The sequence below is a fragment of the Streptomyces sp. TE5632 genome (assembly GCF_054061295.1).
On the sequence record NZ_JBSSEA010000003.1, the window covers coordinates 5,570,990 to 5,799,890 of the forward strand.

Sequence of the window (228,901 nt, forward strand, 5' to 3'; positions counted from 1 at the left end):
TGCCCAGATGCAGCGGTCCTGGATGGACAAGGGCGTGAAGAACGCGCGCCGCAAGGCGGGCGGCGACAACGACAAGATCGGCCGCAAGTTCCGCAGCGAGGCGAGCGAGAAGCAGGCCGCCAAGGCCCGCCAGACCCAGCGCATGATCGAGCGCCTGGAGGTGGTCGAGGAGCCGCGCAAGGAGTGGGAGCTGCGTATGGAGATCGCGGCGGCCCCACGCTCCGGCGCGGTGGTGGCGACGCTGCGGGACGCCGAGGTGCGACGCGGCGACTTCGTGCTCGGGCCGGTCTCGCTGCAGATCGACTGGGCGGACCGGGTTGCCGTCACGGGCGCGAACGGCGCCGGCAAGTCCACCCTGCTGGCCGCCCTGCTGGGCCGTGTCCCGCTCGACGCCGGGCACGCCGCCCTCGGCTCGGGCGTCCTGCTCGGGGAGGTCGACCAGGCCCGCGCCCTGTTCCACGGCACCGACACCCTGCTCGACGCCTTCCGCGCCGGGGTACCGGAGACCGAACCGGCCGAGATCCGCACCCTGCTGGCCAAGTTCGGCCTCAAGGCGGACCAGGTGATGCGGCCGGCCGTCACCCTTTCCCCGGGCGAACGCACCCGAGCCGCCCTCGCCCTCCTCCAGGGCCGGGGCGTCAACCTCCTGGTCCTCGACGAGCCGACCAACCACCTCGACCTGCCCGCCATCGAGCAGCTGGAGTCGGCCCTGGACTCCTACGAGGGCACCCTCCTGCTCGTCACCCACGACCGGCGCATGCTCGACGCGGTGCACGTCACCCGCCGCCTGGAAGTGGCCGACGGCAAGGTGACGGAGTACTGACACCGAGCGCCGACGTGGTACCGGGCGCCGGACCCGGCCGGACCGAGACGGGCACACGTTCGACGTGAGGGCGGTACGGCCCGCAGCGGGCCAGATGACAGCCCGCCCCGGGCGGTCTCGTACCCCTCACTCGCCATGACGTCCCGAGTGCCGACCCGTGATGTCGACATGCCGACGCTCTACGGACGGGCCGGGCCCGGACCCTCACGCCGCAGCGGAGAATCCGGGCCCGGGAAAGAGGTCAGCGCCTGCCGTTCTTGGGGTCGACCAGGCCCGCGCGGCGCAGGGCGTCGGCCATCGCGCTGTTGGCCGGCGCGGGCGCCTGACGCGCGCCGCCGCTTCCGCGACCGCCGCCACCGCCGCGCCCCTGACCCTGCCCCTGGCGCTGCTGAGGCGGGCGTCCCCCGCCGCGCTGCCGGCGCCCGCCGGGGGCGTCCACCTGCTCCGCGGCCTCGTCGTCCAGCCGCAGCGTCAGCGAGATCCGCTTGCGCGGGATGTCGACGTCGAGGACCTTCACCTTGACGATGTCGCCCGGCTTCACCACGTCCCGCGGGTCCTTGACGAACGTCTTCGACATGGCGGAGACATGGACCAGACCGTCCTGGTGGACGCCGACGTCGACGAACGCGCCGAAGGCCGCCACGTTCGTCACCACGCCTTCCAGGACCATCCCGGACGACAGGTCGGAGATCTTCTCCACGCCCTCCTTGAAGACGGCGGTCTTGAACGCCGGCCGCGGGTCGCGTCCCGGCTTCTCCAGTTCCCGGAGGATGTCCCCGACGGTCGGCAGACCGAACGTCTCGTCCACGAAGTCCTGCGGCCGCAGCGAGCGCAGCACGGCGGTGTTGCCGACCAGCGAGGCGACCTCCTGGCCGGAGGTCTTCACCATGCGCCGCACGACCGGGTAGGCCTCCGGGTGCACGCTGGAGGCGTCCAGCGGGTCGTCGCCGCCGCGGATCCTGAGGAAGCCCGCGCACTGCTCGAACGCCTTGGGGCCGAGCCGCGGCACCTTCTTCAGCTCGCGGCGGGACCCGAACGGCCCGTTGCTGTCCCGGTGGGCCACGATGTTCTCGGCGAGCCCGGACGTGATGCCGGAGACCCGGGCGAGCAGCGGCGCCGACGCCGTGTTGACGTCCACGCCCACGCCGTTCACGCAGTCCTCCACCACCGCGTCCAGCGAACGCGACAGCTTCACCTCGGACAGGTCGTGCTGGTACTGGCCGACACCGATCGACTTCGGGTCGATCTTCACCAGCTCGGCCAGCGGGTCCTGGAGCCGCCGCGCGATCGACACCGCGCCGCGCAGCGACACGTCCATGTCCGGCAGCTCCTGCGAGGCGAACGCGGACGCCGAGTACACGGAGGCGCCCGCCTCGGACACCATGACCTTCGTCAGCTTCAGCTCGGGGTGCCGGGTGATGAGGTCGCCGGCGAGCTTGTCGGTCTCCCGGGACGCGGTGCCGTTGCCGATCGCGATCAGCTCGACCGCGTGCTCCCGGGCGAGCCGGGCCAGCTTGGCGATCGCCTCGTCCCACCGGTTCGCCGGGACGTGCGGGTGGATCACGTCGGTGGCGACGACCTTGCCGGTCGCGTCCACCACGGCGACCTTCACACCCGTGCGGAACCCGGGGTCGAGCCCGAGCGTCGCGCGGGTGCCGGCCGGGGCGGCGAGCAGCAGGTCACGGAGATTGGCCGCGAACACCCGCACCGCCTCGTCCTCGGCCGCCGTACGCAGCCTCAGCCGCAGGTCGATGCCGAGATGCACCAGAATGCGCGTGCGCCAGGCCCAGCGGACCGTGTCGAGCAGCCACTTGTCCGCGGGACGGCCCCGGTCGCCGATCCCGAACCGGTGGGCCATCAGGCCCTCGTACGAGGACGGGCCGTCCGTCGCCTCCTCCGGCTCCAGGACGAGGTCGAGGACCTCCTCCTTCTCCCCGCGCAGCATCGCCAGGATCCGGTGCGAGGGCAGCTCGGTGAACGGCTCGGCGAAGTCGAAGTAGTCGGCGAACTTGGCGCCCGCCTCCTCCTTGCCGTCGCGCACCTTGGCGGCGAGCCGCCCGCGCACCCACATGCGCTCCCGCAGCTCGCCGATCAGGTCGGCGTCCTCCGAGAACCGCTCGGTGAGGATGGCCCGCGCCCCGTCCAGGGCGGACTGCGGATCGGCGACGCCCTTGTCGGCGTCCACGAACGCGGCGGCCGCGGCGAGGGGCTCGACGCCCGGATCGCCGAGCAGCCCGTCCGCCAGCGGTTCCAGCCCCGCCTCACGCGCGATCTGTGCCTTGGTGCGCCGCTTGGGCTTGTACGGCAGATAGACGTCCTCCAGGCGCGCCTTGGTCTCCGCGCCCCGGATCCGCTCCTCGAGCTCCTCGGTGAGCTTGCCCTGCTCGCGCACCGACTCCAGGATCGCCGTGCGACGCTCCTCGAGCTCCCGCAGATAGCGCAGCCGTTCCTCGAGCGTGCGCAGCTGCGCATCGTCGAGCATTTCGGTCGCTTCCTTGCGGTAGCGGGCGATGAAGGGCACCGTCGAACCGCCGTCGAGCAGCTCCACGGCGGCTCTGACCTGCCGCTCCTGTACGCCGAGCTCCCCGGCGATCCTGCCTTCGATGGACCCTGTGAGGGGTGTCGTCACGATCCCGTACCGCCTTCTTCGCTGAGGTTGCGCGGCAATTGTGGCAGGTGGCGCCGACAATCGGGGATCAGGGCGGTGAGTCGTCGGGCCGTGGCGCGCGCCGGGTCAGGCGCGCCGGCCGCGGCCGGCGGACGAGGCACCGCCGAAGAGACGGGCCAGAGCCCGCAGCGGCAGCGTCACGACGGTGGCGACGGCGCCGCCGATCTGGCGCAGGACATCCGCGATGGCACGGAACACGTGTTTCCCCTTTCATCCCCCGACCGTCTTCGGCCGGAACGGACCATGTGGATCTCCGTGTACCTCGTCAACGCCTCGACATGCGCGCCGTATGCGCGCCGCGCCGCTACGACTGTCCCGAGGCGGCCTGCCGTTGATCCGAAAGGCTCCATGTGAACCGGGGCGGTCTGCGTTCCAGGAACGCGGCGACCCCCTCCGCGGTGTCGCAGTTCCCGCGCGCCCGCTCGCTCCAGTGGTGGTCCCGGTCGGTGCGCCCGTTCGCGAACTCCTTCGCCGCGGCCTGCGTCAACTGTGAACGGGATGCCAGGGTCCGGGTGAACTCCGCGACCCGCCGGTCCAGTTCGCCCTCGGGCAGCACCTCGTCGACCAGTCCCGTGCGCAGGGCCCGCCCGGTGTCGATCAGTTCACCCGAGAACAGCAGGTACTTGGCGGCGGACGGACCCACCAGTGACACCAGCCGCCGGGTGGAGGACGCCGGGTAGACGATACCGAGCCTGGCCGGTGTCACCCCGAACACCGCTCCCTCCTGGGCGAACCGCAGATCGCAGGCCGCCGCCAGCTGCGCCCCGCCACCGACGCAGTGGCCCCGGATCGCCGCCAGCGTCGGTTTGGGGAAGGAGGCGAGTGCCTCCTCGGCCGCCACGGCGAGCCGCTGCGCCTCTCGCGGCGATCCCCGGAGCGTGGAGATGTCCGCCCCGGCGCAGAACGTCCCGCCCTCGCCGGTGAGCACCAGTGCCCGTACCCCGGGGTCACCCGCCAGCGTGTCGAGCAGCGGCGGCAGCGCGCGCCACATCGCGGTCGTCATGGCGTTGCGCTTGGCCGGATGGCGGATGACGACCGTGGCGACCGCGTCGGTGACGCCGTGCAGCACCTGGGGCTCCATGGGGCCGGATGTTATCCGCCCCGGCGGGGGCGCTGACCGGCAGGAGCGCACACAGCCAGGGAGGGAGTGAAGGCAAACCCATACAAACCGAATAGTTCGTCGACGTGGCATCAGGCGGGCAGAAACGATCCCTCGACGGGCGGCGACAAACGTCGACGATCAGGAACGAGCGATATTCGCTGACTTCTGTTCAGCGCTTCGGGGAGGTGCGGATCGTTACCAACACTCGACGTGTGGTGACAATCGAGTGTGAGGGTGGCGACCTGACGATGGACGACCAGGGGAGCGGCCCCGGCCCGCGCTCGGAGGGCGGGGAGAGATCCGTCGAGGCGGGCACCGCGGCACCGCTTCCGTACGAGGGTGTCTGGCGCTTCACCGCGCCCGCCGTCGACGCCTCGGTCCCGCAGGCGCGCCACGCCGTACGGGACCTGCTGCTGCGCCAGGGGGTGCCGGTCGCCGACGACGTGGTCCAGGGACTGCTGCTGATCGCCTCGGAACTGGTCACCAACGCCGTACGGCACGCGGCGCTGCTCTCCCCGACGCTCGCCGTCGAGGTCGCCGTCGGTGCCGAGTGGGTCCGGGTGTCCGTGGAGGACAACCATCCCTACCGCCCGACCGCCCTGGAGACCGACCACGGCCGCACCGGCGGCCGTGGACTGCTCCTGGTGCGCGAGATCACCCGCGAGGCGGGCGGTCTGTGCGACGTCGAGCACACCGCGAGCGGCGGCAAGGTGGTCTGGGCCGCCCTGCCGCTCAAGCCCGTGCGGCTCTGAAACCGGTCACCGGCAGGTGACCGGCACGGTCACCAGCCCGCCGACGGCCCCGTCAGCTCCCGGATCGCCGGGCGGGCGGCGTCCAGGACGGTCATGAACCACACCGAGAAGGTGTCCTCGGCGTGCCGCCGGGCCAGCTCGTCCGGGGTGACGAACGCCGTCGACGCCACCTCCTCCGGGTCCGCCCGCAGCGGTGCCTGCACCATGCCGACGAACAGATGGTTGTACTCCTGCTCCACCAGGCCCGAGGCCGGGTCCGGGTGGTTGTAGCGGACCGTGCCGGCCTCGGCGAGCAGGGACGGGGACAGGCCCAGCTCCTCGAAGGTCCGCCGGGCCGCCGCCGCGAACGGCGCCTCACCGGGGTAGGGGTGACCGCAGCAGGTGTTGGACCACACACCGGGGGAGTGGTACTTGCCCAGTGCCCGCTGCTGGATCAGCAGCCGCCCGCGCTCGTCGAACAGGAACACCGAGAACGCCCGGTGCAGCTGTCCCGGGGGCTGATGGGCCGCTAGCTTCTCCGAGGTGCCGATCGTCACGCCCTCGTCGTCGACCAGTTCCAGCAAGATCGCCTCGGCGGTACCGCTCGACGGACTGTGCGTCGCGTTGGCAGGTGTGATCGGCATACCCATCCTTCACTCGGTCTTCGCGCCCCAGTCTGCCGCACGAATCCGGTGCTCCCGGCACTCCCCGGCCCGCCCGCATGTCCCGCGGACGGCGCGACCGGCCGGTGGCGCCGTCCGGAGACCGGAAGGGGGGCTCGGTAAGCGATCGTGCCCGGACCGGTTGCCGGAGAACCGTCCGGAGCGGACCGGCATGAGGGAAAGGGCGCCGGAGCGGGGGCGAAAGGATGCGTCCGCCGGCGCACGGCCCCCGGCCCCACGCCCCGGACGCGCCTTCGGCGCCGCCTCAGTGGCAGAGCCGTGCCTCGTGCTCCGCGTGGCCGCGTGGCTCCAACTGGAAGGTGCAGTGCTCCACGTCGAAGTGGTCGCCCAGGCAGCTCTGGAGCTCGCGCAGCATCTTCTCGTGCCCGAGGGCGTCGAGGACCTCGGTGCTGACGACCACGTGGGCGGAGAGCACCGGCATGCCCGAGGTGATCGTCCAGGCGTGCAGGTCGTGGACGTCCTCGACGCCGTCCGTGGCCAGGATGTGCGCGCGGACCTGGGCCATGTCCACGCCCTTGGGTGCCGCCTCCAGCAGGACGTCCAGTGTCTCGCGCAGCAGCTTGAAGCTGCGGGGCACGATCATCAAGGCGATCGCGAGGGAGGCGATCGGGTCGGCGGCCGTCCAGCCGGTGGCCATGACGACCAGGGCGGAGACGATCACCGCGAGCGAGCCGAGCGCGTCGGCGGCCACCTCCAGGAACGCCCCCCGCACGTTCAGGCTCTCCTTCTGCCCGCGCATCAGCAGCGTCAGCGACACCATGTTGGCGACGAGGCCGACCGCGCCGAACACCAGGGTCAGCCCGCCCTCGGTATCGGCCGGCGAGACGAACCGCTGGACCGCCTCGAACAGCACATAGCCGCCCACCCCGAGCAGCAGCAGACAGTTCGCCAGGGCGGCGAGGATCTCCGCACGGGCGTATCCGAAGGTGCGGCGCTCGCTCGGCGGGCGGTTCGCGAAATGGATCGCCAGCAGGGCCATGCCGAGCCCCAGAGCGTCGGTCGCCATGTGAGCGGCGTCGGCGACGAGGGCCAGCGAGCCGGACAGCGCACCGCCGACGATCTCGACGACCATGACACCGAGCGTGATCGTCAGCGCCACCCGCAGCCTGCCGCGGTACGCCGCACTCGCCGTACCGCCGGCGGGCGCTCCGTGCGCGTGCCCGTGATCGTGTCCAGCCCCCATGGAGACCGTCCTTTCGTCGCTCGTCCCGATCACAGTGAACTACGGGTGGGGGGTATGGGGCAACGCGGCACTGAACACCGTTGTCATGTGCCCTGACCTGCGGAAACCGATCGCAGGTCAGAAGTGGTCGGGCATGCTTCGAGCCTTGTGGCGCAGCCGTCCTCCGTGATGAGATCCACACCGGGATCGCCGCACACGGGCGCCGGCGGAGAACCGGACGAAGCCGCTCCGGGCCGCGCCCGACGGCCCGCTTCCGGGCCGTAACGTCCCGTATTCGGCTCAATGCCCCTTCTGGGGGCGTGGTTTGTGACTCGGCCCCGCCATCCCTGATGATGATCGCGGCAGGGACGCGAGTGGAACCACGTCGATCCAACCGTCGAACACGCGGTGAACGTGGGTTCAGGGACATCCGATAGCCTCAGCCGACATGCCGCCCGGAGGCACGCAGCGGGCGCCCCCACCATGTACACGACCGGCGTGGACGCGCCGACACTCCAGGGAGTGAGATTCGGTTGTCGACCGCCATCCTCACCGGACAGCCGGTCCCCGGTTCGTCGCTCGAGACGGACCTGCGCTCCCTCGGCTTCGACGTGCGGATCGCGGCCGACACCGCCGAGGCCGAGACCCTGCTCGCCGAGGTGCCCGCAGACCGGCGGGTCGCCGTCGTCGACGCCCGGTTCGTGGGCCATGAGCACGCGCTGCGCCTCGGCCTCACCGACCCGCGCTTCCCGCTCGCCGCGATCCCGGGCGCCGTCACCGCCCAGCCGGCCGGCCGCCGGGCCCTGACCCGCGCGATGGCCCGCGAGAGCTCCGCCGCCGGCGAGAGCCCGGTCGGCACCACCCTCACCGGCAGTCTCGCCGACCGTGTCGTCGCCGCCCTCGAAGCCGACTGTGCCGACGGTGCCGACGGCATCGACGTGTACCGCCCCGACCTGGGCAGCCTCGTCGCCACCGTCCCCGACGACCCGCAGACCCGCAACGAGGCCAGGCAGGCCGTCGCCGCGGTCGACGACGAGGCCGTCCGCCTGAAGTCGGCGGTCAAGGCCCGCGACGGCTTCTTCACCACCTACTGCGTCAGCCCGTACTCCCGCTACCTCGCCCGCTGGTGCGCCCGCCGCGGGCTGACCCCCAACCAGGTCACCACCGCCTCGCTGCTCACCGCGCTCATAGCGGCGGGCTGCGCCGCCACCGGAACCCGCGGCGGCTTCGTCGCCGCCGGCGTCCTGCTGCTGGCCTCCTTCGTGCTGGACTGCACCGACGGCCAGCTCGCCCGCTACTCCCTGCAGTACTCCACCCTCGGCGCCTGGCTCGACGCCACCTTCGACCGCGCCAAGGAGTACGCCTACTACGCGGGCCTGGCCCTCGGCGCGGCCCGCGGTGGTGACGACGTATGGGCCCTCGCCCTCGGCGCGATGGTCCTGCAGACCTGTCGGCACGTCGTGGACTTCTCCTTCAACGAGGCGAACACGGGGGACCCCGCCAACACCAGCCCCACCGCCGCACTCTCCAACCGCCTCGACAGCGTCGGCTGGACGGTCTGGGTCCGCCGCATGATCGTCCTGCCGATCGGCGAGCGCTGGGCGATGCTCGCCGTCCTCACCGCCCTCACGACCCCCCGCATCACCTTCTACGCCCTGCTGATCGGCTGCGCCTTCGCGGCGACGTACACCACCGCGGGCCGTGTCCTGCGCTCGCTGACCCGCAAGGGACGCCGCGCCGACCGCGCGACGCGGGCCCTCGCCGACCTCGCCGACACCGGGCCGCTCGCCGAGCGCCTCGCCGCCGTGCTGAGGAACACCGCACGGCGCCTGCCCGGCTTCACCGCGCCCGCCGTCGCCCTGCTCGGCGGCGCCGCCGTCGTCACCACGGCCGCGCTGACCGGCTTCGGCGGACCGTGGACCGCCCTCGCGGCCCTGCTGTACGTCCTGACCTCCGCCCTGGCCGTCGCCCGCCCCCTGGGCGGCGCCCTCGACTGGCTGGTCCCCCCCTTCTTCCGCGCCGCCGAGTACGGCACGGTCCTGGCGCTCGCGGCCCACGCGGACGTGAACGGAGCGCTACCCGCTGCCTACGGGCTGGTGGCCGCGGTCGCCTACCATCACTACGACACGGTCTACCGCATCCGCGGCAACGCGGGCGCGCCCCCGCCCTGGCTGGTGCGGGCGATCGGGGGGCACGAGGGCCGCACACTGGCGGTCGCCGTACTGGCGGCCCTGCTCACCGCCTCGCAGTTCACGGTCGCACTCACGGTGCTCGCCGTGGCCGTGGCCCTGCTGGTGCTCGTCGAGAGCATCCGCTTCTGGGTGGCCGCCCACCGGGGTGGCGCACCCGCCGTACACGATGAAGGAGAACCCGCATGATCGGCCTCGTGCTGGCGGCCGGCGCCGGACGGCGTCTGCGTCCCTACACCGACACCCTGCCCAAGGCGCTGGTGCCGGTGGGGCCCGCGGGTATAGAGGGCGAACCGACGGTCCTCGACCTGACCCTCGGCAACTTCGCCGAGATCGGCCTCACCGAGGCGGCCGTCATCGTCGGCTACCGCAAGGAGGCCGTGTACGAGCGCAAGGCGGCCCTGGAGCGGAAGTACGGGCTCAAGCTCACCCTCATCGACAACGACAAGGCCGAGGAGTGGAACAACGCCTACTCCCTGTGGTGCGGCCGTGACGCCCTCAAGGACGGCGTGATCCTCGCCAACGGCGACACCGTGCACCCCGTCTCCGTCGAGAAGACGCTGCTCGCCGCCCGCGGCGACGGCAAGCGGATCATCCTCGCCCTCGACACGGTCAAGCAGCTCGCCGACGAGGAGATGAAGGTCGTCGCCGACCCCGAGCAGGGCATGACGAGGATCACCAAGCTGATGGACCCCGCCGAGGCCACCGGCGAGTACATCGGCGTCACCCTCATCGAGGGCGACGCCGCCCCGGAGCTGGCCGACGCGCTGAGGACCGTGTGGGAGACCGACCCGCAGCAGTTCTACGAGCACGGCTACCAGGAGCTCGTGAACCGCGGCTTCCGGATCGACGTGGCGCCGATCGGCGACATCGACTGGGTGGAGATCGACGACCACGACGACCTCGCCCGCGGACGGGAGATCACATGCCAGTACTGACCCGGCTGATCCCCTCCCCGCTCGTCGTCGACATCCGCCCCGGCGCCCTCGACAACCTGGGCTGTGTCCTCGCCGACGAGCGCATCTCGCAGTCCGGACGCCTCGCCGTCGCCGTCAGCGGCGGCTCCGGCACCGGGCTGCGCGAGCGGCTCTCCCCGTCGCTGCCCGGCGCCACCTGGTACGAGGTCGGCGGCGGCACCCTCGACGACGCGGTCCGGCTGGCCGGTGCCATAAAGGCCGGCCGCTACGACGCGGTCGTCGGACTCGGCGGCGGCAAGATCATCGACTGCGCCAAGTTCGCCGCGGCACGCGTCGGCCTCCCCCTGGTCGCCGTACCGACGAACCTCGCGCACGACGGTCTCTGCTCGCCCGTCGCCACCCTCGACAACGACGCGGGACGCGGCTCCTACGGGGTGCCCAACCCGATCGCCGTCGTCATCGACCTGGACATCATCCGGGACGCCCCGGTGCGCTACGTACGCGCCGGGATCGGCGACGCCGTCTCCAACATCTCCGCCGTCGCGGACTGGGAGCTGGCGGGCCGGGTCAAGGGCGAGCGGATCGACGGACTCGCCGCGGCCATGGCCCGGCAGGCCGGCGAGTCCGTGCTGCGCCACCCCGGAGGCATCGGGGACAACGACTTCCTCCAGGTGCTCGCCGAGGCGCTGGTCCTCAGCGGCATCGCCATGTCGGTGTCCGGTGACTCGCGGCCGTCCTCCGGGGCCTGCCACGAGATCAACCACGCCTTCGACCTGCTCTTCCCCAAGCGGGCCGCCGCCCACGGGGAGCAGTGCGGACTGGGCGCGGCCTTCGCGATGTACCTGCGCGGCGCGCACGAGGAGTCGGCGTACATGGCCGAGGTGCTGCGCCGGCACGGGCTGCCGGTGCTGCCCCAGGAGATCGGCTTCACGACGGAGGAGTTCGTCCGGGCCGTCGAATTCGCCCCGGAGACCCGGCCCGGCCGCTACACGATCCTCGAGCATCTCGACCTGAAGACCGAACAGATCAAGGACGTCTACGCCGACTATGTCAAGGCCATCGGTAGCTGAACTCCGCCCGGTCGTACACCCCGCGGGGGTGAAGGACCGGCGCAGCGGTGAGCACTGGATGGGACGCCTCTACATGCGTGAGGTGTCCCTGCGGGTGGACCGCTACCTGGTGAACACCAGGGTCACGCCCAACCAGCTCACGTACCTGATGACCGTCTTCGGCGTCCTCGCGGCCCCGGCCCTGCTGGTGCCGGGGATCACGGGGGCCGTCCTCGGCGTGGTCATGGTCCAGCTGTATCTGCTGCTGGACTGCGTCGACGGCGAGGTCGCCCGCTGGAAGCAGCAGTTCTCGCTCAGCGGGGTCTACCTGGACCGGGTCGGCGCCTACCTGTGCGACGCCGCCGTCCTGGTCGGGCTGGGCCTGCGCGCAGCCGACCTGTGGGGCACCGGGCGCATCGACTGGCTCTGGGCCTTCCTCGGCACCCTGGCCGCCCTCGGCGCGATCCTGGTCAAGGCCGAGACCGACCTGGTCGGCGTGGCCCGCCACCAGGGCGGTCTGCCGCCGGTCAAGGAGGCCGCCTCCGAGCCGCGCTCCTCCGGCATGGCACTGGCCCGCCGGGCCGCCGGGGCCCTGAAGTTCCACCGGCTGATCCTCGGCATCGAGGCGTCCCTGCTGATCCTGGTCCTCGCGATCGCGGACGCGGTCCGGGACGACCTGTTCTTCACCCGGCTCGGCACCGCCGTCCTGGCCGGGATCGCCCTGCTGCAGACCGTTCTGCACCTGGTGTCCATCCTCGCCTCCAGCAGGCTGAGGTGACCGCCGTGGGCTCCTCCCTCACGGTCGGCGCGGTGATCATCACCATGGGCAACCGCCCCGACGAACTGCGCGCCCTGCTCGACTCCGTCGCCAAGCAGGAGGGCGGCCCGGTCCAGGTGGTCGTGGTGGGGAACGGCTCGCCCGTCCCCGACGTACCCGAGGGCGTGCGCACCGTCGAGCTGCCGGAGAACCTCGGCATCCCCGGCGGCCGCAACGTCGGCATCGAGGCGTTCGGACCGAACGGCCGGGACGTCGACATCCTGCTGTTCCTCGACGACGACGGCCTCCTGGCGAGCCACGACACCGCCGAGCTGTGCCGCGAGGCGTTCACGGCCGACCCGGGGCTCGGCATCATCAGCTTCCGCATCGCCGACCCGGACACCGGGGTCACCCAGCGCCGCCACGTGCCCCGGCTGCGCGCCGCCGACCCGATGCGCTCCTCCCGGGTGACGACCTTCCTCGGCGGTGCCAACGCCGTACGCACCAGGGTCTTCGCCGACGTCGGCGGGCTGCCCGACGCGTTCTTCTACGCCCATGAGGAAACCGACCTGGCCTGGCGGGCCCTCGACGCCGGCTGGATGATCGACTACCGGTCCGACATGGTGCTGTACCACCCGACCACCGCCCCCTCGCGGCACGCGGTCTACCACCGCATGGTCGCCCGCAACCGGGTCTGGCTGGCCCGCCGGAATCTTCCCGCGCCCCTGGTCCCCGCCTATCTGAGCGTCTGGATGCTGCTCACGCTGGTGCGCAGGCCCTCACGCCCGGCGCTGAAGGCCTGGTTCGGCGGCTTCCGGGAGGGCTGGACCACCCCCTGCGGGCCCCGCCGGCCCATGAAGTGGCGTACGGTGTGGCGGCTGACCCGGCTGGGCCGGCCCCCCGTCATCTGACAAGCTCGTGTTCGAACCAGTCGGGAACCACGGGGCCACATCCGGGCTCCCCGGCACGTGCCAGGCCCGCGGGGGCCGCGCATCTCGAAGAGGGAAAGCTTCCACCAGTGAGTGAGACAACGCACGACGGCACGGTCGCGGTCAGCGCGTCCGTGCCGCCCGACGAGGGCCTCACGGCGGCCGAGCTCGCCGCCCGGTACGGGCTGACGGTCAGCGGCGCCCGCCCCACCCTGCCCGCCTACGTCCGCGAGCTGTGGGCGCGCCGGCACTTCGTCCTGGCCTTCTCCCGGGCGAAGCTGACCGCGCAGTACAGCCAGGCCAGGCTGGGCCAGCTGTGGCAGGTGGCCACCCCGCTGCTGAACGCGGCGGTGTACTTCTTCATCTTCGGGCTGCTGCTGGGCGCCCGCCGGGGCATCCCGCACGAGATCTACGTGCCGTTCCTGGTGACCGGGGTCTTCGTGTTCACCTTCACGCAGAGCTCGGTGCTGGCCGGGGTGCGGGCCATCTCCGGCAATCTGGGCCTGGTGCGGGCGCTGCACTTCCCGCGGGCGGCGCTGCCGGTCTCCTTCGCGCTGCAGCAGCTGCAGCAGCTGCTGTTCTCGATGGTGGTGCTGGTGCTGGTGGTGCTGGCGTTCGGCAGCCTGCCCGGGTGGTCCTGGCTGCTGGTGGTGCCCGCGCTGGGGCTGCAGTTCGTCTTCAACACCGGGCTGGCGCTGATCTTCGCGCGGCTGGGCAGCCGGACGCCGGACCTGGCCCAGCTGATGCCGTTCGTGCTGCGCACCTGGATGTACGCCTCGGGGGTGATGTTCAGCATCCCGGCGATGCTGGCCGGCAGGGACGTGCCGGGCTGGCTGGCCGAGGTGTTGCAGTGGAACCCGGCCGCGGTCTACATGGACCTGGTGCGCTTCGCGCTGATCGACGGTTACGGCTCCGGGTATCTGCCGCCGCATGTGTGGGCGGTCGCGGTGGGCTGGGCGCTGCTGGCCGGGGTGATCGGTTTCGTCTACTTCTGGAAGGCCGAGGAGACCTACGGTCGTGGCTGACAACACCGAAAATGCCGAAAATGCCGAAAATGCCGACACCGCTGCCGAGAAGGTCCCCACCGTCATCGCGGACGACCTGCACATCGTCTACCGCGTCAACGGGGCCAGGGGCGGCAAAGGCAGCGCCACGGCGGCGTTGAGCCGCATGATCCGGCGGGGCAAGGACGACGCGGCGCGGGGCGTGCGCACGGTGCACGCCGTGCGCGGGGTCTCCTTCGTCGCCTACCGGGGCGAGGCCATCGGCCTGATCGGCTCCAACGGCTCCGGCAAGTCGACCCTGCTGCGGGCCGTCGCCGGTCTGCTGCCCGCCGAGAAGGGCAAGGTCTACACCGGCGGCCAGCCCTCCCTGCTCGGCGTCAACGCCGCCCTGATGAACGACCTCACCGGCGAGCGGAACGTCATACTGGGCGGGCTCGCCATGGGCATGTCCCGCGAGCAGGTCCGGGAGCGCTACCAGGAGATCGTCGACTTCTCCGGCATCAACGAGAAGGGCGACTTCATCACCCTGCCGATGCGCACCTACTCCTCCGGCATGGCCGCCCGGCTGCGCTTCTCCATCGCCGCCGCCAAGGACCACGACGTCCTGATGATCGACGAGGCGCTGGCCACGGGCGACCGCAAGTTCCAGAAGCGCTCCGAGGCGCGCATCCGGGAGCTGCGCAAGGAGGCCGGCACCGTCTTCCTGGTCAGCCACAACAACAAGTCGATCCGGGACACCTGCGAGCGCGTGCTGTGGCTGGAGCGGGGCGAGCTGCGCCTGGACGGGCCGACGGACGAGGTGCTCAAGGAGTACGAGAAGTTCGCCGGGAAGTAGCCTGGCGCGCCGGGGTCCGCCGGGCCTCGGCGTCTGTCAAGGAAGCGTCAACTTCCGCCCCGTGTAGGAATCTTGACGCCAATCGGTGCGTTGTCGTGATGCACGGGACACCCCGGCGGTCGGTACCGCGTTGTACAACGTAAGCTGTAGCGGTGCCCAAAGGCGGCAATCAGGGCCATAATGCGCGACACCGCCCGGCGGTCCATCCTGCCGGAAGTGTGGGCGGCGTGTCCGAAATAGTGCGAATTGGGTCGGCAGTGTAGAACGGGAGATGTGACGGCAATGGTTACGGAGGCTCCCCTGCTGAACGCAGCATGTGCCGTCCCCGCCCAGGGCAGCCCCCGATGACGCGAACCGGCACGCCGCGCGGCGTCGACCCCGAGCGCGCCACCCTCGACAAGGCCGCCGCCGAGAACTTCCCGGTGGCGCCGTTCTTCCTGCCCAGGGCCTGGCGTGACGACCTGATGGCGGTCTACGGCTACGCCCGGCTGGTCGACGACATCGGCGACGGCGACCTGGCCCCCGGCGGAGCCGACGCCCGGCTGCTCGGCGTCGCCCCCGAACAGGCCGATGACCGGACGGCGCTGCTGGACGCGGTCGAGGCGGATCTGCACCGGGTGTTCGACGACGTCCCGCGCCATCCGCTGCTGCGCGGGCTCCAGCCGACGGTCCGCCGCCACGCCCTGACCCCCGAACCCTTCCTGGGTCTGATCGCCGCCAACCGCCAGGACCAGATCGTCAGCCGCTACGAGACCTACGACGACCTGCTCGCCTACTGCGCGTTGTCGGCCAACCCGGTCGGCCGCCTCGTCCTCGCCGTGACCGGCACCGCGAGCCCCGAGCGGATCCGCCGTTCCGACGCCGTCTGCACCGCTCTCCAGATCGTCGAGCACCTCCAGGACGTCGCCGAGGACCTCGGCCGCGACCGCGTCTACCTGCCCGCCACGGACATGAAGCGCTTCCACGTCCAGGAGGCGGACCTCGCCGCGCCGCACGCCGGCGCGTCGGTGCGCGCGCTGATCGCGTTCCAGGCGCAACGCGCCCGGGACCTCCTGGAGGAGGGCGAGCCCCTCGTGGCCGGCGTCCACGGCAGGCTGAAACTGCTGCTCGCGGGATTCCTGGCAGGGGGAAGGGCGGCCCTCGGTGCCATCGCCGCCGCCGAATACGACGTACTCACCGGCCCGCCCAAGCCCGGCAAGGTCCGGCTGCTGCGCGAGGTGGGCATGACGCTGCGAGGAGAGGGGTGATCCGGACCGTGGAATCGGAAGCGCACGTGTCAGCACCGGTGCTCGCCGCATACCGGTACTGCGAGGCCGTCACCGGACAGCAGGCCCGCAACTTCGCCTACGGTATCCGGCTGCTGCCGACGCCCAAGCGGCGCGCGATGTCCGCGCTGTACGCGCTCTCCCGGCGCGTCGACGACATCGGCGACGGCCCGCTGGCGGACGACGTCAAGCTCGCCAGGCTCGAGGACACCCGGGCGCTGCTCGCCCGGGTCCGCAACGGCGCGGTCGACGAGGACGACACCGACCCGGTCGCCGTCGCCCTCACGCACGCCGCACAGCGGTTCCCGATTCCGCTCGGCGGCCTGGACGAACTCCTCGACGGCGTCCAGATGGACGTGCGCGGCGCGACCTACGAGACCTGGGACGACCTGAAGGTCTACTGCCGCTGCGTCGCGGGTGCCATCGGGCGCGTCTCCCTCGGCGTCTTCGGTACGGAACCCGGCGCGCGGGGTGTCGAGCGCGCCGCCGAGTACGCCGACACGCTGGGGCTCGCGCTCCAGCTCACCAACATCCTCCGGGACGTCAGGGAGGACGCCGGGGGCGGTCGCACGTACCTGCCCGCCGACGACCTCGCCAAGTTCGGCTGCGCGGCCGGGTTCAGCGGGCCGACCCCGCCGCAGGGCTCCGACTTCGCGGGCCTCGTCCACTTCGAAGTGCGCAGGGCCCGTGCCCTGTTCGCCGAGGGCTACCGGCTGCTGCCCATGCTCGACCGGCGCAGCGGCGCCTGTGTCGCCGCCATGGCCGGCATCTACCGCCGTCTCCTCGACCGCATCGAGCGCGAGCCCGAGGCCGTGCTGCGCGGCCGGGTCTCCCTGCCCGGACGGGAGAAGGCCTACGTCGCGGTGCGCGGACTCTCCGGCCTGGACACCCGCAGCGCGACCCGGCGGACCGTCAGGAGGCGCGCCTGATGGACACACCGCTTCCAGTCGGCATCCCCGCCGGGAAGCGGCGGGCAACCCTCCGCCGCCATGCCGCGTCCCGTACTGAGACGGCCGTCCGCGCACCGTCCGGACCGTACGGCGGCCGGGCAGGAAAGGGCGCACCATGACCCCTGTCAACAGGCCCGAAGGCTCACCCGCCGGGGATCGGGCACCGGCGGGACGGCACGCCGTCGTGATCGGCGGCGGGCTCGCCGGAGTCACCGCCGCGCTCGCGCTCGCCGACGCCGGAGTGCGCGTCACCCTGTTCGAGGGCCGCCCGCGGCTCGGCGGGCTCGCCTTCTCCTTCCAGCGCGGCGACCTGACCGTCGACAACGGCCAGCACGTGTACCTGCGCTGCTGCACCGCCTACCGCTGGTTCCTCGACCGGATCGACGGAGCCGCCCTGGCACCGCTGCAGAATCGTCTCGACGTCCCCGTTCTCGACGCCGACCGGCCCGAGGGCCGACGGCTCGGCCGGCTGCGCCGCGACGCGCTGCCCGTACCCCTGCACCTGGGGCGCAGCCTCGCCACGTACCCGCACCTCTCGCTCGCCGAGCGGGCCGGGGTGGGCCGGGCCGCACTCGCGCTCAAGAGGCTCGACCTCGCCGATCCGGCCCTCGACGAGCAGGACTTCGGCAGCTGGCTGGCCGCGCACGGCCAGTCGGCGCGCACCGTCGAGGCACTGTGGGACCTGGTCGGGGTCGCCACCCTCAACGCGGTCGCGGGCGACTCCTCCCTGGCGCTCGCCGCGATGGTGTTCAAGACCGGACTGCTGTCCGACCCGGGCGCCGCCGACATCGGCTGGGCCCATGTCCCGCTGGGCGACCTGCACGACCGGCTGGCCCGCAAGGCGCTCGACTCCGCGGGCGTGCGTACCGAGGTCCGCACCCGGGTCACCTCCGTCTCCCCGCACGGCGACGCGGGGTGGAGCGTCCAGGTGCCCGGCGAGACGCTCGAGGCGGACGCGGTCGTCCTCGCCGTACCGCAGCGCGAGGCGCACGACCTGCTGCCCGCGGGAGCGCTCGACGAGCCGGAGCGGCTGCTCCGCATCGGCACCGCGCCGATCCTCAACGTCCACGTCGTCTACGACCGCAAGGTGCTCACCCGGCCCTTCTTCGCGGCCCTCGGCAGCCCCGTGCAGTGGGTCTTCGACCGCACCGAGGCGTCCGGCCTGCGGCAGGGGCAGTACCTGGCCGTGTCGCAGTCGGTCGCGCAGAACGAGATCGACGAGGCCGTGGCCGCGCTGCGCGCACGCTATCTGCCCGAACTGGAACGGCTGCTGCCGCGCACCCGTGGCGCCGGCGTACGGGACTTCTTCGTCACCCGGGAGCGCACCGCCACGTTCGTTCCCGCGCCCGGCGTCGGACGGCTCAGGCCCGGCGCCCGCACCAAGGCCCCCGGCCTGTATCTGGCCGGAGCGTGGACCGCCACCGGGTGGCCCGCGACCATGGAGGGTGCGGTCCGCAGCGGCGTCGACGCGGCGGACGCCGCGCTGAGCGCCCTGGGCCGGCCCCGCCCCCGTCACCTCTTCGCAGAGGAGGAGGCGGCCGACCGCGGCGTTCCGGGCGCCGCCGTGCGAGGTGGGCTCCGGTGACCGCCGACGCACCCGCCGCGGCAGGCCCGCGCACCCCCGGTACCGCAACAAGAGGAGAGACTGTGCCCACTGTGCCCCCGGCCTCGAAGGCCGCTGGAAGGACCGCGGCGGACGCGCCCGCGCTCCTGGAGCGCGGCCGGACACTGGCCATGCCGGTACTGCGGGCGGCCATCGACCGCCTGGCGCCTCCCATGGACACCGTCGCCGCCTACCACTTCGGCTGGATCGACGCCGACGGCCGGCCCGCCGACGGCGACGGCGGCAAGGCCGTACGCCCCGCGCTCGCCGTGCTGTCCGCCGAGGTCACCGGTGCCGCCCCCGAGGTCGGCGTCCCCGGTGCGGTCGCCGTCGAACTCGTGCACAACTTCTCCCTGCTGCACGACGACCTGATGGACGGCGACGAACAGCGCAGGCACCGCGACACCGTCTGGAAGGTGCACGGCCCCGCCCAGGCCATCCTGGTCGGCGACGCCCTGTTCGCCCTCGCCTACGAGGTGCTGCTGGAACTCGGCACCGCCGAGGCCGCCCGGGCGGCCAGCCGGCTGACCACCGCCAGCCGCTCCCTCATCGACGGCCAGGCGCAGGACATCTCCTACGAGCACCGCGAACGAGTCGGCGTCGAGGAGTGCCTGGAGATGGAGGGCAACAAGACCGGCGCCCTGCTGGCCTGCGCCAGCTCCGTCGGAGCCGTCCTCGGCGGTGCCGACCAGCACACCGCCGACACCCTGGAGACCTACGGCTACCACCTCGGCCTGGCGTTCCAGGCCGTCGACGACCTGCTCGGCATCTGGGGCGACCCTGCTGCCACCGGCAAGCAGACCTGGAGCGACCTGCGGCAGCGCAAGAAGTCCCTCCCGGTCGTGGCGGCGCTCGCCGCGGGCGGCCCCGCCTCCGAACAACTCGCCCACATCCTCGCCGCCGACGCCGAGAGCAGCGACTTCGCGAACTTCTCCGAGGAGGAGTTCGCGGCCCGCGCGGCCCTCATCGAGCAGGCCGGCGGACGGGAGTGGACCGCCGAGGAAGCACGTCGTCAGCACACCACCGCCATCGAAGCCCTCGACGCCGTCGACATGCCCGACCGAGTACGGGATCGGTTCACGGCGCTCGCGGACTTCGTCGTCGTACGAAAGAGATGATCACCATCGGTCGAATAGCCCTCGCGTAGTCGCCGGCCGGTGTGACGAGGAGTACGGCACCGGCCGACGGCGGACCCACAGCAGACGCACACATTGCAGGACTGCACGAAGGGGAAGCCATGACAGCGACGACCGACGGAAGCACCGGGACGGCCCTGCCGTCCCGAGTGACCGCGGCCAGCGAAAACGACACCGACATCCCCGAGGCGGCCGGGGCACCCGACATCGCCGCCGGTGCCATGCGGCGCGCCACCGAGTTCCTGCTGTCCCGCCAGGACGACCAGGGCTGGTGGAAGGGAGACCTCGAGACCAACGTCACGATGGACGCCGAGGACCTGCTGCTGCGTCATTTCCTCGGCATCCTCGACGAGGAGACCACCCACGCCGCCGCCCTGTTCATCCGGGGCGAGCAGCGCGAGGACGGCACCTGGGCCACCTTCCACGAAGGACCCGGCGAACTCTCCGCCACCATCGAGGCGTACGTCGCCCTCCGGCTGGCCGGTGACCCGCCGGACGCCCCGCACATGGCGCGGGCCTCCGCCTGGGTCCGCGAGCACGGCGGGGTCGCCGCCTCCCGGGTCTTCACCCGGATCTGGCTGGCCCTGTTCGGCTGGTGGAAGTGGGAGGACCTGCCGGAACTCCCGCCCGAGCTGATCTGGTTCCCGTCCTGGGTGCCGCTCAACATCTACGACTTCGGCTGCTGGGCACGGCAGACCATCGTCCCGCTGACGATCGTCTCCGCCAAGCGGCCGGTACGGCCCGCCCCGTTCCCGCTGGACGAACTGCACACCGACCCGGCCCGCCCCAACCCTCCCGTACCGCTCGCTCCGGCGACCAGTTGGGACGGCGCCTTCCAGCGGCTGGACAAGGGCCTGCACGCGCTGCGCAGGGCCGTCCCGCGCGGGCTGCGCAGGGCGGCGATGCACACCGCGGCCCGCTGGATCATCGAGCGGCAGGAGAACGACGGCTGCTGGGGCGGCATCCAGCCGCCCGCCGTGTACTCGGTCATCGCCCTGCACCTGCTCGGCTACGACCTGAACCACCCGGTGATGCGCGCGGGACTCCAGTCCCTGGACCGGTTCGCCGTGTGGCGCGAGGACGGCGCCCGGATGATCGAGGCCTGCCAGTCCCCGGTGTGGGACACCTGTCTCGCCACCATCGCCCTGGCCGACGCCGGTCTGCCCGCCGATCACCCGCAACTGGTCAGGGCCGCCGACTGGATGCTCGGCGAACAGGTCGTCAGACCCGGAGACTGGTCCGTCCGCAGGCCCGGACTGCCGCCCGGTGGCTGGGCGTTCGAGTTCCACAACGACAACTACCCCGACATCGACGACACCGCCGAAGTGGTCCTCGCGCTCCGCCGGGTCAAGCACCATGACCCGGAGCGGGTCGACAACGCCATCGGCCGCGGAGTGCGCTGGAACCTCGGCATGCAGTCCCGCAACGGTGCCTGGGGCGCGTTCGACGTCGACAACACCAGCCCGTTCCCCAACCGGCTGCCGTTCTGCGACTTCGGCGAGGTCATCGACCCGCCGTCGGCCGATGTCACCGCCCACGTCGTGGAGATGCTCGCCGTCGAGGGACTCGCCCACGACCCGCGCACCCGGCGCGGCATCCGGTGGCTGCTCGCCGAACAGGAGCCGGACGGCTCGTGGTTCGGCCGCTGGGGCGTCAACTACCTCTACGGCACCGGGGCCGTGGTGCCCGCGCTGGTCGCCGCCGGGCTCCCCGGCTCGCACCCGGCGATCCGGCGGGCCGTCGCCTGGCTTGAGTCGGTCCAGAACGACGACGGCGGCTGGGGCGAAGACCTGCGCTCCTACCGGCACGTCCGTGAGTGGAGCGGCCGGGGCGCCTCGACCGCGTCGCAGACGGGGTGGGCGCTGATGGCCCTGCTGGCGGCCGGCGAGAAGGAGTCCGGGGCCGTCGAGCGCGGCATCGAGTGGCTGGCCGCCACCCAGCGGGAGGACGGCTCCTGGGACGAGCCATACTTCACCGGCACCGGTTTCCCCTGGGACTTCTCCATCAACTACCACCTCTACCGGCAGGTCTTCCCGCTCACCGCGCTCGGCCGGTACGTGAACGGGGAACCGTTCGCCGGGAAGTCCGCCGCGGCACAGCCGGGCGCGGGCACGGCGAGCGCGGGCGCACCGGAGGCTTCGGGCGTCGGCGCATCTGACGTCGACACATCTGACGTCGGCGCGTCGGACGCCGGTGCCCCGGGTGCCGGGCCGGAGCAGCGGCTCGCCGAGGCGAAGGGCAGCTGATGAGCGCCCGGCCGGCCCCGGCCCCGCTGCTGATCGCCTGCGCGCTCGGCATCGAGCAGCTCGCCCTGCACCGGCGGGTGCGGGCAGGGTCCGCCGGGCCGGTCGCCGTCCTGCGGACGGGCATGGGGCCGGAGGCGGCCGAGCGCTCGGTCACCCGGATGCTCGCCGAACGGGTGCTGCGCGACGCGGCCGTGCTGGCCACCGGCTTCTGCGCGGGGCTGGCCCCCGGGATGCACCCCGGCGACCTGGTGGTCGCCGAGGAGACCCGGGACCCGCGCGGCAGCGTCCCCTGCGACGGCGCCGAGCTGCTGGTGAAGGAACTGGCCCGGGTCGCCCCGGGGCGCACCGTCCACACCGGCCTGCTCACCGGTTCCGGGCACGTCGTCCGCGGGGACGAACGGTCCGAGCTGCTCGCCACCGGCGCGATCGCCGTCGACATGGAGTCCGCGGCCACGCTCCTGAGCGCCGTCCGATTGGGTGCGCGCCCTGTTGCGGCCGTCCGGGTGGTCGTGGACGCTCCTGAACATGAACTGGTCCGGATCGGCACGGTGCGCGGTGGAATATCGGCTTTCCGCGTTCTTCGTTCCGTTCTTCCCGCGTATCTCGAATGGCACCGTTCCTTGCTGCTCCCCAGGAGGTGAGCCAGATGGCCATGCCACTGCGGCAGTCCATCAAGGTCGCTACGTACTTGGCCGAACAGAAGCTCCGCAAGCGCGAGAAGTTTCCGCTCATCGTCGAGCTGGAACCGCTCTTCGCCTGCAATCTCGCGTGCGAGGGCTGCGGGAAGATCCAGCACCCGGCCGGGGTGCTCAAGCAGCGCATGCCGGTCGCCCAGGCCGTGGGCGCGGTGCTGGAGTCCGGTGCGCCGATGGTGTCGATCGCCGGCGGCGAGCCGCTGATGCACCCTCAGATCGACGAGATCGCACGCCAGTTGGTGGCCAGGAGGAAGTACGTCTTCCTGTGCACCAACGCCATGCTGCTGCGCAAGAAGATGGACAAGTTCACGCCGTCGCCCTACTTCGCCTTCGCCGTGCACATCGACGGACTGCGCAAGCGGCACGACGAGTCCGTCGCGAAGGAGGGCGTGTTCGACGAGGCCGTGGCCGCCATCAAGGAGGCCAAGCGGCGCGGCTTCCGGGTCACCACCAACTCGACCTTCTTCAACACCGACACCCCGCAGACCGTCATCGAGGTGCTCGACTACCTCAATGACGACCTCCGCGTCGACGAGATGATGATCTCGCCCGCCTACGCCTACGAGAAGGCTCCCGACCAGGAGCACTTCCTCGGCGTGGAGCAGACCCGCGAGCTGTTCAGGAAGGCCTTCGCGGGCGGCAACCGCCGCCGCTGGCGGCTGAACCACTCCCCGCTGTTCCTGGACTTCCTCGAGGGCAGGGTCGACTTCCCGTGCACCGCGTGGGCGATCCCGAACTACTCGCTCTTCGGCTGGCAGCGCCCCTGCTATCTGATGAGCGACGGCTATGTGCCGACCTACCGGGAGCTGATCGAGGAGACCGACTGGGACAAGTACGGCCGCGGCAAGGACCCGCGCTGCGCCAACTGCATGGCGCACTGCGGGTACGAGCCCACCGCCGTCCTCGCCACCATGGGGTCGCTCAAGGAGTCCCTGCGCGCCATGCGCGACACGGTCTCGGGAAACAGGGAGTGAGGACATGACCGCCGTCGCCCTGGGCATGCCGTCCGTTCCGATCACCCTGGCCCCGCGCCGCACGAGCCGGAAGATCCAGGTCGGGTCGGTGGCGGTGGGCGGCAACGCGCCGGTGTCGGTGCAGTCGATGACCACCACCCGCACCGCGGACATCGGCGCGACGCTGCAGCAGATCGCCGAGCTGACCGCCTCGGGCTGCCAGATCGTGCGGGTGGCCTGCCCCACCCAGGACGACGCGGACGCGCTGGCCACCATCGCCCGCAAGTCGCAGATCCCGGTGATCGCCGACATCCACTTCCAGCCCAAGTACGTGTTCGCCGCGATCGAGGCCGGCTGCGCGGCGGTGCGGGTCAACCCGGGCAACATCAAGCAGTTCGACGACAAGGTCAAGGAGATCGCGCAGGCGGCGAACGAGCACCGCACGCCGATCCGGATCGGGGTCAACGCCGGGTCGCTGGACCGGCGGCTGCTGCAGAAGTACGGCAAGGCCACCCCGGAGGCGCTGGTGGAGTCCGCGCTGTGGGAGGCGTCGCTGTTCGAGGAGCACGGCTTCCGGGACATCAAGATCTCCGTCAAGCACAACGACCCGGTGGTGATGGTGGAGGCCTACCGGCAGCTGGCGGCGCGGTGCGACTATCCGCTGCACCTGGGGGTGACCGAGGCGGGTCCGGCGTTCCAGGGCACCATCAAGTCGGCGGTGGCCTTCGGCGCGCTGCTCAGTGAGGGGATCGGCGACACCATCCGGGTGTCGCTGTCGGCGCCGCCGGCCGAGGAGGTCAAGGTGGGGCTGCAGATCCTGGAGTCGCTGAATCTGCGGCAGCGGGGTCTGGAGATCGTCTCGTGTCCGTCCTGCGGGCGGGCGCAGGTGGATGTGTACAAGCTGGCCGACGAGGTGACCGCCGGGCTGGAGGGGATGGAGGTGCCGCTGCGGGTGGCGGTGATGGGCTGTGTGGTCAACGGTCCGGGCGAGGCCCGTGAGGCCGACCTCGGGGTGGCCTCGGGCAACGGCAAGGGGCAGATCTTCGTGAAGGGCGAGGTGATCAAGACCGTCCCGGAGTCGAAGATCGTGGAGACCCTGATCGAGGAGGCCATGAAGATCGCCGAGCGGATGGAGAAGGACGGCGTCGCATCGGGGGAGCCGGCCGTCACCGTGAGCTGAACAGCACGGAACCGAAGGGGGCCCGAGCGTGACGATTCTGGAGAGCATCCGGCAACCACGTGACCTGAAGGCGCTGTCCGAGGCGGAACTCGGTGAACTGTCCGAAGAGATCAGGGAGTTCCTGGTGCACGCGGTCGCCAGGACCGGAGGGCATCTCGGGCCCAACCTGGGCGTGGTGGAACTCACCGTGGCCCTGCACCGGGTCTTCGAGTCGCCCGTCGACCGCATCCTGTGGGACACGGGCCACCAGGGCTATGTCCACAAGCCCCTGACGGGACGTCAGGACTTCTCCAAGCTGCGCGGCAAGGGAGGCCTGTCGGGCTATCCCTCGTGCGAGGAGTCGGAGCACGACGTCGTCGAGAACAGCCACGCCTCCACGGCCCTCGGCTGGGCCGACGGACTGGCCAAGGCCCGCCGGATGCAAGGGGAGAAGGGGCATGTCGTCGCCGTGATCGGCGACGGCGCCCTGACCGGCGGCATGGCCTGGGAGGCGCTGAACAACATCGCCGCCGCCAAGGACCGCCCGCTGATCGTCGTCGTCAACGACAACGAACGTTCCTACGCCCCGACCACCGGCGGCCTCGCGAACCACCTCGCGGCCCTGCGCACCACCGACAGCTACGAAAAGGTGCTGGCCTGGGGCAAACACGTGCTCCAGCACACCCCGTTGATCGGCGGCGCCGTCTACGAGGCGCTGCACGGCGCGAAGAAGGGCTTCAGGGACGTCTTCGCCCCCCAGGGTCTCTTCGAGGACCTGGGCCTGAAGTACGTCGGCCCCGTCGACGGGCACGACGTCAAGGCCGTGGAGTCCGCCCCGCGCCGCGCCAAACGCTTCCACGGGCCCGTCCTGGTCCACTGCCTCACCGAGAAGGGCCGCGGTTACGAACCCGCCGTCGCCCACGAGGAGGACCACTTCCACACCGTCGGCGTGATGGACCCTCTCACCTGTGCGCCGCTCGCACCGGCCGGCGCACCCTCCTGGACCTCGGTCTTCGGTGAGGAGATCGTCCGCATCGGCGAGGAGCGTGAGGACGTGGTGGCGATCACCGCCGCCATGCTGCATCCGGTGGGCCTGGGCGCCTTCGCCGAACGGTTCCCGGACCGGGTGTGGGACGTCGGCATCGCCGAGCAGCACGCCGCCGTGTCCGCGGCGGGCCTGGCGACCGGCGGCCTGCATCCGGTCGTCGCCGTCTGCGCGACCTTCCTCAACCGCGCCTTCGACCAGCTGCTGATGGATGTGGCGCTGCACCGCTGCGGGGTCACCTTCGTCCTGGACCGGGCCGGTGTCACCGGCACCGACGGGCCCTCCCACAACGGCATGTGGGACATGTCGATCCTCCAGGTCGTCCCCGGCCTGCGGATCGCCGCACCGCGCGACGCGGACCAACTGCGCGTCCAGTTGCGGGAGGCGGTCGCCGTCGACGACGCGCCGACGCTGCTGCGGTTCCCCAAGGAGTCCGTGGGACCGGCGATCCCGGCGCTCGGCCGGGTCGGCGGCATGGACGTGCTGCACCGCACCGGTGATCCCGAGGTGCTGCTGGTGGCGGTCGGGGTGATGGCGCCCGTCTGTCTCCAGGCCGCCGAACTGCTCGAAGCCCGTGGCATCCGCTGCACCGTGGTCGACCCCCGATGGGTCAAGCCCGTCGACCCGGCGCTGGCCGGGCTGGCCGCCCGGCACCGTCTCGTGGCCGTCGTCGAGGACAACGGCCGTGCGGCGGGCGTGGGTTCGGCCGTGGCCCTGGTGCTGGGCGACGCCGATGTCGACGTACCGGTACGGCGGTTCGGCATCCCGGAGCAGTTCCTCGCGCACGCCAAACGCGGCGAGGTGCTGGCCGGCATCGGCCTGACGCCCGTCGAGATCGCCGGCCGGATCAGCGCGAGCCTGACCGTCGGGGACGAGCAGCCGAAGCAACCACAGGACCGACAGGAGTCACCGCAATGACCATCGCGGAGTCCGCGTCGAAGCCGTCGCGGGCCGGGGATTTCGACCTCGGCGCGCTGCTGGCCGAACGGGGAGCCGAGCGCTACGAGCTGCACACCCGGTACCTCAACCACCAGCTCCCGCGCATGCTGCACACCATCGGCTTCGACAAGGTCTACGAACGAGCCGAGGGAGCCCATTTCTGGGACGCGGACGGCAACGACCACCTGGACATGCTCGCCGGATTCGGGGTGATGGGCCTGGGGCGCCACCACCCCGTGGTCCGCAAGGCGCTGCACGACGTCCTCGACGCCTCGCTCGCCGACCTCACCCGCTTCGACTGCCAGCCGCTGCCCGGTCTGCTGGCCGAGCGGTTGCTCGCGCACAGCCCCCATCTGGACCGGGTGTTCTTCGGCAACAGCGGAACGGAGGCGGTCGAGGGCGCCCTGAAGTTCGCCCGCTACGTGACGGGCAGGCCGCGTGTCCTGTACTGCGAGCACGCCTTCCACGGCCTGACCACCGGCTCCCTGTCCGTCAACGGCGAGTCCGGCTTCCGCGACGGCTTCGCCCCGCTGCTGCCCGACACGGCGGTACCGCTCGGCGACCTGGACGCGCTGGAGCGGGAGCTGGCCAAGGGCGATGTCGCCGCCCTCATCGTGGAGCCGATCCAGGGCAAGGGCGTGCACGAGGCCCCGCCCGGCTATCTGCGCGCCGCGCAGGAACTGCTGCACCGGCGCAAGGCGCTGCTGATCGCCGACGAGGTGCAGACCGGACTCGGGCGGACCGGCGACTTCTACGCCTACCAGCACGAGGAGGGGGTCGAGCCGGACCTGGTGTGCGTGGCCAAGGCGCTCTCCGGCGGCTATGTGCCGGTGGGGGCCACGCTCGGCAAGGACTGGATCTTCCGCAAGGTCTACTCGTCGATGGACCGGGTGCTGGTCCACTCGGCCAGCTTCGGGGCCAACGCCCAGGCGATGGCCGCGGGCCTCGCGGTCCTGTCGGTCATGGAGAACCAGCACATCGTCGCGCACGTCCGGGCCACCGGAGAGCTGCTGCGGTCCCGGCTCGCGGCACTGACCGAGAAGTACGAGCTGCTGGCCGACGTCCGAGGCCGGGGCCTGATGATCGGCATCGAGTTCGGCCGGCCGCGGTCGCTCAAGCTGCGCGGCCGCTGGGCCGCGCTGCAGGCCGCGCGCAAGGGGCTCTTCGCGCAGATGGTGGTCGTGCCGCTGCTGCGGCGGCACAGGATCCTCACCCAGGTCTCCGGCGACCACATGGAGGTGATCAAACTGATCCCGCCGCTGATCATCGACGAGCGGGACGTGGACCGGTTCGTGGACGCCTTCACGGCGGTGATGGACGACGCCCACGACGGCGGTCTGGTGTGGGAGTTCGGCAGGACCCTGATGAAGCAGGCGGTCGTCGGCCGGTGAGACACTGGCCCCGTCCGGCCGTGACGGCCTCCCGGCCGTGATGCCTGCCGGGTCGTGACACCCGCCCCTTTTTTGCCCGTGAGGCAAGAAATTTGCCCCACGGGCAATAATGCTGCTGAATGAGGTCATGAGCACCCCCGAGAGCGAGCCGTCGGCCGAACCGGCCGCCGCGCTTCCCGCGGTCGCGCCGCACCTGCGGGCGCTGCGCCGCCGGGCAGGCCTGACCCTGGAGGCCGCGGCACGCGACGCGGGGCTGTCACCCGCCCACCTCTCCCGGCTGGAGACCGGGCAGCGTCAGCCCTCGCTGCCCATGCTGCTCTCCCTGGCCCGTATCTACGGTACGACCGTCTCGGAACTGCTCGGCGAGACGACCGCCGACCATGACACGGTGCTGCGTGCCGCCGACGCGGAGCCGACCGTCGCGGGCGGCTGGACGTACCGGCAGGCCGGCTCCCCCGGGCGCGGGATGCAGGCCCTGCGGGTCGAGGTTCCCCACGGCTCCCAGAGCGGCATCGTGCGGGTCCACCCGGGTGAGGAATGGCTGTACGTCCTCAAGGGACGGCTGCTGCTGCGCCTCGGGGACGCGCTGCACCGGCTGGCCCCGGGCGACAGCGCGCACTTCGACTCGCTGACCCCGCACCGTATCGCCGCTCAGGACCCCGACGGGGTCGAGCTGCTCTTCGTCCATACCCTGTTGCAGAGCCCCACGGCCGCCCTGTGCCTGGGCCCCACCCATGGAGATGTGTCATGAAAGACCTGGAGGAGAAGTTCCCTCGCGCCCTGTGGGTGAGGCTGTTCGTCTACGTCGTGGTGGGGCACCTCTTCGCGGGCTTCATCTATCTGCTGTTCGCGCTGGGCGCGAAGCAGTAGCCCTCAGAGCCTGTCCGGGCAGTGCCCCCGTGAGGCGCTGCCCGGACGGGCGGCTCCTCAGTCGAGCAGGCGCTCGCGCAGTCGCTCCCGGTTTTCGGGGGTGAGCCCGAGCGCCGTCTCGAGGTAGGGGTCCACGCCGCCCCAGGTCTCCTCGATGGTTTCCAGGGCGGCCGACAGATATTCGGCGCGGGCGTCGAACAGGGGGTCGAGCAGCTCCATGACCTCGGGGGAGTAGGCCGAGGCGGAGCTGCCGCTGCGACGCACCTTGTAGCGGCGGTGCTTGGCGTTGGACTTGAGGTAGTCGTCGAAGATCGCGTCCCTCTCCACGCCCAGGGCGAGCAGCGTCACCGCCACCGACAGGCCCGCGCGGTCCTTGCCCGCCGCGCAGTGCATCAGCGCGGGGACGCTGTCCTCGGCGAGCGAGCGCAGCACCCGGGAGTGCTCGGCGGTGCGTTTCCTGACGATCACGCGGTACGAGGCGATCATCCGGTCCGCCCCCTTGCCGTCGGCGAGGATCGAGCGCAGCTGGTCCAGGTCGCCGTCGCGGACCATTCTCCAGAACCGGGCGCCGTCGGCCGGGTCGCTCAGCGGCAGGTTCACGTTGCGCACGCCGGGCAGTTCGATGTCGTGGCCGTCCAGCTTCTGGTCGGCCGCGTTGCGGAAGTCGAAGACGGTGTGCAGCCCCAGGGAGGACAGGAAGTCGGCGTCCGACGCGGTGGCGTGGGCGAGATGACCGCTGCGGAACAGCACCCCGTGCCGTACCCGGCGGCCGTCCACGGTCGGCAGTCCGCCCACGTCGCGGAAGTTCCGCACTCCGGTCAGCTCGGGTTCGGTCGACGGGATGTGCTGCGTCACAGGGGCCCCTCCCTCTCGCCGCCGACGGGGAGGCGCCGGCGGGTGTCACTCGACGATACGACATGCCTGTCAGGGGCAATGAGTTGTCCGCGGATCGGTCGGCACGGGCGTTCCGAGCCAGCCGTCCGGCCGGAGCGGAGCGCCCCCGATCGGATGATTGAAGGCGCTTTGTCCGTTTGGTGCATTTAGGAATAAATCGACCCGACATAGAGGGAGATGGGGAGGGTGTGGTGAGCATCGTCATATCGGTGACGATGTGTTGTCGCCATGTTCACGTAATTCCGGCGTTTCGCAGGGGAATTCGGGGGTGCGGGAAATCCGGGACGACTCCGGGTGACGGAATTCAGGTGGATGGATCACGGAAAAGGGCCTTCGCTCGGAACATCGCGCTTGTCCCTTCGCGTCGTGGTCGCCTACGTTCGCCATCGATCCGGACGGACGCCTAATCCTGCCGCCGCCCGGAGCCCGCACACACTGACCCGTGTACGGCAGGAGCGGGGGACCCACAGGTACCACTGCCTGTTCCGGTCTCCGGAACAGGCTCGGGGTTAAGTCGCGTCTCGACGCGGCCGGGCATCTCCAGTCCGAACCCGACAGCTCACCTCGTAGGCGCCGGAGAGGAATTCGTCATGCCCGCAAAGGGTAAGCACCGCCGTCCCCGCGCTGTGCGCTTCACCCGCTCCATCGCCGTCGCCAGTGCTGGTGGCGCCGCGCTCGCCCTGCCGCTTCTCGGCGCCACCGGCGCGAACGCCGCCCCTGCGCAGGCGGCCCCGGAAAAGGTCGTCCAGTCGTTCTCCGTCGCCGACAAGAAGGCTGACGGCGAGAAGGCCGACAACGGCAGGAACGGCGGCGCCCGCACGTACATCGTGAAGGGCGGCGACTACCTGGCGAAGATCGCCGAGTCCGAGAACGTCGACGGCGGCTGGAAGCAGCTCTACGCCGACAACCGGGAGGCCGTGGGTGACGACCCGTCGCTCATCCACCCCGGTCTGAAGCTCTCGGTCGACGGCGAGGCCGCGACGAGCACGCCGAAGAAGTCGCCCTCCTCCGGCCCTGCCGGTTCCCTGGGTCTGCCCTCTTCGTCCGCTCCGTCCTCCGCGCCGAAGCAGTCCGCCGAGCAGTCCGCGCCGAAGGCCTCCTCCGGCGCCACGACCGCGAACCAGGCCGCGAACACCTCCGGTTACAGCTCGCCGGTGCCCGGTGGCAGCCTCGGCACCGCCTACAAGGTGGCCGGCAGCATGTGGTCCAGCGGCTACCACACCGGCGTCGACTTCGCCATTCCGACCGGCACCTCCCTGAAGGCCGTCGGCCCGGGCACCGTCGTCTCCGCGGGCTGGGCCGGTGCGTACGGCAACCAGGTCGTCATCAAGCTCGAGGACGGCCACTACGCCCAGTACGCCCACCTGTCCTCGCTGTCCGTCTCGGCCGGCCAGACCGTGAGCGGCGGCCAGCAGGTCGGCCTCTCGGGGTCCACCGGCAACTCGACCGGCCCGCACCTGCACTTCGAGATCCGCACCGCGCCGAACTACGGCTCGGACGTGGACCCGGTCGCCTACCTCGGTGCGAAGGGCGTCTCCATAGCCTGACCCCCGCGACGACCCGCCTGAAACACGCCGAAGGCCGGCCCCGGATCCCCGGGGCCGGCCTTCGGCGTGTTTCGCCCCTCAACGTTCTTGCCGACAGGGCTATTCCGGAATGGGGCAATGCTTCGGGAGTGGCTTATCTCACCGCGCGTCAACCCCTTCCTACGGTCGCGTAGGTCACATTCGAAAGGGAATCATGTCCCCTCGTGGCAGACGATTCGAAGAGTGACAGCACATCAGTGATCGGGTCGTACGTGGCGGTGGGGGACAGCTTCACCGAGGGCGTCGGCGACCCCGGCCCGGACGGGGCGTTCGTCGGCTGGGCCGACCGGTTCGCCGTACTTCTCGCCGACCGTCGCCCCGAAGGCGACTTCCGGTACACGAATCTCGCGGTGCGCGGGAAACTGCTCGACCAGATCATGGCCGACCAGGTTCCGCGGGCCGTCGAACTGGCTCCCGCACTGGTCTCCTTCTGTGCGGGCGGCAACGACATCCTCCGCCCCGGCACCGACCCCGACGAGGTGGCCGAGCGTTTCGAGCGGGCTGTGGCCGCGCTCACGGCGGTCTCCGGCACGGTCCTGGTGACCACGGGGTTCGACACCCGGGGCGTGCCCCTGCTCAAGCATCTGCGCGGCAAGATCGCCACCTACAACGGGCACGTGCGGGCGGTCGCCGACCGGTACGGCTGCCCGGTGCTCGACCTGTGGTCCCTGAGGAGCGTCCAGGACCGCAGGGCCTGGGACGCCGACCGGCTCCACCTGTCGCCCGAGGGGCACACGCGCGTGGCGCTCCGCGCGGGCCAGACCCTCGGCCTGGACGTCCCGGCCGACCCGGAGCAGCCCTGGCCCCCGCTGCCGCCGCGCGGCAACCTCGACGTCCGGCGGGACGACGTCCACTGGGCGCGCGAGTACCTGGTGCCGTGGATAGGGCGCCGGCTGCGCGGGGAGTCGTCGGGGGACCACGTGACGGCGAAGGGGACGCTGTCCCCGGACGACATCAAGGTGCGGATCGCCTCGGTGGCGTAACGCCGGACGCGGCGGGCACGGGGACGGGAGCGGGGTGCGGGAGCGGACGCCCGCGCCCCGCTCCCGAGAGGAACCGGATCGCCCCGGGCGGCCGGTTCCGTCCCGTCCGCCACTGCGGTACCGGGCTGCCCGCACATAATGGGATGTCTGACCGACTCCGCTGGGAGGCATCGTGGCCGGTTTCCGTTCCCAGAGCTCCGGGCTCCGTGCGCTCCGGCCCGCGGCCTTCGGCGCGGACCCGAGTGGGGAGCGCATGGAGCGCATCCGCAGATCCCCGCACTACCGGGACGGGGTGTTCCAGAACCCCGGGGGCCCCACCCGGCCCCGGTCCGAGGGCTCGGCCCGAGACCTGGCGAAGACCTACTTCGACAAGGAGACCCGGTACAACCGTGCGCCGCGCGGCACCGTGCCGGTGCACTCCACCACCCTCGCCGACCTGGCCCGCCCGCCGGCCACCGGGCTGCGCCTCACCTGGATGGGCCACTCCAGCGTCTTCACGGAGATCGACGGTCAGCGGGTCCTGTTCGACCCCGTGTGGGGCGAGCGCTGCTCCCCGTTCCCCTTCGTCGGGCCCCGGCGGCTGCACCCGGTGCCCCTGCCGCTGGCCGCGCTCGGCCCGGTCGACGTCGTGGTGATCTCGCACGACCACTACGACCACCTGGACCTGCCCACCATCAAGGCGCTGGCCGGCACGGACACGCTGTTCGCCGTGCCGCTCGGGGTGGGTGCCCATCTGGAGCACTGGGGCGTGTCCGCCGACCGGCTGCGCGAACTGGACTGGCACGAGGCGACGCGGGTCGGCGGGCTCACCCTCACGGCCACCCCGGCCCGCCATTTCTGCGGCCGGGGACTGCGCAACACCCAGCACACCCTGTGGGCCTCCTGGGTCGTGGCAGGTGCGGAGCACCGTGTGTACCACAGCGGCGACACCGGTTACTTCGACGGTTTCAAGGACATCGGCGCCGACCACGGCCCGTTCGACGCGACGATGATCCAGATCGGCGCGTACTCGGACTTCTGGCCCAAGGGCCGGCTGGACCCGGTCCCGGGACCCGGCTCCTGGCCCGAGATCCACATGAACCCGGCCGAGGGCATCCAGGCCCATCTGGACCTGCAAAGAGGCCGTCCGGACGGTGTCTTCCTGCCGATCCACTGGGGCACCTTCAACCTGGCGCCGCATCCCTGGGCGGAACCCGGAGAGTGGACGATGGCGGCCGCCGACGCGGTCGGTCAGCCCGCCGCCTTCCCCGTCCCGGGCATGCCGTTCGAGCCCGCGGGAGAGCTGCCGACGAAGACGTGGTGGCGGGAGGTGGGACACGTTCCGAACCACAAGTGGCCGCTGCCCGACCCCGTCACGGATCCCTCCGCTTCCTCCCTCGAGGACCTGGACCTGGTGGGGGAGGACTGACACAGGTCAGGAGCCCAGGAGTCATGGCCTGGGTTGCTACGGAGGGTAAGGATTCTGCGGACCTTCCTCGGGCGTGAAGGAACCCTGGGGGCCGCTGTGACGGAGAGGCCGCGGCCGCCGCAGCGGCTTGGGCGGGTGGACGTCGGAAGGGTGAGGGCCGGGGAGCGGTGAGCCCCCCCGGCCCTCGGTATGTGCCCGTGACCACTTCTGACCAGGTCGGATCGTTCTGTGGCCGTTCCCGGGTGACTCCCTGACGGGTTTATCGGTCTGTCGTACGAAGCCTCATACCAGAGTGGGACGCTGCCCGGGCAAGTTTGTCAACTGACCACCGCGCGTGATGCGGTGGTGACTACGGTGAGTGTCGGTCGGGCGCATCGCGCCCTGGGGCCATGTCCACCGGATCGGATCAGGGAGCGGGGACCGGTACGTGCAGGAAGAAGGCGGACGAGGGAGCCGACGGGGCGAGGAGTCCCGCCGGCCGGGCCCGGCCGGCGTCTCGGGCGCGACCGGCACCCGGAACCGACGGACCAGTACCGGTTCGAGGACGCCGATGCCCGGCTCCCGCGCTCCGGCCTCCCGCACGTACCGGCGGGAGGGCGGACGGCACGGACGCCCGCCCTCCCGGCCCGCCCCCGCGCCCCCCGAGACCCAGATACGGCCCCAGCTGCTGCGGCTCGCCGTGCTGCCGCCCGTCGCGGTCGCCCTCAGCGCCTGCGCGGCCGTGCTGTTCACGGTCCGCTCCACCGGGGTACGACCCGGCGCCACGCTGTGGGCCGTGCTCGGCGGCGCGGGGTCGGTGGCCCTCGCCGGCATCGTCATCGCCGCCGTGGCCGCCGACCGCGCCGCCCGCTCGGTACACGAGAGGGTGGAGAGCCTGCGCCGGAGCACGGCCCGGCGCGAGGCCGACCTGGGCGGCCTGGTGGACGCCCTGCGCCGGGGGGAGGGCCCGCCGCCACGGGGGCAGCGCGACAGGACGCCGGAGGACGCCGACGACTTCGACCTGCTCGCCGCCGACCTGTCCCGGGCACACGACGGCGCCGTCACCGCCGTCGTGCAGGCGTCCCAGCTCTCCAGCCAGGCGGGCAGCGAACAGAAACTCGAGGTGTTCGTCAACCTGGCCCGGCGCCTGCAGTCCCTGGTGCACCGCGAGATCTCCCTCCTCGACGAGATGGAGAACGAGATCGAGGACCCCGACCTGCTCAAGGGCCTCTTCCACGTCGACCACCTCGCCACCCGCATCCGCCGCCACGCCGAGAACCTCGCCGTGCTCGGCGGGGCCGTCTCCCGGCGGCAGTGGAGCAAGCCCGTCTCCATGACCGAGGTGCTGCGCTCGGCCATCGCCGAGGTCGAGCAGTACTCGCGGGTCAAACTCGTCCCGCCGATCGACGGCACCCTGCGCGGGCACGCCGTCGCCGACGTCATCCACCTGCTGGCCGAACTCGTCGAGAACGCCACGCTGTACTCCGCTCCGCACACCCAGGTGCTGCTCCGCGCCGGCCTCGTCACCTCCGGGCTCGCCGTCGAGGTCGAGGACCGCGGGCTCGGCATGCCCATGGGCGAGCAGGAGCGGATGAACGCCCTGCTCGCCGACCCGGATCAGGTCAATGTGGCCAGCCTGCTGGCCGACGGACGCATCGGTCTGTTCGTGGTCTCGCAGCTCGCGAAGCGGCACGGCATCCATGTCCGGCTGCAGAGCAACATCTACGGCGGAGTGCAGGCCGTGCTCGTCGTGCCGCAGTCACTGCTGGGTGCGGAGCCGTGGGTCGCGGGGCAGGGCACGGGACAGCCGCGAGAGATCGACGCGGTGCCGGGCGCGGAGTACGGCGGCGGGCCGACGTCCCGGCCCGGGCACCCCGTGCCCGCGCCCGGAGGCATCCCGCTGCCCGGGCCCGCCGGGTACGGGACCGGCCCGCTGCCCGAGCCGCAGACGGGCTCCGGACCCGGACCGCTGCAGGGGCCCGGAGCGCCCCGCACCCCGGTGCCGCATGCCGCGGGACCGCGGTCGCACCGCCGCGGCCACGCCACCGTTCCGGCCCCGTCGCCCCCCGACGGCGTGGCGCCACCCCTGCCGCTGCGCGGTGCCCGCGCGGTACGGCCCAACCCGGCCGAGGCGACGCCCGGCCTCGCCCCCGACGACCGGCGGACCCTCGCGGAGAACGGGGCGGGGGCCGCTCCCCTCACCCCGCGCGACGGCACGGTGCGCGGCACCATGGACAAACCCCGACTGCCCCGCCGCCGCGCCCAGGAGCACCTCGTGCCCCAACTCCGCGACGGCCCCACGCCGCGTCAGGAGACCGGACACGTCGCCGGTCACGATCCCCAGCTGATGGCGGCCTTCCAACGGGGCGTCAGCCTCGCCGAAACCCAACAGCCCACGGACGTCGGCCACATGGGGCGCGACGACATGGGGCGCGACGACATGGGGCGCGCCGACAACGCCGGTGAGCACATGGTGGGCGACCCCACGGCGTCCGTGTCCATGCTGCCCATGCTGCCGTCACGGCCCATGGAGGCCCACCCCACGGACCCGCTCCACACCACGCAGACCCGTGCCATGGAACCTCACGCCATGGAGTCCCACGCCATGGAGGCGCACCACGTGCCCGCGGTGTCCCGGGAAATGCGCGGTGTCCATGACGGGGTGCCCGCGCCCCGCACCGACCACACCGTCCGGGACGACGGGAGCGCACCCGCCGGATGAGCATGCCCGCACCCACCCCCAGCGCTCCCGCAGACCTTCGTACCCCAAGGAGTCGATCCACCATGGCGAGCGATGCGCCGACCGCCCACGTGTCCGATCTCGACTGGCTGATGAGCGGCCTCGTGCAACGGGTACCGCACACGTCGAGTGCCGTGCTGCTCTCCTGCGACGGGCTGGTGAAGTCCGTGCACGGCCTCGACGCGGACGGCGCCGACCACATGGCCGCCCTGGCCTCCGGCCTCTACTCGCTCGGCCGCAGCGCCGGTATCCGCTTCGGCGACGGCGGCGACGTCCGTCAGGTCGTCGTCGAGCTCGACTCGACCCTGCTGTTCGTCTCCACCGCCGGTTCCGGCACCTGCCTCGCGGTGCTGGCCGGCCGCGAGGCCGACGCGGCGGTGCTCGGCTACGAGATGGCGATGCTGGTCAAGAGCGTCCGGCCGTATCTGATGACCGCTCCCCGGCAGCCCGCCGTCGAACCCCCGGTGATGAGGCCTTGAACGTGGCGGCGGCCGGCGACGGCCCCTGGCTGGACGACGCGGCCGGGCGGCTGGTGCGCCCCTTCACTGTCAGCGACGGCCGTACCCGCCCCACCGTCGAACTCGACCTGATGTCACAGGTGATGGCCACCGGGGCCACCCCTTTCGGCTACCTCGGCCCCGAGCACGCGCAGGCGCTCGACCTGTGCCGCGCGCCCCTCCCGGTCGCCGAGGTCGCCGCCCATCTCAAGCTGCCGGTGGCCGTCACCAAGGTGCTGCTGGCGGACCTCGTCGACTGCGGGGGGCTCACCACCAAGCCCCCCGTGTTCGACCACAACCCGACGGACCGGGCCCTTCTGGAGGCAGTGCTCGATGGACTACGACGACAGCTCTGACCGCGGCGCCGGCACCGACCCGTTCCCCACCGCGCTCAAGATCCTCGTGGCGGGCGGGTTCGGCGTGGGCAAGACCACCTTCGTCGGCGCGGTCAGCGAGATCGCGCCGCTCAGCACGGAGGAACTGCTCACCACGGTCAGTGCCGCCACCGACCGGCTCGACGGCATCGAGAACAAGGTCGAGACGACCGTGGCGATGGATTTCGGCCGCATCACCCTGGACCAGGAACACGTGCTGTACCTGTTCGGCACACCGGGCCAGGAGCGGTTCTGGTTCATGTGGGACGAGCTCTGCGAGGGCGCACTCGGCGCGGTCGTCATCGCCGACACCCGGCGCCTGGAGGAGTGCTTCGCCGCCGTCGACTTCTTCGAGCAGCGCGGCCTCGGCTTCGTCATCGCCGTCAACGAGTTCGACGGCGCCTTCCGCTACGACCCCCAGGAGGTGCGCGCCGCCCTGGACCTGACCGACGAGATCCCCGTCGTGTGCTGCGACGCCCGGATCTCCAGCTCGGGCGTCCAGACCCTGCTGACCCTGGTACGTCACCTCATCGCCCACACCCCGACCCCCGCCACGGGATATGGCGCCCACATGTGATCCCCGCACACCGTCACGGAGCCCGTATATGCGTTTTGCCCACACCCAGGGAGCCCGCCCATGAGCTACGACCCGCCCCGCCCGGCCGGTCGTCTGCTGCTCACCCCCGAGGACAAGGAAGCCCCGGCCCGCACCCAACGGCTGCGCCGGCTGGGCCTGGGCGAGCGCCCCGAGCCCACGCTCGACGCCTTCGCGTACGGCCTCTTCGAGCTCACCGGGGCGGCGTACGCCATGGTCAACTTCCTGGGAGAGGACGGACAGTTCTTCGCCGGTCTGCACGCCCCGGCGGTCGCGCCCGTCGTCCGTGGCGACGGCACCGGCGCCCTGCTGGGCCGGGCACTGCCCCGCGACCACGGCTTCTGCCCCCATGTGGTGGCCCGGCGCAAGGCACTGGCCCTGGGCGACGTGAGCGACTATCCGCGGTTCGCGGGCAATCCGGTCGTGGACGAGTTCGGGGTGTGCTCCTACCTGGGCGCCCCGCTCATCGACAGCACCGGCATGGTGCTGGGCACCGTGTCGGTCTCCGACATCCAGCCGCGGGCCTGGGGGCAGGCGGGGCTCATTGCCATCAAGGAGCAGGCCGCGAATCTCGTCGTACGGCTCGAACGCCTCGAAAACCTCTGGGACCTCGAACACGGAGAGACCGACGGGCTGTCGTGGTGAACCCACGGGCCTGGTGGCGAGCCCACGGCCCGGTGGTGAGCATGGGGGCCGATGGGGTGACGGCGTGAAGGAAAGCTGTGGCCACGCTTAAGAAATCCTCGATGGACCGGTGAGGGTGGCGTACGGCAGATTGCAGTGCGAATCCACTCCGCTTCCCGGCCTGGGCTGCTCCGGCATGCCCGGGACCGGGACTCACCCTCAGGAGCCGTGGCGTTGAAGGCGCTCGTCAAGGAGAAGGCCGAACCCGGGCTGTGGCTCGCGGACGTTCCGGAGCCGGCCGTCGGGCCCGGTGACGTGCTGATCAAGGTGCTGCGCACCGGTATCTGCGGCACCGACCTGCACATCCGGTCCTGGGACGGCTGGGCCCGACAGACGATCAGTACTCCGCTGGTCCTCGGGCACGAATTCGTCGGCGAGGTCGTCGAGACGGGCCGGGACGTCGACGAGATCAAGACCGGTGACCGGGTCAGCGGCGAGGGCCACCTCGTGTGCGGCAAGTGCCGCAACTGCCTGGCCGGACGACGGCACCTGTGCCGCGCCACCGTCGGGCTCGGCGTCGGCCGCGACGGCGCGTTCGCCGAGTACGTCGCGCTGCCCGCGACCAACGTCTGGGTGCACCGCGTGCCCGTCGACCTCGATGTCGCCGCGATCTTCGACCCGTTCGGCAACGCCGTGCACACCGCCCTGTCCTTCCCGCTCGTCGGGGAGGACGTCCTGATCACCGGCGCCGGACCGATCGGTCTGATGGCCGCCGCCGTGGCCCGGCACGCCGGAGCCCGCCATGTCATGATCACCGACGTCAGCGAGGAGCGTCTGGAACTCGCCCGCAAGATCGGCGTGAGCCTGGCGCTGAACGTGGGGGAGTCGGCCATCGCCGACGGGCAGCAGATCCTCGGCCTGCGCGAGGGCTTCGACGTCGGCCTGGAGATGTCCGGCCGCCCCGAGGCGATGCGGGACATGATCGCCAACATGACCCACGGCGGCCGGATCGCGGTGCTGGGCCTGCCGACCGAGGAGTTCCCGGTCGACTGGGCCCGGATCGTCACCTCGATGATCACCCTCAAGGGCATCTACGGCCGTGAGATGTTCGAGACCTGGTACGCCATGTCGGTGCTGCTGGAGGGCGGCCTCGACCTCGCCCCCGTGATCACCGGCCGGTACTCCCACCGCGACTTCGAGGCGGCGTTCGAGGACGCGGCGAGCGGCCGCGGCGGCAAGATCATCCTCGACTGGACGTCCTGACCCCGGCACTCCCGTCCCGGGCACTCCCGTCCCGGGCACTCCCGTCCCGGCACCTTCCTCGGCATTCCCCTCATCCGCGAGCACCTTCATTTACCAGGAGCCTTCCCATGTTCGACTCCGTGCGCGACGACCTCCGCACCACCCTCGACGAGATCCGCGCCGCCGGACTGCACAAGCCCGAGCGGGTGATCGGCACCCCGCAGTCCGCCACCGTGAACGTCACCGCGGGCGGCCGGCCCGGTGAGGTCCTCAACTTCTGCGCCAACAACTACCTCGGCCTCGCCGACCACCCCGAGGTGCTCGCCGCCGCCCACGAGGCCCTCGACCGCTGGGGCTACGGCATGGCGTCGGTGCGCTTCATCTGCGGTACGCAGGAGGTGCACAAGGAGCTGGAGGCCCGGCTGTCGGCGTTCCTCGGCCAGGAGGACACGATCCTCTACTCGTCCTGTTTCGACGCCAACGGCGGTGTGTTCGAGACACTGCTCGGCCCGGACGACGCGGTGATCTCCGACGCGCTCAACCACGCGTCGATCATCGACGGCATCCGGCTGTCCAAGGCCCGCCGCTTCCGTTACGCCAACCGTGACATGGCGGACCTGGAGCGCCAGTTGAAGGAGGCCGCCGAGGGCGGGGCGCGGCGCAAGCTGATCGTCACCGACGGCGTCTTCTCCATGGACGGCCATGTCGCGCCGCTGGACGAGATCTGCGACCTCGCCGACCGCCACGACGCCATGGTCATGGTCGACGACTCGCACGCCGTGGGCTTCGTCGGGCCCGGCGGGCGAGGCACCCCCGAACTGCACGGTGTCATGGACCGCGTCGACATCCTCACCGGCACCCTCGGCAAGGCGCTCGGCGGTGCCTCCGGCGGCTATGTCGCCGCCCGCGCGGAGATCGTCGCCCTGCTGCGCCAGCGTTCCCGTCCGTACCTGTTCTCGAACACCCTCGCCCCGGTGATCGCGGCGGCCTCGCTGAAGGTCCTCGACCTGCTGGAGTCCGCGGACGACCTGAGGGTCCGGCTGGGCGAGAACACCACCCTGTTCCGCCGCCGGATGACCGGCGAGGGCTTCGACATCCTCCCCGGCGACCACCCCATCGCCCCGGTGATGATCGGCGACGCGGCCCGCGCGGGACGCCTGGCGGAGCTGCTGCTGGAACGCGGTGTGTACGTGATCGGCTTCTCCTACCCCGTGGTGCCCGAGGGGCAGGCCCGGATCAGGGTCCAGCTGTCCGCGGCCCACTCCACCGAGGACGTGAACCGCGTGGTGGACGCCTTCGTGGCGGCGCGGGCGGAGCTCGACGCCTGAGCGGAGCGCGCGGCGGCGTTCGAGGGGGTCTGAGAGAATCCGGTCTCATGATCGAGGCACGGCGGCTCCACATCCTGCGTGCGGTGGCCGACCACCGTACGGTCACGGCGGCTGCCGCCGCGCTGTATCTGACCCCCTCGGCCGTGTCCCAGCAACTCACCGCGCTGGAGCAGGAGACCGGCCACCGGCTGGTGGAGCGCAGCGCCAAGGGGGTACGGCTGACGCCGGCCGGCGAGATCCTGCTCGACCACACCCACGTGGTCCTCGCCCAGCTGGAGCGGGCCGCGGCCGAACTCGCCGCCTACAGTTCGGGCGCGGCCGGCACCCTCACCGTCGCCTCCTTCGCGACCGGGATCGCCCAGGTCGTCGTGCCCGCCCTGGTCCGCCTCGCCACCACGGCGCCCGGTATCCGCATCCACGTCCAGGACGCCGAGGGCGACGCCAGCCTGCCGATGCTGCTGGACCGGCAGATCGACGTCGCCGTGGCCGTCGAGTACCGGGGAGCGCCGTCCGCCGACGACCCGCGGCTGACCCACGTACCGCTGTACGCGGAGCCCTTCGACGCGGTCGTCCCCGTCACCCACCGGCTGGCCGACCTGCCCGAGGTGCCGCTCGCCGAGCTGGCCAAGGACCCGTGGATCGGCCCCTACCCCGGCAACCCCTGCCATGACGTACTCGTCCTGGCCTGCGAGAACGCCGGATTCCAGCCCCGTCTGGAGCACACTTCGGACGACTTCCGCGCGGTGGTGGCGCTGGCCTCGGCGGACGTGGGTGTCGCCCTGGTCCCGCGCTCGGCGCTGCGCGGCACGGACCTGACGGGCGTCGTCGTCCGCCCCGTCGACGGTGTGGCACCCACCCGCCGGGTCTTCGCCGCCGTACGCCGGGGAGCCGAGGAGCACCCGCTGATCCGCCCGGTGCTGGACGCGCTGAGCGAGGCCGCCGGCGCACCGTAGGCACCCGGCCCCCGTCTCGTGACCGATTGTCAGTGGCAGTCGCTACGGTGCCTGACATGCCGGATGCCGAAGACGTACGACGGATCGCCCTGTCCCTGCCGGACACCACGGAGAAGATCGCATGGAGCATGCCCACGTTCCGGGTCGCGGGGAAGATGTTCGCCACCCTGCCCGAGGACGAGACGTCCGTCGCCGTGCGCTGTCCCAAGGAGGAGCGCGACGAACTGGCCCTCGCCGAACCGGAAAAGTTCTGGATCGCGGACCATGAGGCGCAGTTCGCCTGGGTCAGGGTCCGCCTCACCGCCCTCGACGGCGAGGACGAACTGCGCGACATCCTCGCCGACTCCTGGCGCCAGGCGGCCCCGCCCCGGCTGCTCGAAGCGCATCCCCGGCTGGGGCTGCCGTCCGTGGGCTGAACACCGACGGGCGTTTCCGTTCGTTCACCCCGCGACGAAGTCCGCGATCCGCTCCCGGAGCGAGGCGGCGTCGAGACCGTGCGCGGCGACATGCTCCTCGAGCTGCCCGTACCGTCGCAGTTCCCGTCGCCCCACGCCCAGCCCGAGCACCCGGTGCGGTACGTCGGCCAGCGCGTCGTTGGCCGCCGCCGTCGACGTACCCGCCAGGTACGGCTCGACGAGGACGACGTCCGTCCCGGCGGTCCCGGTGGCCCGCCGCAGCGCGGCCGCGTCGAACGGCCGGATGGTGGTGGCGTACAGGACGGTGACGTCGAGCCCCTCCGTGGCCGCGAGGACGGCGTCCAGAACGGGCCCCACGGCGACCACCACTGCGGAGCGGCCCTCGCGGACGGTGCGAAAGCGCTCACCGTCCACCGGCAGCGGATGCGCGTTGGACTGCAGGGACAGCCGCACATACACCTTGTCGTCCGCGGCGGCCACCGCGTGCCGCAGCAGCGTCTCGGCCTCGTCCGGATGCCCCGGCACATGCACGGTCCAGCCGTCCAGGGTGTCCAGCAGCGCCACGTCACCGGGCGCCATGTGCGTGTAGCCGCCGGCCGGCCAGTCGAAGGACGCGGCGGCGCTCACCAGCACGGCACCCGCGTCCTGATGCCCGAGATCCAGCTTGACCTGCTCGAAGGGCCGCTCGACGAGGAAGCTGGCGAACGTGTGCACGACGGGCCGCAGGCCGGTGAGCGCCATCCCGGCGGCGGCTCCCACCAGGAGCTGCTCCCGGATGCCGACGTTGACGACCCGGTCCGGATGCCGGCGCAGTGCCTCGGTGAAGCCGTCCTTGCCGACCTCGGCGAGAACCACCGCGACCCGGGGGTCCTCGTCGAGCAGCCGGGTGACGACAGGGGCGAAACGGTCACGCATGGTGTCCACGGAAGTCAGTCCTTTCCATACCGCATATCGAAATCGACTGGAAGAAGGGGAGGTTTCACGCGTGCTTCGGCTCGACCCGGGCCACGACGACGTGCGGGCGGCCCGGATGCGGCGCGGTGAACGCGGCGTACAGCGCCTCGTGGTCACGGCCGTCGACGGTGAGCGCGGACCAGCCGGCCGCCTCGAAACGCGCGACGATCCCGCCGGGCCGGGCGTGGTGGGCGGAGGAGTTGTCGACGACGACGGTGTGCAGCCGTTCCAGACCGGCGGGCCCCGCGAAGGCGATCGCCTCGTGGTTGCTGCCCTCGTCCAGTTCGGCGTCCCCGATCAGCGTCCACACCCCCGGCCCGTCGAGCCCCTGCGCGCGCAGCCCCAGCGCCGTCCCGACCGCGATCGGCAGCCCGTGCCCCAGTGAGCCGCTGCCGATCTCGGCCCCCGGCACCAGCACCCGGTCGGGGTGGTGGCCGAGCGGGGAGTCGTACGAGCCGAAGCCCGGCAGCCACCCCACCGGCAGGAAGCCCTTGGCGGCCAGCACGGCGTAGTACGCCATCGGCCCGTGCCCCTTCGACAGCAGGAACCTGTCCCGGTCCTGGGCGTCCATCCGTTCCGGCGAGACCCGCAGCACCCGGTCGTAGAGCACCCACAGCACGTCCAGCGTGGAGGTGGCGGCCGGCCCGTGCTTCTCGTCGCCGGTCATCAGGCCCATCAGCCCCGGCAGATCCGCGAACCCGTATGTATGCGTGTGTTCCTCGATGATCGTCATACGGCGATCGTGCAACCTCAACCAAACTTCAGGTCAAGCCCCGCCGCGCAAACGGGTGCGCGATCACCGTCCTGAGTGCGGTATTGTTTCCGTGCACGTTGATCCGGGGGAATCCCCAGGTCAGACGGGCATCGGGACGTGGCGCAGCTTGGTAGCGCACTTGACTGGGGGTCAAGGGGTCGCAGGTTCAAATCCTGTCGTCCCGACCAGCTTGTAGCGGGTCGGAAGCCGCCTTCTCATGGATGAGGAGGCGGCTTTTCGTCGTACCCCGGTGTGGCGGTCGTACGATGTGTCGTCTGTGGGATGTGTTGTCGCCCCTTTGACGGGGAGCCATCGACAGGGAGCCATCGACAGGGAGTCGCTCATGACCACGGCACGGGACTTGATGATCGTCGCCCTCGACACCCCCTCCACCCCTCCCGTGGCGCAGGGTGAGCTGTCGCTCGCGCTCGCGGGAGCGGAGCTGATCGACCTCATGGACGCCGAGGCCGTCACCCTGGACGGGCAACTCGTCGTACCCGGGCTGCCGCCCGCCGACGGTGAGGGACTGCTGCGGGAGGCCGTGTCGTCGCTCGTGCGACAGGCGCCCTACGAACCCGTCGAGGACTGGTTGTGGCGCCGGGGCCGCGGCCTGGCCGCCGCCCATCTTGCCGACCTGGAGTCGGAAGGGCTGGTCGCCCGGCCGCGCGCCCGCCGGGTCTCCTTCCGGGCGGGGCCGCCGGTGCCGGCCGATTCGCCGGTCCGGGGCCGGGCGGCCGACCGCTGGGCGTCGCGTGAACCGGTGCTGGCCGGCCTCGCCGCCGCCGCGGGGATCGGGGAGCAGCCGGCCGAGGACCTGGTCGCCGAGCTCGCCGACGATCAGGTCGTGACCGTCCTGGCCGCCGTCAACGACGCCGTCATGGAGCTGGGGGCCGTACGGCAGCGGCGAGGCATCGAGGACGCGGCCTTCGACAACGTCTGGCGAGCCGTCTGACGCACCCCGCGGTCGATTCGCCCGCAGATGTCCTTGATGTCGCGCTGTGTGCTGCTTAGTGTTCGCCGGGTAAGCACCGCCGCGGGGCCCGACTCCCGTGCCGCCGTCCCGGAAGCGAGGTGTGGAGCGCGTGCACGCGATGCGCGGGGGCCGACCGGACTCGGGGAACCTCGGCGAGGGGCGACACCCCCGACACCCCCGACACCCCCGACACCCCCGACGACCTCGACGGCCGCGGCCGCGGATGCTGGTCGCGCTGACGCTGATGGCGTCCACACTCGCCGCCTGTGGCGGTGAACAGGAGGGCTCCGGCCGGACCACGCTCAACTGGTACAACTTCCCCGACGACTCCGGAGCCCTGCAGAAGGCCGCCGACCGGTGCGGCCGGGCATCGGGCGGTCGCTACCGGATCAGCTACAACAAGCTGCCGCGGGGCGCCGACGGCCAGCGCCAGCAACTGGTGCGCAGGCTCGCCGCCCAGGACGAGTCCATCGACATCATGGGCCTCGACGTCACCTGGACCGCGGAGTTCGCCGAGGCCCGCTGGATCCGGGAGTGGACGGGCGGGACGAAACGGCGGGCCACCGCGGGCACGCTGCGTGTCCCGCTGCGGACCGCCACCTGGAAGAACAAGCTGTACGCCGTCCCGTACAACACCAACACCCAGCTCCTGTGGTACCGCAAGGACCTGGTGCCCACCCCGCCGAGGACCTGGACCGAGATGCTGGACATGTCCCGCGAGCTCGCCCGGCAGGGGAAGCCCCACTACGTGGAGATCCAGGGCGCCCAGTACGAGGGCCTGACGGTCTGGTTCAACACGCTGGTCAACAGCGCGGGCGGTGCCATCCTCAACCCGAGCGCCACCGCGCCGTCCCTCGGCCCGCCGGCCGTCCGGGCCGCCTCCCTCATGCGCGACCTCGCCGACTCACCGGCCGCGGACCCCTCCCTGCCCAACCAGATGGAGGACCAGAACCGTCTCGCCATGGAGTCGGGGGTGGCGGCGTTCGAACTCAACTACCCGTTCGTCTATCCGTCGATGAAGGAGAACAACCCGCGGCTGTTCAAGGACTTCCGCTGGGCTCCCTACCCGCGCGTCGACCCCGGCCGCCCCGCCCGGCCCACCATCGGCGGCATCGACCTCGCCGTCAGTGCCCACTCCCGCCACCCGGACCTCGCCTTCGAGGCGGCCCTGTGCCTGCGCAACCGGGAGAACCAGCTCACCGCCGCACTCGACGGCGGACTGCCGCCCACCCTGCGCGCCCTGTACGACGAGCCGGCGTTCGAGAAGCAGTACCCCTTCTCCAAGGAGGTGCTGGCCGCTCTGCAGTCGGCGAGCGTGCGGCCGGTCACCCCCGTCTACCAGAACGTGTCGATCGCCGTCTCCCACACGCTGTCCCCACCGTCCGCCATCAAGCCGGAGAGCTCGGTCGACACCATCGGGGACCAGATCGACGACGCTCTGCGATCCGAGGGTGTGATCCCGTGAACCACCGCCTCCCGGACAAGAGCGGGAAAGCACTCTCGGCCGGCGCCAAGCAGGAACGGCGCCTCGGCTGGCTGCTGTGCGCGCCGGCCGTCGTCGTCATGGTCGCCGTGACCGCCTACCCCATCGGATACGCCGTCTACCTCTCCCTCCAGCGCTACGACCTGCGCTTCCCGGCCCGGGCCGAGTTCGTGGGCCTGAGCAACTACGGGGCGGTGCTGTCCTCCCCGTTCTGGTGGGACGCGTTCTGGGTGACGCTGTTCATCACCGCCGTGTCCGTGGTCGTCGAACTCGTCCTCGGCATGGCACTCGCCCTGGTGATGCACCGCACGCTCTTCTGGCGCGGCACGGTGCGCACCGCGGTCCTCGTCCCGTACGGCATCGTCACCGTGGTCGCCGCCTTCTCCTGGCAGTACGCCTGGACCCCCGACCTCGGCTACCTCGCCGAACTGCTGCCCAGCGGAGAGGCCCCGCTCACCGAACAGTGGTCCGCGCTCTGGCTGATCATCCTCGCCGAGGTGTGGAAGACCACCCCGTTCATGGCGCTGCTGCTGCTCGCCGGCCTCGCGCTGGTCCCCGAGGAGACCCTGAAGGCGGCCATGGTGGACGGCGCCTCCGCCTGGCAGCGGTTCACCAGGGTCGTACTGCCGCTGATGAAGCCGGCCATCCTCGTCGCGCTGCTCTTCCGCACACTGGACGCCTTCCGGATCTTCGACAACATCTACGTCCTGACCTCGGGCGCCCACGGCACGGGCTCCCTGTCGATCCTGGGCTACAACAACCTGTTCACCGCGCTGAACCTGGGCATCGGGTCGGCGATCTCGGTCCTGATCTTCCTCTGTGTCGGGATCATCGCCTTCACCTTCGTCAAGCTGTTCGGCGCCGCCGCACCCGGTGCGGAGGTGAAGCGCTGATGGCCGCAGCGGGCAGGACGCACGCGACCCGCTGGGGCGTCGTCAACGTGGTCGTGGTGCTGTACGCCCTGTTCCCGGTGTGGTGGATCGCCGCGCTGTCGTTCAAGGACCCCGGCACCCTCTCCGACGGCGACTACATCCCCCGGGACTGGACCTGGGAGAACTACCGGGGCATCTTCGAGACCTCCCAGTTCACCCGGGCACTGATCAACTCGATCGGCATCGCGCTGATCGCCACGGTGATCGCGGTGGCCCTGGGCACCATGGCCGCCTACGCCGTGGCCCGGCTGCGGTTCCCCGGCAAGCAGCTGCTCATCGGGATGTCGCTGCTGATCGCCATGTTCCCGCCGATCTCCCTGGTGTCGCCGCTGTTCGAGATCGAGCGGGTCATCGGGATCTTCGACACCTGGATCGGGCTCATCATCCCGTACATGACCTTCTCGCTGCCGCTGGCGATCTACACCCTGTCGGCGTTCTTCCGGGAGATCCCGTGGGACCTGGAGAAGGCCGCCAAGGTGGACGGCGCCACGCCCGCGCAGGCGTTCCGGCTGGTCATCGTGCCGCTGGCCGCGCCGGGCGTGTTCACCACCGCCATCCTGGTGTTCATCTTCTGCTGGAACGACTTCCTGTTCGCGATCTCGCTGACCTCCACCGAGTCCGCGCGGACGGTGCCCGCCGCGATCGCGTTCTTCACCGGCAGCTCGCAGTTCCAGCAGCCCACCGGGTCGATCGCCGCCGCCGCCGTGGTGATCACCATTCCCATCATCATCTTCGTCCTGTTCTTCCAGCGGCGGATCGTGGCCGGACTGACCTCCGGGGCGGTCAAGGGGTGACCGGGCCCGCACCGAGCCACCCCGCACCCCACCCGGCCCCGGCCGTCCGAAGGCCCGTCACGAAGGCCCGTCACGAAGGCAAGGAGGCACCACCCATGGCCGAGATCGTCCTCGAGGGCGTCACCAAGCGTTTTCCCGACGGATCCGTCGCCGTGAAGGACGTGGACCTCGCCATCGCCGACGGCGAGTTCGTGATCCTGGTCGGCCCGTCCGGATGCGGCAAGTCCACCACCCTGAACATGATCGCCGGACTGGAGGACATCACCGAGGGCACCCTGCGCATCGGCGGCAAGGTCGTCAACGACCTCGCGCCCAAGGAGCGCGACGTCGCCATGGTGTTCCAGAGCTACGCCCTGTACCCGCACATGAGCGTGCGCGAGAACATGGGCTTCCCGCTGCGTCTGGCGAAGGTGGACAAGGCCACCGTCGCCGGCAAGGTCGAGGAGGCCGCGCGGGTCCTCGACCTGAGCGAGTTCCTGGACCGCAAGCCCGCCAACCTCTCCGGCGGCCAGCGTCAGCGGGTGGCGATGGGGCGGGCCATCGTCCGGGACCCCAAGGCGTTCCTGATGGACGAGCCGCTGTCCAACCTGGACGCCAAGCTGCGGGTGCAGATGCGCACCCAGATCTCCCGGCTGCAACGCCGCCTGGGCACCACCACCGTCTACGTCACCCACGACCAGACCGAGGCGATGACCCTCGGCGACCGGGTCGTGGTCATGCGGCAGGGCCTGGTCCAGCAGATCGGCACGCCCGCGCAGCTCTACGGCCTGCCGCGCAACCTCTTCGTCGCGGGCTTCATCGGATCCCCGGCGATGAACTTCGTCGGCGCCGCCCTGGAGGCCGGCGTGCTGCGCTCCCCCCTGGGCGACCTGCCGCTCGACGACCGTACGCGTCAGGCGCTGGAACGGCGGAACGCGCCGCGCGACGTCATCGTCGGACTGCGTCCCGAGGCCTTCGAGGACGCGGCCCTGGCCCGTGAGCCGGGCGGCCCCGTCCTCACGGCCACCGTGGACGTGCTGGAGTCGCTCGGTTCCGACGTGTACGTCTACTTCGGCGCCGAGGGCGGACCGGTGACGACCACCGAACTGGAGGAACTCGCCACCGACTCCGGTCTGCGCGACACCGGCGCTGGGGCCGCGCAGCAGATCGTGGCCCGGCTGAACGCCGCCACCCGCGCCCGTGAGGGAGCGCCCGTGGAACTCCGGGTCGACATGGGCAAGGCGCATGTCTTCGACCCCTCGACCGGGGCGAACCTCACCCACCCGGAGAGCAGGGACGCCCCCTGACCCCGCTCGCGCCGTTCCCGCCGGGTCAGCTCACGCAGCCCGCGTGGGCCAGCGCCTGCTTCAGCAGCACCCCGTGCCCGCCCGGCATCTCGCTCTGCACGGCCTCCGACAGGGCCTCCTGCGGGCTGAACCACACCAGGTCGAGGGCGTCCTGCCGGGGCCGGCAGTCACCCGTCACCGGCACGATGTAGGCGAGGGACACCGCGTGCTGACGCGGGTCGTGGTACGGCGTGACGCCGTGCGTGGGGAAGTACTCCGCCACCGTGAACGGCTGGAGCGACGCCGGGATCCGGGGCAGCGCCACCGGGCCGAGGTCCTTCTCCAGGTGGCGCAGCAGCGCGTCGCGGACCCGCTCGTGGTGCAGCACCCGGCCGGAGACCAGCGTCCGGCTGACCGTGCCGTCGGGTCCGATGCGCAACAGCAGGCCGACGCTGGTGACTTCGCCGCTGTCGTCGACACGGACGGGGACGGACTCGACGTACAGGATCGGCATGCGGGCACGTGTCATCTCCAGTTCGTCGGAGGACAGCCAACCCGGCGTGGTTTCGGTCGTGTCAGACATCGCTTGATCATACTTTCAACGGTTCGGGCTTGCGGGGTGCCGGCCGCTCCGCGGCGGTGTGTCCTCCTCAAAGGGCTCGGCCGGATCGGATCGACGGCCGTGTCTCGACGGTCGCGTCAGGGTTGCACGGCGTCAAGGTTTCACGGCCACCGCACCGTACTGCGGTACGACGACCGCGGCGTCCGCCTCGGCACGCCACCGCGAGCAGGACACCAGGCCGGGCTCGACCAGGTTCAGCCCCTCGAAGAACGCGGCGATGTCCTCGGCACTGCGGGCGGTGATCGGGGGAGTGGCGTTCTCGTTCCAGAACTCCATCGCGGGGACCTGGTTCTCGCCGCCGACCTCGGCGTCGGAGGTGGGGTGGGTGAGCACGAGGAAACTGCCGGAGGGGACGGCGGCCATGATCCGCCGTACGATCTCACGGGCCTCGCCGGTGTCGAGGACGAAGTTGAGGATGCCCAGCATCAGCACCGCGACCGGACGGTCGAAGTCGAGTGTGACGGCGGCCCGTTCGAGGACGGCGTCCGGGTCGTGCACGTCGGCGTCGATGTAGGCGGTCGCGCCGCCGTGGCCGCCGGTGAGCAGGGCCCGGGCGTGGACCAGCACGGTCGGGTCGTTGTCGACGTAGACGACCCGGGAGTCGGGCGCGATCCGCTGCGCGATCTCGTGGGTGTTGTCCGCGGACGGCAGCCCGGTGCCGACGTCGAGGAACTGCCGCACCCCGCGCTCACCGGCCAGATACGTGACGGCCCGGCCCAGGAACTCCCGGTCCGCGCGGGCGATGTCCCGGATGACCGGGATGATCGAGGCGACCTGGTCACCGACCCGCCGGTCGACCTCGTAGGTGTCCTCGCCGCCTATCCAGTGGTTCCACACGCGCGCGTTGTGCGCGACAGAGGTGTCCAGCCGGGCCGGGACCCTCGGCGGGGTGTGGCTCTCACCCACGTCTCTCGCCCTCCCTCGCTCCTCCGGCCGGATCCGGCCGTCGCGGTCATTGTGCCGCGCGATGATCACCCTGTCCCGGGAATGGGCGAGCGGGACAGGGGAGCGGGAGCGAGAGAGGGCGGGGGAGCGGGTAACGGGGCGCCGAGGTGAGGGCGCCGCATGCGTCTGTCAGGAGCCGAAGGGGGTGTTCTCCGCCTCGAACATCCAGCGCAGTTTCTCCAGTTCGGCGGTGACGGAGATCAGCAGGTCCTGGGTGACCGGGTCCGCCTTCTCCGTGGCGTCGACGCGCTCGCGCAGCCGTACGACCGCGGTCCCCAGCGCCTCCGTCATGACCCGCACGGCGTCCTCGTCCCGCAGCCAGCCCTCTTCGGGGACGGGCAGCGAGAAGACCTTGGCGACGGTCTCCGGACGGCCGTCCGGCGGCACACCGAGCGTCGCGGAGCGCTCCGCGACCGTGTCGGCGCCGGTGCGCACGGCCGAGACCACCTCGTCCAGCTGGAGGTGGACCGAACGGAACCGCGGACCCACGACGTTCCAGTGCGCCTGCTTGCCGATCAGGGAGAGGCCGAGGAGATCCACCAGGGTGCTCTGGAGTGCCTCGCAGGCGATTCGGCGGTCCTCGTCGGGCAGCGTGCTCCGCACAACGGTCATGGGGTGGGGGCTCCCTTCACGTTTTCGTCTTTCTCGTCCGACCGCGCAGGTGCCCCGGACGCTCCGGCGCAAACACGACGACTCCCGCGGTGCGCGGTCCGGCGGGTGGGCGGTGGCGGCAGGACCATCAGGCGAGACGGTGCTGACCGCGATCATCGGGGGACATAGCATCGGTCCCCGCAATGAACACGATGACGCTCTGGGACCTCAACGGCTGGCAATTCGCCGCCCTCGCCTTCGCGGCCCTGCTCGTAGGCTTCTCCAAGACCGCCGTGAGCGGGGCCAACACGGTCAGCCTCGCCATCTTCGCGGCGATGCTGCCCGCCCGCGCCTCCACCGGCGTACTGCTGCCCATCCTGATCGCCGGGGACGTACTCGCCGTCCTCACCTACCGGCGGCACGCCCACTGGCCCACGCTGTGGCGGCTGTTCCCGGCGGTCGCCGCGGGCGTCGTGGTCGGCACCGCCTTCCTGATGTGGGCGGACGACGAGGCCGTACGGACGTCGATCGGGGCGATCCTGCTGCTGATGGCCGGGGTGACGGTGTGGCGGCGACGAGCCGCGGAGAGGACCGCGAAGGGGGGCGGCGCCGAGGACGAACCCGACGCGGTCACCTCCCGGGCCGGCAAGCTCAAGGCGCGCTCGTACGGCGTGCTCGGCGGTTTCACCACCATGGTCGCCAACGCGGGCGGACCGGTGATGTCCCTGTACCTGCTCTCCGCGGGCTTCCGGAAGCTGGGCTTCCTGGGCACGTCGGCCTTCTTCTTCCTGATCGTCAACACGTCCAAGGTGCCGTTCAGCGTGGGCCTCGGACTGATCAACGCGGAATCGCTGCTGCTCGACGCGGCGCTCGTCCTGTTCGTCGTGCCCGGAGCGTTCCTCGGCAGATGGGCCGTGAGCCGGATCGACCAGGTGCTCTTCGAGCGGCTGGTGATCGCGGCGACGGTGGTGGGCGGCGTGCAACTGCTGGTGCACTGAGCCGGGAGCCGGGAGCCGGGAGCCGGGAGCCGGGAGCCGGGAGCCGGGGTGCGGTGGGCGCCGGACCTACCGTGAGCCGAGAAAGGGCTCCTTGCCGTTGCTTTGATCATCAAGTGATCTCGGCAATCCCGGTGTTTCCACCGGAATGGTCCGTAACGGTCTCACCCGAGCGCGAGTTGCGCGCCGATGTCCTGTTGACGGTCTCCCGTTTCCGTCCCGGCCCGGGGGCCGGGGGCCCAGGTCCACGCGGTCTGGTAGTGCACGCCGTTGCGTGCCGCCCACTCGGAAAGCTTCACGCCGTGAGGATATTTGCTGAGGATGACTGATATTCACTGAAAGAAATGGGAACTACTGTTCACCCTCCGTCTGCGGAAAGTCCTGGTGCCGGAACCGGCTGGGGGCCGCCGTGCGGCCGACCGTCGCCGCCAGTTTGCGCAGCCGTCGCCAGTCCAGACGCGGTGGCGCCGGCGTGACCCCGGGCCGCTTGCGGGGGACGCGGACCCGGAGCGCGCCGGGTGCGATACGGCAGCGGACGGGCGCCGGCAGCACCAGGGCCTCCCCGTCGACCCCGGCCTCTATCTCCGCACGGTCCCCCTCGATGACCACCTCGGAGGCGGTCAGGATGGTGAGCCCGCTCGGCGCGGGGTCCAGCAGCAGCGCGGCGGCGTGCACCGCGCCCTCCACCTTGACGCCGAGGACACCGAGTACGCCCGAGTCGAGCCGATCCCGTCGGCCCAGGCCGAAAGGATCGTCGGTGCGGTAGGGGTTGTTGCTGACCAGCACCGCCTGCGGGGCGTCGAGTGTCGTGTCGCCGACGCGGGCGACCAGTCGGGGACCCTGCTGCCCGGTGAGCAGGTCGGGCAGCAGCTCCAGACTGGTGCCGATCTTGTCGTCCCGGTAGGCCGGGCTCTGCACGATCGACGCGTACGCGCCGAAGGACGCGTTGTTCACGAAGGGCCGGTCACCGGCGAAACCGAGATCGACGCGCAGCTCCACCCCGTCGGTGAGCGCGTCCAGGCAGGCGGCCGGATCACCGCGGTCCAGGCCCAGGTCCAGGGCGAAGTGGTTGCGGGTCCCGGCGCTGATGACCAGGAACGGGATGCCGTGCTCGGCGGCCACGGCCGCGACCAGTGCCTGCGTGCCGTCACCGCCGGCGGCGCCCAGCAGATCGGCGCCGTCCGCGAGGGCGTCCCGGGCCAGAGCGGTCACGTCGTTCTGCACCTCCGGATCGAGCAGGACGACCCGGGCCCCCAGGCGTTCCGCCTTCTCCCGCAGGCCGAACCGGCCCACCTTTCCGCCGCCCGACCGGGGATTCATGATGAGCACCGGCCGCCGGGGCGGCGGTGTCCGCCGCTCTCTCTGCCGATCCCGCAGCCGCTCGCTTCCCGTCCCCCGCAGCGCGTACCGGCCGCTCCACACGGCCAGCCCCCACAGGGCCAGCGACAGCGGCAGCGCCCAGAACAGGGTGACGGCGAACAGCGTGACGACAGCCGCGGGCACACACAGCGCCACCAGCCCGGCCACCCAGCGCAGCGGACCCCGCAGGGTCAGCGTCCACCACAGGGCCGCGGCGCTCACGGCGAGGCCCGCCGCGCCGCAGAGCAGCAGCGCCAGCCCCCGCAGGCCTCCGTAGAGGAGCGGGAACAGCACCGCGAGCGTGGCCGCGGCCAGCGCCACCCGCGCGGACCACCGCTGGACCCGGTAGGCCCGCCTGCTCAAGTCCACGGCCATGACTCCTCCAGTCGCCGGCGTCATCGTAGGACGTACGGGGGCACGGGCGTCGCCGACATTCGCGTCCTGGTCACGGCACATGTCCGACATCCGGGGGACTGCCCCCGGGTGTCCCTCCGGCACCCCCTTCCGGGCCCGACCCGCCCCCTCCGGCGTCGGCCTCGTACGCTCGGCGTCATGTCCGCACACGTCCTGGTCCTCGGCGGTACCACCGAGGCACGCGAACTCGCCGCCGTGCTGACCGCCCGCCCCGGAGTGCGGGTGACCACCTCGCTCGCCGGACGGGTGGCACGGCCCTCAGCGGTCGCGGGCGGGATGCGCGTCGGCGGCTTCGGCGGGGCGCGGGGGCTCGCCGACTGGCTCCGCGACCAGGGCGTGACGGCCCTGGTCGACGCCACGCATCCGTTCGCCGAGCGGATCACGGCGAACGCGGCACGGGCCGCGACCGCGACCGGCGTGCCCCTGGTCGTCCTGCGCCGACCCGGCTGGCAGCCCGGACCGGACGACCGCTGGCACCCGGTCCCCACCCTGGACGCCGCCGCCGACCTACTGCCCCGGCTCGGACAGAGAGTCCTGCTCACCACCGGCCGCCTGGGCCTCGCAGCCTTCGCCCGGCTGACCCGGCTCCACTTCACGATCCGGTCGGTGGAGCCCCCCGAGCCGCCCATGCCGCCGCACACGTGCGTCCTGCTGGACCGCGGACCGTTCACCGTGGCCGACGAGACGGCCCTGCTGCGCGAGCACCGCATCGACGTACTGGTGACCAAGGACAGCGGGGGAGCGGCGACGTCCGCCAAACTCACGGCGGCCCGCGAACTCGGCCTGCCGGTCGTGGTCGTACGCCGTCCACCGCTGCCGAAGGGCGTCAGCCCGGTGCCCGACGTGACGAGCGCCCTGGAACGCCTGGGGCCGTTCTGACGCGGCATCCGACGTGGCAGGCCCCGGGCGGCTCAGCCGTCCCCGGGGTTCCGCCGCAACAGATACGTGTCCATGATCCAGCCCTTGCGCTCGCGGGCCTCGGCGCGCAGCCGCTCGATCCGGGGAGCGGCCTCGGCGAGCGGTCCGGAGACGAGGATCTCGTCCGGGGTGCCTATGTAGGCGCCCCAGTAGATGTCGATCTCCTGGTCGGCCTGGTCGGCGTACTGCCGGAAGGTCTGGTGGGCGTCCAGCATCACGACGACGTCGTCCACCCCCTCGGGGAAGCCCTCCGCGAGCCGCCGGCCCGTGGTGATCTGGACCGGGCGGGCCACCCGGTTGAGCCCCGTGCGGTGCCGGGCGACGAGCGCCGAGACACTGCTGATCCCCGGCACGACGTCGTACTCGAAGGCGACCGCGCCCCGCGCCAGCACCTCTTCGAGGATGCCCAGCGTGCTGTCGTACAGCGACGGGTCCCCCCACACCAGGAACGCGCCCACCTCGCCCTCGCCCAACTCCTCGGCGATCAGCCGCTCGTAGATGTCCGCGCGGGCGCTGCGCCAGTCACCGACGGCGGGGGAGTAGGCCGCGCCGCCGGCCCTCCGGTCCCGCTCCGGGTCGCGCGCCTCGACGACGCGGTACGTCCGCTCCGGCAGGTGTGCGTCGAGCATGTCCCGGCGGAGCCCGGTCAGGTCCGCCTTCACCTCGCCCTTGTCGAGGATGAAGAACACGTCCGTCCCGCGCAGCGACTTGACCGCCTGCAGGGTCAACTGGTCGGGATCGCCCGCGCCGATACCGATGACATGGATTTTTCGCACGCCCCGAGTCTGCCGTACGCCACCGACACTCCACGCACCGCGTCCGGAACTACCTCCGCCGGGACGTGTCCCGCAGCCGTGGCGCCCGCGCCCCCGCGTCCACCGGAACGCCGTCCCCCCGCTCCACCTCCGCCGCCAGCTCCCGGGCCCAGGCGACGACACCGCCGAGGTCGATCCCGTGCGGACGCGCGGACCCGGCGCCCGCGGCCCACTCCTCCGCCGCGCCCGCCCCGCGCCGCAGCAGCCGGGCCCCGCCGGTGACGTTCCCGCGCGCCGCATGGGTGAGCCCCACGGCGAGCTGGGCGAGCCCCCGCCACAGCTCCCGCTCCTCCTCGGGCCCCGACTTCCAGGCGTCCTCGAACACCTCGTGCGCGTGGAACGGCTTCCCCTCGTCCAGCAGCCGCTGCGCCTCGGTGACGCTCTCCTCCGGCGGCCGGACGACCCCCTCGGGCTGCCGGGGCACACCCTCCGCGCCGTACGGCAGCGGCCGCCCCAGCCCGTCCCGCGGCCGGGCGTTGCGCGCCCGCCCCTCACCGTCCCGGTCCCGCATGACGGCCGTCCGGTCCGGAGATGTCCTGTCCGTGCTGTCCATACGCCGATTGTCCCCTCTCCGGCTCTCCGGCTCTCCGGCTCTCCGGCTCTCCGGCTCTCCGGCCTCGCTTCGGCACGGGGCGCGGTGTGCGGTAAAGTGCTGTCTGCGTGATCACGCGGTTCACCGCACGTGAGCGCATCGGGACGTGGCGCAGCTTGGTAGCGCACTTGACTGGGGGTCAAGGGGTCGCAGGTTCAAATCCTGTCGTCCCGACTGGAGACAGTCGGACGATCGAGGGCCGGTTTCGGAGGCATCCGAAACCGGCCCTCGATCGTCCTTGGGACCGGGGTGCCCGACCGGCGCCGGCGGGTGACGGCGATCGGGATCGGCGGGGAACACGGCGCGCGGTCCGCCGAGGTGTGCGGGGAGCGCCGCCCCGGCAGCCGTGGTCATGTGCACATCCAGGGGGAGAGACGGCGCTCGTCCGGTCAGGGCAGACGTCGTACATAGGCGTCCGCCCCGGGGCTGCGCGGCCCCGGGGCCAGGTTGTCGGCCGCCGAGGAGAAGGCCACCGTCCGTGCCCGGGCGTCGAGCGGCCGGTCCCCGGTGTCCGCCAGGACCGGCGCACCGTCGGCGTCCGCGATCGCCACCCTGGTGCGGCCGCTGCGCAGGTCGCGCAGGTACCAGGTGCCCGCGTCCGCCTCGGCCGCGAACGCCCGGAAGAGCAGGTACCTGCCGTTGCCGCTCAGCGCCCCGTCGGCGGTAGAGAGGGCGGGGTCGGGCGCCTCGACGATACGCAGGGCGTCGGTGCGCAGGTCGCGGACGAAGACGTTGGAACCGGCGCCGTTGGTGTCCCCGGGGCCGAGGTCGGTGGCCGTCGAGGTGAAGGACGCGTACCGGCCGTCGCCACTGATGCCGCCCTGGGACACCCTGCCGTTGCCGCGGGCGCCCTCGGGCGTGGTGTGCAGCGAACGGCGGGCGCCCGTCGTCGGGTCCGCCACCACGACGTCGGAAGGCGGGTTCTGGAGCACCGGGAAGCCGTAGCACGTGTACACCAGGGCGCGGCCGTCGTCGCTGAGCTGCGGGGTGAGGGAGCGGTGCAGGCAGAGCGGCTGCGGTGTCAGTTCCCCCGTCCGCATGTCCCGCACGGCCACCATCGCGCCCGGCCGGGGAACCATCTCGCTCACGGCGAACGCGACGTACCGGCCGTCGCCGCTGGCGGACGCGTGCAGGGCCCACCGCATGGAAGCACCGCCGAGCTCGTTGCCGACGTACTCCACCTCCCCGCTCCGCAGGTCCCGCCGGTAGACCGACGGGACGTCGTGGACCTCACCCGGTATCAGATCGGCCGAGGCCGACACGAAGACCGCGTACCGGCCGCTCGCGCTGATTGCCCCGGCGGTCGCGCCGAGCTCGGACTGGCCTCCCGCGGCGTCGGTGCTGACGCGCTGCGTGCGGCCGGTTCTCAGGTCCCGCAGAAAGACGTCCGGGGCGCCGTTGGTGTCACCGGGGACCAGGTTGGACGCCGACGACGTGAACACCGCATACCGGCCGTCGGCGCTGAGCGAGGGGCCCTCCGACGCCCCGTCGGCGCCCTGGGTGAGGCGCAGGGTGTGCGGAGCCCTCGGCTTCTTCCCCGGCTTCCCGTGCTGTGCGTCGGGCGGTGCGGCCGGTGCCCCCGCAGTCGTCAGCAGTACCGCGACGCACGCGACCGCGGCGGTCACGGCCGTCCTTCCAAGTCCGTTTCGCATGGATGAAGTTCCCCCTTCAAAACGTGATGGGACGGGCCAGGCCCGCCGTCCTCGCGACGGACCGGGTGAGGTGGGCCGACGCGGATACGTCGAACGTGTCTGTCAGCGTGTCTTCCGGAGGTACACGGCACCGCCCGGGCCGGGAGTGCCGGGCATCGGGCCGCTGCCGGCGGACGCGAGGACGACGTGTCGCCCGTCGGCGTCGGCGGAGGTGTCCCCGGAGGGGTTGTGCGCACCTTCGGTGACGCACTGGACGGGTGAGCCCTCGATCTTCACCTGCCGGTACGGCGACGCGAGAGCGCCCGCGGGCGCCGGAAGCGCCGCGGCGCATGTCAAAGCGGTGATTCCGAGCATGGCGGATCTGGACCTCCGGCGCATGAATCCCCCTGATCCATCCGTCTCCGACCCCCAGCGGGGACCTCCTGATGCAAGCCCAACTCCCCGCGGGAGGCAATCCGTTGATTGCTGTACAACCAGGCGGAAAGATCGGTGGTCCGTGCGCGTGACCGGTAGTCCGCAGACAGTCGGCGGCAGCGCGCCGCGCCTGTGCAGGGAAGGCCACCCGCCGCCTCAGGCCTCGCTGCCTGCTTGGTGCGACGTGCCCTCGGACGATGCCCCTGACGGAAGCGGAGACCGTCGCCGTCGAGCGGATCGTCACCGCCCACCTGTCCTCCTTCCTGTACGAGGATGAGGAGAGCCTGTACCTGTACGGCGACGGCGGCAGCGAGCCGGATGAGATCGCGGCCGGGTCCACCACGATGCCGCGAGCCCTGTGCTGTCGGTTTCCGGCTGCATCGCGGCGTGGGAATTGCGCCGCAGGGCGGCGATAGCGTGGAGGCGAGATCCAGGTGATGAGGAGGGCGCATGCGGTTCGCGCTGGACGCACTGTTCGCCGACGTGCCCGCGGAGCAGGTCGATGAAGCTCGTGACTTCTACAAGTCGAGGGCGGCAGGCCGTGGTCCCAGCACACTGGAGGAGCTCAAGGAGGCGCGAGCGAAGAGGTCTGCTCCTCAGGCCGCCGATCCGCCTGCCGTAGAAGAGACTGTCGAAGTCGCGGAAGTGGGCGTCCCTGTCAGGATCTTCACTCCCGTCGACGGTCCGCCGCGGGGCGTCTACTTGGACATACACGGCGGAGGCCTCTACATGGACTCCGCAGCGCGAGGGGACAAACGCAACCGCGAGCTCGCAGACGCCCTGCACCTCGCCGTCGTCAGCGTCGACTACCGGCTGGCCCCTGAGCATCCCTGGCCGGCGGCACCCGATGACTGTGAAGCGGCGGCGCTCTGGCTCACCGAAGAAGCCGGTGCCCGCTTCGGAACGTCCCGACTTGCGATCGGCGGGAGCTCCGCGGGAGCCACACTCGCCTTGGCGACCCTGCTCCGGCTGAGAGACAGAGGTGCCGTCGGCCGGTTCACCGGCGCGGCGCTCCAATTCGGGGCCTACGACCTGAGCACACGAACCCCGGCCGGTCGCCGCATCGCGGACGAATACTTCATCCGGGCGTACGCCGGCCATGTGGAAGACCGCACTGTTCCCGACATCTCTCCCGTCTACGGCGTTCTTGGCGGGCTTCCCCCAACGTTGCTGATCGTCGGGAGCGCAGACGTTCTGCTGGAGGACAACCTGGGGCTGGCAGGTCGGTTGTCGGCGGCCGGCAATGACGTCGAGCTCCGGGTCTACCCCGACTCACCCCACGGCTTCACGGGCCACCCCACGGCAATGGCCAGGACGGCGCTCAGCGGCGTCGACTCCTGGTTGCGCGACCGGATCATGCAGTCGTAGGGACTGACCGTGGTCCTCGAAGGATCCCAGTCCCAGCGGTCGATCACGTGAGACACGGCTTCGCGTCCTCCCGTCGGCGCGGGCGGCAAAACATCAGGCGCGCAGTCGACATCGATCGACCGGGCACGTCTCATGCCCGGCTGGAGAGGGCGCGCTGAGACGTCCGGGTCCGTCGGTGGGACCGTGGAAGGAACACCCGGACCACCCGGACAATCGGACCCCCGGAGGGAGCGCCGGCCATGACCACCCACCCCGCCGCCCGTGCCATGCGGGCGACCCCCGAAGGCCTGCTGTGGGAGCCCAGCGAGCGCTGGGTGCGCGGCACCGCGGGCGACGTCACCGTCGTCGACAGCCGCCACCCGCTCCTCGTCTGGGAGCCACGGCTGCCCGTCCCGCAGTACGCCTTCCCCCGCGAGGAGGTGCGCACGGACCTCCTCCGCCCCGCACAGGACCCGCCCACGGGCAGGCACACCGGCTCGACGGTCTTCTACGACCTCGAGACCGGCGGCGGGGTGCGCCCGAACGCGGCCTGGACGTTTCCCGCGGACGATCTGGCCGGCCACATCGCCTTCGAGTGGTTCCGGCGCACCGACACGGGACTCGACCACTGGTACGAGGAAGAGGAGGAGATCTTCGTCCATCCCCGTGACCCGCACACACGGGTGGACGCCGTGCCGAGCAGCCGCCACGTCCGGGTCGGGATCGACGGCACCGTCGTCGCCGACACCCGGTCCCCGGTGCTGCTGTTCGAGACCTCCCTGCCGACCCGGTACTACCTGCCGCGCCAGGACGTCCGTCTGGACCTCTTCGAGGCCACGGACCACAGCACCGACTGCCCGTACAAGGGCACGGCCGACCAGTACTGGTCCTGGCGCGGCAGGGGCGCCGTACCGCTGAACATCGTGTGGAGCTACGCCGATCCGCTGCCCGCCGTGGCCGCGATCAGGGGGCGGCTGGCCTTCTTCAACGAGGCGGTCGACCTCACCGTGGACGGTGAGCGCCTCCAGCGCCCGGTCACGCCCTTCAGCGCGATCCTCAGGACCTGACCAGGAGCTGGAAGTCGAAGGAGTACCGGGAGGCGCGGTAGATGTGTGTGGCGTACTCCACCGTGCGGCCCGTGTCGTCGTAGGCCGTGCGCTCCATGGTGAGCAGGGCGGCGCCCTCCTTCTCGTCCAGGCGGGAGGCCTCCGAGGCCGTGGCCGAGCGGGCGCCGACGGTCTGGCGGGCGCTGTGCAGGGTGATGCCGGCCGAGCGCATCATGCGGTACAGGCCGGTCGACTCCAGGCGGGCGTCGTCCAGGTCCAGCAGCTCCGGCGGGAGGTAGTTGCACAGCAGGGCGACCGGCTGGCCGTGGGTGCGGCGCAGGCGTTCCAGCAGGACGACCTCACCGCCCTCGGCCAGGCCGAGCGCGGCGGCCGCCTCGGCGGGCGCCGGGACCGTCTCGTGGCGTACGACCTGTGTGGTCGGGCCCTGTCCCGCCGCCTCCAGGTCGTCGTAGAGGCTGCTCAGCTCCAGTGGCCGTCTGACCCGGCTGTGCACCACCTGGGTGCCCACCCCGCGCCGCCGGACCAGGAGCCCCTTGTCGACGAGGGACTGGATGGCCTGGCGGACGGTGGGGCGGGACAGACCGAGGCGTACGGAGAGGTCGACCTCGTTGCCCAGGAGGTCGCCCGGGGCGAGGACGCCGCGTGCGATCGCCGCCTCCAGCTGCTGGGCGAGCTGGTGGTACAGCGGCACCGGGCTGCCCCGGTCCAGGGCGAAGTCCAGTGTGCTGAGCGCGGGTTCGGTCACGGCACGGGTCCGGTCACCGGTCTTCGCCATGGGCGTACCTCCCTGTCGAGGGCGCGGTCGGGGTCGGGGACTGGTCAGAGGTGGCGGCGGCGTTCGGCGACCCGGGCGTCGTACCGTTCACGGGCCCGGACGGCGGCCTCGCGGGAGGCGACCTCGGCCACCGGCACGTCCCACCAGGCCTCGGCCGGGGGAGCGGTGGGGGCCGGGTCCGTCTCGACGTACACGCACGTCGGACGGTCGGCGGTACGGGCCTGCGCCAGGGCGTCCCGCAGCTCCCGCACCGTCTTGGCGCGCAGCACGTCCATGCCCAGGCTGGCCGCGTTCGCGGCGAGGTCGACGGGCAGCGGGGCGCCGGAGAAGGTGCCGTCCTCGGCCCGGTAGCGGTAGGCGGTGCCGAAGCGTTCGCCGCCGGTCTCCTCGGACAGGCCGCCGATGGAGGCGTAGCCGTGGTTCTGGATCAGGACCATCTTGACGGGCAGCCGCTCCTGGACGGCCGTGACGATCTCCGTCGGCATCATCAGATACGTGCCGTCGCCGACCAGCGCCCAGACCGGGGTGCCGGGTGCGGCCTGCTGGACGCCGAGGGCGGCGGGGATCTCGTAGCCCATGCAGGAGTAGCCGTACTCCAGGTGGTACTGGCGCGGGCTGCGCGCACGCCACAGCTTGTGCAGGTCGCCGGGGAGCGAACCGGCCGCGTTGATCACCACGTCCGTGTCGCCCACGACCGCGTCGAGCGCGCCGAGCACCTGGGTCTGGGTCGGTACGGCGTTCTCGTCGTCGGCGCGGTAGGCGGTCTCGACCACCTGCTCCCAGCGCTCCTTGCCGCCGCGGTACTCCGCCTCGTACGCCGCGTCCACGCGGTGCCCGGTCAGCGCCCCGGCCAGCTGCTCGAGTCCGGTGCGCGCGTCGCAGACCAGGGTGCGCGCCGCCAGCTTGTGGGCATCGAAGCCGGTGATGTTGAGGTTGAGGAAGCGGACGTCCGGGTGGCGGAAGAGGGTGCCGGAGGCGGTGGTGAAGTCGGTGTAACGGGTGCCGACGCCGATCACCAGGTCGGCGGTGCGGGCGAGGTCGTCGCTCACCGCGGTGCCGGTGTGGCCGATGCCGCCCAGGTCGGCCGGGTGGTCGTGGCGCAGGGAACCCTTGCCGGCCTGGGTGGAGGCGACCGGGATGCCGGTGGCGTCGACGAGGGCCTTGAGTGCCTCCTCGGCCTCACTGTGGTGGATGCCGCCGCCGGCGACGATCAGCGGGCGCCGGGCGGCCCGTACGGCTGCCGCGGCCGCCGCCAGCTCGGCCGGGTCGGGCGCCGGACGCCGGACGGGCCAGACGCGGTCGGCGAAGAACTCCTCCGGCCAGTCGTACGCCTCGGCCTGGACGTCCTGCGGCAGTGCGAGGGTGACGGCGCCGGTCTCGGCCGGGTCGGCGAGCACCCGCATCGCGTTCAGCGCGGAGGCGATCAGCGCCTCGGGGCGGGTGATCCGGTCGAAGTAGCGGGAGACGGGGCGCAGGGTGTCGTTGACGGAGACGTCGGCCTCGACCGGGTGCTCCAGCTGCTGGAGCAGCGGGTCGGCGGCGCGCGAGGCGAAGTAGTCGCCGGGCAGCAGCAGCACCGGCAGGCGGTTGACGGTGGCGAGGGCGGCACCGGTGACCAGGTTGGTGGCGCCGGGGCCGATCGAGGTGGTCACGGCCTGCGCCGAGAGCCGGTCGAGCTGGCGGGCGTGGGCGACGGCCGCGTGCACCATGGCCTGCTCGTTGCGGCCCTGGTGGTACGGCATGACGTCGGCGTACTCGACGAGTGCCTGCCCGACGCCCGCCACGTTGCCGTGGCCGAAGATGCCCCAGGTGCCCGCGATCAGCCGGTGGCGCACGCCGTCCCGCTCGGTGTACTGGGCGGACAGGAAACGCACCAGGGCCTGGGCGGTGGTCAGTCGGCGGGTGGGGGCGCTCATGCGGACCTCTCGGGGGCGGTGTAGAGGGGGAGGCGGGGGTCGACCGGCTGGTCCGGCCAGGTGTCGCGGATCCAGGCGTGGTCGGGGTGGTCGCAGATCAGCCAGGCCCGTTCGGCTTCCGGGCCGGCCATGACGTTGAGGTAGTACATGTGGTGGCCGGGCACCGCCATGGACGGGCCGTGCCAGCCGTCCGGGATGAGGACGACGTCGCCGTCGCGCACCTCGGCGAGCACGTCCGTCTCCCGGCCCGGACCGGAGGGGGAGACCCGCTGGTAGCCGAGGCCGGGGGTGCCGTCGTGGCCGGCGAACTCGAAGTAGTAGATCTCCTCCAGCACGGACTCCTCGCCCGGCCGGTGCTCGTCGTGCTTGTGCGGCGGGAAGGACGACCAGTTGCCGCCCGGGGTGATCACCTCGACCGCGATCAGCTTGTCGCACTCGAAGACCCCGGCCGCCCCGAAGTTGTTGACCTGCCGGGAGCAGTTCCCGGTGCCGCGCAGCTCCACGGGGACGTCGGAGGCCGGTCCGTAGCGGGCGGGCAGGCGGCGGGTGCAGTGGGCGCCGGTGAGGGCGAACCGGCCGCCGGCGGCGGAGGTCACGCTCGCGCGGGCGTCGCGCGGCACATAGGCGAAGTCGGTGACGCCGTCGAACACGCCGGTGCGGCCGGTGAGTTCGAAGGTGTCGTGGCCGAAGTCGTCGTCCGCGGTGACCGTGCAGCCGCCGCTCAGCGGCAGCACGATCCATTCGCTGTCGCCGGTGTCGAAGGTGTGGCTGCCGCCGGGCGGCAGTTCCAGCACGCGCAGGCTGGAGTACCCCCAGCCGGCGGTCTTCGGGGTCACGTCGACGACGTAGGGGCCGGCGTGGGCCTTGCCCGCGGGAAGGTGGTACGTCATGGCATGCCTCCGTCTCGGAACGGGCTTCTCACAACAGGCCGACGGCCGTGTCCACCGCCGACTCCACGGTGCCGCTCGCCGGGTAGAGCAGTGAGCGGCCGACGACCATGCCCTGCACGGAGGGCAGTCTCAGTGCCTTGCCCCACCGCTCGTACGCGGCCTCCTGGTCGCCGACCTCGCCGCCGAGCAGGACGACGGGCAGGGTGGAGCTCCGCAGGACCTCCGCCATGTCGTCGGCGTTCTCGGTGACGGGGAGTTTCAGCCAGGTGTAGGCGGAGGTGCCGCCGAGGCCGGAGGCGATGGTGATGGAGCGGATGACGGCCTCGGCCGACAGGTCGTTGCGGACCCTGCCGTCGACCCGGCGTGAGATGAACGGCTCCACGAACACCGGGAGCCGGCGTTCGGCCATGGCGTCGACGGCGCGGGCGGTGGACTCCAGGGTGGTCAGGGAGCCCGGGTCGTCGTAGTCGATGCGGACCAGCAGCTTGCCCGCGTCGAAGCCGAACCGCTCGATGTCCTCGGGGCGGTGACCGGTGAAGCGGTCGTCCATCTCGAAGGCCGAGCCGGCCAGCCCGCCGCGGTTCATCGACCCCATGACGACCTTGTTCTCCAGCGCGCCGAGCAGCAGCAGGTCCTCCAGGACGTCGGCGGTGGCCAGTACCCCGTCGACACCGGGCCGGGACAGGGCGACGCAGAGACGTTCCAGCAGATCGGCGCGGTCGGCCATGGCCAGCCGCCGGTCGCCGATGCCGAGTGCGCCCCGCGCGGGATGGTCGGCGGCCACGATCATCAGCCGCCCGCTGTCGCCGATCAGCGGACGGCGCGCCCGGCGGGCCGCCGCCTCGGCGACGGCCTCCGGATGCCGGGCCCGGACCGCGGTGAGGTCACAGATGCTGAGGTTCAAGAGAGGACTCCGTTCAGGGCTGGTTCGGCAGGCTCGCGTCGCCCGGTGGCACGGCCCGCGCGAGGAGATCGTCGACCTCCGGCCCGGTCGGCATGGCGGACGAGCAGGCCAGGCGCGAGGCGACGAGGGCGCCGGCGGCGTTGGCGTGACGCATGGTCCGCTCCAGGTTCCACCCCGAGAGCAGACCGTGGCAGAGCGAGCCGCCGAAGGCGTCGCCCGCGCCGAGCCCGTTGACCACGTCGACCGGGACCGGCGGCACCTCGGTGCGGGTGCCGTCGCGGTGCACGGCGAGCACGCCCTTCGGGCCCTGCTTGACCACCGCGAGTTCCACACCGGCCGCCAGCAGCGCCTCGGCGCACGCCTCGGGCTCGCGCACACAAAACCGGTGGCGACCTCGCACTCGTCGAGGTTGCCGACCGCGACCGTGGCGTGCCGCAGTGCCTCGCGGTAGTGGGGGCGGGCCTGGTCGGGATCGCGCCAGAACGTCGGACGCCAGTCCAGGTCGAAGACGGTGGTGCCGGCCTTGGCGCGCGCCTGAAGCGCGGCGAGCGTCGCCGACCGGCTCGGCTCCTCGCTCAGACCGGTGCCGGTGATCCAGAAGATCCCGGCCGCGCGGACGGCCGCCAGGTCCAGTTCGGCGGTGTGGATCTCCAGGTCGGGGGCCTTGGGCCGACGGTAGAAGTACAGGGGGAAGTCGTCCGGCGGGAAGAGCTCGCAGAAGGTGACCGGCGTCGGGTACGCGGCGACCGGGGTGACCCAGCGGTCGTCGACGCCGAACTCCTTGAGCGCCTCGTGCAGAAAGGCGCCGAAGGGGTCGTCCCCCGTGCGGGTGATCACCGCCGTGGCACGGCCGAGGCGGGCGGCGGCCACCGCGACGTTCGCGGCCGAACCACCGAGGAACTTTCCGAACGTTTCGACCTTCGCCAGCGGAACACCGGTCTCCAACGGGTAAAGGTCGACCCCGATGCGACCCATGGTGATCAGGTCGAAATACTGTGGTGCGTCTGAGTCGGTCATCGAGCGAAGCTCCTCGAACTGCAGGGGATGCGGGTCCCCTGGCGCCCTGCGACGGTGGGGACGTGGAAGCCAGGGACCTGCCGCCTCTCAGGTGTAGGTCGCGGAGGGCAACGCTGTCAATAGTTTGTACTTACATTCGGACTAGCTAGTGAAATGATGTCTTAACAAAGTATTGACAGAGTGCGCGTCAAGGGATTTGATCCCGTCCCAGCACGACAGCCGTTTCGCACGACAGACCGGACGTCCGAGGCTCCGGGGAGGACCCTCGGAACCCGCCCTTTTTCCGCGTAGCCAGTGAGGTGCAGGCAAAGATGGACCGCTCTTCTCACAACCGCCCCCGCAGAATCGCGCCGTTCGTCGCGGCGGCCGCGGCGGCCGCCCTGACGCTTGCCGGCTGCTCCAGCGGTTCCGGCGGCAAGAAGTCCGAGGAAGGCGCGGACGCCTCCTCGGCGGGCAAGGCGAGCACGCCCCGCATGACGGTCGCCCTCGTCACGCACCAGGCGCCCGGTGACACCTTCTGGGACATCGTCCGCAAGGGCGCCGAGGCCGCCGCCGCCAAGGACAACGTCAAGCTCGTCTACTCCGCCGACCCGAACGCGGGCAACCAGGCCAACCTGGTGCAGAACGCGATCGACCAGAAGGTCGACGGCATCGCCGTCACCCTCGCCAAGCCGGACGCGCTCAAGAGCGTCATAGCCAAGGCGACGAAGGCCGGCATACCCGTCGTCGGCCTCAACTCCGGTCTGAGCGACTGGAAGGACCTCGGCCTGCTCGAGTTCTTCGGCCAGGACGAGTCCGTCGCGGGTGAGGCCTTCGGCAAGAAGCTGAACGAGGTGGGCGCGAAGAACACCGTCTGCGTCATCCACGAGCAGGGCAACGTCGGCCTGACCCAGCGCTGCGACGGCCTGAAGAAGACCTTCGAGGGCAAGACCCAGATTCTCAACGTCAACGGCACCGACATGCCGTCGGTGAAGTCGACGATCACCGCCAAGCTCAAGCAGGACTCCGCCATCGACTACGTCGCCACCCTCGGCGCCCCGTTCGCGCCGACCGCGGTGCAGTCGGTGGGCGACGCCGGCAGCAAGGCGAAGGTCGCCACCTTCGACCTCAACAAGGACCTGACCAAGGCGATCCAGGCCGGCGACATCGAGTTCGCCGTGGACCAGCAGCCCTACCTCCAGGGCTACCTCGCCATCGACGGCCTGTGGCTCTACGAGAACAACGGCAACTACAGCGGCGGCGGTGAGCAGCCGGTGCTGACCGGCCCGGCGTTCGTCGAGAAGTCCAACGTCGACGCGGTCTCCGAGCACGCCGCGAAGGGCACTCGGTGATGAGTATGACCCGACAGGCTGAGCCGGCGGTGACCCCACCGCCGGCCCCCGGCCCGAAGGCGAACGACGGCCGCACCGCGCCGCGCACACCGGTCCGCAGACTGCTGGCCAGGCCCGAGGTCGGCGTCTTCCTCGGCGTCGTGGTCGTCCTGGTGTTCTTCCTGATCGCCGCCCCGCCGATGCGGGACAGCAGCTCGATGGCGAACATCCTGTACCAGTCCTCGACCATCGGCATCATGGCCCTGCCGGTGGCGCTGCTGATGATCGGCGGCGAGGTCGACCTCTCGGCCGGCGTCGCCGTGGTCACCTCGGCGCTCACCGCGAGCATGCTCGCCTACCAGCTGTCCATGAACGTATGGGTGGGCGTCATCGCCGCCCTCGCGGTGTCCCTCGCCGTCGGCATGTTCAACGGCTGGTTCCTGATGAAGACGGGCCTGCCCAGCTTCCTGGTCACCCTCGGCACCTTCCTGATCCTCCAGGGCGTCAACCTGGCCGTGACCAAGACGGTCACCGGGAACGTCGCGACCGACGACATCAGCGACATGGACGGCTTCGACCAGGCCAAGGCCCTCTTCGCCTCCAGCTTCGAGCTGGGCGGCGTCCAGGTGAAGATCACCATCGTGTGGTGGCTGGTCTTCGCCGTCCTCGCCGCCTGGGTGCTGCTCCGCACCAAGTACGGCAACTGGATCTTCGCGGTCGGCGGCAACAAGGAGAGCGCCCGCGCCGTCGGCGTGCCGGTGAACTTCACCAAGATCTCCCTGTACATGCTGGTCGGCTTCGGCGCCTGGTTCGTCGGCATGCACCAGCTGTTCTCCTTCAACACCGTGCAGTCCGGCGAGGGCGTGGGCCAGGAGCTCATCTACATCGCCGCCGCGGTGATCGGCGGCTGCCTGATGACCGGCGGCTACGGCTCCGCGATCGGCCCGGTCTTCGGCGCCTTCATGTTCGGCATGGTGCAGCAGGGCATCGTCTACGCCGGCTGGAACCCCGACTGGTTCAAGGCCTTCCTCGGCGTCATGCTCCTCGGCGCCGTCCTCATCAATCTGTGGGTCCAGCGCACGGCGACCCGGAGGTGACAGCGATGACCGACGACACGACCGGCACCCACGGTGCCGTCCTCAAGGACACCGCCCCGGACGGGGAGCACCCCCTGGTCGAACTCCGCGGCGCCGGCAAGTCCTACGGCAACATCCGTGCCCTGCACGGTGTCGACCTGACCGTCCACCCCGGCAAGGTGACCTGCATCCTCGGGGACAACGGCGCCGGCAAGTCCACCCTCATCAAGATCGTCTCCGGACTGCACCAGCACACCGAGGGCGAGTTCCTCGTCGACGGCACCCCGGTACGCTTCTCCACCCCGCGCGAGGCCCTCGACCAGGGCATCGCCACCGTCTACCAGGACCTCGCCGTCGTCCCGCTGATGCCGGTGTGGCGCAACTTCTTCCTCGGTTCCGAGATGACCAAGGGCCCCTGGCCCCTGCGCCGCCTCGACATCGACCGGATGAAGAGGACCGCGGACGAGGAACTGCGCAACATGGGCATCGTCCTGGACGATCTGGAGCAGCCCATCGGCACCCTCTCCGGCGGCCAGCGCCAGTGCGTGGCCATCGCCCGTGCCGTCTACTTCGGCGCCCGCGTCCTCATCCTCGACGAGCCCACCGCCGCGCTCGGCGTCAAACAGTCCGGTGTGGTGCTGAAGTACATCGCCGCCGCCCGCGACCGCGGCCTCGGCGTCATCTTCATCACGCACAACCCGCACCACGCCTACATGGTCGGCGACCACTTCAGCGTCCTGCGCCTGGGCACCATGGAGCTCTCCGCCTCCCGCAGCGACGTCACCCTCGAGGAACTCACCAACCACATGGCAGGCGGTACCGAACTCGCCGCCCTCAAGCACGAGCTGGCGCAGGTGCGCGGCGTCGACGTGGAGGAGCTCCCCGAGGCGGAAGACCTCCAGACCCCCGCAGCGGCATCCCCGGAAGGAAAGACCTGACATGGCAGTCGCGCTGGACCGCATCCGGGTGGGCTCCGCCCCCGACTCCTGGGGCGTCTGGTTCCCCGACGACCCGCAGCAGGTGCCCTGGCAGCGCTTCCTCGACGAGGTCGCCGAGGCCGGCTACTCCTGGATCGAACTCGGCCCCTACGGCTACCTCCCGACCGACCCCGCCCGCCTCACCGACGAGGTGAAGAAGCGGGACCTCAGGGTCTCCGCCGGCACCATCTTCTGCGGACTGCACCGCGGCCCCTCCGAGTGGGAGTCCACCTGGGAGCAGGTCGGCCGGGTCGCCTCCCTCACCCAGGCCATGGGCGCCGAGCACCTCGTCGTCATCCCGTCCTTCTGGCGCGACGACAAGACCGCCGAGATCCTGGAGGCCCCGGAGCTCACCACCGAGCAGTGGGGCCACCTCACCCGGGGCATGGAACGCCTCGCCCGCCAGGTGCGGGACACCTACGGTCTCGACATCGTCGTCCACCCGCACGCCGACACCCACATCGACACCGAGGAACACGTCGAGCGCTTCCTCGACTCCACCGACTCCTCCCTGGTCAACCTCTGCCTCGACACCGGCCACTACGCCTACTGCGGCGGCGACAGCGTCAAGCTGATCGAGACCTACGGCGAACGCATCGGCTATCTGCACCTCAAGCAGGTCGACCCGGAGATCCTCGCCGACGTGGTCGAGAACGAGATCCCGTTCGGCCCCGCCGTGCAGCGCGGCGTGATGTGCGAACCGCCCGCCGGTGTACCGGAGCTGGGCCCGGTCCTCACGGCCGCCCAGAAGCTGGGCGTGGACCTGTTCGCGATCGTCGAGCAGGACATGTACCCCTGCGAACCGGACAAGCCGCTGCCGATCGCGGTCCGCACCCGCAAGTTCCTCCGCTCCTGCGGCGCCTGACGGCCAGGAGCCCCACCACCCGGAAACCCGACCACCCGGAAAGGGGAGGCGACGACATGAACCGGCAGGAACCCCTGCGAATCGCCGTCATCGGCACGGGCCGCATGGGCGCGGACCATGTGCGCCGGATCGACCGGGTCATCAGCGGCGCGCGGGTCACCGCCGTCGTCGACGTCGACGCGGAACGGGCCAAGGCGGTGGCCGCCGGCGTCGACGGCTGCACCGTCCACACCGACCCGGCCGCCGCGATGGCGGCGGCCGACGTCGACGCCGTCCTCATCGCCTCCCCGGGGCCGGCCCACGAGGCGGCCCTGCTCACCGCGTTCGAGCACGACCTGCCCGTACTGTGCGAGAAGCCGCTCACCCCCGACGCGGCCTCCGCGCTGCGTGTCGTGGAAGCCGAACAGGCACTCGGCCACCGCCGCGTCCAGGTCGGTTTCATGCGCCGCTACGACGCCGAGTACGTCCGTCTCAAAGCCCTGTTGGAGAGCGGGCAGCTGGGCCGCCCCCTGATGCTGCACAACCGGCACCGCAACGTGGCCAGCCCGCCGTTCTTCACCAGCTCCATGCTGATCAGCGACTCCGTGGCGCACGAAGTGGACGCCACCCGCTGGCTGCTGGGCCACGAGATCACCGCGGTCACGGTACTGCGCCCCACCCCCTCCGCCGGTGCCCCGGACGGACTGCGCGACCCGCAGTTCGTCGTCCTGGAGACCGACGGCGGCGCGATCAGTGACGTCGAGATCTTCGTCAACTGCGGCTTCGGCTACCAGGTCCAGGCCGAGGTGGTCTGCGAACGCGGCACCGCCCGCATCGGCGACGGCCACGACCTGGTCACCAACATGGCCGGCCGCTGGGGCGGCACCATCGCCCAGGACTGGGCCGAACGCTTCGCCCGGGCCTACGACGACGAGGTCCAGGCATGGGTGGACACCACCCGCCGGGGCGAGGTCACCGGTCCCAGCACCTGGGACGGCTACGCGGCGGCCGCCGTCTGCGAGGCCGGCGTGCGGGCCCTGGAGGAAGGCGGCCGGGTCGCGGTCGAACTGGTGGAGAAACCCCCGCTGTACCGGTGAGACGACGTGACGCGTGGATGGGGGCCGTCCTTTCGAAGGACGGCCCCCACGCTCATGCCTGACGTACCTCCTCGAGGGTGACGGGGCGGTGCTCGTGCAGCGAGAGGGTGCAGGCCTCCGCGATCCAGCCCGCCTCCAGCGCGTCCTCGATCGTGCACGGAGAGGGGCGGGACCCGGCCACGACCTCGGTGAACGCGGTCAGTTCGGCCCGGTAGGCCGCGGTGAAGCGGTCCATGAAGAAGTCGTGCGGGGTGCCGGAGGGGAACGTCACGCCCGGCTCCACCGACCGGAGCGGCAGCTTGTCCTCCAGGCCGACCGCGATGGAGTCCTCGAAGCCGTGGATCTCCATGCGGACGTCGTAACCCCGGGCGTTGTGGCGGCTGTTGGACACCACGGCGATGGTGCCGTCGTCCAGGGTGAGGATCGCGCCGGTGGTGTCGGCGTCGCCCGCCTCCTTGATGTAGTCGGCACCCCGGTTGCCGCCCACCGCGTACACCTCGGTCACCTCACGGCCGGTCACCCAGCGGATGATGTCGAAGTCGTGCACGGAGCAGTCGCGGAAGATGCCGCCGGACGCGGCGATGTACGCGGCCGGCGGCGGCGCCGGGTCCAGCGTGGTGGAGCGCACGGTGTGCAGCGTGCCGAGTTCGCCGCCGTGCACGGCGGCCCGCGCGGCGACGAAGGCGGCGTCGAAACGGCGGTTGTAGCCGATCTGGATCGGCACGTCCCGGCCCTCGACCGCCTTCAGCACCCGTACGCCCTCGGCCATCGTGCCGGCCACGGGCTTCTCGCAGAACACGGGGACGCCCGCCTCGACACAGGAGAGGATCAGCCCCGGGTGGGCGTCGGTCGCCGCGGCGACCACCACGCCGTCCACCCCGGCCGCGAGCACGGCCTCGGGGGAGTCGGCGACCTCGGCGTCGAACCGGTCCGCGGCGGCCTTCGCGGCGTCCGCGAAGGGGTCGGAGACGACGAGCGACTCGACGGCGTCGAGCCCGGAGAGGGTCTCGGCGTGGAAGGCGCCGATACGGCCGAGACCGAGGATTCCGATGCGCATGGGTGGCGGTGCTCCTTGGGTGCGGGGTGCGGGGTGCGGGGTGCGGGGGTGCGTACGAGCGGGCTGCGGCGGAGCGGGGGAGGTCAGTCGAGGCCGCCGAGGACGTTCTGGTCCCAGTCGATCACGGAGCCGGTGACCACGCCGGAGCGGTCGGACAGCAGGAGGACCACGAAGTCGGCGATCTCGTCCGGCCGGCCCAGCCTGCCCATCGGCAGCCGGGCGGCGGCCCGCTCGCGCCAGTCGTCGCCCGCGGCGTGGAAGGTGCGCTGGGTGGCGTCCTCGCCCTCGGTCGCCGTCCAGCCGATGTTCAGCCCGTTGACCCGGATCCGGTCCCACCGGTGGGCGTGCGCGGCGTTCCTCGTCAGGCCCATGAGTCCGGCCTTGGCGGCGACATAGGGCGCCAGGAACGGCTGCCCGCCGTGCGCCGACGAAGTGATGATGTTGACGACCGTGCCGGGCGCCTCGCGACGCACCATGTCCGCCACGGCGGCCTGCATGGCGAAGAACGGTGCCCTGAGGTTGATCGCGATGTGCTGGTCGAACAGCTCCGGTGTGGTGTCCAGCAGCGTGCCGCGCGCGGTCAGCCCCGCCGAGTTGACCAGGCAGTCGACCCGGCCGTGGGCCCGCACCACCTGGGTGACGGACCCCTTCGCCTGCTCGGCGTCCGCCAGGTCGGCGCGGACGAACATCGCCTCGCCGCCCGCGGCTGTCAGCTCCGTCACCAGGGCCTCACCTGGATCGGGACGGCGCCCGGTGACGGCCACGGCCGCCCCCTCGCGGACGGCGGCCCGCGCGACGGCGGCGCCGACGCCCTGACTGCCGCCGTTGACGAGGACGACCTTGTCGTCGAGAAGTCCCATGACTGTGTTCCGGGGGTCCGGGTCCTTTCAGCTGTCGCGCCGTTTGGCGGCGGCCCGCAGCGCGTCCCGCAGGGTCCGCGCGGTCCACTCCTCGCGCAGCGCCCGCCGCACCAGGTCGGCCTGCGAGGGCGGGGCCAGACCGTCGACCGGCGGGTCGTTGTCGAGGTTGGTGGGGAAGGGGTAGCCCTCGGCGCTCGCCGCGATCACGTTCTCCTGCCACTGCTCGCCGGCGCCCTCCGCCCGGCCCCTGAGCAGCGCCGGGTAGACGGCTCCGGTCACGGCCTCGCGGTCCACCGTCTCCATGGCCCGCCCGAACGCGGAGGACACCTGGAGCAGGTTGGCCATGCGCCGGATGTCCGCCGAGCGGTTGGCGCCGGCGGCGTGGAACAGCGCCGGGTTGAAGAAGACCGCGTCGCCCTTGGCGAGCGGCAGCTGCACGTGGTGCTCCTCGAAGTACGCCTGGAATTCGGGGAGCCGCCAGGCGAGGTAGCCGGGCCCGTACTTCTGCGAGTGCGGCAGATACAGCGTGGGACCGGACTCGACGGGCATGTCGCAGTGCGCGACCGCGCCCTGGAGGGTGAGCACGGGGGAGAGGTGGTGCACATGCGCCGGGTAGGCGGCGGCGACCTCGCCCGAGAGGAAGCCCAGGTGGTAGTCGCGGTGCACGGTCTGGGCGGCGCCGCCCGGGTTGACCACGTTGATCTGGGAGGTGACCTGATAGCCGGGGCCGAGCCAGGCCGAGGAGAGCAGGGCGATCACGTCGTTGGCGTAGTAGTCCGCGAAGGCCTGCGGGTCGTGCAGGGCGGTCTTCTCCAGGGCGTTCCACACCCGGTCGTTGGCGCCCGGCGCGGCGAAGTGGTCGCCGGCGGTGGCGCCCGTGGCGCGCTGCTCGGCGATCAGGGCGTCGAACACGGCGGTGGCCCGGTCCACGACCGCCGGGTCGGGGAAGGCACCCCGGACGACCACGATGCCGGGGCCACCGGAGAGGGCGCGCACCAGCTCGGCCTGTGCGTCGCGGCGGTCCGCGAGGGCGAGCCGGTCGGCGTCGTAGAGCAGCACGTTCTGCTCCACGGCCGAGGCGTGCGGGTAGTCGGCGCCTTCCGTGGTCTGCTCGACCAGGGCACGGAAGGCGTCCAGGTCGCAGTCCTGCTCGGACAGCCAGGGCCGCTGCTCCGTGGACGGCCGGGCCGGGGTGGAAGCGGTGGAGAAGGACATGTTCGTCCCTTCGGGTCACGGGGGGACTCGGCTCTGCCATTCTTGTCAGTACAAAGCCTTCGAACAACCATCAGCCAGCCATCAAAAACCCCTCAGAAGTCTCAGGAGCCGGCGCATGGGCCACCCCTTCCCGATCAGGGAGATCGCACGTCAGGCAGGGTTGAGCGAGGCCACGGTCGACCGGGTCCTCAACGGCCGCGGCGGGGTGCGGGAGAGCACCGCGCAGGAGGTGCGCCGCGCGATCGCCGACCTGGACCGGCAGCGCACCCAGGTCCGGCTGGTCGGCCGCACGTTCATGGTGGACATCGTGATGCAGTCGCCCGAGCGGTTCTCCACCGCCGTGCGCGCCGCCCTGGAGGCCGAACTGCCCGCGCTGCACCCGGCGGTGGTCCGCTCCCGCTTCCACTTCCGCGAGACCGGCCCCGCCGACGAACTGACCGCCGTCCTCGACCGGATCGCCCGGCGCGGCTCGCAGGGCGTGATCCTCAAGGCGCCGGACGTCCCCGGGATCACCGCCGCCGTCGGCCGGCTCGCCGCGGCGGGCATCCCGGTGGTGACCCTGGTGACCGACCTGCCGACGAGCGCCCGGATCGGCTGTGTCGGCAGCGACAACCGGGCCGCGGGCGCCACCGCCGCCTATCTCGTGGGCCAGTGGCTGGGGGACCGGCCCGGCCATGTGCTCACCAGCCTCAGCAGCGGATTCTTCCGCAACGAGGAGGAACGCGAGATGGGCTTCCGGGCCGCCATGCGCGCCCGGCACCCCGGGCGCGCCCTCGTCGAGATCGCCGAGGGCCAGGGCCTGGACACCACCCAGTACGACCTCGTCCGGGCCGCCCTGGACCACGACCCGGACATCCGCGCGGTCTACTCGATCGGCGGCGGCAACATCGCGACCCTGCGTGCCTTCGAGGACGCCGGGCGGGAGTGCGCCGTGTTCGTCGCACACGACCTCGACCACGACAACACCCGGCTGCTGCGTGAGCACCGCCTGTCCGCGGTGCTCCACCACGACCTGCGCCAGGACCTGCGCGAGGCCTGCCACATCGTGATGCGCGCGCACGGCGCCCTGCCGCCCGCGGGCCCCACCCTGCCGTCCCCGATCCAGGTGGTCACGCCCTACAACATGCCGCCGCAGACCATGACGTGACGGAGTGACGGCGCGTGGTGAACGGGCGGCGGGCCGGGCGTGTACCCCGGCCCGGCGGATCGGGGCTGCCTACCGTCGTGCGCATGAGGAACCCGACCCCGGAAGGTGGGCCCGAACGGCTGGTGACGCTCGCCGACGGCGTGTTCGCCATCGCCATCACGCTGCTCGTCCTCGACCTCTCCGTGCCGCAGGGACTGCGTTCCGGGGAGTACCGCGAGGCGCTGCGCGGGCTGCTGCCCAACCTGGGCGCCTACGGGATCAGCCTGTATGTGCTGGCCGGGTTCTGGCGCGACCACCGCACGCTGTTCCGCACCGTCCGGCAGGTGGACGGACAGGTGATCTCACTGACCGTGCTCGGTCTGGGCCTCGCGGCACTGCTGCCGTTCCCCACCGCACTGATCTCGGAGTACGGCGAGGAACGGGCCTCCGTCGTCATCTACGCGGCGGCGGTCGCCTCGCTCGGCGGCGTCCACCTCGCGCTGGCCGCCCTCCTCGCCCGACGCCCCTGGCTGCGCGGCGACGCGGCCCCCGTGCGCGACGAGAGGCTCTCCGCCGTCGACCTGGGCGTGACGGTGGTGGTGTTCCTCGTGACCATCCCGCTGGCCCTGCTGATCGGGCCCGCCGCCATGTGGTGGTGGCTGGTGCTGATCCCGGTCAAGGCCTGGCTGGGCCGCAGGCAGGCGGCGGCTTCCGGCTGACGCTCACGACGCCGCGTCCACCGTCACCCATGCCCCCTGCTGGGCCGACCGGGCCATCGCGTCCAGCACGCTCGCGCTGTGCACGGCGTCGACGAGGGTGGCGCCGTACGGGACGCCCTCGGCGACGGAACGCAGGAACCGGTACGCCTCGACGACCTTGAGGTCGTCGTAGCCCATGGCGTTCGCCGCGCCCGGCTGGAACGCGCCGAACTCACCGTCGCCCGGACCGACGTAGACCGTGCTCACCGGCTGGTCCTGGTACGCGGTGCCGCGGCTGACGCCGAGTTCGTTCATCCGGCGGAAGTCCCAGAACACGGCGCCCTTGGTGCCGTGCACCTCGAAGCCGTAGTTGTTCTGCTCGCCGACCGAGACCCGGCAGGCCTCCAGCACCCCGCGCGCGCCGGAGGCGAAGCGCAGCAGGCAGTTCACGTAGTCCTCGTTCTCCACCGGGCCGAGTTCGCCGCCGGTGGCGCGGGAGTGGCCGGCCGTGGCCCCGGCCGGGCGGGCCCGCTCCGGCAGGAAGATCGCCGTGTCGGCGGTCAGCGAGGCGATGTCGCCGAGCAGGAAGCGGGCCAGGTCGGCGCCGTGCGAGGCCAGGTCGCCGAGGACTCCGCTGCCGCCGCGCTCCCGTTCGTAGCGCCAGGTCAGAGCGGATTCGGGGTGGGCGGCGTAGTCGCTGAACAGGCGGATGCGGGCATGGGTGACGGTGCCGATGTCACCGGAGGCGATCAACGTGCGGGCCGCCTCGACGGCGGGCGCGTTGCGGTAGTTGAAGCCGACCGCGCTGCGGACACCGGCCTTGGCGACGGCGTCGGCCACCGCGCGGGCGTCCTCGGCGGTGAGACCGACGGGCTTCTCGATCCAGATGTGCTTCCCGGCCTCCGCCATCGCGACACCGATCTCGCGGTGCAGGAAGTTCGGGGCCGTGATGCTGACCGCCCGGACCCGCGGATCGGCGGCCACCTCGCGCCAGTCACGGGTCGTGCCGGCGAACCCGAACTGCGCGGCGGCCTCCTCGGCCCGGCCCGGCACCTCCTCGGCGACCGTGATCAGCTCAGGGCGCAGGGCGAGCTGCGGATAGTGGTGCGGCACGCGCGCGTACGCCTGGGTGTGCACCCGCCCCATCCAGCCGAATCCGACGACGGCGACACCGAGCGTATCCACCATGAGAGCCCTTCCCTGGACCGTTCCGTCACCGGACCGTTCCGTCATCCGTTCAAGATCCGTCCTGCTTGTCCAGACAAACCTTGAGCGTGTTCGGGTGAGGGTGTCAAGGAGTCTCGGGCCGAACCCGACCGGGACGTGGGAGCACGGCGGCTCGACCACGTCGACTTCCTCGGCCGATCTCACCATCGGCACCGGCGTGTTCATCGGGACGGGACCGCACGAGCACGCCATTCGGCAGACGTTCTTCCTCCAGGGCTGCGAACCGGGCGGCAACCACGTCGAGTTGTGCAACCCGTACCCACGGCACACCGTCGGTCGACGGACCGCGCTCCACGTGAGGTAAGGTTGACCTGCGAGATCACGCGGTTCGCCGCGCGGAACGCAACGGGACGTGGCGCAGCTTGGTAGCGCACTTGACTGGGGGTCAAGGGGTCGCAGGTTCAAATCCTGTCGTCCCGACAGAACAGAAGGTCCTCACGGGCAAAAGCCCGTGGGGGCCTTTCCCATTGCCGGACAGGATGATCCGGCAGGGGCTGCGGTCGAGCCGCTCGAGGTCGTGCACGGGCAGTCGCAGGACTGCGGGGGTCGGTCGTCGGGCTGCTCCAGGAGGGTCGTCAGTGGTGCGCGGCATGGGCAGGGCGCAGCACACCACCGACGACGCGTCGCGACGGGGAGCGGAGGTCAGCCCAGCAACTCGCTGATCAGCGCGCCGACCTGTTCCGTCTCGAGGAGGAAACCGTCGTGTCCGTAGGGCGACTCCACCACTCTGAGCCGGTCGGCACCGGGCAGCTGCGCGGCCAGCTCGGCCTGCTGGGACGGCGGATAGAGGCGGTCCGAGTCGACCCCGGCCACCAGCGCGGGCGCGGTCACCCGGCGCAGGGCCGCACGGACGCCACCCCTGCCGCGTCCCACGTCGTGGCCGTTCATCGCCTCCGTCAGCACCACGTAGCTTCCCGCGTCGAACCTCCGGACGAGCTTGACCGCGTGATGGTCGAGGTACGACTCGACCTGGTACCGGCCGCCGCGCCACGGGTCCTCCGCCCCCTGGGGCGCCCGGCCGAACCGGGCCGACAGCTCCGGCTCGCTGCGGTAGGTGACGTGGGCGATGCGCCGGGCGATCCCCAGCCCGGCGTGCGGCCCCCGGCCGGTGTCGTGGTAGTCGCCGCCGTGCCAGTGCGGATCACTGCGAATGGCCTGCAGTTGGAGGGTGGACCAGGCGATCTGCTCACCGCTCGCGGCCGCCGTGGTGGCGAGCAGCAGCAGCGCCCCCGTGCGCTCGGGATGCGTCACCGCCCACTCCACGGCACGCATCCCTCCCATCGAACCGCCGACCACCAGCGCCCACGTCTGCACACCGAGCGCGTCCGCCAGCCGGGTCTCGGCGGCGACCTGGTCCCGCTGGGTCAGATACGGGAAGGCACCGCCCCACCGGCGCCGCCCGCCGGGGTGCGGCGAGGCCGGCCCCGTGCTGCCCTGGCAGCCGCCCAGCACGTTCGGGGCGACGACGAACCAGCGGTCGGTGTCGAGGGCCAGCCCCGGCCCGATCAGTCCGTCCCACCAGCCGGCCGTGGGATGACCGGGTCCGGCCGGTCCGGCCGCGTGGCTGTCACCGGTGAGCGCGTGCAGCACCAGCACGGCGTTGGAACCGTCCGGCGCAAGCCGCCCCCAGGTCTCGAACGCCATTTCCACGCCGGGGAGTTCACCGCCCGCCTCCAGCGGCAGCGGCGTGCCGAGGGCATGCCATTGACGCCGCCCGGGCGGGTCCCCCTCCCGCCAGGCCCCGGTGGCCGGCGGGAGGGGAACCGATGTTCCGGAGGCTGCGAAGGCGTTCAGGAGGCGCCCTTGGCCGCGCGGAAACCGGACTCCAGGTCGGCCCTGAGGTCGGCGAGGTTCTCGATGCCGACCGACAGCCGCACCAGACCCGGCGCGGTTCCGGTCGCCGCGAGCTGCTCCTCGTTCAGCTGGCTGTGGGTGGTGGACGCGGGGTGGATGATCAGGCTGCGCACATCACCGATGTTGGCGAGGTGGCTGAACAGTTCCACACCGTCCACGAACCGCCTGCCCGCCTCGACACCGCCCTTCAGTTCGAAGGAGAACACCGCGCCGGCACCGCGGGGGAGGTACTTCTGCGCCGCCTCGTACCAGCGGTTGGACGGCAGGCTCGGGTAGTGCACCACCGCGACCTCGTCGCGCTGCTCCAGCCACTCCGCCAGCGCCAGCGCGTTGGCCGTCTGCCGCTCCATGCGCAGGCTCAGCGTCTCCACGCCCTGCAGCAGCAGGAACGCGGAGTGCGGGGCGATGGCCGGTCCGAGGTCGCGCAGCAACTGGACACGCAGCTTGATCGCGAACGCGCCGGGGCCGAGCGCCGGCCAGTACCGCAGGCCGTGGTAGCTGGCGTCGGGCTCGGTGAAGTCCGGGAACCGCTCGGCGTGTGCGCCGAAGTCGAAGGTTCCGCCGTCCACGACCACGCCGCCGATCGTGGTGCCGTGCCCGCCGAGGAACTTCGTCGCCGAGTGCACCACGACGTCCGCGCCGTGCTCGAGCGGACGCAGCAGGTAGGGCGTGGCGATCGTGTTGTCCACGACCAGCGGCACGCCCGCGCCGTGGGCCACGTCCGCGACCGCCCGCACGTCGAGCACGTTGTTCCGCGGGTTGCCCAGTGTTTCGGCGTAGAGCGCCTTGGTGTTGGGCCGGATGGCCGCGCGCCAGGCCTCGGCGTCGTCGGGGTCGTCGACGAAGGACACCTCGATGCCGAACTTCGGCAGGGTGTGCCGGAACAGGTTGTACGTTCCGCCGTACAGCGAGGTGGCCGAGACGATGTGGTCGCCGGTCCCGGCGAGCGTCAGGAGGGCCAGCGTCTGTGCGGCCTGCCCCGAGGACAGGGCCACCGCCGCCACTCCGCCCTCCAGGGCGGCGACGCGCTGCTCGAGGACGTCCTGGGTGGGGTTGTGGATGCGGGTGTAGATGTTCCCCGGCTCCGCCAGCGAGAAGACGTCGGCGGCGTGCTGGGTGTCCCGGAACACGAACGAGGTCGTCTGGTAGATCGGCGTGGCCCGGGCCCCGGTCGTGGGATCGGGTTCGGCACCGGCATGGACCTGCTTGGTCTCGAACGACCAGGCCGACGTGTCGGGACCGGTGGGCGTCCCCTCGGGCGTGTCGGTGGCGGTGCCGGGTTCGGTGGGCTGGCTCATGATGTGCTCCTCGTGCGCAGTGCGGGCGCGGACGACCGGTGGGCGTGCGGATCCGCGGGCGTACCTGTGGGGTGCGGGGGCGTGCCGGATGTCCCTGTCCCCGGGGATCAGGGTGTCGGAGAGGACCACGTGCCGACGTGGGTGTCGGTTTCTCGCGCGGCACGCCGTAGTGGTGACACGTGTGTGGTCGGTTGCAGCGTGTCACCGACGCCAGCCTACGGCCAGGTGAGCGCGAAATGAGACGGCGTCTCAGTAGGTGGTCGATCTCTTCACACGGTATTCATGAACGTGCTGTGCCCGGGGCGCGGACCCGCCGGCCGGGCCGCCCGGCCGGTGACGAAGACGGCTCCGCCCCGGCCGGGCGTGGTGCCGGCCGGGGCGGAGCCAGTGAGCTCTTTGTTCGGATTGCCCGGATCGGGTCAGCCGAGGGAGGCCAGGGCCTCGTTCCAGGTGGCGGACGGACGCATGACGGCGGCGGCCTTGGCCGGGTCGGGCTGGTAGTAGCCGCCGATCTCGGCCGGCTCGCCCTGGACGGCGATCAGCTCGTCGACGATCTTCTGCTCGTTCGCGGCGAGCGTCTCGGCGAGCGGGGCGAAGGCCTTCGCCAGGTCCGCGTCCTCGCTCTGCCCGGCCAGCTCCTGCGCCCAGTACAGGGACAGGTAGAAGTGGCTGCCGCGGTTGTCGATGCCGCCGAGACGACGGCTCGGGGACTTGTCCTCGTTGAGGAAGGTCGCCGTGGCCCGGTCGAGGGTGTCGGCGAGGACCTTGGCCCTGGTGTTGCCCGTGGTCGTCGCGAACTGCTCCAGGGACGGAACCAGGGCGAAGAACTCACCGAGGGAGTCCCAGCGCAGGTAGTTCTCCTTGACCAGCTGCTGCACGTGCTTGGGCGCGGAGCCGCCCGCACCCGTCTCGAACAGGCCGCCGCCCGCCATCAGCGGGACGACCGACAGCATCTTGGCGCTGGTGCCCAGCTCCAGGATCGGGAACAGGTCGGTCAGGTAGTCGCGCAGCACGTTGCCGGTGACCGAGATGGTGTCCTCGCCGCGGCGGATGCGCTCCACCGACAGCTTGGTCGCCTCCACCGGGTTCAGGACGCGGATGTCCAGGCCCTCGGTGTCGTGCTCCGTGAGGTACTGCTCGACCTTGGCGATCAGGTTGGCGTCGTGGGCGCGGGTCTCGTCCAGCCAGAAGACGGCCGGGACGCCGGTGGCGCGGGCGCGGGTGACGGCGAGCTTCACCCAGTCGCGGATCGGCGCGTCCTTGGTCTGGCAGGCACGGAAGATGTCACCGGCGGAGACGGTCTGCTCCAGGACGACCTCGCCGGCCTGGTCGACCAGGCGGACGGTGCCGGTGACCGGGATCTCGAAGGTCTTGTCGTGGCTGCCGTACTCCTCGGCCTTCTGCGCCATCAGACCCACGTTCGGGACCGAGCCCATCGTGGACGGGTCGAAGGCACCGTTGGCACGGCAGTCCTCGATCACGGCCTGGTAGACGCCGGAGTAGCTGGAGTCCGGCAGGACGGCCAGGGTGTCGGCCTCCTGGCCGTCGGGGCCCCACATGTGGCCGGAGGTGCGGATCATGGCCGGCATGGAGGCGTCCACGATGACGTCCGAGGGGACGTGCAGGTTGGTGATGCCCTTGTCGGAGTCGACCATCGCCAGCTCCGGGCCCTCGGCGAGCTCGGCGTCGAAGGACGCCTTGATCTCGGCGCCCTCGGGCAGGGCCTCGAGGCCCTTGTAGATGCCGCCCAGGCCGTCGTTCGGGCTGAGGCCGGCCGCGGCGAGCTGCTCGCCGTACTGCGCGAACGTCTTCGGGAAGAAGGCGCGCACCACGTGGCCGAAGACGATCGGGTCGGAGACCTTCATCATCGTGGCCTTCAGGTGCACGGAGAACAGCACACCCTCCTGCTTGGCGCGGGCGACCTGCGCGGTCAGGAACTCGCGCAGCGCGGCGACCCGCATCACGGAGGCGTCGACGACCTCGTCCTTCAGGACGGGTACGGACTCGCGCAGCACCGTGGTGGTGCCGTCGTCGCCGAGCAGCTCGATTCGCAGCGCACCGTCCGCGGCGATCACCGCGGACTTCTCGGTGGAGCGGAAGTCGTTCTCGCCCATGGTCGCCACGTTCGTCTCGGACTCGGAGGTCCAGGCGCCCATGCGGTGCGGGTGGGTCTTGGCGTAGTTCTTGACCGAGGCGGGGGCGCGCCGGTCGGAGTTGCCCTCGCGCAGGACCGGGTTCACGGCGGAACCCTTGACCTTGTCGTAACGGGCGCGGACCTCGCGCTCCTCGTCGGACTGCGGGTCGTCCGGGTAGTCCGGCAGCGCGTAGCCCTGACCCTGCAGCTCGGCGATCGCGGCCTTGAGCTGCGGGATCGACGCCGAGATGTTCGGCAGCTTGATGATGTTGGCCGCGGGCGTCTTGGCCAGCTCACCGAGCTCGGCGAGGGCGTTCGGGATGCGCTGGTCCTCGGCGAGGTACTCCGGGAACAGGGCGATGATGCGTCCGGCCAGCGAGATGTCACGCGTCTCCACGGTGACACCGGCCTGCGAGGCGTACGCCCGGACCACCGGCAGGAAGGAATACGTCGCCAGGGCCGGGGCCTCGTCAGTGTGCGTATAGATGATGGTCGAGTCAGTCACCGGGTGCTCCGCTCCACGTCTGCAACATTGCTCGACATCAAGATATCCCGTTCGCGGCCCGGGCTCGACAGGGGTCCGGACCCATATGGGCCGGCCTGTCCTCCCCATCCCCGGCCGCGCGTCGTCGGCCGGGGTCCGTCGGGGTCCGTCGGGGTCTGCCGTAGCCGGTCAGATCGGCCGGGTCACCGTCATGTCGCTCAGCTCGGGCTCCGCGTCGCGCTGCTGCGGGAACACCACCGTGCCCTGTTGCAGCGCCACCGTCCGCGCGGGTGAAGGGATGCGGATGCCCTCCTCGCGGTAGCGCCGGTGCAGGCGCTTGATGAACTCGTGCTTGATCCGGTACTGGTCGCTGAACTCGCCGACGCCCAGAATCACGGTGAACCCGATCCGGGAGTCGCCGAAGGTGTGGAACCGCACCGCCGGCTCGTGCTCCGGGATCGCGCCGGTGATCTCCGTCATCACCGCGGCGACGACCTCCTTGGTCACCTGCTCCACCTGCTCCAGGTCGCTGTCGTAGGACACCCCGGCCTGCACCAGGATGGTCAGCTTCTGCTCGGGACGCATGAAGTTGGTCATGTTCGTCTTCGCGAGCTGCCCGTTGGGGATGACCACCAGGTTGTTGGAGAGTTCGCGGACCGTCGTCTGGCGCCAGTTGATGTCCTCGACATAGCCCTCCTCGCCGCTGCTCAGCCGGATGTAGTCACCGGGCTGGACGGTCTTGGAGGCGAGGATGTGGATGCCCGCGAACAGGTTGGCGAGCGTGTCCTGAAGGGCCAGCGCGACCGCCAGGCCGCCGACGCCGAGTGCGGTGATCATCGGGGCGATGGGGATGCCGAGCGTCTGGAGCACCACCATGAACCCGATCGCCAGGACCAGGATCCTGGTGATGTTCGTGAAGATGGTGGCCGACCCGGCGACACCGGAACGGGACTGGGTCACCGAGCGCACCAGACCGGCCACCACCCGGGCCGCCGACACGGTCGCCGCGACGATGACCAGGACCGTCAGCATCTGGTTGACGTTGTGCTGCACGGTCCGGGTCAGCGGCAGCGCCGCCGCCGCGGAGGCCGCGCCGCCCGCGACCGCCGCCCACGGCGCGATCATGCGCAGGGCGTCCACGAGGACGTCGTCCCCGCGCCAGTTGGTGCGTTCGGCGTGCCGGCCGAGCCAGCGCAGCAGCATCCGCAGCAGGAACGCCGCCAGCAGACCTGCGACGATCGCGATACCGGCGTACAGCAGATCGTCCAGAGTGAGCGCGCGCGTCACCGCTCACCCCCGGCGAACGTCCTCGCCGTCGACCGTATGTGATGTCGTGTCACGTCTCGTCACCTGCTCGAATTCGGGGATGCCCGGGAGGGTGCGGGCCGGGAGGTGTGCCGTGCCGGATCGGCCTGGCCCGCGGTCGGCACAGTCGCTCATCTTGCCGTATCGGCAGGGGGAGTTCGCACCGCGCAGAGCAGCACGCCCGGCGACCGTCGGCCGGGCGGCAGTTCGAGGACGGCGGCTCGCCGAGGCGCTGGTGGGCAGGACGGCCATCGTCATCGCCCACCGGCTGTCCACCGTCCGGACCGCGGACCGGATCCTGGTCGTCGAAGCCGGCCGGATCGTGGAACGGGGCACGCACGAGGAACTGCTGGAGGCCGACGACCGCTACGCCGCACTGCACCACACCCGGTTCGCCCCCCGGCCGACGGACCCCGGTCGCGACCGGGGGGACCACGACCGCAGCGCACCGGCGGCGGTGCAGGCCCCCGCCCGGCCCGCCACACAGCGCCGCCGCCGACCCCGGGACCGGGGCCGGCGGCGGCGCTCGCGTGTGCACGGCGGCTCCCCGCGGGGAGCCGCTCGGCGTCAGGTTCCCTGGCTGGTGGCCTTCGCCAGGCTCGAGCTCTCCCGGGCGCCGGACTCGGACTTCCCGCGCCCGGAACCGCTCCGGCCACGGCCGCGACCACGCCCGCGACCACGGCCGCCGCCGCTGCCGTCGCTCGCGTACGCGTCGAGCTCGATGGCGAGCGGCGACGCGGTCAGGACCGACGAGTACGTGCCCACCAGCATGCCGATCAGCAGGGCGAGCGCGAAGTCGGTGAGCGAGTCACCGCCCAGCAGAGCCAGCGAGGCCAGGATGAAGATCACACCGATACCGGTGTTCACCGTACGGGGCACCGTCTGCAGGACCGCCAGGTTGGTGGACTGGGCCAGGGGCGCCTTGGGATTCTTCTGCCACAGTTCCCGGACGCGGTCGAAGACCACGACGGAGTCGTTCACCGAGTAACCGACCACGGTGAGCAGTGCGGCCAGGAAGACCCCGTCGATCGGCTTGCCCAGCCACGCGAAGATGCCGGTGAGGATCACCACGTCGTGGGCCAGGGTGCTGACCGCCGCCGTACCGAACATCCAGCGGAACCGGAAGGCGAGGTACAGGAGCTGGGCGCCGAGGGCCAGGCCGAGCGCGATCAGCGCGTTGCGGCGCAGTTCGTCGCCGAGGCTCGGGCCGATCAGCTCGTCGCGGACCTTCTCCGCCCCGCCGCCGACCTCGTCGATGGCCTCGGCGACCTTGACCGCCTCGGCGTTGCTCAGTTCATCGGTACGCACCGTCAGCCCGTTGTCCCCGGAGGACTGCACGACGGCCTGCGGGAAGCCGGCGTCGGCCAGGGCCGTGCGGGCCTGGTCCGGATCGACGGTCTTGGTGGTCGAGTACTCGATCAGCCGGCCGCCGGTGAACTCGACACCGAAGTTCAGCCCGCGCACCACGATGCCGGCGCCGGTGACGAGCAGCACGATGAGGGAGACCATCAGCCAGCGGCGCGGTCGGCGCATCAGCTGCGGGTCCCGGCGGGTGAGGTACTCGCGGACCCGCCCGATGGAGGCCAGACCGGTGAGCTTGGGGCGGCGGTGCACCCAGCGGCGCTCCACCGCGAACTCGGCCAGCACCCGCGTGATCACCAGTGCGCTGATCATGGAGGCGAGGACACCGATGGCCAGGGTGACGCCGAAGCCCTTCACCGGACCGGAGGCGAGCAGGAACAGCAGCCCCGCCGCGATGAGCGTGGTGATGTTGGAGTCGGCGATCGCGCTGAAGGCGCCCTTGAAGCCGGCGGTCAGGGCCGAGCGGCTGCTGGGCCGGTTGCGTTTGCCGTACTCCTCGCGTGCTCGTTCGAAGACCAGCACGTTGGCGTCGACGGCCATACCGATCGCCAGGACGAAACCGGCCAGACCCGGCAGGGTCAGGGTCGCGCCGAGGCCCGCGAGGGCGGCGTAGGAGATCACGCCGTAGCAGGCCAGGGCCACGATGGCCAGGAAACCCATCAGCCGGTAGACGACGATGATGAACATCGCGGTGAGGGCGGTGCCCAGGGCGGCGGCCCAGGCGCTCGACTCGATGGCCTCGGCGCCCAGCGTCGGGCCCACGGTCCGCTGCTCGACCGTCTCGACCGGCACCGGAAGGGCACCGCCGCTGATGAGCAGGGCGAGCTCCTTGGACTCGTCACTGGTGAAGGAACCGGTGATCTGGGTGGACCCGCCGGTGATGCCGGCTCCACAGGCCACGGACGGGTCGACCTGCGGCGACGAGATGATCTTGTTGTCCAGCACGATCGCGACCCGGCGCTTGGGGTCACCGGCGGGGTTGCAGGCCGCCTGGCCGGTCAGCTTGGCCCAGCCCTTGTCGTCCGCGAAGTCCACGGTGACGAGCCAGCCGCCGGCGTTCTGCTGATCGAAGGTGGCCTCGGCGTCCTTCACGTCCTGACCGGAGAGCGCGGCGGCGGCCAGGTGGAGCCGCTCACCGGCCTCGTCGGCCAGGACGCGTTCCCCCTTCGGCAGGGACTTGTCGGACTCGGCGCCGGGGCCGAGCACCGAGTGGACGGAGAGCTGCGCGGTACGGCCCAGCACGTCCGCGGCCTTCCGCGGGTCCTGCACACCGGGCAGCTCGACGATGATCCGGTTGTCACCGGAGCGGACGATGGTGGGTTCGGCGACACCGAGCGCGTCGATACGGCCGCGCAGGACCTCGAGGGTCCGCTCGGTCGCCTCGCCGTCGGCCTTGATGGTCTCGGTGGAGCGGGTCTCCAGCACGATCTGGGTGCCGCCGCGCAGGTCGAGGCCCAGACGGACGGGGACCGTGGCGGCGATGTACACGGACAGGGCGATCACGATGAGCGCGAACAACGCCCGGAAGCGGGCGGAACTTTTCACGGATGACTCCAGCAGGCACGCCGTGGCCGACTACGGCACGGCGGAGAGGTGGGTGACAGGACTCTCAAGCGCTGGACGATACGGGAGGCGCCCGGCCGAGGTCCGCAGGCACGTGCGCGGCGGCGGGCGGCGCGTGCCCGGCCGCCGGGGCGGGCCGGGCCGGCCGGGGCGGCACACGGGGGGTGTGCTCGGGAGTGAACAGCAGATGACCGGCCGGCACCGTACGCTCCCCGGCGTCGCGCTGCGGCCGGAAGGGCACGGTGCGGGCGGTGCAGTCGTCGGTGTGCGGACCCACGTCGGACGAGTGGGTCCCGGGATCCGCGGCGGGATCCGGCGCGGACCGATCCGGCCCGCCGGGCGCCGCCGGGCCCGGGACGGAGGGACCGAAAGCCGCGGGGGTGCCGACGGAGGGCGACTGCGCCGCGAGAGCGGGCCGCGGGCCGTCCGGGATGCCGAACCCGAAGGTCAGCAGCACGGAGGCCAGCGCGGTGAGGACCGCGGCGACGCGCAGGGGGAGGCGGGCGGCAGGTCCCGGCAGGACATGGCTCAAGGCTCGACGAGCCCCGCACGGATCGCGTACCGGGTCAGATCCAGACGGTCCCGCAGACCCAGCTTGCTCAGCAGGTTCTCGCGGTGCCGCTGCACCGTCTTGACGCTGATGAAGAGCAGCTCGGCGATCTCCTTCGAGGAGTGCCCCTCGGCCACGAGCTTCAGCACTTCCTCCTCGCGCGGCGTCAGCACCTGCTCGGAGGCCTCCTCACCGTGCTGGACCCGGTCGAGGTAATTGCGGATCAGCGCGGTGACCGCCCCCGGGTAGAGGAACGGCTCGTCCCGCATCGCGGCCCGGCAGGCGGCGACCAGGTCGCGGTCGGCGACCGATTTCAGGACGTATCCGCTGGCCCCGGCCTTGAGCGCCTGGAACAGATACTGCTCGTTGTCATGCATCGTCAGCATGAGGATACGCAATCCCGGCTTGAGCGCGGACAGCTCGCGGGCGGCCTGCAGACCGGTCATCCTGGGCATGGCGATGTCCAGGACGGCCAGGTCGACCTCCTGGGCGCGGGCCATCGAGATCGCCTCCGCGCCGTCACCGGCCTCGGCGACGACCTCCAGGTCCGGCTCCCGGTCGAGGATCAGCCGGACGCCGCGGCGCACCAGGGCATGGTCGTCGGCGAGCAGGATCCGGATCGTGGTCGGTGGGGCCTGGTGGGTCATGACTGCTTCCTGACGGCGGGCACGGCCAGCCGGATCCGGGTACCGGTCCGGGTGACGGGAGTGATGTCCAGTGTGGCCCCGATGAGCAGGGCCCGTTCACGCATACCGCGAATTCCGGCGCCCTCATGGGCGGCGCCGACGCCACGGCCGTCGTCGCTCACCTCGAGGACCACGTGGTCGTCCTCCCGGTACAGGCTCACTTTGACGTTCCGTGCCTCGGCATGCCGGGCGGCGTTGGTCAGACTCTCCTGCGCCACACGGTAGATCACGAGCTCGGTGCCGTTGTCGAGGGTGGGCAGATCGGGGTCGAAGCTGCGCTTCACCCGCAGCCCGGTGTGGGTGGCGAACTCGGTGGCGAGCGAGGTGACCGCGCTGACCAGACCGAGATCGTCCAGCACCCCCGGACGCAACCGGCGCACCAGCCGGCGGACCTCGTCCAGGCTCTCCCGGGTGATCTCCTGCACCTGACGCAGCTCGCCGCGCAGCGGATCGGGCGCCTCGTCGGCGGCCCGCTTCAGGGCCAGCAGGATCGCGGTCATGCTCTGCCCGACCTCGTCGTGCAGCTCGACGGCGATCCGGCGCCGCTCGGCCTCCTGCGCGAGCAGGGCACGGGCGCTGCTCGCGGCACGCTCCTTCTCCAGCCGCTCCAGCATGTCGTTGAAGGCGCTGATCAGCTCGGAGACCTCGTCACCGCCGCGCACCGGAAGCCGCTGGCCGGGCCGCAGCAGGTCGACGGTGGTCATCAGCCGGGTCACCCGGTCCAGCGGGGCGAGCCCGATCCGGAGCAGGGCCGCGTTCGCGACGAGCATCACAGCCAGGCCGCCCACCAGGATCACGGCCTCGGTCAGCAGCACCGGAACGGACACGGTCACCGGAGCCCACAGCAGCAGCGCGGTCGCCGCGCCCAGCACCACCGCGTTGAGCCCGAAGATCCGCCAGTACAGGGACACGGGGGTCACGCCTTCCTCTTTCTCGTCTGCCTCTACTGTCGGGCACCACGGCGACCGATGCGGCAGCGGCCCCCCGAAGGCATGCCCCTTGTTCCACGTTGTCCCACGGCGAACGGCGAACGGCTAACGGAGAACGGAGAACGGCGAAACAGCGGACAGAGTGCACGAGCCGGCCCCCTCCCGTCGATGGGCCCCGCACCCCATTTCCGTCCGTTTGAGGACCCACCCCGCTCGGGGTGGGTCCTCAAACGGACGGAAATGGGTCCCGAGCCCAATGGGCACCGGGCGCGGGAAGGGAGATGGTGGGAGATCACCCGTCTGTCAACAGAGGAGACTCTCCGTGTCGATCGATCTGCCGCGCACCGAACCGCGTTCCGCCCACACCGCCGCCGACGAGATCCGCCAGCGCCTCGAACACGCGCGCACCACGCGGTTGGCCCAGCTCAAGGCCCTGGACGAAACAGGGGGGAGTCCTGACGACCACCTGATGTCCAACCAGAAGGACGGCATCAAGCGCGCCCTCAAGGAGATCGAAGCGGCGTTCGCCCGCGTCGAGGACGGAAGCTACGGCACCTGCCTGGGCTGTTCCAAGCCCGTCCCGGCGGAGCGCCTCGAGATCCTTCCGCACACCCCGTACTGCGTCACCTGCCAGAGCCGCGCCGCCTGACCCGTACCCCGCCCGTACTCCCCATCCCGCTCTGCTCTCCTGCTCTGCCCAAGGGGGTGAGGTGGTGACCCACCAGACCATCGACGAGCACGACGAGGTCCTCACATCCGAGGACCTCGCGGCGTTGCGAGCGAGCTTGCGCGAGCAGCTGCTGTTCCGCCAGGAGCAGCTGCGGCAGTTCGCCGCCGACGCCGGGTCGGGTCCCGGCGAGCCACTCCGGGAGGAGGGCGCCGGCCAGCTCGAGGTGTACGTCAGGCTCGCCGCGTCCGCCCGGATGGTGCTCGCCGACGTCGAGGCGGCGCTCGCCCGGATGGACACCGGAGGCTACGGCCGCTGCCACCTGTGCCGCGGCCCGGTCGAACGGGACCGGCTGCTGATAGTCCCCCAGGCCCGCTACTGCGCCCGCTGCCAGCAGGTGAGGGAGGCCGCGCGATGAGCACGGGCCGAAGGACCGGACGATGACCGTGATCCGGCGTCCGCGCAGGACGGCGGCCGTGCGGCACAGCCCCTGGCCGAGGTGCCGCCGGTGCTCCGGCATCGCGCTCGACCTGGGCAGCTCCCGCACGCGCGCGTGGATCGCCGGACGGGGCATGGTCCTCGACGTACCCACGGTGACCTTCCCGGGCAGCGGCGCCATCCACCCCATCCAGCGCGGCGCCATCGTCGACGCCTCCGGCACCGCCCGGATGCTCGACCGGCTGCTCGGCCACCGGCTGCCCCGCTTCGGCCGCCCCCTGGTCGTCGTCACGACACCGGTCCTGGACGGGCCCGCCTTCCGGGACGCGGCCCGCACGGCCGTCGAAATCCTCCGCCCGCGCGCTGTACACACTGTCCCGGGCGCGCGGGCGGTTGCCCTCGCCGCGGGCGCCGACCACTCCAGCCCGCTCCTGGTGGTGGACCTCGGCGCGCACCTCACCGAGGTGGTGCTGCTCGCCGAGGGAGCCGTCACCGACGCCCGGCGCACCGCGCTGGGCGTCGGTGACCTGGGCGACTACGGCACCCCGCCCGGGGACCTCACCGACGCGGTGGTCGACATGGTGACGGCGATGCTGCGGCAGGACCGCAGCGCCACCACCCGCACCGCCCTGCGCCGGGGCATCCTCCTGTCCGGCGGGGGCGCCCTGCGCCCGGAGATCACCCACAGCCTGCCCGGCCGGCTCGGCTGCCCGGTCCAGCCCGTGCCGTCGCCGCACACCGCCGCGGTCCGGGGCGCCGCAGGCCTGCTCGCCGCGGCGCACCACCACCCCCTGGCCACCGGACCCGGCTGACCCGCCCCCCCCCCCGCACTCCCCTCCGTCCGCGCCCCGACACCCGAAGGAGTCACGACGTGGCGGGCACCACTCCTCCCGCGCAACCGCCCCCGGGTCCCCCTCTCGGACCGCCCGACCTGCCTTTGCCGTGGCACCGCCGGCGCAACCCCCTGCGCCGCCGCACCGACGCACTCCGGGTCTGGATCGGTCTCGGCATCCTGCTCGCCGTCCTGGCGGTGGCGCCCGTGGTCACCGTCGTCGTCTCACAACTCGCCCACCGCCACTACGAGGACGCGGCCCGCCACCAGAACCTGACCCGGTACGAGACGACCGCGACCCTCACCGAGGACGCCCCGCGCCATCCGGAGCCGGGATCGGACGAGGAGGAGCTGGCCCGCTACCCGGTCGAGGTCCGCTTCACCACCCACGAGGGACGGACCGGCACCACCCGGGCCGAGGTGCGGCCGAGCCTGCCCGCGGGCAGCCCGGTCCGCATCTGGGTGACCACCGACGGCGAGGCCACCGAGCCACCGCTGACGCGTGAGGAGATCCGCAGCCGCAGCATGGGGTGGGCCCTCCTCTCCGGCACCGGTGTCGCCCTCACCGGCGCCGCCGGCTACGGCGTGACCCGTCTCGTCGTACGCCGCCGAAACCTCGCCGACTGGGACAGAGCCTGGGCCGAGACGTCCCCCCGCTGGACGGCACCCGGATGAACTGCCGGAGGCGGGCAAGGGTTCCGGTCCTCGCGGTTTTGCGGGGAGGCTCCCGGAAGGGCACTGGTGGCGACGGGGGTGCGCCCGCCGTGTGCCACGTGACCCCCACCGCGGCCCGAGCAGGAGCGGAACGGCGGACTCCGGTGGAAGGCGGCATGAAGGAAGCGTAAAGATTGCCGAGTTCTGGCAATGTGTTCGAGACCGAGTGTGTGAGAGCATCCGCATGCGGCGGGTCGGTCGGTGAAAGTGAGGCCCGAATGGAGTGGTTTGTGGGTCTCGGCATCGCGGGACTGCTTCTGCTGCTGTTCTCACTGATCTTCGACGGACTCCTGGAAGGCGTCTTCGGCGGTGTGCTGGACGGCATGTTCGACGGGCTGCTGTCACTGCCGGTGATCGCCGGGTTCGTCTCCATGCTCGGTTTCGGCGGCGCGATCGTCCTCGGCACGACGGACCTCGGGGTCACCGGTGCGACGGTGGTCGGCGTGCTGGCGGGAGTCGCCGCGGGGTGGCTGACCTGGAAGTTCAGCCGGGCCCTGATGCGGGATCAGACCGCTGCCACCCCGCGGGGCGGCGACCTCGTCGGCACCTCCGGCTCGGTGGTGACCGCCATCCCGGCCGAGGGCTACGGCGAGGTGCTGGTGTATCTCGCCGGGCAGCCGCTGAAGCTGTCCGCGAAGAGCGCCGTGCCCGTCGCGCGGGGCGCCGAGGTCTGGGTGGAGTCGGCACTGTCCGCGACCTCGGTGGCGGTCCGCCCGGTCGAGCGCTGACCGGTGCCGACCGGCGCGTCCCCGCGGAACGACACGTCACCCGTCGGGGCCCGCCGTATTGCCGACACCTCCCGCAGTACCCGCGTTCCCGTTCCATCCGAACCACATCGCCGTCCCCCGGGGAAGGCTGAGGGGATTCCACACCTATGAGTCCTGTACTGATCGCCGTGGTGGGAGTCGTCGTACTCCTGGTCCTGCTGGGCCTGGTGGTGGTCACCCGCTACAAGGTCGCCGGCCCCAGCGAGGCGTTCATCGTCACCGGCCGGCGCGGCAAGAAGTCCACCGACCCCGAGACCGGCCGGATCTTCACCGACAACAGCGGCCAGAAGGTCGTGGTCGGCGGCGGTGTCTTCGTCGTCCCGTTCGTCCAGCAGAAGTTCACCCTCGAACTCTCCAGCCGGCACATCCCGGTCGCCGTCCGGGGTGCGGTCACCCTGCGCGGAGTGAAGGCGAACCTGGAGGGTGTCGCCATCGTCAAGGTCGGCGGCACGGAGGACTCGATCCGCGCCGCGGCCCAGCGCTTCCTCGACCAGCAGGACGGCATCGTCGGGTTCACCCAGGAAGTGCTGTCCGGCGCGCTGCGCTCCATCGTCGGGCGCATGTCCGTCGAGGACATCATCCGTGACCGCGCCGCCTTCGCCGGACAGGTCGCGGAGGAGGCCGAGGCCAGCCTCTCCGGGCAGGGCCTCGTGCTGGACGCCTTCCAGATCCAGGACATCACCACCGAGGGCTCCTACCTCGAGGACCTGGGCCGGCCCGAGGCGGCCCGCGCCAAGCAGGAGGCCGACATCGCCGAGGCCGTCGCCCGGCGTGCCTCCGAGCAGGCCCGCCTCAAGGCGGAGGAGGAGATCGCGATCGCCCAGCGCACCTTCGCGCTGAAGCAGGCCGAGATCAAGGCCGAGACGGACGAGGCCGCCGCCCGCGCCAACGCCGCCGGTCCGCTCGCCGAGGCCGCCCGGCAGCAGGAGGTCCTGCAGGAGCAGGAGAAGGTCGCCACCCGGCAGGCCGCGCTGACCGACCGTGAACTCGACACCAGGGTCCGCAAGCCCGCCGACGCCGCCCGCTACCAGGCCGAGCAGGAGGCCGAGGCCCGCCGTATCGCCGCGGTCAAGGAGGCCGAGGCGGCCGCCGAGCGGGCCAGGCTCACCGGTGAGGGCGAGAAGGCCCACCGCGCGGCGCTCGCCGACGCCGTACGCATCGAGGGTGACGCCGAAGCCGCCGCGATCTCCGCGAAGGGTGCGGCGGAGGCCGACGCCATGCACAAGAAGGCCGACGCCTTCGAGCGCTACGGCGACGCGGCCGTGCTCCAGATGCTGGTCGAGGTGCTGCCGCAGGTCGTCGGCAAGGCCGCCGAGCCGCTGGCCGCCGTGGACAAGCTGACGGTCATCTCCACGGACGGCGCGGGCCAGCTCACGCGCACCGTCACCGACAACGTCGCGCAGGGCATGGAACTCCTCAGTTCCACCACCGGAGTCGACCTCGGTGAACTCCTCCAGGGGATCGCCCGGCGCGGCACGCCGACGGTACCGGCCCCCGCGGAGCCCGCCCCCGTGGACCCGGCCAACGGCAAGGTCGACATCACCGACTGACACCCCGGCCCCGAGAGCGGAGCCCGGCCACCCGCGGGGTGGCCGGGCTCCGTCGCGTCCGCCGGGCCGGTGGCGCGGTCGCTCAGGCCACGCCGCCGGCCGAGACCTTTTATATTTTTGCAGGCTCTGCATATTTGCGTATCCTGCACGACGTGAGCGACAGAGACCCCGCGGACGGTGGGCTTCGGGAACGCAAGAAGCGGGCCACCCGTGCCGCCCTGGTGGCGGCCGCGGTGCGGCTGGCGGCCGAGCACGGCGCGGAGAACGTCACCGTCGACGCGATCAGCGAGGCGGTCGGCGTCTCACCCCGCACGTTCTTCAACTACTTCGACTCCCGTGACGAGGCGTTCGTGATGGTGGGCGCGGAGTCGAGCGTGCGTGTCCGACAGGCAGTGCTCGCCGCGCCCGCAGGCACGCCCCCGCTGGCGGCGCTGCGCGACGCGCTGGCCGCGGAGCTGGGGGAAGTGGAGCAACAGCACGAGCTGTGGCGTCTGCATTCCGAGGTGCTGCGCAGATCACCGCACCTGCTGGCGCGGAGTCTCAGCGCCCACGTCGAGGACGAGTTCCTTCTGGCCGAGACGCTCGCGGAGCGCGTCGGCGCCGGATCGCCGCTGTTCACGGGGGACCGTCCCCCCCTCGGGTCGGCCGAGGGCGAACTGCGCAGGCAGGCCCTGGGGCTGTATCCGAGGCTGCTGGCCGCCGTCGGCACCACGGCCGTCCGCGTGGCCGTGGAGCACTGGTGCGTACGGCAGGACGAGGCGCCCTTCGAGGCGGTCTTCCGCTCGGTGTTCGACCACGTGGCCGCCGGACTTCCGGGGCCGGTCGAACCCGCCGGACCGGTCGAACCCGCCGGACCGGTGGAACCGGTCGAACCCGTCGAAGGGGCCTGACCCCCTCCGTCTCTCACGGAACGGCTGCGCGTCGTTCCCGGCACGCGCGATCCGTTTTCCTCCCTCCCTCCCTCCCTCCTCCCTTCCTCTCTTTTCCCTCCCACACTCTTGACTGCTGCGAAAGAACCGAAGTGAACTCAACACCGGCGCCCGCAGAGGCGTCACCCACCGCCATGACCCACCGGCAGATACTCCAGGCCATGTCGGGGCTGATGGCGGGCATGTTCGTCGCCATCCTGGCCGGCACCGTGGTCGCCAACGCGCTCCCGCGCATCATCGCCGACCTGGAGGCCAGCCAGTCCTCCTACACCTGGGTCATCACCGCCGAACTGCTGGCGATGACGGCGACGGTGCCCCTGTGGGGCAAGCTGTCGGACCTGTTCAACCAGAAGCTGCTGCTCCAGCTGTCCCTGTCCCTCTTCATCGTCGGCTCGCTGCTCGCGGGCTTCTCGCAGGAAGTGGGGCTGCTGATCTTCAGCCGCGTGGTGCAGGGCATCGGCGCGGGCGGTCTCACGGCTCTGGCGCAGGTCGTGATGGCGGCCATCATCCCGCCGCGGCGGCTCGGCAAGTACGCGGGCATCTTCGGCGCCGTCTTCGCGGTCGGCACCGTGGCCGGACCGCTCATCGGAGGTGTCCTGGTGGACACGTCCTGGCTCGGCTGGCGCTGGTGCTTCTTCATCGGTGTGCCGTTCGCGCTGCTCGCCATCGCACTGCTGCAGCGCACCCTGAAGCTGCCCACCGTCCGCCGTGAGGCGAAGATCGACTTCCTGGGCGCCTTCCTGATCGTCGCGGGTGTCTGCGCCCTGCTCATCTGGGTCTCGCTCGCGGGGACCGAGTTCGACTGGGTCTCGTGGCAGACCGCCGCTCTGACCGGCGGGGGAGTGCTGCTGCTGATCGCCGCGGTCGTCGTCGAGTCGCGCGTGCCGGAACCGGTCATCCCCCTGCACATCTTCCGCAACCGCACCGTGACGCTCACCACCGTCGCCAGTCTCCTCGTCGGTGTGGCCATGTTCGGCGGCACCGTCTTCCTCTCGCAGTACTTCCAGATCTCCCTGGGCAAGTCCCCGACGATCGCGGGTCTGATGAGCCTGCCCATGATCCTGGGCCTGCTCGTCTCCTCGACCGTCGCGGGGCAGATCATCACCAAGACCGGCCGGTGGAAGGTGTACCTGGTCGCGGGCTCCATCATCATGACGGCGGGCCTCGGGCTGCTGTCCACCATCGACGTCGACACCCACTTCGGCCTGCTCAGCGCCTACATGGCGATCATGGGCATCGGCGTCGGCATGCTGATGCAGAACCTGGTGCTGGCCGCCCAGAACGACGTTCCCGCGACCGAACTGGGCGCCGCCACCTCGGTGCTGTCCTTCTTCCGGAGCATGGGCGGCACCATCGGCACCAGTGTGCTCGGGGCGATCCTCGCCAACCGGGTCGCCACCGAGATGACCAAGAGCCTGACGGAAGCGGGCATCCCGGCCGGTGCGAACGAGTCCGGTGGGGGCAGAGTGCCCGACATGGCGACGCTGCCCGCGCCGATGCGGGAGATCGTGGAGCGCGCCTACGGGGTCGCCACCGCGGAACTCTTCCTCGTGGCCACGCCCGTCGCGGCCCTCGCCGTGATCGCCGTGCTGTTCATCAAGGAGAAGCCGCTGAAGGACACCAGCGGCATGGAACGGCTCACCGCGGAGTCCGCGGACTCCGCCGGTACGGCGGCATCGACGGCCGGCGTCGGCTGAGGCGCGACGCCCTCCGGGGCGGTGGGGTGCGGAGGTCTTCCGGCGGAACGCCCAAAGGGCCTCCGCGCTCGTTGCGCGCCCTCGGGGCCGAGGCCCAGGAGTCAGGGGCGCGCGAGCGCGATGCGCCGGCCCGGCGGGCTCAGCCGCGGCTCCTCGGGTCGGTCCGTGGCCTCGGCGCAGTCGCCCGGTGCCGGGAGAAGATCTCCTCCGCGCCGTTCACCGCGCCCGGGTGGCCCACCGTGCCGAGGCCGAGGAACACGTGGCGTCGGGCGATCTCCGCCGCGGTGAGAGGGCCGTCGGCCCGGTACCAGTTGGCCACGCCCTGGCACATGATGAGCACGGCGCGGACCGCGTCGGCAGGGATGGGCGTGGTGAACACGCCCTGTGCGATGCCGGCCTCGACCGAGTCGAGCAGCATGTGCTCGAGATAGTCGCGCAGGGCCACGTACCGCGCGCGGTTGCCCGGTTCGAGACTGCGGATCTCGGTGTCCAGGAATGCCAGCCCCTTGCGGTTGGCCATGTAGAGCACGATCGACTCCACCATGGCGCAGAAGCGGGGGAGCGGTTCGTCGCCGGCCTCGGCGGCGGCGGCCCGGCAGCGGTCGAGGACGTCCTTCACGGACGTCTCAAGGAGAGTGGCGAGCAGGGCCTGTTTGTTCTCGTAGTGGTAGTAGAGCGCGGGGACGGTCACTCCCACCCGGCCGGCGATGTCCCGCACCGAAGTGCCGTGGTACCCGTGCTCGTTGAAGGCCTCCATGGCGTGCACGAGGATCGGGTGCAGATCGAGCGGTCCGTACGCGCTCCAGTGCGGTGCGGCAGCGGTCTCCTGGCTTGACTGCGTGCTCAACGGTGCTCCTCCGATGGGTTGTCGGCGAGCGCCATGTTACGTCCGCCGAGCGCCCGGGGATCCTCGATTCCTGCTTATCAATCGCTCAGTCGACGCGGGTGTCAGCGGCGGCGGCACCGGGAATACGGGCCGAAACGCCTTGAGGGTCGCTCGTGTCGGGGGCATTGACCGTTCTCCGGCCCTCCTCTGCCTTCTTAGTGAGCGCTAAGCAGAGGCCCGTTCGGAGGATGGCTGCCTGCCCCTGCCGCGAGAGGGACCGATGAGCCCGCAGCTCGAACCCCGGCGAGCAGGGCGTAGCTCTCGGGGTCGTGCGGCTCCCGGCCGTTCTGCGTCAGCGCGGCGAGCTGCTCCAGGGTCCCGCACTCGCGCTGGGCGAAGTCACGGATGGCGGCGGCGAAGTCCGACCGCGGTGCGGTGAGACGACGTCCCATGGGGCCTCCGAACGTGTGCGGATACATATGTATGAGGCATGTTTCAACGTTGCTCACTGGGGGTGGGCCGGTACCGTGAAAGACACCATGAAGACTTCTGCGAACGACTCCTTGCTGGCGCGTGCCCTCGCACGGCCGGAGACAGAGGAAAGGCTGGCGCGGCAGATCCTCGACGCCGCCCTGGAGCAGTTCACGACCTTCGGCCTGCGCCGGTCCTCGGTGGACGACGTCGCCAAACGGGCCGGCGTCTCGCGGGTGACGGTGTACCGCCGTTTCCAGAGCAAGGACGGACTGGTCGAGGCGTGCCTGCTGCGAGAGGTCAGCCGCTTCTTCCGGGAACTGGACGACGCGGTCGCTCCGTTGCCGACCATGCAGGACAGGGTCGTCGAGGGGTTCGTGGTCGCCCTGCGCCACACCAGGGCCCACCCGCTCTTCGGGGGTCTGCTGCGGCTCGAACCCGAGGTGGTCCTGCCCTACCTGACCGTCCAGGGCGGCCCCGCCCTCGTGGTCACGACCGACTACCTGACGTCCCATCTGCGGCGGGCCCAGCACACCGAGGGCCGCTCGGATTCCGACCCGCGGCCGGTGGCGGAGCTGATGGTGCGCGTCGCCGTCTCCTTCCTGCTCAACCCGGCCGGCTGCATCGAACTCGACGACGAGGAGCAGGCCCGAGCCTTCGCCCGGCGCTACCTCGCGCCGCTGCTCGACGCCTGACCGGGGCCGCCGGACCCGCACTCTGCCCCGTGGCGGGTCCGGTCGGCCGCTCAGCGCCTGGTGTGCAGCCACCGCATGAGTGCGACGGCGCGTGCCTTCGCGGCGGGCGGGGTGGCGAAGGACGTCAGGTCGACCGGAGGCGCGAAGCGCCGGACCGTGACCGACTGCGGCGCGGTGAACGCCCGTAGCCCGTCCGCACCGTGGATACGGCCGAAACCGGAGTCGCCCGATCCGCCGAACGGCAGGGCCGGAACGGCGGCGAAGCCGAGCACCGAGTTCACCGACACCGCTCCCGCGCGCAGCCGGGACGCGATTGCCGCGCCTTCGCGGCGGCTGCCGCAGAACACCGCCGCGCCGAGCGCGTAACGGGACGCGTTGGCACGGCGCACCGCTTCCTCGACGTCCGCCACCGCGTTGATCGCGACGGTGGGCCCGAACGTCTCCTCGGTCATCGCGGGACAGTCCTCCGGTACGTCGACCAGCACCACCGGCGCCACGAACGGACCGTTTGACGGCTCCACCTCACCCAGCGGTGTCTCCGCGCCGGCCGCCAGCGCGGCGTCGACATGCCGGCGCACCACGTCGCTCTGGCCCGGCATGGTCATCGGGCCGTAGGCGGCGTCCGGGCCCGCGCCCGGACGCAGCGCGCGGGCCCGCTCCACGACCCGGTCGCACAGCTCCGCGTGCACCGCCCGGACCGCGTAGACGCGTTCCACGCCCGCACAGGTCTGGCCCGCGTTGCCCAGCGCGCCCCACACGAGGGCGTCCGCGGCGGCGTCGAGGTCCGCGTCCGCGGTGACGAGGACGGCGTCCTTGCCCCCGCATTCGGCCAGGAACGGCGTCAGCGACCGGGCACACACCTCCATCACCTTGCGCGCGGTCCCCGGCGAGCCGGTGAAGGCGAGCTTGTCGACCCCGGAGGCAGCCAGTGCCGCGCCGGTCTCGGCGGCTCCGGTGACGACGGTGAACAGGCCGGCGAAGTCGGGCACGGCCGCGTCGAAGAGCCGCGAGAGCAGTACTCCGGTGCCCGGGGTGTACTCGGACGGTTTGAACACCACGGCGTTGCCCGCCGCCAGGGCGTAGCCGATGGAGCCCATCGGCGTGTAGACCGGGTAGTTCCAGGGGCCGATCACCCCGACCACCCCGAGCGGCCGGTGGACGACCGAGGCCGCCTGGTTCGACGCCGGCAGCCCGGTGCGGACACGGCGTCGGCGCAGTACGGGCCCGGCGTTGCGTGCCGCCCAGGACAAGTGCTCCAAGGTCAACAGCAGTTCCAGCTCGGCGTCCTGCCGCGGCTTGCCCGTCTCCGCCGCGACGGACTCCGCCACCGCGTCCAGCTCCGCTGCCAACCTCCGTTTCCAGCGGAGCAGATGAGCCCGCCGGCGGGCGGCCGGGAGGGCCGCCCAGCGTGTTCCGGCCGCCCGGCCCCGCTCCACCGCCCGTGCGACGTCCTTGGGCCCGTGGACCGGATGGTCGGCGAGCGGCCGGCCGGTGGCAGGGTCCAGGGACGTGAACACCGCCGTCGGAGCCGTCCGTCGGGAGATGTAGGTCATCGGTTCTCCAGTGGTGAGGTCTCATCGGCGAGCGGCTCCAGCGGTCTGCCGTGCGCCCAGTGCGGGCCGAGGTCGTCCAGCGTCCACCCGAACGGATAACTGCGCGGCTTGTGCCGGAACCCCCACCAGTCGGGGCGGGGCGGCAGGAGGCGCACCACCGCGGCCCGGGTGCGCAGGGCGCGGTGGGCCGCGGCGCGCAGCCAGCCGGGCTGCGGGGTGAAGCCGAGCGCGGCCAGCAGCGGTTCGTCCAGAACCGCCAGGGAGAAGCGGGCGACGAGCGGACGCAGCGGCCGGGGATACCACTCGGTCATGATCCGCAAAGTGGCCGCGGCCACCCTCCGGTTGGCGGGGTCGTACGCGAACATCTCCTTCTCGTAGGAGTCGAGGAGCCGCTCGAAGCCGACGTAGTCGGCGGGCACGTCGGCGATGCCCATCATCTCGCCCATTCGCCGTCCGACCAGGGCCAGGCTCTCGAACTCCTGCCAGGACAGCCTGCGCCAGCCGTAGCGGTCGATCCACCGTTTCGGCCCGACCACGGTGGTGGCCAGCACATACAGGTAGTCCTCGTTCGGTATGCGGTAGCGGCCGTGGATACGGTTGAGGTGACGGGCCGTGGCCCGCCCGTGTGGCGAGTCCATGCCGTCGCGGACCATTTCGTACGCGATCAGGACCGTGTCGTCGAAGCGCTTCTGACCCGAGCGTTCGAACTCCTGGGTCCGGTCAAGTAGTTGGGAGATGCGGGGGACGCCGTAGTCGCGCAGGAACGCGACGGAGACACCCTGCAGGTAGTCCCAGGGGAACTCGTAGCGGGTGATCAGCGAGAAGATCTCCTCGTGGTCCTGCTGCGGGTCCATCTGCCGAATGCGGTGGAGCCGGTGGTAGCGGCCCATCGGTGGTGCCTCCTTATCGGGACAGGGTGCGCGCTTTCAGGCTGGAGAAGTTGACCGTCTCGGCGTCGACGAGCACCTGTCCGGCCTCCACCGCGGTGACCGACAGTTCGGGCAGCCGCACGGCGATCGGCAGGTTGGCCGGGACGATGTCGGCCCCGATGCAGATCCGGGGGGTGGAGACGTCGATGACGGGGATCTTGATCGAGCCGGTGAGCCGGGTGACGTAGATGTCGACCTGCGGGATGTCGAGATCCACGTCGATGGTCCGCACCTGGCCGGCGGTCTCCAGCCGGAAGGCGTAGTGGTCGGCGACCAGCCGGTCGGCGTGCACCCACAGGACCTTCAGCCGACTGCCGTCGGCCGTCTTCAGGTAGGTCGCGCCCTGGATGATGGCCCCGTACGCGGTCAGGCTGTCCGCGCCGACCTCCGGATAGAGCCTGTTGACCGGATAGGTCGCACGAGGACGGCCCGGCCGGTCCCCGATGACGATCGGCGGGCGCAGGGCCGTCAGATCGTCGGGGTCCTCGGGCAACCCGGTCCCGGCCTCCCCTTTGGCGGGGTCGTCGGGATCGGGCGACCCGCCGGTGTCGATGCCGGTCAGGCAGGGGAGGGTGACCTGGGCGGCGTCCTTCTCCGGATTCTCCTTGTCCGTGCCCTCGTCGTCCCTGCCGGGGTCCTCCGCGTTCCCGTTCCGTGAGGGGGACGGGGAGGGGCCGGGGGCGGGCTCCGACGTCGGGGACGGGGTGTTTGCGGGCGACGGAGTGGGCGACGGGCCGGTCGGCCCGGGGTCCCAGGGCCAGGTGAACGTCGGCCAGGGCAGCGGGGAGACACCGGCGCCCCGAGCCGTCGCCGTGCTGCCGGCCGGCGGAGCGGCCGCCGCCAGCACCGCGCTCAGCGTGAGGAGGACCGCGCCCCGCGCACGGCCGCGACGCCGGGCGCGCAGGGCGGGCGGGGCGTGCCGGGCGCGGTCCTCACGGGCTTTTGGGAGGATTCCGTCTCCTTCCGCGGCCAGGGACGGGGCGGCGGGGACGGGCCCGGCCGCCGCCGACGGGGTCCGGGGTGCGTCGCGGTCCGGGGCGGGATGCGGCATCCATCCGAACGCCATGGAGGAGCCGATCAGCCCCGCCGCCATCCCCAGGCCGAAGCCGCCCAGGTTCGTGGTCGCCAGCGACGTCAGGGACGCGACGGCTGTGACGATCGAGACGAACATGCGCTGGTCGGGCTTGAAGAGGAAGAACAGCCCGCCCGCGACCAGCACGACGCTGATGCCGACGGCCGACATCGCGCCGACGCCGACCTTGATCATCAGGGGGAGCGGGGCCAGGGGGATGACAACCATCTCCAGGCCGCCCGCGATGACCCACATCGCCGCCCAGAACGGCCGCTTCCTGCGCCAGTGGCGGAACGCCCGCCGGGCCCGGGGTGCCGGCAGGATCCGGTCGAGCCAGTCGCCGGCCTCCCGGGCGAGCTCCGACAGGAATCCGAGAACGAAACCGAACATGTCGTGAGTCCGTCTCTCGGCGCCGTCAGAAGCACTGCTCGCCGGCGCGGCTGAACTCGATCTCCAGCTTCTCCAGCGTCAGCGTGCCGCCGTTGGCGGAGTACGCGGCGCTCCGGACGTCCTGGGCGACAGCGGTGTCCGCCTGGACGCCGAAGACACCCTTCGGGCCGGTCACGCCGGGCGCGCCGGTCAGGGTGGAGGCGTCGCGACCGGCCTGGACCCCGGTGACCTTGCCCTTGCCACCGGTGAGCGCGTCGGCGTTCACCACGAGATCACTGCCCTCGAGCGGCTTCTCCGCGCCCGAGCGGACCAGCATGGAGATCTCCCCGACCACGGGCACCTTCTGCTTCAGCGAGACGCACACGCCGGAGACCGTGCCGTTCTTGACGGCGGCCAGCAGGACGGGCTTGGCGTCGCCGCTGGAGCCGATGGAGGATGGGAAGGAGGACACGCCGCTGGCGGTCACCTCCGAGGCGGACACCTTGAACGCGGTGCCGGACACCGCGAACGAGGCGGCGATCGCCCCCTGTGCGAGGGCGATGCCCATGGCTCCCACGGCCAGGGTGCAGGGGACGAACATGACGGCGCTGCGCTTCCAGTGGGTTCGGCCTTCCCCCGTGGGGAGGTCGCCGTTGCGTGCCTCTCTGTCCCTCATGAGAGTTCCTTAGGGTCGGAGTGATGGGGCGGATGGCGTACCGGTCGGACCGTCGAGAGAGTCGAAGATACAAAAACTATTGACTTGTTTCACGAGGTGCGTCAATACTCCGGACACGACGGAGGAACGGAGGCCTCATGAGTGGCATACCGCACACGTCCGACCCCCCAACTCAGTTGATGGGCAAGCAAAATGACGCACCATCACAGATTCGGGCGCCCCGCAGGGGCGAAGCGGTCTGGCGCTACTTCGGTGACGCCCGCTCCACGCTGATGGCACCCCAGCTGCTGTTGCTGCAGGTGTCGCACCCCGTGGTCGGAGCCGGCGTCGCGGACCACAGCGACTTCCGGGCCGAACCCTGGCCCCGCCTGGTCCGGACGCTCCTGTCGCTCACCACGGTCGTCTACGGAGGGCAGGAGGCCGCCACCGCCGAGGCGCGCCGTCTCATCCGGGTGCACACCCCGATGAAGGGAACCGACTCGGCGGGCCGCCGCTACCACGCGCTGAACCCCGAGGCCTACCACTGGGTCCACGCCACCCTCGTCAAGGGCCCCGTGGACGCCCAGCGCCTGTTCGGCAAGGGCATGCCGGAGGGCGAACTGGAGGAGTACTACCGCGGGATGCGGGACGTCGGCCGCGTATGGGGCCTGAAGGACCATCACCTTCCGCCGGACTGGCCGTCCTTCGTCGAGTACTACGACGAGATGGTCGCCCAGCGCCTGGAGCACAACCGGTCGGTCCAGGACGTCCTGGACGAACTGGCCCGCCCCGCCAGGCCGTTCCGATGGATTCCCGCCCCGCTCTGGTGGCCGTTGGCCCGCGTCGGCGCGCACTACGCCCTCTTGGTCACCGTCGGCACCCTGCCCCCCGAACTGCGGGAGAGGCTGCACCTGAGCTGGAGCAGGCGGCAGGAACGTGCCCTGCGGCGCTTCGCGCGGCTGGTGCGCTTCCTGATGGCGCTCGTACCGCCGCCGCTCAGGATCACCGTGTCCCTGGCCATCGCCTACTGGGCCACCCACCGGCCGGGCACCGACCCCGCCACCCGGCGGCCCCTGGGATCGTGGTGACGGAAGGTGACAGAAGGTGACGGGAGGTGGCAGGCGGTGACGGGCATGGACAGCGGCCACGCACACGCGGCCGGCCCGGACACGGGCCCCGCACCCGGCCCGGACGCCCGCTCCGAGCCCGTCCCGTTCGCGCCGGGCTCCCTCCTCTGGGACATCGCCGGTGACGTCCGGCTCCTGCTCTCCCTGCCGGCCGCCCTGGTGCTCCAGGTCGCCCACCCGGCGGTCGGCGCGGGTGTCGACGAGCACTCCGTGTTCCGCACCGATCCCTGGGGCCGGGCCGAGCGCTCGCTGGATTCCCTGCAGCTGTGGGTCTACGGCGGCGAACAGGCCCTCGAGGAGGGCCGCAGGCTCCGCAGGCTGCACAAGACCATCAGCGGCACCGACACCCGCGGCCGCGCCTACCACGCACTCACCCCCGCCTACTACGCCTGGGTGCACGCCACCGCCTACCCCGTCTTCCTGAGGGCCGCGCAGTACCTGTCCCGGCCCCTCGACGAACCGGACGAACGACGCCTCTACGACGAACTCCTCCAGCTCGGCGCCATCCTCGGCATCAAGCAGCGCGACATGCCACGCACCCCGGAGGAGTTCTGGCCCTACTTCGACACGATGGTCCGTGAGGAACTGGAGAAGACGGCCGTCGTGGCGGAACTGCTCGACCCGCGGCGGCCGATCCCACCGCCGGACGGCGCGGGCGCGTTCCTGCGCCGGCTCTGGCCGGTGCTCCGCCCGCCCCTGGCGCGGCTGCACGTCTTCGTCACGACCGGCCTGCTCCCGCCCGCCTTCCGTGACCACCTCGGCCTGGCCTGGACGGCACGCGACGAACGCAGGCTGCGCCGCCTGGGTGCCGTCGTCCGCACGGTGGTCCCGCTGCTGCCCGAGAGCCTGCGCTACCTGCCCCAAGCCCGCGCCGCCCGCCGCGCCGCCCGGAGGTGACCCCGGTCCCGGTCCCGGTCCGACGCGGCCCGGACGGCCGGTGACCGTTTCCCGGTCACCCCCGGTGATGTGGGCGCGGGCGCACACCACCCGCCCGGCGTCAGCCGGGGCGGCGCCGGTCCTTGTCCTTGTCCGGGTCGACGCCGGTGAAGGCGGAGTCGTCCCTGGTGCCGCTCGGGCGCCGGGAGCGACCCCGGGGCCCGGTGTCACGCATTCCTTTCTCCGCGGCGTCGCCGTACTCCTCGCCGCTCTTCGTGCCGCTCTCGACCGTGTCCCCGGGGACGGATCCACGTTCCTGCCTGGACTTCCTGCGTCCCTTGCCGGGGGGCGGGGCGTGCTCGTCCGGGTGGAAGGAGCGCCGGGCGCTCGGGTTGTCCTGCTGGCGTGTCTCGTCGACGTCGGGGGCCCAGCCGTGCTGCTCGGTGCCCTTGTGGCGGCTCGGGCCCTCGCCGTGCGGAGGCTGCGACGACTTCTCTTTTCTGGACATGTGCCGGCCTGCCTGTCGGTTGTCGTGTCGGCCACCCTGTCGAGTACCCGATATCACACCAATTGTCACCATCGGCGGCGAGCTCGCCTCCCGGCCAGGTGGAGCCGAAGTGTCACCCGTGCGAGCGATGCCCGGGAGTCATGCCACCACTGGAGGGCGCAAGGGCCCGACGATCCCCGGACGGCCGCGGTACGACGGCGGCCGCGCCTTCGAGGGAGAGCCGCCATGCGTATTCTGCTCGTCGCCAGCGCGTACAACAGCCTCACACAGCGTGTCCACGCCGAGCTGTCGGAACGCCGCCACACCGTTGCCGTGGAGGTCACACCGCACGGCGAGGACGTGCGCCGTGCCGTGCACCGGCACGATCCCGACCTGGTCGTGGCTCCCCTGCTGAAAGCCGTCGTGCCGCCCGACGTCTGGGCGGCGCGGACCTGCTTGATCGTCCACCCCGGTCCCGTGGGGGACCGTGGGCCGGCCTCACTCGACTGGGCCGTTCAGGAGGGAGCCGGCGAGTGGGGCGTCACCGTGCTGGAGGCCGTGGCCGAGATGGACGCCGGCCCGGTGTGGGCGACGACGAACTTCGCCGTGCCGGACGTGGCGAAGAGCGACCTGTACCGGGGCGAGGTGTCCGACGCGGCGCTGGAGGCCGTCCTGCTCGCGGTCGACCGGTTCGCCTCCGGCACGTACGTGCCCCGGCCGCAGGACGACTTCACCCGCCTGCCGGGTGCCAGGACCCGGCCGCCGCTGCGGCAGAAGGACCGGGGCATCTCCTGGGACACGGACTCCACCGACACCGTCCTGCGCAAGCTGCGCGCCGCGGACTCCCAGCCGGGCGTGCGCGACGAACTTCTCGGCCGCGAATGGTTCCTGCACGGCGGCCACGCGGAGGACCGGCTCCGCGGCCGCCCGGGTGAGCTCCTGGCGACCCGCACCGGCGCGATCTGCCGGGCCACGGCGGACGGCGCGGTCTGGATCCCGGAACTGCGGGCCCGCACCGGCCCGGGACGTCCCCGGGCCTGCAAACTGCCCGCCACCCTCGCCCTCGCCGACCGCCTGCCCGCCCTGCCCGAAGTCCCCGCGGCACCGCAGCCGCCTCCCGGAGCCCGGACCTGGCAGGACATCCGCTACCGGGAGGAGGGGCAGGTCGGCTTCCTGACCTTCTCCTTCCCGGGCGGCGCCATGGGCACCGACCACTGCCGCCGCCTGCTGGACGCCTACCGGGCAGCCTGCTCCCGCCCCACCGGCGTCCTCGTACTGGGCGGTGGCCGGGACTTCTTCTCCAACGGCATCCACCTGAACGTCATCGAGGCGGCGGCCGACCCGGCCGCCGAGTCCTGGGCCAACATCAACGCCATGGACGACCTCGTCGAGGCCGTCCTCACCACGACCGACCGGTTCGTCGTCAGCGCGATCGGCGGCAACGCGGCCGCCGGCGGGGTCATGCTCGCCCTGGCCGCGGACGAGGTCTGGTGCCGCTCCGGCTCGGTCCTCAACCCGCACTACCGGCTCATGGGCCTGTACGGCTCCGAGTACTGGACGTACACCCTGCCCCGCCGGGTGGGCGCCGCCACGGCGGAACGGCTCACCGGCGAGGCCGCGCCGCTGACGGCCTCGGCGGCGCTCGGCATGGGGCTCGTCGACCGGGTCCTGCACTGCGGCCCGGACGACTTCGCCGACGACGTCACCCGAACGGCCGCACACCTCCCGGCTCTTCCCTCCGTCCAGACGCGTCTCGCGGCCAAGAAGGCGGAAGCCGAGCACCGAGAGGCCACCTCACCTCTCGCCCGCTACCGGGAGCAGGAACTCGCCCGCATGCGGAGCATCTTCGACGACCCGGCAGCCCCCTACCACGCCCTGCGCCGGGCCTTCGTGCGCAAGGAATCCGCGGCCACCAACGGAGGCAGTCCGGATGCGGCCCCCGCCGGACGGGCCGACTGTTAGCAGAGAACGAAGATCCGAGCGCGGGTCTTGCCGCACCCTCCAGGAGGCGTTCCCCATGAACGCAGCATCGCCGACCACGGTCGAGGAGCCCGGCGCGACGGGCACGTCCGGCTCCGAGGAGAAGCCGATCCACATCCTCTGGATCAACGCCGGGCTGAGCTGCGACGGCGATTCCGTCGCCCTGACCGCAGCCATGCAGCCGAGCATCGAGGAGATCGCGCTCCAAGGGCTGCCGGGTCTGCCGAAGATCGCGGTGCACTGGCCGCTGATCGACTTCGAATGCGGTCCGGTCGGCGGAGCCGACACGTTCATCGAATGGTTCTTCAAGGGCGAACGCGGCGAGATCGACCCCTTCGTCCTGGTCGTCGAGGGTTCCGTCCCCAACGAGGCCATCAAGCAGGAGGGGTACTGGTGCGGCTTCGGTGACGACCCCGAGACCGGGCAGCCCATCACCACCAGCGAATGGATCGACAGGCTGGCGCCCAAGGCCCTGGCCGTCGTCGCCATCGGCACGTGCGCCACCTACGGCGGCATCCACGCCATGGCGGGCAATCCCACCGGTGCGATGGGCGTGCCCGACTACCTCGGATGGGACTGGAAGTCGGGGGCGGGCATCCCCATCGTGTGCGTGCCCGGCTGCCCGATCCAGCCCGACAACTTCGCCGAGACGCTGACCTACCTGCTGTACCAGGCCGCCGGTTCGGCGCCGATGATCCCGCTCGACGACAAGCTCCGGCCGACCTGGCTGTTCGGTGCCACCGTGCACGAGGGCTGCGACCGGGCCGGGTACTACGAGCAGGGGCAGTTCGCCACCAGCTACGACTCGCCCAAGTGCTCGGTGAAGCTCGGCTGCTGGGGCCCCGTCGTCAAGTGCAACGTGACCAAGCGCGGCTGGATGAACGGCATCGGCGGCTGCCCGAACGTGGGCGGCATCTGCATCGCGTGCACCATGCCGGGCTTCCCCGACAAGTTCATGCCGTTCATGGACGAACCCCCCGGCGCCAAGGTCTCCAGCACCGGGAGCGGCGCGTACGGCGCCGTCGTCCGCAGGCTCCGCACGATCACGGCGCGGACCGTGGACAAGGAGCCGAGGTGGCGCCACACGGGAGACAAGATCACCACCGGCTACCGACCGCCGTGGTGACAACACCGCTGCTGACAGCACCGCACACCGAACCCACCTCCCGCGCGAACAGCTGACGAAGGGCACCGCACGCACCATGGCAACGACGACGACCGGTGACACAACCGGCCTGGTGGAGATGGCCTGGGACCCGATCACCCGGATCGTGGGCAGTCTCGGCATCCACACGAAGATCGACTTCAAGCAGAAGCGGGTCGCGGAGTGCTACAGCACCTCGTCGGTCTTCCGCGGCTACAGCGTCTTCATGCGCGGAAAGGACCCGCGCGACGCACACTTCATCACCAGCAGGATCTGCGGCATCTGCGGTGACAACCACGCCACCTGCTCGGTGTACGCGCAGAACATGGCCTACGGCGTGAAGCCTCCGCACCTCGGAGAGTGGATCATCAACCTCGGCGAGTCCGCCGAGTACATGTTCGACCACAACATCTTCCAGGAGAACCTGGTAGGGGTCGACTACTGCGAAAAAATGGTCCGCGAGACCAACCCCGGCGTCCTCGAACTCGCCGAGCGCACCGAGGCTCCCCACGCGGCCGACCACGGGTACCGCACCATCGCCGACATCATGCGCTCCCTCAACCCCCTCGAAGGCGAGTTCTACCGCGAGGCGCTGCAGGTCAGCCGCTACACCCGGGAGATGTTCTGCCTGATGGAGGGCCGCCACGTGCACCCCTCCACCCTGTACCCCGGCGGCGTCGGCACCGTCGCCAGCGTGCAGCTGTTCACCGACTACATGAGCCGCCTCATGCGGTACGTGGAGTTCATGAAACGTGTCGTCCCGCTCCACGACGACCTGTTCGACTTCTTCTACGAGGCACTGCCGGGATACGAGGAAGTGGGCCGCCGCCGGGTGCTGCTGGGTTGCTGGGGAGCGCTCAACGACCCCGAGTACTGCGACTTCACCTACGCCAACATGACCGACTGGGGCCGGCGGATGTTCGTCACCCCCGGCATCATCGTCGACGGCAAGCTCGTCACCACCGACCTCACCGAGATCAACCTCGGCATGCGCATCCTGCTGGGCAGCTCGTACTACGAGGACTGGCAGGGCCAGGAGCAGTTCGTGACGAACGACCCGCTCGGCAACCCCGTCGACCCGCGGCACCCGTGGAACCAGCACACCATCCCGGCTCCGCAGAAACGGGACTTCGACGACAAGTACAGCTGGGTCATGTCCCCGCGCTGGTTCGACGGCAAGGACCACCTCGCCCTCGACACCGGCGGCGGCCCCCTCGCCCGGCTGTGGTCCACCGCGCTGTCCGGTCTCGTCGACATCGGGTACGTCAAGGCCACCGGCCACAGCGTCGTGATCAACCTGCCGCGCACACTGACCAAGCCGGAGACCACCTTCGAGTGGAAGATCCCGCAGTGGAGCAACGCGCTGGAACGCAACCGCGCCCGCACGTACTTCCAGGCGTACGCGGCCGCGGTCGCCCTGCACTGCGCCGAGAAGGGCCTCGAAGAGGTCCGCGCCGGGCGCACCCAGACGTGGGAGAAGTTCGAGGTGCCGGACGAGTCGATCGGCGTCGGGTTCACCGAGGCGGTCCGCGGCGTCCTCTCGCACCACATGGTCATCAGGGACGGCAAGATCGCCAACTACCACCCGTATCCGCCGACCCCGTGGAACGCCTCGACCCGCGACACCTACGGCACTCCCGGCCCCTACGAGGACGCGGTGCAGAACACGCCGATCTTCGAGGAGAACCCGCCCGAGAACTTCAAGGGCATCGACATCATGCGCACCGTGCGCAGCTTCGACCCCTGCCTGCCCTGCGGCGTCCACATGTACGTCGGCGGCGGGAAGACCGTGAAGTCGATGCACGTGCCCACCGGGCTGAGCGGACTCGCCGGATGAGCACGACGACCGCCGCCACCACCGCGGAGCAGGCCGGCCGGCGGGTCGAGGAGATCCTCGACCGGCTCGCCGGCGCCGGAGACCCCCAGGTGAGCCGGACCGCCGAGGAACTGGTGCGCGTCCTCATGGAGTTCTACGGCGCCGGGCTCGCCCGCGCCGTGGAACTCCTGGGCGCGGGGAAGCCCGGTGACCCGCTGGACCCGCTGCTCGGTGACGAACTCGTCGCGGGCCTGCTCGTGCTGCACGGGCTGCACCCCGACGACGTGCACACCCGCATCGCCCGCGCCCTCGGCGGCCTCCCGCACGCCGTCGAGAACGCGGGCTTCGACCCGGCGGCCGGCGTGCTGCGCCTCAAGGTCACCGCCTCCACGGGCTGCGGCTGCCCCAGCACCCAGGAGTCCGTCCGGCAGGCGGCCACCGACGCGCTCGCCTGCTTCGCCCCCGAGGTGACCGCCGTCGAGATGGAACCCGCCGGCGCCTCCCGCGAACCGGCGCTGCTCCAGATCGGCACCGCACCGCCGGGCCCCGGCACGGGCGGCCGCCACCGGCCGCCGGCCACCGCGCCGTGAGCGCGCACGGACCGCGGCGCACCGCCGACCGCCGCGGCCTGAGCCGCTTCACCGACCCCCGGCCGCCGCGCGAGGAACAGTGCGAACTGTGCGGAGTGCCCCTCACCGGTGAACGCCACCCGCACCTGGTCGACACCGAGAAGCGCGCGCTGGCCTGCGCGTGCGGTCCCTGCGCGCAGCTGCTGGACCGCTCCGGCGGTTCGGAAGGCCGCTTCCGCGCGGTACCCGGCCGCTGCCTGAGCGACCCCGACCACCGGCTCGACGACAACGCCTGGGACCGACTGCGCATCCCGGTCGGCGTCGCCTTCTTCTTCCGCAACTCCGCCCTCGACCGGCTGGTCGCGCTCTATCCGAGCCCGGCCGGAGCGACCGAGAGCGAACTGGAGCCGACCTCCTGGGAGGCCGTCCTCGCCGGGACCCGCCTCGCCGCGCTGCTCGAACCCGACGTGGAGGCCCTGCTGTTGCGCCGCCACCACGGTCGCACCGAGTGCTATCTGGTGCCGATCGACCTCTGCTACGAACTGGTGGGCCGGATGCGCCTGCGCTGGCAGGGCTTCGACGGAGGAGCGGAGGCCCGGGCCGACCTCGACGACTTCTTCACCCACGTCCGCGACCGGGCCCGCGACCTCCAGGGGAGCAAGCCGTGACCGAGTTCTCGGAGTCCGCGAAGTCATCGGAGCCCTCGGAGTCCTCAGGGTTCTCGGGGTTCTCGGGGTTCTCCTTCAGCTGCACCGGAGTACGCGCCGACGCCTACGCGGCAGGCCCCACCCTGGTGTTCCGGCTGCGGATCACCGCGTCCAGAGCGACCCGCGTCCACGCGCTCGCGCTGCGCTGCCAGATCCGCATCGAACCCGCCCGCCGCGGCTACGACGACACCGAGGCCGCGGCACTGACCGACCTCTTCGGCGAACGCTCCCGATGGGGCAGCAGCCTCAACCCCGTGCAGTTCGCACAGGTCTCGGTGATGGTCCCCGGGTTCACCGGCGAGATCGAGACCGACCTGGTGGTGCCCTGCACGTACGACACGGACATCGCGGCGTCGCGGTACTTCCGGGCCCTGTCCGAGGGGGAGGTGCCGCTGCTGATGCTGTTCTCCGGCACCGCGTTCACCGGTGCCGGCGGCTTCCACGTGGAGCCCGTCCCCTGGGACAAGGAGACCACCTTCCGCCTGCCGGTGAAGACCTGGCGGGAGATGATCGAACAGCACTTCCCGGGCTGCGGCTGGATCCGGCTGCCGCAGGACGCCATGGACGCGCTGCTCGCCTACCGGTCGCGCCACGCGCTGCCGTCGTGGCAGGCGACCGTCGAGACGCTGCTCGACGCGGCGGGGGAGAGGACACCATGACCACCACCGCGTTCACCCCCGGCACCGAGGCCCGTCTAGCCGTCGCCCGCCACGTCGCGGACGCCGTCCTCTTCGAGGGCTATGTGCTCTACCCGTACCGGGCGTCGGCCGCCAAGAACAGGCTGCGCTGGCAGTTCGGCGTGCTCGTACCGCCCGCCTGGTGCGCGGCGGCCGAGGAACACGACTTCCAGCACACCGAATGCCTGATGGAACCGAAGAGCGGAGCCACCCTCGCCGTCGAGGTCCGCCTCCTGCACACCCAACGGCGCATCGTCCAGCAGGCGCACGCCGACGGGACGTACGAGACGGTGCGCGAACTGCACCTCGACGACCGGGTCCTGGTCCCCTGGGACGAAGGCCGGGAGGAGAAGGTGGAAATCGCCCTGCCGGTGGCCGAGTTGACCGGTGACGGGGTGACCGTCCCGTTCACCCGGGCCGCCGCCGAGGAGACCGAGCCCGTCACGGACGCCGACGGGCGGCCCGTCGGGCGCCTGATCCGCCGCCGTGAGGAGATCAGCGGCGTCGTCCGGCTCTCCACGACCGAACTGGACGGCCCGTACCGCACGCAGCGCCTGCGCGTCATCGTCGAGAACACCAGCCCCTGGCTGCCCGACGACGCCGGCGACCGCGACGCGGCGCTGCCGTACTCGCTGGTCGCCAGCCACGTACTCCTGCACCTGGACGCCGGGACGTTCCTCTCCATGACCGACCCGCCCGAGTGGGCGAAGGGCGCCGTCGCGGCCTGCCGGAACCTGCACACCTGGCCCGTGCTCGCCGGCGAACCGGGCCGTGCCGACCTCGTACTGTCCTCGCCGATCATCCTCGAGGACCACCCCGCCATCGCCCCCGAGAGCCCCGGCGCGCTCTACGACGCCACCGAGATCGACGAGATCCTCGCGCTGCGCACCATCGCCCTCACCGACGAGGAGAAACGCGAGGCCAGAGGCACGGACGCACGTGCCGCGGCCGTGATCGAACTGGCGGACACCATGCCGCCGGAGGTCCTCGAACGGCTGCACGGAGCGGTGCGGAGCCTGCGGGAGGTCACCGGCCCGCCGGACGCGGGGGACGACCCGCAGGGCGTGTTCCGGCCCGAGAGCCCCTGGTGGGACCCGGGCGGCGACACCGCGGTCGATCCCGACCGCGACCACGTCACCGTCGACGGCCGGGAGGTACGAGCGGGCTGCCGCGTCGTCCTGCGACCCCGGCTGCGGCACACCGACGCGCAGGACCTGTTCCTGAACGGCCGCAACGCACTGGTCGAGGCCGTACTGCACGACGTCGACGGAGGCGTGCACATCGCCGTGACCGTGGAGGACGACCCCGGCGCCGACATCCGCCGCGAACAGGGCCGGTTCCTCTACTTCCAGCCCGACGAGGTGGAAGCCCTGGAGGACGCGTGACCCCCACCGCACCACACGGCGCCCGCACCCTCGTCGCCGGTGTCGGCAACATCTTCCTCGGGGACGACGGCTTCGGCGTCGAGACCGCGCGCCGGCTCGCCCGGGAGGACCTGCCGGCCGGTGTCGAGGTGGCCGACATCGGCATCCGCGGTGTGCACCTCGCCTACCAGCTCCTCGACGGCTACGACACGCTCGTCATCGTCGACGCGACCGCACGCGGCGGCGAACCCGGAACGCTGTACCTGATCGACGCCGGGACGCCGGACGGCGACGGCACCGGGCCGGTGGCGGACGTCCCGCTCGACGGGCACCGCATGTCACCCGACGCGGTCCTCGCCCTGCTCGCCACCCTGTGCGCCGGAACCGGCGCCACGCCCCCGCGCCGCACCCTCGTCGTCGGCTGCGAACCCGCCTGCCTCGACGAGACCCTCGAGCTCAGCCCCCAGGTCGCCGCCGCCGTACCGGAAGCGGTGCGGATGGTGACCGACCTCGTCCGGCAGGAGGCCGCCGTATGACACGCCGTCGCAGAAGGAACAAGGAGCACCCCGTGAAGAAGACCCTCGTCGGCGGCGCTGCCGCCGTCACCGCCGTCACCGCCGTCACCGCCGTCGCCGCCCTCGTCAGGGGGGTCCTCCCCGACGTCAGGCGCTACCTGCGGATGCGCAGGATGTGAACCGAACGGCGTACGCAGGCGTGTGATCCCGGCGCGCCGGTCGGCCGGTCCCAGGGAGCGCGTCTGTAATGGGCGCCAAACAGGCAGCCACGGGCGCAGGACGGAGACCGATGCACGAGATGTCCATCGCGCTGGCCGTCGTCGACCAGGTGGAACAGGCGGCCCGGCCCGCCGGGGCCACGGGCGTCGCACGCGTGGCCCTCGACGTGGGCGAACTGGCCGGTGTCGTCCCCGACGCGCTCGCCTTCTGCTTCGAACTGGCCTGCGCCGGCACCGTCCTGGAAGGCGCCGAACTGACCACCCGGACCGTCCCCGGCACGGCACGCTGCACCGGGTGCGGCGACGTGTGGGAGGTCGGCGTGCCTCCCTGCCTGCTGTGCCCCGTCTGCGGGCAGGCCGCGGCCGAACTGCTCTCCGGCCGCGAACTGCGCATCAGCGAGGTGCGGTGGACCGCACCGGAACGACAGTCCGCGCCGGCCACGCCGCGGCCGGCCGACGCAACGTGAACCCGTCTTCGAGGTAATCCGTCTTCGAGGTGAGCCGAACCATGTGCAAAGTCGTCGATCTCCAACAGGCAGTCCTCGCCAAGAACACGACCGTCGCCCGGCTGCTGCGCTCCGAACTGGCAGCCCGCGGCACCACGGTCGTCAACCTGCTCTCCAGCCCCGGCAGCGGCAAGACCGCCCTGCTGGAACGCGAACTGCTGCTGGCCCAAGAACGCCGCGTCACCGTCGCCGCGCTCACCGCGGACCTGGCGACCGAGAACGACGCCGAACGCCTCGCCCGCTCCGGCGTCCCCGTCAAACAGGTCCTCACCGACGGGCTGTGCCACCTGGAGGCGGACATGCTCGCCGGGCACCTCCACGGCTGGCTCCCCGAGCACACCCGGCTGCTGTTCGTGGAGAACGTGGGCAACCTGGTCTGCCCGGCTTCGTACGACCTCGGTGAATCGCTGCGGGTCGTGCTCGCCTCCGTGACCGAGGGGGAGGACAAACCGCTCAAGTACCCGACGGCCTTCGGCCTCGCCCAGCTCGTGATCGTCACCAAGACCGACCTGGCCGCCCCCGCCGAGTTCGACGAGGCGGCCTTCCGCGCCAACGTCCAGCAGGTCAACCCCGGCGTGGAGGTGGTCCTCACCTCCGTGCGCACCGGAGCGGGCGTGGGCACGCTGCTCGACCGGGCGCTCGCGGCGGCGCAGGGCACCGCGCCCCACGCCCCGGTGATGGCCCGGGTACAGGCGTGACCGCTCCCCAGCCCGTGGCCGACCGCACGCCGGCCCCGCGGCGCAGCCGGGTCGTCGTGCGGGGCGTGGTGCAGGGCGTCGGCTTCCGGCCGTACCTGTACACCCTGGCCACCGAACTCAGGCTCTCCGGTCATGTGACCAACACCGCGGACGGCGTCGTCGTCGAGGTCGAGGGCGACCCCTCGTCCGTGGACCGGTTCTGCGCGCGCATCGCCCCCGACGCCCCGCCCCTGGCGCTCGTCGAATCGGTCGACGCCACCGAGGTGCCCACGACCGGCGCCGACGGATTCGCCATCGTCCCCTCACGCGCCGGCGGCCCCGCCCGCACGCTCGTCTCGCCGGACACCGCGACCTGCGACGACTGCCTCGCGGAACTCGCCGACCCGGCGGACCGGCGCCATCGGCACCCGTTCATCACCTGCACGCACTGCGGGCCGCGGTTCACCATCGTCACCGGCCTCCCGTACGACCGCGACCACACGACCATGGCCGGCTTCCCCCTGTGCGCCGACTGCGCCCGGGAATACGCCGACCCGGCCGACCGCCGCTTCCACGCGCAGCCCGTGGCCTGCCCCGCCTGCGGGCCGCGGCTACGGCTGACCACGGCCCCCGGGAAGGGCGGCGGCCCCGAACCCGCCGACCCGATCCGCGCCGCGCGTGACCTGCTCGCCGACGGAGCGATCCTCGCGGTGAAGGGCCTGGGCGGCTACCACCTGGCCTGCGACGCGACCGACCCCCGAGCCGTGGCCGAACTGCGCCGCCGCAAGGCCCGCGGGGACAAGCCGTTCGCCTTGATGGCCGGGGACGTCGCCGACGTCGAACACCTGGTCCACGCCGGACCGGCGGAGCGCGACCTGCTCACCGCCAAGGAGCGGCCCATCGTCCTGATGCGGCGTCGCCGCACCGGCGCCCCGGACCCCGGCCGCCCGTGGCCCGCCCGAGAGGTCGCCCCCGGCAGCCCCGACCTCGGCGTCATGCTCCCGTACACACCCGTGCACCACCTGCTGCTGGAAGCCGACGACGACCACGGCTCCCCGCAGCCGCGACTGCTGGTGATGACCAGCGGCAACCTCGCCGGGGAACCCATCGTCACCGACGACGCGGAGGCGCTGGAACGGCTGTCCGGCCTGGCGGACGCCTGGCTGCTGCACGACCGGCCGATCCACGTACCGTGCGACGACTCGGTGATGCGGGTCTGCGACGGCGAGCCGCTGACCCTGCGCCGCTCCCGCGGCCACGCCCCGCTGCCGCTCACCCTGCCCGTCCCCGTGGCTCCGGCGCTCGCCGTCGGTGGCGACCTCAAGAACGCCTTCTGCCTCGGTGAGGACCGCAAGGCCTGGCTGTCGGCGCACATCGGGGACATGGACGACCTCGCCACCCAGCAGGCCTTCACACGTGCCGAGCGGCAACTGGAGGAGATCACCGGGGTACGGCCCGCACGTCTCGTCGCCGACCGCCACCCCGCCTACCGCTCGGGCCGCTGGGCCGAACGGCACGCCGCCGGGCGGCCCGTCCTGCGCGTCCAGCACCACCACGCCCACGTCGCGTCCGCCATGGCCGAGCACGGCCTCGACGGCAGCCGCCCCGTCCTCGGGGTCGCCTTCGACGGCACCGGCTACGGGGACGACCGGGCCGTGTGGGGCGGTGAGTTCCTGGCAGCGGACTACACCGGCTTCTCCCGCTTCGCGCATCTCGCCTACGTGCCGCTGCCCGGCGGGGACGCCGCCGTCCGGCGCCCGTACCGGATGGCCCTGGCCCATCTGCGCGCCGCGGGCATCCCGTGGGACGGGGACCTGCCGTGCGAGGCCGCCTGTCCGCCCGACGAACTCCGCCTTCTCGACCAGCAGTTGACGCGCGGGCTGAACTGCCTGCCCACATCGAGCATGGGCCGCCTCTTCGACGCCGTGTCCTCCCTCGCCGGAGTGTGCCACCACGCGGGGTACGAGGCGCAGGCCGCCGTCGAACTCGAGGCCGCCGCAGTGACGGCCGACGCCTGCGCGGACGACGCCCGCTACACCTTCCGGCTCACCGGCGGGGACGGCACCCCCCTCGCCGCCGATCCCGCGCCCCTGCTCGCCGCGGTCGTCGACGACGTGCGGGGCGGCGTCCGGCCCTGCCTCGTCGCGGCACGCTTCCACCACGCCGTGGCCGGGCTCGTGCACGAGGTGTGCGGCCGGGCACGCGGCGAACTCGGCCTGGAGACGGTGGCCCTGACCGGCGGGGTGTTCGCCAACGTGCTGCTCTCGTCCGCGTGCGCGACGCGGCTGCGCAGCGACGGCTTCACCGTGCTGCGCCACCGGCGCGTCCCGCCGGGCGACGGAGGGCTCGCCGTGGGCCAGCTCATGGTGGCCGCCCGTACCGGAGCCGCCGGCACCGAGTGACGGAGCCGGGCCCGAACCCGCGACAGTGAGGAGAAAACACATGTGTCTTGCGGTACCCGGCAGAGTGCTGGACGTCGAGGACCGGGACGGAACCCGTATGGCCACGGTCGACTTCGGAGGAGTCGTCAAGGACGTGTGCCTGGAGTACCTGCCGGACCTGAAGGTCGGGGAGTACGCCATCGTCCACGTCGGGTTCGCGCTCCAGCGGCTCGACGAGGAATCGGCCCGCAGAACCCTGGAGCTGTTCGAGAACCTCGGCATGCTCCAGGAGGAGTTCGGCGACCCCTGGGAACAGGCGGCCGCCCAGGGCGCCGCGCAGCAGCCCTCGCACCACACCACCGCCCCGGAGGGACAGCAGTGAAGTACATCGAGGAGTTCCAGGACCCCGACCTCGCCGAACGGCTGCTGGACGACATCCGGGCCACCGTCACCCGCCCGTGGGCGCTGATGGAGGTCTGCGGCGGCCAGACCCACACCATCATCCGGCACGGCATCGACCAGCTCCTCCCCGAGGAGGTCGAGCTGATCCACGGCCCCGGCTGTCCCGTCTGCGTCACCCCGCTCGAGGTGATCGACAAGGCACTGGAGATCGCCTCCCGCCCCGACGTCGTCTTCTGCTCCTTCGGCGACATGCTCCGCGTGCCCGGCACCGGACGCGACCTGTTCCAGGTGCGCGGCACCGGAGGGGACGTCAGGGTCGTCTACTCCCCGCTCGACGCACTGCGCATCGCCCAGCAGAACCCGGACCGACAGGTCGTCTTCTTCGGCATCGGCTTCGAGACGACCGCCCCGCCCAACGCGATGACGGTGTACCAGGCGCGCAAGCTCGGCATCCGCAACTTCAGTCTGCTGGTCTCGCACGTACGGGTGCCGCCGGCGATCGAGGCGATCATGCAGTCGCCGGACTGCCGTGTACAGGCGTTCCTCGCCGCCGGACACGTGTGCAGCGTCATGGGGATGGACGAGTACCCGGGACTCGCCGAGCGATTCGGCGTGCCCATCGTCGTCACCGGGTTCGAACCGCTCGACATCCTGGAAGGCGTCCGCCGTACCGTCCGCCAGCTGGAACGCGGCGAGCACACCGTCGACAACGCCTACCCGCGCGCCGTGCGTCCGGAGGGCAACCCGGCGGCCCGGGCCATGCTCGACGACGTCTTCGAGGTCACCGACCGCGCCTGGCGCGGCATCGGCGTCATCCCGGACAGCGGCTGGCGGCTGTCCTCGCGCTACCGCGACTACGACGCCGAGCACCGCTTCGCCGTCGACGGCATCACCACCCGCGAACCGGCCGCCTGCCGCAGCGGCGAAGTGCTGCAGGGGCTGATCAAGCCGCACGAGTGCGAGGCGTTCGGCACCACCTGCACCCCGCGCTCACCGCTCGGCGCCACCATGGTCTCCAGCGAGGGTGCCTGCGCCGCGTACTACCTCTACCGGCGGCTCGAGCTGAACACCCCGGCGAGGCCGGCCGCGTCCCTGGAGGGCAGCCCCGTTGTCTGACACCACCGGCACCGTCCCCGGCGCCGTCCGGCAGGCCGAGGACACCCGCCCGGACATGCTCAACTGGACCTGCCCCGTACCGCTGCGCGACCAACCGAGGATCGTCATGGGCCACGGCGGCGGCGGAGCCCTGTCCGCCGAGCTCGTCGAACAGCTCTTCACACCCGCCTTCGGCGGCCCGGCACCGGAGGCGCTGACCGATTCCGCCGCCCTGGAACTCGGCGGGGCCAAGCTGGCCTTCTCCACCGACTCCTTCGTGGTGCGCCCGCTGTTCTTCCCCGGCGGCAGCATCGGGGACCTCGCGGTCAACGGCACCGTCAACGACCTCGCCATGAGCGGGGCCCGCCCCGCCTATCTGTCCTGCGGTTTCATCCTCGAGGAGGGCACCGGTACGGACGTCGTCGGACGGGTCGCGGCGGCGATGGGCGCCGCCGCCCGGGCCGCGGGGGTGGAAGTCGTCACCGGCGACACCAAGGTCGTCGAGGCCGGCCACGGCGACGGCGTCTACATCAACACCTCCGGCATCGGACTGATCCCCTCAGGCGTGGACCTGCGGCCGGGGCGGGTGGTCCCGGGCGACGTCGTCCTCGTCAGCGGGGCGATCGGCGTCCACGGGGTGGCGATCATGAGCGTGCGGGAAGGGCTGGAGTTCGGGGTGGAGATCCTGAGCGACTGCGCACCGCTCGGAGGCCTCGTCGAGGCGATGCTCGCCGTCACACCCGACCTGCACGCCCTGCGGGACCCCACCCGTGGCGGACTGGCCGCCTCGCTGAACGAGATCGCCGCCGCCTCCGGCACCGGGATCGTGGTGCGGGAACGCGCCGTACCCGTCCCCGACGCGGTGACCAACGCGTGCGCGGTCCTGGGGCTGGACCCGATGTACGTGGCCAACGAGGGGAAGCTCGTGGCGTTCGTGCCGCCCGCCCACGCGGACGCGGTCCTGGCCGCCATGCGCGCACATCCGCTGGGCGCCGAGGCCGCGGTGATCGGCGAGGTGACCGACGCGCACCCCGGTATGGTCGTCGCCCGCACCGCGCTGGGCGGCACCAGGGTGGTGGACCTGCCCCTCGGCGAGCAGCTGCCGCGGATCTGCTGAGGACCGCCGGCCACGGTCCCGGCGCCATGGGGCCGCGGGGCTGTCGTGCCCGGCTCGCATCCCGTGCCGTGCGAGCCGGGCACGGCGTTCCCTTCCTCAGTCCCGGCCGCGTGCGTGCTCGAACCGTGCCAGGCCGTCCGCGAGGTCGATCAGCGGCCCGGGGTAGTCCAGGCGTGCGCGCTCACGCTCGGGCAGCCGCCACGGTTCATGGATGCGCCTGCCCGCCACGTCCCGTAGTTCCGGCACCCATCGGCGGACGTACGCTCCCCGCGGGTCGAAGCGTCTGCCCTGTGCGACCGGGTTGAGCACGCGGTGGGGGCGGGTGTCGGTGCCGGTTCCGGCGACCCACTGCCAGTTGAGCTGGTTGTTGACGATGTCGCCGTCCACGAGCAGATCGAGGAAGTGCCGGGCGCCGATCCGCCAGTCCACGTACAGGGTCTTGGCCAGGAAACTGGCTGCCAGCAGGCGTGCCCGGTTGTGCATCCAGCCCTCGTGGCGCAGTTGGCGCATCGCCGCGTCGACGACCGGGTATCCGGTACGGCCCTCCCGCCACGCGGCGATGTCCTCGGACGCCTCCTCCTCGGTGCGCCACCGGTCGTGCCGGGTGCGGTAGTCCCGGGCGGAGGCCGCCGGCCGTGCCGCCAGTACCTGGTGGTGGAAGTCGCGCCAGCACAACTGGCGCACGAACGCGTCCGCCCCGGGTCCGCCGTGTGCGCGGGCCCGCCGGACGAGTTCCACCGGCGAGAGGGCTCCGAAGTGCAGGTACGGCGACAACCGGGAGGTCGCGTCGCCCGCCAGGTCGTCGTGGCGGTCCTCGTACCCGGACAGGTCCTCGCGGGCCCACCGGGAGAACCGCTCACGCCCCCGCGTCTCCCCGCCGGGCGGCAGGGCCGGGGAGACGCCGGACAGCCCGTCACGGGACGGCAGCGGCTCGCCGCGCACCGCCTCCGGGACGCGCACGGTGCGCGGCGTCGGACAGGTGTCCCGCAGCCGCTCTTGTGACCAGCGGCGGAAGTAGGGCGTGAACACGGCGTAGTGATCGGAGCCGGCCGGAGTCACCGTCCCCGCGCCCACAGCGGTGATCACGCTGTCGTGCACGCGCAGTGCCACGCCGTGGTCGCCGAGTTCCTCGCGCAGCCGCTCCTCCCGCCGCTGGGCGTATCCGGTGACCCCGGCGGCCATGTGCACCTCAAAGGCTCGGCACTCCGCGGCGAGCGCGCGGACCTCCCGTACGACCGGCCCGGTACGCACCACCAGCCGGCCGCCGCGGCGGCGCAGCGAGGCGTCGAGGTCGGCCAGGCAGTCGGCGAGGAAGGCGCTGCGGTTGGGCGCGTCGAAGCCGGCCGCGTGGACGCCCGGGTCGCGTACGAACAGCGGCACCACCTCGTCCGCCGCCGCGAGGGCGGCGCGCAGCGGGGGATGGTCGTGCAGACGCAGATCCGAGGTGAACAGGACGACCGCGACGGTCATGACGTCACTCCTGGTGTCGTGAGGTGGTGCTGTGAGTGCTGTTTCCGGATGCTTCGCCCCGCGGGGGAGTGCCGGACGCGGTCGGCGAGGATCCGCCCCTGCGCGCGCTCATGCCCTTGGCCGCGGCCTGGGTGATGTTGCGGGCCATGCCGCCGAAGACGACGGCGTGGAAGGGGGCGACGGACCACCAGTAGGCGTGACCCGGCAGACCTCGTGGGTGGAACAGCGCGCGCTGCCGGTAGCGGGTGCGGCCCTCGGCGTCCGTCTCGGCGTACATCTCCAGCCACGCCAGGCCCGGCAGTCGCATCTCCGCCCGCAGCCGCAGCAGCCGCCCGGGCTCGATCTCCTCCACCCGCCAGAAGTCCAGCGAGTCCCCGGCCCGCAGATGCTCGGCGTCGCGTCGTCCGCGCCGCAGCCCGACCCCGCCGACGAACCGGTCCAGCCAGCCCCTGACCGCCCAGGCGAGCGGGAAGGAGTACCAGCCGTTGTCGCCGCCGATGCCCTCGATCACCTTCCACAGCGCCTCGCGTGACGCGTCGACCGACAGCTGCCGTTCGTCCTGGTAGAGGCTGCCGCCGGCCCAGTCCGGGTCGGTGGGCAGCGGATCGCTCGGGGCCCCCGGTACGGCCGCCGACGACCAACGGGTGGCCACCTGTGCCTCCCGCACCCGCCGCAGGGCCAGCGCCAGCGCCTCGCCGAACGGCAGCGGCCGGCCCGGGGCGTCGGGCACGTACCGGGCGATGTCGTGCTCCTGGCAGACCACCTCGTGCCGCAGCGACTCCGTCAGCGGCCGGGCGATGGCGGCGGGCACCGGGGTGACCAGGCCGATCCACAGACTGGACAGCCTCGGGGTGAGGACCGGCACCGGCACGATGAGCCGCCGCCGCAGCCCGCCGACGGTGGCGTACCGGCGCATCATGTCCTGGTACGTGAGGACGTCCGGTCCGCCGATGTCGAACGCCCGGTCGACGTCGTTCGGCATGGTGGCCGAGCCGACCAGGTAACGCAGTACGTCCCGTACCCCGATGGGCTGGGTCCGGGTGTGCACCCAACGGGGGGTCACCATGACCGGCAGCCGCTCGGTCAGATAGCGCAGCATCTCGAAGGAGGCCGACCCCGAGCCGATGACGACCGCCGCCCGCAGCACGGTGGCGGGCACCGGGGCGTCGAGGAAGATGCGCCCGACCTCGGCCCGGGACCGCAGGTGCGGGGAGAGCGACCCTTCGGGCACGTCCGGTGGGGTGAGCCCGCCCAGGTAGACGATCCGTCGCACGCCGACGGCGTGCGCCTGCTCGGCGAAGACACGGGCCGCACGGCGGTCGGTCTCCTCGAAGCCGGAGCCGCCTGCGAGGGCGTGCACCAGGTAGTACGCGACGTCGATCCCGCGCATGGCCGCGGCGACCGAGTCCGCGTCCGTGACGTCGCCCCGCACCGTCTCGACGTCTCCCGCCCAGGGATGGTCACGGAGTTTGTCCGGGGAACGGGCCAGGCAACGGACGCGATGGCCGGCCTTCAGCAGTTCGGGTACCAGGCGCCCGCCGATGTACCCGGACGCCCCGGTGACCAGACAGTGCAACCGTTCCGTTCCCTGCCGTTCCTGCCGTTCCTGCCGTTCCTGCCGTCCGTCCATGTCCACCATCGTTCCTCCCTGTGTTCGTCCCGATTGTCCCCCTATCGCCGATCATGGCCGCAACAGCGGGACCGCGCCCGTCGCGGCGAGTCGGCCGACGGCCGGGACGCGGGAGGCGACCGTCTGCCGCACGGTCCGCCCCGGGCGCCGGCATCCGCTCACCGGAGCCGGGGCCCGGCGGGGGGCACCCCGTGTTCGGCGAGCGGGCCGACCGACAGGCCCGCATCGCGGCAGCCGTCCACGATGTCGGGCAGGGCACCGAGCGCGGCCCGCCAGCAGGCCGGGGCCGACATCCTGTCCGTGTCGTGCAGGAGGACGGTGCCGCCGCCGCGCAGACCGGCCGCGACGGCCGAGCGCACCGACGCCGGGGTGGCCCCGGCCGTCCAGTCCCTGCCCCAGGCGGTCCACAGCACCGGCCGCAGGCCCGCCGCGCGGGCGGCCGCCCAGCGCCCGGAGGTGAGGATTCCGTACGGCGGGCGGTACCAACGGGGGTACCGGCCCGTCAGCTCCCGGACCGCGCCGACCGCCCGCAGCAGGGCACGCACGTCGTCCGCCGGGGCCGGCCGCCAGGGACGGTCGTGGCTCCAGCCGTGCACGGCCAGTTCGTGCCCGCGGCGGACGGTCTCACGCACCACGGAGGGATGCCGTACGACGCTGTCGCCCAGGACGAAGAAGGTCGCCCGGACCCCGATCGCCTCCAGCGCGTCGAGGAAGCACGGGGTGGACTCGGGATCGGGCCCGTCGTCGAAGGTCAGCGCGACGTGGGCGGGATGTCCGACACCGGCGAGACGTGGGGAACAGCGGCGCACCCCGGGCAGCCAGGTGGCCGCCGGGGCGATGTGCGCCGCGGCGACGGCGGCGAGCGGAGCCAGCACGGCCGCCGCGCGCCGGGCGGGGGAGCGACCGGGGGACGTGGGCATCGGCTGTGCCTCCTTGCCGTGTGTTCGGGGTGTCCGGGATTCCTACGACACCGGCCGGACCGAGTCGGTACCCGGGTGCCGCGCCGCGGCGTCCCAGCTGCCGGAGACCAACGGGGCGCGGGCCAGCCCGGCGGCGCCCACTCCCATGAGCACCACGCCGATCACCGCGGGCACCACCCGCACGCCGAGCGTGATCTGCTCCCCGAACAGCGCCCACCCCAGCACCACGCTCGTCAGCGCGTCACCGAGGGTCAGAGCGGGCTGGGACGCCGCCAGCGTCCCGGCCCGGAACGCGCTCTGGAGCAGCAGAAAGGCGACGGCTCCGGCGGCGGCGGTGGCGTAGGGGGGCCACGACGCCAGCAGGGCGCCCAGCCCGTCCGGAAACCTGCCGGTCACCTCCTTGAGCAGCGCCGCGGTCAGGGCGAACGAGATCGCGGACGCCAGCCCCAGCAGCGCCGCGCGCGGTGCGCCCCGCACCGCACGGGCCGTCACCACCAGCGCCGCCACGGCACCCAGCACCACCCCCGCGGCCACCGTCCACAGCCCCGCGGAGGCCGTGGACCGGCCGACGGCCGGAGCCGCCGAGGTCAGGAACATCGACAACCCGACGGCCAGGGCGGCGAACGCCAGCCAGATACTGCGGTCCGGACGACGGTGGAAGACCACGCTGCCGACGACCAGGGTGAACAGCAACTCGGCGGCCATGAGCGGCTGGACCAGCGCGAGACTGCCCATACCCAGAGCCGCCGCCTGCAGAACGGTGGACAGCGCGAGCAGCCCGGCACCCGCCACCCAGTGGGGCCGCAGCAGCACACGCCCGAGCCAGCGGGCGGCCTGGCGCAGCCCCGTGCCGCCCTCCGGTTCCTCCGCCGCGGCCCGCCGCTGCAGCACCGAGGACGAGGCGTTGGACAGCGCCGCCAGCAGGGCCAGGACGACGACCAGCACGCCGTACCACCGTTCAGTCGAACACGGTGGCGAGCCGCCGGTACAGGGCCGGCGCCGCGCCGCGCACCCGGACGGGCAGACGCAGCCAGCCGGGGACGTAGACCTCGTCCCGCCCCCGGGAGACCGCGCTCCACACGGCGCCGGCGACCCGCTCGGGCGGCACCGGCCTGGGCCACGACCTCCGGTAGGGGGCGCCGCGCCGCTCGAAGAACGGCGTGTCCACCACTCCCGGCACCACCAGGCTGACCGCGACGCCGCTGCCGCGCAGTTCGTACCGCAGGGCGTCGGCGAAGACGGCCAGCGCCGCCTTGGCCGCCGAGTACACGGCCTCTCCCCGTACGCCCACCATCCCCGCGACGGACCCGATGAGCACCACACGCCCGGAGCCCGCCTCCACCATGTGCGGCACCACCTCACGGACCAGGCGCAACGCGGCCAGGAGGTCGACCTCGACGACCTCCTCGAGGGCGGACGGGGGCATGGCGCCGAAGTCCCCGGCCCAGCCGACACCGGCGCCGGCCACCAGAAGATCCACTCGACCGGCGTGCTCGAGGGCGAACCGGGTCAGCTGCCGCTCGGCGCCGGGCCGGGTCAGATCCGCCGGGAAGACCGAGGCCGGGGCCCGTTCCGCGACTCGGCGGAGGCGTGCAGCGTCCCGCCCGTTGAGGACGAGACGCCACCCTTTCGCGGAGAGCGTTCGGGCCACGGCGGCGCCGATGCCCGAGGAGGCGCCGGTCACCAGTGCCGCGCCCGGACGCTCGGCTCCGTCGGCCGGGGGCCCCAGCACCGCGTCGGCCGGGGCGACGGACGTCCGGGGGAACAACACGTCGGCTGCGTCGGCACGAGAAGCGTGAGACATGGGCTGCACCTTGGCTGCGAGGGAGAACGCCCGAGAAGCCGCCCCCTGCGGCCGCTCCCGGCGTTCGGCGGGGGTACCCCGAGAAGTATCCCGGGCCCAACCGCCGAAACGCGGGGGAGCAGGTTTCACCGACACAGCGGAAGGAGACCCGCCACCCCGTGCACTCACCGTCCTCGGTGCCCCGCCGGTGCGTGTCGGCGGGCGGCGGGCAGCGACTGCTGATCGTCAGCGCGAGCATGGGGGCCGGCCACGACACGGTGGCCGGCGAACTCGCTCGCCGTGCCCGGGAACAAGGCCACGACGCGCAGGTCGTGGACCTCCTGCGGTTGCTTCCGCACGGCCTGGGCACCGCGGTGCGCCTCTTCTACCAGTCGTCGGTACGGCACTTTCCCTGGGCGTACGCGGGCCTCTACCACGCGCTGTTCCGCCCCGGGCCGCGGCACCGCCCCAGTGGCGTACCCCTCGCCCGGCTGGCGGGCGGTCGTCTGACGGATCTCGTGGAGCGGACGGGCGCCGACGTGGTGGTCCCGGTCTTCCATCTGGCCGCTCAGCTGACCGGCCACCTGAGGGCCCGTGGGCGCCTGCGGGCCCCGAGCGCCGTCTTCGTGATCGATTTCGCCGTGCACCGGCAGTGGCTTCATCCCGGCAACGACCTGTACCTCTGCCTCACCGACGAGGCCGCGCGGGACGTGGGCCGGAGCACCACGGTGCCCGTCGAGACGGCCGGACCGGTCGTGGCACCCGGCTTCTTCGCACCGGCCGCCGGGGCCGGGGCATGGCGACCGCGCTTCGAGCGGTACGCCCCCGGACGCCCGCCCGTCGTGCTGTCCGCCGGAGCCTGGGGCGCGGCTTCGGCGCTGGACGGGACGGCTCGGCTGCTCACCGCTGCCGGTTTCCTCCCGGTCGTGCTGTGCGGCCGGAACGAACGCCTGCGAGCCCGCCTGGCCGGGGTTCCGGGCGTGCTCGTACCGGACTGGGTCACCGACATGCCCGGCCTGCTGCGTGCGGCCCGCGTCCTGGTCGACAACGCCGCCGGTCAGACCGCCGTACAGGCTCTCGCCTCCGGATTGCCCGTGGTGGGCTACCGCCCGCTGCCCGGGCATGGAAGGGAGGGTGTGCGGCGGATGGCGGCGCTCGGCGTCTCGGAGACCGCTCCGGACGCCGACGCCTTGCTGCGCGCCCTGCGGCGGTTGTCGGCGGACGGCGCGTACCGGGACCGCCGGATCGCCCGCGGGCGGGAGCTCTTCCGGGGAGACGTGCTGGCACGGGTGAGCGCACTCGCCGACACGTCCCCCGTGTGATCCGCCGGAACAGCGGGGAAGAGACGCCGACGCCTCGCACTCCGACGCCTCGTACTCCGACGCCTTGTACGACGTGCCGTACGCGTCAGCCGTCGCCGACCGGTCCCGTCCCGGCCCCCACAGGCAGGTCGTCGGTGAACCGGTGCCCGTGGTGGTCGAGGAGCCAGCGGCCGAACAGGGCGCCGCCGAAGATGACGAATCCCACGCCGATGAGCCACGACTCGACGATGAGGACGACACCGACCGTGCCGTAGCTGATCGCGTTCTCGACGATCAGCGGTGTGAAGACGTAGTAGGAGAAGCCCCGCAGACCGATCAGGCCCGCCACGGTGGCGATCGCGCCCGGCAGCAGGTGCCACCAGCGGACCTGGCCGCCCAGCAGGAAGCGCTGCCCCCACCAGAAGAACAGGATGCCGGTCACCAGCGAGAGGGTGATCCGCTCAGGCCCGTGCAAGGAGTGGCGGGTCAGCACTTCCTGGTAGAGGAACGCGGTCAGGACGCACAGCCAGGTCGCCTGACGCCAGATCCGGTGCCACGGCCCGGGAGGCAGGTTCCATATCCGCTCGTAGCCGTTCTGGATGCTCCCGCCCAGCGGGACACCGAACACGGCGAGTGCCAGCCCGCCCCACACGCTGGTGGTGCCGACCACCTCGCGTGGCGGGCTGATGATCTCCGCGAGCAGGTGCGCGGACCGGCCGGACAGGCCCATGCCGTCCGCGAGCCAGGCCGCGAAGCCGCCCCGCCCGAGCGGATCGGTGGCGGCGACCACGATGAGCAGGGGCGCCAGCGTGACCAGCGACAGCGTGGCGAACCCCAGGGCCCGGTGCATCAGCTCCAGATCACGGCCGCGCCGCATCAGGAGGTGGGCGCCCAGCCACTCCCATCCGTGCCGGAGCGTGCCCAGGTGACGCCTCACGGTGCGCTCCTTCGTCGGCTCGCGTACACGCGACTTTGTCACCCGGCGGCAGACGGCACAAACCTGGATGCGTCCGTCGCGGTGGGCGGGTGCCGCCGGAGTTCACCGGTGACCTCGGGAAGCGTGTACGACGGCAAGGCGTGCTTCGCGCTCCTCCTGACACCAGCCCCCTTCGCATCGAGGTCACCGGCGCGGGGGTGACCGTCTGCCCGCGCCGTCCGCCCCGGGTGCCGGGGCGGACGGCGCGCGGGCGTCTTGTGCCACCGGACCGGTGGCGGCCCGGTGGCCGTGGCCTACCAGCGGTTGCGGTGCACGACCTCTTCGACCGGGCGGCGGCTCACCGGACCGAACCTGCCGCGCGGCCACCCCACCGGGACGGCCGCGAAGGTGTTCATGTCGTCGGGAATGCCCAGGGCCGCCTTCCACTCGTCCTCCAGCATCAGGTGCCAGATGGTGATGTTGGCGGCCAGGCCCAGGCCCCGCGCGGCGAGCAGCAGGTTCTGCACGCCCGGATAGACGCAGGAACCCTCCGCGAGGGCGGCGAAACGCTCCTGGATCCGCCCCATGCGCGCCGTCCCCTCGGCGCCGAGCTCCTCGGCGTAGCGCCGCATGCCCTCCTCTTCGATCCTCGGCTCCGGGAACCGGTAGCAGGGGATGATCAGTGCCGGGGTCTCGGCGAAGTGGTCGCGCTGGTACTCGATGGCGGCGACCATGCGTCCGTACGCGGCCTCGTCCATGCCGGCGGGGGCGTACTTGCCGGTGGTGGCGAGGTACGCGTCCACGCACCGCTTCCACAGCGGGGCGAGGCCGGCCATGACCGCGGGGTCGGTGACGACGACGTACTCGTAGCGCTGCATGTTGCCGCCGCTGGGGCCCCAGACGGCCGCCTGTATCAGCCGGTCCAGGAGCTCGTCGGGCACCGGGTCGGGCCGCAGGCGCCGCATGGCCCGCATGGTGGACATGGTCGCGAAGAGGGCCGGTTCGGCGGTGTCGCCGGCCGGTGCCCCGGAGAGGGTGGTTTCAGAGGTCATGATCGTGAGTGTAGGGACGGCACGCCCCGCCCGGACCACCCGGTCACGTTTGCGTCCTCGTACCGGGAAGGGGCATCTGCCCCGAACGCACTTGCTCTTGACGCACCGTCACCGAACTGCCCGAAAAACGAACGGAGGTGATCTCGGCCGACAGGACGACAGCGGACCTGAGACATGGACGGCCCACCGAGGGACCCGCTCCGGCGGGCCCTCGTTCGTGCCTCGGGCGCCGAGACCCACCCACGTTTGTCATGTGCCCAGGTGGGGACTCGGCGCCCATGACTGCAACGCCACGCCGCCGGATGCAGCAGAACCGAATGTTGTGGCTCCTGGAGCGTCTGGAACGGGCGCCCTGGGCGGACCCGGCGATCGACGCCCTTCGGTCAGCGGTCCGCTCCCTGCCGCTGGGGCGCGGACGGGACGTGCTGCACGGCAGGTGGCTGGGGCATCCGCTCCATCCGCTGATGGTGCAGGTGCCGGTCGGGAGCTGGCTGTCCGCGGCCGTGCTGGACACCCGGCCCGGCCGCTCCCGCGAGGCGGGGCTGCTCGTCGGCGTCGGCCTGGCCGCGGCCGCGCCCGCCGCGCTGGCGGGCGCCGTCGACTGGGCGGAGCTGCACCGGGAGCAGGCGCGTGTGGGGCTGGTGCACGCCATGGCCAACTGGGCGGCCGTGGGCCTGTACGCGACCTCGCTCACCTGCCGCCTCAAGGGGCGTACGGGTGCCGGCCGGGCATACGGCTTCCTGGGGCTGACGGCGATGGGGCTCGGCGGCATGCTGGGCGGCCACCTGGCCTACCGCCAGGCGTCCGGAGCCAACCATGCGGAAGAGGTTCCGCACGTCGTCCGGGAGGGCTGGCACCGGGTCGGTGCCGTGGCCGAGTTTCCGACCGGGCAGCCCGTGCGGCGCGTCGTGGACGATGTGCCGGTCCTGGTGGTCCGTGAATCCGGCGGGGTGATCCACGCACTGGCCGAGCGGTGCAGCCATCTCGCCGGTCCGCTGTCCGAGGGCACGGTCGCCGACGGATGTGTCCGGTGCCCGTGGCACGGCAGCGTCTTCCGGCTCTCGGACGGCTGGAACGTCCGCGGTCCGGCCACCGCACCGCAGCCCGCCTTCGACACCCGGGTCGTCGACGGATATGTCGAGGTGCGTCTGCGTCGGGCCGGCCGGGAAGCGGACGGCGAGTGGAGCGGGAGCGGAGTGGACAGGGCCGACGGGCACGTCGGCTGACAGCCGCTTCACCCGACGGTTCGACGGGCTTTCGCGGCGCACACGGGCGGCCCGGGCCACGGCGGTACGGCCCCGGGCCCGCGACCTCGTCGGTGCCGTCCGCCTCGCCGTCCGTGGGAACCCCCGGACCCGGCTGCACTGGCATGCCTGCCACCACCTTGTTCCTCGTGCAGAGGACGGAACCGGTGAAAGCCCGGCCGGGGCACGGCCGTACGCCGCACATCACACCGTCCGCGCCGGGTGCCGTCACCCCGGAGCGAGGGTCACCGTCGTCGTGACCCGGGTGAGGGCGGGGGCCGAGGGCGTCGAACCGAACCCGAAGCGCACGGGCGGTTCGACCGGTGCCATCGAGCCGAGGTCGGTGCTCTCGAAGGCGGCCGACACCGCGCGGATCGGCAGCAGGTCCCGGGCGCCGTACCACTCGCGGCGCCCTCCACCGGCGCTGCCACGGGTCCGCACACCGGGGAGCAGCAGGCGAGCGGGCCGGTCCGTCAGCGCGCTCCACGCCGGACGGCGGGCGAGCGCACCGGGAACGGCCCGCAGGACGAGGCCCAGAAGCCGTCGCCGACCGGTGACGAAGCGCAGGTCGAGCGGCGCCGCGGTAACGGTCCAGGTGCCGTCCGTGACACGCACGTCGACCGGAACGACACGCACCGTGTCGAAGACATAGGTACCGCTGATGAAGTCGGCCGTCTCCTGCGTGGGGGCCAGCAGCACCCTCTCCCCGTCGGCCCGTTCCAGCATCACGTCGCTGAAGGCTCCGAACGGTGAACGCTGCCAGTGTCCGAGCACGATCCGTGTGCCCGAGGAGGTACCCATGCCGGCGATCCAGCCGTCGAAGCGCAGCCGCGGGCGTCGCGCGGCCCCGCCGGGCATCCGGTTCATCCGCTCGTCCTCATCCGCTCGTCCTCCTCGGGTGAGCTAAGCGGCGTCGGCTCCGGAACGGCGAGCGGCGCGGCGCCGGAGGCACAACGGCAGCACGTACCAGCAGAGACCGAACCACAGCATGACCCCGCCGGCGAGCACCTCGGCGAGGACGCCGGGAACCACGACACGGAGGATCAGCAGGAGCGTGCAGCCGATGGTCAGCGCGAGGAGGACCATGCCGCACATCATCAAGCGGCCGGCGGCCTCCACCACCTCGTCCTTCATACGCTGGCCGGACAGGAAGCGGTGGATGGAGACGGGCGCTATGAGCGATCCCGTGGCCGCCGCGCCGAGCACCACGGTGATGACGTAGACGACGCGGTCGAACGTCTCCAACTCCCGGAACAGCGGGGTGAAAGCCACACTGAGCAGGAATCCGAAGAGGATCTGCACGCCCGTCTGGGTGACCCGGGTCTCCTGCAGGATCTCGTTCCAGCGGCGGTTGACCCGCTCACGTGCGGTTTCCGGCGCTTCGTCAGCGGGTTTCGGACCGCGGCCGTCGTGGCGCGCGCAGCAGGCGGTGCCCTCCCCCGCCTGCTCGACCGGCTGCTCCGTCATCGTCATGGCGTCCTCCCCGTCCCAGGCAGACCGATTGCCCCGTTCGAGCCCCTTCCATGCACATCACGGACACGGGAGGGCCGGCGCCCGGGTGCCGGTTGTGCCGATGACGTCGCCGCGCCGACGGCTGTGGCACACGGTCGACCTATAGTTGGCCTCATGAGCCGTTGGAGGGAGTTGACCGGAGAGACGTCCGGAGAGGACTACGCCGCGCGGTTCGCGGCCCTGGCCCGTAGCGGGAAGGACGTACACGGTGAGGCGCGGTTCTGCGCGGCTCTCGTGCCTGCCGGAGCGCGGGTGCTGGACGCCGGGTGCGGTACCGGACGGGTCATGATCCGGCTTGCGGAACTCGGGTACGACTGTGTCGGGGTGGACGTCGATGCGTCGATGCTGGCAGTGGCGCGGAAGCAGGCGCCGGGACTGCCCTGGTTCCAGGCCGACCTGGCCGGGTTCGAGCCGGACCTGCTCGGCATCGCGGCGGACTTCGACCTCGTGGTCGCCGCAGGAAATGTCTTCCCGCTGCTCGCCGCCGGCACCGAGGCCACGGTGGTCCAGCGCTTGGCCGCGGCCCTGCGGCCGGGCGGTCTGATGGTCGCCGGCTTCGGCCTGGACGAAGCCCACCTGCCCGTGCCGCCCGGCATCACGCTGGCAGAGTACGACGACGGCTGCGCCGCAGCCGGCCTCACCCTCGTCGACCGCTTCGCCACCTGGGACGCCGCCCCTTACGACGGCGGCGGCTATGCCGTCAGCGTCCACCGCCGGTGAGGATGTGAGAGTTCGGCGCGCGGCCCACGGCCCGCGCGCCCGGACATCGTCGCGGGCCGGACACGCGGGTGGTGTCCTGGGGTGTGGTGTTTCAGTCGGGTCAGCAGGTGCCACTCGAAGTCGCGCACGTGGACCGCAGGCTGCGCTTCCTGTCGGTACGCACAGTGCCCCGGGCCGGATGCCTCGGGCCGCCTGAGTCTCACGCGCCCATGCGCCCGGCGCATCCCGGAGGCGGGGGCCGGGGCGACGGCTGTCTGAGGGCTGCGCGGCCGGGGACCCAGGTCGCGGTCGACGTGGTTACGAACCCTCCGTGAGCGCGGTGGCGTGGTCGGCGGCCCACCGGCGAAACGTTCGCGGCGCCGTCCCGAGAATGTCGGCCACCGCAGTGGTGATGTACGCGGGCTGTCCGACCGCCGCACTCCACGCGGCGAGCAGCATGTCGACGACCGAGCTGGGCACCGTACCCTCCCACAGGCTTCGGAACTCGTCCGGCGTCATCTCCTCGAATGCGATCCGGCGCCCCAGGGCGTCACCGATGGCGTCCACCTGCGCGGCTTGGGTCAGTGATTCGGGGCCCGTGAGGACGTAGTCGCCTCCGACGTGTCCGCCCTGACAGAGCGTCCGCGCCGCGACGGCTGCGACGTCGCGGTCGTCGACCGGTGCCGACTCGGCAGCGCCGTAAGGCCACCGGACGACCTCGCCGGCCCGGATCGCGGGCGCCCACCAGGCCAGCGAGTTCGACGCGAACATCCCCGGCCGGATGATCGTCGACTCGAGTCCGGTGGCTGCGATGAGCCGCTCGATGTCGGCGTGCAGCACCGCCATGGGATTGGGCTGCTGGAAGAAAGGGTGCGGCGTCTGATGCGGGGAGGACAGGAAGACGACCCGCCGCACGTGGGCTGTCAGCCGCTCGACGACTGCCGCGGCGGTCTGAGGCGGGGCGGTCCAGACGAGGAAAACCGCACCGGCGCCGTTCAACGCCGGGTCGAGCGACTCGGGCACAGTGAGGTCGCCGGTGAAGACCTCGGCCTTCGCCGGCAGCGTCGCCGCCGCCGCGGAGCGATGGGTGAGGGCGCGGACCGGCACGCCCGCGTCGAGGAGTTGGTCGACGACGATGCGGCCGACCCGGCCCGTCGCCCCGGTTACGAGCACGGGAGGAATATCCATCTGATTCACGCCGTCCATGAAAACGTTACTCGGTTAAAAAGGCAACCCGGTAACGAATGTTACGGTGGTCGGATGAGCGAGTCGACGGGACTGCGGGCCCGCAAGAAGGAGCGGACGCGCGACGCCATCGGCGACGCGGCCGTCTCGCTTTTCCTGGAGCGCGGCTTCGACCGCGTCTCGGTCAACGACATCGCCGCGGCGGCCGAGATCTCCAAGCCGACCCTCTTCCGGTACTTCCCCACCAAGGAAGACCTGGTGCTGCACCGGTTTGCGGACCACCAGGGCGAGGCGGCACACGTCGTACGTGACCGCAGGTCCGGCAGCAAGCCGATGACGGCGCTGCATCGGCACTTCCGGGCCTGCCTCGATCGGTACGACCCCGTCACCGGCCTCAACGATCATTCCGAGGTGGTGGCGTTCCATCGGCTGGTGTTCACCACACCGAGCCTGGCGGCACGGCTGGTGCGGTACCAACTCGAGGACGAGGAAGCGCTGGCGGACGCCCTCGGCGAAGGCGTCCAGGCGCGCCTGCGAGCCGCCCAGGTGCTCGCGGTCCAACGGGTGCTCGCCCGAACCAACTGGCAGAAGATCGCCGACGGTCGAACCGCCCGCGACGTGCACCCCGAGGCCGTGGCCGATGCCGACCAGGCGTTCAACCAGCTGCGGTGACAGGCGGCGCTCCGGTGGAAGAAGGTTCCGTGGCCTGGTGCACGGGCTGCCCCGGGCCTTGACCTGCACCGCGTTCGGTAGTGCCCGGCGGGTCGTCTCGGTGTAGGTGGCCGATCCGTCCCGGCACACGACCTCGGCGTCGGGAAGTTCACGCAGCCGGGCTTCCTGGGTGGCGGCCTTGCGGTCGGGGAGTACCTCGATGTGCTCGCCGGTCCGCGCGTCGATGGTCACGGTGGCGTAATGGCGGCGGCGCAGGGCGACGTCGTCGACCCCGATCACCTTCGGGGCGGGCGCCCGCGGTGTGTGTGGGCACGCCGCAGCAGGCGCAGGGCCGTGGCGCAGGGCAGGAGCACGGCCAGTGGCCGGGCGGGCGGGCGGCTGCTCGGTCGCATGACTCCTTGACGACCGCGGACATCTGTCCGGCCGGGCGCGTGGTGCGGCGTCGGTGGCGTCCCGGCAGCCCGGGGATCTGCTCGCGGAAGGTCTGCCGACGGCAGCCCGGGACCGGGCAGGCCGGTCTCCGGGTCAGGACACGGATCTGGACCCGGCGGCCGTCCGCCGACACGTCTGCCACCGTCCGGCGGTGAGACCCGTGCGCCTTCACCGTCGGCGCACCGCATATCGGGCAGAGCGCCGGGACATCCCGGGTCCGGGCTGTGGCCCGGACTGTCTCACCGTCATCCGTCACCTCCTCACAACCAGTGCCGACAGGCCATAAAACGCGACATCTGCAAGGGAGTTGACGTCACCCATGCCCCATGGCTGCAGGCAGGGGCGCAGCGTCACCACCGGCTACGGAACAGAGCCGGATTGCTCACACCCCACCAACGACCCAGAATCCGAACCGTTTTGGATCAATATGCCTTGTGTTAATCTCATGTGTTTGCGTGGTCGTCGCGGTGGGCGATTCTGCCTGTTCGGTTCCGCTTGTGCGTGGGCTGTTCAATCCTGCCGGGCCTTCCTCGGTACGTTCCTCTGCGGAAGGCTGTTCATGAAGCATCCCGATGACTCCGGCATCGCTCACGGCGGTCCCGCCCAGCCCGAGGCCACGACCCCGGCGCTGCCCCCGGCCGTCTCCTTCGCCGGTCTGGAACTGCCGGTGGAGGTGCTGCGGACACTGAGCGGACTCGGAGTGCGCGAACCCTTTCCGATCCAGGCCGCCACACTGCCCGATGCCCTGGAGGGGCGCGACGTCCTGGGGCGCGGGCGCACCGGATCGGGCAAGACGCTCGCCTTCGGCCTGCCGCTGCTGACACGTACGGCCGGGCGGCGCGCCGAACCGAAGCAGCCCCTCGCTCTGGTCCTTGTGCCCACCCGGGAGCTGGCCCAACAGGTCACCCAGGCGCTGGCGCCGTACGCCGAGGCGCTGCGGCTGCGGATGGCCACGGTCGTCGGCGGCATGTCGATCGGCCGGCAGGTCGCCGAGCTGCGCCAGGGAGCCGAGGTGGTCGTCGCCACCCCCGGACGCCTGCACGACCTGATCGCGCGCAACGCCTGCCGCCTGGGACGGGTGAGGATCACCGTGCTGGACGAGGCCGACCAGATGTGCGACTTGGGATTCCTGCCGCAGGTTGTCGACGTGCTCGACCAGGTGCACCCCGACGGTCAGCGGATGCTCTTCTCGGCCACTCTCGATCGCGACGTCGATCAGCTGGTCCGCCGCTACCTCCACGACCCCGTCGTCCACTCGGTCGACCCGTCCGCGGGCACGGTCACGACGATGGAACACCACGTTCTGGTCGTCCACGGCCCCGACCGCTACGCCGTCACCACGGAGATCGCCGCCCGCGACGGCCGCGTACTGCTGTTCCTCGACACCAAGCACGCCGTCGACCAGCTCACCCGGCATCTGCGGGCCAGCGGGGTGCACGCCGGGGCCCTGCACAGCGGCAAGTCCCAGCCACAGCGCACACGGACCCTGGCGCAGTTCAAGAACGGCCAGATCACCGTTCTGGTGGCGACCAACGTCGCGGCCCGTGGCCTGCACGTCGACGACCTCGATCTCGTGGTCAACGTCGACCCGCCCACCGACCCCAAGGACTACGTGCACCGGGCGGGCCGCACCGCCCGCGCCGGTGAGTCCGGCAGCGTGGTCACGCTCGTGCTGGCGGGCCAGCGCCGCGAGACGAGCCGAATGATGGCCGGGGCCGGCATCGAGCCGACCGTCACCAAGGTGCGCTCGGGCGAGGCGGAGCTGAGCCGGATCACCGGCGCCAAGGCTCCCTCCGGGACCCCGCTCGACGGCGGGCCCGCCGTTCCCCGGCCCAAGAACACCAACGCTCCCTTCCGCGGCCTCGGCACCAGCAAGGACACCTCCCGCGGCGCCGGCGGCAAGTCCCGAAAGGCCGGTGAGGCCCGCAAGCTCGCCGAGGCCCGCAAGGCCGCCCTCGTGCGTCGCAACGGCTGAGAGGCGTTGCCCTGGCAGTGAACGTCCTGGCCACGGGATCGACGACCCGCGGCCCGGCCCGCAGCACGTCCTGCGCCTCACCTGCGAAGCGAACGCCCTCGGCCGCGAGAGGGGCACCCGCCGGAACGGAGCAGGATGATGTTGACGGCGCCCGCACTACGCCCGGCATGACAAGCTGTGCCTGTCCACCCCCGAACCCAGGAGGTCACCATGACCGCAGAGCACGTATCCACGGAAGGTTCGGAGTCGGCTGCCCCCGAGACGTCTTCCCTGGCGCCGGACGGCGACGGCAACTACGACCTCAAGCGCAAGTTCCGCGAAGCCCTGGCGCGCAAGCGCGGTGCGCAGGCGGCCGCGGCCGATGGTGCCGCCAACCCGAATGCGTCGAAGGTGCGTGCGGCGCACGGCCCGGCTGCGAGCCAGCGGTCGTTCAGGCGCAAGAGCGGCGGCTGAGTCGATCAGTCCCGCGAGCTGGCCGCTCAACCGGCACTCTGAGCGCCACCCACTCGCGCGCCCCGTGCAGTGGCCCGCAACGTGCGCGTACCCCTGTGCGCGTTGCGGGCGAGGCGTGGCCGGCGGTCCCGCCTGTGGGAAGGGTTCAGCTGCGGTCGGCGCGGGTCGGTGGCGCCGCCGCGCTGGAATTCCGGCCAGGACGTCCGGCCGCCGACGTTGCCCGGTGGCCAGGACGTGGCTGACGGCCCGGTGCGACGCCGGCGCGTCCGGCCACCGCAGCCGGCGTCACCACCGGAGCCGTCCGGATCACTGGTCATTCCGGGATGAGGGAACTGCCTCGTCCGAGGGCACGCGGCCGGTGCCGCGCGCCCGCTGTCCCGCTGTGGAGGTCGACGGCGGTTGTCCGGGCCTGACAGTGGGCATCCGGCGTGGCCAAGGACATCTGCTGCCCCGTTCTGCTGCGGCTGATCGACGCACGGTCGGTCGTGTTCCCGGCCGCGGTCACCTTCGTGCCCAGCCTCCACGTGCGGGTGCCGAGCTGCCCCGAGTGGACGCTGCTCGGTCTGGTGCAACATCTCGGCGGGTGCACCGCCGCTGCGTCACCCGTTCCTCCCGCGGCTTCGGCAGCGAGTTCGCGCAGGCGGCCCTGGAGCGCGGCGACAGGGTCGCGGCCACCGCCCGCAACACCGACTCCCTCGCGGACCTGCTGGCCGCCCACGGCTGGGGTCTGTTGTGAAAGTGCTGGTCACAGCCACTCGTTGGGGGCCCGGGTCAGTACCGACAGCAGCTGTACGCACCGCGTGACGTCCCGTGGTCCGACCCGGCCGGCCCGGCGGGGTAGCGTCAGCCGAGGGGTTCGAACGGCCCCGGAGTCCCGCCCGTCCAGCGGTGCAGACGGACCTCGCCCTCCTGCTTGAGGACACCGTCCTCCTCCACGGCCCGGCCCTCCGCCACGTAGTAACGTCCGTCGCCCAACGCGTCGAACCCGTAGCTGCCGTGGAACTCCCAGCCGCGGATGCCGGTCGCGTCGTCGCGCAGACCGGCCTCGCGGAGGGTGAGGAGACTACCGGTCTCGGGGGCGGGCTGTCCCTTGATCTCGCCGCGCACCGGCTCGGCGGAGCCGTCGACGGTGAAGAAGGAGTAGTTGGGGAAGCCCTCCTTCTTGCCCTTGTAGACCGCCATGATCCAGTTCCTGGTGTACGGGTCGTACTGGAGGTTCTGCACGCCGTAGGTGGTGTTGCCGGTGTGGACGAAGAACTTGCCGTCGTGGTGCTCGGGGCCGCTGTGGTGCGGGGCGTCCTGGGAGAGCGGTCGCGCGTACCCGCCCCAGGAGCCGATGTCGTACTCCAGGATCACCTGGTGGTCGTTGTCGGTCCGGCCGGTGTGGGAGTAGATGCCGTACGCGACCTTCAGCGTCTGCTTGCCGCCCCGCCTGCCGAACCCGGGGCCGAACGACACGCCGTCGATGCCGCTGCATCCGTAGCGGTGGTCGGGGGTGTCGGCGGTGTCCCCGTCGAAGACTCCGTTGCCGTCCATGTCGGCGGTGAAGTCCGCCGCCACCTCGTGGAGATGGACCGCGGTCATGACGCCGTCCCGTTCGGCGTTCATCCCGACCCGGTCGATCTCGCGGCCGTCGAAGACGGCGATGTAGAACGATTTTGCCGCCTTGTACTCGAGCGATCCGTAGACCCTGCCGCTCCGGTCGTCGACGTCGATGTCACCGAGGTGGCCGGTGAGGCCCTCGACGGTCCCGACGACCTTGCCGCCGAGGTCGGTCTTGACCAGCTTCTGGGTGAACGACCAGTAGACGAAACCGCGTCTGCGGTCCACGGTCACGCCTTGCACATGGCTGGTCGGCCAGGCGCCGCCGTACACGGAGGAGGGCAGTCCGGGATGTCGGCCGTCGGGGACGCCCGCGGCGGCGATGCCGGGGGAGGGGGCGGCGAGGAGGAGGGCGGGGACGCTGATTCCGGTGAGGAGAACGGATCTGAACGTCCGGAGCTTGTCGCGCACGCGATGTCCTTTCCACGAGATCGTGAGTCGGGCTTCACCGGAGCGCCCCGCGACGTCCGACGGGTGAGGGGTGAGCACGGGGCGGACCGGTGGTGGCCGAGCCGGGGGAACTCTTCGTGTGCCGGTCAGGACCGGGTCCGCAGCACCTCCGGGTTGGCGCAGTGGGCCGGGGCGCGGCTGGCCAGGAACCGGGCGACCTCACCGGCCACGAGGGCCGACGCGTTGTGGGCGGTCTGCTTGCCGGCGCCGGCCAGATGCGGGGTCATGACGACGTTGGGGGTGCGCCGCAGCCGGGAGCCGGCCGGGAGCGGTTCCTCGGGGAAGACGTCGAAGGCGGCGCCGAAGAGCCGGCCCTCGTCCAGGGCGTCGCAGACGGCGTCGTAGTCGAGCAGGGAGCCGCGGGCGCAGTTGACGAGTACGCCGCCGGGAGGCATGAGCCCGATCAGTTCGCGGGAGAGCAGCCCTTCGGTCTTCGGTGTGGCCCGGGCGTGCACGGTGACGAAGGAGGAGCGGCGCATGAGTTCGGGGAGGTCCACCCGGTCCGCCGGGGCCAGGTCGGCCGCGTCGGCGTACGGGTCGGCGACCAGGACACGGGCGCCGAATCCGCGGACGATGCGGGCCACCCGGGAGCCGACGGCGCCGTGTCCCACGATGCCGACCGTACTGCCCTCCAGTTCGGGGCCGACGCTGTCGTAGCGGTAGTAGTCGCCCCGCCAGACGCCTGCGGTGAGGTCCTGGTGGGCGGCGGGGACGCGGCGGGCGGCCGCCAGCATCAGGGCGACCGTGTGCTCGGCGGTGGCGGCGGCGTTGCGGCCGGGGGCGAAGGTGACCGCGACGCCGTGCCGGGTGGCCGCCGCGAGATTGGCGTTGACCGGGCCGCCCCGGCCGACGCAGAACAGGCGGAGCCCGGGGCTCGCGTCGAGGACCCGTTCCGTCAGCGGTGCCATCTGGGTGACGCAGATGTCCACACCGTCCAGCGCCTCGATGAGCTGGTCCTCGGTACCGGAGGCCTCGTGGACCTCGGCCACCGCGCCGAAGGGCTCTACGGGCCAGGGCAGGGTGAGTTCACGGAAGGTGGCGTCGGGTGCGACCGGCCGGAGGCGGTCGGTGAACAGGGAGCTGCGGACGAAGTGGTCGCCGGCCGCGAGGATCGTGGTCACTCGGGTACTCCTGGGGTCACGTGCTGGTTCAGCGCCAGCAGCGAGGGTGTGCCGTCGTGGAGGATCAGTTCGTTCAACGCGCAGTTGGCCAGATGGGGGAAAATGCCGCGGTAGTCCCGCAGCGGGAGACCGAGCAGTCGGCAGAGGGTGAGCCGGATCGCGGTGGAGTGGGCCACGACGAGAACACGTCCCTCCCGGTGACCGGCCCGCAGGCCGGCGAGGAAGTCGGCGTAGCGTTCGCCGACGGCGACGGGATCCTCTCCCTCTGGGAAGTGGCTGCCGACCGGGTCGGCCTCGAAGGCCTTGAGCACGCCGGGCAGGCGCTCCCGCATCTCGGCGCGGGTCATCCCCTCGGCGATGCCGAAATCGAGTTCGCGCAGCCGTGGTTCGACCATCAGTGGCAGACCGGCGCGGGCCGCGCTCCCCTCCGCGGTCTGCCGGCAGCGTCGCAACGGGGAGGACCAGACCGCCGTGAGATCCGCCCGCCCCGCCCAGGAAGCGAGCCGGGCGGCCTGGGCGTGGCCGTGCTCGGAGAGATCGATGTCGGTGACCCCGGCATAGCGGTTCTCGTCATGCCAGACGCTCTCTCCGTGCCGGACGAGGAAAACATGGAGGCTCACGGTGCGGTCCTTTCTCGTGCGTGGGCCGAGACGGCCTCGGGCAGCCAGCCACGCTGGACCAGCAGATCGAGCAGTCGGGCGTAGCCCTCGTCATGGGCGGACCGATGCGCGGACCGCGGCTCCAGGACCCGGTCGGGCCGCACCATCGCGGCGGCGGCACCGTCCAGACCGCCCGGAGCCCCGCAGGCAGAGGCGGCGAGTACGGCCATGCCGAGTGCGGGCTGGGCACGGCGGGGCAGGGACAGGGGCCGGCGCAGCACATCGGCGCGGAGCTGGTTCCACACCGGGTTGCGGGTCGCGCCGCCGGTGAGGACGACGGTCCCGTCGGTGGGGGCGCCGAGCAGGTCCAGATAGTCGAAGCAGAGGCGTTCGAGGTACGCGACGCCCTGCATCAGCGCGGCGAAGTCCTCGGCGCGGTCCGCCGGTTCCCGGCTGCTGAACGCGACGGCGTCCGGGGCGACGAAGGGGAATCGCTCCCCGGGCGAGACCAGCGGATAGCGCAGCAGCCCGGTGGGCAGCAGAGGCGCCGCCTCGTCGGTCAGCCGGTCCAGTGCCGCGCCGGCGAACTCCCGGGCGACCAGGCCCGCACCGGTGCTGGAGGCACCTCCGGGCAGCCAGTGGCCGGAGGGCGAGCGGTGGGAGTAGACGACACCGTTCGGGTCGTGCAGCAGGTCCTCGGTGACCCCCTTGAGGACGAGCGTGGTGCCGAGGACCGAGTTCCAGCTGCCGACCGCGGTCGCCCCGGAGCCCAGTTGGGCCGCACAGCCGTCGGTCATTCCGGCGACCACGGGAGTTCCCGGGACGAGCCCGCACTCCGCCGCGGCACCGGCGCAGACCTCGCCGATCACGGTGCCGGGCATCACCAGGCCGGGCAGGACCCCGGTGGGGATCCCCAGCGCGGCGAAGACGTGTCCGGGCCAGGCCACCGCCGCGGCGTCGGCCCCGGACTTGAGGGCGTTGCTGGTGTCGGTGGGTACCTCGTGCCCGACGAGCCTGCGGTTGACCACGTCGTTCTGGTGGGCGAGGCGCCAGCCGTCCGTCAGCGCGTTCGGGTACCGGTCGAGCAGCCAGCGGAGCTTGGGAAGCCCCCAGGAACGCTGCATCCGCCGGTAGCCGGACTTGGCCCACTGCTGTTCGCCGAGCGCGTTGACCTGCTCCGTCTCCACGGTGGCGCGGCCGTCGTCGTACATGAGGCCGGGGGCTACACACCTGCCGTGCCGGTCGGTCAGTGTGAGGGTTCCGGAGGTCGCGTCGACGGCCACGGCCCGGATGCGACGCGGGTCGGCGCCCGTGGCGCAGGTCTGCCCGACGGCCGAGCTGACCGCACGCCACCACTGTTCCGGGTCCTGTTCATGGCGTTCGCCCCGCCGGTGACTGGTCAGCGGCGACGACCCCGTGCCGAGCAGCCGGCCGTCCGAGGCCACGGCGACCGCGCGGACTCCCTGCGTGCCCAGGTCGATGCCCAGCCACGCGTCCGGGCCGGCGCCGGTCACGCGCCGGCTCCGCCGCCGGGGCCCGTGCCGCCGCGGCCGAGCGCCCAGATCGGGCGGTGCAGCTCCCGCAACCGCAGGAACTCCGCATAGCGCTCGTCCAGGGCCCCGCCCTTGGCGGGGTCCGGCTCGAGGGTGGCGGAGATCCGCACGTGCCGGGCGGCCGCGGTGGCGAAGTCCGGCTCGCGGCCGGTCGCGACCATGCCGGTCAGCCAGGCACCGCGGGCCCCGGTCTCCGTGTCGGCGGGGATCGCCACCGGCAGGCCGACGACATCCGCGATCAGCCGCGTCCAGTACGCGCTCCGGGCGCCGCCGCCGCTGAGGGTCAACAGCTCCGGGGTGGCCGCGGACGCGGCGAGGCAGTCGCGGACGGCCATGGTGACGCCCTCCACGACCGCGCGGGCCACGTCCTCCCGGCCGCTGTCCAGGGACAGGCCGGACAGGGAACCGCGGGCTGCCGGGTCGAAGAACGGGGCGCGTTCCCCGGCCGAGGAGACGTAGGGCAGGAACCGTACTCCGGCCGTGTTGTCGGCGCCGCGCTCGGCCAGGGCCATCAGGTCGGTGACCGAGGCGAGCCCGAGAAGCCGTGCGCCCCAGTGCAGCATGTCGCCGCCGCTCATGGTGGGGAAGGCGCGCAGATAGTGTCCGGGGACGCCCAGGGTGACGGTGATGCCCACCGGCTCGTCGGTGAGCACACAGTCGGCGGAGTCGGTGACGACCTCGGTGGACAGCGTGGTGCCGAGCACGGTGCAGGCCCGGCCGGTGCTGACCGCGCCGGAGCCGATGGCGGTGGCGCAGATGTCGTAGGGCGCCAGCACCACCGGTATGCCCGCGGGCAGCCCCGTCTCGGCGGTGGCGGTGGTGCTGAGCGCGGTCACCCGGTGGTCGTCGTCCCGGAGCGGGGGCAGCAGGTCACGGGCCCACTCCACGCCGTACAGCTCGAACAGTCTCTCGGACCAGGTGCGTCGCCCGATGTCCAGGAAGGGTGCCGATGCCTCGGACTCGTCCACGGCCGCTTCCCCGGTGAGCTTCAGGAAGATCCAGCCGCCGCAGGTCAGCAGGTGGCGGGAGCGGCGCGGCCGGTCCGGGGTGTGCTTCCGCATCCAGGCCAGTACGGCGTTGGGCATGCCGGTGGACAGCCGGGAGCCGCAGATCCTGAAGGCCTGCTCCAGGGTGCCGTCGCGCTCCCATCCGGTGACCAGGCCGGCGGCCCGTCCGTCGTTCCACAGCACGGCGGGCCCGGTGGGGCGGCCCCGCTCGTCGACGAGCCATGCCCCGTCGCCCTGCCCGGTGACGGCGACCAGCTCGGGCGGCTCGGGCAGCGCGGCCACGACTTCGCGGGTGGCGGAGGCGACCGCCCCCCAGACGTGGCCCATGTCCTGCTCCGCCCAGCCCGGCCGGGTCCTGAGCACCTGGGTCGGCCGGTGACTGACGGTCAGTTCCGTTCCGTCCGAGCCGTATCCGACGACCTTGACCGTGGTGGTGCCGGCGTCGATGGCCAGCGACGTCATGCCCTCAGCCCCTTCCGTGTGCCTGCCGCGAGCGGCGGGCGGCGGAGTCCAGGGCGACGGCGACCAGCAGCACGCAGCCCGTGATGACGAAGCGGTACGAGGAATCGAGATTGAGCAGGGTGAGCCCGCTGGAGATCGACTGGATGACGAGGACGCCGAGCAGGGCGGCGAAGGCGGAACCACGGCCACCGAAGAGGCTGGTCCCGCCGATCACCGCGGCGGCGATGGCGTTGAGGTTCACGTCCGCGGTGCCGGTGCTCTGGTTGGCCGCCGCGAGACGGGCGGCTGCCAGGACCCCACCGGTCGCGGCGAGTGTGGAACACATGACGAACGCCGTGGTGTACACGGCGCGTACGTCGATCCCGGCCCTGCGGGCCGCCTCCGCGTTGCCGCCCACCGCGTACAGGGACCGGCCGATTCGGGTCCGGGTGAGGACGTAGTGCAGGACCAGGACCAGGGCGACGAAGAGCACGAACATCCACGGCACACCGCGGGTGCGGTTCAGGTAGTACACCGCGAACAGCAGCGCCGCCGCCAGTGCGAGGGACCGCACCGTCAGCCACCGCGGCGAGACGGACGACAGCCCGGCGCGGCGGCGACTGCGGGCACGGGCCAGGCCGACGGCGAGGAAGCCGCCGGCCGCCAGGAGCATGAAGGCGTAGGCCAGCGCATCAGGGACGAACCACACCTGGGCGAACTTCACCAGGGCGGAGTCGTAGGGCAGGTTGATGGCGTTCTGGCCCCGCAGGAGCCAGAGTTGGGCGCCGAGGAAAGCCAGCAGGCCGCCCAGGGTGGCGACGAAGCTGGGCACACCGAAGCGGTTGAGCACCTGCCCGTAGAGCCAGCCGCTCAGCGCGCCGACGCCGGCCGCCACCAGGACCGCCAGCCACACCGACTGCTCGTGACGGACCATCACCACGCCCGTGGTCGCGGCGGCGACACCGCTCATGGAGCCGACCGACAGGTCGATCTGGCCGACCAGCAGGACGCACACGATGCCGAGTGCGATCACTCCCAGGGACACCATGTCGAAGGCCAGGTTCACCAGGTTGGTGCTGGACAGGAAGGTCCGGTTCAGCGACTGGAAGATCGTCCAGATCACCACGACACCGGCGACGACCGGCAGCATGCCCAGGTCGCCGTGCCGGGCCCGGCGGACCGCACCTCGGACGCTGTCGCGGAAACCGTGCCGTGCCGCCGGAGGCCCGTCCTGCCGGTCGTGGGCCGCCGCCACCGGAGAACCGAGAGAGGTCACGGTTGTCCCTCCTCTTCCCGAGAGATGGCCGCGCGGCGCGCGGCACGCTGCGAAACGGCGTTGTCGGCGGCGCCGGTGATCGCGGCGACGACCTCTTCGGAGGAGACCTCCCGGGCGTCGAACACACCGTTGTTGCGGCCGAGCCGGAGCACGGCGACCCGGTCGGCGACCGCCCGGACGTCCTCCATGTTGTGGCTGATCATGACGACGCCGAGCCCGTTGCTCTTCAGCCGCTCGATGAGGTCGAGCACCTCGGCGGTCTGCGCGACACCGAGGGCGGCCGTCGGTTCGTCGAGCAGGACGACCTCCGGCCGGCCGAGCAGAGCCCGGGCGATCGCCACCGTCTGCCGTTGGCCGCCCGAGAGAGCGGCCACCGGGACGTCGAGCGTGGGAATCCTGGCCCGCAGCTCACGCAGCAGTTCCCGGGACCGCTTCTCCATGGCGACGTCGTCCAGCATCCAGGGCCGGAGCTCCCGGCCGAGGAAGAGGTTCGCCCTGACGTCGAGGTTCTCGCACAGTGCCAGGTCCTGGTAGACCGTGGCGATGCCCAGCGCGTGCGCGGCGCTCGGAGAATCGAACGAGACCTCCCTGCCGTGGAAGGAGACCGTCCCCGCGTCGGGGGCGTACACCCCCGACAGGATCTTCACGAGGGTGGACTTTCCGGCGCCGTTGTCCCCGACCACGGCGACCACCTCACCGGCCGCGACATCGAGGTCGATCCCGCTGAGCGCGGCGACCGCGCCGAACTGCTTGCTCACACCTCTCAGCGACAGCACGCCGGTCCCGTCGCTTCCAGGGGGCGTGACGGGGGCCGTTCCGGGGATCGCGGATCCTGCCATGGGCACCCTCTCTCACTCGGGACGGGACGCCGCTACTCGATGCCCAGACGCCGGCAGTCGTCGGCGTACGGGCGGGTGCAGACGTCCTCGGCCTTGAGCACCCCATCGGGGCCGAAGACGACCTCCTTGAGGTTCTCCCGCGTCACCACCGTCGGTTCGAACAGCTGCGAAGGCGTGTCGAAGAGCGTCGAGTCCGCCTCGGGCGTCTCCCCCTTCATCAGCTGATGGGCGGCCTCCGCCGCCGCCTTTGCGACCGTCTTGATGGGCTTGGAGATGGTGTTGTACTGGTCGCCCGAGACGACGCGCTGGACCGCCGCCAACTCGGCGTCGTTGCCGGTGACCGGAGGGACCTTCACCTCGGCTCCCTTGAAGGCCGCGATCGTCCCGCCCCCGGTGCCGTCGTTGGCGGCCACCACACCGGCGATCCGGCCGGGGTACTGGGCGATCTGCCCGCTCACCCACTGCTGGGCCTTCTCCGGTGACCAGTCCGGGGTGTCGTACTCGGCGAGCAGGTCGAACCCGCTGTCGTCGACAGCCTTGTGGATGCCCTTCTTGATCAGCCCGGCAGCGGCGTCGGTCGGAGAGCCGTTGACCTGGAGCAGCCCGCCCTTCGCTCCCGTCTCCCTGAGATGGTCGACCAGCGACCGGCCGATGGATTCGCCGATCGCCTCGTTGTCGAACGAGACATAGAAGTCCGCGGGCTTCTTGGACACCGGGCGGTCGTAGGCGATCACCTTGACGCCCTGGGAATGTGCCATCTGCACAATGGTGGACGCCGAGTCGGAGTCGACCGGGTCCAGCACGATGACCTTGGCGCCCTGCGCCATCGCGGAGTTGGCCTGCTGTTGCTGCAACGACGCGTCGCTGTCGGCGTTCTGGTAGATGACCTTGCACTCCTGGCAGAGCGCACGCATGCGCTTCTTGAACAGCGGGGCGTCGTACTGTTCGTACCGGGTGGAGGCGAGGTCGGGCATCAGGAAGGCGACCTTGCCCACGCCGCCGGCGCCGGTCGTGGCGGGTTCCTCCGCGCACGATACGAGCGTGCCCACGGCGAGGATCCCGGTGAGAGCAAGACGTGCCGGTCTTCTCATGTCGACTCCCTGCTCGTGGACACTGAGGGCAACGTTCAGGAAACTCAGATGTTTCATTTGTGTCAACGGACCGCAGTAATTGAACAATTGCCGTATTGCTTCTCCACCCTTCGATGTTCGCTCGGCGCGCGGGGTCCGAGATGCGGAGTCCGGCCGATGGTCATCGTTGCGAAGCGCGGAGACAGCGTCGACAGGCGCGCGGGCGGCCTCTCCGGAAGGAGTGACGAACGAGGTAAAGGGGGCAGGTCCGGCGATGTTCACTTCACAGGAAATGAACAGGGGCTTTTATGGGAGCAGAGGACCGGCAGCCGGCCGACACGAGCGGCAGGAAACCCCGCGAACGGAGGGAGCGGATCAAAGGCCGCGTCGTGGACAGGGGGTTCGTCCGGATCGATCAGCTGGCCGACGAGCTGGGCGTGACCACCATGACCATCCGCCGGGACCTCGACTACCTGCAGGACCGGGGCTGGCTGAGAAAGGTCCGCGGGGGCGCGACCGCTCAGCCTTCGACCGCCTTCCACGGCGACGTCCGCCACCGCGCCCGCGCCATGACGGCGGAGAAGGACGCCATCGCCCGCGCTGCCCTGCCTCTGGTCAAGCCCGGGCAAGCGGTCGTCATCGACGACAGTACGACGGCTCTGGCGCTCACCCGTCTCCTGGACCGGCATGCCCCGTTGACCGTCATCACCAACTTCGGCCCCGTCACCCAGGCGCTGGCTGACAGCCCGGGCATCGAGCTCATCTCCCTGGGCGGCACCTACTACCCCGCCTACGACGCCTTCCTCGGCCTGCGCACCGTGGACGCCGTGACCAGTCTCAGCGCCGACACGCTCTTCGCCTCCACGACCGCCATCACCCGTGGCCACTGCTACCACCAGTCGCAGGAGACGGTGGCGGTGAAGCGGGCCCTGATGGACGCCTGTGCACGCAAGATCCTCCTGGTCGACCACACGAAGTTCCGCCGTCGCGGCCTCTACCAGCTGGCCCCCGTGACCGCCTTCGACCTCGTCATTGTCGACTCCGGTATCCCGGCTTCCGACCTCGACGCCCTCCAGGCCGACGGCGTCGAGGTCCTCGTGACCCGCCCGGAACAGCCGCGGCCGTAGCCGGCATCCGACACCGGCATCGGTACCGGCACCGGACCGCGGGCCGTGTCGGGGACGGTCGCCGACATCGTCGCCCGCGCCACAGTCCGGCCGGCCGCGTACCACGTGGCCGATATGCGTCTGGAGCGCGCGCACCACCGGCCGGACCGGAACCGCCGGCTCGACTCTCGCCCCCGCCGAGGACTCTCCGGCGGGACGCCTACGACAAGGGAGGCCTCCGGAGGCGGCGCGCCGGCGGACCGGGTTGGCCGGCTCCTCGTGCCGGTTCGATACCGGATGTTCCGGTGGCCGCAGTCCCACAGCCCGCAGCGGTCATGGAGGAACCCTGCCCGGTGCGGGCAGGGCCTCCGGGGGAGTCCGGCGGCGTACGGCCGTGGCGAGGCGGGAGACGAGGCGATCGGCTGCGGTGGTGCAACGCATGATCCGGCAGAGGGGGCGGCCTCGGGGCCTTTGCCGGGCCTGAGCTCAAGGGCTCATACGGTTCCCGCCGTTCGCAACACACCGCCGGGCAGTGGCGTGACACCGGTCTGTGGGTGTGCGGAGCGACGGCTGAGCGGGGGAGCCGTCCCGAGTGACCGACGCGGTTCCGGGACACGTCGCCTCCCGGCCGCGCGCAGGACGTGACGGCCCGTCGAGGGCTGCCCCGAGCCACTCCGTCACCGGCGGGCGGAGCGCGGATGCCGGGAAGCTGCCGGACGCCGTGCCGGAGAGGGACTGGCGGACCGTGGACCGACATGGGCGACGAGCCCTCGGTCACCACCGTTGCCGACAGCAACGCACCTCGCTATGTTAATCGAAAATCACATCTGTGCGACAAGGTTTGTCACGCACTGGTCGCGCAACTGGCAAGTCTGCGAAGGCACCTGGAACCATCTGGCCCATCAGGGAAGCAGGTAAGTCAATGGAGAACCTCAGCAGGCGAAAGGCCCTGTCGCTCGGTGTCGCACTCGGCCTCGTGGGCGTGGCGAACCCCGTCCAGGCGTGGGCGTCGACAGGCTCGGTGACCGGAGCCGCCGCGGGGACCGGTCCGGAGTGGGTCTGGGACGACGCGGCGGACCCTCTGATGGCTTCGATGCTCGAGAACGGACACGTTCCGGCGATCAACACCGCATGGGCGTCGTGGGTGAACAACAACCACCCGCTGCCCAGCGGCCTGCCGGCCGAATTCGCCGCATACCTGCGGCAGGTCAACCAGCTGCCCTCCTGGGCAGACCCCGCCAAGCTGGCCCGCGCCGGCGACTTCAACCGGCGCAGGGACACGTACCTCTTCATGCTGTACGGCCTCGGCAGCGGAATCATGAGCACCGTGATTCCGCGCGAGGCCAAAAGCGTCTACTGGTCCGCGGGCGGCGCCGACATGCAGGACCGCGCGGCCAAGACGTTCACGTTCGGCTACGACCTGTCCCAGCTGGGAGCCTTCAAGCCGACGGGACAGTTCGTCGTCACCGCCAACAAGACGCGCGTGGTGCACGCCGCGGTGCGTCACCTGCTGCCGCAGTCGCCGCACTGGCGGGCGGTCGCCGACGAGACCATCCCGGTCAGCGCCGCCGACATCCTGGTCACCTTCCACAGCCTGGGTACCTACGTGTACAGAAAGCTGCTCGACTGGAAGATCCCGTTCCCGGCCGCGGACCAGGAGGCGTTCCTGCACTCGTGGCAGGTCGCCGTCGCCCTGCTCGGTGTGCCGTACGAGCACATCCCCCGGACATGGGCGGCCGCCGAGGAGCAGTCGGCGCAGGTGCTCACCCCGATCCTCACCCCGTCGACCGAGGGCATCGAACTGGCCGAGGAACTGCTCGGCCTGACCGCACAGATCGACCTCGGCGTCACGCGCGGGTTCCTCAACGAGTTCGTGCGCTACGTCCTCAGCGACCAGGTCGGCGACTGGCTGGGGCTGAAACGCGACCACGCGTCGGCGGCCCTGGTCCGCACCGCATGGCCGGCGTACATCCTGTTCCGTGAGGGGCTGTCGCCCGTCATGCCCGGCACCTTCTACATGTTCGACCAGTTCGTGCGCGCCCTGGCCATGCTGTTCCTCAACAAGGGCTCCTCCGCGACCACCACCCCCATCACGATCCCCACCGGAAACAGGGCCGGTTGAGCCGTCGGTCCGATCCCACCTGTGCCCGCCCCGCGGCAGATGGGCCGAGGGGCGGGCATCAGGGTGACTCTCGCACGAGGCGCTGCACGACGCGGTGCCTCGTCGCTGCCGGTTCCGACGGCCGTTCAGAGACCCAGAGCGCCCACGACCAGAGCGGTCACGGCCTCACGATGGTCAGGGCAGTCCTGCCACCGCAGTCGGCGTCCCGCCTCGACCACCACGCCGAACCCCGCGTGCACCAGCACCCGGGCCTGGCGCGGGTCCAGCTCCGGACGGGCCAGCCGCAACTGCTGCTCCCAGACGGCGATGTGATCGCGCTGCGCGAGGACCAAGGGCCGCCGCAGGTCGGCCGGCAAGCCGGCGAGCTCGGCCTCCGCAACGCTGTTGAGCTCGGTGTACTCGAAGCTGTAGGCCACATACGTCGCCGCCAGAGCGACGATGACGTCGTGCGGGTCGGTCACCTCGTGCAGACTCTGCTCCACCCCCTGGGCCAGCAGTCCCGCCGCCTGGAGGCATGCCGCGGCCAGGATGTCTATTTTGCCGGGGTAATGGCGGTAGAGCGCGGACGGGGTCAGTCCCACCACCTCCGCGATCTGCCCGTTCGTGACATTGGCGAATCCGTCCCGTGCGAACAGCGGGACGGAGGCCGCGAGGATCTCCGCGCAGCGTGTGCGCGGCACCGGCCGGACGGGTAGCTCGACGGGGTGTGCGCCCAGCCGGCCCGCCGCTGGATCAGTCGCGGCCACGCGCAGTGCGGACGCCAGCAGCAGGTCCTCGGCCCGGCGCTGGGCGATGGAGGTGTGATGCATCGTGATGGACCCGATTGCGCCGAGGGCCGCCATGGCCCGCAGACGCTCGTCGGGCAGCGGGTGCTCGCGCTGCACTGCCTCGTCGACCCGCACGACGAGGCGACCGAACTTCACCCCGAGACGTCGGCGGTCCTCACAGTTGAGGTACCGGGCCTCCCATCGGTACACGCCGCCCGAGGCGCGATGAGCGATGGTGACCCGGGTGATGGCGGTGAGCACCTCCGTCAAGGTCGCCCCGGACGGCACCTCGTCGAGCGCGGCGACCAGTCCGTCCACCATGACGTGGGCGCACTCGGCGAACAGCGCGTACTTGTTCGGGAAGTGCCGGTACAGGGCAGCCGCGGTGATACCCACGTCGGCGGCGACCTCCTCCATGGACGCCTTGTGGTAGCCGCGCTCGCTGAAGACCCGCCCGGCCGCGTCGACGATGAGCTGCTTGCGGTTGCGGGGCCGCGTGCCCGCGGTCGGATCGGCGGTCGCGGCCGAACGGGCGGATGGGGAGGCGGGAGCCATGCGAATCAGTCAATCACACGCCGTCAGGGGGCAGGGCTCCCTCGGTGCGGGCCGCACAGGACACGACTCCCGGGTCACTTCCCGGGTGATTTCCTGTCCCGCGACGTGAACGGCTCGTGCCGACTGCCGGCGCGGCGGGAGACTGTCGGCATTCCGGCGGGGACACCCCGTCCGGCACCGCCGTTCCCGGTGCCCGGAGCGGCCGGTCAGGTGAAGGTGAGGACCGGCTTGACCACGCTGCCGTCCCCCATGGCGGCCACGGCCGCGCCGATGTCCTCGAACGGGAACGTGGTGACCAGCGCTTCGAGCGGGAAGAGGCCACGCCTGTGCAGGCCGATCAGCTCGGGGACGAAGCGGCCGGGGTCGGAGTCTCCCTCGATCACCCCGTGGACACGGACGCCCTTGGCGAGCAGGCCCATCACGTCGAACGTCACCTCACCGCCGAGGCCCAGGAGGGCGAGTTCGCCGCGCGGGCGCAGCGCGCCGACGGCCCGGCGGGCCATCTCCGGACGGCCGGTGGTCTCCACAACGTGGTGCGCGCCACCGCCGGTGAGGTCGCGCAGCGCCGCCACCAGACCGTCCCCGGGGGCCAGGGTCGCCCTGGCGCCGAGTTCGGTGGCCAGGACACGGCGGGAGGCGACCGGGTCGACGGCCACCACCGGGTCGCAGCCCACGGCCACCGCGGCCATCAGCGCGCTCAGACCGACCCCGCCCGCGCCCAGGACGACCAGCGAGGAGCCTGGTTCGGTGCGCAGCCGGTTGAGCACGGTGCCCGCGCCCGTCTGGCCGCTGCAGCCCAGCGGCGCGGCGACCGCGGCCGGCAGGTCGGAGGGCACCTTGACCACGCCGCGTTCGTGGACGACGGCGTGCGTGGCGAAGCTGGACTGGCCGAAGAAGCAGGCGTGGAGCGGTGTGCCGTCGACGGAGAGCGGAGTGGTGCCGTCGGCGCGTCCACCGGAGAGGTTCAGGGCCTGCGCGGCGTGGCAGTAGGCCGGGTGGCCCGCCGCGCACTGCTCACAGGCGCCGCACCTGGCGAAGGTCAGGCAGACATGGTCCCCCGGCGCGACGCCGGTCGCCTCCGCGCCCACCGCCTCGACCCGGCCGGCGCCCTCGTGGCCGAAGACCATCGGGGTGAGCTGCCGGGGCCAGGTGTCCCGCATCCCCAGGTCGGTGTGACAGATGCCGACCGCGGTCATCCTCACCAGCACCTCGCACGGCCGTGGGTCCTCGAGGTCCGCGTCCCGGATGGTGAACGGGGCGCCGGGCGCCTCGGTGACCGCGGCGCGGACGCGCCTCACGAGCCCTCTCCGGCACGCGGGTCCCCGTGCGGGGTCTCGGGAACGCGCTCGAGGAAGAAGTAGAAGAAGGGGCCCTCGGCGGGGACCCCCTTGACGTTCATGATCCCCATCAGCGTGGTGTCGTCCACCTGCTTGAAGTGGTCGAAGACCGGCTGGCCGTCATAGACCATGGTGGCCGTCGACTCACCGCGGAACTCGACGGTCCACAGGCTGGCCTCGCCCTTGCCGAGCTCGCGGTTGGAGTACAGCTCGCCCGTCGCGTCTCGGCAGATCAGCGGCTTGGCGTCGTGCACGGCGGCGAACGTCTTGCCGTACCAGCCGGCCTTCTCCAGCGTGCCGTTGAGGGGGTGACCGGTGCGGAACTCGCCACCCTTCCACTCACCGAGGATGCCCTCGGGGCGGACGGTCGCCAACGCCGCCCAGATCTGGTCGAGTTCGAGGGGGTCGACCAGGCCGTCCTTCTCCCGGAGCTCCTGGAACCGGGCGCGGGCCTCGAACACGTTCATGCGGGGTGTCCTCTCGTCGGTGCTGACTCCGTAGAAGTGGTCGGGTTGTTGCCGGTGCGGAATACGGAGGAGACGGCCGCCCCGACCGCTGCCGACCGGCGCGGCCCGGCGGGAGCGCGGTACCCCGCCGCGTCACCGGGAGGTGCGCGGAGCGGAACCCCGGGGGCGGAGGTCCGCACGAGGGAGGGGCATCGTGGGAACGGCAGCGGAGGGTCGCCGGTGACCGCGCCGGGGTGGCCCGCGGTGCCGAGGATCAGCAGCACGTGGCGTTCGGCGGCCTCCTCCGCGGTGAGCGGGCCGTCCTCGCGGAACCAGTCGGCGACCCCCTGGCACATGACGAGCACCGAACGCACCGCGCCGGCCGGGATCGGCGTGGTGAACACGCCCTGGGCGCGGCCCGCCTCGACCGTGTCCGGCAGCATGTGCTCGAGATGGTCGCGCAGGGCGACGTAGCGCGCCCGGTTCCGGGGCTCCAGGCTGCGGATCTCGGTGTCCAGAAAGGCCGGCTGCCGGCGGTGGGCCATGGAGAGCACGATCGACTCGACCATGCCGCAGAATCGCGCCGGCGGATCGTCCCCTGCCTCCCCGGCCGCGGCCCGGCAGCGGTCCAGGACGTCCTTGACGGACGTCTCCAGCAACGTGGCCGGCAGAGCCTGCTTGTTCTCGTAGCGGTAGTGCAGCGCGGGCACGGTGACGCCGATCCGGCCGGCGATGTCCCGGACCGAAGTGCCGTGGTGGCCCTGTTCGTTGAAGGCCTCCACGGCGTGCATCAGGATCGGGTGCAGGTCGAGCGGTCCGTAGGAGCGCCAGTGCTCCGCTGGAGGCGTGGTGTCCTGGCTCGGCGCGGTGTTCAACGACTCTCCTCGGGGCGGGCGGCGATCGGCGACAACGTACGGCCGTGAGTCCGACACACCCCCTCCCGGCTACTTAGCGATCGATCAGGAAAGCCTGGCCTCCGGCGGCTGACCTGATGCCACTTTCCCGGTGTCGATCCACAAAAACAAGTACTGCACGGGGAGTTGACCGACCTGCGTCATGCTCCTACGTTTTAGCGAACGCTCAGTAAGTCCCCCGGTTGATGGCGGTGAGCCCGCCTCGCACCGAGAAAGGAACCCATGAGCCAGTACTCCACCGACCTTCCCGGCCGCGACGTGGCGGGCCCGCTGGACGGCGTGCGCGTGGTCGAGCTGGCGGGGATCGGTCCCGGTCCGTTCGCCGCGATGCTGCTCGCCGACCTGGGCGCCGACGTGGTGCGCGTGGACCGCCCCGGCCCCTCGCCGCTCGGCGGTGATCCCGCCCACGACGTGACCAACCGCAACAAGCGCTCCGTCGTGGTCGACCTCAAGTCGCCCGAAGGGCCGGGAACGGTACGGGCGTTGGCGGCGCGCGCTGAGATCCTGGTGGAGGGGTACCGACCCGGTGTCGCGGAGCGGCTCGGGGTCGGCCCCGAGGAGTGCACGGCCGTCAACCCCGCGCTGGTGTACGGCCGGATGACCGGTTGGGGCCAGCGAGGACCCCTCGCGTCCCTGGCCGGACACGACATCGGCTACATCGCCACCGCCGGCGCCCTGTCCATGATCGGCGCGCCGGACGGACCACCCGTTTTCCCTGTCAACCTGCTCGGCGACTACGCGGGCGGTTCCCTCTACCTGACCACCGGCGTCCTCGCCGCGCTGCTCACCGCCCGCACCACCGGCCGCGGCCAGGTGGTGGACGCCGCGATCGTGGACGGCACCGCACACCTCACCGCCGTGTTCTGGGGCATGCTCGCCGAGGGCACCTGGCAGGACGCCCGCGGCCGCAACCTGCTCGACGGCGGCTGCCCCCACTACGGCGTCTACGAGACCGCCGACGGCGGCTGGATGGCGGTCGGCGCTCTGGAACCGCAGTTCCACGCGGTGTTCGTCTCCCTGCTGGGCCTGGACGGCGAGGACCTGCCGGACCGCGCCGACCCGCGCAACTGGCCCGAGCTGCGGGCCGTGTTCACCACCCGGTTCAAGACCGCCACCCGCGAGGAGTGGACGGCCGTCTTCGAAGGCACCGACGCCTGCGTCGCGCCCGTGCTCTCGCTGCACGAAGCGGCCGGCCATCGGCACCTGACCGGACGTGGCACCTACACCGAGGCGTACGGCATCACCCAGCCCGCTCCCGCCCCCCGTTTCTCCGACACCCCCGGCACCCTCCGGCTCCCCCCGGCGGTCCCCGGCGCGCACACCCCCGATGTGGCCCGCGACTGGGGCGTACCCGAACTGCTGAAGGGCCACTGCTGATGGAACTGTCCTCACCCCTGGCGTACGCCGGCGATCCGCGCGCCGCCGCGGACCGGGCCGCCGCCCTGGAGTCCGCGGGCCTCGACGCCGTCTGGGTGGCCGAGGCATATGGCTTCGACTCCCCGACGATCATGGGATACCTCGCGGGGAAGACCGGGCGGATGCGGATCGGCTCGGCCGTCCTCAACGTCTACTCGCGCACTCCCGCGCTGATCGCCCAGACCGCGGCCGGACTCGACGCCCTCACCGGCGGCCGCGCCCTCCTCGGCGTCGGCGCCTCCGGACCCCAGGTCGTCGAGGGCTGGCACGGCCGCCGCTACGACCGCCCGCTGGGCCGCAGCCGCGAGGTGATCGAGCTGTCCCGGCGCATCTGGCGGCGCGAGGTGATCGAACACCACGGCATCACCGACCTGCCCCTGCCGCCCGAGAAGGGAGGCACCCTCGGCAAACCGCTGAAGCTGCTGAACCACCCGGTCCGCGACGCCATCCCGGTCTACCTCGCGGCGCTGGGCCCGGCCAACGTCCGGATGGCCGCCGAGATCGCCGACGGATGGCTGCCGTTCCTCTACGTCCCCGAGCACGCCGCCGAGGTCTGGGGCCGGTCCCTGGCCGAGGGCGCCGCACGGCGCGACCCCGCGCTCGGCCCGCTCTCGGTCGTGGCGGGCGGCCCGCTGGCCATCGGCGACGACGCCGAGGCCGTCCGTGACCTGATGCGCCCCACCGTCGCCCTCTACGTGGGCGGCATGGGCGCGCCCGGCCGCAACTTCTACCACGACCTGGTCTGCTCCTACGGTTACGAGTCCGCCGCGGCCGCCATCCAGGAGCACTACCTCGCGGGCCGCAAGGAGGACGCGGAGGCCGCCGTACCGGCCGAGCTGCTGGAACGGCTCTGCCTGGCCGGCCCCGAGGGCTACGTCCGCGACCGCGTCGAGGTCTTCCGCGAGGCGGGCGTGACCATGCTCAACGTCACCCCCGTCGGTCCCGACCCCGCTCGGCTGATCGAGCGCGTGAGGAGTTGGCTGTGACCCTGGAACGCACCCTGTACGACCCCGACCACGAGGCCTTCCGCGAGACGGTGCGGACCTTCCTCGCCAAGGAGGTCGCCCCGCACCACGAACGCTGGGAGGAGGACGGCGTCGTCGACCGCCAGGTGTGGCGCTCGGCGGGCCGCCAGGGCCTGCTCGGCCTCGCCGTCGACGAGGAGTACGGCGGCGGGGGCGCCGACGACTTCCGGTACAGCGCCGTCCTCATCGAGGAGTTGGCCCGCGCCGGCGCCTCCGGGCCGGCCCTGAGTCTGCACAACGACATCGTCGGCCCGTACCTGACCCGGCTCGCCGACGAGGAGCAGAAACGCCGCTGGCTGCCCGGTTTCACCTCCGGCGACATCGTCACCGCCATCGCCATGACGGAACCCGGCGCCGGTTCCGACCTGCAGGGCATCCGCACCACCGCCACCGACCGGGGCGACCACTACCTGCTCAACGGCGCGAAGACCTTCATCTCCAACGGCATCCTCGCCGACCTCGTCGTCGTGGTCGCCCGCACCACCCCCGAGGGCGGAAGCGGCGGGCAGAGCCTGCTCGTCGTCGAGCGCGGCACGGAGGGCTTCGAACGCGGCCGCAACCTCGACAAGATCGGCCAGAAGGCCCAGGACACCGCCGAGCTGTTCTTCAACGACGTGCGCGTCCCCAAGGAGAACCTGCTGGGCGAGGAGAACCAGGCCTTCGCCCACCTCATGGGCAACCTCGCCCAGGAGCGGCTGGCCATCGCGGTCGGCGCCGCCGCCGCGGCCGAGGAGATCCTGGACGTCACCATGCGGTACGTGAAGGAGCGCGAGGCGTTCGGCGGACCGCTGGCCCGCCTCCAGCACATCCGCTTCGAGATCGCCGAGATGGCCACCGAGACCGCGGTCACCCGGACCTTCGTGGACCGCTGCGTCGCCGAGCACAGCCAGGGCCGGCTCGACGCCGCGCACGCCTCGATGGCCAAGTGGTGGGCCACCGAACTGCAGAAGCGGATCGTCGACCGCTGTCTTCAACTGCACGGCGGATACGGCTACATGAGCGAGTTCCGGGTGGCCCGGGCGTTTCTCGACAGCCGTGTCCAGACCATCTACGGCGGCACCACCGAAATCATGAAGGAGATCATCGGCCGCTCGCTGCTGCGCTGAGCGCCGGCCGGCTCCCCCCGACAACCCGTGTGTGGCGTCCGCGGCTTCCGTCAGACCCGACCTGGAAGGCACCCAAGGTGAGCACCGAAGCGTACGTGTACGACGCGATCCGCACCCCGCGCGGTCGCGGCAAGGCCGACGGGGCCCTGCACGGCACCAAGCCGATCGACCTGGTCGTCGGCCTCATCCACGAGACCCTCCACCGCTTCCCGGACCTCGACCCGGCGGCGATCGACGACATCGTGCTCGGTGTGGTCAGTCCGGTGGGCGACCAGGGTGCGGACATCGCCCGCACCGCCGCGGTCCTCGCCGGTCTGCCGGAGACGGTGGCGGGCGTGCAGGAGAACCGCTTCTGCGCCTCCGGCCTGGAGGCCGTCAACCTGGCCGCGGCCAAGGTCCGTTCGGGCTGGGAGGACCTGGTCCTGGCAGGCGGCGTGGAGTCCATGTCGCGGGTGCCGATGGGCAGTGACGGCGGCGCCTGGGCGCTGGACCCGCGTACCAGCCACGCCACCGGATTCGTCCCGCAGGGCATCGGCGCCGACCTGATCGCCACCCTGGAGGGCTTCTCCCGGCACGACGTGGACTCCTACGCGACGCTCTCCCAGGAGCGGGCGGCCGCCGCCTGGAAGGACGGGCGCTTCGACCGCTCCGTCGTCCCCATGCGCGACCGCAACGGGCGGCTGGTCCTGGACCGGGACGAGCACATGCGGCCCGGCACCACCGCCGACTCCCTCGCGGGGCTCAAGCCGTCCTTCGCGGACATCGGCGAGCTGGGCGGCTGCGACGCGGTGATCGAGGCCGTCTTCGAGGACACGGACGTCAAGCACAAGGTGTTCCAGGAGACGCAGCAGGTCGTCGCCCCGGACGCGCTGCTGTGCTCGAACACCTCCACCCTGCCCGTCACCGGCCTCGCCAAGGGGGTGGAGCGGCCGCGGGACTTCATCGGCCTGCACTTCTTCTCGCCGGTCGACAGGATGCGGCTGGTGGAGATCGTCAAGGGGGAGAAGACGGGGGAGGAGGCGCTGGCGCGGGCCTTCGACCTGGTGCGGCAGATCCGCAAGACGCCGATCGTGGTCAACGACTCGCGCGGCTTCTTCACCTCCCGTGTCATCGGCCGCTTCATCGACGAGGGCGTCGCCATGGTCGGCGAGGGCGTCGAACCGGCCTCCGTCGAGCAGGCCGCCGCCCAGGCCGGCTACCCGGCCAAGGTCCTCGGCCTGATGGACGAGCTCACCCTCACCCTCCCGCGCAAGATCCGCGAGGAGACCCGCCGCGCGGTCGAGGCGTCGGGCCGCAGCTGGGAGCCGCACCCCGCGGACGCGGTGGTGGACCGCATGATCGACGAGTTCGGCCGCCCCGGACGGTCCGGCGGCGCGGGCTTCTACGACTACGTCGACGGCAGGCGCGCCGGGCTCTGGCCGGGGCTGCGCGAGCACTTCACGGACCCGGCGAAGCAGCCCGCCGACCTGACCGAGCTGATGGAGCGGATGCTCTTCGTCGAGGCGCTGGACGCGGTGCGCTGCCTGGAGGAGGGCGTGCTGGTCTCGGTGGCGGACGCCAACATCGGCTCGCTGCTCGGCATCGGCTTCCCGCCGTGGACGGGCGGCGTGCTGCAGTACATCAACGGCTACGACGGCGGCGCCGGGGGCGGTACCGGGCTGCCCGGCTTCGTGGCCCGCGCGCGCGAGCCGGCCGACCGGCACGGCGAGCGCTTCACCCCGCCCGAGCTGCTGCTGCGCAAGGCCGAGCAGGGCGAGACCTTCACCGACTCCTGATCCGCTCCGAGGGCCCGCGGTGCCCCGGCCCGAGTCCGCAGCTCCTGAGCGCCGACCGGTTCCCGTGGGCAGGGCCGTCCTTCCCCGGGGCCCGGACCCACGGGCGGCCCGCACCGCCTCCCACCCCGGCTCCACCGGGCACGCCCGCAGGGGCTCCCCCCGCCCCGGTCTCCCCAGACGTTCCCTTCCGACCCGCAAGGAGGCCCCGATGACATCGGCACCCCGCACCGCCGGCGACCCGCCCGACGCCCCGGCCGACCGGACCCTGCCGCAGCTGCTGGCCCGGAACGCACACGAGTACCCTCAACTCCCTGGTCTCTCCTGGCAGTCGGAGGACCCGGACGGCGACTGGACGACGCTCAGCTGGGCGGAGGTCCACGAGCACACCCGGAACCTCGCAGCCGGCTACCGAGCCCTCGGCGTCGGCCGCGGCGACCACGTGCTGCTGATGATGTCGAACCGGCCCGAACACTGGCTGTCGGACCTGGCGCTGGTCCGCCTCGGCGCGGTCCCGGTCAGCGTCTACGGCACCGCGGCCCCCGAGCAGATCACTCACATCGCCCGCAACTGCCGGGCCCGCCTCGCCGTTGTGGAGGGGGCGGCCCAGGTGGCGGTGTGGGAGCCGTTGCTGGCCGACGCCGGCACCCCGCTGGAGCGGCTGGTGGTGGCCGAGGCGGGTGCGGAGGACGGCCACGTCCCGTACGCCGCCCTGCTCCGCGAGCCGGTGCCCGAGCAGTTCGCCAAGGAACTGGACGCCGCCCGCCCCGAGGATCCGCTGACCGTCGTCTATACCTCCGGCACCACCGGCGAGCCCAAGGGCGTCGTCCTGACCCACCGCGTGGTGATGTCCAACGCCCTGGCGCTGGACGCCGTGGTGGAGCTGCCCCCGCACGTCGAGCACATCTGCTACCTGCCGTTCGCCCACATCGCCGAGCGGATGCTGGGCATCTACCTGCCCTGCCACCGGGCCTCACATGTCCATCTCTGCGCCGACCCGACGCGCGTCGGCGAGGTGGTGCGCAAGGTGCGTCCCGCGCAGTTCTTCGGGGTGCCGAGGATCTGGGAGAAACTGTCCGCCGCCGTGCGGGCCGTCCTCTCGCTGATGCCGGCCGAGCAGCGGGTGGTCATCGACCAGGCGTTCGAGGTCGCCCGCGAGCACGTCGGGTACCGCGAGCGGGGCGAGACGCCGCCCGCCGAGCTCGAGGAGCGCTACGTCCGCGCCCGCAAGGACGTGCTGCTGCCCCTGTTGGCCGCGGGCGGTCTGGACCGGGTGACCTGGTCGGCCAGCGCGTCGGCGCCGATGTCGGTCGACGTGGTGAGGTTCTGGGCCGGCTTCGGCATCGTCATCATGGACGCCTGGGGGCTGACCGAGACCACCGGCGTGGCCACCAGCAACAGCCCGAAGACCGGCTTCCGGATCGGCTCGGTGGGACGCCCGGTGGAGTCCGTGGAGATCCGCGTCGCCGAGGACGGCGAGATTCTGGTGCGCGGCTCGTCCGTCTTCTCCGGCTACCTCCAGCCGGACGGCTCGGTGCGGTCCGCCCTGGACGCCGACGGCTGGCTGGCCACCGGCGACATCGGCCGGATCGATGAGGACGGCTACCTCTGGCTCACCGACCGGAAGAAGGAGATGATCATCACCTCCACCGGCAAGAACGTCTCGCCGGCCCTGGTGGAGAACGCTCTCAAGGAACACCCGCTGATCGGCCAGGTGATGGTGCACGGCGACAACCGCTCCTACCTGGTCGCCCTGCTGGTGCTCGACGCGGAGGCCGCCCCCGCCTGGGCCGCGGCCAACGGCGTCGAGGCGGAGGGGGGACTGGCCGGGCTGGCGCGGCATCCCGCCGTCCGGGCGGAGGTGGACCGCGCGGTGGCCGCCGCCAACACCCGGCTCAACCGCACCGAGCAGGTCAAGCGGTACGAGCTGCTGGCCGAGGAGTGGGGTCCGGCGACCGGCGAGCTGACGCCGTCGCTGAAGATGCGGCGCCGGGTCATCCGGGACAAGTACGGCGACGAGCTGTCCGGGCTCTACCAGGACTGACCCGGGCCGCGTCCCTTCCGCCCCCGGCGCCCCGCGTCCGCACCGCCCGGCGCTTCCCGTGCACGAAAAGCGGCCGCCCAACCCCCGGGACCGGGGGTGGGCGGCCGCCGCGTCCAGGCCGGCTCAGAGACCGTAGGTCTTGCCGATGACGTCCCGCTGGATCTCGCTGGTCCCGCCGTAGACCGTGGAGACGACCGCGGCCCGCAGGTGGCGCTCCATGTCGAACTCCGTGGTGTAGCCGTAGCCTCCCATCATCTGCATGCCCTCCAGGGCGGCCCGTTTGGCGATCTCGGTGGCCTTCAGCTTGGCCATGGACGCCTCCCGCGGGAACAGCCTGTCCGGCTGCGCGTCGCAGTCCAGAGCCACCTCCCGCACCAGCAGCCGGGTGCACTCGATCTCGGTGGCGAGATCGGCGATCCGGTGCCTGAGTGCCTGGAAGGAGCCGACGGGTCGCCCGAACTGCTCGCGTTCGCGGACGTAGGCGACGGCGTCGTCGAAGGCGCGGCGCGCCAGGCCCAGCATGTTCGCGGCCAGGAAGAGCCGCTCGTGGTTCAGGCCGGCCATCAACTGCCGCCACCCGTCGTCCACCTGGCCGACGACGGCGTCCGCGGGCAGCCGCACGCCGGTGAGGAGGACGTCGTTGACCTCCCGGCCGCGCATCGTCTCGATGCCCCGCACCTGAACACCCGGGGTGTCGGCGGGCAGATGGAACATGGTCAGACCGCCGTGCTTGTCCTCGCCGGTGCGGGCCACCAGCAGAATGCTCTTCGCGCAGTGCGCGTTGGAGATCCAGGTCTTCTGACCGTCGATCACCCACGTGCCGTTCCGCTCCTGCCGGGCGCGGCAGCGCAGCGCGCCGACGTCCGACCCGGCCTCCGGCTCCGACATGGCGATGGACAGGACGTCGCCGCGCACGGCGCCGGTCAGCACCTCGCGCCGCTGCCGCTCGGTGCCGAACCGCTCGTACGCCTTCGCGGTGATGACGGTGGTGATGAAACCTCCGCACGGGACCATCCCGTACGAGGTCTCCTCCAGGAAGAGGCAGGCGTCGGCCAGCCCGCCGCCGGAGCCTCCGTACTCCTCGGGCAGACACGCCCCGAGCCAGCCCAGGTCGGCGAGCCTTCCGTACAACTCGGGGTGGTGGGCCTCGCGGCCGCCCCCGGTCAGGGCGTCGCGCTGCTCTCGGGTACCGCACTCGCGCTTGGCGAAATCGCGCACGGCCGCGGCGAAAGCGGCCTGTTCCTCGGTGAGTCGACTGCCCATCAGGTCCTCCGGGATCCGGGTGCCGGTCGGCGGCTCGGTCAGGGTCGGGCACACAGGTGAGTTACAAAGATATGGTAGTTGTTTCAGCGCCTCTCAGGGAGTCGTTCGCCGGTATCGTGAGGAGCGCCATGAGAACCGACGCGAACGACTCGTGGCTCACCCGGGCCCTCGCCCGGCCGGAGCCGGAGGACCGCATGGCGCGGCGGATCCTCGACGCGGCACTGGAGCAGTTCACCCTCCTGGGTCTGCGCCGCTCCTCCGTGGACGACGTCGCCAAGCGGGCCTGCGTCTCCCGGGTCACCGTCTACCGAACCCGGGGCGGTTCATTCTTTAAGAGGTTGCGCAGACAGGTGGTGGCCAGAGTGGGGGTGGCAGGTGAGGCGCGCACAGGTTCCTTGAGCACGGAGTTGCGACGCTCTGCGATCGCCGGGAGATCTGTGCCCGTACCGCCGTCACGGGGTCAGTGCCGGCGACCGGCTGTGGGTGGGAGCGGTCAGCGCACCAGCTCGGTGGCCAGGAGGTCCATCAGGAGGCCGTCGTGCCAGGTGCCGTCCGGGCCACGCTCGTACTGCCGCATGACGCCGACCGGCCGGAAGCCGACCTTGGTGTAACAGCGGATCGCCGCAGTGTTGTCGGCTGCCGGGTCGATGATCAGACGGTGATAGCCGTGGACATCGATGAGATGGCAGGCCAGTGTCCGTACGGCGTCGGTGCCCAGGCCCCGGCCGTGCACGGTGGGATCGAGGAAGAGGTCGATGCCGGCGTGCCGGTAGTCCGGCTCTTCCTCGGCGTACCACTGGATCATGCCGATGATCCGCTCTCGGTAGTCGACGGTCAGGGACAGGGTGCCGGAATCCTCGAGGTCGGCTGCGATGTCTGCCTCGAGATCGTCTCCGCCCCTCCATCGTGCACGCACTTCCGATGTGCCCCGGATGGCGGCCAGAGCATGGATGTCCTCACGGATGGTGGGGCGGAGGACGACGGAGGCACCATGCAGCGCAGTCATGACCAGAAACTTTACGTGACCGCCTCGGAGCGGCTCGGCGCTGGAATGAGCTCGGAGTCCGAGCGATCTCGTGGGCGGCGCCTCGGGCGGTTGTCCCAGCGGTGGGTCGCCCGGGAACGTCGGATCAGGCTGCGGACGGTGATGATCGTGTCGGCGAGGTCGAAGAAGGCGTCGATGACGGTGGTGCGGCGTTCGTAGCAGCGGACGAGCCGGTGGAAGGCGTTGTGCCAGGCGTGGGTGCGCTCCACGTGCCACCGCCGGGTGGCCTGGAGGGGCGCCTTCTCGCCCTTGTGCGCGATCCGGCCGTGCAGTCCGCGTTCGTCGAGGGTGATGCGGGTCTTGCCCGAGTCGTAGCCGGCATCCAGGTGCACCGTGATCTCGTCGGGCAGCGGTCCGAGATCTGCCAGGCGGTCCAGGGTCGGGGCCAGCAGTGGGGAGTCGTGGCGGTTGGCACCGACCAGGACACGGCCCAGCGGAATTCCATAACCATCTGTCATACCCGAGCATTTCAGGCCCTGTTTGCCGCAGTCGACCGGTGAACGCCCGGCCACCTCGCCGCCTCCGGGAGCTTTGGTGATGGAGCCGTCCACAGCGATCTGGTCCAGGACGAGGCCGACGATCCGGTCGTAGGAGTCGAGCGCGATCTGTTTGAGCCGGACGAAGACGCCCTGTCGCATCCACTCGTCACGGCGGCTTCGGATCGTGGTGGCCGAGCAGGTCGAATCGGCGATCGCCTGGTAGGAGCGGCCGAACCGCAGGAGTTGCAGCATCTTGTCGAAGACGATCCGGTCGCTGATGCGGGGGCGGTGGCAGCCCAGCGGATGGCCCGGGTGGTAGGCCGGCCGCTCCGGCAGCAGCGCGGCGAATTGGTCCCAGAGCGGTTCGGTCAGCCGTGACGGCAGTACAGGCACGGCTCTCCCCGGTGAGCACTGAGCGTCGCAACTCCGTGATCGTCAAGACCTGTGCCTGCCTTGCTGCCGGGGTGCACCACCACGCCTGTCCGCGCGACCTCTAAGCGGTGCCTGTGGACGTACCCGACCTTGAGCACCGAGTGGAACGACTCCGCGGCGGCGTTGTCCAGCGCGGACCCGACCCGCCCCATGGACTGGGCCAGGCCCCAACGGGCGCAGAGGTCCTGGAACGCCTCACCGGTGTCTCCCCAGGCTCAACCGCCGACGGCAACGTCGTCACCGAGCTCCGAGCCGACCGCGCATGGTCAGTTTCCGGCTGCCGCCGTCATCCAGCGGGCTTGGCGTGCCTTTTGGCCCCAGTGGCCCTCATGACACCCAGCCTGGGCAGGGTTCGGGAGCAGCTCGTAGCCCGACCGTGTGACGTGCCCGGCCGAAGTGCGGCTGCGTTGCGCGCCGGTCCGTCCCACCCGCGGCGCAGGGTGCTTTCGTCGGGGGGCCGGGTGTGCGACGGCTCCTGTGTCGGTCCTGACGGGCCGGCCGACGTCCAGCCATTCTCCTGCGCGTCGTCCGGTTGCTGAGGACTTCCGTCCGCAACGCAGAAGGAGAGATCGTGGTGGCAGGAAACGTCAGCGAGAGCCGCGAGGCGGTGCCCGCGCAGCTCCTCAGGGGCCAGAAGGCGCTGGTGACCGGCGCCAACTCGGGCATCGGCCTGGCGACCGCCATCGCCCTGGGCCGGGCCGGAGCGGACGTCGTGGTGAACTACGTCGTCGGTGCGCACGAGGCAGAGAAGGCCGTGGCGGACATCGAGGGCTTCGGGGTCCGCGCCTACGCTCACGAGGCCGACGTGTCCGACGAGGCACAGGTGACCGCCATGGTCGCGCGGATGGTCGAGGAGTTCGGCACCATCGACATCATGGTGGCCAACGCGGGCCTCCAGCGGGACGCGGCCGTGACGGAGATGACGCTCGCCCAGTGGCAGAAGGTCATCGACGTCAACCTGACCGGCCAGTTCCTGTGCGCAAGGGAGGCCGCCAAGGAGTTCATCCGGCGCGGCGTCGTGGAGGAAGTGTCCCGGTCGGCCGGGAAGATCATCTGCATGAGCTCGGTCCACCAGATCGTCCCGTGGTCGGGGCACGTGAACTACGCCTCCTCCAAGGGCGGTGTGGGCATGCTGATGCAGACCCTCGCCCAGGAGCTGGCCCCCCAGCGGATCAGGGTCAACGCGATCGCACCCGGCGCCATCCGCACCCCGATCAACCGCGACGCCTGGTCCACCCCCGAGGCCGAGGCCGACCTGCTGCGCCTCATCCCATACCGCCGCGTGGGCGACCCGGACGACATCGCCAACGCCGTCGTCGCCATGGCATCCGACCTGCTCGACTACGTCGTGGGCACCACCCTCTACGTCGACGGCGGAATGACGCTCTTCCCCGGCTTCGCCACCGGAGGCTGATCCCCGATGCAGGACCACGTCACGCCCCGCCGGGTGGTGATCCTCGGCGGGGGGTTCGCCGGGCTGTTCGCCGCTCGCGCCCTGCGGCGGTCACCGGTCGCGGTGACCGTGGTCGACCGCCGCGCCCACCACCTTTTCCAACCGCTGCTCTACCAGTGCGCCTCCGGCATCCTGTCCGAGGGGCAGATCGCGCAACCGCTCCGCGGGGTCCTGCGTCGTCACCACAACGTGAGCTGCCTGCTCGCCGAGGCCACCGACGTGGATGTCAAAGCCCGGCTGGTCCACGCCCGGCGGCCCGACGGCGGAGCTGTCGAGTTGCCCTACGACGATCTGATCCTCGCGGTCGGCATGCGCCAGTCCTACTTCGGGCACGACGAGTTCGCCGCGCACGCGCCCGGCATGAAGACGCTGGACGACGCGCTGGACATCCGCCGGCGGATCTACCGGGCGTTCGAGATGGCCGAAACGGCGGCAGACGACCGGGAACGGCGGCAGTGGCTCACCTTCGCGCTCGTCGGCGGCGGGCCGACCGGTGTCGAACTCGCCGGACAGATCCGGGAGATCGCCGGCCACACGCTCGACCGGGAGTTCCAGACGATCGATTCAGCCCAGGCCCGGGTGCTGCTCTTCGAGGGATCCGACGCGGTGCTGGGCGCGTTCGGCCCCCGACTGGCCCACCGTGCGGCCCGGACCCTGCAGAGCCTTGGTGTGGAGCTCCATCTGGGCACGATGGTCACCGACATCGACGCGCACGGCCTGACGGTACGTGACCATGACGGCAGGACGACCCGGTTCGAGGCACGCACCGTGCTGTGGACGGCGGGCGTCGAGGCGCCACCCATCGCCGCCGCGCTGGCCCGGGCAACCGGCGCCGACCAGGACCGGGCCGGACGCATCAAGGTCGAACCCGACCTCACCATCCCCGGCCATTCGGAGATCCGCGTCACGGGCGACGTGATGAGCCTGAACCGGCTGCCGGGCCTGGCCGAGGTCGCCATGCAGTCGGGCGCCTACGCGGGCCGGATGGTTCGCCACGCCGTCGAAGGCAGGACGAAACAGCCGAAGCCCTTCAAGTACTTGGATCTTGGCAGCGCCGCCTACATTGCCCGCGGCCGGGCCGTCGTCAAGGCCGGCCCGCTGCATCTGTCGGGTTTCATCGGCTGGCTCGCCTGGCTCTTCATCCACCTGGCCTTCCTCACCGGCTTCCGCAGCCGACTGGGGGCGGTGCTCAGCTGGTCCGTCGCCTTCGCCACCAGCTCGCGCCGTGAACGCGCCTTCACCATGCCCGACACCGACGCTTCGGCCACCCGGGCGCCCGGGCCGAAGGCGCCTCCGCCGCCTCCCTGACGACGGCCCCGGCCGGCCCTCTACGGGCACCCCTCCGAATCCTGTCCCTCCTCAGCCCCGCCGCCCCCGCAGGGCAGACCATCGAGGCGCACATGCTCAGCACAGCTGCCCTTCTGGCGAACAGCACCCCGGACCAGCTCTTGCCGGCTCGAGAGCTGATGGCCTTCACCCTGGCCTCGCACATCCTGCTGGTCCCGTTCGGTGTGGCACTGCCGTTCATCACGTTGCTCATGCACCACCGGGGGCTGCGCCGCAACGACGCCGTCGCGCTCACGCTCGCCCGGCGCTGGTCGGCGGTGATGGCCGTCCAGTTCGCCGTCGGCGTCGTCACCGGCACCGTGCTGTCCTTCGAACTCGGCCTGCTGTGGCCCGGCATGATGGGCCGCTGGGGTGACGTCTTCGGCCTGGGGTTCGGCATCGAGGCCTGGGCGTTCTTCCTCGAGGCCGTCCTGATCGCGATCTACCTCTACGGCTGGCGCCGGCTCAAGCCGTGGACACACTTCTGGCTCGCCGTACCGCTGCCGCTGGCCGCCCTGATGGGGGCGTTCGGCATCATCGCGGCCAACTCCTGGATGAACACCCCGCAGGGGTTCGAACTCGACGCCCAGGGCAATCCCGTCAACGTCAATGTGCGGCAGGCGATCTTCACACCGATGTTCGGCCCGGAGTACTGGCACTTCGTGGTCGCGATGCTCCTGACCGCCGGCTACGTGGTCGCCGGAGTGTACGCGGTCGGCTGGCTGCGCGGGCGCCGCGACCGCTACCACCGACTCGGCTTCACGCTGCCGTTCACCGTGGCCGCGATCCTCACACCGGTCCAGTTCATGCTCGGCGACTCCGCCGCTCGCGCCGTCTTCCACAAGCAGCCGATCAAGTTCGCCGCCATGGAACTCGTCTGGGAGACCGACACCCACGTACCGGAGTACATGTTCGGACGGCTGCATCCCGACGGGACGATCTCCGGCGGACTCAAGATCCCCCAACTGGACTCGATCCTCGCCGGATTCAGGCCCGACACCAAGGTGACGGGCCTGTCGTCGGTCGCCGCGAGCGACCGCCCGACGGCGACTCAAGCCACCATCGCCCACTGGGCCTTCGACATCATGGTCACCATCGGCAGCCTGCTGATCCTGCTCGCGCTCTGGTACGCCTGGTCCTGGTGGCGCCATCGGGACAACCCCGGCGGCCGCTGGTTCTACCGCTGCGCCGCGCTCGCGGGGGCCGCCTGCCTGGTCACCGTCGAGTGCGGCTGGATCACCACCGAGGTCGGCCGCCAGCCCTGGATCGTCTACAACCACATGAGGGTCTCGGAGGCAGTGACCGACACCCGCGCCGAATCGCTGTGGGCGATGCTCGGCATCGTCATCGTCGTGTACGCGGCCGTCTTCGGGGCGTTCCTCGCGGTCGTCCTGAAGATGCGAACTCGCTGGCGCATCGCCGACGAGGGCTACGCCGCCGCGCGCGGCGGACCGGCCCCGGAGACCGACACCCCCTACGGGCCCAGAGGCGAGCCGGAGCCCCCAGCCGCCGGGGCCGCGTCAGGTGGCGGATCAGAGCGCACCCCCGGCGGTGCGCTCTGATGGCCGATCTCATCGCTTGGGTGATGGTGCTCGCGATCGCCGCCTACGCCTGCGCCGGGGGCACCGACTACGGCGCGGGCTTCTGGGACCTGCTGGCCGGAGGGGTGGAGCGCGGCGAGCGGCCCCGCCGGCTGATCGACCACGCCATGGCGCCGGTCTGGGAGGCCAACAACGTCTGGTTGATCTTCGTCCTGATCGTCATGTGGACAGGCTTCCCGACGATGTTCCAGGCCGTCTTCGCAGCCATGTGGCTGCCGCTCGCACTCGCCGCCGTCGGGCTGGTGCTCCGCGGCGCCGGATTCGCCCTGCGCAAGCCGACCCGCCGCCTGGCCCAACGGCGGATCTACGGCGCGGCGTTCGCCGTCTCGTCACTGCTCACGCCGTTCTTCTTCGGAGCGGTGCTCGGCGGCATCGCCTCCGGTCGGGTCAAGGTCGGCACGACCGCCTCCGCGGACGCCTGGGCCAATCCGACCTCCGTCCTCACGGGTCTGCTGGCCATCGCCGCCACCGCGTTCCTCGGGGCGGTGTTCCTCTGCTCCGACGCCCGACGCTTCGGCGCGGACGACCTCGTCGACTACTTCCGTGTGCGGGCTCTGTTCGCCTTCGCCGCCGTCGTCGTCCTCGCGATCGTCGCCCTGCCCGTCACCCACGACGACGCCCGGTACGTCTGGGAGGGCCTCACCGAGGGCTGGGGCCTGCTGCTGGTCGTCCTGGCCGCGGTCTGCGGTCTGGCCACGGTGCTGCTTGTGCTGCGCCGCTCCCACGGCTGGTCCCGCTACACCTCGGTGGCGAGCGTCGCCCTGACCGTCGGCGCCTGGGGCTTCGCACAGCGGCCCTACCTGCTGCCCACCTCGCTGACGGTGGCCGAGGCGGCCGGGGCCGCGCACACCCTGCGCTGGCTGGTGATCGTCACGGTCATCGCGATCGTGCTGGTCGGCCCGGCTCTGGTGCTGCTCTACCGGCTCGACACCATGGGTGAGCTGGAGGAGCTCACCGACGCCGACACCCGGGCCGCCAGAGCCCCCGGGGACAACCTGTAGCGGCGCTGCGCCTGGTCGTGCGGCAAACGTGCGGCATTCTCGTCAGCGCAACCGTGCGGCGATGCGATCGCCCACCCGCAGGGCGTTGGCCATGGCGGTCAGGGACGGGTTCACCGCGCCGATGCTGGGGAAGAAGCTGGTGTCCACGACGTACAGGTTGTCGAGGTCGTGGGCCTTGCAGTCGACGTCGAGGGCCGAACTCCTCGGGTCCTCGCCGAACCGCACGGTGCCGGCCTGGTGCGCGGTGGCGCCGATCGGCATGCCCTTGTGCAGGTAGATGCTGTGATCCAGCAGGTGGTGCTCGTGCATGCCCAGGTGCCCGAGCATGCCCCGCAGCTTGTGCTGGAGACGCTTCAGCCCGGCGATGTTGTTCTTCTCGTCGAGAGCCAGGTGGATGCGGTCGTCCTTGTCGAGGGTGACGCGGCTCTCGGGCAGCGGGAGGTCCTCTCCGCACAGCCAGAAGTCGACGGCGTGGTGGGCGAGTACCTCGAACGGCATGTCGGGCGCGACCGCACCCGCCCAGCGCGGCGCCTCGCCGTGGATCTGGTCGGCGTCCGACTTGCCGAGCATCTGGATGCCGCCGAGCGGGTAGTCCCAGTCGTCCGCGCCCAGGTACCAGTCGTGCAGCGCCAGGGTCTTCTGGAACCTGGTGGGGTTCGGTTCCTTCGACACCGCCATGAGCGCGAGGTTGTTGTGCCGCATGTAGTGGCGTCCCACCACGTCCGAGCTGTTGGCCAGGCCGCCGGGGTGCTTGTCGTTGGCCGAACGCAGCAGCAGTACGGCGGAGTTGACCGCGCCGGCGGCGACCACCACGATGTCGGCGCCGAATCGCTCGGTCGTTCCGTCGCCGAGCTCGGCGACGACCCTGGTGACGGTGCGTCCGGTCGGGTCGGTCTCCAGGCTCCGTACGTCGGCTCCCGTCACCATCGTGACGTTGTCGTACTTCAGCGCCGGGTCGACGCAGACCACTTGAGCATCGGACTTGGCGCCCATCAGGCAGGGGAAGCCGTCGACCCGGTCGCAGCGGATGCAGACGCTGTCATGGGTGGCCCCGCCGTTCTCACCCTGGGTGAGGTTCACACCGATGGGCAGGTGGAAAGGGTGCAGTCCCCCACTCTCCAGGTCGTCGCTGAGCTGCTGGATGCGCGCCTCGTGCTCCACCGGCGGGTAGGCGTACTGCGCGCTGGTCGGCCCTTCGGTGGGGTCCTCGCCATGCCGGCCGTGCACCAGGTAGAGGTGCTCGGCCTGGGTGTAGTACGGCTCCAGATCCTCGTAGCGGATCGGCCAGGCCGGTGAGATGCCGTCGTGGTGGCGCAGTTCGCCGAAGTCCTCGGGCCGGAGCCGGAAGAGCGCGGCGCCGTAGAACTTGGTGTTGCCCCCGACGTAGTAGTTCACCTCCGGGGGGAACTCGTTGCCGTGCTTGTCGTACCAGAACTCCGGGGCACGGTACTTGCCCTTGACGAAGACTGCGGTGGAGTCCCAGTTGTCCCGCTCCCGAGGCAGGTAGCCGCCGCGTTCCAGGATCAGGATCCGCTTGCCGGTGGGGGCCAGCCGGTGGGCGAGCGTACCGCCGCCCGCTCCCGTACCGATGATGATGACGTCGTAGTGCTGATCGTCGGCCATGAGGGTTTCCCGTTCTAGGAGTCGTGGGCTGTCCTGGCCGTAGCGCCCGTCCGGGGCCCCCGGGCCGTGCTGTTCCGGACAGACACTCGCGCAATCGGGATATTCGGCGCCAATTTCAACTTATCGGGTGGGCCGGGCGGCGGCGACCCGACGGAGTCGAACAGGTGCGCCGTAACCTCATTGCCCGGACGGCGCGCACCGCCTGGTCGACGATGGTCTGGGGGTCGGCCACCGCGTCGACGGTCAGGCCGGGCTCATCCGGCCGCAGCGGTTCCAGGGCGGCGTACTGGGAGTCCGCCAGCTGGGCGGGCATGAAATGGTCCACACGGCCTGCGACCCGCCGGTCGGCGGTCGCCCGGTCGAGCGCCAGGTGCAGGAACCACGCGCCTGCGCCTGCCCTACGGAACAGATCCCGGTACTCGCGCTTGAGCGCCGAACACGCCACCACCCCGCCCCGGCCGGCGGCGGTTGCCTCCCGGATCCAATCGGCGATGGACAGCAGCCACGGCCGCCGGTCCTCGTCGTCGAGTGGGCGACCCGCGGCCATCTTGGCGCGGTTCGCGGCCGGGTGGACGTCGTCCGCCTCCAGGAAGGGGACCGTGAGCCGCTGGGCGAGCAGGCGCCCCACAGTGGACTTCCCCGAACCCGAGACGCCCATGACGACCACGACCGTGGGCGCCGGGGTCACAGGATGGCGATCGGGTTGACCGGGGCGCCGGTGGCGTCCGGCAGCCTCAGCGGGGCGATCACGCACAGGAACGACCACCGTCCCTCCTCCTCGCAGGCCGGTGCCAGGTCCTCGAACTGCAGGTAGTCCAGCAGGTGAAGGCCCATGGCGTGGATCGCCAGCACATGCACGGGGAAGTCGACGCCCTCGGTGGAACTCGGGGCTGTGTCGTTGTTCCCGTCGCCGCCGAGCACGGCGACCCGCCGGTCCGCCAGGAACTCCAGCGCGGACGGATGGAGCCCCGCGCGCGCGTCCGCCGCGTGCCACGGTCCGAGCTCGGCGCGGCGCCGGCGGTGGCCGACCCGGACGAACAGGAGGTCGCCCTCTCCCACGCGGAGGTGCTGGGCGGTCTCGGCCGCGCCGAGGTCGCCGGCGGTCACGTGATCACCCGGTTCGAGCCACGGCACACCGCGCAGCCGCGGGATGTCCAACAGCACGCCGCGTCCGACGATCCCGTCGTGAGCCGCCTCGATGGAGAGCGCCGTGGCGCCGCCCGCCGTGACGGTGCTCGCGGCCACGCCGCCGTGCAGCGTGCCGTCGTAGACCACGTGGCAGAGGGCGTCGATGTGGCTGTCGGCGTCACCGTGCACGTTCATCGCGAAGCTGTCCATCGCGAACCGCAGCCCGCCCGAGGCGTCATCCCCCGCCTGCCCCCTCATCCGGTGCCTCGCCGGTTCCGGATTGTCCGGACCGGGTGACGTCTCCACCGGCGCGGCCAGCGTCACCGTCCGGCCGGTGCGCACCTCGCGGGTGGCGACCACCACCCGGGCAGGAGTGAGCGCGTCCAGAGCACCCCGGTTCCCCGAGGCCCAGGCGGCGCGCGAGACCAGTCGCCGGTACAGCACACCGAACTCGTCCTCGGTAAGCCGTGGCAGTCCTGCCGGACGGGCACGGGTGACCATGGGTCAGTGCCCGTTCTCCGCGTCGAGCGCCTGGTCGAGGGTGATGGCCGCCATGATGAGCGACAGATGGGTGAACGCCTGGGGAAAGTTGCCCAGTTGCTCCCCACTCGGACCGATTTCCTCGGCGAACAGCCCGACGTGGTTGGCGTAGGTCTGCATCTTCTCGAAGGCGTAACGCGCCTGGGACAGCCGTCCCGCCCGGGCCAGCGCGTCGACGTAGAGGAAGGTGCACAGGCTGAAGGTGCCCTCCGAGCCGCGCAGCCCGTCCGGCGAAGCCGCCGGGTCGTAGCGGTAGACGAGGCTGTCGGAGACGAGCTTGCGGTCCATCGCGTCAAGCGTGGAGAGCCACGCCGTGGTCCGGGGAGCGATGAACCCGACCCTGGGCATGAGCAGCAGCGAGGCGTCCAGGACGTCACCGTCGTAGTGCTGGACGAAGGCGTGCTCCTTCTCGCTCCAGCCGCGCTCCATGACCTGCTCGAAGACGGCGTCCCGCGCCGTGCGCCACCGCTCCAGATCGGCGGGCCTGCGGAAGGCGTCGGCCAGACGCAGCCCGTGGTCGAAGGCGACCCACGACATCACCCGGCTGTAGGTGAAGTTCTTGCGGCCGCCGCGGGTCTCCCAGATGCCCTCGCCCGGCCGGTCCCAGGCGTCGGCGAGCCAGTCCAGCGTCCTGGCGAGCGCCTGCCATCCCTCGAAACTGGCCTGCTGCGCGATCTCGGCCCCTTGGGACACCGCGTAGAGGGCCTCGCCGTAGATGTCCAGCTGGAGCTGGTCGGCGGCGCCGTTGCCGATGCGGACGGGCGAGGAGCCGCGATAGCCCTCGAAGTGATCGAGTGTCTCCTCCGGCAGGTCGGGATCGCCGTCGATCCGGTACATGGTCTGGAGCGGCTCTCCCGCCTTGCCCTCGCGCTCGTGCAGCCTGTCCACCAGCCAGTGGACGAATCCGGTGGCCTCGTCGACGAAGCCGAGGTCCAGCATGGCCCGCACGGACAGCGCGCTGTCGCGTACCCAGGTGAACCGGTAGTCCCAGTTGCGCTCTCCGCCGACCTGTTCGGGCAGGCCCGTGGTGGCCGCCGCGACCAGGGCGCCGGTGGGGGCGTAGGTGAGGAGTTTGAGGGTGATGGCCGAGCGGTGCACCAGCTCGGGCCACCGTCCTCGGTAGCGGGACTGGCGCAGCCAGTGCTGCCAGAACCGGGCGACCTCGTCGAACTGCCCGTTGAGCCCGTCGACCGTGGGGGGTGCGGGCGCCTCGCCGCCGGACGCGCAGACGGTGAACACGCAGCCGCCGGACTCCCCGGCGTTCAGCCTCACCTTTCCGCGCACGTCCTGACCGTCCCGCTCCAGCGGGAAGGTGGCCCGCAGGTGCCCGTCGATCCCGGGGGCCCGGAACAGGGCGCCGTCGTCTCCGAGTTCGAGCTCGTGCTCGGCCCGGCCGTAGTCGAACCGCGGCCGGCACTCGAGGGTGAACTCGACGGTCCCTCGCACGGCCCGGACCAAACGGACCAAGGTGTGCCGGTCGGTGGCAGTGCGGCTCTGGGCCAGAGGCATGAAGTCGAGCACCTCTCCCACCCCGTCCGGTGACAGGAACCGGGTGACCAGGATGGCGGTGTCGGGGTAATAGAGCTGCTTGCAGGTCCCGTCGGGATGCTCGGGGGACAGCCGCAGGTACCCGCCGCCGTCGTGGTCGAGCAGGGCGGCGAAGATGCTGGGCGAGTCGAACCGGGGAGCGGCGAACCAGTCCACGACACCCTGCGACGAGACCAGCGCGGCGGTCTGCAGGTCGCCCACCAGGCCGTGTTCGGCGATGGGAGGGTAGCGATCCATGGATGCTCCGAAGTCTTGAAAAGAACCCCCTACGTCCACTATCGGCCACTCGGGTGGTCCCTGCGCGTCGGAAGCGACCCAAGTGACCGGAGGCGCTGGAGCCGAGCAGCGCATCCGGCTTGCCGCCCCCCACCTACCGGGCGTTACTTACTGGAGTCGGTCGGTCGCAATCAGGAGAGTTCCGGCGCTCGGGCACCGTAGCGCCCCGGTGGGTCCGTCGGCGAGCGATGGAGGTGGCGCATGGAGATGATCCACGTCCGGCTGGTGAGCCCCCCTGATCTCACCCCCCGGGCGGTCGGGCTGCTGACCGACGACCGCTATGTCTTCAACCTGGTCGTCCTTGCCGAAATGGCGCACAACCCCGACGGCGACGCGATCGAGTGCGACATCCTGGCAGGTGCGGCCAACGCCGTGCTGCGCGGGCTGAGAGAGCTCGGCCTCGACCGCCGTGGATCCATCGTCATCGAGCCGATGGAGATGGCCTTCTCCGGCCTCGCCGCCGAGGCGGAGCAGCGGCAGCTCGGGGCGCTCGCCTACGCGCCCGTCTGGGAGGAGGTCGAAGCGCGCATCCGCTCCGGAGGCACCTACGGGCCGAGTTTCTACGTCTATCTGGTCGTCGCGGGCGTCCTCGCGGCGGTGGGGATCTTCACCAACTCCCAGATCCTGATCGTCGCGGCCATGGTGGTCGGACCGGAGTACAGCGCCATCAGCAGCGTCGCGCTGGCCATCGACCGGGGCAACGTCACCAGGATCCGGCAGGGGTTGTCCGCACTGACCGTGGGATTCCTGATGGCCATCGTGGTGACGTTTCTGTTCTCCTGGGCGATCCGGGGCCTCGACCGTCAGCCCAAAGCGTTCGCCCTGGGCATCAGGCCGGTTTCCGCACTCATCGACACCCCCAATCTCTTCTCCGTCGTCGTGGCGGTACTGGCCGGCATCGTCGGCATCATGTCGCTGACCCAGGCCAGGTCGAGCGCGCTGCTCGGCGTCTTCATCTCGGTCACCACCATCCCGGCCGCCGCCGACATCGGCGTCTCCTGCGCGTTCTCCAGCTGGAGCCAGGCGCGCGGATCCCTGGCCCAGCTCCTGCTCAACATCGTGCTGTTGATCCTGGTGGGCGTGTTGACGCTCAAATTCCAGCGGGCGGTCTGGCGGCGCATCGCCCGTCGCGAAGGGCGCGCGAGCAGCGGGTGACGCCGCCGTCCCCGCCCAGGAGACAGCACGAGCGCCCGTACGTCGACCGCCGCCCGCTCCTGTGGCCTCAGCGGGCGAACCTGCCCGGCGATCGCGCCGACAGGAACGTGTCGTGCTTGACCTGGCCCATGAGGGGCCGCACGCTCCCGACGGGAGGGCCGGCACCACGGGCCACCACTACGCCGACGTCCGAGCACGCCGGCCGGGCGGACCGAGGAGGCCACGCATGCAGGAGAGCCGCACCGGACGGCAACTGACCCTCCGTCACGGCACGCACAGTGCCGTCGTCGTCGAGCTCGGCGCGGCCCTTCGGTCATACGCGGCCGGTGAGCGCACCGTGATCGACGGATTCGCCGAACAGGACCGGATCACCGGCGGGCGCGGCCAGATCCTGGTGCCGTGGCCCAACCGGATCCGCGACGGCCGCTACCCCTGGGACGGGCAGGATCTGCAGCTGCCGCTCACCGAGCCGACCGGCGGCAACGCCATCCACGGGCTGCTCCGGTGGGTCGCGTGGCAGGTCGTGGAGGCGAGCGACAGCCGCGCCGCCCTGGAGGTTTCGCTGTGGCCGCAGCCGGGCTACCCGTTCCACCTCCACGTCCGCGCCGAGTACACCCTGGGCGAGAGCGGGCTCGACGTCGCCGTCACCGCGCACAACCTCGACGTGAGCGCCGCACCCTACGGCTTCGGCCAGCATCCCTACGTCACCGCGGGCACCGCCGTCGTCGACCAGGCCGTGCTGACCGTCCCCGCACGCACATGGCTGCGCACCGATGAGCGCGGCCTGCCGGTCGCCGCCGAGCCGGTCGCCGGGACCGAGTACGACTTGCGAACGCCACGAGCTGTCGGTGCGCTCCAGCTGGACACCCCCTTCGGCGACCTCGACCGGGACGCGGACGGTCGGGCCGTGGTGCGCCTGGCCCACCCGTCGGGTGCGTTCGGCACGGACGTGTGGCTCGGTGAAGACGCCGACTACGTGCAGCTCTACACCGGCGACACCCTCCCGCCGGGGGAGCGCCGTCGTGCGGTCGCCATCGAGCCGATGACCTGCCCACCCGATGCCTTCCGCAGCGGCACCGGGCTCGTCAGCCTCGGTCCCGGCGAGCAGCACACCGTCCGCTGGGGGATCACGCCGTGGGGGGAGTGACGACGCCGTCACGGCACCCGACATTCACGCGGCACTCGGCGGAGGTCTGGCCCGGTCGGCCGCGCGGCCGACCGGCGAGAGCACCCACTCGTCCCACCACCCCGCACCGAAAGGGCCGCATGTGACGACGGACCAGGTGCTCATCGGCGTGGGCCTGATCCTGGTCCTGGCCGTCGGATCGCAGATCCTGGCCAGCCGCCTGAACATCCCCGCCCTCATCGTCCTGCTGCCGGTGGGCTTCGCCGCCGGCGCGCTGATCGACGACGTCGACCCCGAGCAGCTGCTGGGGGCGGCGTTCTCACCGCTGGTGTCGCTGGCCGTCGCCGTGATCCTGTACGACGCCGGACTCGGGCTGGACCTGGCGAGGCTGAAGGGCCACACCCGCCGCGTCGTCGTCCGGCTGATCTGGATCGGTGTCCCGATCACCGGGCTGCTCGGCACGCTCCTCGCCGCGCCGCTGCTGGGGATGTCCTCACGGGCGGCCGTCATGATCGGCGCGATCCTCGTGGTCTCGGGGCCGACGGTCGTCGGACCGCTGCTCAGCTTCGTGCGACCGAAGGACCGCCTCCAGCGCCTCCTGATCTGGGAAGGCTCCCTCATCGACCCGGTCGGCGGCGTCCTGGGAACACTGGTCTTCCACGGGGTCGTGGCCAGCTCGCGACACCGCCTCGGCAGTGGGATGGAGTACTTCCTCGCCAGCATGGGCATCGGAGTGGCCGGAGGAGCGGTCGGGGCGGCTCTGCTGTGGGTGCTGTTCCGGGTGCTGCGGCTCGGCGAGGTACTCGGCACCACGGCGCAGCTTGCCGCGGTGATCGGTGTGGCGGCGTTCTGCGATGTCCTGCGCGACGACACGGGACTCATCGCCGCCGTGGTGATGGGCCTGGCCGTCGCCAACCTCCCCAGCATGGACGTACCCGCGCGTCGGCCCTTCTTCGAGACCCTGGTCAGCCTGATCCTCGGCCTGCTCTTCATCTCGATCTCGGCCACCATCACCCCGTACTCGCTGCGTCATGTGGGTCTGCCCGCGCTCGGGCTCGCCGCCTTCCTGGTACTGGTCGTCAGGCCGATGGTCGCGGTCGTGTCCACCCTCGGCACCGAACTGACACGCGGCGAGCGGGGCTTCATCGGCTGGATGGCGCCGCGCGGTATCGTCGCGGCCGCCACGGCTTCGACGTTCTCGGCGGACCTGGTGGCCAAGGGGATCGGCGGCGCTTCGAAGATCCTTCCGGCCACGTTCGTGGTCATCGTCGCGACCGTGACGCTCTACGGCCTGACCGCCTCGCCCGTCGCCCGGCGCCTGGGCGTGGTGCGCCCGTCCCGCTCGCGGCCCCTGCTGGTCGGCGGTGACCCCTGGGTGGTCGACCTGGGCGTGGCCCTGAAGTCAGCGGGGCTGGAGGTGCTGATGTGGGCAGGGGAAGAGCAACAGCGCGAACGTATCCGGCAGGCCGGGATCGAGCTCGCGTCCGGTGAGCTGCTGGGCGCCGCCACGGGCGGGGCCGCCGAGCTGGAGGGCATCACGGCGGTGTACTTCCTCACCGCCGAGGACGACTTCAACGCACTGGCGGCGGTGCTTCTGCGAGGCAGCGTGGAGGGTACGGTCCACCGTCTCAACGCACCGGCCGACAGCCACGGCGTGGTGGCGCCGTTCATCGGTGGTGAGGTTCTGTTCGGCCCGGATCTGACCTGGCCGACGTTCTCCCGCAGGTACGAGGACGGGGCAGCCGTGCTGGGGCAGCCCGCCGACGACGCCCTGCGGCCAGGCAGCGATCTGCTGTTCCTCGTGCGCCGGGACGGCCGCCTCGATCCGGTCACGGAAGGCAGTACACCACTGCCCCGGCCGGGGGACACGGCCGTCCTGCTGGTCCCGGGCACGCGGGGTACCGAGAGCCCGCCGGAGTAGGCCGACGTCGGCTGTCGGCCGTCCGAAGCTCCGCCCCAAGTACCGGGGGCCGGGCCTCTGCGCGTTGGAAGGGGAATTTGCTGCGGCCGGGTTCGAGTCCTGTCCGCGAGCCGCCGGTTCTGGCCCTCCCCGCTTGTTCGCGCACTCAAGGCAGGCGTCGAGGAGACAAGGACAGGAACAGACGGGCAAAGACCAACTGATGCTTATCCCCCCGACAACGACCTTCTCTTCGGTGTGCTGCCCTCGGTGACCGCCTCAAGCCGGTCACCGAGGGCAGCACGCCACTGCCTGAGCCGGGAGGCCCCCTGGTCCTCCTGACTCCCGCCGAGGGCGGGCGGTCGGCCATCGGAAGGAAGGGGGCTATGAGTGGTCCGACCTCACAAGGCGATACAACAAGCCCGCCCGCACCCCCACCTCGCCAGGCCCTACCGACAGGCGATCCTCGGCACGGATACGCCGTGATGCCGAATCGGGCACTGGCCGCCATGATCGGTCTTGAGGGTGAGCGCGTGGGCGGGAGTCGAGTTCGCGCTGTGTGCCCTGATCGTCCCCCGTAGTAGTCACCACCCCAGGGCGATCACGGATCAGTGTTACGGCCGGGAGGGCAGTGATGTCGCAGGAGACAGCCGCTGCTCCACACCCAGCGGGGCGCGCCGTTTTCGAGGAGCGGGCGGCCTGGTGGCAGGGGTGCTCGGCGCTGTGTTTCTCGGCCCCGCCATGTGGAGTACGAACCGCAGGGGGAGCGGCCCGGCCCCTTGCGGATTCCGGAGGAGCGGCCCGCCCACCGGATCCTGGAACTCGTGCCGATCCCTTTCGGCCCAGTGAGTCCTCATTCCGGTTTTACCGAGGCGCCGCGGCGATCATGGCTGGTTGCCCCAGCTCCGGAATCATGGCTCAATCCTGCTGTGACGCGCGCATGTCGGAGGTCTCGGCGTGACCTCTCCGAGCCGTCCGGTCGAGCCTGACGGAAAGCCCCTTGCAGTCGCCACGGACCCGCTCTCACTCGTCCGCAGCCGCGGTTACGCGGTTCTCCTCCTGATCGCGGCGGTTCTCGGCGTCCCGATCTCGGCGGCGGCTTTCGGCTTTCTCGCACTCGTCAACAAGCTCCAGTCGCTCACCTACACGGACCTGCCCAAGGCCCTGGGCTTCCATGACACGCCCAACTGGTGGCCGGTGCCGCTGCTGGCCGTGGCCGGGCTCCTCGTCGGCCCGATCGTCCGATACCTCCCCGGCAACGGTGGACACGAGCCGGCCCACGGGTTCGTGGCCTCGGGCCCGACCCCGACAGTCAATCTGCCCGGCGTGGCGCTCGCCGCGCTGGCCTCACTCGGCCTCGGGGCTGTCATCGGGCCGGAGGCCCCGCTCATCGCCCTGGGCAGCGGCCTCGCCGTGGCCGTGCTGCGACTGACGCGGAAGTCGTTCCCGAAGCAGGCGACCGCCGTCGTGGGAGCCTCCGGGAGCTTCGCCGCGATCAGCACCCTGCTCGGCTCACCGCTGCTCGGAGCGTTCCTGCTCATGGAAATGTCCGGCTTGGGTGGACCGATGCTCGGCGTTGTCCTGGTGCCCGGATTGCTCGCCTCCGGTATTGGTGCGCTCATCTTCACTGGCTTGGGCTCGTGGACCGGCCTGGGCACCTACTCGCTGACCCTGCCGAACGTCCCCCATGCCGCCACGCCGGACGCCGCCGGGTTCGGCTGGGCGCTCCTGATCGGGGTAGCGGCGGCTCTGCTCGGCGCCGGGATTCGGTGGCTCTCCCTCTGCTTGCTGAAACTGGTCGAACCGCGACGGCTGACGGCCACCCTGCTCGCGGGCGTCGTCGTCGGTGTGATCGCCCTGCTCTACGCGGAGTGGACCGGCCACACGGCATCGGAAGTCCTGTACTCGGGACAGAGCGGTCTCGGTCCCCTTCTCACTGCGAACGCACAGTATTCGGCAGGCGCACTTGTGGTGCTCTTCGCCTGCAAGGCAGTGGCGTATTGCGTGTCCATGGCAGCTTTCCGTGGTGGCCCGGTGTTCCCCGCCATGTTCGTGGGCGCAGCCGGAGGCATCGCACTCTCCCACCTGCCCGGGCTCGGCGTGACCGCTGGGCTCGCGATGGGCGTGGGCGCGATGTCGGCGGCGATGCTCAAGTCCCCCATGACCTCCTTGTTGCTGGCCACCCTGCTTCTGGGCCCAGAGGGGCTCACCGTCATGCCGCTGGTGATCGTGGCGGTCGTGGGCTCCTACGTCCTCACGCTCAGGTTGACCCCGCCGCCGACCGCCACATCCCCCACCGAGCAGGACGCAGCCGGGCCGCCGAGCGGCTGAGCTGCCAGGGGGTGCGGCCAGCAGCTCGTAACCTCCCGTCGTAGGCCAACGCCCGCCATCGCAAGATCGGCTGGCCAGAGCCACAATCGGCGCTCCACTGCAGGTCAGGATCGGCCCCTGGATCCGTCTCAACATGCCGCCCGGCTCGCCGTACCCGCACGCCCGTCCCAGCGAGCAGGTTGCCCAGGCAGCGCGGCCCCCGGGGCCCGGTTACGGTCCGTCGGGCGCGGCCCGCTCGGCATGCGCCGGTTGCGGGCGTGACCGTCGTCTTCGGCTGGCGCTGCGCCTGCGCGGCGGCGCGACGAGCTGCGCGGCGCCACAGCCGGCACTGCGGACACCAGGGCGGCGGTCTGCAGATCGCCCACCAGGCCTTGGTCGGCGAGGGGGACAGCGGTCCATGAGCGTCCCATCCCCAAGGTTCCGACGCGATCCACTATCCGGCAGGCCGTATACGGGCGCCTCCCGGAGCCGCGGACAGGGCCATCGGCCCGCGGTACCCACGAGCCGGTCGCCCGAGAGCACAGGCGGCTGCGCAACACCCACGGGCCCCTACCGATTGCGGGCCTGCGGTGGTGCCGCATTTCATGGATCCCATGCAGCAACAAACCTCTCCACCAGACGGTGCCGTGCCTCCGATGGAGCGATCGCACTGGGTGGCCTTCGCCGGAATCCTGCTATTGGTCAGCGCCCTCTTCAACCTGCTCAACGGATTTGTGGCGATCCTCAATCACGGCTACTACTCGACCGTCTACTCCGAGGGCAACCGGCTGCTCATCTTCAACTACACGGCTTGGGGCTGGATCTGGGTCGCCATCGGCATCGTGATGGCCCTGGCGGGTATCGGCGTGCTCGTGGGCTCCAGAGCGGCGCGGCTGACGGGCATCTGTCTGGCAGCGCTCTGTCTCGTCGGTCAGATGATCTTCCTTCCGGTCTACCCGTTCTGGTCTCTGTTCACGATGGTGATGTCCGTGCTGGTCATCTACGGTCTGCTAGCCGAGCCGCGGCACGTGCACGGCGCGCGCGTGTAGCGCAGCACAGGCCCGGAGGACATTGCCGCATCGGGGCACGGCTCGCGGCGGTTGTCGCGTCTGTGGTGGCACCCCTACTGGCACACCGCCCGCTCGGTGCCGGCGGCGCGCACCGAGCTGCGGCAGCTGGCCCGTACCCGGGGAGCAGCGCGGGCGGCATGAAGGTTCACTCAGCTTGTCATTCATCCAGTTCGGCGCGGCTTTGTGCCGGCCTTGTGGTGGGCGGGACGGCTGAACGCCTCGCCGGCGGAAAGGACTCTGCCCACGTCATGACGGGGAGCCGGGCGGCGGTTCTTCGAATGATTTTGTGCGTGCGGGCTGCGGTGAGGTCATGCGTCCGGCCTGGCAGTGCGGGCGAGATCCACAGCACGTCACCGGTCGGGGCGGTGACGACCTGCACGTTCACGCCGTGTCGGCGGTGCTTGGCGGAGTAGTGGGCCCGTCCGTCGCCGGTGCGGTCGCACTCGGCAAGGGTGCCGTCGAGCAGGACGTAGTCGGGGTCGTGTTCGCGCAGGACTTTGAGCAGGCCCGGTGCTCGGCCGGCGAGCAGGTTGATCACCTTCGCGGTGTAGGCGTGGGCGGTGCCGACCGAGATCCCGAACGCGGCGGCTGTCTGGGCGAGGGTGTCGTGTTTGCGCAGGTACGCCAGGGCGACCAGCGCACGCTGGTGCGGCGGGAGCTTGCAGCGCCGGTCACCCTCGCGGGTGACGATGAGCATCGTGACCCACTCGACCAGGGCGTGCGGCAGGTCGAGCGCGGCAGGACAGGGGCCAACGAGGCTTCTGTGCGGGTGGGTTGAGAATTCGAACACCTCCCTCAACGGCACGGGAGCCTCGTGCGTTGCGCACCCCACGACCATCACCCGATCAGCGGGCCAGTTGAAAAAGCTCATTGGTCGAATTCGGCGCAGGGGAGGAGCCGGAGCCTTCTTGGCTTCCCTTCCGGCGAGACGGCCCTCACCCGTCACAGGCTCGAGCCAGCTGAGCGGGCGACGCGGGACCGTGGCCTCGCCGCGCTCGCCGGTGCGGTGCCCCGGCGTACCCAGGACCAGGCCGAGAGCGTCGGTGCTCAGGTGCCGCTTGCGTCCTTGCGTCTTGTTTTCGGTGACGACGGCCATGGTGGTGGCGGGACCGGTATTCGCTCACTTCCAGGCGCTCCCGGGAAGCGACTCGTCTCTATGGTCCTCACGCTCCTGATGCGCCGTCAGGTAAGTGGGCATCTGGTCAGTCGCAGCCCTCGCACTTTCTGCGACGGGTGTCCGAACAGGCACTTGGCCGACGATGTCACAGCGGTCTGGTTCGCATGGAAGCGCAGACAGGGAGCCTTCTCGTCGGAGTGAAACGATGTTCCACACATTCTTCGAGTCCGACGCGTGCCGTTGTACAGTGAAAAACGCCCTTGACCTGCAGAAAGCAGGCAGGGAGCCGTCTTCCGGGAGTCCAGCATGCTGCGCACCATGTTCAAGTCCAAGATCTAGCGTTTGGGTGTTTGCGCAGGTCAGAGGCACGATGGAGTCGCTCGGGTCAGCAAACGGTCAGCACTGGGTACGGAGGCGTCCTGGCTTGCTGACTGGTGACCGCCGAGGCGGGGGACCTGGGCGCAGATGCCTGGCTCCCACTCGGAAGGTTTGCTACGTGGCTCGGCAACTCGCCCGCAGCATGGGGTCGGGAGCCCGATGCCGAGGCTGACGTAGTCGCCGTCCTTGAGTTCCCGGGCCGCGCGGTCTTCGCCGTGTGCCAGTCCGCCGTGCACGGCTTCCAGCGCTTGATCGGCGACCGCGGACGCGGAGCGGGCTTCCGCCGGCCGTGAGCCGCTGGCCGAAGGTGTCGGTGTCGCCGACGCTCCCCACGCCGTGGTGGGCGGGATCGACGACGACGGCCAGGGGGTCGGCGGTGTCGGCCCGTACGGCGAGGCGGTCGGCGACCAGGACCCCGGTGGCATAGCTCTGCCGACCGTCGAGCACGAAGCCGGCGGCCGTCCTTGCCGGCGGGGCACGATCCGCGGCAGATCGTCCTCGTGGTCCTGGCCGCCGGAGGCGTTCAGCTGTCGGGCGGGTGGGACGGATCCCGGATACGCGGGAGGAATGGGTGATGTCGGACGGCGAGACCATCGGAAGGCTCTCCAGGTGAGGGAGGCGCGGGCGTCGGTGACCACCGGGCGGCGCACGTTCGTGGATGCCGGGCAGACACAGCGCGGGGCACGGGGCAGTGGCTGGAGTTCCGGCGTCATCACGCTCGCCGCGTCCCTCAACGCGGCCGGTACGGCCGCCGCGCGCGGCGGAGCCGGTCCGGCCTCGATCGTACGGGCGCACCGCGAGCGTGTGTCAACCACACCCGGAGAACCGCTCAACACCGGTCCGGTATCCGGGCCGTGGTTGACGAGAAGCGAGATCTGCTGCTCAATAGGTCGCATGAATGCCGAGCAGCGCCTGGTCACGCGTGGCCACATCGACTTCGGTCGGGTGTGGTCCGCAGCGTGTTGCGTCTGATGCGGCAGCGGGCCGTCTGACCGGCCCTTCCCTCCCTCGGTGACCCCGTCGCGGGCCGAGTTCCTCCCTTCGTAGCACAGTCGTACGCATGAGCCCGGCACACACCGGGTCCGCGTACGGACGGTCCTGCGAGCCCTGACACGCGCTGCCGCCCCCACCTCGCCCGGGCCCCTGCCCCGGCGTCATCACGCCTGCCCAAACACCCGGTTGTCCCAGCGCCCTGAAGCACCGTCAACTTCGCCGCACCGTGGGCTGTTCCGCCGTGCCCACGCGTTTCCCACAGCACGGCTCCAGAGGACTTGAGGAAAGGCCATCTCCCATGCCAGTGGAGTTCCTTGGCATTGCCGCCACCAACGACGGCTCCGAGACCACCCCGCGCTCCGGTGGCGCCTTCGACAAGGAGTACACGCTCCGGCTCGCCCGGGCGCACGAGGACCACGGCTGGGACCGTGTGCTGTTCGCCTACGGTTCCGGATCGCCGGACCCCGCGCCGGCCGCCGCCTACATCGCGAGCAGGCTCGACCGGCTCCAGATCCTGCTCGCCCACCGGCCCAACGTCTCGTACCCCACCTTCGCCGCCAAGACATTCGCCACCCTCGACCAGATCAGCGAGGGCCGGCTGGCCGTCCACTTCATCACCGGCGGCAACGACCACGAGCAGGGCCGTGAGGGCGACACCCTCACGAAGGACGAACGCTACGCACGGACCCGCGAGTACATCCGGATCGTCAAGAAGATCTGGACCACCCACCAGCCCTTCGACCACGAGGGCGAGCACTACCGCTTCCACGATTTCGTCAGCGACGTCTTCCCGGCCCAACAGCCCCGCCCCGACGTGTCGTTCGGTGGCTCGTCGCCCGCCGCGCACGCCGCAGGGGGCGCCGAGGCCGACATCTACTGCTTGTGGGGCGAGCCGCTGGCCAGGACCGCAGAGCAGATAGAGGCGGTGAAGGCCGCCGCGAAGGCCGCCGGCCGCACCGACGTGCCCCGCATCCAGGTGGCGTTCCGCCCGATCATCGCCCCGACGGAGGAACTGGCCTGGGAGAAGGCCCACCGCACGGTCGGCGCCATCCGGGAACGACGCGAGGCCGGCCTCGTACGGCAACGCCGATGAGCCGGTCGTACCCCGCTACCCCGACTCCTGATGCCGAGCGGAAGGCCCGCCGACTCTCTCCGGCCCTGCCGCTCAGTCCCGCCAGGCGGGTGGGTGATCAGACACTCCGACCGCGGCCGCAAGTCAGGGCGTCGGTGCGGCCTGTCTCGTCCCCGACTGCGTTTCCAACCACTCGGCTGGTACGGGGCCCAGTAGCTGGGGCGATGCGAGTCGTAGAGCGCGACATGTCCGAGATCTCGACGACCAGACCATGCTTCCCCTGGTGAGCCGAGGCCGGGTTGGACTCGGGACGCACGCCACCGGCACCCTGCACACCCTTCTCCCGAGCCGCACGCCCGCTCGGTAGCAGGGCTCTTTGAGGACGGCGCCAGTGGGCAGTGGCGAAACTGGGCGAACGTTCGAACGATCGGAGGCTGAAGTGGCGGGGTCGGCGGAGCTGTACGGGCTGGCCGTCGGCCTGATGATCGCGGTGGTGACCGCGCCCGTAGGGGTCTCGGGTGCGGTGTTCCTGCTGCCGGTGCAGCTGAGCGTGTTCGGCGTGCCCAGTCCGGCGGTCACCCCCACCAACCTGTTGTTCAACGTGGTGGCCGGGCCTGGCGCCCTGCTGCGCTACCGCCGTGCGGGCCTGCTGGACAGCCCACTGACCCGGCGTTTGGTGATCGGCACCCTGCCCGGCGTGGTCATCGGTGCAGTGGTGCGGGTCTTCGCCGTTCCCGGAGCCACCGTCTTCCGTCTCCTGGTCGCCGGATTGCTGATGCCGTTGGGTCTGTGGCTGATCGCCCGCACCCTCAGGCCTGCCCGGCCCGCCCCGGCGGCGGAGCCCTCACCCCGCACCATCACCGGCCTGGCTTTGGCTGTCGGCGTCGTCGGAGGGATCTACGGCATCGGCGGTGGCTCCATTCTCGGCCCGGTCCTGGTAGGCCGCGGCATGCCCGTGAGCCAGGTCGCCCCGGCGGCCCTCGCCTCCACCTTCGCCACTTCCGTGGCCGGTGCCGCGGCCTTCGCGCTGCTGTCCCTGACCGGCTCCGGTGACGTTGCCCCCGACTGGTCCCTCGGGCTGGCCTGCGGCTTGGGCGGGCTGATCGGCGGTTACCTTGGGGCGCACCTGCAATTCCGTCTGCCCGAGACCGCCCTGCGCCTGCTGCTCGGCACCCTGGCCACGGCCTTCGGGGCCCTCTACACCGTTCAGTCACTGCGATGATGCAACGGGTTTCCGGTTCCGGAACCCAGAAGGAAACCGAAGTGAGTGGCTCTGCGGCGTCATCTCTGAAGAGGCGCGGCCGTGTCCGGATCATCGGACTCTATCGATGAGACGGTTCGCGAGGTCGTCGGCCCACTCCACGCCCAGCTCCGCCAGCGCGGCCCGCTGCTCTTGGGTGAGCTTGTCGCGGCGGGTCTTGGTGTTGGAGACCCGTACCCCCAACTTCACGATCACCGGTTCTGCCTCGCCGTCAATGACGACGGCTTCGCTATGGCCGCGTGGCACCGGCCGGCGACCTTCCCGCGCCACCCACTGCGCGAGGGCCGCCAGGCCGCGCTGGAACGCCTGCTGCGCCTTGCTCGGGCGGCCCCTTCATCGCACGCGTGGCTGCCGGGGCCTCAAGTGGCTTGATGCCCAGCCTGGTCAGCCGCTCCTGCTGCTCGCTCGACAGCAGCTTCCAGGTGCTCGGCTGTTTCTGCCGCTTCAGCCATTTGCCCAGGTCGTCGCCGTCGAACTGCATGCCGGGGGCGATGTCGGGCAGGCTGCCGTGGGGTTCGTCGACGGCGAGGTCGGCGAACACGCGGTAGTGGTGTTGCCAGTCCAGCGGCCACGGGCAGTTCCAGTCCGGGTCGATCGCCGTCAGCTGCGCCGCGCGCTCCACGGCACGGCGAGGGAGATCGCCGTCGCGGTCGGGAGCACCATCACAGCTGTGCGACCGGTGCGCAGGGCTCCCACGAGACCGGCGACGGTCAGCAGCGGCAGCGTGAACCACCAGAGTGCCGTCACTGGTTGGTTCCACGGAACGTCGCAGGGACGGCACAGGGACCGACCGGTGAGGGCTTTGACCTGATCGTCGAACGCGAGGTGCCGGCCGAGGACGCCTTGGATCTCGCTGCCTCGTTCCAGCCGGGCGATCAGCCCGCCGTGAGCATGGAACGCCTCGATGGCCCACTGCGCCGCTTCCACGACGAGCCCCAGCAGGAACATGGCCACGACGGCGGGGCGACGCCACTCACGGACCAGCAGGGCGGCGACGACGAGTGGGAGCGCCAGCCAGAAGGCGTCGACGGGCCGCATCAGGGGCGTGAAGGCGACACCCGCTCCCAGTCCCGCCGTGGCCCACCGTCCGCCGACGCCCTGGACGGTGCGGAGAAGGCACCCACCGTGAGCATGACCCCGAAAGCGACCCAGAGACTGGGCATGGCCTGCGGACCGTAGAACAGAGTGATCCAGAGCGTTGTGAAAAGAGTGTCGGCGAGCACAATCACGGGGGCCGGGAGCAGACGCCGCCACACGATCAGCACCCCGAACAGCGCCGCTGCGGACAGCACGGCCAGGTACACGTGCAGTGCCGTCACCGAACTCGTCAGCAGCGTCACGGGCGCCACCAGAGAGCTGATGCCACGAGCCCGGGAGCGCTGAAGTAGGCGGCCGGGGCGTGGTCACCGACCTGGCTGACGTACACCGTCTCGTCCCAGCCGAGGCATGTCCCGGGCACCACCAGGATCAGTCGGAGGAGGGTGAAGGCGGCGGTGATCCCCGCACACCAGCGAACGGTGTTCGCCGTGGTCTCGCCCGGCGGGGGAGGTATGCGGGATATCTGCTCCAGCAGGCGCTGATCGGCAGCCGGTCGCTGCATTCCCTCACGGTCCACCGGCCCCCGGGGAGCGACCACCGCACGGATGCCGAACAGCCCCACGTGATGCCCCTCGGGGGGCGACCGTCCGTGGCGTCGGCAGCGGCAGGCCGGGACAGCCGTCCTCGAGGCCGACCGCCCGGGCAGATCTCACCCATCCCGTCGAACCTCCTCGAGCAGACGACGCCGGCCGGACCGGCGGACGGCGGCGCCACCGTGCGAGACGGGTCAGGAGGTGCCCTGTCCGAGGCCGACGCAGATGATCTATGCTCCAGGCATGGTCATGCTCGTCAGTCGCCGTCACGTGGACCTGGTCCGTGTGGCCAGTGCCATCTGTCGCTTCTGCGTCTGACTGCCCTGCCGCGCGAGCAGCCGACCGTGTCCGCTGCGCGCCTCACTCCGCCACTTGTCACGCGAAGTGGCGCGACCCGCCGACGCAACGTCCCGCCACCCCGGGCCCCACCCATTCCCCGACTCATCGGATACACCCATGCCCGAACACATTCACTCGCACGACCTGCCGGTGATCGACCTGTCCGCCGCACACAGAGGCAAGGACGAACGCGCTCGTCTCCATGACGCACTGCATTCCGCTGCGCACCGGGTCGGTTTCTTCCACCTCGTCGGCCACGGTGTCGATCCCGCCGAGACAGACGCGCTGATGGCCGCGGTCCGGAAATTCTTCACCCTCCCCGAGGCCGACCGGCACGCCATCAGCAACCTCAACTCACCTCATTTCCGCGGTTACACCCGCATCGGAGACGAGCGCACCACGGGAAACCGCGACTGGCGCGACCAACTCGACATCGGTGCCGAGCGCCCCCCGCGCATACCGGGTCCCGGCGAGCCGTCGTTCTGGTGGCTCGAAGGTCCCAATCAGTGGCCCGCGGCCCTGCCGGAACTACGCACCGTCGCCCTGAACTGGATCGGCCGACTGTGCGAGGTGGCGGACCGGCTGCTCCGTGAACTACTGACCGCTGTCGGAGCCCCGTCCGATTTCTACGCGCCCGCCTTCGCCGAACGGCCGCATCTGCACCTCAAGTTGGTCCGCTATCCCGGCCGGGCCCCGGACGGGAACGATCAAGGGGTCGGCGCGCACAAGGACTACGGCTTCCTCACTCTGCTCCTCCAGGACGACGTGGGTGGCCTGCAGGTACAGCGACCGGACGGAACGTTCCACGAAGTGCCTCCGCTGCCCGGCGCGTTCGTGGTCAATCTCGGGGAGTTGCTGGAGGTGGCCACCAACGGCTACCTCAAGGCCACCAACCATCGCGTCGTGAGCCCCCCCGGCACCCGTGAGCGGTTCTCGGTGCCCTTCTTCTACAACCCGCGCCTGGACGCGCGCATCGACCCGGTGCCCTTCCCGAACGCCCACCTGGCACCAGGCGCGACGCGGGATCCGGCCAACCCGCTGTTCGCCGAGTACGGTCGCAACGAACTCAAAGGCTGGCTCCGCGCCCACCCCGAGGTCGCTCGCCGCCACCATCCCGGACTCGTCGGGGCGTGAGGCACCGGCCGGTCCTGCTCCAAGTCGTACGTGCCGGGCGGCCCGGTGGACGACAGCCGGCAGCTCGCCGGGGACGAGGTGTGCCCCGTCCCCGGCGAAGCATTCACTGGCCGGCGTTCCCGTCCCCGTTGAGGAGCGTGTGAGGCGCTGCTCCAGGCTTCGCTGAAGGTGCCGCGCATCTCGGCGCGGGTCACCACCTCGGCCGAGTCGTCGCGCAGGGCTTGGAGGATGCGCTCGTGCTCGGTGTGCAGCGCCTCCGGCTCGCCGAGCCGAGGAACTGGACGTCGTCAAGAGCGCACCACGGGCTCCGCTGAGTGACGGCGCTTGCACTACATGTGTTGCAGTCTCTACCTTGAGGTCAAGGCCATCTGAGCTGCGGAGATGACGGCAGCCTGAGTCGGTTGCACACAGGACCCTCACAGAAGCCCAGATGGCCGGGTTGATCGCCCGACCTGTGAGTTGGGTCTCGACACGATCATGTCGCAATGCCGTGCCCACCAGGCAGTCGATATGCACGCGCGCCAGTCTGCACAGACCGTGCCCGGACCGCACCACCTTCTCCCGTGCCTCGGCGAATGGTCCTCAGTGGGCGTTTGATCTCGACGAACCGGCGGTGTGGCGGCTGATGCGCTCGCTGGCGAAGCGGGCCGGACTCGACGGCATCAGCCATCCGCCGCACGGGGTCAAGGTCGACACCATCACCCACGCCCTGACCGGGGGCTGTCACGTTGTGGAGTGTGTGAGTGCCTGACGGTGTGTCGGGTGGTACGACGGCGACGCGGACGACGCGAGCGAACCCTTCCCGGCGCGACCAACTCCAAGATCATTTTAGGACGGTCGGTCAACGTGACAATGTCTTGCCGGTCCTTCGCGTCGGTCTACCCGTCGTCTTCCGCGGGGGTACGGCGGTCGCCGGGAGGAAGGAGCAGGACCTCCAGGGCGGCTGCGCAGGAATGGGCGTGGGTGACGAAGTGGTCGATGCGGTTGTCGGTGATGAGAGAGGGAGTGGCGCGCAGCGCCAGGGCGAAGCGGGCGTGGCCCTCACGATCCAGGACCGGAACCGCGACCGTGCGCACGCCGTGGGCCGATTCGCCGTCGTTGAGGGCGTGCCCGTCAGTGCGTACCTTCTCCAACTCGGCCTCGAGCAGGGGCCGTTCGCGGATAGTGTGGTCGGTGTAGGCGTGCAGGGGCGGCAAGGTGTCGATTCCTCCGTCACCCGGCCGGGGCCAGGCCAGCAGGACCTTGCCCAGCGCCGTGGAGTGCAGAGGGCGGCGCAGGCCGAGTCCGGTGCCCGGAAGCAGGGAGCCTCCGACCAGGATCAGCGCGTGGATGCCGTCACGGACGGCGAGGTCCGCGGTGGCGCCGGTGCGATCGGCCAGGGCCTCCAGTTCCGGATCGGCCAGGTGCAGACCGCGCTGGCGGTAGGAGAGCCGCCCGAGTTCGGTGACCACCGGGCCGAGCCGGTAGCGGGAGCTCCGCTCGTCCTGCTCCAGATAGCCGGCCGCCACCAGGGTCCGGGCGAGCCGGTGGGTGGTGGAGACGGACAGCTCCATGCGCCGGGCGAGATCGGAGGCGCTGAGGTCCGGGCCGTTGTCACGGAAACAGTGCAGGACGCCCAGAGCACGGTTCACGGCCTGGGCTCCGGCCGGTGCGGCCGCGGCGCTGCGAGGCATGGTCGTCCGTTTCTCCCGGCGTTCGCTCTGTGGCGCCATAGTAGGGAAACTTCTGGCCTCCTGACAGTCCGCTAGTTTCCTTGCATCCCACGATGTGGGAAGCCTGTTGTTTTCGCGGAGCTGTTCATGAAACTCTGCGGGCAGCAGTCGCACGAAGAAGAAGGGAGCACCGCCATGGCCGTCCGTCGGACCCTCGCCGCCGTGCCGTCTCCCGTCACGTGTGCTCTCACCAACCGCCGCCACATCGATCTGGCGCGCGTGGCCAGCGCTTTCTGTCGCTGATCTCTCCCTTCGCCCCGTTCTGTACGGGGTGACTTCACCCCGGCCCCGCACGGGCTGACGTCACCCCGACCCGCACGGGCCGCTTCCCCACGGCGTACGCCGCAATCTTGCCGCGCGCCGTGCATTCCACCCCTTTCCTTTCCACATTCCGGGAAGAGTCCATGACACGCGCCCCTGTGCTCGAAACCCTCTGGTTCACCCGGTGTCCCGTTCCCACCGCGACCGGCATCGCCGCCGACCGGGGATGGCTGACCGCCGAGTTCGCCCCCGACCGGATCGCGGTGCGTTCCCTCCAGGACGCACCCGCCGACGTGGCCCGCGACCACCACTACACCCACGCCTTGACCGGACTGTTCCGCGAGGGCGGCAACGTCCCTGCCCTGTGGGCGCGTTCGCGGGGCGAGGACACCCGCCTGGTCGGCCTCACCTGGATCGAGGAACGGCAGGCGGTACTCGTCGCCGCCGACTCCGACATCCACGACGCAACGCACCTGCATGGCCGTCGCCTCGCCGTTCCCGGGCATCCGATCGCCATCGACTTCTGGCGGGCCATGTCCCTGCGCGGCTTCGAGGGGGCCCTGTCCATCGCCGGCCTGACCCTGGACGACGCCGTGCTCGTCGACATCCCCGCCGGCGACCAGGCCGGACAGTGGGAGGCAGAACTGGCAGCCCTGGAACGCGGTGACGTGGACGCCGTCTACGTCAAGGGAGCGCTCGCCGTCGAGGCCGCCCGCCGCCACGGCGCACGGGTCGCCGTTGAACTCGACGACCACCCCGACCGCCGTACCCGGGTCAACAACGGCACCCCCCGCCCGGTCACCGTTCACCAGCGGTTGCTCGACGACCACCCCGAGATCGTCGTGCGGTTCCTGTCCGTACTGGTCAAAGCCGCCGACTGGGCAGACGACCGACCGGACGAGGTCGACCGCATCCTCGGCGCCGAGACCGGCGCGGGCGCCGAGGGAGTCGCCGGGGCCTACCGCCCGGGCACCCACCGCACTCTCCACCTCGACCTCTCCGACGAACGCCTGAACCTGCTCGCGCAGCAGGAAAGCGCCCTGCGCGCCCACGGCTTCCTCTCCGCACCCGTCGACGTACGCCAGTGGGCCGATCCCGAACCGCTGCGTCGAGCCACCGAACTCGCCCGCTCGCACCCGAACCGATGAAGGACCGTCCCATGAAACCGCTGAAGACCCTCGCCGCCCTCCCCGCCCTCGCCGGCCTGCTCGCCCTCACCGGATGCGCCGGATCCGAGGCCGCTTCGGCCTCCTCCGGGGACGGGGACGGGGACAAGCAGACAGTGGTGGTCCGCATCCCCGACCCGGGGAACGCGGGCGCCCTCGCCCTGGGAAAGAAGGACCGGAGCCTCGCCGCGGCCCTGAAGAAGGTCAATGCCGAGGTCGAGTGGACCGGCAGCAGGGGACCGTTCGCCCCGGCCGCCCAAGCCCTGAACGCCGGCCAACTGGACATCGCCACCGGCTCGATCACCTCGGGCGTCACCGCCCTGACCCAGAAACCCGGCTTCAAGATCTTCACCGCGACCGACCCCGATCTGGTGGGCGAGGGCATTCTGGTCAAGAAGGACTCCGGCATCACCAAGGTCCAGGACCTGGTCGGAAAGAAGGTGGCCGTCAACGAGGGCGGCACCGGCGAGTACCTGCTGCTCAAGGCCCTCGCCGAACACGACATCCCGGAGGAGAAGGTCGAGCGCGTCTACCTGCGCCCCGACCAGACCGCCTCCGTCTACAAGACCGGTCAGGTGGATGCCTGGGCCGTCTGGGCCGCCTACTCGGTCGCCGAGCTCGGCAGCGGGGACTCGCGCTTCCTGGCCGACGGTGCCGCCGTCGGCTCGGACAACTACAACTTCTACGCGGTCCGCACCGGCTTCGCCGAGAAGCACCCCGAGGTGCTCAAGGCGCTCTACCGGTACCTGCACGACGCCAGCCAGGAGGAGCGCCGGAGCCCGGAGAAGTACCTGAACGTCACCACCGACAAGGGGCCGACCGCCGTCACCGGCAAGGCCAAGGAGATCCAGGCCGACATTCTCCGGAAGGCCGGCACCGTCGAGCCGGTGGAGGCCGACGACATCAAGCGCTTCGAAGCCGTCGCCCAGTTCTACTTCGACCAGAAGGTCACCAAGACCAAGGTCGAGATCGAGCCGCACGTCCTCGACATCGAGGAACTCACGTGAGCACCGCGTCCACCCGCGAGCTCGTCGCGCCGCGGCCTGCCGTCAGCCGCCACCGGCCCAAACCCCTCTCCGTGACCTTGCGGGCCCTCGGCCCGGTCCTGGTGATCACCGGCTGGTGGATCGCCTCCGCCACCGGCGCCCTGTCCCCCGACGTTCTCGCCTCCCCGGGAGCCGTCCTGGGCGCGGCCGGTGAACTGTGGGGCAGCGACGAACTGCCCGACGCCCTGGCCACCTCGCTGACCCGCTCCGGCATCGGCCTGCTGCTGGGCCTGACCGCCGGCCTCACCCTGGGGGTCATCACCGGGTTCAGCCGACTGGGTGACGAACTGCTCGACTCCTCCCTCCAGGCCCTGCGCGCGGTTCCCTTCCTGGCCCTTGTGCCGCTGCTCATGGTGTGGTTCGGCATCAACGAGACCTCCAAGATTCTTCTGGTCGCGGTGGCCACCACCTTCCCGATGTATGTCAGCGTCTCCGGCGGGGTGCGCAACACCGACCGCAAACTCGTCGAGGCCATGCGCAGCTTCGGCATGGGCCGCCTCGCCCTCGTGCGGGAAGTCGTCCTGCCCGGCGCGCTGCCCTCGGTGCTGTCCGGGCTGCGGCTGTCGATGACCCTCAGCATCATCGCGCTCATCGCCGCCGAGCAGATCAACGCCACCGCCGGCATCGGCTATCTCATGGCGCAGGCCCAGGCATACGCCCGCACCGACGTCCTGGCGCTGTGCATCGTCATCTACGCCCTGCTCGGCCTGACCGCCGACGGCATCGTCCGACTGCTGGAACGGCTGCTCATGCCGTGGCGTGTCCAGGGAGCCGTCCGATGACCGACACCGCCGTCCACGTAACCGGCCTGCGCCGGGTCTTCGGCACCCGAGCCGTCCTCGACGGCCTCGACCTGGCCATTACCCGCGGCGAGTTCGTCTCCCTGCTCGGTGCCAGCGGCAGCGGCAAGACCACCCTGCTGCGCATCCTCGGCGCGCTGGACCGCTTCGACGACGGCGAGGTACTGGTACCGCAGGTCCGCACCATCGTCTTCCAGGAGCCCCGGCTCGTGCCGTCCAAGAAGGTGCTGGCGAACATCACCGTGGCCATGCCCCGCGGCGCCGACACCCGGGAAACGGGCCTGCGGGCCCTGCGCGAAGTGGGCCTGGAACGCCACGCCGACGCCTGGCCGGGCACCCTGTCCGGTGGTGAGGCACAGCGGGTCGCGCTGGCCCGGGCACTGGTCCGCGAACCCGAACTCCTGCTGCTCGACGAGCCTTTCGCCGCGCTCGACGCGTTGACCCGGCTGCGGATGCAGGACCTGGTAGGGGAGCTGTGCCGCACGTACAGCCCCGCCGTCCTCCTGGTCACCCACGATGTGGATGAGGCCATCCGGCTCGCCGACCGCGTCGCCGTCCTGCGCGGCGGGCGCCTGGTCACCAACGAAACCGTCACCGTCGACCGCCCCCGGGATCCCGCGGACCCCGCCTTCGGCGTCCTGCGCCGCCGCCTCCTCGCCGACCTCGGCGTCCACACCCACACCCACACCCAGCCCCATACCGGCAAAAGCACCCGTGTGCCCGAAACCGAAACCTCCGGAGTGATCTGAATGTCCGTCACCATAGGCGTCCACAACAACAACCCGACCCTGTACTACCTCTCCCGTCTCGACTACGCGCAGGAGGAACTGGCCCCGCTCGGGGAGACCGTCGCCTGGCACCACTACACCAGTGGCGTACGGACCGGGGGCCTGCTCACCGACGGCACTTTCGACTTCGGCGGGACCGGCTCCACCCCGCCCGTCACTGCCCAGGCCGACGGCCACGACATCGTCTACACGGCCGTCTCCACGCCCCGCCCCGAGCACGGTGCCCTGCTGGTCACCGAGGACGGCCCGATCCGCACCGTCGCCGACCTCAAGGGCGGAACCGTCCACCTCGGCATCGGCTCCTGGCAGACCCATCTGCTCTCCAAGGCGCTGCACGGCGCCGGCCTGTCGTACTCCACCGACATCACGCCCGAGCACAGCGGCCCCGACAGCGAGCGGCTGCTGCGGGAGGGGAAGGTCACCGCCTGGATCGCCCAGGGTGCGGAACTGGCCGCCGCGCGCCGGACCGGCGGCGTGCGCACCCTGCTGCGCACCGGCGACGTCATCACCGACCGCTCGGTGTTCTTCGCCCGCCGCGACTTCGCCGAACAGCGGCCCGAGGTCGTCGCCGCACTCCTGACCGCGCTGCAGCGCGCCGACGACTGGGTGGCCGCCCACCCGCGCGAGGCCGCCGAGATCGCCGCCGCCGACCTGGGCGGCACCGCGGAGGACTGGGAGACCTCGCTGCGCGCCCTGCCCTGGCGCATCGAACCGGTCACCGACGCCTTCCTCGCCGAGCAGCAGGAGGCCGCCGACATCCTGTACGGCGTCGGCTTCATCCCCCGCGCCGTCACCACCGCCGACGCCGTCGTGCGAGAGGCGGCCTGATCGTCATGGCGTCCGAAGTCCTCTGGTACATCATTCCCCGCGAAGGGGCGTATCCCTGGGAACCCGAGGGTCGTCGACCCGTCGACCTCGGCTACCTCCAGCAGCTCGCCGGAGCCGTCGACCGGCTCGGTTTCAGCGGCGCCCTCCTGGCCACCGACCTGTACGACGTGTGGCCGCTGGGCAGCGCCCTGTCCGCGGGCACCAGCCCCCGGTTCAAGCCGCTGCTCGCCGTCCACCCCGGCCTGATCTCACCGACCCTGCTGGCAAAGATGGCGCTGAGCTTCGACACCCTCTTCGGCGGCCGGCTGCGCTTCAACGTCGTCAACGGCTCCACCCAGCGCCTGAAGGAGTACGGGCTGCACGTCGAGCACGACGAACGGTACGAGCTCGGCGCCGAGTACTGGTCGATCGTCAAGCGCCTGACCGCCGGCGAGGTCTTCGACCACAAGGGCCGCTTCTACGACCTCAAGGACGCCGGTGCGAGTCTGCGTGAGCTGACCCCCGTCCAGGACCCGCACATTCCGCTGTGGTTCGGCGGTTCCTCGGCGGCCGGCATCGAGATGGCCGCGGAGCACGTCGACGTCTACCTCACCTGGGGTGAGCCGCCTCACCTGCTCCAGGAAAAACTGGACCGGGTCCGCGAACGCGCCGCCGCTCACGGACGCACCCTGCGGATCGGCCTGCGGCTGCATCTGATCGTCCGCGACACCGAGGAGCAGGCGTGGGCCGCCGCCGACCGGCTCCTGGACGTCACCAGCGACGCCACCTACGCCCGGCAGCTGGGGGAGAGGGCCGGTGAGGACGGCGTGGGCTGGCAGCGCCAGTTCCGCCACCACAGCGGCAAGGTACCGGCACGGGCCCGGGACCTGGAAGTCCATCCCAACCTGTGGCCGGGGATGAGCCTGTTCCGTCCCGGCCCGGGGACGGCGGTCGTCGGCTCCACCGCACAGGTCGTCGAGCGGCTGAAGGAGTACGAGTCCCTGGGGGTCGACACCTTCATCCTCTCCGGCAACCCGCTGCTCGAGGAGGCCTACCGGGTTGCCGAAACGGTCCTCCCCGCCCTCGGAGTGCGACAGTAACCCGGCAGCCGGGGGGGGCCACCACGAGGGCCGATGCGAAGAGAGCGGTTTCTGCGCAGTACCGAGCCCTCCGCCGCAGCGGCTGTCCGACCTGAGCAGACCTGCCCTGACAACAGGTCACCGAACTCCAGGAGGTCGCACCACCGCTGGTGAAGTCGGCCCGGGGCGCGGTGCCGGTCTTTCGACCGGTCCGTTTCCCCGGAACCGCTTCCCGAACCGGGCATGCGACTTGGCGCCGCACCCGGCTCTCCACAAGCCCCGAGGGACCCGCGGTGGTTGTCCTCATCCCGTGGCGTCCCAGGGAGTGGGAATCGCCAGTCCCCGGTAGCGGTAGCGCGTGGTGCCTACCGTGATCGGGTTGAACAACTCCCTGTTCTCGCCGGCCCACCACGATCTACGGCCGCAATAGTGGCGGTAGATCTTCCTCCGGCCCGTCTTGGGGTGCTTGCGCTGCACCCATCTCCAGACCGTGTGCCACGGGTAGTGGCGCAGGTAGGAGGGGGTCGCGAAGGACACCCCGGGCCGGAAGCAGGCGCACCAGCCCCGCACTGCCGGGTTGAGCCGGACCAGCAGGGCGTCGAGCGGCTGGTTCGTCCCGCGACCTGTCGGCACAGCGTTTTGACCTTGGCCATGATGGCCCGGAGGGCCTTCTTGGCCGGGTAGGTGTAGACGTAGTGCCGGTTGGTGCCCGGTTTCCGGTGGCGCCGGATGCGCCAGCCGAGGAAGTCCAGGCCCTGCTCGATGTGGGTGATCAGATTCTTCTCCTGCGACAGGCGCAGGCCCATCGTGGAGAGGACTTCCGCGATCTCGTCGCGCAGCGCCTCGGCCTCGGCCTGGGTGCCGTGCACCATCAGGCACCACCGGCGGATCGTCTCGCAGGACACGATGACGCCGCGCTCGAGCATCAGCTCCTCGACCTCGCGGAACGACAGCGGGAAGCGGAAGTACCGCCACACGCAGTGGAGACGATCTCCACCGGGTACCGGTGCCCCCTGTACGGCGGCGGCACGGACGACACGAACGAACCTTTCCCGGCATGACCAACCAGAAGATCGTCCCACCCGGCCAGCCAACATGACCGTGCCGCCCGAACGGCCGAGGGCCGTTGCCGCACCAAGCGGCGTGCGGTTGCGGCCCGCCGTTCTGCGGCGAGCGTTTGCCGGACCTGCCGGCCGGCGCCAGGCTGGGAGCATGGTGCGCGCGTCGGCTTCGAACATGCTGACCGGGTGGGCTGTCGAGAGTCCTGGTCCGATCGCGGACGGCCCACTGGTGTCCGTGCGGCGTACCGTGCCCTCGCCGGGGCCTGGTGAGCTGTTGCTGAGGGTCGAGGCGTGCGGCGTCTGCCGCACGGATCTGCACCTTGCCGAAGGCGACCTGCGCCCGCACCGGGCATCGACCGTTCCCGGTCATGAGGTCGTCGGCCGCGTGGCCGCCGTCGGCGAGTCCGTCACGGGGTTCCGGGTCGGCGACCGAGCCGGTGGGGCGTGGCTGCGCAGCACCTGCGGCCGATGCCGCTACTGCCGGGCCGGTCGCGAGAACCTCTGCCCGGCCTCCCTCTACACAGGCTGGGACGCGGACGGCGGTTTCGCCGATGTCACCCTCGTTCCGGCGGACTACGCCTACGCGCTCCCGGACGACCAGGACGCCGTGCTGCTGGCACCGCTGCTGTGTGCCGGGATCATCGGCTACCGGGCTCTGCGCCGCAGCGCCCTGCCACCCAACGGCCGGCTCGGGATCTACGGCTTCGGGGCCTCGGCCCATCTGGCGGCGCAGGTCGCCCTGGCCGAAGGAGCAACCGTGCACGTGCTGACCCGTTCGGCACGGGCCCGTGAACTCGCCCTCGACCTGGGCGCCTCCTCCGTGGGCGGCGCCTACGACCGCCCGCCCGAACCACTGGATTCGGCGATCCTGTTCGCACCGGTAGGGGATCTGGTGCCCGTGGCACTGGAGGCACTGGACCGTTCGGGAACGCTCGCCGTGGCGGGCATCCATCTCACCGACATCCCCGTGCTCAATTACCGCCGTCACCTCTTCGAAGAGCGGAATCTGCGCAGCGTCACCTCCAACACCCGGCAGGACGGCCGCGACTTCCTGGACACGGCCGCGCGGATCGGTGTGCGGGTCACCGTCAGCCCGTATCCGTTGAGCCGTGCCGACCAGGCTCTGAGGGACCTGGCCGCCGACCGGGTCAGCGGCGCCGCCGTGCTCGTGCCCGGATGACCCGCCGCGACGCACTCCTTGGACGTGCCCCGAGAGGTCGCGGTAGCACCCGCAGCGGCGGCCCGAGGGCGGCGGTTCCGGCGGTCTTGCCCGGCATTCGGATCCGGTGCGAGACTTCGGAACCGCCGTCGCGGGTAAAGGAGTTGGGCTTGTCACCCACGGGAAGATCGTTACGGCCCCTGACCATCCTCTTCGCCCCGGAGAGCGCGTACGGGCCGACGAACAACTGCGTAGGGATCGGGGGTGTCCTGCGCCGCCGGGGGCACCGTGTGGTGTTCGCCGCGGAGGCGTCCTGGAAGGGCCGCCTCGCGCCGCTCGGCTTCGAGGAGGACCTGGTCGAGCTGGCCCCGCCGCCCGAACAACCCCAGGACGCGGGCCAGTTCTGGAAAGACTTCATACGCAACACCGCGCCCGAGTTCCGGAAGCCGACCATCGAGCAGCTGGGCACCTGGATCAAGCCGGTGTGGGAGGAACTGATCTCCGGCGCCCGGTACTGCGAGCCGCAGATGAAGGAGATCATCGACCGGGTCCAGCCGGATGTGATCGTCGAGGACAACGTCGTGTGCTTCCCGGCGTTGACCACAGCGGGCGTTCCTTTCGTGCGGATCGTTTCCTGCAACCCGCTGGAGATGAAGGGCGAGCACGTTCCACCGCCGTTCTCCGGGTATCCGGCCGGGGACCGGAGCGAGTGGGACGAATTCCGCGCCGAGTACGACCACACGCACCGGAGCCTGTGGAGCGACTTCAGCGCCTGGGTGACCGAGCAGGGCGCGCGTCCGCTGCCCGACCTGGAGTTCATTCACGAGGGCGATCTGAACCTGTACGTCTATCCCGAGTCGGCCGACTACACGGACGCCCGTCCGCTGGGCCCCACCTGGCACCGGCTGGACTCCTCGGTCCGCGAGACGCAGGAGAGGTTCGCGCTGCCGCCCGGCCTGGCCGACGGCGGCGCGCTGGTCTATTTCAGCCTTGGCTCGCTCGGCTCAGCCGACGTGGACCTCATGCGCAAGGTCATCGCCTCGCTCGCCCGCACCCCGCACCGCTACATCGTCTCCAAAGGCCCACTGCACGAGGAAATCGAGCTGCCGCCGAACATGTGGGGCAAGGAGTTCCTGCCGCAGACCCGGATCCTTCCGCTGGTCGACCTCGTCATCACGCACGGCGGCAACAACACGACCACCGAGGCCCTCCACTTCGGCAAACCCATGATCCTGCTGCCGCTGTTCTGGGACCAGTACGACAACGCCCAGCGCATGGCCGAACTGGGTTACGGCGTCCGGCTCGACCCGTACCGCTTCACCGACGCCCAACTCCACGGTGCCATCGGCCGTCTGCTCGGCGATACGACTCTGCGGCGCACCCTCACCGAGGCCGGTGAGACGATCCGGGCGCGCGACGGACTGCATACGGCCGCGGATCTGATCGAGCGGGCCGCCACGGGCTGATCCCACCGCCCCTCGGACGAACCGGCCCCCTGCCCCCGACCACCTGCGCACCGCGTACCGCCGGGCTTCATCGCCCAGGTCGACCCTCTCGAAGCACAGCGCACCCGCCCCACCCCCGCCCCGCGGCAGACTGCCGACGTACGCGCAGCACAGTTCTTGCCGGCTGTCCCTCATCTGCCCACCGCCGACCCCAGCGGCACACCCGCGGTGCCCTCCCGCACAGCCGCAGACAACCCTCTGCCCAGCCCGTCGACGTCCTCGGGCCCGGGCAGCTCGACTCCGACCCCTACACGACTGCAGCCTGACGAGTGCACCCCATGCGCGGATCTGCCAGGCGGCCGGATCGTCCATCGTCCCGGAGGGCGTCGGCCGGTGATCGGCGCCGGGAAGTGCCCGAGTGCGGTAGGTCTGCCGACCCGTACCCGAGTCGGGAGCTTTTCCGGCATTCTGTACGACGCGGTCGCTCGACGGACGGCCAGTGCGGCCATGCAGGCCAGTCGTGGCCGTGTGGGGCTCGCAAAGTCATCGCTGCAGGCGAGGGCGGCACTGCGGCGTCGGACGGCACCATCTCTGCGTGATCGTTTTGCTGGTGTACCAGGTGGCACGGAAGCTGCTCGCGGTCCCGGCGGTGCGGCTGCGTCGGGACGCGGCCGAAGACGCCGAGCTGCTCGTGCCGCGGCGGCAGGTGCAGGGCCCGGTCCGCTCCGAGCCCGCGGACCGGTTCTGGTGCGCGGCGCTGTCCGTGCCGCTACCCCGGCGGCTTTGGCGCACCCTCATCCCGGTCACCCCCGGCACGCTCCCGGCCCGGCACCGCCGGTTCCGCGCCGCCACGGGGGACGACAGCAGGCGGCGCTCGCGCACCGGACGGCCGCCGGCCGGGGAGGCGCTCGGGACCCTCGTCCCGCGTCGGGCGCGGGAGAACCCCCGGTGGGGGCACCGGAGGATCCAGGGCGAGCCGGCCCCCGGCGCGGCCACCTTGTCGCCGCCTGGACGGTCCGGGGAAATCCTTCACGCCGCGGGCATCGACCCGGCCCCGCGCCGCTCCGGCCACCTGGCGCGAGTTTCTCACCGCCCAGGCCGAAGGGGATCATCGCCTGCGACTTCCTGCCCAGCGACACCGTGCTGGGCAGCAGGTGGTACGCGCCGGTGTTCGGCGAGCACGGCGCCCGCCGGTTGCCTGTCACCGGCGTCATAGCCCACTCGGCCCAGGCCTGGGCCGTTCCACAGGCACGACATCTCGCCGCCGACCTCACCAAGCCCGACAGCAACCACCCCCTGATGCCAGGGAACGGCCCGACGCCACCGTGCACGACCTCAACGCCCGCCGAGTGCTGCGGACCCAGATCCTCGGCGGCGTGATCAGCGTGTACCGCTGCACCGCTTGACCGGCGACGATGACTTTTCGAGTGGCACACGCTCGGCCCCTCCTCGTCGTAGCGGGGCACAGGCTCGACGTAGTACGCGCCGAACGCTCTCGCGCGTGTCTCGTCTCCCCTACCGTGGATTCATGACGGCGCCGCTGGACGTGCTGGTGGTGGGGGCGGGGCCGGCCGGTCTCGCCCTCGCCGCGCAGCTGCGCGCGTACGGGGCCCGGTTCAGGATCGTCGATCGTTGTCTCGACCGGGTGCGGGAGTCGCGGGCGCTTGCCGTCCAGCCCCGCACCCTGGAGGCGCTGGCGGGCTTCGGGGTGACGGACGAGCTGGTGGCCCGGGGCAACCCGGCGATGCGGCTGCGGCTCCACCTGGCCCGCCGCGTGGTGGCGCTGCGGTTGTTCGACACCGGACTGACCGACACGGCGTACCCGTTCCTGCTGTTCCTCTCGCAGGCCGAGACGGAGCGCGTCCTCTCCGAGTACCTGGCCGTGCGGGACGTGACGATCGAGCGCGGCACCGAACTGCTCCGGCTGCAGGCGGCGGACTCGTCCGTCGCCTGCCGGCTGCGCCGCGGTGACGGCTCGCAGGAGGCCGTGGAGGCGCGCTACGTCGTGGGCTGCGACGGCGCCCACAGCACCGTGCGCAGCCAGACCGGCATCGGATTCGAGGGATACGCCTACCCGCAGACGTTCCTGCTCGCCGACCTGGAGGTCGACGGGCTGGAGCCGGACTCCGTGCATTCGTACATGAGCGGGGCGGGGATGGTGTTCTTCTTCCCGCTCGGCGCGCCGGCCGGCTGGCGCATGCTCGCGATGCGACCGCCCGACGCCCCGGAGGCCGAGGTGGACCTGTCGTTGTTGCAGGAGATCGCCGACCGCTACACCGGCGAGCGGCTGACGCTGCGGGACCCGGTCTGGATGACCGATTTCCGCCTCCACAACCGCGGCGCCGCCCGTTACCGCTTCGGCCCCTGCTTCCTCGCGGGCGATGCGGCCCATATCCACAGCCCGGCCGGCGGGCAGGGGATGAACACCGGCATCCAGGACGCGCTCAACCTCGGCTGGAAACTCGCCCTCGTCCGCCGGGGCGCGGCGCCCGAGGAACTGCTGGCGACGTATGAGGCCGAGCGGGCACCCGTCGGCCACAGCGTGCTGCGCTTCACCGACCGCGCCTTCACCATCGCCACCAGCAGTAACCCCGTCCTCCGCGTCGGCCGTACCCACATCGCCCCGCGTCTGGCCCCGCTGGCGCTACGCGCGGCCGGGATCCGCGGGCGGCTCTTCCGGACCGTCTCCGAACTGGGCATCCACTACCGGCGCAGCCCCGCCTCCACGGCCGGCTCACGGCCGCCCAGGGGCGGGCCGAGAGCCGGGGACCGGCTGCCCGACCTGCCCCGCGGGCTGCAGGCGCGCACGGCGGCGCCGGGCTGGCACCTGCTGCTGTCCGGGCCACCACGTCTCTGGCCGGACGAACGGCTCTGCCCGATCTTGGAAGGGCGGGGCGGCCTGGTCTCCGTCCACCGGCTCGGCGGGCAGAGCCCGTGGCCGGGCACCGCGCAGGGACTCGTTCGCCCCGACGGCTACCTGGGCTATGTCGCACGGGGCGCCGACACGGACGGCCTGCGGACCTACCTGGACCGCTGGTTGCCGACCGGCCGCCGTTGAATCCACCCGCCGCAATGCGGCCGGTGGCCTCTCCGACCGCAGACCCTGCACCTGAGTACCGGCCGCACGTCCGGGTGCGGCCGGCTACGAGCGACTACGCGGGTGCCTCCACCACTGCCTACCAAACGAACCCACTACGACGAAGCCACCGCATTCCCCATGGCCCAAGCCCCTCAACTCTCTGTTGCCGCTTGACAGATCAATAGGCGGCTGCCCGGCGCAGGATCTCGCGCTCCAGCAGCCACTCCTTCTCCGCCTCGAGCAGGCGGGCGTTCTCGGCTCGCAGCCGAGCCAGTTCCTCAGCCGGACTCTGGCAGGCCCCGCCCACCCGGTGCTCGGACGTGTGCTGGGCGGTGTCCTTGCGGACCCACGTGCGCAGTGTCTCCCCGGTGATCCCTGCTCCGCGGCCACCGCCGCGTACGTGCGCTTGCCACCGGCGGCTCGGAACAATGCGACGGCGTCCTTCCGAAACTCCTCCGGGTACGGAGACTGGCGTCCCACCTGGACATCCTTTCCTGGAACTTCAAGATCCATTGTCAGGGTGTCCACTCCAAAGGATCAGCCTCAGTACTTCCCGAAGGGCACGGACCTGTCGCGATGGCAGGCCGATGAGCTCGAGGCCGTCGCTCTCGCACTCAACAACAGGCCCCGCAAAACGCTCGGTTAGAAGACGCCCGCCGAAGCCCTCAACGAGCATCTACTGTCGGTCCAACAAGCCGGTGTTGCGACGACAGGTTGAGCCTGGGCAATACGCGTCCCGGAAGTTCACCCACGCCCTGAACCGTCACAGCCTGGTCGGATCGATGGGAAGGGTCGGCGCCGCCGGTGACAACGCGGCCATGGAGTCGTTCTTCGCACTCCTGCAGAACAACATCCTGGACCGCCGCACCTGGACCACCCGAGAAGCGCTCCGCACCGCGATCGTCATCTGGATCGAACGGACCTGCCACCGGCGCCGCCGGCAACTACGGCTGGGCCGATTGACCCCCATCGAGTTCGAGACCACCATGAAGCCCGCCGCAGCCCTCGCGGCATGAAACCCCGACTGTCACCTATCCGTGCAGCAGTCCCACGTCACGGGGCCACAGGCCTGTCGGCGGGCAGCTCACCCGCGTGCTCACCCATGCCCACCTGGGGATTCCTTGATCACCATCCGGGGACCCCGCCGGCGGGTAACAGCCGCTTGCACGGATTCGCCGGGCCGGCGGTCACTCTGCGTGGATCTTCGGCCGGACCTCCACGATGATGTCAGCGTCCGCCATGTCACCCTCCTCGTCGCGCCAGAGGAGGACCCGCACGTGCCGCGCCTGGGAAAGGCCGCGCATCTTCCACTCGCTCATCAGGTCGGTGACGACGAGGGCGACGGCGTATTGAGGACCCTCGCTCGAATCATCGGCGGTGACCGAGCCCCGCCACCGTTCGGGGTCGTTGCCGTACGGGCGCCATCCCTCCGAGCCGTGCGGCTCGAACACCCGGTACACCCAGTCCGTCTCGGTGCCCATAGCACCGATCCTGTCACTGTAAGGAGTCCCATGCGCCGCATCGGATCGACTTCAGCGCGACCAGGCCGCCGGCAGTACCACGCTCGCGAAGGCCTGTAGGGTGCCAATACTCACGCATAGCCCCTGAGCAGGCACTTCGCTGCCTCAGGTGATCATGGCAAGCTCGGACTGCATGGCGTTGCGCATGCTCTACCTGATCTTCCTCCGACTCCTCGCACCGCTCGTGCTGCTCTCCCGCTCGGCGGAGGCCAAGGACATCGAACTACTCGCGCTGCGCCACGAGAATGCGGTGCTGCGCCGTCGGCTCGGCGTCCGGCCACGCCTTACCCGGCCAGACCGCGCGGTACTCGCCGCCCTCGCCCGGCACCTGCCGAGCAGGCTGCGCCGAAACCGCCTGGTCAACCCCAAAACCCTGCTGTCCTGGTACCGCCAGCTGACCCGCTGCAAGTGGGAGCAGAAACCCGCGCGCACCGGGCGGCCGCCGATCTCCGCGGAACTCACCGCCCTGATCCTGCGCCTGGCCCGCGAGAACCCGACTTGGGGCCATACCCGCATCCAGGGCGAACTGCGCCGCCTCGGCCACCGCGTCGGCGCATCCACCGGCCGCCGTATCCTGCGCAGCGCCGGCCTGGGCCCCGCACCCCGGCGCAGCCCCAGCGGAGGTCCGACCTGGCGCGAGTTCCTGCGCACCCAGGCCTCCGGCCTGGCCGCGGACTTCTTCCACGTCGACACCGTTCGTCTGCCGATCTGCAACGAGCAGCACCCGCGACACGTCCTCGCCGAGTACGCCGAGCACTACAACTCCAGCCGGCCGCACCGAGCCCTGGACCTGCGCGCCCCAGCCGACGACGCGGACGTCATCTCCTTCCCCGCGCAGCGGATCCAGCGCCACGACGTCCTCAGCGGGCTCATCCACGAGTACCGCAACGCCGCCTGACGAAGATCACGAGAGCTGGCGAAGCAGCAGGTAAGCATGCATACAGAACTTTTGGAACCCTACGCGCTTCCCACCCTCACCGGCGTCCCCCGGATCAGGCTGTCCTCAGCTTCAACCGGACTGCTGCGACAGCCCGGTGGCGGGGTCCTTTCACCCCCACCCGGTCTTCAAGCGCCTCGTGGCGCACGGTGCCGTCGAGGATTACGTACGCTTTCGTCCGAGCCGTCACCATCGCCTCGTCGAGCGTTGGGGCGTGTGCGGCCGGCACCTCGATCGCTTCGCGGATGTAGCGACAGACGGTGGCGATCCCGATGCCGAACCCGGCCGCGAGTTGAGCGTTGGGGGCGCCCCCGGCCGGAGGCTGGGGGAGTGTCACCGCATCGCAGGTGGGCCAGGGCGAGCAGAGCCTGACGTCCCACAGTCAGTCGCCGCCATCGGGTCCCGATCTGCCGGCGTCGAGTCGCCAGTTCACGGCTCAGGTGGCGCACGTGCGCGGTGGACAGATCGATCGCCGACGGTGAACAACGCGTCCGCGCGCTGTGCGGCCGGGTCGAAACCGACGGCATAGGCGAGCTTCTCCGGAGGTGCGGCGACGGCGTCCGCCGGAGTGCGGTACAAGGTGGGGTCACTGTGCTCGCCGCGGTCGTGAGCGTGCTCGGTCGTCGTCATGGCTGCTCCTTACTCCCGAACGGGAGCCTGGAGCCGGGGGCTCCCGGGAGGCAGCCGGCTCCACCCGTTCGAGGTCGATATGGAGGTACCGGACATATGATCCCTGAAGCCGGCGTTTCACAGCCCCGAAGCACTGCCAACGCGGCAGCGCGGCGGCGCGGGCCGCCTCAGTGTGCGGCCCGTCTCCGGCACTGCGGGTGTCGATTAATCATCCGGCCTGTTCACCCTGCATGCTGGCACTCATGCAGGGTGCCGCCGAGCCGGTCTCGTCGGTGGATCTTCAGGTGCGCGATCTGTCCTGGTGCGGTGATCGGTTCGGGCAGCGGGCGGAGTGGGGCGGCCTGACCCAGGGCCCGGTGCGGCCGATGCCCGTTGCAGAACGATGCGAACTCGCGGAGCGCGTGCAGGAGGTGGCTTTGGTTCCAGATCAAGGTGCGGTCCAGCAGCTCGCGCCGGCAGGTCTGGATCCACCGTTCCATGGGGGAGTTCATCCGGGGCATACGGATGCCGCTGGTGACGACCTCCAGCCCGGCGTCGGCGAACACGACGTCGAAGGCCTGCCTGCACTTTGCGTCCCGGTCGCGGATCAGGAAGCCGGCCCTGCCGCCCGCGTCCTGCAGGCCCCTGGGGAGGTGATGCCCCAGCTGCGCGATCCACCGCGCGCCGGGGTGCGCGGTGACGCCCGGGATCCGGACGCGCCGGCCGGCGTGCTCGAGGACGGCGAAGACGGACGGGCGCGCGTCGGTCAGGGGGCGGGTCTCGAAGAGGGCGCGGGCGGGCAGCGCGGCGGCCCGGCTGCGCGGGAAGTCGGGCCGGCTCGTGCTCTGCCGTGCGGGCGGGATGCCGTGCTCGCGGAGGATCTCCCCGATGGTGGAGGCGGCGACCTTGCCGCCGAGCGCGGCGAGCTCGCCGTGGATGCGGCGGTACCCCCAGGAGCTGTGCTCGCGGGCCGGGCGCAGCACCAGGGCGCGGATCGGGCGGATGGTGGGCGGGCGCCCGCGGTGCTTGGGCCCGCAGGTCGCGGCGTGGCTCCGGGCGAGCGGGTCGCGGTGTTAGCGCAGAAGCGTGTCTGGGCGTGCCGGCAGCAGGAGGTGCCGCGGCTCGCCCCGGCACCGACGATGGTTAGCCCTGCCATCGCGGTGAGCCAGGTACCCCGGCTCGCCGATCGCCTCCGAAGTGGTTGCGGAGCTCCTTGCTGCAGTCGTCCTCAGTGCCCCCGAGCCCGCGCTCACGGCGGATTTGATCGCCGGGATGCCGCACACGGCCCTTGCCGCCGTCGACGGCGGTGCTCCGCTCGACACGGTCACGGAGCGCACGCCCGTCCTGGTGCGCCGCTGCCTTGCACCGCTCGGCAGCATGGTCCACGCACCAGAGGAAGGTCACTGAACGTCCTTCACTGTGCCGGCGGGTGACCTGGGCTTTTAGATCACGGCGTGGCGGGCTCGGCCTTCCGCCGCGCCCGCCACGCCGGCTCCCTGCCGGAGCCGGACCCGCGTCACGCCGTCAGCGCTGCAGTGTCAGCAGACCCGGACGGTAGGGCAGGAGGCCGTAGTCACCGCCGGAGTTGGGGCTGCGCCCCTGGTAGAGCAGCTGCAGGTTGCAGGGATCGACGGTCATGGTCTGATCGGCGCTGGTGCGGATCAGCTCGCCGTGGCTGATGTCGTTGGTCCAGGTGGCGCCGCTGTTGGCCTTGCCGGCGAAGGGATTGCTCTCGGTCGCGGCCTGGGGTGTCCAGGAGCCGTTCAGACTGGTGGCCGTGAACGAGCGGAAGTAGCGGCCCTGCGAGCCGATCGCCTCGACGATCATGAGGTAGCGGTTCTGGCCCTGCAGCTTGTAGACCTGCGGGGCTTCGAACAGGTTGTTCGTCGTATCGCTCATGATCACTGTCGAGGTCGAGCCGAAGCTGCCCGGGAAGTTCCCGATCGGCATGCCGGCCCGGTAGATCTTGCCGTTGTCGCCGGCGAAGAACAGGTACATGTTCGTGCCGTCACCGATGAGTGTCTGGTCGATGGGTCCCGTTCCGGATCCGGAGATGCTTCCGGAGAAGAGCACCTGCTCGGACGACCAGCCGTTCGGGTTGGTGGGGTCGCTCGACGTCCGGTAGGAGAAGGCGGTCCCGCCCCACTGGTAGGCGAGCACCCAGATGTTCTTCGGCGCGAAGTAGAAGAGCGTGGGTGCCACTGTCGAGCTGGACATCGCGTTCTGGCCGGCCGAGGCCATCTCCGACCAGTTGGTGAACAGGCCGAAGTTCATCGAACCCCACCGTGTCCCCGTGTCGTGCGTGGTCGCGTAGACGAGTTGCCTGCCGTTGTACGGGGCGACGGTGAAGTCCTTGAGCGACACCCACCCCTGCTTGGGCTGCGCCAGCGCGCCCGTCGACGTCCAGCGGTAGCTCGACGGAAGAGCGCACGAGCCGGGGGTGTCGGCGCCGACCTTGACGAGCCGCCACTGCTGGTTGGTGCCGTCCCAGTCGTCGTACTGGACGATGTTCGCGTTGTCGGCGGTGGAGGCGCCTTGCACTTCGAGGGCCTTGTTGCTGTGGCGCGAGACGAGCCTCACGTGGCCGTCCGAGCTGTCGGCCAGCCGCCACTGCTGGTTGGTGCCGTTCAGGTCGGACCACTGGACGATCGAGCCGCCGTTCGCGGTGGACCAGTTGTGGACGTCCAGCACCTTGCCCGAGTGGCGGGACTTGATGCGGTAGTAGCCGTCCCCGGAATCGACGAACTGCCACTGCTGCTGGTTCTGGTCGTTCCTGGTCCACTGGGTGATGCGGGCGCCGTCGTCGGTCGCCATGTTGTAGACGTCCAGGGCTTTGCCGCTGTTGCGGTTGACCAGTACGTACGAGGCGTTGGGGTCCACGGTCGCGGCCTCGGCGGGCTGGGCACCGAGGAAGGCGGCCACCAGCAGCAAGGGCGCAAGGACGCCGAGTAAGCGTCTTGGGCGGACCGGGGACGGGTGGCGAAGCCACATCAGAGGGCCTCCTTGGGGGCGGGGTGAGGTGACGCCGATGAACCGCGGAGCGGCCGCGCCGGGGGTGGGAACAGGTTCGAAAGTTTCGAAGTCATCCCGGTTCTGTAACGCCACAAGCTAGGAAGACGGGGCGCTCCGGTCAAGGCCTGTCGCCGATCTGTCCGCAAGCAGTTCCTCCCCTTCGGGCATGACGAGCCGTCTCACCGGGCTGGAAGCCCTCAGGTGGTTCGCGATGCGGTTCGCCGGCCCAGGGGCCGCCCTGCTCGGCGGGCTCCGAAAATTTCGAATGAAGAGCGGAAAGTTTTTCCGCCGGAGGGTTGACGAGTCACCGTCAATCCCTCAATCATCCTGTCTGGTAAACCGACCGGAGACCGAGATTTCGAACCGCATGGTCCTGGGCGGACTGTGCTGTACGGCAGATCCGCGCACCAAAACACCTGCGCCACCCCGTTCTTCGTTCCGGTGAGGCCCGCGCCGACGCATCCTGACGCTTCGTGCAGTCGGAGAGGTGTGCGACGCCGCGTGGCGGCCCCCGGCTGAGCCGCGAGGGAGTACCCCCGTGCCTGTGTCGAAAGACCGCTGCCGCCCGGCCTACGTCACTCGGCGGCCGACCGGGCCCGTCCGTGCCGGTCGAGATCCTCTCGGGCCCCATGACCGCGGTGTCCGGTGATCCCGTCATTCCTACCTTGGAGGCACAGCCATGGGCTTGTACGCCCTTCCCAGACCCGTTGTCCGGCGGAAGATCCGCGCTCTGCTGTTGGCGCTGGTCGCCGGTGTCCTCGGTGTGGTCGCCGTACTGGTCGCGCCGCCGTCCGCTCAGGCGGCCGAGAGCACGCTCGGCGCCGCGGCGGCGCAGAGCGGCCGCTACTTCGGCGTCGCCATCGCCGCGAACAGGCTGAGCGACTCGACGTACGCGACGATCGCGGCGCGTGAGTTCAACTCGGTGACGGCCGAGAACGAGATGAAGATCGACGCCACCCAGCCGCAGCGGGGCCAGTTCAACTTCACCGCCGCCGACCGCGTCTACAACTGGGCGGTGCAGAACGGCAAGCAGGTGCGCGGCCACACCCTGGCCTGGCACTCCCAGCAGCCCGGCTGGATGCAGAGCCTCAGCGGCAGCGCGCTGCGCCAGGCGATGATCGACCACATCAACGGTGTGATGGGCCACTACAAGGGCAAGATCGCGCAGTGGGACGTCGTGAACGAGGCCTTCGCCGACGGAAGTTCGGGAGCCCGACGCGACTCCAACCTGCAGCGCACCGGCAACGACTGGATCGAGGTCGCCTTCCGCGCCGCGCGCGCCGCCGACCCGTCCGCCAAGCTCTGCTACAACGACTACAACGTCGAGGACTGGACCTGGGCCAAGACCCAGGCCATGTACGCCATGGTGCGGGACTTCAAGCAGCGCGGCGTGCCGATCGACTGCGTCGGCTTCCAGTCGCACTTCAACAGCGGCAGCCCCTACAACAGCAACTTCCGCACCACCCTGCAGAACTTCGCCGCCCTCGGCGTCGACGTGGCCGTCACCGAACTCGACATCCAGGGTGCCTCGGCCTCGACCTACGCCAACGTGGTCAACGACTGCCTGGCCGTCGCGCGCTGCCTCGGCATCACCGTCTGGGGTGTGCGCGACAGCGACTCCTGGCGATCGGAGCACACGCCGCTGCTGTTCAACAACGACGGCAGCAAGAAGCCTGCCTACACCGCCGTCCTCAACGCACTCAACGGCGGCTCCACCACGCCGCCCGCGGACGGCGGAACGATCAAGGGCGTCGGTTCGGGCCGCTGCCTGGACGTGCCCAGCAGCAGCACCACCGACGGCACCCAGGTCCAGCTGTGGGACTGCCACAACGGCACCAACCAGCAGTGGACGTACACCGACGCCGGTGAGCTCAGGGTCTACGGCAACAAGTGCCTGGACGCCGCCGGCACCGGCAACGGCGCCAAGGTGCAGATCTACAGCTGCTGGGGCGGCGACAACCAGAAGTGGCGCCTCAACTCCGACGGATCCATCGTCGGCGTCCAGTCCGGCCTCTGCCTCGACGCCGTCGGGGGCGGCACCGCCAACGGCACCCTGATCCAGCTCTACTCCTGCTCGAACGGCAACAACCAGCGCTGGACCCGCGCCTGACAAGGCCTGCCACAAACGAAAGGGTGAATCGGTGACGGCTTACGGCGCGGTTTCCCCCGTCCCTTCACGAAGACATCGCTGATGGTCCCGGGTCGCCGCCGTGGTGGCGGCGACCCTCGCGATCGGCATGGCCTGGTGGGCGGCGTCACAACCGTCCGGTCCCCGCGGAAGTGCAGGGAGGTGGCCTCCTACTCAAAGTGAAACGGTGTTCCTCACAATCTTCGAGTCCGACGCGCGCCGATGTACAGTGACGACCGCACTTGACCTGCACAAAGCAGGCAGGGAGCCGTCTTCCAGGAGTCCCAAATGCTGCGTACTCTGTTCAAGTCCAAGATCCACCGCGCCACCGTCACCCAGGCCGACCTGCACTATGTGGGGTCCGTGACGATCGACGCCGACCTGCTCGACGCCGCCGATCTGCTGCCCGGTGAGCTCGTGCACATCGTCGACGTCACCAACGGGGCCCGGCTGGAGACGTACGTCATCGAGGGGGAGCGGGGCTCGGGTGTCGTCGGGATCAACGGGGCCGCGGCGCATCTCGTCCACCCCGGTGACCTGGTGATCATCATCAGTTACGCTCAGGTGACCGACGCCGAGGCGCGGGCGCTGGAACCCCGGGTGGTGCACGTGGATGCCGACAACCGCATCGTGGCCCTGGGCGCCGACCCGTCCGAGCCGGTGCCGGGGTCGGACCAGCAGCGCAGCCCGCAGGCCGTCACGGCCTGACCGGCGCGGACGACGGCAGGCAGAGGCAGGAGCGTGATGCGTCCATGAGCGACATCGAGATCCGCGACGACCGGGCGGCGGGCCGTCTGGAAGCGGTGGCGGGCGACGGCGAGGTCGTCGGGCGGATCGAGTACTTCGTGCTCGAAGCTCCCGAGCGCGCGATCGTTCCGGTCCACACCGTCGTGGAACCCGCCCACGAGGGCAAGGGCATCGCCGGCTCCCTGGCCCGTGAGCTGTACGCCACGGCCGCCCGTGAGGGCGTCGCGGTCGCCCCGCTCTGCCCGTACGTCGTCAAGTGGGCCGAACGCCACCCCGACCAGGCCCCGGCGGCTTCCCCGGAGCTCCTGCGGGCGGCGAAGGCGTGGCTGGCGGCGCACCCCGGACGCTTCTGACCTCGCCGGACGCCCCCGTGCTGGCCCTTCTGCACACCTCGCCCGTCCACGTCCCCGTCTTCGACGCCCTGCGCGACGACGCCCATCCGGGCCTGGAGCTGCGGCACCTCGTCGTCGAGGGGCTGCTGCACCGGGTCCGCGCGGACGGCCTCGCGGCGGTCGTCGGCGAGGTGCGGGCGAGGGTGGAGGAGGCCGTCGCCGGTGGTGCCCGGGCGGTGCTGTGCACCTGTTCGACCATCGGTGGAGTCGCGGAGGAGGCGGCCGCCCAGGCCGGCGTTCCCGTGCTGCGGGTCGACCGGCCGATGGCGCGTGCCGCCGTGGCCGCCGGGCCGCGGGTCGTCGTCCTCGCCGCCTACGAGGGCACCCTCGGGCCGACGGTGTCGCTGGTCGAGGAGGAGGCCCGCCGGGCCGGCCGCCCCGTCGAGGTGCGCACCCTGCTGGTCGAGGGTGCCTGGGCCCGCTTCGAGGCGGGCGACACTGCGGCGTACGTCCGTCAGGTCGCCGACGCGGCCGACGAGGTCACCGGCGCCGACGTGATCGTGCTCGCCCAGGCATCGATGGCCCCGGCGGAGCGGCTCACGGCGACCGCCGTCCCGGTGCTGTCCAGCCCCCGCCCCGGACTCGCGGCGGGCGCGGCGGCCTCCGGCGTGCGGTAGCGCCGACCGGGCTCCCGCCGTCATACGGGGGAGTGACTGGGGGCGCGGCCGTCGGGTAGGCGGGGGAGTAGTCCAGAGCCGACGTCGACCGACTGGCCGGAGGACACCCGCCATGACGCAACCGCACCCGGACCCCGTCCCACCGAGCCCCACCCCGGACCCCGGCACCCCCGGGCCCGCCCCGGATCCCGTCCCCCCGGGGCCCACCCCGGGTCCGGACCCCAAGCCTCCGCAGCCCCACCCCGAGCCGGTCCCGCCCCCCGAGCCGCCCCCCGGTCCGGGACCGACACCCCCGCCCCCCGCTCCGGTGCCCCCCGCTCCGGGGCCCCCCGCTCCGGGGCCGACCCCGCCCGTCCCCGGGCCGCCGCCACCCCCGCCGGGGCCACCCGGACCGTCACCCTCGCCCATTCCGCCCGGCCCCGAACCCGTCCCCAACCCGGAGCCGGGCCCGCCGCTCACCTGACGGCCGATCCAACACGCGGGCGCCCGCCGACCACGTCGGCGGGCGCCCGTCACCTGTCCTCCGCTTACGCCGAGACCTCCGAGCGGTCGCCGCCCCACAGCGTGTGGAACGACCCGTCGCGGTCCGTGCGCCGGTAGGTGTGCGCGCCGAAGTAGTCGCGCTGCCCCTGGGTGAGCGCGGCCGGCAGGCGCTCCGCGCGCAGGGCGTCGTAGTAGGCGAGGGCCGCGGCGAAGCCGGGGGTCGGCACGCCCTGGCGGGTCGCGGCGATCAGCACCTCGCGCCAGTCGTCCTGCGCGTCGGCGATCTCCCGGGCGAACGTCTCGTCGGACAGCAGGCTCGGCAGGTCGGCGCGGGCGTCGTAGGCGGCACGGATGCGGTCCAGGAAGGCCGCCCGGATGATGCAGCCGCCGCGCCAGATCGCGGAGACCGCGCCGAGGTCGATGTCCCAGCCGTACTCCTCGCTGCCCGCGGCGATCTCGTGGAAGCCCTGCGTGTACGACACGATCTTCGACGCGTACAGCGCCTGCTCCACCCGGTCCGCGAACGCCGCCGCCTCCGCCTCGCCGAGCGGCGCGGCCTTCGGGCCCTCCAGCCCGCGCGAGGCCTCCCGCAGCGCCGCGTGACCGGACAGCGAACGCGCGAACACCGCCTCCGCGATGCCCGACACCGGCACACCCAGGTCGAGCGCGATCTGCACGGTCCAGCGCCCCGTGCCCTTCTGCTCCGCCTGGTCGACCACCACGTCGACGAACGGCTTGCCCGTGGCGGCGTCCACGTGGGAGAGCACCTCGGCGGTGATCTCGATCAGGTACGAGTCCAGCCGGCCGGTGTTCCAGGTGCGGAAGATGTCCGCGATCTGCGCGGGCGTGTACCCGGCGACATCGCGCAGCAACTGGTACGCCTCACCGATCAGCTGCATGTCGGCGTACTCGATGCCGTTGTGCACCATCTTCACGAAGTGCCCGGCACCGTCCGGACCCACGTGCGTCACGCAGGGCGTGCCGTCGGCCGCCTTGGCGGAGATCTTCTCCAGCATCGGGCCGAGCGAGTCGTACGACTCCTTCGGGCCGCCCGGCATGATGCTCGGCCCGTTCAGCGCGCCCTCCTCACCGCCGGAGACGCCCATGCCGACGAAGTGGATGCCCTGCTCGCGCAGCGCCTTCTCCCGGCGGCGGGTGTCGGCGAAGTGGGCGTTGCCACCGTCGATGATCATGTCACCGGGCTCCAGCAGCGGGGCGAACTCCTCGATCACGGCGTCCGTCGGCTCACCGGCCTTCACCATGACGACCAGCCGCCGCGGACGCTCCAGCGCCGCCACGAACTCCTTCGCCGTCTCGGCCGCCACGAAACCGCCCTCGTGCCCGAACTCCTCCACCAGCGCACGTGTGCGCGCCGACGTCCGGTTGTGCACCGCGACCGTGTAGCCGTTGCGGGCGAAGTTGCGTGCGAGGTTGCGGCCCATGACCGCGAGTCCCGTGACGCCGATCTGCGCTGAACTGCTCATTGGTGGCTCCTAGTGACCTTGGTATCGGTACTGCCGGGGGGTCGGTGGTGCTGTCGGTCTTCTGCGCCGCCGGTCGGTGCCCGTCGGCCCCGCCGTCGACCATTCTGACCGTCGCGACCATCCTGACGTGCCGCTACCCCGCCCGCACGCGCGGGTCCCACGACACCCCGCAGCCACATACGGGCGGGACCCCCCTCCGTACTCATCCGGACCCGTACGGACCCGTCCGGCGCGCACACACGTGTTCGGCGCACGCCCGCGCCTTTGTGCGAGCGGGCCGCACGACGGCGTCAACCGGGGCGCAACGGGCGAAAAGTACCGGCCACTTGGCGCATCCGCACGGCCGATAGCCGTCTTGTCACCGTCAGTTCGCAGCGCTTACTTTTGCCCCTCCTGACGCGTTGTCGAGGGGGACTCCATGGCCGTGCGCGGCCGGCACCGCCGGTATCAGCCGAACAGAATCAACCGCGCCTCGCTCACCGTCACCGCGGGCGGGGCAGGGATGGCGCTGCCCTTGCTGGGCACCGGCGTGGCCCAGGCGGCCGACGTGGACACCTGGGACAAGGTCGCCGCCTGCGAGTCCAGCGACGACTGGGACATCAACACCGGCAACGGCTACTACGGCGGGCTCCAGTTCACCCAGTCCACCTGGGAGGCCTTCGGCGGCACCCGGTACGCGCCGCGCGCGGATCTGGCCACCAAGGACCAGCAGATCGCCATCGCCGAGAAGGTGCTCGACGGCCAGGGCCCCGGTGCCTGGCCGGTCTGCTCGAAGCGGGCCGGACTGACCCGGGGCGGCGACACCCCCGGCATCCGGCCGGCCACCGACCGGACCGAGGGGAAGGGGACCGGTCGCTCCACGGTCGAGGAGGTCAAGCCGCAGCACACGCCCCAGTCCCGGGCGGGCCGCGCCGAGATGTACACCGTGGTCCGCGGCGACACCCTGTCCGGCATCGCGGCGGAGGAGCGGGTCAGGGGCGGCTGGCGAGGGCTGTACGAGGCGAACGGCGTGACCATCGGCACCGACCCCGATCTGATCCTGCCCGGCCAGCGCCTCACCCTGCCCGACGGGAAGGCGTCCAAGCAGTCCGGGCAGACCGAGTCCTCCAGCTCCTCCAAGTCGTCCAGCTCGTCCAAGTCGTCCGAGAAGAAGACCGCGAAGAGCAAGACCGCGAAGAGCAAGACCGCAGAGAAGAAGACCACGGAGAAGAAAGCAGCCGAGAAGAAGGCGCCCTCGCAGCGCACCGAGGAACGGGCCGACCGCGCCACCCAGTCCGGTGCCACCCGTGTGGCCCCCGTCGGCGCCCCGCTGGGCACGCCGTACCACAAGGCGGGTTCCTCCTGGTCGAAGGGCTACCACACCGGTGTCGACTTCCCCGTGCCCACCGGCACGCCCGTGAAGTCGGTCGCGGCGGGCAGCGTGGTCAGCGCCGGGTGGGAGGGCTCGTTCGGCTACCAGGTGGTGGTCCGGCACGCCGACGGCCGCTACAGCCAGTACGCGCACCTGTCGGCGATCTCCGTACGCAGCGGCCAGTCGGTCGCCGCGGGCCAGCGTCTCGGCCGTTCCGGCTCGACGGGCAACAGCTCGGGCCCGCATCTGCACTTCGAGGTGCGGACGGGGCCCGGTTTCGGGTCGGACATCGACCCCGTCACCTACCTGCGGGCGGGCGGCGTCAAAATGTGACCCGCGTGCGGTGCCGGTCCGGCGTGGGCATCGGTACGTACGGGCCGCCGTGGAAGGGCGCGTAGGTGACCAGAGTCAGGGGCGGGTCCGGCTCGACGACCGCGACCGTGGGCCCGGCTTCCGGGGCGGCGCCCACGGCGGCCGGTACGGGGGCCGGGACCGGCACCCGTACGTCCCGGGCGAGTCCGGCCAGCAGCAGTTCCTCGGCGGCGTCGGACAGCGCCCCGGCGGCCGGCACGGACCGCGCGGTGGACGCAGGCTCCGGCTGGTGCCGCTCACGCGCCAGCCGTTCCGTCGTCAGCAGGATCAGACCGCCGGCCGCCACCACGCCGCAGCTCAGTGCGAGCGCCGTGCCCGTCGCGCCGTAGCGGAAGGTCTCGCCGAACAGCGTGATGCCGACCGCGGCCGCCACCACCGGGTTCACCACCGTCAGCGTGGCCAGCGGAGCCGCGAGGCCGGCGCCCCGGTAGGAAGCCTGGGACAGCAGCAGCCCGGCCGTGGCGAACACGCCGATCACCGCGAGGGACGGCACGTCCGTCGCCGAGACGCCGTCGGTCCAGTCCACGGCCACGGCCTTCGTGAAGACGGAGGACACGCCGAAGGCCACACCGGAGGCGACGGCGAGGAGGATGCCGCGCACGGCGGGATGCCGGCGCACGGCCCGGGCCGCCATCATCAGGGCGACGACCGCGACGGCCGTGGCCGACGCCGTCGCCACCCGCTGGACGCCGTCGAGGGACTGGGCGTCGGACGCGGCGACCAGGGACAGCAGACCGGCGAGACCGACGGTCGCCATGAGGGCGCCGCGCCACGCCGTCGCGCCTGCCCTGCGGCCGACGAACAGCGCGGCCATGGGCAGCGCGAACACGATGGTCAGCGCGCCCAGCGGCTGGACGAGGCTCAGCGGACCGTAGGCGAGCGCCACCACGTGCAGCAGTCCGCCGAGGCCGTTGAGCGCGACCGCCGCCCACCAGCCCGGCCGGCGCAGTGGTGCGTACTGCACGCCGGGCGAGGACACCGCGATCCGCTCCTGCACGATCGCTCCGCCCGCGTACGCCACGGCGGAGACGAACGACAGCAGCACGGACAACGCGAGGGCGCTCATCGGCAGCTCCTCTGCGTGAGGCCGGGGCGCTCGACCCGGCGCGGCGATCGGTCGGCTTTCATAACGAACACGATGCCGTGTCCCGTTGTTCCCGTCGTCGTCCCTGAGCACTCAATGCGTCCTACTGCCGATGGAGTACGCGGACTGCCCCGTCATCCCCTGGATGGGTGCCTCACGGCGGAGGTCCCCTGATGGCTTCCCGTAGGGGTATGGCGCCGTCGCGCCTCGCGGGCCCCGGCGCGTCTTTGTCATGTCCCTGGACGAACGGCGGAATCCGTGCTGTTATGCAGACTACTGTTCATGACAACGTTGTACAGGCGAGAACAACACACAGAACAGAACACGCACCGCGCAACCGATTACTGAGCACCGAGTACTGAGCACCGAGAACCGAGCAGAGAGCCGTCACCTTCCTCACAGACGGAGGATCCGTGCGCATCAGACGACTCAGAAACCGTTTCGCGCTGTTCCTGGCCGCCGCACTGGGGCTCGCGGGGCTCACCGCGACCGGCCAGGCCGCGACCGCAGCCGAGGGCGATCCGGTGGACATCCGCGGGCTGAAGGGCGAGTACTACACGCACTCCGCTGCCGGCGCCTTCGACTTCCACGAGCTCAAGGCCACCGCCTTCGATCCGCACCTCGACTTCGACAACCTGGAGCCGCGGCTGAACTTCACCACGGGCCGGGCGGACCACGTCAGCGTCCGCTGGACCGGGAAGATCGTGCCGGAGAGGACCGGCGCGCACACCTTCTCGATCATCGGCGACAACGGCTTCCGGCTGTGGATCGACGGCCGGCTCGCCATCGACCACTGGGTCGACGACTGGGACCGCGAACAGACCGCCGAGCCGATCGAGCTGACCGCCGGCAAGGCCCACGACATCAAGGTCGAGTACTTCGAGCACTACGGCGGCTCCAACCTCCACCTGCGCTGGACCGAGCCCGGCGGAACCAAGGAACCCGTACCGCAGTCGGCGTTCCGCCTGCCGGACGGCTTCGACTACGACGGGGCCCTCGCGGCCACCGTCCTCGGCTCCGGGCGCACCCTGAAGCTCGACTTCCCGCGTCCGCTCGCCGCACCCCCGGCCGGTCTCACCGAGCACGTCAACGCGGTCATCGGCGGTGCGAAGTGGCCGCTGACGAAGGCCGAGCCGGACCCGGCCGACCCCAAGGCCCTGCTCGTCACGCTCGCCGAGCCAGTCGTCGGCAACAGGGCGGGCACCGCCCGCGGCACCGCCGACGTCCGTTACGACGGCCGGGGCGGACTGACCACCACGGGCGGCGACCCCGTGGACGCGTTCATGAGCAGCGGGCCCAACCGCTCCACCCACGAACTGAGCACCAGGTGGGCCGACGAGGTGGGCCCGGACAACGCCCTCCCCGAGTACCCGCGCCCCCAGCTCACCCGGGAGCAGTGGCGCAACCTCAACGGGCAGTGGCAGTTCGCCGCCGCCGAGGAGGGGGAGCGGCCGCCCGTCGGGAAGACCCTGAAGGAGCGCATCCTCGTCCCGTACCCGGTGGAGTCCCAGCTCTCCGGCATCCAGCGGCACGAGGACCGCATGTGGTACCGCCGTACCTTCACCGTCCCCCGGGACTGGCGCATCGGTTCCGGCAAGCGGCTGCGGCTGAACTTCGGCGCCGTCGACTGGCGGTCCGAGGTGTACGTCAACGGCACGAAGGTCGCCGCCCACGAGGGCGGGTACGACAAGTTCAGCGCCGACATCACCGACGCGCTGAAGCCCGGCCGCACCCAGGAGCTCATCGTCGGCGTGTACGACCCCACCGACGCGGCGAACGGCGAGAACCCGCCACTCGGCAAGCAGCGTCTCGACCCCAGCGGTATCTGGTACACGCCCAGCTCGGGCATCTGGCAGACGGTCTGGATGGAGCCGGTCGCCCGGGACCACGTCGACTCCCTCAAGCTGATCCCGGACGTGCCCGGCGAGCGGCTCACGGTGGAGGCGAAGGGCGTCCGCGACGGCGTACCGGTCAAGGCGACCGCGTACGACGGACGGCGCAGGGTCGCCACGGCGACGGGTCGCACCGGGGAGCCGCTGACCCTGAAGATCGAGAACCCGCGCCTGTGGTCGCCGGACGACCCGTTCCTGTACGACCTGAAGGTGACCGTGGGCGCCGACCGCGTCGACAGCTACTTCGGGATGCGCTCCATCGCCGTCGAGGAGATCGACGGGGTGCCGCGCACGGTCCTCAACGGCGAACCCGTCTTCCTGATGGCCACCCTCGACCAGGGCTTCTGGCCGGACGGCCTGCACACCGCGCCCACCGACGAGGCCCTCGCGTACGACCTGCGCGTGCACAAGAAGCTCGGGTTCAACTCGGTGCGCAAGCACATCAAGGTCGAGCCGGACCGCTGGTTCCACTGGGCCGACCGGCTGGGGCTGATGGTGTGGCAGGACATGCCGTCCATGAGGGCCGGGGTGAACCCCGGTGACTCCGCCCGCGCCCGCTACGAGCGCGAGATGAAGCAGATGATCGACGAGCACATCAGCAGCCCGTCGATCGTCATGTGGGTCACCTTCAACGAGGGCTGGGGCCAGTACGACGTCGGCCGCATCGCCGAGCAGGCCAAGGCCTGGGACCCGTCGCGCCTGGTCAACAACCAGTCGGGGCTCAACCTCGGCGCCGACGGCGACGCCGGCGACATCATGGACGAGCACGGCTATCCCAGCCCGGCGCTCCCGCCCCGCCCGGACGGGCGGCGCGCCCTGGTCACCGGCGAGTACGGCGGCCTCGGCCTGGCGGTGCCCGGTCACGCCTGGTCGGTGCAGCAGTCGTACGTCGACGTCGACCCGGAGACCTACACCGACGACTACCTCACCAAGCTCGACGAGGTGCGGGCCCTGGTCTGCCGGGGCAGCAACGGCGCCGTGTACACGCAGATCTCGGACGTGGAGGGCGAACTGAACGGCCTGCTCACCTACGACCGACGCGTGCTGAAGCCGGACGTCGCCCGGGTGAGGGCCGGCCATGACGCCCTGATCCGGGACGCGTCCCGGGCGCGGCCCGCGGGGTGCCCGGCCAGGGGCGCCGCGCGATGAGCGCTTCCTCAGGCGGACCGCGCCCGTCCGGGTGGCGTTCGTCACCCAGGGTGCCACCCGGGTCTTCCCCCGGGTGCCGTCCCGATTGTCGTCCCGGGTACCACTTCTGACGTCATTTCGGAAGGTTTCGACCGTACGGCCGTGACCCCGTCCGCCCATGAAGCCCGCCCCTTTCGTCGTACCGACGGGAGGGGCGGAGACGTAATCTGATGTTAACTGTGTGTGGCGGGATCGTACTTGACCGTAATCAGTCAGGGGCGGTGTACTGCTGGTCCATCCCGTCGTCATGCGAGGCACGCCTTGAACGCAGACCCACTCGCTCCTCTCGACCTGGCGTTCTGGAACATCGAGTCCGCCGATCACCCCATGCACCTCGCGGCCCTCGGGGTCTTCTCGGCCCGTTCGCCCACCGCCGGCGCCCACGCGGCGGATCTGCTCGCCTCCCGTGCCGCCGCCGTGCCCGGACTGCGGATGCGCATCCGCGACGTGTGGCAACCGCTGTCCTCGCGCCCGTTGCTCCCGGCTCTGCGCCGCCCCGTCGCCTCGGCCCTGCGCCGCCCGCTCGCCTCCGCGCTGCGCCGCCCGCTCGCCTTCGGCGGCGCCGAGCGGGAGACCGACCCCGGCTTCGATCCCCAGAACCACGTCAGGCTGCACGCCCCGACCGCCGACTTCCACTCGGTCGCGGGCCGGCTCATGGAGCGGCCCCTGGAGCGCACCCGGCCGCCCTGGGAGGCCCATGTGCTGCCGGGGGAGGACGGCGTCTCCTTCGCCGTCCTGTTCAAGTTCCACCACGCCCTCGCCGACGGGCTGCGGGCCCTCACCCTCGCCGCGGCCCTGATGGACCCGATGGACCTGCCCGCCCCGCGGCCCCGCCCGGCCGAGCCGGCGCGCGGACTGCTCCCGGACGTGCGCGAGGTGCCCGCCCTCGTCCGCGGCCTCCTGTCCGACGCGGGCCGGGCCCTGGACATCGGCGCCTCGGTGGCCCGCTCCACCCTCGACGTGCGCTCGTCGCCCGCGCTCGCCTGCGAGCCCAGCGGCACCCGCCGCACCGCCGGAGCGGTCCTCGACCTCGACGACGTGCACCGGATCCGCAAGAGTGTCGGCGGCACCGTCAACGACGTGCTGATCGCGGTCGTCGCCGGTGCCCTGCGCCGCTGGCTCGACGAGCGCGGCTCCGGCAGCGAGGGCGTCGCCCCGCGCGCCCTCGTCCCCGTCTCCCGGCGCCGCCCGCGCAGCGCGCACCCCCAGGGCAACCGGCTCTCCGGCTATCTGATCCGCCTGCCGGTCGACGAGGCGGAACCGCTCGCCCGCCTCGCCCTGGTGCGCACCGCCATGGACCGCAACAAGGACGCGGGCCCGAACCGGGGCGCGGGCGCCGTCGCCCTGCTCGCCGACCACGTGCCACCGCTCGGCCACCGGCTCGGCGGCCCCCTGGTCGGCCAGGCGGCCCGGCTCTGGTTCGACGTCCTGGTCACCAGCGTGCCGCTGCCCGGCTTCGGCCTGCGGCTCGGCGGCGACCCGCTCGGCGCGGTCTTTCCCCTCGCGCCGCTCGCCCCCGGACACTCCCTCGCGGTCGCCGTCTCCACCTACCGCGGCCGCGTCCACTACGGGCTGGTCGCCGACGGAGCCGCCGTTCCCGACCTCGACCGGCTCGCCGGGGCCGTGTCCGAGGAGGTGGCGACGCTCATCTCCGCGTGTGATCCCTGACCCGTCGCCCGCCGCGGGTTTGGTGCTGAGGCCCGGCGCTCCGTAAAATCCCCCGTTCGACAGCGGGCGCGACCGGAGCGCCGCCACGGCAGACCAGGAACGGCGACGGCGATGACGGTGACAGAGGACGGCCTCCGGGCCACGGACGCGGTGGCACACGGGGACACCGTGGCACACGGGGACGTGGTGGTACACGGGCCCGGCATCGACCCGGAGCGGCTGGCCGTGTGCCTCGACGTGCTCGCGGAACTCGACACACTGGACGTCGACCACCCGGACGCGATCAAGGTCCGCCGCGCCACCTCGCACATCTACCGCACGGTCAAGCAGCGCCGCCGTCAGGAGCGCCGGGCCGCCAAGACGGCCCACGACAAGGCGGTCACCGAGGCCACCGCCACCGGGTCCGCCGAGCGCATCGACGACGAGACGGAAGGCATCCTGCCCTCGTCCCGTACCGAGGAGGGCCAGATCGCGGGGATACTCCAGCGCCCCCGCTCCTGCTACATCTGCAAGCAGCGGTATGTCGAGGTCGACTACTTCTACCACCAGCTCTGCCAGAGGTGTGCCGCGGAGAACCGGGCCCGGCGCGACGCCCGGACCGACCTCACCGGCAAGCGCGCGCTGCTCACCGGCGGCCGGGCCAAGATCGGCATGTACATCGCGCTGCGGCTGCTGCGTGACGGTGCCCACACCACGATCACGACCCGCTTCCCGAACGACGCCATACGCCGCTTCAAGGCCCAGCCCGACAGCGACGAGTGGATCGACCGGCTGAAGATCGTCGGCATCGACCTGCGGGACCCGGCCCAGGTGGTCGCGCTGGCCGACTCGGTGGCCGCCGCCGGCCCGCTGGACATCCTGATCAACAACGCCGCGCAGACCGTACGGCGCTCCCCGCAGGCCTACAGCGAGCTGGTCGCCGCCGAGTCCGCGCCGCTGCCCGCCGGCGAACTGCCCGCCGCCGAGGTGATCGGGGGCTTCGGCTCCGGCGCGGTGGCCGAGCTGCCCGTCGCGGGCTCCGGCGTGCTCACCGCGCAGGACGTCACGGGCCTGGCCCTGGTCTCCGGCTCGGCTTCCCTGGACCGCATCGCGGCGGGCACCGCGATCGACGCCGGTGGCCTGGTCCCGGACCTGCACGACACCAACAGCTGGGTGCAGACGGTCGAGGAGGTCTCACCGGTCGAGCTGCTAGAGGTCCAGCTCTGCAACTCCACGGCGCCGTTCCTGCTCATCAGCAGGCTGCGCCCGGCGATGGCGGCCGCGTCGGCGAAGCGGACGTACATCGTGAACGTCTCCGCCATGGAGGGTGTCTTCGACCGCGGCTACAAGGGCGCGGGCCACCCGCACACCAACATGGCCAAGGCGGCCCTGAACATGCTCACGCGCACCAGCGCCCAGGAGATGTTCGACAGCGACCGCATC

198 protein-coding genes, 3 tRNA genes, 16 pseudogenes and 1 riboswitch (2 of these 218 cut by a window edge) are annotated in these 228,901 nt (G+C 71.4%); of the genes and pseudogenes, 131 read left to right on the forward strand and 86 right to left on the reverse strand.

All coding sequences use genetic code 11. The annotated features are described in order from the left end of the window. Positions 1-823 carry the 3' portion of an ABC-F family ATP-binding cassette domain-containing protein gene (locus tag ACVW19_RS30535; protein WP_457463471.1) on the forward strand. Its footprint begins 818 nt before the window's first position, so 823 of the gene's 1,641 nt are visible here — the last part of the coding sequence; the start codon falls outside the window, past its left edge; the stop codon is at positions 821-823. Between the two features lie 241 nt (positions 824-1,064). Here ACVW19_RS30535 and ACVW19_RS30540 read toward each other — a convergent pair whose 3' ends face one another. The 3 genes from ACVW19_RS30540 to ACVW19_RS30550 all read right to left on the reverse strand — a co-directional run bounded on the left by ACVW19_RS30540 (position 1,065) and on the right by ACVW19_RS30550 (position 4,572). After that, on the reverse strand, positions 1,065-3,452 hold the full coding sequence (locus ACVW19_RS30540) for a Tex family protein (RefSeq protein ID WP_457463472.1): 2,388 nt from the start codon (positions 3,450-3,452) through the stop codon (positions 1,065-1,067). Between the two features lie 105 nt (positions 3,453-3,557). Then, entirely contained in the window at positions 3,558-3,689 is a 132-nt protein-coding gene (locus ACVW19_RS30545; protein ID WP_457463474.1) for an LPFR motif small protein, read from the reverse strand. Between the two features lie 106 nt (positions 3,690-3,795). Then, the gene (locus ACVW19_RS30550) at positions 3,796-4,572 is read right to left on the reverse strand and encodes an enoyl-CoA hydratase/isomerase family protein (RefSeq protein WP_457463476.1); all 777 of its coding nucleotides are present in this window, start codon (positions 4,570-4,572) and stop codon (positions 3,796-3,798) included. A gap of 269 nt (positions 4,573-4,841) precedes the next feature. Between ACVW19_RS30550 and ACVW19_RS30555 the strand changes: the two genes are divergently transcribed. Further along, positions 4,842-5,345, forward strand: a complete 504-nt coding sequence (locus ACVW19_RS30555; RefSeq protein WP_457464849.1) for an ATP-binding protein — start codon at positions 4,842-4,844, stop codon at positions 5,343-5,345. A gap of 29 nt (positions 5,346-5,374) precedes the next feature. On the opposite strand, the gene idi is transcribed toward ACVW19_RS30555, so the two are convergent. Both idi and ACVW19_RS30565 read right to left on the reverse strand, forming a co-directional pair. Next, positions 5,375-5,968: an isopentenyl-diphosphate Delta-isomerase gene (gene idi, locus ACVW19_RS30560; protein ID WP_457463477.1), complete on the reverse strand. Its 594-nt coding sequence runs from the start codon at positions 5,966-5,968 to the stop codon at positions 5,375-5,377. 283 nt (positions 5,969-6,251) lie between these two features. Continuing rightward, complete coding sequence (locus ACVW19_RS30565) at positions 6,252-7,190, reverse strand: cation diffusion facilitator family transporter (RefSeq protein ID WP_457463478.1); 939 nt, start codon at positions 7,188-7,190, stop codon at positions 6,252-6,254. 512 nt (positions 7,191-7,702) lie between these two features. Between ACVW19_RS30565 and ACVW19_RS30570 the strand changes: the two genes are divergently transcribed. The 20 genes from ACVW19_RS30570 to ACVW19_RS30665 all read left to right on the forward strand — a co-directional run bounded on the left by ACVW19_RS30570 (position 7,703) and on the right by ACVW19_RS30665 (position 29,101). Next, positions 7,703-9,547 carry a DUF5941 domain-containing protein gene (locus ACVW19_RS30570; protein ID WP_457463480.1) on the forward strand — a complete coding sequence of 615 codons (1,845 nt, stop codon included), beginning with the start codon at positions 7,703-7,705 and terminating at the stop codon, positions 9,545-9,547. Beyond that, a complete protein-coding gene (locus tag ACVW19_RS30575; RefSeq protein WP_457463481.1) occupies positions 9,544-10,296 on the forward strand; it encodes a phosphocholine cytidylyltransferase family protein in 753 nt (250 codons plus the stop codon). Before ACVW19_RS30570 ends, ACVW19_RS30575 begins: the two co-directional genes overlap by 4 nt. Continuing rightward, a complete protein-coding gene (locus ACVW19_RS30580; protein ID WP_457463483.1) occupies positions 10,284-11,345 on the forward strand; it encodes an iron-containing alcohol dehydrogenase family protein in 1,062 nt (353 codons plus the stop codon). The genes ACVW19_RS30575 and ACVW19_RS30580 overlap by 13 nt, the downstream gene beginning before the upstream one ends. Next, complete coding sequence (locus ACVW19_RS30585; protein ID WP_457463484.1) at positions 11,323-12,102, forward strand: CDP-alcohol phosphatidyltransferase family protein; 780 nt, start codon at positions 11,323-11,325, stop codon at positions 12,100-12,102. Before ACVW19_RS30580 ends, ACVW19_RS30585 begins: the two co-directional genes overlap by 23 nt. A gap of 44 nt (positions 12,103-12,146) precedes the next feature. Beyond that, positions 12,147-12,992 carry a glycosyltransferase family 2 protein gene (locus ACVW19_RS30590; protein WP_457464851.1) on the forward strand — a complete coding sequence of 282 codons (846 nt, stop codon included), beginning with the start codon at positions 12,147-12,149 and terminating at the stop codon, positions 12,990-12,992. A 107-nt stretch (positions 12,993-13,099) separates the two neighbouring features. Beyond that, positions 13,100-14,035 carry an ABC transporter permease gene (locus tag ACVW19_RS30595; protein WP_457463485.1) on the forward strand — a complete coding sequence of 312 codons (936 nt, stop codon included), beginning with the start codon at positions 13,100-13,102 and terminating at the stop codon, positions 14,033-14,035. Continuing rightward, positions 14,028-14,849: an ABC transporter ATP-binding protein gene (locus ACVW19_RS30600; protein WP_457463487.1), complete on the forward strand. Its 822-nt coding sequence runs from the start codon at positions 14,028-14,030 to the stop codon at positions 14,847-14,849. Before ACVW19_RS30595 ends, ACVW19_RS30600 begins: the two co-directional genes overlap by 8 nt. Positions 14,850-15,193: 344 nt before the next feature. After that, entirely contained in the window at positions 15,194-16,096 is a 903-nt protein-coding gene (gene hpnC / locus ACVW19_RS30605; RefSeq protein ID WP_457463488.1) for a squalene synthase HpnC, read from the forward strand. Beyond that, entirely contained in the window at positions 16,093-17,043 is a 951-nt protein-coding gene (gene hpnD, locus ACVW19_RS30610) for a presqualene diphosphate synthase HpnD (protein WP_457463490.1), read from the forward strand. Before hpnC ends, hpnD begins: the two co-directional genes overlap by 4 nt. Further along, the gene (locus ACVW19_RS30615; protein ID WP_457463491.1) at positions 17,043-17,183 is read left to right on the forward strand and encodes a DUF6380 family protein; all 141 of its coding nucleotides are present in this window, start codon (positions 17,043-17,045) and stop codon (positions 17,181-17,183) included. Before hpnD ends, ACVW19_RS30615 begins: the two co-directional genes overlap by 1 nt. Next, positions 17,180-18,649, forward strand: a complete 1,470-nt coding sequence (gene hpnE / locus ACVW19_RS30620) for a hydroxysqualene dehydroxylase HpnE (protein ID WP_457463492.1) — start codon at positions 17,180-17,182, stop codon at positions 18,647-18,649. Before ACVW19_RS30615 ends, hpnE begins: the two co-directional genes overlap by 4 nt. Before the next feature lie 71 nt (positions 18,650-18,720). Continuing rightward, positions 18,721-19,785 carry a polyprenyl synthetase family protein gene (locus ACVW19_RS30625; protein WP_457464852.1) on the forward strand — a complete coding sequence of 355 codons (1,065 nt, stop codon included), beginning with the start codon at positions 18,721-18,723 and terminating at the stop codon, positions 19,783-19,785. Positions 19,786-19,904: 119 nt separating this feature from the next. Next, the gene (shc, locus tag ACVW19_RS30630; RefSeq protein ID WP_457463494.1) at positions 19,905-22,049 is read left to right on the forward strand and encodes a squalene--hopene cyclase; all 2,145 of its coding nucleotides are present in this window, start codon (positions 19,905-19,907) and stop codon (positions 22,047-22,049) included. Further along, on the forward strand, positions 22,049-22,690 hold the full coding sequence (locus ACVW19_RS30635) for a phosphorylase family protein (RefSeq protein ID WP_457463495.1): 642 nt from the start codon (positions 22,049-22,051) through the stop codon (positions 22,688-22,690). The genes shc and ACVW19_RS30635 overlap by 1 nt, the downstream gene beginning before the upstream one ends. A 5-nt stretch (positions 22,691-22,695) precedes the next feature. Beyond that, the gene (gene hpnH, locus ACVW19_RS30640) at positions 22,696-23,718 is read left to right on the forward strand and encodes an adenosyl-hopene transferase HpnH (RefSeq protein WP_457463497.1); all 1,023 of its coding nucleotides are present in this window, start codon (positions 22,696-22,698) and stop codon (positions 23,716-23,718) included. 4 nt (positions 23,719-23,722) lie between these two features. After that, positions 23,723-24,877: a flavodoxin-dependent (E)-4-hydroxy-3-methylbut-2-enyl-diphosphate synthase gene (ispG, locus tag ACVW19_RS30645; RefSeq protein ID WP_457463499.1), complete on the forward strand. Its 1,155-nt coding sequence runs from the start codon at positions 23,723-23,725 to the stop codon at positions 24,875-24,877. A 28-nt stretch (positions 24,878-24,905) separates the two neighbouring features. Beyond that, complete coding sequence (gene dxs, locus ACVW19_RS30650) at positions 24,906-26,819, forward strand: 1-deoxy-D-xylulose-5-phosphate synthase (RefSeq protein WP_457463500.1); 1,914 nt, start codon at positions 24,906-24,908, stop codon at positions 26,817-26,819. Next, complete coding sequence (locus ACVW19_RS30655; protein ID WP_457463502.1) at positions 26,816-28,231, forward strand: aspartate aminotransferase family protein; 1,416 nt, start codon at positions 26,816-26,818, stop codon at positions 28,229-28,231. The genes dxs and ACVW19_RS30655 overlap by 4 nt, the downstream gene beginning before the upstream one ends. Before the next feature lie 127 nt (positions 28,232-28,358). Then, on the forward strand, positions 28,359-28,982 hold the full coding sequence (locus ACVW19_RS30660) for a helix-turn-helix domain-containing protein (protein ID WP_457463504.1): 624 nt from the start codon (positions 28,359-28,361) through the stop codon (positions 28,980-28,982). Further along, positions 28,979-29,101 (forward strand): DUF6126 family protein, encoded by a 123-nt coding sequence (locus tag ACVW19_RS30665; RefSeq protein WP_457463505.1) that lies wholly within the window; start codon positions 28,979-28,981, stop codon positions 29,099-29,101. The genes ACVW19_RS30660 and ACVW19_RS30665 overlap by 4 nt, the downstream gene beginning before the upstream one ends. Before the next feature lie 57 nt (positions 29,102-29,158). Here ACVW19_RS30665 and ACVW19_RS30670 read toward each other — a convergent pair whose 3' ends face one another. Next, positions 29,159-29,956 carry a tyrosine-protein phosphatase gene (locus tag ACVW19_RS30670; protein WP_457463507.1) on the reverse strand — a complete coding sequence of 266 codons (798 nt, stop codon included), beginning with the start codon at positions 29,954-29,956 and terminating at the stop codon, positions 29,159-29,161. A gap of 462 nt (positions 29,957-30,418) precedes the next feature. Further along, positions 30,419-30,583: riboswitch (cyclic di-AMP (ydaO/yuaA leader) on the forward strand. A gap of 2 nt (positions 30,584-30,585) precedes the next feature. On the opposite strand from ACVW19_RS30670, the gene ACVW19_RS30675 reads away from it, so the two are divergent. The 12 genes from ACVW19_RS30675 (at position 30,586) to ACVW19_RS30730 (ending at position 42,720) form a co-directional block, all read left to right on the forward strand. Continuing rightward, positions 30,586-31,542: a LysM peptidoglycan-binding domain-containing M23 family metallopeptidase gene (locus ACVW19_RS30675; protein WP_457463508.1), complete on the forward strand. Its 957-nt coding sequence runs from the start codon at positions 30,586-30,588 to the stop codon at positions 31,540-31,542. Positions 31,543-31,778: 236 nt separating this feature from the next. Further along, positions 31,779-32,564, forward strand: a complete 786-nt coding sequence (locus ACVW19_RS30680; RefSeq protein WP_457464853.1) for an SGNH/GDSL hydrolase family protein — start codon at positions 31,779-31,781, stop codon at positions 32,562-32,564. Positions 32,565-32,736: 172 nt separating this feature from the next. Continuing rightward, positions 32,737-33,972: an MBL fold metallo-hydrolase gene (locus ACVW19_RS30685; protein ID WP_457463510.1), complete on the forward strand. Its 1,236-nt coding sequence runs from the start codon at positions 32,737-32,739 to the stop codon at positions 33,970-33,972. Between the two features lie 550 nt (positions 33,973-34,522). Beyond that, positions 34,523-36,673, forward strand: coding sequence for an ATP-binding protein (locus ACVW19_RS30690; protein WP_457463512.1), 2,151 nt, complete (start codon positions 34,523-34,525; stop codon positions 36,671-36,673). Between the two features lie 62 nt (positions 36,674-36,735). Further along, a complete protein-coding gene (locus ACVW19_RS30695) occupies positions 36,736-37,170 on the forward strand; it encodes a roadblock/LC7 domain-containing protein (RefSeq protein WP_457463513.1) in 435 nt (144 codons plus the stop codon). A 2-nt stretch (positions 37,171-37,172) separates the two neighbouring features. Then, positions 37,173-37,544, forward strand: a complete 372-nt coding sequence (locus tag ACVW19_RS30700) for a DUF742 domain-containing protein (RefSeq protein WP_457464855.1) — start codon at positions 37,173-37,175, stop codon at positions 37,542-37,544. Beyond that, a complete protein-coding gene (locus ACVW19_RS30705) occupies positions 37,522-38,139 on the forward strand; it encodes a GTP-binding protein (protein WP_457463515.1) in 618 nt (205 codons plus the stop codon). The genes ACVW19_RS30700 and ACVW19_RS30705 overlap by 23 nt, the downstream gene beginning before the upstream one ends. A 60-nt stretch (positions 38,140-38,199) precedes the next feature. Next, positions 38,200-38,802, forward strand: a complete 603-nt coding sequence (locus ACVW19_RS30710; RefSeq protein ID WP_457463516.1) for a GAF domain-containing protein — start codon at positions 38,200-38,202, stop codon at positions 38,800-38,802. Between the two features lie 213 nt (positions 38,803-39,015). Next, complete coding sequence (tdh, locus tag ACVW19_RS30715; RefSeq protein ID WP_457464857.1) at positions 39,016-40,044, forward strand: L-threonine 3-dehydrogenase; 1,029 nt, start codon at positions 39,016-39,018, stop codon at positions 40,042-40,044. A gap of 107 nt (positions 40,045-40,151) precedes the next feature. After that, positions 40,152-41,351, forward strand: coding sequence for a glycine C-acetyltransferase (locus ACVW19_RS30720; RefSeq protein ID WP_457463517.1), 1,200 nt, complete (start codon positions 40,152-40,154; stop codon positions 41,349-41,351). A gap of 47 nt (positions 41,352-41,398) precedes the next feature. Next, a complete protein-coding gene (locus tag ACVW19_RS30725; RefSeq protein WP_457463518.1) occupies positions 41,399-42,304 on the forward strand; it encodes a LysR family transcriptional regulator in 906 nt (301 codons plus the stop codon). A 56-nt stretch (positions 42,305-42,360) separates the two neighbouring features. Further along, positions 42,361-42,720 (forward strand): MmcQ/YjbR family DNA-binding protein, encoded by a 360-nt coding sequence (locus ACVW19_RS30730; RefSeq protein WP_457463520.1) that lies wholly within the window; start codon positions 42,361-42,363, stop codon positions 42,718-42,720. A gap of 24 nt (positions 42,721-42,744) precedes the next feature. Here ACVW19_RS30730 and ACVW19_RS30735 read toward each other — a convergent pair whose 3' ends face one another. Then, positions 42,745-43,644, reverse strand: a complete 900-nt coding sequence (locus ACVW19_RS30735; protein WP_457463522.1) for a transketolase family protein — start codon at positions 43,642-43,644, stop codon at positions 42,745-42,747. 55 nt (positions 43,645-43,699) lie between these two features. Continuing rightward, positions 43,700-44,407, reverse strand: coding sequence for a transketolase (locus ACVW19_RS30740; RefSeq protein ID WP_457463523.1), 708 nt, complete (start codon positions 44,405-44,407; stop codon positions 43,700-43,702). 132 nt (positions 44,408-44,539) lie between these two features. Between ACVW19_RS30740 and ACVW19_RS30745 the strand changes: the two genes are divergently transcribed. The 6 genes from ACVW19_RS30745 to ACVW19_RS30770 all read left to right on the forward strand — a co-directional run bounded on the left by ACVW19_RS30745 (position 44,540) and on the right by ACVW19_RS30770 (position 49,896). Further along, positions 44,540-44,616, forward strand: a tRNA-Pro gene (locus ACVW19_RS30745). Between the two features lie 155 nt (positions 44,617-44,771). Then, positions 44,772-45,380, forward strand: coding sequence for a GPP34 family phosphoprotein (locus ACVW19_RS30750; protein WP_457463525.1), 609 nt, complete (start codon positions 44,772-44,774; stop codon positions 45,378-45,380). 265 nt (positions 45,381-45,645) lie between these two features. Then, on the forward strand, positions 45,646-46,866 hold the full coding sequence (locus ACVW19_RS30755; RefSeq protein WP_457463527.1) for an ABC transporter substrate-binding protein: 1,221 nt from the start codon (positions 45,646-45,648) through the stop codon (positions 46,864-46,866). Further along, entirely contained in the window at positions 46,863-47,777 is a 915-nt protein-coding gene (locus ACVW19_RS30760) for a carbohydrate ABC transporter permease (protein WP_457463529.1), read from the forward strand. The genes ACVW19_RS30755 and ACVW19_RS30760 overlap by 4 nt, the downstream gene beginning before the upstream one ends. Next, positions 47,777-48,610: a carbohydrate ABC transporter permease gene (locus ACVW19_RS30765; protein WP_457463530.1), complete on the forward strand. Its 834-nt coding sequence runs from the start codon at positions 47,777-47,779 to the stop codon at positions 48,608-48,610. Before ACVW19_RS30760 ends, ACVW19_RS30765 begins: the two co-directional genes overlap by 1 nt. Before the next feature lie 95 nt (positions 48,611-48,705). After that, positions 48,706-49,896, forward strand: a complete 1,191-nt coding sequence (locus tag ACVW19_RS30770; protein WP_457463531.1) for an ABC transporter ATP-binding protein — start codon at positions 48,706-48,708, stop codon at positions 49,894-49,896. A 25-nt stretch (positions 49,897-49,921) separates the two neighbouring features. Here ACVW19_RS30770 and ACVW19_RS30775 read toward each other — a convergent pair whose 3' ends face one another. The 3 genes from ACVW19_RS30775 to ACVW19_RS30785 all read right to left on the reverse strand — a co-directional run bounded on the left by ACVW19_RS30775 (position 49,922) and on the right by ACVW19_RS30785 (position 52,054). After that, positions 49,922-50,458, reverse strand: coding sequence for an NUDIX hydrolase family protein (locus ACVW19_RS30775; RefSeq protein WP_406724166.1), 537 nt, complete (start codon positions 50,456-50,458; stop codon positions 49,922-49,924). Positions 50,459-50,590: 132 nt separating this feature from the next. After that, complete coding sequence (locus ACVW19_RS30780) at positions 50,591-51,403, reverse strand: SAM-dependent methyltransferase (protein ID WP_457463534.1); 813 nt, start codon at positions 51,401-51,403, stop codon at positions 50,591-50,593. Between the two features lie 168 nt (positions 51,404-51,571). Next, a complete protein-coding gene (locus tag ACVW19_RS30785; protein ID WP_457463536.1) occupies positions 51,572-52,054 on the reverse strand; it encodes a Dps family protein in 483 nt (160 codons plus the stop codon). A 182-nt stretch (positions 52,055-52,236) separates the two neighbouring features. Here ACVW19_RS30785 and ACVW19_RS30790 point away from each other — a divergent pair, with 182 nt between their 5' ends. Next, positions 52,237-53,031 carry a sulfite exporter TauE/SafE family protein gene (locus ACVW19_RS30790; protein WP_457463537.1) on the forward strand — a complete coding sequence of 265 codons (795 nt, stop codon included), beginning with the start codon at positions 52,237-52,239 and terminating at the stop codon, positions 53,029-53,031. Between the two features lie 161 nt (positions 53,032-53,192). Here ACVW19_RS30790 and ACVW19_RS30795 read toward each other — a convergent pair whose 3' ends face one another. After that, positions 53,193-53,327 (reverse strand): hypothetical protein, encoded by a 135-nt coding sequence (locus tag ACVW19_RS30795; protein WP_457463538.1) that lies wholly within the window; start codon positions 53,325-53,327, stop codon positions 53,193-53,195. Positions 53,328-53,379: 52 nt separating this feature from the next. Continuing rightward, positions 53,380-54,762: a diacylglycerol/lipid kinase family protein gene (locus ACVW19_RS30800; RefSeq protein WP_457463539.1), complete on the reverse strand. Its 1,383-nt coding sequence runs from the start codon at positions 54,760-54,762 to the stop codon at positions 53,380-53,382. A gap of 177 nt (positions 54,763-54,939) precedes the next feature. On the opposite strand from ACVW19_RS30800, the gene ACVW19_RS30805 reads away from it, so the two are divergent. Beyond that, the gene (locus tag ACVW19_RS30805) at positions 54,940-55,680 is read left to right on the forward strand and encodes a cobalt-precorrin-6A reductase (RefSeq protein WP_457463540.1); all 741 of its coding nucleotides are present in this window, start codon (positions 54,940-54,942) and stop codon (positions 55,678-55,680) included. A 32-nt stretch (positions 55,681-55,712) separates the two neighbouring features. Here the strand turns inward: ACVW19_RS30805 and cobF are convergent, their stop codons facing one another. Both cobF and ACVW19_RS30815 read right to left on the reverse strand, forming a co-directional pair. After that, a complete protein-coding gene (cobF, locus tag ACVW19_RS30810) occupies positions 55,713-56,495 on the reverse strand; it encodes a precorrin-6A synthase (deacetylating) (RefSeq protein WP_457463542.1) in 783 nt (260 codons plus the stop codon). Positions 56,496-56,544: 49 nt separating this feature from the next. Continuing rightward, a complete protein-coding gene (locus ACVW19_RS30815; RefSeq protein WP_457463543.1) occupies positions 56,545-57,087 on the reverse strand; it encodes a DUF309 domain-containing protein in 543 nt (180 codons plus the stop codon). 139 nt (positions 57,088-57,226) lie between these two features. Here ACVW19_RS30815 and ACVW19_RS30820 point away from each other — a divergent pair. Next, positions 57,227-57,300, forward strand: a tRNA-Pro gene (locus tag ACVW19_RS30820). A gap of 215 nt (positions 57,301-57,515) precedes the next feature. Here ACVW19_RS30820 and ACVW19_RS30825 read toward each other — a convergent pair. Continuing rightward, complete coding sequence (locus ACVW19_RS30825; RefSeq protein ID WP_457463544.1) at positions 57,516-58,751, reverse strand: hypothetical protein; 1,236 nt, start codon at positions 58,749-58,751, stop codon at positions 57,516-57,518. Between the two features lie 638 nt (positions 58,752-59,389). Here ACVW19_RS30825 and ACVW19_RS30830 point away from each other — a divergent pair. From ACVW19_RS30830 to ACVW19_RS30840, 3 genes are all read left to right on the forward strand, one after another. Further along, positions 59,390-59,608, forward strand: a complete 219-nt coding sequence (locus ACVW19_RS30830; RefSeq protein WP_457463545.1) for a hypothetical protein — start codon at positions 59,390-59,392, stop codon at positions 59,606-59,608. Positions 59,609-59,642: 34 nt separating this feature from the next. After that, positions 59,643-60,560 carry an alpha/beta hydrolase gene (locus ACVW19_RS30835; protein WP_457463547.1) on the forward strand — a complete coding sequence of 306 codons (918 nt, stop codon included), beginning with the start codon at positions 59,643-59,645 and terminating at the stop codon, positions 60,558-60,560. A gap of 239 nt (positions 60,561-60,799) precedes the next feature. After that, the gene (locus ACVW19_RS30840) at positions 60,800-61,606 is read left to right on the forward strand and encodes a DUF427 domain-containing protein (protein ID WP_457463548.1); all 807 of its coding nucleotides are present in this window, start codon (positions 60,800-60,802) and stop codon (positions 61,604-61,606) included. On the opposite strand, the gene ACVW19_RS30845 is transcribed toward ACVW19_RS30840, so the two are convergent. The 5 genes and pseudogenes from ACVW19_RS30845 to iolC form a co-directional block, all read right to left on the reverse strand. Further along, positions 61,596-62,381, reverse strand: a complete 786-nt coding sequence (locus ACVW19_RS30845) for a GntR family transcriptional regulator (protein WP_457463550.1) — start codon at positions 62,379-62,381, stop codon at positions 61,596-61,598. The two genes, ACVW19_RS30840 and ACVW19_RS30845, sit on opposite strands and share 11 nt — an antisense overlap. A gap of 44 nt (positions 62,382-62,425) precedes the next feature. Beyond that, positions 62,426-64,297 (reverse strand): 3D-(3,5/4)-trihydroxycyclohexane-1,2-dione acylhydrolase (decyclizing), encoded by a 1,872-nt coding sequence (gene iolD, locus ACVW19_RS30850; protein WP_457463551.1) that lies wholly within the window; start codon positions 64,295-64,297, stop codon positions 62,426-62,428. Continuing rightward, positions 64,294-65,187 (reverse strand): 5-deoxy-glucuronate isomerase, encoded by an 894-nt coding sequence (iolB, locus tag ACVW19_RS30855; RefSeq protein ID WP_457463553.1) that lies wholly within the window; start codon positions 65,185-65,187, stop codon positions 64,294-64,296. Before iolB ends, iolD begins: the two co-directional genes overlap by 4 nt. A gap of 28 nt (positions 65,188-65,215) precedes the next feature. After that, positions 65,216-66,091 carry a Cgl0159 family (beta/alpha)8-fold protein gene (locus ACVW19_RS30860; protein ID WP_457463554.1) on the reverse strand — a complete coding sequence of 292 codons (876 nt, stop codon included), beginning with the start codon at positions 66,089-66,091 and terminating at the stop codon, positions 65,216-65,218. A 13-nt stretch (positions 66,092-66,104) separates the two neighbouring features. Then, positions 66,105-67,108: pseudogene (gene iolC / locus ACVW19_RS30865) on the reverse strand (5-dehydro-2-deoxygluconokinase). Positions 67,109-67,419: 311 nt separating this feature from the next. On the opposite strand from iolC, the gene ACVW19_RS30870 reads away from it, so the two are divergent. From ACVW19_RS30870 to ACVW19_RS30890, 5 genes are read left to right on the forward strand one after another with little or no spacing between them, the layout of a single operon-like run. Beyond that, the gene (locus tag ACVW19_RS30870) at positions 67,420-68,439 is read left to right on the forward strand and encodes a sugar ABC transporter substrate-binding protein (RefSeq protein WP_457463556.1); all 1,020 of its coding nucleotides are present in this window, start codon (positions 67,420-67,422) and stop codon (positions 68,437-68,439) included. Continuing rightward, the gene (locus tag ACVW19_RS30875) at positions 68,439-69,515 is read left to right on the forward strand and encodes an ABC transporter permease (RefSeq protein WP_457463558.1); all 1,077 of its coding nucleotides are present in this window, start codon (positions 68,439-68,441) and stop codon (positions 69,513-69,515) included. Before ACVW19_RS30870 ends, ACVW19_RS30875 begins: the two co-directional genes overlap by 1 nt. A 5-nt stretch (positions 69,516-69,520) precedes the next feature. After that, positions 69,521-70,432 carry an ATP-binding cassette domain-containing protein gene (locus tag ACVW19_RS30880; RefSeq protein ID WP_457463559.1) on the forward strand — a complete coding sequence of 304 codons (912 nt, stop codon included), beginning with the start codon at positions 69,521-69,523 and terminating at the stop codon, positions 70,430-70,432. Between the two features lies 1 nt (position 70,433). Further along, entirely contained in the window at positions 70,434-71,336 is a 903-nt protein-coding gene (locus ACVW19_RS30885; protein ID WP_457463561.1) for a sugar phosphate isomerase/epimerase family protein, read from the forward strand. 56 nt (positions 71,337-71,392) lie between these two features. Then, entirely contained in the window at positions 71,393-72,412 is a 1,020-nt protein-coding gene (locus tag ACVW19_RS30890; protein ID WP_457463563.1) for a Gfo/Idh/MocA family protein, read from the forward strand. A 52-nt stretch (positions 72,413-72,464) separates the two neighbouring features. Here ACVW19_RS30890 and ACVW19_RS30895 read toward each other — a convergent pair whose 3' ends face one another. The 3 genes from ACVW19_RS30895 to ACVW19_RS30905 all read right to left on the reverse strand — a co-directional run bounded on the left by ACVW19_RS30895 (position 72,465) and on the right by ACVW19_RS30905 (position 75,544). Next, on the reverse strand, positions 72,465-73,469 hold the full coding sequence (locus tag ACVW19_RS30895; protein ID WP_457463565.1) for a Gfo/Idh/MocA family protein: 1,005 nt from the start codon (positions 73,467-73,469) through the stop codon (positions 72,465-72,467). An 83-nt stretch (positions 73,470-73,552) separates the two neighbouring features. Beyond that, on the reverse strand, positions 73,553-74,329 hold the full coding sequence (locus ACVW19_RS30900) for an SDR family oxidoreductase (protein ID WP_457463567.1): 777 nt from the start codon (positions 74,327-74,329) through the stop codon (positions 73,553-73,555). Between the two features lie 27 nt (positions 74,330-74,356). Further along, a complete protein-coding gene (locus tag ACVW19_RS30905; RefSeq protein WP_457463569.1) occupies positions 74,357-75,544 on the reverse strand; it encodes a phytanoyl-CoA dioxygenase family protein in 1,188 nt (395 codons plus the stop codon). A gap of 115 nt (positions 75,545-75,659) precedes the next feature. Here ACVW19_RS30905 and ACVW19_RS30910 point away from each other — a divergent pair, with 115 nt between their 5' ends. After that, positions 75,660-76,691 (forward strand): LacI family DNA-binding transcriptional regulator, encoded by a 1,032-nt coding sequence (locus ACVW19_RS30910; protein WP_457463570.1) that lies wholly within the window; start codon positions 75,660-75,662, stop codon positions 76,689-76,691. Between the two features lie 83 nt (positions 76,692-76,774). Then, entirely contained in the window at positions 76,775-77,389 is a 615-nt protein-coding gene (locus ACVW19_RS30915; RefSeq protein ID WP_457463571.1) for a TMEM175 family protein, read from the forward strand. A 3-nt stretch (positions 77,390-77,392) separates the two neighbouring features. Here the strand turns inward: ACVW19_RS30915 and ACVW19_RS30920 are convergent, their stop codons facing one another. After that, a complete protein-coding gene (locus tag ACVW19_RS30920; RefSeq protein ID WP_457463572.1) occupies positions 77,393-78,556 on the reverse strand; it encodes a Gfo/Idh/MocA family protein in 1,164 nt (387 codons plus the stop codon). 169 nt (positions 78,557-78,725) lie between these two features. On the opposite strand from ACVW19_RS30920, the pseudogene ACVW19_RS30925 reads away from it, so the two are divergent. Together ACVW19_RS30925 and ACVW19_RS30930 are read left to right on the forward strand one after the other, a co-directional pair. Beyond that, positions 78,726-78,860, forward strand: a pseudogene (locus ACVW19_RS30925) (catechol 2,3-dioxygenase); the annotation flags it as partial. A gap of 81 nt (positions 78,861-78,941) precedes the next feature. Beyond that, positions 78,942-79,015: transfer RNA gene (locus ACVW19_RS30930), tRNA-Pro, on the forward strand. Positions 79,016-79,237: 222 nt separating this feature from the next. On the opposite strand, the gene metX is transcribed toward ACVW19_RS30930, so the two are convergent. The 8 genes from metX to ACVW19_RS30970 all read right to left on the reverse strand — a co-directional run bounded on the left by metX (position 79,238) and on the right by ACVW19_RS30970 (position 90,751). After that, positions 79,238-80,389: a homoserine O-acetyltransferase MetX gene (gene metX / locus ACVW19_RS30935; RefSeq protein WP_457464858.1), complete on the reverse strand. Its 1,152-nt coding sequence runs from the start codon at positions 80,387-80,389 to the stop codon at positions 79,238-79,240. Then, positions 80,386-81,747 (reverse strand): bifunctional o-acetylhomoserine/o-acetylserine sulfhydrylase, encoded by a 1,362-nt coding sequence (locus ACVW19_RS30940; RefSeq protein WP_457463574.1) that lies wholly within the window; start codon positions 81,745-81,747, stop codon positions 80,386-80,388. The genes metX and ACVW19_RS30940 overlap by 4 nt, the downstream gene beginning before the upstream one ends. A 419-nt stretch (positions 81,748-82,166) precedes the next feature. Beyond that, positions 82,167-84,386 carry an NADP-dependent isocitrate dehydrogenase gene (locus ACVW19_RS30945; RefSeq protein WP_457463576.1) on the reverse strand — a complete coding sequence of 740 codons (2,220 nt, stop codon included), beginning with the start codon at positions 84,384-84,386 and terminating at the stop codon, positions 82,167-82,169. A gap of 168 nt (positions 84,387-84,554) precedes the next feature. Continuing rightward, the gene (locus tag ACVW19_RS30950; RefSeq protein ID WP_457463577.1) at positions 84,555-85,652 is read right to left on the reverse strand and encodes a mechanosensitive ion channel family protein; all 1,098 of its coding nucleotides are present in this window, start codon (positions 85,650-85,652) and stop codon (positions 84,555-84,557) included. A 585-nt stretch (positions 85,653-86,237) separates the two neighbouring features. Further along, entirely contained in the window at positions 86,238-88,577 is a 2,340-nt protein-coding gene (gene secD / locus ACVW19_RS30955; protein ID WP_457463578.1) for a protein translocase subunit SecD, read from the reverse strand. Positions 88,578-88,641: 64 nt separating this feature from the next. Continuing rightward, positions 88,642-89,127 carry a hypothetical protein gene (locus ACVW19_RS30960; protein ID WP_457463579.1) on the reverse strand — a complete coding sequence of 162 codons (486 nt, stop codon included), beginning with the start codon at positions 89,125-89,127 and terminating at the stop codon, positions 88,642-88,644. After that, positions 89,124-89,792, reverse strand: a complete 669-nt coding sequence (locus tag ACVW19_RS30965) for a response regulator (protein WP_109378110.1) — start codon at positions 89,790-89,792, stop codon at positions 89,124-89,126. The genes ACVW19_RS30960 and ACVW19_RS30965 overlap by 4 nt, the downstream gene beginning before the upstream one ends. After that, on the reverse strand, positions 89,789-90,751 hold the full coding sequence (locus tag ACVW19_RS30970; RefSeq protein WP_457463581.1) for a histidine kinase: 963 nt from the start codon (positions 90,749-90,751) through the stop codon (positions 89,789-89,791). The genes ACVW19_RS30965 and ACVW19_RS30970 overlap by 4 nt, the downstream gene beginning before the upstream one ends. Positions 90,752-91,082: 331 nt before the next feature. On the opposite strand from ACVW19_RS30970, the gene ACVW19_RS30975 reads away from it, so the two are divergent. The 8 genes from ACVW19_RS30975 to ACVW19_RS31010 all read left to right on the forward strand — a co-directional run bounded on the left by ACVW19_RS30975 (position 91,083) and on the right by ACVW19_RS31010 (position 98,354). Then, positions 91,083-91,409 (forward strand): TraR/DksA family transcriptional regulator, encoded by a 327-nt coding sequence (locus tag ACVW19_RS30975; protein ID WP_457463583.1) that lies wholly within the window; start codon positions 91,083-91,085, stop codon positions 91,407-91,409. Between the two features lie 64 nt (positions 91,410-91,473). Beyond that, positions 91,474-91,845, forward strand: a complete 372-nt coding sequence (locus ACVW19_RS30980) for a TraR/DksA family transcriptional regulator (protein WP_457463585.1) — start codon at positions 91,474-91,476, stop codon at positions 91,843-91,845. Positions 91,846-91,867: 22 nt separating this feature from the next. Beyond that, the gene (locus ACVW19_RS30985) at positions 91,868-92,677 is read left to right on the forward strand and encodes a rod shape-determining protein (protein WP_457463587.1); all 810 of its coding nucleotides are present in this window, start codon (positions 91,868-91,870) and stop codon (positions 92,675-92,677) included. A 59-nt stretch (positions 92,678-92,736) separates the two neighbouring features. After that, on the forward strand, positions 92,737-93,372 hold the full coding sequence (locus tag ACVW19_RS30990) for an Rv1733c family protein (RefSeq protein WP_457463588.1): 636 nt from the start codon (positions 92,737-92,739) through the stop codon (positions 93,370-93,372). 257 nt (positions 93,373-93,629) lie between these two features. Then, the gene (locus tag ACVW19_RS30995; RefSeq protein ID WP_457463590.1) at positions 93,630-94,139 is read left to right on the forward strand and encodes a hypothetical protein; all 510 of its coding nucleotides are present in this window, start codon (positions 93,630-93,632) and stop codon (positions 94,137-94,139) included. 146 nt (positions 94,140-94,285) lie between these two features. Then, positions 94,286-95,728 carry a flotillin family protein gene (locus ACVW19_RS31000; RefSeq protein ID WP_457463592.1) on the forward strand — a complete coding sequence of 481 codons (1,443 nt, stop codon included), beginning with the start codon at positions 94,286-94,288 and terminating at the stop codon, positions 95,726-95,728. 152 nt (positions 95,729-95,880) lie between these two features. After that, positions 95,881-96,618 carry a TetR family transcriptional regulator gene (locus ACVW19_RS31005; protein ID WP_457463594.1) on the forward strand — a complete coding sequence of 246 codons (738 nt, stop codon included), beginning with the start codon at positions 95,881-95,883 and terminating at the stop codon, positions 96,616-96,618. 131 nt (positions 96,619-96,749) lie between these two features. Continuing rightward, positions 96,750-98,354, forward strand: a complete 1,605-nt coding sequence (locus tag ACVW19_RS31010; RefSeq protein WP_457463595.1) for an MDR family MFS transporter — start codon at positions 96,750-96,752, stop codon at positions 98,352-98,354. Positions 98,355-98,493: 139 nt separating this feature from the next. Here the strand turns inward: ACVW19_RS31010 and ACVW19_RS31015 are convergent, their stop codons facing one another. After that, entirely contained in the window at positions 98,494-99,201 is a 708-nt protein-coding gene (locus ACVW19_RS31015; RefSeq protein WP_457463597.1) for a TetR/AcrR family transcriptional regulator, read from the reverse strand. Between the two features lie 518 nt (positions 99,202-99,719). Here ACVW19_RS31015 and ACVW19_RS31020 point away from each other — a divergent pair. Further along, a complete protein-coding gene (locus ACVW19_RS31020) occupies positions 99,720-100,346 on the forward strand; it encodes a TetR family transcriptional regulator (protein WP_457463599.1) in 627 nt (208 codons plus the stop codon). A gap of 50 nt (positions 100,347-100,396) precedes the next feature. On the opposite strand, the gene ACVW19_RS31025 is transcribed toward ACVW19_RS31020, so the two are convergent. From ACVW19_RS31025 to ACVW19_RS31040, 4 genes are read right to left on the reverse strand one after another with little or no spacing between them, the layout of a single operon-like run. Continuing rightward, positions 100,397-101,899 carry an aldehyde dehydrogenase family protein gene (locus ACVW19_RS31025; RefSeq protein ID WP_457463600.1) on the reverse strand — a complete coding sequence of 501 codons (1,503 nt, stop codon included), beginning with the start codon at positions 101,897-101,899 and terminating at the stop codon, positions 100,397-100,399. Continuing rightward, positions 101,896-102,789, reverse strand: a complete 894-nt coding sequence (locus ACVW19_RS31030) for an oxygenase MpaB family protein (RefSeq protein WP_457463601.1) — start codon at positions 102,787-102,789, stop codon at positions 101,896-101,898. Before ACVW19_RS31030 ends, ACVW19_RS31025 begins: the two co-directional genes overlap by 4 nt. Before the next feature lie 13 nt (positions 102,790-102,802). Then, a complete protein-coding gene (locus tag ACVW19_RS31035; protein ID WP_457463603.1) occupies positions 102,803-104,290 on the reverse strand; it encodes a DUF6114 domain-containing protein in 1,488 nt (495 codons plus the stop codon). Positions 104,291-104,315: 25 nt separating this feature from the next. Next, positions 104,316-104,945 carry a DUF6230 family protein gene (locus tag ACVW19_RS31040; RefSeq protein WP_457463605.1) on the reverse strand — a complete coding sequence of 210 codons (630 nt, stop codon included), beginning with the start codon at positions 104,943-104,945 and terminating at the stop codon, positions 104,316-104,318. Between the two features lie 179 nt (positions 104,946-105,124). Between ACVW19_RS31040 and ACVW19_RS31045 the strand changes: the two genes are divergently transcribed. Together ACVW19_RS31045 and ACVW19_RS31050 are read left to right on the forward strand one after the other, a co-directional pair. Beyond that, entirely contained in the window at positions 105,125-106,012 is an 888-nt protein-coding gene (locus ACVW19_RS31045) for an oxygenase MpaB family protein (protein WP_457463607.1), read from the forward strand. Positions 106,013-106,057: 45 nt separating this feature from the next. Then, positions 106,058-106,948, forward strand: a complete 891-nt coding sequence (locus ACVW19_RS31050) for an oxygenase MpaB family protein (protein ID WP_457464859.1) — start codon at positions 106,058-106,060, stop codon at positions 106,946-106,948. Between the two features lie 100 nt (positions 106,949-107,048). Here the strand turns inward: ACVW19_RS31050 and ACVW19_RS31055 are convergent, their stop codons facing one another. After that, the gene (locus tag ACVW19_RS31055) at positions 107,049-107,435 is read right to left on the reverse strand and encodes a hypothetical protein (RefSeq protein ID WP_457463609.1); all 387 of its coding nucleotides are present in this window, start codon (positions 107,433-107,435) and stop codon (positions 107,049-107,051) included. A gap of 225 nt (positions 107,436-107,660) precedes the next feature. Between ACVW19_RS31055 and ACVW19_RS31060 the strand changes: the two genes are divergently transcribed. The 15 genes from ACVW19_RS31060 to hypE all read left to right on the forward strand — a co-directional run bounded on the left by ACVW19_RS31060 (position 107,661) and on the right by hypE (position 122,582). Next, positions 107,661-109,376: a hydrogenase maturation protein gene (locus ACVW19_RS31060; RefSeq protein WP_457463611.1), complete on the forward strand. Its 1,716-nt coding sequence runs from the start codon at positions 107,661-107,663 to the stop codon at positions 109,374-109,376. A 55-nt stretch (positions 109,377-109,431) separates the two neighbouring features. Then, positions 109,432-110,520, forward strand: a complete 1,089-nt coding sequence (locus tag ACVW19_RS31065; protein ID WP_457463613.1) for an NADH-quinone oxidoreductase subunit B family protein — start codon at positions 109,432-109,434, stop codon at positions 110,518-110,520. Positions 110,521-110,596: 76 nt separating this feature from the next. Then, positions 110,597-112,375: a nickel-dependent hydrogenase large subunit gene (locus tag ACVW19_RS31070; RefSeq protein WP_457463615.1), complete on the forward strand. Its 1,779-nt coding sequence runs from the start codon at positions 110,597-110,599 to the stop codon at positions 112,373-112,375. Continuing rightward, entirely contained in the window at positions 112,372-112,944 is a 573-nt protein-coding gene (locus ACVW19_RS31075) for a hypothetical protein (protein WP_457463617.1), read from the forward strand. The genes ACVW19_RS31070 and ACVW19_RS31075 overlap by 4 nt, the downstream gene beginning before the upstream one ends. Further along, on the forward strand, positions 112,941-113,591 hold the full coding sequence (locus ACVW19_RS31080) for a DUF5947 family protein (protein WP_457463619.1): 651 nt from the start codon (positions 112,941-112,943) through the stop codon (positions 113,589-113,591). The genes ACVW19_RS31075 and ACVW19_RS31080 overlap by 4 nt, the downstream gene beginning before the upstream one ends. Then, positions 113,588-114,289: a DUF6084 family protein gene (locus tag ACVW19_RS31085; protein WP_457463621.1), complete on the forward strand. Its 702-nt coding sequence runs from the start codon at positions 113,588-113,590 to the stop codon at positions 114,287-114,289. The genes ACVW19_RS31080 and ACVW19_RS31085 overlap by 4 nt, the downstream gene beginning before the upstream one ends. Next, positions 114,286-115,692: a hypothetical protein gene (locus ACVW19_RS31090; RefSeq protein WP_457463622.1), complete on the forward strand. Its 1,407-nt coding sequence runs from the start codon at positions 114,286-114,288 to the stop codon at positions 115,690-115,692. The genes ACVW19_RS31085 and ACVW19_RS31090 overlap by 4 nt, the downstream gene beginning before the upstream one ends. After that, on the forward strand, positions 115,689-116,207 hold the full coding sequence (locus ACVW19_RS31095) for a hydrogenase maturation protease (protein ID WP_457463624.1): 519 nt from the start codon (positions 115,689-115,691) through the stop codon (positions 116,205-116,207). The genes ACVW19_RS31090 and ACVW19_RS31095 overlap by 4 nt, the downstream gene beginning before the upstream one ends. 32 nt (positions 116,208-116,239) lie before the next feature. Next, a complete protein-coding gene (locus ACVW19_RS31100) occupies positions 116,240-116,365 on the forward strand; it encodes a DUF6893 family small protein (RefSeq protein WP_457463626.1) in 126 nt (41 codons plus the stop codon). A 110-nt stretch (positions 116,366-116,475) separates the two neighbouring features. Beyond that, on the forward strand, positions 116,476-116,871 hold the full coding sequence (locus ACVW19_RS31105) for a hydrogenase maturation nickel metallochaperone HypA/HybF (protein ID WP_457463628.1): 396 nt from the start codon (positions 116,476-116,478) through the stop codon (positions 116,869-116,871). Between the two features lie 41 nt (positions 116,872-116,912). After that, a complete protein-coding gene (gene hypB / locus ACVW19_RS31110; protein ID WP_457463630.1) occupies positions 116,913-117,608 on the forward strand; it encodes a hydrogenase nickel incorporation protein HypB in 696 nt (231 codons plus the stop codon). Next, a complete protein-coding gene (gene hypF / locus ACVW19_RS31115; RefSeq protein ID WP_457463632.1) occupies positions 117,605-119,989 on the forward strand; it encodes a carbamoyltransferase HypF in 2,385 nt (794 codons plus the stop codon). Before hypB ends, hypF begins: the two co-directional genes overlap by 4 nt. A 40-nt stretch (positions 119,990-120,029) precedes the next feature. Beyond that, positions 120,030-120,350, forward strand: coding sequence for a HypC/HybG/HupF family hydrogenase formation chaperone (locus ACVW19_RS31120; protein WP_457463634.1), 321 nt, complete (start codon positions 120,030-120,032; stop codon positions 120,348-120,350). Continuing rightward, entirely contained in the window at positions 120,347-121,486 is a 1,140-nt protein-coding gene (gene hypD / locus ACVW19_RS31125; RefSeq protein ID WP_457463636.1) for a hydrogenase formation protein HypD, read from the forward strand. Before ACVW19_RS31120 ends, hypD begins: the two co-directional genes overlap by 4 nt. After that, on the forward strand, positions 121,479-122,582 hold the full coding sequence (gene hypE / locus ACVW19_RS31130) for a hydrogenase expression/formation protein HypE (protein ID WP_457463638.1): 1,104 nt from the start codon (positions 121,479-121,481) through the stop codon (positions 122,580-122,582). Before hypD ends, hypE begins: the two co-directional genes overlap by 8 nt. Before the next feature lie 96 nt (positions 122,583-122,678). On the opposite strand, the gene ACVW19_RS31135 is transcribed toward hypE, so the two are convergent. The 5 genes from ACVW19_RS31135 to ACVW19_RS31155 form a co-directional block, all read right to left on the reverse strand. Next, the gene (locus ACVW19_RS31135) at positions 122,679-124,052 is read right to left on the reverse strand and encodes a cryptochrome/photolyase family protein (protein ID WP_457463640.1); all 1,374 of its coding nucleotides are present in this window, start codon (positions 124,050-124,052) and stop codon (positions 122,679-122,681) included. 4 nt (positions 124,053-124,056) lie between these two features. Further along, positions 124,057-125,682: an SDR family oxidoreductase gene (locus ACVW19_RS31140; protein ID WP_457464861.1), complete on the reverse strand. Its 1,626-nt coding sequence runs from the start codon at positions 125,680-125,682 to the stop codon at positions 124,057-124,059. A 158-nt stretch (positions 125,683-125,840) separates the two neighbouring features. Continuing rightward, on the reverse strand, positions 125,841-126,602 hold the full coding sequence (locus ACVW19_RS31145; protein WP_457463642.1) for a polysaccharide deacetylase family protein: 762 nt from the start codon (positions 126,600-126,602) through the stop codon (positions 125,841-125,843). 42 nt (positions 126,603-126,644) lie between these two features. Continuing rightward, positions 126,645-127,547, reverse strand: a complete 903-nt coding sequence (locus ACVW19_RS31150) for a DMT family transporter (RefSeq protein WP_457463644.1) — start codon at positions 127,545-127,547, stop codon at positions 126,645-126,647. Positions 127,548-127,560: 13 nt separating this feature from the next. Further along, on the reverse strand, positions 127,561-128,406 hold the full coding sequence (locus ACVW19_RS31155) for an SDR family NAD(P)-dependent oxidoreductase (protein ID WP_457463646.1): 846 nt from the start codon (positions 128,404-128,406) through the stop codon (positions 127,561-127,563). Positions 128,407-128,642: 236 nt separating this feature from the next. On the opposite strand from ACVW19_RS31155, the gene ACVW19_RS31160 reads away from it, so the two are divergent. After that, a complete protein-coding gene (locus tag ACVW19_RS31160) occupies positions 128,643-129,707 on the forward strand; it encodes an MGDG synthase family glycosyltransferase (RefSeq protein WP_457464862.1) in 1,065 nt (354 codons plus the stop codon). A gap of 85 nt (positions 129,708-129,792) precedes the next feature. On the opposite strand, the gene ACVW19_RS31165 is transcribed toward ACVW19_RS31160, so the two are convergent. Both ACVW19_RS31165 and ACVW19_RS31170 read right to left on the reverse strand, forming a co-directional pair. Beyond that, positions 129,793-130,563 carry a ribonuclease BN gene (locus ACVW19_RS31165; RefSeq protein WP_457464864.1) on the reverse strand — a complete coding sequence of 257 codons (771 nt, stop codon included), beginning with the start codon at positions 130,561-130,563 and terminating at the stop codon, positions 129,793-129,795. A 353-nt stretch (positions 130,564-130,916) separates the two neighbouring features. Beyond that, positions 130,917-131,654 carry a nitroreductase family protein gene (locus tag ACVW19_RS31170; RefSeq protein ID WP_457463647.1) on the reverse strand — a complete coding sequence of 246 codons (738 nt, stop codon included), beginning with the start codon at positions 131,652-131,654 and terminating at the stop codon, positions 130,917-130,919. Between the two features lie 278 nt (positions 131,655-131,932). Between ACVW19_RS31170 and ACVW19_RS31175 the strand changes: the two genes are divergently transcribed. After that, positions 131,933-132,880, forward strand: coding sequence for a Rieske 2Fe-2S domain-containing protein (locus tag ACVW19_RS31175; RefSeq protein ID WP_457463649.1), 948 nt, complete (start codon positions 131,933-131,935; stop codon positions 132,878-132,880). Between the two features lie 246 nt (positions 132,881-133,126). On the opposite strand, the gene ACVW19_RS31180 is transcribed toward ACVW19_RS31175, so the two are convergent. Both ACVW19_RS31180 and ACVW19_RS31185 read right to left on the reverse strand, forming a co-directional pair. Beyond that, complete coding sequence (locus ACVW19_RS31180; RefSeq protein WP_457463651.1) at positions 133,127-133,765, reverse strand: hypothetical protein; 639 nt, start codon at positions 133,763-133,765, stop codon at positions 133,127-133,129. A gap of 36 nt (positions 133,766-133,801) precedes the next feature. Beyond that, positions 133,802-134,371, reverse strand: coding sequence for a DUF6328 family protein (locus ACVW19_RS31185; protein WP_457463652.1), 570 nt, complete (start codon positions 134,369-134,371; stop codon positions 133,802-133,804). A gap of 153 nt (positions 134,372-134,524) precedes the next feature. On the opposite strand from ACVW19_RS31185, the gene ACVW19_RS31190 reads away from it, so the two are divergent. Then, on the forward strand, positions 134,525-135,130 hold the full coding sequence (locus tag ACVW19_RS31190; protein WP_457463654.1) for a class I SAM-dependent methyltransferase: 606 nt from the start codon (positions 134,525-134,527) through the stop codon (positions 135,128-135,130). A 297-nt stretch (positions 135,131-135,427) separates the two neighbouring features. Here the strand turns inward: ACVW19_RS31190 and ACVW19_RS31195 are convergent, their stop codons facing one another. Next, positions 135,428-136,282 (reverse strand): SDR family oxidoreductase, encoded by an 855-nt coding sequence (locus tag ACVW19_RS31195; RefSeq protein ID WP_457463656.1) that lies wholly within the window; start codon positions 136,280-136,282, stop codon positions 135,428-135,430. A gap of 87 nt (positions 136,283-136,369) precedes the next feature. Here ACVW19_RS31195 and ACVW19_RS31200 point away from each other — a divergent pair, with 87 nt between their 5' ends. Beyond that, positions 136,370-136,966: a TetR/AcrR family transcriptional regulator gene (locus ACVW19_RS31200; protein ID WP_457463658.1), complete on the forward strand. Its 597-nt coding sequence runs from the start codon at positions 136,370-136,372 to the stop codon at positions 136,964-136,966. Between the two features lie 51 nt (positions 136,967-137,017). On the opposite strand, the pseudogene ACVW19_RS31205 reads toward ACVW19_RS31200, so the two are convergent. After that, positions 137,018-137,719, reverse strand: a pseudogene (locus ACVW19_RS31205) (transposase); the annotation flags it as partial. Between the two features lie 238 nt (positions 137,720-137,957). On the opposite strand from ACVW19_RS31205, the gene ACVW19_RS31210 reads away from it, so the two are divergent. From ACVW19_RS31210 to ACVW19_RS31220, 3 genes are all read left to right on the forward strand, one after another. Continuing rightward, positions 137,958-139,373, forward strand: coding sequence for a DEAD/DEAH box helicase (locus tag ACVW19_RS31210; RefSeq protein WP_457463660.1), 1,416 nt, complete (start codon positions 137,958-137,960; stop codon positions 139,371-139,373). A gap of 210 nt (positions 139,374-139,583) precedes the next feature. Beyond that, positions 139,584-139,826, forward strand: a complete 243-nt coding sequence (locus ACVW19_RS31215; protein ID WP_457463661.1) for a DUF5302 domain-containing protein — start codon at positions 139,584-139,586, stop codon at positions 139,824-139,826. Positions 139,827-140,409: 583 nt separating this feature from the next. Then, positions 140,410-140,562, forward strand: a complete 153-nt coding sequence (locus tag ACVW19_RS31220) for a hypothetical protein (RefSeq protein ID WP_457463663.1) — start codon at positions 140,410-140,412, stop codon at positions 140,560-140,562. A 107-nt stretch (positions 140,563-140,669) separates the two neighbouring features. On the opposite strand, the gene ACVW19_RS31225 is transcribed toward ACVW19_RS31220, so the two are convergent. From ACVW19_RS31225 to ACVW19_RS31260, 8 genes are all read right to left on the reverse strand, one after another. Then, positions 140,670-141,839 (reverse strand): hypothetical protein, encoded by a 1,170-nt coding sequence (locus tag ACVW19_RS31225; protein WP_457463665.1) that lies wholly within the window; start codon positions 141,837-141,839, stop codon positions 140,670-140,672. Positions 141,840-141,964: 125 nt separating this feature from the next. Then, entirely contained in the window at positions 141,965-142,999 is a 1,035-nt protein-coding gene (locus ACVW19_RS31230; RefSeq protein WP_457463667.1) for a 2-hydroxyacid dehydrogenase, read from the reverse strand. Then, the gene (locus ACVW19_RS31235; RefSeq protein ID WP_457463669.1) at positions 142,996-143,619 is read right to left on the reverse strand and encodes a histidine phosphatase family protein; all 624 of its coding nucleotides are present in this window, start codon (positions 143,617-143,619) and stop codon (positions 142,996-142,998) included. The genes ACVW19_RS31230 and ACVW19_RS31235 overlap by 4 nt, the downstream gene beginning before the upstream one ends. Next, complete coding sequence (locus tag ACVW19_RS31240) at positions 143,616-145,112, reverse strand: FGGY-family carbohydrate kinase (protein WP_457463670.1); 1,497 nt, start codon at positions 145,110-145,112, stop codon at positions 143,616-143,618. Before ACVW19_RS31240 ends, ACVW19_RS31235 begins: the two co-directional genes overlap by 4 nt. Continuing rightward, positions 145,109-146,620 carry an FGGY family carbohydrate kinase gene (locus ACVW19_RS31245; RefSeq protein WP_457463672.1) on the reverse strand — a complete coding sequence of 504 codons (1,512 nt, stop codon included), beginning with the start codon at positions 146,618-146,620 and terminating at the stop codon, positions 145,109-145,111. Before ACVW19_RS31245 ends, ACVW19_RS31240 begins: the two co-directional genes overlap by 4 nt. Positions 146,621-146,624: 4 nt before the next feature. Then, on the reverse strand, positions 146,625-147,875 hold the full coding sequence (locus ACVW19_RS31250) for a sugar ABC transporter permease (protein WP_457463674.1): 1,251 nt from the start codon (positions 147,873-147,875) through the stop codon (positions 146,625-146,627). Continuing rightward, positions 147,872-148,714 (reverse strand): ATP-binding cassette domain-containing protein, encoded by an 843-nt coding sequence (locus ACVW19_RS31255; protein ID WP_457463676.1) that lies wholly within the window; start codon positions 148,712-148,714, stop codon positions 147,872-147,874. The genes ACVW19_RS31250 and ACVW19_RS31255 overlap by 4 nt, the downstream gene beginning before the upstream one ends. Positions 148,715-148,746: 32 nt before the next feature. Then, entirely contained in the window at positions 148,747-149,805 is a 1,059-nt protein-coding gene (locus ACVW19_RS31260) for an ABC transporter substrate-binding protein (RefSeq protein ID WP_457463677.1), read from the reverse strand. A 287-nt stretch (positions 149,806-150,092) separates the two neighbouring features. Here ACVW19_RS31260 and ACVW19_RS31265 point away from each other — a divergent pair, with 287 nt between their 5' ends. Continuing rightward, a complete protein-coding gene (locus ACVW19_RS31265; protein WP_457463678.1) occupies positions 150,093-150,911 on the forward strand; it encodes a DeoR/GlpR family DNA-binding transcription regulator in 819 nt (272 codons plus the stop codon). A 901-nt stretch (positions 150,912-151,812) separates the two neighbouring features. Continuing rightward, entirely contained in the window at positions 151,813-153,012 is a 1,200-nt protein-coding gene (locus tag ACVW19_RS31270; protein WP_457463679.1) for an oxygenase MpaB family protein, read from the forward strand. Between the two features lie 125 nt (positions 153,013-153,137). Here ACVW19_RS31270 and ACVW19_RS31275 read toward each other — a convergent pair whose 3' ends face one another. From ACVW19_RS31275 to ACVW19_RS31290, 4 genes are all read right to left on the reverse strand, one after another. Next, entirely contained in the window at positions 153,138-154,334 is a 1,197-nt protein-coding gene (locus tag ACVW19_RS31275; RefSeq protein WP_457463681.1) for a TetR/AcrR family transcriptional regulator, read from the reverse strand. Between the two features lie 206 nt (positions 154,335-154,540). Beyond that, complete coding sequence (locus ACVW19_RS31280) at positions 154,541-155,632, reverse strand: NAD(P)-dependent alcohol dehydrogenase (RefSeq protein ID WP_457463683.1); 1,092 nt, start codon at positions 155,630-155,632, stop codon at positions 154,541-154,543. Beyond that, positions 155,629-156,138 carry a DUF4334 domain-containing protein gene (locus ACVW19_RS31285; protein WP_457463685.1) on the reverse strand — a complete coding sequence of 170 codons (510 nt, stop codon included), beginning with the start codon at positions 156,136-156,138 and terminating at the stop codon, positions 155,629-155,631. The genes ACVW19_RS31280 and ACVW19_RS31285 overlap by 4 nt, the downstream gene beginning before the upstream one ends. After that, a complete protein-coding gene (locus ACVW19_RS31290; RefSeq protein WP_457463687.1) occupies positions 156,135-156,992 on the reverse strand; it encodes a TetR family transcriptional regulator in 858 nt (285 codons plus the stop codon). Before ACVW19_RS31290 ends, ACVW19_RS31285 begins: the two co-directional genes overlap by 4 nt. Before the next feature lie 261 nt (positions 156,993-157,253). Here ACVW19_RS31290 and ACVW19_RS31295 point away from each other — a divergent pair, with 261 nt between their 5' ends. The 5 genes and pseudogenes from ACVW19_RS31295 to ACVW19_RS31315 all read left to right on the forward strand — a co-directional run bounded on the left by ACVW19_RS31295 (position 157,254) and on the right by ACVW19_RS31315 (position 164,394). Beyond that, positions 157,254-158,408: a CaiB/BaiF CoA transferase family protein gene (locus ACVW19_RS31295; RefSeq protein WP_457463688.1), complete on the forward strand. Its 1,155-nt coding sequence runs from the start codon at positions 157,254-157,256 to the stop codon at positions 158,406-158,408. Further along, positions 158,408-159,433 (forward strand): LLM class F420-dependent oxidoreductase, encoded by a 1,026-nt coding sequence (locus ACVW19_RS31300; protein WP_457463690.1) that lies wholly within the window; start codon positions 158,408-158,410, stop codon positions 159,431-159,433. The genes ACVW19_RS31295 and ACVW19_RS31300 overlap by 1 nt, the downstream gene beginning before the upstream one ends. Then, the gene (locus tag ACVW19_RS31305) at positions 159,430-160,578 is read left to right on the forward strand and encodes an acyl-CoA dehydrogenase family protein (protein ID WP_457463692.1); all 1,149 of its coding nucleotides are present in this window, start codon (positions 159,430-159,432) and stop codon (positions 160,576-160,578) included. Before ACVW19_RS31300 ends, ACVW19_RS31305 begins: the two co-directional genes overlap by 4 nt. A gap of 104 nt (positions 160,579-160,682) precedes the next feature. Next, positions 160,683-162,353: pseudogene (locus ACVW19_RS31310) on the forward strand (thiolase family protein); the annotation flags it as partial. 208 nt (positions 162,354-162,561) lie between these two features. Continuing rightward, positions 162,562-164,394 (forward strand): AMP-dependent synthetase/ligase, encoded by a 1,833-nt coding sequence (locus ACVW19_RS31315; RefSeq protein WP_457463694.1) that lies wholly within the window; start codon positions 162,562-162,564, stop codon positions 164,392-164,394. 123 nt (positions 164,395-164,517) lie between these two features. Here ACVW19_RS31315 and ACVW19_RS31320 read toward each other — a convergent pair whose 3' ends face one another. Beyond that, positions 164,518-165,657 carry an acyl-CoA dehydrogenase family protein gene (locus tag ACVW19_RS31320; protein ID WP_457463695.1) on the reverse strand — a complete coding sequence of 380 codons (1,140 nt, stop codon included), beginning with the start codon at positions 165,655-165,657 and terminating at the stop codon, positions 164,518-164,520. Between the two features lie 128 nt (positions 165,658-165,785). Here ACVW19_RS31320 and ACVW19_RS31325 point away from each other — a divergent pair. Continuing rightward, positions 165,786-165,968, forward strand: a pseudogene (locus tag ACVW19_RS31325) (helix-turn-helix domain-containing protein); the annotation flags it as partial. Positions 165,969-166,150: 182 nt separating this feature from the next. Here the strand turns inward: ACVW19_RS31325 and ACVW19_RS31330 are convergent. Together ACVW19_RS31330 and ACVW19_RS31335 are read right to left on the reverse strand one after the other, a co-directional pair. Continuing rightward, positions 166,151-166,663: a GNAT family N-acetyltransferase gene (locus tag ACVW19_RS31330; RefSeq protein WP_457463697.1), complete on the reverse strand. Its 513-nt coding sequence runs from the start codon at positions 166,661-166,663 to the stop codon at positions 166,151-166,153. Between the two features lie 11 nt (positions 166,664-166,674). Beyond that, positions 166,675-167,574: an IS5 family transposase gene (locus ACVW19_RS31335; protein ID WP_457463699.1), complete on the reverse strand. Its 900-nt coding sequence runs from the start codon at positions 167,572-167,574 to the stop codon at positions 166,675-166,677. Positions 167,575-168,187: 613 nt separating this feature from the next. Between ACVW19_RS31335 and ACVW19_RS31340 the strand changes: the two genes are divergently transcribed. The 4 genes from ACVW19_RS31340 (at position 168,188) to ACVW19_RS31355 (ending at position 172,994) form a co-directional block, all read left to right on the forward strand. Next, positions 168,188-169,027: an SDR family oxidoreductase gene (locus tag ACVW19_RS31340; protein WP_457463700.1), complete on the forward strand. Its 840-nt coding sequence runs from the start codon at positions 168,188-168,190 to the stop codon at positions 169,025-169,027. Between the two features lie 6 nt (positions 169,028-169,033). Continuing rightward, the gene (locus ACVW19_RS31345) at positions 169,034-170,374 is read left to right on the forward strand and encodes an NAD(P)/FAD-dependent oxidoreductase (protein WP_457463702.1); all 1,341 of its coding nucleotides are present in this window, start codon (positions 169,034-169,036) and stop codon (positions 170,372-170,374) included. Positions 170,375-170,466: 92 nt separating this feature from the next. Next, positions 170,467-171,954: a cytochrome ubiquinol oxidase subunit I gene (locus ACVW19_RS31350; RefSeq protein ID WP_457463703.1), complete on the forward strand. Its 1,488-nt coding sequence runs from the start codon at positions 170,467-170,469 to the stop codon at positions 171,952-171,954. Next, complete coding sequence (locus ACVW19_RS31355) at positions 171,954-172,994, forward strand: cytochrome d ubiquinol oxidase subunit II (RefSeq protein WP_457463705.1); 1,041 nt, start codon at positions 171,954-171,956, stop codon at positions 172,992-172,994. Before ACVW19_RS31350 ends, ACVW19_RS31355 begins: the two co-directional genes overlap by 1 nt. A gap of 42 nt (positions 172,995-173,036) precedes the next feature. On the opposite strand, the gene ACVW19_RS31360 is transcribed toward ACVW19_RS31355, so the two are convergent. The 4 genes from ACVW19_RS31360 to ACVW19_RS31375 form a co-directional block, all read right to left on the reverse strand. After that, on the reverse strand, positions 173,037-174,617 hold the full coding sequence (locus ACVW19_RS31360; protein ID WP_457463707.1) for a GMC oxidoreductase: 1,581 nt from the start codon (positions 174,615-174,617) through the stop codon (positions 173,037-173,039). A gap of 115 nt (positions 174,618-174,732) precedes the next feature. Continuing rightward, the gene (locus ACVW19_RS31365) at positions 174,733-175,275 is read right to left on the reverse strand and encodes a gluconokinase (RefSeq protein WP_457464865.1); all 543 of its coding nucleotides are present in this window, start codon (positions 175,273-175,275) and stop codon (positions 174,733-174,735) included. A gap of 26 nt (positions 175,276-175,301) precedes the next feature. After that, complete coding sequence (locus tag ACVW19_RS31370) at positions 175,302-176,246, reverse strand: cyclase family protein (RefSeq protein WP_457463709.1); 945 nt, start codon at positions 176,244-176,246, stop codon at positions 175,302-175,304. A gap of 3 nt (positions 176,247-176,249) precedes the next feature. After that, positions 176,250-178,070 (reverse strand): glycoside hydrolase family 15 protein, encoded by a 1,821-nt coding sequence (locus ACVW19_RS31375; RefSeq protein ID WP_457463710.1) that lies wholly within the window; start codon positions 178,068-178,070, stop codon positions 176,250-176,252. Between the two features lie 240 nt (positions 178,071-178,310). On the opposite strand from ACVW19_RS31375, the gene ACVW19_RS31380 reads away from it, so the two are divergent. From ACVW19_RS31380 to ACVW19_RS31400, 5 genes are all read left to right on the forward strand, one after another. Further along, on the forward strand, positions 178,311-179,264 hold the full coding sequence (locus tag ACVW19_RS31380) for a DUF389 domain-containing protein (RefSeq protein ID WP_457463712.1): 954 nt from the start codon (positions 178,311-178,313) through the stop codon (positions 179,262-179,264). Between the two features lie 226 nt (positions 179,265-179,490). After that, positions 179,491-180,411 (forward strand): aldose 1-epimerase family protein, encoded by a 921-nt coding sequence (locus ACVW19_RS31385; protein WP_457463714.1) that lies wholly within the window; start codon positions 179,491-179,493, stop codon positions 180,409-180,411. A gap of 121 nt (positions 180,412-180,532) precedes the next feature. Next, positions 180,533-182,311: a cation:proton antiporter gene (locus ACVW19_RS31390; protein ID WP_457463715.1), complete on the forward strand. Its 1,779-nt coding sequence runs from the start codon at positions 180,533-180,535 to the stop codon at positions 182,309-182,311. A gap of 933 nt (positions 182,312-183,244) precedes the next feature. Beyond that, positions 183,245-184,618, forward strand: coding sequence for a chloride channel protein (locus ACVW19_RS31395; protein ID WP_457463716.1), 1,374 nt, complete (start codon positions 183,245-183,247; stop codon positions 184,616-184,618). Between the two features lie 584 nt (positions 184,619-185,202). After that, positions 185,203-185,646, forward strand: a complete 444-nt coding sequence (locus tag ACVW19_RS31400) for a DUF7144 family membrane protein (protein WP_457463717.1) — start codon at positions 185,203-185,205, stop codon at positions 185,644-185,646. Between the two features lie 295 nt (positions 185,647-185,941). Here the strand turns inward: ACVW19_RS31400 and ACVW19_RS31405 are convergent. Together ACVW19_RS31405 and ACVW19_RS31410 are read right to left on the reverse strand one after the other, a co-directional pair. Further along, positions 185,942-186,364: pseudogene (locus ACVW19_RS31405) on the reverse strand (transposase family protein); the annotation flags it as partial. Positions 186,365-187,438: 1,074 nt separating this feature from the next. Continuing rightward, a pseudogene (locus ACVW19_RS31410) lies at positions 187,439-187,624 on the reverse strand (acyl-CoA dehydrogenase family protein); the annotation flags it as partial. Positions 187,625-188,453: 829 nt separating this feature from the next. On the opposite strand from ACVW19_RS31410, the pseudogene ACVW19_RS31415 reads away from it, so the two are divergent. After that, a pseudogene (locus ACVW19_RS31415) lies at positions 188,454-189,245 on the forward strand (LLM class flavin-dependent oxidoreductase); the annotation flags it as partial. Positions 189,246-189,666: 421 nt separating this feature from the next. After that, a complete protein-coding gene (locus tag ACVW19_RS31420) occupies positions 189,667-190,449 on the forward strand; it encodes a TSUP family transporter (RefSeq protein ID WP_457463718.1) in 783 nt (260 codons plus the stop codon). Positions 190,450-190,539: 90 nt separating this feature from the next. Here the strand turns inward: ACVW19_RS31420 and ACVW19_RS31425 are convergent. From ACVW19_RS31425 to ACVW19_RS31440, 4 genes and pseudogenes are all read right to left on the reverse strand, one after another. Continuing rightward, a pseudogene (locus ACVW19_RS31425) lies at positions 190,540-191,131 on the reverse strand (helicase associated domain-containing protein); the annotation flags it as partial. Continuing rightward, the gene (locus ACVW19_RS31430) at positions 191,089-191,526 is read right to left on the reverse strand and encodes a hypothetical protein (RefSeq protein ID WP_457463720.1); all 438 of its coding nucleotides are present in this window, start codon (positions 191,524-191,526) and stop codon (positions 191,089-191,091) included. The gene ACVW19_RS31430 and the pseudogene ACVW19_RS31425, both read right to left, overlap by 43 nt. Then, positions 191,526-191,828, reverse strand: coding sequence for a hypothetical protein (locus ACVW19_RS31435; RefSeq protein WP_457463722.1), 303 nt, complete (start codon positions 191,826-191,828; stop codon positions 191,526-191,528). Before ACVW19_RS31435 ends, ACVW19_RS31430 begins: the two co-directional genes overlap by 1 nt. Continuing rightward, on the reverse strand, positions 191,825-192,088 hold the full coding sequence (locus ACVW19_RS31440; RefSeq protein WP_457463723.1) for a hypothetical protein: 264 nt from the start codon (positions 192,086-192,088) through the stop codon (positions 191,825-191,827). The genes ACVW19_RS31435 and ACVW19_RS31440 overlap by 4 nt, the downstream gene beginning before the upstream one ends. Before the next feature lie 274 nt (positions 192,089-192,362). Between ACVW19_RS31440 and ACVW19_RS31445 the strand changes: the two genes are divergently transcribed. Both ACVW19_RS31445 and ACVW19_RS31450 read left to right on the forward strand, forming a co-directional pair. Continuing rightward, a complete protein-coding gene (locus ACVW19_RS31445; RefSeq protein ID WP_457464867.1) occupies positions 192,363-192,437 on the forward strand; it encodes a putative leader peptide in 75 nt (24 codons plus the stop codon). Positions 192,438-192,575: 138 nt separating this feature from the next. Continuing rightward, positions 192,576-193,592, forward strand: coding sequence for an isopenicillin N synthase family dioxygenase (locus ACVW19_RS31450; protein WP_457463724.1), 1,017 nt, complete (start codon positions 192,576-192,578; stop codon positions 193,590-193,592). Between the two features lie 878 nt (positions 193,593-194,470). Here the strand turns inward: ACVW19_RS31450 and ACVW19_RS31455 are convergent. Beyond that, positions 194,471-195,265 carry an IclR family transcriptional regulator gene (locus tag ACVW19_RS31455; protein ID WP_457463726.1) on the reverse strand — a complete coding sequence of 265 codons (795 nt, stop codon included), beginning with the start codon at positions 195,263-195,265 and terminating at the stop codon, positions 194,471-194,473. 174 nt (positions 195,266-195,439) lie between these two features. Between ACVW19_RS31455 and ACVW19_RS31460 the strand changes: the two genes are divergently transcribed. From ACVW19_RS31460 to ACVW19_RS31490, 7 genes are all read left to right on the forward strand, one after another. Then, positions 195,440-195,547: a putative leader peptide gene (locus ACVW19_RS31460; RefSeq protein WP_457463728.1), complete on the forward strand. Its 108-nt coding sequence runs from the start codon at positions 195,440-195,442 to the stop codon at positions 195,545-195,547. Positions 195,548-195,708: 161 nt separating this feature from the next. Next, a complete protein-coding gene (locus tag ACVW19_RS31465) occupies positions 195,709-196,713 on the forward strand; it encodes an ABC transporter substrate-binding protein (protein WP_457463730.1) in 1,005 nt (334 codons plus the stop codon). Positions 196,714-196,724: 11 nt separating this feature from the next. After that, positions 196,725-197,738 (forward strand): NrtA/SsuA/CpmA family ABC transporter substrate-binding protein, encoded by a 1,014-nt coding sequence (locus ACVW19_RS31470; protein WP_457463732.1) that lies wholly within the window; start codon positions 196,725-196,727, stop codon positions 197,736-197,738. Then, positions 197,735-198,559: an ABC transporter permease gene (locus ACVW19_RS31475; RefSeq protein WP_457463734.1), complete on the forward strand. Its 825-nt coding sequence runs from the start codon at positions 197,735-197,737 to the stop codon at positions 198,557-198,559. Before ACVW19_RS31470 ends, ACVW19_RS31475 begins: the two co-directional genes overlap by 4 nt. Then, positions 198,556-199,326, forward strand: a complete 771-nt coding sequence (locus ACVW19_RS31480; protein ID WP_457463736.1) for an ABC transporter ATP-binding protein — start codon at positions 198,556-198,558, stop codon at positions 199,324-199,326. The genes ACVW19_RS31475 and ACVW19_RS31480 overlap by 4 nt, the downstream gene beginning before the upstream one ends. After that, positions 199,327-200,193, forward strand: coding sequence for an ABC transporter substrate-binding protein (locus ACVW19_RS31485; RefSeq protein WP_457463737.1), 867 nt, complete (start codon positions 199,327-199,329; stop codon positions 200,191-200,193). A gap of 5 nt (positions 200,194-200,198) precedes the next feature. Next, positions 200,199-201,272: an LLM class flavin-dependent oxidoreductase gene (locus ACVW19_RS31490; protein ID WP_457463739.1), complete on the forward strand. Its 1,074-nt coding sequence runs from the start codon at positions 200,199-200,201 to the stop codon at positions 201,270-201,272. Between the two features lie 282 nt (positions 201,273-201,554). On the opposite strand, the gene ACVW19_RS31495 is transcribed toward ACVW19_RS31490, so the two are convergent. Both ACVW19_RS31495 and ACVW19_RS31500 read right to left on the reverse strand, forming a co-directional pair. After that, entirely contained in the window at positions 201,555-202,133 is a 579-nt protein-coding gene (locus tag ACVW19_RS31495; protein WP_457464869.1) for a group II intron maturase-specific domain-containing protein, read from the reverse strand. After that, positions 202,130-202,281: pseudogene (locus tag ACVW19_RS31500) on the reverse strand (IS6 family transposase); the annotation flags it as partial. The pseudogene ACVW19_RS31500 and the gene ACVW19_RS31495, both read right to left, overlap by 4 nt. A 209-nt stretch (positions 202,282-202,490) precedes the next feature. On the opposite strand from ACVW19_RS31500, the gene ACVW19_RS31505 reads away from it, so the two are divergent. The 3 genes from ACVW19_RS31505 (at position 202,491) to ACVW19_RS31515 (ending at position 207,974) form a co-directional block, all read left to right on the forward strand. Next, on the forward strand, positions 202,491-203,492 hold the full coding sequence (locus ACVW19_RS31505) for a zinc-binding alcohol dehydrogenase family protein (protein ID WP_457464871.1): 1,002 nt from the start codon (positions 202,491-202,493) through the stop codon (positions 203,490-203,492). 149 nt (positions 203,493-203,641) lie between these two features. Beyond that, positions 203,642-204,937 carry a glycosyltransferase gene (locus ACVW19_RS31510; protein ID WP_457463741.1) on the forward strand — a complete coding sequence of 432 codons (1,296 nt, stop codon included), beginning with the start codon at positions 203,642-203,644 and terminating at the stop codon, positions 204,935-204,937. Between the two features lie 1,507 nt (positions 204,938-206,444). Further along, positions 206,445-207,974, forward strand: coding sequence for an FAD-dependent monooxygenase (locus ACVW19_RS31515; RefSeq protein ID WP_457463743.1), 1,530 nt, complete (start codon positions 206,445-206,447; stop codon positions 207,972-207,974). A gap of 203 nt (positions 207,975-208,177) precedes the next feature. Here the strand turns inward: ACVW19_RS31515 and ACVW19_RS31520 are convergent. After that, a pseudogene (locus ACVW19_RS31520) lies at positions 208,178-208,475 on the reverse strand (transposase); the annotation flags it as partial. A gap of 64 nt (positions 208,476-208,539) precedes the next feature. Between ACVW19_RS31520 and ACVW19_RS31525 the strand changes: the two are divergent. Both ACVW19_RS31525 and ACVW19_RS31530 read left to right on the forward strand, forming a co-directional pair. Beyond that, a pseudogene (locus ACVW19_RS31525) lies at positions 208,540-208,713 on the forward strand (IS30 family transposase); the annotation flags it as partial. A 7-nt stretch (positions 208,714-208,720) separates the two neighbouring features. Further along, a pseudogene (locus tag ACVW19_RS31530) lies at positions 208,721-209,011 on the forward strand (IS3 family transposase); the annotation flags it as partial. A gap of 171 nt (positions 209,012-209,182) precedes the next feature. On the opposite strand, the gene ACVW19_RS31535 reads toward ACVW19_RS31530, so the two are convergent. Further along, positions 209,183-209,476 carry a hypothetical protein gene (locus ACVW19_RS31535; RefSeq protein WP_457463745.1) on the reverse strand — a complete coding sequence of 98 codons (294 nt, stop codon included), beginning with the start codon at positions 209,474-209,476 and terminating at the stop codon, positions 209,183-209,185. 154 nt (positions 209,477-209,630) lie between these two features. On the opposite strand from ACVW19_RS31535, the gene ACVW19_RS31540 reads away from it, so the two are divergent. Then, entirely contained in the window at positions 209,631-210,413 is a 783-nt protein-coding gene (locus ACVW19_RS31540; protein WP_457463746.1) for a hypothetical protein, read from the forward strand. A 142-nt stretch (positions 210,414-210,555) separates the two neighbouring features. Here the strand turns inward: ACVW19_RS31540 and ACVW19_RS31545 are convergent. The 4 genes and pseudogenes from ACVW19_RS31545 to ACVW19_RS31560 form a co-directional block, all read right to left on the reverse strand. Next, positions 210,556-210,979: pseudogene (locus tag ACVW19_RS31545) on the reverse strand (helix-turn-helix domain-containing protein); the annotation flags it as partial. After that, positions 210,882-211,082: a hypothetical protein gene (locus tag ACVW19_RS31550; RefSeq protein ID WP_457464910.1), complete on the reverse strand. Its 201-nt coding sequence runs from the start codon at positions 211,080-211,082 to the stop codon at positions 210,882-210,884. The gene ACVW19_RS31550 and the pseudogene ACVW19_RS31545, both read right to left, overlap by 98 nt. 221 nt (positions 211,083-211,303) lie before the next feature. Further along, complete coding sequence (locus tag ACVW19_RS31555; RefSeq protein WP_457463748.1) at positions 211,304-212,044, reverse strand: integrase core domain-containing protein; 741 nt, start codon at positions 212,042-212,044, stop codon at positions 211,304-211,306. A gap of 541 nt (positions 212,045-212,585) precedes the next feature. Further along, positions 212,586-214,052 (reverse strand): non-reducing end alpha-L-arabinofuranosidase family hydrolase, encoded by a 1,467-nt coding sequence (locus ACVW19_RS31560; protein WP_457463750.1) that lies wholly within the window; start codon positions 214,050-214,052, stop codon positions 212,586-212,588. Between the two features lie 700 nt (positions 214,053-214,752). Between ACVW19_RS31560 and ACVW19_RS31565 the strand changes: the two genes are divergently transcribed. The 4 genes from ACVW19_RS31565 (at position 214,753) to ACVW19_RS31580 (ending at position 217,957) form a co-directional block, all read left to right on the forward strand. Further along, complete coding sequence (locus ACVW19_RS31565; protein WP_457463752.1) at positions 214,753-216,183, forward strand: endo-1,4-beta-xylanase; 1,431 nt, start codon at positions 214,753-214,755, stop codon at positions 216,181-216,183. Positions 216,184-216,489: 306 nt separating this feature from the next. Continuing rightward, a complete protein-coding gene (gene panD, locus ACVW19_RS31570) occupies positions 216,490-216,909 on the forward strand; it encodes an aspartate 1-decarboxylase (protein ID WP_279332123.1) in 420 nt (139 codons plus the stop codon). Between the two features lie 44 nt (positions 216,910-216,953). Next, positions 216,954-217,301 carry a GNAT family N-acetyltransferase gene (locus tag ACVW19_RS31575; RefSeq protein WP_457463754.1) on the forward strand — a complete coding sequence of 116 codons (348 nt, stop codon included), beginning with the start codon at positions 216,954-216,956 and terminating at the stop codon, positions 217,299-217,301. 17 nt (positions 217,302-217,318) lie between these two features. Continuing rightward, positions 217,319-217,957, forward strand: a complete 639-nt coding sequence (locus tag ACVW19_RS31580) for an aspartate/glutamate racemase family protein (protein ID WP_457463756.1) — start codon at positions 217,319-217,321, stop codon at positions 217,955-217,957. A gap of 527 nt (positions 217,958-218,484) precedes the next feature. Here the strand turns inward: ACVW19_RS31580 and gndA are convergent. Further along, complete coding sequence (gene gndA, locus ACVW19_RS31585) at positions 218,485-219,924, reverse strand: NADP-dependent phosphogluconate dehydrogenase (protein ID WP_457463758.1); 1,440 nt, start codon at positions 219,922-219,924, stop codon at positions 218,485-218,487. A gap of 418 nt (positions 219,925-220,342) precedes the next feature. On the opposite strand from gndA, the pseudogene ACVW19_RS31590 reads away from it, so the two are divergent. Continuing rightward, positions 220,343-220,991 (forward strand): annotated as a pseudogene (locus ACVW19_RS31590) (transglycosylase family protein); the annotation flags it as partial. Positions 220,992-221,209: 218 nt separating this feature from the next. Continuing rightward, positions 221,210-221,608 (forward strand): annotated as a pseudogene (locus tag ACVW19_RS31595) (M23 family metallopeptidase); the annotation flags it as partial. Here the strand turns inward: ACVW19_RS31595 and ACVW19_RS31600 are convergent. After that, positions 221,598-222,713, reverse strand: coding sequence for a DMT family transporter (locus ACVW19_RS31600; protein ID WP_457463760.1), 1,116 nt, complete (start codon positions 222,711-222,713; stop codon positions 221,598-221,600). The pseudogene ACVW19_RS31595 and the gene ACVW19_RS31600 sit on opposite strands and share 11 nt — an antisense overlap. A gap of 431 nt (positions 222,714-223,144) precedes the next feature. Between ACVW19_RS31600 and ACVW19_RS31605 the strand changes: the two genes are divergently transcribed. The 3 genes from ACVW19_RS31605 to ACVW19_RS31615 form a co-directional block, all read left to right on the forward strand. Next, positions 223,145-225,772, forward strand: coding sequence for a PA14 domain-containing protein (locus ACVW19_RS31605; RefSeq protein ID WP_457463761.1), 2,628 nt, complete (start codon positions 223,145-223,147; stop codon positions 225,770-225,772). Between the two features lie 300 nt (positions 225,773-226,072). Continuing rightward, positions 226,073-227,479, forward strand: coding sequence for a wax ester/triacylglycerol synthase family O-acyltransferase (locus tag ACVW19_RS31610; RefSeq protein ID WP_457463763.1), 1,407 nt, complete (start codon positions 226,073-226,075; stop codon positions 227,477-227,479). A gap of 111 nt (positions 227,480-227,590) precedes the next feature. Beyond that, positions 227,591-228,901 carry the 5' portion of an SDR family NAD(P)-dependent oxidoreductase gene (locus ACVW19_RS31615; protein WP_457463764.1) on the forward strand. Its footprint extends 201 nt past the window's final position, so the window shows 1,311 of its 1,512 coding nt (coding positions 1-1,311); its start codon is at positions 227,591-227,593; its stop codon lies off the right edge, out of view.

Coding starts and splice junctions, on each gene's coding strand:
- ACVW19_RS30550 (WP_457463476.1), bottom strand. CDS start 4,572: ATGGAGCCCCAGGTGCTGCACGGCGTCACCGACGCGGTCGCCACGGTC.
- ACVW19_RS30555 (WP_457464849.1), top strand. CDS start 4,842: ATGGACGACCAGGGGAGCGGCCCCGGCCCGCGCTCGGAGGGCGGGGAG.
- idi (WP_457463477.1), bottom strand. CDS start 5,968: ATGCCGATCACACCTGCCAACGCGACGCACAGTCCGTCGAGCGGTACC.
- ACVW19_RS30565 (WP_457463478.1), bottom strand. CDS start 7,190: ATGGGGGCTGGACACGATCACGGGCACGCGCACGGAGCGCCCGCCGGC.
- ACVW19_RS30575 (WP_457463481.1), top strand. CDS start 9,544: ATGATCGGCCTCGTGCTGGCGGCCGGCGCCGGACGGCGTCTGCGTCCC.
- ACVW19_RS30580 (WP_457463483.1), top strand. CDS start 10,284: ATGCCAGTACTGACCCGGCTGATCCCCTCCCCGCTCGTCGTCGACATC.
- ACVW19_RS30585 (WP_457463484.1), top strand. CDS start 11,323: ATGTCAAGGCCATCGGTAGCTGAACTCCGCCCGGTCGTACACCCCGCG.
- ACVW19_RS30590 (WP_457464851.1), top strand. CDS start 12,147: ATGGGCAACCGCCCCGACGAACTGCGCGCCCTGCTCGACTCCGTCGCC.
- hpnC (WP_457463488.1), top strand. CDS start 15,194: ATGACGCGAACCGGCACGCCGCGCGGCGTCGACCCCGAGCGCGCCACC.
- ACVW19_RS30615 (WP_457463491.1), top strand. CDS start 17,043: ATGGACACACCGCTTCCAGTCGGCATCCCCGCCGGGAAGCGGCGGGCA.
- hpnE (WP_457463492.1), top strand. CDS start 17,180: ATGACCCCTGTCAACAGGCCCGAAGGCTCACCCGCCGGGGATCGGGCA.
- shc (WP_457463494.1), top strand. CDS start 19,905: ATGACAGCGACGACCGACGGAAGCACCGGGACGGCCCTGCCGTCCCGA.
- ACVW19_RS30635 (WP_457463495.1), top strand. CDS start 22,049: ATGAGCGCCCGGCCGGCCCCGGCCCCGCTGCTGATCGCCTGCGCGCTC.
- hpnH (WP_457463497.1), top strand. CDS start 22,696: ATGGCCATGCCACTGCGGCAGTCCATCAAGGTCGCTACGTACTTGGCC.
- ispG (WP_457463499.1), top strand. CDS start 23,723: ATGACCGCCGTCGCCCTGGGCATGCCGTCCGTTCCGATCACCCTGGCC.
- ACVW19_RS30655 (WP_457463502.1), top strand. CDS start 26,816: ATGACCATCGCGGAGTCCGCGTCGAAGCCGTCGCGGGCCGGGGATTTC.
- ACVW19_RS30660 (WP_457463504.1), top strand. CDS start 28,359: ATGAGCACCCCCGAGAGCGAGCCGTCGGCCGAACCGGCCGCCGCGCTT.
- ACVW19_RS30665 (WP_457463505.1), top strand. CDS start 28,979: ATGAAAGACCTGGAGGAGAAGTTCCCTCGCGCCCTGTGGGTGAGGCTG.
- ACVW19_RS30675 (WP_457463508.1), top strand. CDS start 30,586: ATGCCCGCAAAGGGTAAGCACCGCCGTCCCCGCGCTGTGCGCTTCACC.
- ACVW19_RS30690 (WP_457463512.1), top strand. CDS start 34,523: ATGCCCGGCTCCCGCGCTCCGGCCTCCCGCACGTACCGGCGGGAGGGC.
- ACVW19_RS30695 (WP_457463513.1), top strand. CDS start 36,736: ATGGCGAGCGATGCGCCGACCGCCCACGTGTCCGATCTCGACTGGCTG.
- ACVW19_RS30705 (WP_457463515.1), top strand. CDS start 37,522: ATGGACTACGACGACAGCTCTGACCGCGGCGCCGGCACCGACCCGTTC.
- ACVW19_RS30710 (WP_457463516.1), top strand. CDS start 38,200: ATGAGCTACGACCCGCCCCGCCCGGCCGGTCGTCTGCTGCTCACCCCC.
- ACVW19_RS30720 (WP_457463517.1), top strand. CDS start 40,152: ATGTTCGACTCCGTGCGCGACGACCTCCGCACCACCCTCGACGAGATC.
- ACVW19_RS30725 (WP_457463518.1), top strand. CDS start 41,399: ATGATCGAGGCACGGCGGCTCCACATCCTGCGTGCGGTGGCCGACCAC.
- ACVW19_RS30730 (WP_457463520.1), top strand. CDS start 42,361: ATGCCGGATGCCGAAGACGTACGACGGATCGCCCTGTCCCTGCCGGAC.
- ACVW19_RS30740 (WP_457463523.1), bottom strand. CDS start 44,407: ATGACGATCATCGAGGAACACACGCATACATACGGGTTCGCGGATCTG.
- ACVW19_RS30750 (WP_457463525.1), top strand. CDS start 44,772: ATGACCACGGCACGGGACTTGATGATCGTCGCCCTCGACACCCCCTCC.
- ACVW19_RS30755 (WP_457463527.1), top strand. CDS start 45,646: ATGGCGTCCACACTCGCCGCCTGTGGCGGTGAACAGGAGGGCTCCGGC.
- ACVW19_RS30765 (WP_457463530.1), top strand. CDS start 47,777: ATGGCCGCAGCGGGCAGGACGCACGCGACCCGCTGGGGCGTCGTCAAC.
- ACVW19_RS30770 (WP_457463531.1), top strand. CDS start 48,706: ATGGCCGAGATCGTCCTCGAGGGCGTCACCAAGCGTTTTCCCGACGGA.
- ACVW19_RS30775 (WP_406724166.1), bottom strand. CDS start 50,458: ATGTCTGACACGACCGAAACCACGCCGGGTTGGCTGTCCTCCGACGAA.
- ACVW19_RS30785 (WP_457463536.1), bottom strand. CDS start 52,054: ATGACCGTTGTGCGGAGCACGCTGCCCGACGAGGACCGCCGAATCGCC.
- ACVW19_RS30790 (WP_457463537.1), top strand. CDS start 52,237: ATGAACACGATGACGCTCTGGGACCTCAACGGCTGGCAATTCGCCGCC.
- ACVW19_RS30800 (WP_457463539.1), bottom strand. CDS start 54,762: ATGGCCGTGGACTTGAGCAGGCGGGCCTACCGGGTCCAGCGGTGGTCC.
- ACVW19_RS30805 (WP_457463540.1), top strand. CDS start 54,940: ATGTCCGCACACGTCCTGGTCCTCGGCGGTACCACCGAGGCACGCGAA.
- ACVW19_RS30815 (WP_457463543.1), bottom strand. CDS start 57,087: ATGGACAGCACGGACAGGACATCTCCGGACCGGACGGCCGTCATGCGG.
- ACVW19_RS30830 (WP_457463545.1), top strand. CDS start 59,390: ATGCCCCTGACGGAAGCGGAGACCGTCGCCGTCGAGCGGATCGTCACC.
- ACVW19_RS30835 (WP_457463547.1), top strand. CDS start 59,643: ATGCGGTTCGCGCTGGACGCACTGTTCGCCGACGTGCCCGCGGAGCAG.
- ACVW19_RS30840 (WP_457463548.1), top strand. CDS start 60,800: ATGACCACCCACCCCGCCGCCCGTGCCATGCGGGCGACCCCCGAAGGC.
- ACVW19_RS30845 (WP_457463550.1), bottom strand. CDS start 62,381: ATGGCGAAGACCGGTGACCGGACCCGTGCCGTGACCGAACCCGCGCTC.
- iolD (WP_457463551.1), bottom strand. CDS start 64,297: ATGAGCGCCCCCACCCGCCGACTGACCACCGCCCAGGCCCTGGTGCGT.
- iolB (WP_457463553.1), bottom strand. CDS start 65,187: ATGACGTACCACCTTCCCGCGGGCAAGGCCCACGCCGGCCCCTACGTC.
- ACVW19_RS30870 (WP_457463556.1), top strand. CDS start 67,420: ATGGACCGCTCTTCTCACAACCGCCCCCGCAGAATCGCGCCGTTCGTC.
- ACVW19_RS30875 (WP_457463558.1), top strand. CDS start 68,439: ATGAGTATGACCCGACAGGCTGAGCCGGCGGTGACCCCACCGCCGGCC.
- ACVW19_RS30880 (WP_457463559.1), top strand. CDS start 69,521: ATGACCGACGACACGACCGGCACCCACGGTGCCGTCCTCAAGGACACC.
- ACVW19_RS30885 (WP_457463561.1), top strand. CDS start 70,434: ATGGCAGTCGCGCTGGACCGCATCCGGGTGGGCTCCGCCCCCGACTCC.
- ACVW19_RS30890 (WP_457463563.1), top strand. CDS start 71,393: ATGAACCGGCAGGAACCCCTGCGAATCGCCGTCATCGGCACGGGCCGC.
- ACVW19_RS30895 (WP_457463565.1), bottom strand. CDS start 73,469: ATGCGCATCGGAATCCTCGGTCTCGGCCGTATCGGCGCCTTCCACGCC.
- ACVW19_RS30900 (WP_457463567.1), bottom strand. CDS start 74,329: ATGGGACTTCTCGACGACAAGGTCGTCCTCGTCAACGGCGGCAGTCAG.
- ACVW19_RS30905 (WP_457463569.1), bottom strand. CDS start 75,544: ATGTCCTTCTCCACCGCTTCCACCCCGGCCCGGCCGTCCACGGAGCAG.
- ACVW19_RS30910 (WP_457463570.1), top strand. CDS start 75,660: ATGGGCCACCCCTTCCCGATCAGGGAGATCGCACGTCAGGCAGGGTTG.
- ACVW19_RS30915 (WP_457463571.1), top strand. CDS start 76,775: ATGAGGAACCCGACCCCGGAAGGTGGGCCCGAACGGCTGGTGACGCTC.
- ACVW19_RS30920 (WP_457463572.1), bottom strand. CDS start 78,556: ATGGTGGATACGCTCGGTGTCGCCGTCGTCGGATTCGGCTGGATGGGG.
- ACVW19_RS30940 (WP_457463574.1), bottom strand. CDS start 81,747: ATGAGCCAGCCCACCGAACCCGGCACCGCCACCGACACGCCCGAGGGG.
- ACVW19_RS30965 (WP_109378110.1), bottom strand. CDS start 89,792: ATGACCCACCAGGCCCCACCGACCACGATCCGGATCCTGCTCGCCGAC.
- ACVW19_RS30985 (WP_457463587.1), top strand. CDS start 91,868: ATGACCGTGATCCGGCGTCCGCGCAGGACGGCGGCCGTGCGGCACAGC.
- ACVW19_RS30995 (WP_457463590.1), top strand. CDS start 93,630: ATGGAGTGGTTTGTGGGTCTCGGCATCGCGGGACTGCTTCTGCTGCTG.
- ACVW19_RS31000 (WP_457463592.1), top strand. CDS start 94,286: ATGAGTCCTGTACTGATCGCCGTGGTGGGAGTCGTCGTACTCCTGGTC.
- ACVW19_RS31020 (WP_457463599.1), top strand. CDS start 99,720: ATGAAGACTTCTGCGAACGACTCCTTGCTGGCGCGTGCCCTCGCACGG.
- ACVW19_RS31025 (WP_457463600.1), bottom strand. CDS start 101,899: ATGACCTACATCTCCCGACGGACGGCTCCGACGGCGGTGTTCACGTCC.
- ACVW19_RS31030 (WP_457463601.1), bottom strand. CDS start 102,789: ATGGGCCGCTACCACCGGCTCCACCGCATTCGGCAGATGGACCCGCAG.
- ACVW19_RS31035 (WP_457463603.1), bottom strand. CDS start 104,290: ATGTTCGGTTTCGTTCTCGGATTCCTGTCGGAGCTCGCCCGGGAGGCC.
- ACVW19_RS31040 (WP_457463605.1), bottom strand. CDS start 104,945: ATGAGGGACAGAGAGGCACGCAACGGCGACCTCCCCACGGGGGAAGGC.
- ACVW19_RS31045 (WP_457463607.1), top strand. CDS start 105,125: ATGGGCAAGCAAAATGACGCACCATCACAGATTCGGGCGCCCCGCAGG.
- ACVW19_RS31050 (WP_457464859.1), top strand. CDS start 106,058: ATGGACAGCGGCCACGCACACGCGGCCGGCCCGGACACGGGCCCCGCA.
- ACVW19_RS31055 (WP_457463609.1), bottom strand. CDS start 107,435: ATGTCCAGAAAAGAGAAGTCGTCGCAGCCTCCGCACGGCGAGGGCCCG.
- ACVW19_RS31060 (WP_457463611.1), top strand. CDS start 107,661: ATGCGTATTCTGCTCGTCGCCAGCGCGTACAACAGCCTCACACAGCGT.
- ACVW19_RS31065 (WP_457463613.1), top strand. CDS start 109,432: ATGAACGCAGCATCGCCGACCACGGTCGAGGAGCCCGGCGCGACGGGC.
- ACVW19_RS31070 (WP_457463615.1), top strand. CDS start 110,597: ATGGCAACGACGACGACCGGTGACACAACCGGCCTGGTGGAGATGGCC.
- ACVW19_RS31075 (WP_457463617.1), top strand. CDS start 112,372: ATGAGCACGACGACCGCCGCCACCACCGCGGAGCAGGCCGGCCGGCGG.
- ACVW19_RS31090 (WP_457463622.1), top strand. CDS start 114,286: ATGACCACCACCGCGTTCACCCCCGGCACCGAGGCCCGTCTAGCCGTC.
- ACVW19_RS31105 (WP_457463628.1), top strand. CDS start 116,476: ATGCACGAGATGTCCATCGCGCTGGCCGTCGTCGACCAGGTGGAACAG.
- hypB (WP_457463630.1), top strand. CDS start 116,913: ATGTGCAAAGTCGTCGATCTCCAACAGGCAGTCCTCGCCAAGAACACG.
- ACVW19_RS31120 (WP_457463634.1), top strand. CDS start 120,030: ATGTGTCTTGCGGTACCCGGCAGAGTGCTGGACGTCGAGGACCGGGAC.
- ACVW19_RS31135 (WP_457463640.1), bottom strand. CDS start 124,052: ATGACCGTCGCGGTCGTCCTGTTCACCTCGGATCTGCGTCTGCACGAC.
- ACVW19_RS31140 (WP_457464861.1), bottom strand. CDS start 125,682: ATGGACGGACGGCAGGAACGGCAGGAACGGCAGGAACGGCAGGGAACG.
- ACVW19_RS31145 (WP_457463642.1), bottom strand. CDS start 126,602: ATGCCCACGTCCCCCGGTCGCTCCCCCGCCCGGCGCGCGGCGGCCGTG.
- ACVW19_RS31155 (WP_457463646.1), bottom strand. CDS start 128,406: ATGTCTCACGCTTCTCGTGCCGACGCAGCCGACGTGTTGTTCCCCCGG.
- ACVW19_RS31160 (WP_457464862.1), top strand. CDS start 128,643: ATGGGGGCCGGCCACGACACGGTGGCCGGCGAACTCGCTCGCCGTGCC.
- ACVW19_RS31165 (WP_457464864.1), bottom strand. CDS start 130,563: ATGCGGCGCGGCCGTGATCTGGAGCTGATGCACCGGGCCCTGGGGTTC.
- ACVW19_RS31170 (WP_457463647.1), bottom strand. CDS start 131,654: ATGACCTCTGAAACCACCCTCTCCGGGGCACCGGCCGGCGACACCGCC.
- ACVW19_RS31175 (WP_457463649.1), top strand. CDS start 131,933: ATGACTGCAACGCCACGCCGCCGGATGCAGCAGAACCGAATGTTGTGG.
- ACVW19_RS31180 (WP_457463651.1), bottom strand. CDS start 133,765: ATGAACCGGATGCCCGGCGGGGCCGCGCGACGCCCGCGGCTGCGCTTC.
- ACVW19_RS31185 (WP_457463652.1), bottom strand. CDS start 134,371: ATGACGATGACGGAGCAGCCGGTCGAGCAGGCGGGGGAGGGCACCGCC.
- ACVW19_RS31190 (WP_457463654.1), top strand. CDS start 134,525: ATGAGCCGTTGGAGGGAGTTGACCGGAGAGACGTCCGGAGAGGACTAC.
- ACVW19_RS31200 (WP_457463658.1), top strand. CDS start 136,370: ATGAGCGAGTCGACGGGACTGCGGGCCCGCAAGAAGGAGCGGACGCGC.
- ACVW19_RS31210 (WP_457463660.1), top strand. CDS start 137,958: ATGAAGCATCCCGATGACTCCGGCATCGCTCACGGCGGTCCCGCCCAG.
- ACVW19_RS31215 (WP_457463661.1), top strand. CDS start 139,584: ATGACCGCAGAGCACGTATCCACGGAAGGTTCGGAGTCGGCTGCCCCC.
- ACVW19_RS31245 (WP_457463672.1), bottom strand. CDS start 146,620: ATGACGTCGCTGGCCATCGACGCCGGCACCACCACGGTCAAGGTCGTC.
- ACVW19_RS31255 (WP_457463676.1), bottom strand. CDS start 148,714: ATGGCAGGATCCGCGATCCCCGGAACGGCCCCCGTCACGCCCCCTGGA.
- ACVW19_RS31260 (WP_457463677.1), bottom strand. CDS start 149,805: ATGAGAAGACCGGCACGTCTTGCTCTCACCGGGATCCTCGCCGTGGGC.
- ACVW19_RS31265 (WP_457463678.1), top strand. CDS start 150,093: ATGGGAGCAGAGGACCGGCAGCCGGCCGACACGAGCGGCAGGAAACCC.
- ACVW19_RS31270 (WP_457463679.1), top strand. CDS start 151,813: ATGGAGAACCTCAGCAGGCGAAAGGCCCTGTCGCTCGGTGTCGCACTC.
- ACVW19_RS31275 (WP_457463681.1), bottom strand. CDS start 154,334: ATGGCTCCCGCCTCCCCATCCGCCCGTTCGGCCGCGACCGCCGATCCG.
- ACVW19_RS31285 (WP_457463685.1), bottom strand. CDS start 156,138: ATGAACGTGTTCGAGGCCCGCGCCCGGTTCCAGGAGCTCCGGGAGAAG.
- ACVW19_RS31295 (WP_457463688.1), top strand. CDS start 157,254: ATGAGCCAGTACTCCACCGACCTTCCCGGCCGCGACGTGGCGGGCCCG.
- ACVW19_RS31300 (WP_457463690.1), top strand. CDS start 158,408: ATGGAACTGTCCTCACCCCTGGCGTACGCCGGCGATCCGCGCGCCGCC.
- ACVW19_RS31315 (WP_457463694.1), top strand. CDS start 162,562: ATGACATCGGCACCCCGCACCGCCGGCGACCCGCCCGACGCCCCGGCC.
- ACVW19_RS31320 (WP_457463695.1), bottom strand. CDS start 165,657: ATGGGCAGTCGACTCACCGAGGAACAGGCCGCTTTCGCCGCGGCCGTG.
- ACVW19_RS31330 (WP_457463697.1), bottom strand. CDS start 166,663: ATGACTGCGCTGCATGGTGCCTCCGTCGTCCTCCGCCCCACCATCCGT.
- ACVW19_RS31345 (WP_457463702.1), top strand. CDS start 169,034: ATGCAGGACCACGTCACGCCCCGCCGGGTGGTGATCCTCGGCGGGGGG.
- ACVW19_RS31350 (WP_457463703.1), top strand. CDS start 170,467: ATGCTCAGCACAGCTGCCCTTCTGGCGAACAGCACCCCGGACCAGCTC.
- ACVW19_RS31355 (WP_457463705.1), top strand. CDS start 171,954: ATGGCCGATCTCATCGCTTGGGTGATGGTGCTCGCGATCGCCGCCTAC.
- ACVW19_RS31360 (WP_457463707.1), bottom strand. CDS start 174,617: ATGGCCGACGATCAGCACTACGACGTCATCATCATCGGTACGGGAGCG.
- ACVW19_RS31365 (WP_457464865.1), bottom strand. CDS start 175,275: ATGGGCGTCTCGGGTTCGGGGAAGTCCACTGTGGGGCGCCTGCTCGCC.
- ACVW19_RS31370 (WP_457463709.1), bottom strand. CDS start 176,246: ATGGTCACCCGTGCCCGTCCGGCAGGACTGCCACGGCTTACCGAGGAC.
- ACVW19_RS31375 (WP_457463710.1), bottom strand. CDS start 178,070: ATGGATCGCTACCCTCCCATCGCCGAACACGGCCTGGTGGGCGACCTG.
- ACVW19_RS31380 (WP_457463712.1), top strand. CDS start 178,311: ATGGAGATGATCCACGTCCGGCTGGTGAGCCCCCCTGATCTCACCCCC.
- ACVW19_RS31385 (WP_457463714.1), top strand. CDS start 179,491: ATGCAGGAGAGCCGCACCGGACGGCAACTGACCCTCCGTCACGGCACG.
- ACVW19_RS31400 (WP_457463717.1), top strand. CDS start 185,203: ATGGATCCCATGCAGCAACAAACCTCTCCACCAGACGGTGCCGTGCCT.
- ACVW19_RS31430 (WP_457463720.1), bottom strand. CDS start 191,526: ATGCGGCCCGTCGACGCCTTCTGGCTGGCGCTCCCACTCGTCGTCGCC.
- ACVW19_RS31440 (WP_457463723.1), bottom strand. CDS start 192,088: ATGCAGCGACCGGCTGCCGATCAGCGCCTGCTGGAGCAGATATCCCGC.
- ACVW19_RS31450 (WP_457463724.1), top strand. CDS start 192,576: ATGCCCGAACACATTCACTCGCACGACCTGCCGGTGATCGACCTGTCC.
- ACVW19_RS31455 (WP_457463726.1), bottom strand. CDS start 195,265: ATGCCTCGCAGCGCCGCGGCCGCACCGGCCGGAGCCCAGGCCGTGAAC.
- ACVW19_RS31460 (WP_457463728.1), top strand. CDS start 195,440: ATGGCCGTCCGTCGGACCCTCGCCGCCGTGCCGTCTCCCGTCACGTGT.
- ACVW19_RS31465 (WP_457463730.1), top strand. CDS start 195,709: ATGACACGCGCCCCTGTGCTCGAAACCCTCTGGTTCACCCGGTGTCCC.
- ACVW19_RS31470 (WP_457463732.1), top strand. CDS start 196,725: ATGAAACCGCTGAAGACCCTCGCCGCCCTCCCCGCCCTCGCCGGCCTG.
- ACVW19_RS31480 (WP_457463736.1), top strand. CDS start 198,556: ATGACCGACACCGCCGTCCACGTAACCGGCCTGCGCCGGGTCTTCGGC.
- ACVW19_RS31485 (WP_457463737.1), top strand. CDS start 199,327: ATGTCCGTCACCATAGGCGTCCACAACAACAACCCGACCCTGTACTAC.
- ACVW19_RS31490 (WP_457463739.1), top strand. CDS start 200,199: ATGGCGTCCGAAGTCCTCTGGTACATCATTCCCCGCGAAGGGGCGTAT.
- ACVW19_RS31515 (WP_457463743.1), top strand. CDS start 206,445: ATGACGGCGCCGCTGGACGTGCTGGTGGTGGGGGCGGGGCCGGCCGGT.
- ACVW19_RS31535 (WP_457463745.1), bottom strand. CDS start 209,476: ATGGGCACCGAGACGGACTGGGTGTACCGGGTGTTCGAGCCGCACGGC.
- ACVW19_RS31540 (WP_457463746.1), top strand. CDS start 209,631: ATGGCAAGCTCGGACTGCATGGCGTTGCGCATGCTCTACCTGATCTTC.
- ACVW19_RS31550 (WP_457464910.1), bottom strand. CDS start 211,082: ATGACGACGACCGAGCACGCTCACGACCGCGGCGAGCACAGTGACCCC.
- ACVW19_RS31560 (WP_457463750.1), bottom strand. CDS start 214,052: ATGTGGCTTCGCCACCCGTCCCCGGTCCGCCCAAGACGCTTACTCGGC.
- ACVW19_RS31565 (WP_457463752.1), top strand. CDS start 214,753: ATGGGCTTGTACGCCCTTCCCAGACCCGTTGTCCGGCGGAAGATCCGC.
- panD (WP_279332123.1), top strand. CDS start 216,490: ATGCTGCGTACTCTGTTCAAGTCCAAGATCCACCGCGCCACCGTCACC.
- ACVW19_RS31575 (WP_457463754.1), top strand. CDS start 216,954: ATGAGCGACATCGAGATCCGCGACGACCGGGCGGCGGGCCGTCTGGAA.
- gndA (WP_457463758.1), bottom strand. CDS start 219,924: ATGAGCAGTTCAGCGCAGATCGGCGTCACGGGACTCGCGGTCATGGGC.
- ACVW19_RS31600 (WP_457463760.1), bottom strand. CDS start 222,713: ATGAGCGCCCTCGCGTTGTCCGTGCTGCTGTCGTTCGTCTCCGCCGTG.